219 protein-coding genes, 3 tRNA genes and 1 riboswitch (1 of these 223 cut by a window edge) are annotated in these 230,686 nt (G+C 47.4%); of the genes, 120 read left to right on the top strand and 102 right to left on the bottom strand.

Going from position 1 to position 230,686, the window contains the following annotated elements; all coding sequences use genetic code 11:
• Positions 1-39: 39 nt before the first annotated feature.
• Positions 40-597 (top strand): hypothetical protein, encoded by a 558-nt coding sequence (locus FHS56_RS07590; protein ID WP_166919341.1) that lies wholly within the window; start codon positions 40-42, stop codon positions 595-597.
• A gap of 85 nt (positions 598-682) precedes the next feature.
• Complete coding sequence (locus FHS56_RS07595; RefSeq protein WP_166919343.1) at positions 683-1,252, top strand: NDR1/HIN1-like protein; 570 nt, start codon at positions 683-685, stop codon at positions 1,250-1,252.
• Here the strand turns inward: FHS56_RS07595 and FHS56_RS07600 are convergent.
• Positions 1,249-4,242, bottom strand: a complete 2,994-nt coding sequence (locus tag FHS56_RS07600) for a glycoside hydrolase family 3 N-terminal domain-containing protein (RefSeq protein WP_166919345.1) — start codon at positions 4,240-4,242, stop codon at positions 1,249-1,251. The genes FHS56_RS07595 and FHS56_RS07600 overlap by 4 nt on opposite strands.
• Positions 4,243-4,393: 151 nt before the next feature.
• On the opposite strand from FHS56_RS07600, the gene FHS56_RS07605 reads away from it, so the two are divergent.
• On the top strand, positions 4,394-4,729 hold the full coding sequence (locus FHS56_RS07605; protein WP_166919347.1) for a hypothetical protein: 336 nt from the start codon (positions 4,394-4,396) through the stop codon (positions 4,727-4,729).
• 5 nt (positions 4,730-4,734) lie between these two features.
• Complete coding sequence (mutL, locus tag FHS56_RS07610) at positions 4,735-6,645, top strand: DNA mismatch repair endonuclease MutL (protein ID WP_166919349.1); 1,911 nt, start codon at positions 4,735-4,737, stop codon at positions 6,643-6,645.
• A 56-nt stretch (positions 6,646-6,701) separates the two neighbouring features.
• Here the strand turns inward: mutL and FHS56_RS07615 are convergent, their stop codons facing one another.
• Complete coding sequence (locus FHS56_RS07615) at positions 6,702-8,171, bottom strand: S1C family serine protease (RefSeq protein WP_166919351.1); 1,470 nt, start codon at positions 8,169-8,171, stop codon at positions 6,702-6,704.
• A 204-nt stretch (positions 8,172-8,375) separates the two neighbouring features.
• Between FHS56_RS07615 and FHS56_RS07620 the strand changes: the two genes are divergently transcribed.
• Positions 8,376-8,449: transfer RNA gene (locus FHS56_RS07620), tRNA-Asn, on the top strand.
• 272 nt (positions 8,450-8,721) lie between these two features.
• On the opposite strand, the gene FHS56_RS07625 is transcribed toward FHS56_RS07620, so the two are convergent.
• The gene (locus FHS56_RS07625; RefSeq protein ID WP_166919353.1) at positions 8,722-9,354 is read right to left on the bottom strand and encodes a DUF4290 domain-containing protein; all 633 of its coding nucleotides are present in this window, start codon (positions 9,352-9,354) and stop codon (positions 8,722-8,724) included.
• Positions 9,355-9,365: 11 nt separating this feature from the next.
• The gene (locus FHS56_RS07630; RefSeq protein WP_166920198.1) at positions 9,366-11,618 is read right to left on the bottom strand and encodes an ATP-dependent helicase; all 2,253 of its coding nucleotides are present in this window, start codon (positions 11,616-11,618) and stop codon (positions 9,366-9,368) included.
• Between the two features lie 117 nt (positions 11,619-11,735).
• Between FHS56_RS07630 and FHS56_RS07635 the strand changes: the two genes are divergently transcribed.
• The 3 genes from FHS56_RS07635 to FHS56_RS07645 all read left to right on the top strand — a co-directional run bounded on the left by FHS56_RS07635 (position 11,736) and on the right by FHS56_RS07645 (position 13,542).
• A complete protein-coding gene (locus FHS56_RS07635) occupies positions 11,736-12,446 on the top strand; it encodes a WG repeat-containing protein (RefSeq protein ID WP_166919355.1) in 711 nt (236 codons plus the stop codon).
• Entirely contained in the window at positions 12,376-12,834 is a 459-nt protein-coding gene (locus FHS56_RS07640; RefSeq protein WP_166919357.1) for a WG repeat-containing protein, read from the top strand. The genes FHS56_RS07635 and FHS56_RS07640 overlap by 71 nt, the downstream gene beginning before the upstream one ends.
• Before the next feature lie 132 nt (positions 12,835-12,966).
• Positions 12,967-13,542: a DJ-1/PfpI family protein gene (locus FHS56_RS07645; protein WP_166919359.1), complete on the top strand. Its 576-nt coding sequence runs from the start codon at positions 12,967-12,969 to the stop codon at positions 13,540-13,542.
• A gap of 324 nt (positions 13,543-13,866) precedes the next feature.
• Here FHS56_RS07645 and FHS56_RS07650 read toward each other — a convergent pair whose 3' ends face one another.
• Positions 13,867-15,129, bottom strand: coding sequence for a cystathionine gamma-synthase family protein (locus FHS56_RS07650; protein ID WP_166919361.1), 1,263 nt, complete (start codon positions 15,127-15,129; stop codon positions 13,867-13,869).
• 145 nt (positions 15,130-15,274) lie between these two features.
• Between FHS56_RS07650 and FHS56_RS07655 the strand changes: the two genes are divergently transcribed.
• Together FHS56_RS07655 and FHS56_RS07660 are read left to right on the top strand one after the other, a co-directional pair.
• Entirely contained in the window at positions 15,275-15,868 is a 594-nt protein-coding gene (locus FHS56_RS07655; protein ID WP_166919363.1) for a DUF3109 family protein, read from the top strand.
• Positions 15,869-15,885: 17 nt separating this feature from the next.
• Entirely contained in the window at positions 15,886-16,803 is a 918-nt protein-coding gene (locus FHS56_RS07660) for a hypothetical protein (protein ID WP_166919365.1), read from the top strand.
• Positions 16,804-16,810: 7 nt separating this feature from the next.
• On the opposite strand, the gene FHS56_RS07665 is transcribed toward FHS56_RS07660, so the two are convergent.
• The 5 genes from FHS56_RS07665 to FHS56_RS07685 all read right to left on the bottom strand — a co-directional run bounded on the left by FHS56_RS07665 (position 16,811) and on the right by FHS56_RS07685 (position 19,795).
• Complete coding sequence (locus FHS56_RS07665) at positions 16,811-17,161, bottom strand: hypothetical protein (protein ID WP_166919367.1); 351 nt, start codon at positions 17,159-17,161, stop codon at positions 16,811-16,813.
• Between the two features lie 149 nt (positions 17,162-17,310).
• A complete protein-coding gene (locus FHS56_RS07670) occupies positions 17,311-17,730 on the bottom strand; it encodes a BrxA/BrxB family bacilliredoxin (protein WP_166919369.1) in 420 nt (139 codons plus the stop codon).
• A gap of 30 nt (positions 17,731-17,760) precedes the next feature.
• Entirely contained in the window at positions 17,761-18,102 is a 342-nt protein-coding gene (locus FHS56_RS07675; protein ID WP_166919371.1) for an SUF system Fe-S cluster assembly protein, read from the bottom strand.
• Positions 18,103-18,116: 14 nt separating this feature from the next.
• Positions 18,117-18,536 carry a SufE family protein gene (locus tag FHS56_RS07680; protein ID WP_166919373.1) on the bottom strand — a complete coding sequence of 140 codons (420 nt, stop codon included), beginning with the start codon at positions 18,534-18,536 and terminating at the stop codon, positions 18,117-18,119.
• Positions 18,537-18,556: 20 nt separating this feature from the next.
• Positions 18,557-19,795 (bottom strand): aminotransferase class V-fold PLP-dependent enzyme, encoded by a 1,239-nt coding sequence (locus tag FHS56_RS07685; RefSeq protein WP_166919375.1) that lies wholly within the window; start codon positions 19,793-19,795, stop codon positions 18,557-18,559.
• 176 nt (positions 19,796-19,971) lie between these two features.
• Between FHS56_RS07685 and FHS56_RS07690 the strand changes: the two genes are divergently transcribed.
• The 3 genes from FHS56_RS07690 to clpX all read left to right on the top strand — a co-directional run bounded on the left by FHS56_RS07690 (position 19,972) and on the right by clpX (position 23,753).
• Positions 19,972-21,579, top strand: a complete 1,608-nt coding sequence (locus FHS56_RS07690) for a DUF4139 domain-containing protein (RefSeq protein WP_166919377.1) — start codon at positions 19,972-19,974, stop codon at positions 21,577-21,579.
• Between the two features lie 120 nt (positions 21,580-21,699).
• Positions 21,700-22,383 carry a ClpP family protease gene (locus tag FHS56_RS07695; protein WP_166919379.1) on the top strand — a complete coding sequence of 228 codons (684 nt, stop codon included), beginning with the start codon at positions 21,700-21,702 and terminating at the stop codon, positions 22,381-22,383.
• A gap of 140 nt (positions 22,384-22,523) precedes the next feature.
• Positions 22,524-23,753: an ATP-dependent Clp protease ATP-binding subunit ClpX gene (gene clpX / locus FHS56_RS07700; RefSeq protein ID WP_166919381.1), complete on the top strand. Its 1,230-nt coding sequence runs from the start codon at positions 22,524-22,526 to the stop codon at positions 23,751-23,753.
• 177 nt (positions 23,754-23,930) lie between these two features.
• Here the strand turns inward: clpX and FHS56_RS07705 are convergent, their stop codons facing one another.
• The 5 genes from FHS56_RS07705 to FHS56_RS07720 all read right to left on the bottom strand — a co-directional run bounded on the left by FHS56_RS07705 (position 23,931) and on the right by FHS56_RS07720 (position 32,234).
• The gene (locus FHS56_RS07705; RefSeq protein WP_166919383.1) at positions 23,931-26,120 is read right to left on the bottom strand and encodes a S9 family peptidase; all 2,190 of its coding nucleotides are present in this window, start codon (positions 26,118-26,120) and stop codon (positions 23,931-23,933) included.
• A gap of 226 nt (positions 26,121-26,346) precedes the next feature.
• On the bottom strand, positions 26,347-29,115 hold the full coding sequence (locus FHS56_RS07710) for a TonB-dependent receptor plug domain-containing protein (RefSeq protein WP_243844185.1): 2,769 nt from the start codon (positions 29,113-29,115) through the stop codon (positions 26,347-26,349).
• 6 nt (positions 29,116-29,121) lie between these two features.
• Positions 29,122-29,616, bottom strand: a complete 495-nt coding sequence (locus tag FHS56_RS11955) for a carboxypeptidase-like regulatory domain-containing protein (protein WP_243844186.1) — start codon at positions 29,614-29,616, stop codon at positions 29,122-29,124.
• 360 nt (positions 29,617-29,976) lie between these two features.
• Entirely contained in the window at positions 29,977-32,001 is a 2,025-nt protein-coding gene (ligA, locus tag FHS56_RS07715; protein WP_166919385.1) for an NAD-dependent DNA ligase LigA, read from the bottom strand.
• Positions 31,998-32,234: a cytochrome b5 domain-containing protein gene (locus tag FHS56_RS07720; protein ID WP_166919387.1), complete on the bottom strand. Its 237-nt coding sequence runs from the start codon at positions 32,232-32,234 to the stop codon at positions 31,998-32,000. Before FHS56_RS07720 ends, ligA begins: the two co-directional genes overlap by 4 nt.
• A 73-nt stretch (positions 32,235-32,307) precedes the next feature.
• On the opposite strand from FHS56_RS07720, the gene FHS56_RS07725 reads away from it, so the two are divergent.
• The 10 genes from FHS56_RS07725 to FHS56_RS07770 all read left to right on the top strand — a co-directional run bounded on the left by FHS56_RS07725 (position 32,308) and on the right by FHS56_RS07770 (position 41,542).
• Entirely contained in the window at positions 32,308-33,111 is an 804-nt protein-coding gene (locus FHS56_RS07725) for a prohibitin family protein (protein ID WP_166919389.1), read from the top strand.
• Positions 33,112-33,286: 175 nt separating this feature from the next.
• Positions 33,287-33,730 (top strand): hypothetical protein, encoded by a 444-nt coding sequence (locus FHS56_RS07730; RefSeq protein WP_166918883.1) that lies wholly within the window; start codon positions 33,287-33,289, stop codon positions 33,728-33,730.
• Positions 33,731-33,816: 86 nt separating this feature from the next.
• Entirely contained in the window at positions 33,817-34,926 is a 1,110-nt protein-coding gene (locus FHS56_RS07735) for a TolB family protein (RefSeq protein ID WP_166919391.1), read from the top strand.
• A gap of 38 nt (positions 34,927-34,964) precedes the next feature.
• Positions 34,965-35,561 (top strand): hypothetical protein, encoded by a 597-nt coding sequence (locus FHS56_RS07740; protein ID WP_166919393.1) that lies wholly within the window; start codon positions 34,965-34,967, stop codon positions 35,559-35,561.
• Between the two features lie 6 nt (positions 35,562-35,567).
• Positions 35,568-35,843, top strand: coding sequence for an acylphosphatase (locus tag FHS56_RS07745; RefSeq protein ID WP_166919395.1), 276 nt, complete (start codon positions 35,568-35,570; stop codon positions 35,841-35,843).
• Positions 35,844-35,936: 93 nt separating this feature from the next.
• Positions 35,937-37,940, top strand: coding sequence for an ankyrin repeat domain-containing protein (locus FHS56_RS07750; protein WP_166919397.1), 2,004 nt, complete (start codon positions 35,937-35,939; stop codon positions 37,938-37,940).
• 118 nt (positions 37,941-38,058) lie between these two features.
• Positions 38,059-39,426, top strand: coding sequence for a DNA repair protein RadA (gene radA / locus FHS56_RS07755; protein WP_166919399.1), 1,368 nt, complete (start codon positions 38,059-38,061; stop codon positions 39,424-39,426).
• Between the two features lie 56 nt (positions 39,427-39,482).
• The gene (locus FHS56_RS07760) at positions 39,483-39,935 is read left to right on the top strand and encodes a hypothetical protein (RefSeq protein WP_166919401.1); all 453 of its coding nucleotides are present in this window, start codon (positions 39,483-39,485) and stop codon (positions 39,933-39,935) included.
• 266 nt (positions 39,936-40,201) lie between these two features.
• The gene (locus tag FHS56_RS07765; RefSeq protein ID WP_166919403.1) at positions 40,202-40,429 is read left to right on the top strand and encodes a hypothetical protein; all 228 of its coding nucleotides are present in this window, start codon (positions 40,202-40,204) and stop codon (positions 40,427-40,429) included.
• 6 nt (positions 40,430-40,435) lie between these two features.
• Positions 40,436-41,542 (top strand): AMP-binding protein, encoded by a 1,107-nt coding sequence (locus FHS56_RS07770; RefSeq protein ID WP_166919405.1) that lies wholly within the window; start codon positions 40,436-40,438, stop codon positions 41,540-41,542.
• Here FHS56_RS07770 and FHS56_RS07775 read toward each other — a convergent pair.
• Positions 41,484-42,935 carry a sodium:solute symporter gene (locus FHS56_RS07775; RefSeq protein WP_166919407.1) on the bottom strand — a complete coding sequence of 484 codons (1,452 nt, stop codon included), beginning with the start codon at positions 42,933-42,935 and terminating at the stop codon, positions 41,484-41,486. The genes FHS56_RS07770 and FHS56_RS07775 overlap by 59 nt on opposite strands.
• A gap of 123 nt (positions 42,936-43,058) precedes the next feature.
• On the opposite strand from FHS56_RS07775, the gene FHS56_RS07780 reads away from it, so the two are divergent.
• The 4 genes from FHS56_RS07780 (at position 43,059) to FHS56_RS07795 (ending at position 45,203) form a co-directional block, all read left to right on the top strand.
• Positions 43,059-43,346, top strand: a complete 288-nt coding sequence (locus tag FHS56_RS07780) for an ATP-dependent Clp protease adaptor ClpS (RefSeq protein ID WP_166919409.1) — start codon at positions 43,059-43,061, stop codon at positions 43,344-43,346.
• 95 nt (positions 43,347-43,441) lie between these two features.
• A complete protein-coding gene (recR, locus tag FHS56_RS07785; protein ID WP_166919411.1) occupies positions 43,442-44,041 on the top strand; it encodes a recombination mediator RecR in 600 nt (199 codons plus the stop codon).
• A gap of 14 nt (positions 44,042-44,055) precedes the next feature.
• Positions 44,056-44,397, top strand: a complete 342-nt coding sequence (locus tag FHS56_RS07790) for an MGMT family protein (RefSeq protein ID WP_166919413.1) — start codon at positions 44,056-44,058, stop codon at positions 44,395-44,397.
• Between the two features lie 176 nt (positions 44,398-44,573).
• On the top strand, positions 44,574-45,203 hold the full coding sequence (locus FHS56_RS07795) for a porin family protein (RefSeq protein ID WP_166919415.1): 630 nt from the start codon (positions 44,574-44,576) through the stop codon (positions 45,201-45,203).
• 362 nt (positions 45,204-45,565) lie between these two features.
• Here the strand turns inward: FHS56_RS07795 and FHS56_RS07800 are convergent, their stop codons facing one another.
• The 3 genes from FHS56_RS07800 to FHS56_RS07810 all read right to left on the bottom strand — a co-directional run bounded on the left by FHS56_RS07800 (position 45,566) and on the right by FHS56_RS07810 (position 48,106).
• Entirely contained in the window at positions 45,566-46,867 is a 1,302-nt protein-coding gene (locus FHS56_RS07800; RefSeq protein ID WP_166919417.1) for an aminopeptidase P family protein, read from the bottom strand.
• A 65-nt stretch (positions 46,868-46,932) separates the two neighbouring features.
• On the bottom strand, positions 46,933-47,463 hold the full coding sequence (locus tag FHS56_RS07805) for an NADH-quinone oxidoreductase subunit C (protein ID WP_166919419.1): 531 nt from the start codon (positions 47,461-47,463) through the stop codon (positions 46,933-46,935).
• A gap of 4 nt (positions 47,464-47,467) precedes the next feature.
• Positions 47,468-48,106, bottom strand: coding sequence for a DUF1684 domain-containing protein (locus tag FHS56_RS07810; RefSeq protein WP_166919421.1), 639 nt, complete (start codon positions 48,104-48,106; stop codon positions 47,468-47,470).
• A gap of 78 nt (positions 48,107-48,184) precedes the next feature.
• On the opposite strand from FHS56_RS07810, the gene FHS56_RS07815 reads away from it, so the two are divergent.
• Both FHS56_RS07815 and ffh read left to right on the top strand, forming a co-directional pair.
• Complete coding sequence (locus FHS56_RS07815; RefSeq protein ID WP_166919423.1) at positions 48,185-48,994, top strand: 2OG-Fe(II) oxygenase; 810 nt, start codon at positions 48,185-48,187, stop codon at positions 48,992-48,994.
• Positions 48,995-49,033: 39 nt separating this feature from the next.
• Positions 49,034-50,398: a signal recognition particle protein gene (ffh, locus tag FHS56_RS07820; protein ID WP_166919425.1), complete on the top strand. Its 1,365-nt coding sequence runs from the start codon at positions 49,034-49,036 to the stop codon at positions 50,396-50,398.
• Between the two features lie 91 nt (positions 50,399-50,489).
• Here ffh and eno read toward each other — a convergent pair whose 3' ends face one another.
• On the bottom strand, positions 50,490-51,767 hold the full coding sequence (eno, locus tag FHS56_RS07825; protein ID WP_166919427.1) for a phosphopyruvate hydratase: 1,278 nt from the start codon (positions 51,765-51,767) through the stop codon (positions 50,490-50,492).
• A 142-nt stretch (positions 51,768-51,909) separates the two neighbouring features.
• On the opposite strand from eno, the gene FHS56_RS07830 reads away from it, so the two are divergent.
• From FHS56_RS07830 to rpmB, 3 genes are all read left to right on the top strand, one after another.
• Positions 51,910-52,551 (top strand): OmpH family outer membrane protein, encoded by a 642-nt coding sequence (locus FHS56_RS07830; protein WP_166919429.1) that lies wholly within the window; start codon positions 51,910-51,912, stop codon positions 52,549-52,551.
• Between the two features lie 42 nt (positions 52,552-52,593).
• Positions 52,594-52,677, top strand: a tRNA-Leu gene (locus FHS56_RS07835).
• Positions 52,678-52,826: 149 nt separating this feature from the next.
• Positions 52,827-53,087, top strand: coding sequence for a 50S ribosomal protein L28 (rpmB, locus tag FHS56_RS07840; RefSeq protein ID WP_166919431.1), 261 nt, complete (start codon positions 52,827-52,829; stop codon positions 53,085-53,087).
• A gap of 268 nt (positions 53,088-53,355) precedes the next feature.
• Here the strand turns inward: rpmB and FHS56_RS07845 are convergent, their stop codons facing one another.
• From FHS56_RS07845 to FHS56_RS07860, 4 genes are all read right to left on the bottom strand, one after another.
• Positions 53,356-54,666, bottom strand: coding sequence for an alpha/beta fold hydrolase (locus FHS56_RS07845; RefSeq protein ID WP_166919433.1), 1,311 nt, complete (start codon positions 54,664-54,666; stop codon positions 53,356-53,358).
• Positions 54,667-54,758: 92 nt separating this feature from the next.
• Positions 54,759-56,186 carry a TolC family protein gene (locus FHS56_RS07850; RefSeq protein ID WP_166919435.1) on the bottom strand — a complete coding sequence of 476 codons (1,428 nt, stop codon included), beginning with the start codon at positions 56,184-56,186 and terminating at the stop codon, positions 54,759-54,761.
• 4 nt (positions 56,187-56,190) lie between these two features.
• Complete coding sequence (locus FHS56_RS07855) at positions 56,191-57,558, bottom strand: HlyD family secretion protein (RefSeq protein WP_166919437.1); 1,368 nt, start codon at positions 57,556-57,558, stop codon at positions 56,191-56,193.
• Positions 57,559-57,561: 3 nt separating this feature from the next.
• A complete protein-coding gene (locus tag FHS56_RS07860) occupies positions 57,562-59,757 on the bottom strand; it encodes a peptidase domain-containing ABC transporter (protein ID WP_166919439.1) in 2,196 nt (731 codons plus the stop codon).
• 79 nt (positions 59,758-59,836) lie between these two features.
• On the opposite strand from FHS56_RS07860, the gene mnmD reads away from it, so the two are divergent.
• Entirely contained in the window at positions 59,837-60,520 is a 684-nt protein-coding gene (gene mnmD / locus FHS56_RS07865) for a tRNA (5-methylaminomethyl-2-thiouridine)(34)-methyltransferase MnmD (protein ID WP_166919441.1), read from the top strand.
• Between the two features lies 1 nt (position 60,521).
• On the opposite strand, the gene FHS56_RS07870 is transcribed toward mnmD, so the two are convergent.
• Positions 60,522-61,706, bottom strand: a complete 1,185-nt coding sequence (locus FHS56_RS07870; RefSeq protein WP_166920200.1) for a M20 metallopeptidase family protein — start codon at positions 61,704-61,706, stop codon at positions 60,522-60,524.
• 59 nt (positions 61,707-61,765) lie between these two features.
• Here FHS56_RS07870 and FHS56_RS07875 point away from each other — a divergent pair, with 59 nt between their 5' ends.
• The 4 genes from FHS56_RS07875 to FHS56_RS07890 all read left to right on the top strand — a co-directional run bounded on the left by FHS56_RS07875 (position 61,766) and on the right by FHS56_RS07890 (position 67,762).
• Entirely contained in the window at positions 61,766-62,278 is a 513-nt protein-coding gene (locus FHS56_RS07875; protein ID WP_166919443.1) for a shikimate kinase, read from the top strand.
• A gap of 15 nt (positions 62,279-62,293) precedes the next feature.
• The gene (locus FHS56_RS07880; protein WP_166919444.1) at positions 62,294-63,016 is read left to right on the top strand and encodes an SAM-dependent methyltransferase; all 723 of its coding nucleotides are present in this window, start codon (positions 62,294-62,296) and stop codon (positions 63,014-63,016) included.
• Between the two features lie 89 nt (positions 63,017-63,105).
• A complete protein-coding gene (locus tag FHS56_RS07885) occupies positions 63,106-64,794 on the top strand; it encodes a PorP/SprF family type IX secretion system membrane protein (protein ID WP_166919446.1) in 1,689 nt (562 codons plus the stop codon).
• A gap of 700 nt (positions 64,795-65,494) precedes the next feature.
• A complete protein-coding gene (locus FHS56_RS07890) occupies positions 65,495-67,762 on the top strand; it encodes a sodium-translocating pyrophosphatase (RefSeq protein WP_166919448.1) in 2,268 nt (755 codons plus the stop codon).
• Between the two features lie 82 nt (positions 67,763-67,844).
• Here FHS56_RS07890 and FHS56_RS07895 read toward each other — a convergent pair whose 3' ends face one another.
• Positions 67,845-68,702 carry a DUF58 domain-containing protein gene (locus FHS56_RS07895; RefSeq protein WP_166919450.1) on the bottom strand — a complete coding sequence of 286 codons (858 nt, stop codon included), beginning with the start codon at positions 68,700-68,702 and terminating at the stop codon, positions 67,845-67,847.
• Between the two features lie 179 nt (positions 68,703-68,881).
• On the opposite strand from FHS56_RS07895, the gene FHS56_RS07900 reads away from it, so the two are divergent.
• The 3 genes from FHS56_RS07900 to FHS56_RS07910 all read left to right on the top strand — a co-directional run bounded on the left by FHS56_RS07900 (position 68,882) and on the right by FHS56_RS07910 (position 70,901).
• Positions 68,882-70,174, top strand: a complete 1,293-nt coding sequence (locus FHS56_RS07900) for a sigma-54 interaction domain-containing protein (RefSeq protein WP_166919452.1) — start codon at positions 68,882-68,884, stop codon at positions 70,172-70,174.
• Positions 70,155-70,670 (top strand): LptE family protein, encoded by a 516-nt coding sequence (locus tag FHS56_RS07905; protein WP_166919454.1) that lies wholly within the window; start codon positions 70,155-70,157, stop codon positions 70,668-70,670. Before FHS56_RS07900 ends, FHS56_RS07905 begins: the two co-directional genes overlap by 20 nt.
• A gap of 87 nt (positions 70,671-70,757) precedes the next feature.
• Positions 70,758-70,901 carry a hypothetical protein gene (locus FHS56_RS07910; protein ID WP_166919456.1) on the top strand — a complete coding sequence of 48 codons (144 nt, stop codon included), beginning with the start codon at positions 70,758-70,760 and terminating at the stop codon, positions 70,899-70,901.
• Between the two features lie 181 nt (positions 70,902-71,082).
• On the opposite strand, the gene FHS56_RS07915 is transcribed toward FHS56_RS07910, so the two are convergent.
• Positions 71,083-71,589 carry a hypothetical protein gene (locus FHS56_RS07915; RefSeq protein ID WP_166919458.1) on the bottom strand — a complete coding sequence of 169 codons (507 nt, stop codon included), beginning with the start codon at positions 71,587-71,589 and terminating at the stop codon, positions 71,083-71,085.
• Between the two features lie 138 nt (positions 71,590-71,727).
• Between FHS56_RS07915 and FHS56_RS07920 the strand changes: the two genes are divergently transcribed.
• Positions 71,728-72,360 carry a hypothetical protein gene (locus tag FHS56_RS07920; protein WP_166919459.1) on the top strand — a complete coding sequence of 211 codons (633 nt, stop codon included), beginning with the start codon at positions 71,728-71,730 and terminating at the stop codon, positions 72,358-72,360.
• Positions 72,353-73,123, top strand: a complete 771-nt coding sequence (gene rsmA / locus FHS56_RS07925; RefSeq protein WP_166919461.1) for a 16S rRNA (adenine(1518)-N(6)/adenine(1519)-N(6))-dimethyltransferase RsmA — start codon at positions 72,353-72,355, stop codon at positions 73,121-73,123. Before FHS56_RS07920 ends, rsmA begins: the two co-directional genes overlap by 8 nt.
• A 341-nt stretch (positions 73,124-73,464) precedes the next feature.
• Here the strand turns inward: rsmA and FHS56_RS07930 are convergent, their stop codons facing one another.
• The 5 genes from FHS56_RS07930 to FHS56_RS07950 form a co-directional block, all read right to left on the bottom strand.
• Positions 73,465-74,721, bottom strand: a complete 1,257-nt coding sequence (locus FHS56_RS07930) for a sulfate adenylyltransferase subunit 1 (RefSeq protein ID WP_166919463.1) — start codon at positions 74,719-74,721, stop codon at positions 73,465-73,467.
• A gap of 46 nt (positions 74,722-74,767) precedes the next feature.
• Positions 74,768-75,667, bottom strand: coding sequence for a sulfate adenylyltransferase subunit CysD (gene cysD / locus FHS56_RS07935; RefSeq protein WP_166919465.1), 900 nt, complete (start codon positions 75,665-75,667; stop codon positions 74,768-74,770).
• Between the two features lie 39 nt (positions 75,668-75,706).
• The gene (locus tag FHS56_RS07940; protein ID WP_166919467.1) at positions 75,707-76,405 is read right to left on the bottom strand and encodes a phosphoadenylyl-sulfate reductase; all 699 of its coding nucleotides are present in this window, start codon (positions 76,403-76,405) and stop codon (positions 75,707-75,709) included.
• 109 nt (positions 76,406-76,514) lie between these two features.
• Positions 76,515-77,309: a DUF3108 domain-containing protein gene (locus tag FHS56_RS07945; RefSeq protein WP_166919469.1), complete on the bottom strand. Its 795-nt coding sequence runs from the start codon at positions 77,307-77,309 to the stop codon at positions 76,515-76,517.
• A 63-nt stretch (positions 77,310-77,372) separates the two neighbouring features.
• Positions 77,373-78,395 (bottom strand): aminopeptidase, encoded by a 1,023-nt coding sequence (locus FHS56_RS07950; protein WP_166919471.1) that lies wholly within the window; start codon positions 78,393-78,395, stop codon positions 77,373-77,375.
• A gap of 49 nt (positions 78,396-78,444) precedes the next feature.
• Here FHS56_RS07950 and FHS56_RS07955 point away from each other — a divergent pair, with 49 nt between their 5' ends.
• The 11 genes from FHS56_RS07955 (at position 78,445) to FHS56_RS08005 (ending at position 87,300) form a co-directional block, all read left to right on the top strand.
• Entirely contained in the window at positions 78,445-78,942 is a 498-nt protein-coding gene (locus tag FHS56_RS07955) for a regulatory protein RecX (protein ID WP_166919473.1), read from the top strand.
• Positions 78,943-79,023: 81 nt separating this feature from the next.
• Positions 79,024-80,052, top strand: a complete 1,029-nt coding sequence (locus FHS56_RS07960) for a Smr/MutS family protein (RefSeq protein ID WP_166919475.1) — start codon at positions 79,024-79,026, stop codon at positions 80,050-80,052.
• A gap of 6 nt (positions 80,053-80,058) precedes the next feature.
• Positions 80,059-80,349, top strand: a complete 291-nt coding sequence (gene nuoK, locus FHS56_RS07965) for an NADH-quinone oxidoreductase subunit NuoK (RefSeq protein ID WP_166919477.1) — start codon at positions 80,059-80,061, stop codon at positions 80,347-80,349.
• On the top strand, positions 80,349-82,358 hold the full coding sequence (locus FHS56_RS07970; RefSeq protein WP_166919479.1) for an NADH-quinone oxidoreductase subunit 5 family protein: 2,010 nt from the start codon (positions 80,349-80,351) through the stop codon (positions 82,356-82,358). Before nuoK ends, FHS56_RS07970 begins: the two co-directional genes overlap by 1 nt.
• A gap of 8 nt (positions 82,359-82,366) precedes the next feature.
• Positions 82,367-83,473: a bifunctional diaminohydroxyphosphoribosylaminopyrimidine deaminase/5-amino-6-(5-phosphoribosylamino)uracil reductase RibD gene (ribD, locus tag FHS56_RS07975; RefSeq protein WP_166919481.1), complete on the top strand. Its 1,107-nt coding sequence runs from the start codon at positions 82,367-82,369 to the stop codon at positions 83,471-83,473.
• Positions 83,445-84,128: a CDP-alcohol phosphatidyltransferase family protein gene (locus FHS56_RS07980; RefSeq protein WP_166919483.1), complete on the top strand. Its 684-nt coding sequence runs from the start codon at positions 83,445-83,447 to the stop codon at positions 84,126-84,128. Before ribD ends, FHS56_RS07980 begins: the two co-directional genes overlap by 29 nt.
• A gap of 6 nt (positions 84,129-84,134) precedes the next feature.
• On the top strand, positions 84,135-84,404 hold the full coding sequence (gene purS / locus FHS56_RS07985) for a phosphoribosylformylglycinamidine synthase subunit PurS (RefSeq protein WP_166919485.1): 270 nt from the start codon (positions 84,135-84,137) through the stop codon (positions 84,402-84,404).
• A gap of 7 nt (positions 84,405-84,411) precedes the next feature.
• A complete protein-coding gene (locus FHS56_RS07990; protein ID WP_166919487.1) occupies positions 84,412-84,828 on the top strand; it encodes a hypothetical protein in 417 nt (138 codons plus the stop codon).
• 22 nt (positions 84,829-84,850) lie between these two features.
• Positions 84,851-85,402: a hypothetical protein gene (locus FHS56_RS07995; RefSeq protein ID WP_166919489.1), complete on the top strand. Its 552-nt coding sequence runs from the start codon at positions 84,851-84,853 to the stop codon at positions 85,400-85,402.
• Positions 85,403-85,411: 9 nt separating this feature from the next.
• On the top strand, positions 85,412-85,990 hold the full coding sequence (locus FHS56_RS08000; protein WP_166919491.1) for a rhomboid family intramembrane serine protease: 579 nt from the start codon (positions 85,412-85,414) through the stop codon (positions 85,988-85,990).
• 41 nt (positions 85,991-86,031) lie between these two features.
• The gene (locus FHS56_RS08005; RefSeq protein ID WP_166919493.1) at positions 86,032-87,300 is read left to right on the top strand and encodes an aspartate kinase; all 1,269 of its coding nucleotides are present in this window, start codon (positions 86,032-86,034) and stop codon (positions 87,298-87,300) included.
• Here FHS56_RS08005 and FHS56_RS08010 read toward each other — a convergent pair.
• On the bottom strand, positions 87,284-88,792 hold the full coding sequence (locus tag FHS56_RS08010) for a LysM peptidoglycan-binding domain-containing protein (protein ID WP_166919495.1): 1,509 nt from the start codon (positions 88,790-88,792) through the stop codon (positions 87,284-87,286). The two genes, FHS56_RS08005 and FHS56_RS08010, sit on opposite strands and share 17 nt — an antisense overlap.
• A gap of 334 nt (positions 88,793-89,126) precedes the next feature.
• Between FHS56_RS08010 and FHS56_RS08015 the strand changes: the two genes are divergently transcribed.
• Together FHS56_RS08015 and FHS56_RS08020 are read left to right on the top strand one after the other, a co-directional pair.
• Positions 89,127-90,695, top strand: coding sequence for an SGNH/GDSL hydrolase family protein (locus FHS56_RS08015; protein ID WP_166919497.1), 1,569 nt, complete (start codon positions 89,127-89,129; stop codon positions 90,693-90,695).
• Positions 90,658-91,905, top strand: coding sequence for a GDSL-type esterase/lipase family protein (locus FHS56_RS08020; protein WP_166919499.1), 1,248 nt, complete (start codon positions 90,658-90,660; stop codon positions 91,903-91,905). The genes FHS56_RS08015 and FHS56_RS08020 overlap by 38 nt, the downstream gene beginning before the upstream one ends.
• On the opposite strand, the gene FHS56_RS08025 is transcribed toward FHS56_RS08020, so the two are convergent.
• Genes FHS56_RS08025 through accC form a run of 3 tightly spaced genes read right to left on the bottom strand, consistent with a single transcriptional unit; the run spans position 91,897 to position 94,458 of the window.
• Positions 91,897-92,379: a hypothetical protein gene (locus tag FHS56_RS08025; protein WP_166919501.1), complete on the bottom strand. Its 483-nt coding sequence runs from the start codon at positions 92,377-92,379 to the stop codon at positions 91,897-91,899. The genes FHS56_RS08020 and FHS56_RS08025 overlap by 9 nt on opposite strands.
• Positions 92,376-92,894 (bottom strand): tetratricopeptide repeat protein, encoded by a 519-nt coding sequence (locus FHS56_RS08030; RefSeq protein ID WP_166919503.1) that lies wholly within the window; start codon positions 92,892-92,894, stop codon positions 92,376-92,378. Before FHS56_RS08030 ends, FHS56_RS08025 begins: the two co-directional genes overlap by 4 nt.
• A gap of 37 nt (positions 92,895-92,931) precedes the next feature.
• On the bottom strand, positions 92,932-94,458 hold the full coding sequence (gene accC / locus FHS56_RS08035) for an acetyl-CoA carboxylase biotin carboxylase subunit (protein ID WP_166919505.1): 1,527 nt from the start codon (positions 94,456-94,458) through the stop codon (positions 92,932-92,934).
• Between the two features lie 154 nt (positions 94,459-94,612).
• On the opposite strand from accC, the gene FHS56_RS08040 reads away from it, so the two are divergent.
• Genes FHS56_RS08040 through FHS56_RS08050 form a run of 3 tightly spaced genes read left to right on the top strand, consistent with a single transcriptional unit; the run spans position 94,613 to position 97,837 of the window.
• On the top strand, positions 94,613-95,710 hold the full coding sequence (locus FHS56_RS08040; protein WP_166919507.1) for a mannose-1-phosphate guanylyltransferase: 1,098 nt from the start codon (positions 94,613-94,615) through the stop codon (positions 95,708-95,710).
• Positions 95,711-95,763: 53 nt separating this feature from the next.
• On the top strand, positions 95,764-96,822 hold the full coding sequence (gene rlmN, locus FHS56_RS08045; RefSeq protein ID WP_166920202.1) for a 23S rRNA (adenine(2503)-C(2))-methyltransferase RlmN: 1,059 nt from the start codon (positions 95,764-95,766) through the stop codon (positions 96,820-96,822).
• Complete coding sequence (locus FHS56_RS08050; protein WP_166919509.1) at positions 96,815-97,837, top strand: radical SAM/SPASM domain-containing protein; 1,023 nt, start codon at positions 96,815-96,817, stop codon at positions 97,835-97,837. The genes rlmN and FHS56_RS08050 overlap by 8 nt, the downstream gene beginning before the upstream one ends.
• A 3-nt stretch (positions 97,838-97,840) precedes the next feature.
• On the opposite strand, the gene FHS56_RS08055 is transcribed toward FHS56_RS08050, so the two are convergent.
• Entirely contained in the window at positions 97,841-98,677 is an 837-nt protein-coding gene (locus FHS56_RS08055; RefSeq protein WP_166919511.1) for a Rossmann-fold NAD(P)-binding domain-containing protein, read from the bottom strand.
• 110 nt (positions 98,678-98,787) lie between these two features.
• On the bottom strand, positions 98,788-99,660 hold the full coding sequence (locus tag FHS56_RS08060; protein WP_166919513.1) for a glycosyltransferase family A protein: 873 nt from the start codon (positions 99,658-99,660) through the stop codon (positions 98,788-98,790).
• 121 nt (positions 99,661-99,781) lie between these two features.
• On the opposite strand from FHS56_RS08060, the gene rpmH reads away from it, so the two are divergent.
• From rpmH to FHS56_RS08095, 7 genes are all read left to right on the top strand, one after another.
• Positions 99,782-99,952 carry a 50S ribosomal protein L34 gene (rpmH, locus tag FHS56_RS08065; protein WP_038028564.1) on the top strand — a complete coding sequence of 57 codons (171 nt, stop codon included), beginning with the start codon at positions 99,782-99,784 and terminating at the stop codon, positions 99,950-99,952.
• Positions 99,952-100,353 (top strand): ribonuclease P protein component, encoded by a 402-nt coding sequence (locus tag FHS56_RS08070; RefSeq protein WP_166919515.1) that lies wholly within the window; start codon positions 99,952-99,954, stop codon positions 100,351-100,353. Before rpmH ends, FHS56_RS08070 begins: the two co-directional genes overlap by 1 nt.
• A gap of 57 nt (positions 100,354-100,410) precedes the next feature.
• Positions 100,411-102,069, top strand: coding sequence for a S41 family peptidase (locus FHS56_RS08075; RefSeq protein WP_243844187.1), 1,659 nt, complete (start codon positions 100,411-100,413; stop codon positions 102,067-102,069).
• Between the two features lie 223 nt (positions 102,070-102,292).
• Positions 102,293-102,637, top strand: a complete 345-nt coding sequence (locus tag FHS56_RS08080; RefSeq protein WP_166919517.1) for a phage holin family protein — start codon at positions 102,293-102,295, stop codon at positions 102,635-102,637.
• Positions 102,638-102,671: 34 nt separating this feature from the next.
• A complete protein-coding gene (locus FHS56_RS08085) occupies positions 102,672-103,358 on the top strand; it encodes an RsmE family RNA methyltransferase (RefSeq protein ID WP_166919519.1) in 687 nt (228 codons plus the stop codon).
• Complete coding sequence (locus FHS56_RS08090; protein ID WP_166919520.1) at positions 103,355-103,975, top strand: HAD family hydrolase; 621 nt, start codon at positions 103,355-103,357, stop codon at positions 103,973-103,975. Before FHS56_RS08085 ends, FHS56_RS08090 begins: the two co-directional genes overlap by 4 nt.
• A gap of 10 nt (positions 103,976-103,985) precedes the next feature.
• Positions 103,986-104,654, top strand: coding sequence for a DUF4159 domain-containing protein (locus FHS56_RS08095; RefSeq protein ID WP_166919522.1), 669 nt, complete (start codon positions 103,986-103,988; stop codon positions 104,652-104,654).
• Here FHS56_RS08095 and hisIE read toward each other — a convergent pair.
• The 5 genes from hisIE to FHS56_RS08120 form a co-directional block, all read right to left on the bottom strand.
• Positions 104,641-105,282, bottom strand: a complete 642-nt coding sequence (gene hisIE, locus FHS56_RS08100) for a bifunctional phosphoribosyl-AMP cyclohydrolase/phosphoribosyl-ATP diphosphatase HisIE (protein WP_166919524.1) — start codon at positions 105,280-105,282, stop codon at positions 104,641-104,643. The genes FHS56_RS08095 and hisIE overlap by 14 nt on opposite strands.
• A gap of 41 nt (positions 105,283-105,323) precedes the next feature.
• Positions 105,324-105,707 (bottom strand): RidA family protein, encoded by a 384-nt coding sequence (locus FHS56_RS08105; protein ID WP_166919526.1) that lies wholly within the window; start codon positions 105,705-105,707, stop codon positions 105,324-105,326.
• A 1-nt stretch (position 105,708) separates the two neighbouring features.
• Entirely contained in the window at positions 105,709-107,550 is a 1,842-nt protein-coding gene (gene glmS, locus FHS56_RS08110) for a glutamine--fructose-6-phosphate transaminase (isomerizing) (RefSeq protein ID WP_166919528.1), read from the bottom strand.
• A 3-nt stretch (positions 107,551-107,553) separates the two neighbouring features.
• Positions 107,554-108,858 (bottom strand): DUF4270 family protein, encoded by a 1,305-nt coding sequence (locus FHS56_RS08115; protein WP_166919531.1) that lies wholly within the window; start codon positions 108,856-108,858, stop codon positions 107,554-107,556.
• An 85-nt stretch (positions 108,859-108,943) separates the two neighbouring features.
• Entirely contained in the window at positions 108,944-109,765 is an 822-nt protein-coding gene (locus FHS56_RS08120) for a glycogen/starch synthase (RefSeq protein ID WP_166919533.1), read from the bottom strand.
• A 166-nt stretch (positions 109,766-109,931) separates the two neighbouring features.
• Here FHS56_RS08120 and panC point away from each other — a divergent pair, with 166 nt between their 5' ends.
• From panC to FHS56_RS08155, 7 genes are all read left to right on the top strand, one after another.
• Positions 109,932-110,786, top strand: a complete 855-nt coding sequence (gene panC / locus FHS56_RS08125) for a pantoate--beta-alanine ligase (RefSeq protein WP_166919535.1) — start codon at positions 109,932-109,934, stop codon at positions 110,784-110,786.
• Positions 110,787-110,812: 26 nt separating this feature from the next.
• The gene (gene panD, locus FHS56_RS08130; protein WP_166919537.1) at positions 110,813-111,160 is read left to right on the top strand and encodes an aspartate 1-decarboxylase; all 348 of its coding nucleotides are present in this window, start codon (positions 110,813-110,815) and stop codon (positions 111,158-111,160) included.
• Positions 111,160-112,188 carry a lysylphosphatidylglycerol synthase transmembrane domain-containing protein gene (locus FHS56_RS08135; RefSeq protein ID WP_166919539.1) on the top strand — a complete coding sequence of 343 codons (1,029 nt, stop codon included), beginning with the start codon at positions 111,160-111,162 and terminating at the stop codon, positions 112,186-112,188. Before panD ends, FHS56_RS08135 begins: the two co-directional genes overlap by 1 nt.
• Positions 112,189-112,509: 321 nt before the next feature.
• Positions 112,510-113,904, top strand: coding sequence for a class II fumarate hydratase (fumC, locus tag FHS56_RS08140; protein WP_166919541.1), 1,395 nt, complete (start codon positions 112,510-112,512; stop codon positions 113,902-113,904).
• Between the two features lie 97 nt (positions 113,905-114,001).
• Positions 114,002-114,601 carry a hypothetical protein gene (locus tag FHS56_RS08145; protein WP_166919543.1) on the top strand — a complete coding sequence of 200 codons (600 nt, stop codon included), beginning with the start codon at positions 114,002-114,004 and terminating at the stop codon, positions 114,599-114,601.
• 20 nt (positions 114,602-114,621) lie between these two features.
• A complete protein-coding gene (locus FHS56_RS08150; protein WP_166919546.1) occupies positions 114,622-115,284 on the top strand; it encodes an Ezrin/radixin/moesin family protein in 663 nt (220 codons plus the stop codon).
• Between the two features lie 44 nt (positions 115,285-115,328).
• A complete protein-coding gene (locus FHS56_RS08155; RefSeq protein WP_166919548.1) occupies positions 115,329-115,856 on the top strand; it encodes a hypothetical protein in 528 nt (175 codons plus the stop codon).
• A gap of 90 nt (positions 115,857-115,946) precedes the next feature.
• Here FHS56_RS08155 and FHS56_RS08160 read toward each other — a convergent pair whose 3' ends face one another.
• The 4 genes from FHS56_RS08160 to metH all read right to left on the bottom strand — a co-directional run bounded on the left by FHS56_RS08160 (position 115,947) and on the right by metH (position 121,413).
• Positions 115,947-116,657 (bottom strand): cell division ATP-binding protein FtsE, encoded by a 711-nt coding sequence (locus tag FHS56_RS08160; RefSeq protein ID WP_166919550.1) that lies wholly within the window; start codon positions 116,655-116,657, stop codon positions 115,947-115,949.
• A 5-nt stretch (positions 116,658-116,662) separates the two neighbouring features.
• Positions 116,663-116,872 carry a fructose-6-phosphate aldolase gene (locus FHS56_RS08165; protein ID WP_166920206.1) on the bottom strand — a complete coding sequence of 70 codons (210 nt, stop codon included), beginning with the start codon at positions 116,870-116,872 and terminating at the stop codon, positions 116,663-116,665.
• A gap of 97 nt (positions 116,873-116,969) precedes the next feature.
• Positions 116,970-117,623, bottom strand: a complete 654-nt coding sequence (locus tag FHS56_RS08170; RefSeq protein WP_166919552.1) for a hypothetical protein — start codon at positions 117,621-117,623, stop codon at positions 116,970-116,972.
• Positions 117,624-117,699: 76 nt separating this feature from the next.
• On the bottom strand, positions 117,700-121,413 hold the full coding sequence (gene metH, locus FHS56_RS08175) for a methionine synthase (RefSeq protein ID WP_394352668.1): 3,714 nt from the start codon (positions 121,411-121,413) through the stop codon (positions 117,700-117,702).
• A 101-nt stretch (positions 121,414-121,514) separates the two neighbouring features.
• Positions 121,515-121,628: riboswitch (SAM riboswitch) on the bottom strand.
• A 75-nt stretch (positions 121,629-121,703) separates the two neighbouring features.
• On the opposite strand from metH, the gene FHS56_RS08180 reads away from it, so the two are divergent.
• Positions 121,704-122,531, top strand: coding sequence for a hypothetical protein (locus FHS56_RS08180; protein WP_166919556.1), 828 nt, complete (start codon positions 121,704-121,706; stop codon positions 122,529-122,531).
• Here the strand turns inward: FHS56_RS08180 and FHS56_RS08185 are convergent.
• From FHS56_RS08185 to FHS56_RS08200, 4 genes are all read right to left on the bottom strand, one after another.
• Complete coding sequence (locus FHS56_RS08185) at positions 122,528-122,737, bottom strand: hypothetical protein (RefSeq protein WP_166919558.1); 210 nt, start codon at positions 122,735-122,737, stop codon at positions 122,528-122,530. The two genes, FHS56_RS08180 and FHS56_RS08185, sit on opposite strands and share 4 nt — an antisense overlap.
• Before the next feature lie 12 nt (positions 122,738-122,749).
• The gene (locus tag FHS56_RS08190) at positions 122,750-123,376 is read right to left on the bottom strand and encodes an L-threonylcarbamoyladenylate synthase (protein ID WP_166919560.1); all 627 of its coding nucleotides are present in this window, start codon (positions 123,374-123,376) and stop codon (positions 122,750-122,752) included.
• Positions 123,377-123,503: 127 nt separating this feature from the next.
• The gene (locus FHS56_RS08195) at positions 123,504-125,330 is read right to left on the bottom strand and encodes an asparagine synthetase B family protein (protein WP_166919562.1); all 1,827 of its coding nucleotides are present in this window, start codon (positions 125,328-125,330) and stop codon (positions 123,504-123,506) included.
• A 6-nt stretch (positions 125,331-125,336) separates the two neighbouring features.
• Positions 125,337-127,037: a helix-hairpin-helix domain-containing protein gene (locus FHS56_RS08200; protein ID WP_166919564.1), complete on the bottom strand. Its 1,701-nt coding sequence runs from the start codon at positions 127,035-127,037 to the stop codon at positions 125,337-125,339.
• Between the two features lie 39 nt (positions 127,038-127,076).
• Between FHS56_RS08200 and FHS56_RS08205 the strand changes: the two genes are divergently transcribed.
• A complete protein-coding gene (locus tag FHS56_RS08205; RefSeq protein ID WP_166919566.1) occupies positions 127,077-127,502 on the top strand; it encodes a hypothetical protein in 426 nt (141 codons plus the stop codon).
• A 93-nt stretch (positions 127,503-127,595) separates the two neighbouring features.
• Here the strand turns inward: FHS56_RS08205 and FHS56_RS08210 are convergent, their stop codons facing one another.
• The gene (locus FHS56_RS08210; protein ID WP_166919568.1) at positions 127,596-128,030 is read right to left on the bottom strand and encodes a thioredoxin family protein; all 435 of its coding nucleotides are present in this window, start codon (positions 128,028-128,030) and stop codon (positions 127,596-127,598) included.
• A gap of 250 nt (positions 128,031-128,280) precedes the next feature.
• Here FHS56_RS08210 and FHS56_RS08215 point away from each other — a divergent pair, with 250 nt between their 5' ends.
• The gene (locus FHS56_RS08215) at positions 128,281-132,855 is read left to right on the top strand and encodes a PAS domain S-box protein (protein ID WP_166919570.1); all 4,575 of its coding nucleotides are present in this window, start codon (positions 128,281-128,283) and stop codon (positions 132,853-132,855) included.
• A 13-nt stretch (positions 132,856-132,868) separates the two neighbouring features.
• Here FHS56_RS08215 and queG read toward each other — a convergent pair whose 3' ends face one another.
• The 3 genes from queG to aceB all read right to left on the bottom strand — a co-directional run bounded on the left by queG (position 132,869) and on the right by aceB (position 136,948).
• Positions 132,869-133,840, bottom strand: a complete 972-nt coding sequence (queG, locus tag FHS56_RS08220) for a tRNA epoxyqueuosine(34) reductase QueG (RefSeq protein ID WP_243844188.1) — start codon at positions 133,838-133,840, stop codon at positions 132,869-132,871.
• 172 nt (positions 133,841-134,012) lie between these two features.
• Entirely contained in the window at positions 134,013-135,287 is a 1,275-nt protein-coding gene (gene aceA / locus FHS56_RS08225) for an isocitrate lyase (protein WP_166919572.1), read from the bottom strand.
• Positions 135,288-135,337: 50 nt separating this feature from the next.
• Complete coding sequence (gene aceB / locus FHS56_RS08230; RefSeq protein ID WP_166919574.1) at positions 135,338-136,948, bottom strand: malate synthase A; 1,611 nt, start codon at positions 136,946-136,948, stop codon at positions 135,338-135,340.
• Between the two features lie 208 nt (positions 136,949-137,156).
• Here aceB and FHS56_RS08235 point away from each other — a divergent pair, with 208 nt between their 5' ends.
• Together FHS56_RS08235 and FHS56_RS08240 are read left to right on the top strand one after the other, a co-directional pair.
• Complete coding sequence (locus FHS56_RS08235; RefSeq protein WP_166919576.1) at positions 137,157-138,638, top strand: helix-turn-helix domain-containing protein; 1,482 nt, start codon at positions 137,157-137,159, stop codon at positions 138,636-138,638.
• Complete coding sequence (locus FHS56_RS08240; RefSeq protein WP_166919578.1) at positions 138,625-140,070, top strand: hypothetical protein; 1,446 nt, start codon at positions 138,625-138,627, stop codon at positions 140,068-140,070. The genes FHS56_RS08235 and FHS56_RS08240 overlap by 14 nt, the downstream gene beginning before the upstream one ends.
• Here the strand turns inward: FHS56_RS08240 and FHS56_RS08245 are convergent.
• Complete coding sequence (locus FHS56_RS08245) at positions 140,052-140,303, bottom strand: 4a-hydroxytetrahydrobiopterin dehydratase (RefSeq protein WP_166919580.1); 252 nt, start codon at positions 140,301-140,303, stop codon at positions 140,052-140,054. The two genes, FHS56_RS08240 and FHS56_RS08245, sit on opposite strands and share 19 nt — an antisense overlap.
• A 93-nt stretch (positions 140,304-140,396) precedes the next feature.
• Here FHS56_RS08245 and FHS56_RS08250 point away from each other — a divergent pair, with 93 nt between their 5' ends.
• Complete coding sequence (locus FHS56_RS08250) at positions 140,397-142,028, top strand: FMN-binding glutamate synthase family protein (RefSeq protein WP_166919582.1); 1,632 nt, start codon at positions 140,397-140,399, stop codon at positions 142,026-142,028.
• A gap of 132 nt (positions 142,029-142,160) precedes the next feature.
• Here FHS56_RS08250 and FHS56_RS08255 read toward each other — a convergent pair whose 3' ends face one another.
• Positions 142,161-142,496 carry a hypothetical protein gene (locus FHS56_RS08255; RefSeq protein WP_166919584.1) on the bottom strand — a complete coding sequence of 112 codons (336 nt, stop codon included), beginning with the start codon at positions 142,494-142,496 and terminating at the stop codon, positions 142,161-142,163.
• Between the two features lie 162 nt (positions 142,497-142,658).
• Here FHS56_RS08255 and FHS56_RS08260 point away from each other — a divergent pair, with 162 nt between their 5' ends.
• The 8 genes from FHS56_RS08260 to FHS56_RS08295 all read left to right on the top strand — a co-directional run bounded on the left by FHS56_RS08260 (position 142,659) and on the right by FHS56_RS08295 (position 149,583).
• Positions 142,659-143,087 carry a hypothetical protein gene (locus FHS56_RS08260; protein ID WP_166919586.1) on the top strand — a complete coding sequence of 143 codons (429 nt, stop codon included), beginning with the start codon at positions 142,659-142,661 and terminating at the stop codon, positions 143,085-143,087.
• A 46-nt stretch (positions 143,088-143,133) separates the two neighbouring features.
• On the top strand, positions 143,134-143,811 hold the full coding sequence (locus FHS56_RS08265; RefSeq protein ID WP_166919588.1) for a hypothetical protein: 678 nt from the start codon (positions 143,134-143,136) through the stop codon (positions 143,809-143,811).
• A 248-nt stretch (positions 143,812-144,059) separates the two neighbouring features.
• Entirely contained in the window at positions 144,060-145,004 is a 945-nt protein-coding gene (locus tag FHS56_RS08270) for a WG repeat-containing protein (protein WP_166919590.1), read from the top strand.
• Positions 145,005-145,672: 668 nt separating this feature from the next.
• Positions 145,673-146,035: a phasin family protein gene (locus tag FHS56_RS08275; RefSeq protein ID WP_166919592.1), complete on the top strand. Its 363-nt coding sequence runs from the start codon at positions 145,673-145,675 to the stop codon at positions 146,033-146,035.
• 121 nt (positions 146,036-146,156) lie between these two features.
• Positions 146,157-147,842 (top strand): ABC1 kinase family protein, encoded by a 1,686-nt coding sequence (locus FHS56_RS08280; protein ID WP_166919594.1) that lies wholly within the window; start codon positions 146,157-146,159, stop codon positions 147,840-147,842.
• 45 nt (positions 147,843-147,887) lie between these two features.
• The gene (locus FHS56_RS08285) at positions 147,888-148,421 is read left to right on the top strand and encodes a hypothetical protein (RefSeq protein WP_166919596.1); all 534 of its coding nucleotides are present in this window, start codon (positions 147,888-147,890) and stop codon (positions 148,419-148,421) included.
• Complete coding sequence (locus FHS56_RS08290; RefSeq protein ID WP_166919598.1) at positions 148,414-149,274, top strand: CHAD domain-containing protein; 861 nt, start codon at positions 148,414-148,416, stop codon at positions 149,272-149,274. The genes FHS56_RS08285 and FHS56_RS08290 overlap by 8 nt, the downstream gene beginning before the upstream one ends.
• Positions 149,275-149,349: 75 nt before the next feature.
• Positions 149,350-149,583 (top strand): hypothetical protein, encoded by a 234-nt coding sequence (locus tag FHS56_RS08295; RefSeq protein WP_166919600.1) that lies wholly within the window; start codon positions 149,350-149,352, stop codon positions 149,581-149,583.
• 4 nt (positions 149,584-149,587) lie between these two features.
• Here FHS56_RS08295 and FHS56_RS08300 read toward each other — a convergent pair whose 3' ends face one another.
• Genes FHS56_RS08300 through FHS56_RS08310 form a run of 3 tightly spaced genes read right to left on the bottom strand, consistent with a single transcriptional unit; the run spans position 149,588 to position 152,873 of the window.
• A complete protein-coding gene (locus tag FHS56_RS08300; RefSeq protein WP_166919602.1) occupies positions 149,588-151,291 on the bottom strand; it encodes a hypothetical protein in 1,704 nt (567 codons plus the stop codon).
• Entirely contained in the window at positions 151,279-152,343 is a 1,065-nt protein-coding gene (locus tag FHS56_RS08305; protein WP_166919605.1) for an outer membrane beta-barrel protein, read from the bottom strand. The genes FHS56_RS08300 and FHS56_RS08305 overlap by 13 nt, the downstream gene beginning before the upstream one ends.
• 32 nt (positions 152,344-152,375) lie before the next feature.
• Positions 152,376-152,873, bottom strand: coding sequence for a GAF domain-containing protein (locus FHS56_RS08310; RefSeq protein ID WP_166919608.1), 498 nt, complete (start codon positions 152,871-152,873; stop codon positions 152,376-152,378).
• A gap of 49 nt (positions 152,874-152,922) precedes the next feature.
• On the opposite strand from FHS56_RS08310, the gene miaA reads away from it, so the two are divergent.
• The gene (gene miaA, locus FHS56_RS08315) at positions 152,923-153,840 is read left to right on the top strand and encodes a tRNA (adenosine(37)-N6)-dimethylallyltransferase MiaA (RefSeq protein WP_166919611.1); all 918 of its coding nucleotides are present in this window, start codon (positions 152,923-152,925) and stop codon (positions 153,838-153,840) included.
• Here the strand turns inward: miaA and FHS56_RS08320 are convergent.
• Positions 153,820-154,191, bottom strand: a complete 372-nt coding sequence (locus tag FHS56_RS08320; protein WP_208409654.1) for a hypothetical protein — start codon at positions 154,189-154,191, stop codon at positions 153,820-153,822. The genes miaA and FHS56_RS08320 overlap by 21 nt on opposite strands.
• A 73-nt stretch (positions 154,192-154,264) precedes the next feature.
• Here FHS56_RS08320 and FHS56_RS08325 point away from each other — a divergent pair, with 73 nt between their 5' ends.
• The 3 genes from FHS56_RS08325 to FHS56_RS08335 all read left to right on the top strand — a co-directional run bounded on the left by FHS56_RS08325 (position 154,265) and on the right by FHS56_RS08335 (position 156,597).
• Entirely contained in the window at positions 154,265-155,158 is an 894-nt protein-coding gene (locus FHS56_RS08325) for a flavin reductase family protein (RefSeq protein WP_166919617.1), read from the top strand.
• A gap of 21 nt (positions 155,159-155,179) precedes the next feature.
• Positions 155,180-155,956, top strand: coding sequence for an enoyl-CoA hydratase/isomerase family protein (locus tag FHS56_RS08330; protein WP_166919630.1), 777 nt, complete (start codon positions 155,180-155,182; stop codon positions 155,954-155,956).
• A gap of 62 nt (positions 155,957-156,018) precedes the next feature.
• Positions 156,019-156,597: a hypothetical protein gene (locus FHS56_RS08335; RefSeq protein WP_166919632.1), complete on the top strand. Its 579-nt coding sequence runs from the start codon at positions 156,019-156,021 to the stop codon at positions 156,595-156,597.
• A gap of 54 nt (positions 156,598-156,651) precedes the next feature.
• On the opposite strand, the gene lysA is transcribed toward FHS56_RS08335, so the two are convergent.
• The gene (lysA, locus tag FHS56_RS08340; RefSeq protein WP_166919634.1) at positions 156,652-157,929 is read right to left on the bottom strand and encodes a diaminopimelate decarboxylase; all 1,278 of its coding nucleotides are present in this window, start codon (positions 157,927-157,929) and stop codon (positions 156,652-156,654) included.
• A gap of 440 nt (positions 157,930-158,369) precedes the next feature.
• Positions 158,370-158,879, bottom strand: a complete 510-nt coding sequence (locus FHS56_RS08345) for a phosphoribosyltransferase family protein (RefSeq protein ID WP_166919636.1) — start codon at positions 158,877-158,879, stop codon at positions 158,370-158,372.
• Between the two features lie 55 nt (positions 158,880-158,934).
• Between FHS56_RS08345 and FHS56_RS08350 the strand changes: the two genes are divergently transcribed.
• Positions 158,935-160,266, top strand: coding sequence for a hypothetical protein (locus FHS56_RS08350; protein WP_166919638.1), 1,332 nt, complete (start codon positions 158,935-158,937; stop codon positions 160,264-160,266).
• Here the strand turns inward: FHS56_RS08350 and FHS56_RS08355 are convergent.
• Together FHS56_RS08355 and FHS56_RS08360 are read right to left on the bottom strand one after the other, a co-directional pair.
• On the bottom strand, positions 160,236-161,309 hold the full coding sequence (locus FHS56_RS08355) for a glycosyltransferase family 4 protein (RefSeq protein ID WP_166919640.1): 1,074 nt from the start codon (positions 161,307-161,309) through the stop codon (positions 160,236-160,238). The genes FHS56_RS08350 and FHS56_RS08355 overlap by 31 nt on opposite strands.
• Positions 161,306-162,529 carry a glycosyltransferase gene (locus FHS56_RS08360; protein ID WP_166919642.1) on the bottom strand — a complete coding sequence of 408 codons (1,224 nt, stop codon included), beginning with the start codon at positions 162,527-162,529 and terminating at the stop codon, positions 161,306-161,308. Before FHS56_RS08360 ends, FHS56_RS08355 begins: the two co-directional genes overlap by 4 nt.
• Positions 162,530-162,622: 93 nt before the next feature.
• On the opposite strand from FHS56_RS08360, the gene FHS56_RS08365 reads away from it, so the two are divergent.
• On the top strand, positions 162,623-163,093 hold the full coding sequence (locus tag FHS56_RS08365) for a YkgJ family cysteine cluster protein (RefSeq protein WP_166919644.1): 471 nt from the start codon (positions 162,623-162,625) through the stop codon (positions 163,091-163,093).
• 504 nt (positions 163,094-163,597) lie between these two features.
• On the opposite strand, the gene FHS56_RS08370 is transcribed toward FHS56_RS08365, so the two are convergent.
• The 3 genes from FHS56_RS08370 to FHS56_RS08380 form a co-directional block, all read right to left on the bottom strand.
• Positions 163,598-164,638, bottom strand: a complete 1,041-nt coding sequence (locus FHS56_RS08370; RefSeq protein WP_243844189.1) for an aldo/keto reductase — start codon at positions 164,636-164,638, stop codon at positions 163,598-163,600.
• Between the two features lie 125 nt (positions 164,639-164,763).
• On the bottom strand, positions 164,764-165,468 hold the full coding sequence (gene elbB, locus FHS56_RS08375; RefSeq protein WP_166919646.1) for an isoprenoid biosynthesis glyoxalase ElbB: 705 nt from the start codon (positions 165,466-165,468) through the stop codon (positions 164,764-164,766).
• Positions 165,469-165,535: 67 nt separating this feature from the next.
• Complete coding sequence (locus FHS56_RS08380) at positions 165,536-165,772, bottom strand: hypothetical protein (protein WP_166919648.1); 237 nt, start codon at positions 165,770-165,772, stop codon at positions 165,536-165,538.
• Positions 165,773-165,900: 128 nt separating this feature from the next.
• Here FHS56_RS08380 and FHS56_RS08385 point away from each other — a divergent pair, with 128 nt between their 5' ends.
• The gene (locus FHS56_RS08385) at positions 165,901-166,512 is read left to right on the top strand and encodes a hypothetical protein (RefSeq protein WP_166919650.1); all 612 of its coding nucleotides are present in this window, start codon (positions 165,901-165,903) and stop codon (positions 166,510-166,512) included.
• Here FHS56_RS08385 and lpcA read toward each other — a convergent pair.
• Positions 166,498-167,100 (bottom strand): D-sedoheptulose 7-phosphate isomerase, encoded by a 603-nt coding sequence (gene lpcA, locus FHS56_RS08390; protein ID WP_166919652.1) that lies wholly within the window; start codon positions 167,098-167,100, stop codon positions 166,498-166,500. The genes FHS56_RS08385 and lpcA overlap by 15 nt on opposite strands.
• Positions 167,085-168,821, bottom strand: a complete 1,737-nt coding sequence (locus tag FHS56_RS08395) for a M61 family metallopeptidase (protein WP_166919654.1) — start codon at positions 168,819-168,821, stop codon at positions 167,085-167,087. Before FHS56_RS08395 ends, lpcA begins: the two co-directional genes overlap by 16 nt.
• A gap of 81 nt (positions 168,822-168,902) precedes the next feature.
• On the opposite strand from FHS56_RS08395, the gene hemB reads away from it, so the two are divergent.
• Positions 168,903-169,877: a porphobilinogen synthase gene (gene hemB, locus FHS56_RS08400; RefSeq protein WP_166919656.1), complete on the top strand. Its 975-nt coding sequence runs from the start codon at positions 168,903-168,905 to the stop codon at positions 169,875-169,877.
• On the opposite strand, the gene FHS56_RS08405 is transcribed toward hemB, so the two are convergent.
• On the bottom strand, positions 169,869-171,098 hold the full coding sequence (locus FHS56_RS08405) for a GWxTD domain-containing protein (protein ID WP_166919658.1): 1,230 nt from the start codon (positions 171,096-171,098) through the stop codon (positions 169,869-169,871). The two genes, hemB and FHS56_RS08405, sit on opposite strands and share 9 nt — an antisense overlap.
• A gap of 20 nt (positions 171,099-171,118) precedes the next feature.
• Positions 171,119-172,651 carry an NAD(P)H-hydrate dehydratase gene (locus FHS56_RS08410; RefSeq protein WP_243844190.1) on the bottom strand — a complete coding sequence of 511 codons (1,533 nt, stop codon included), beginning with the start codon at positions 172,649-172,651 and terminating at the stop codon, positions 171,119-171,121.
• Positions 172,652-172,766: 115 nt separating this feature from the next.
• Between FHS56_RS08410 and FHS56_RS08415 the strand changes: the two genes are divergently transcribed.
• Positions 172,767-173,954 carry a LysM peptidoglycan-binding domain-containing protein gene (locus tag FHS56_RS08415; protein ID WP_166919660.1) on the top strand — a complete coding sequence of 396 codons (1,188 nt, stop codon included), beginning with the start codon at positions 172,767-172,769 and terminating at the stop codon, positions 173,952-173,954.
• A 26-nt stretch (positions 173,955-173,980) separates the two neighbouring features.
• Here FHS56_RS08415 and FHS56_RS08420 read toward each other — a convergent pair whose 3' ends face one another.
• The 4 genes from FHS56_RS08420 to FHS56_RS08435 form a co-directional block, all read right to left on the bottom strand.
• Positions 173,981-174,958: a polyprenyl synthetase family protein gene (locus FHS56_RS08420; RefSeq protein ID WP_166919663.1), complete on the bottom strand. Its 978-nt coding sequence runs from the start codon at positions 174,956-174,958 to the stop codon at positions 173,981-173,983.
• A 75-nt stretch (positions 174,959-175,033) separates the two neighbouring features.
• Entirely contained in the window at positions 175,034-175,405 is a 372-nt protein-coding gene (gene folB, locus FHS56_RS08425; RefSeq protein ID WP_166919665.1) for a dihydroneopterin aldolase, read from the bottom strand.
• A 5-nt stretch (positions 175,406-175,410) separates the two neighbouring features.
• Positions 175,411-176,136 carry a DivIVA domain-containing protein gene (locus tag FHS56_RS08430; protein WP_166919667.1) on the bottom strand — a complete coding sequence of 242 codons (726 nt, stop codon included), beginning with the start codon at positions 176,134-176,136 and terminating at the stop codon, positions 175,411-175,413.
• Between the two features lie 75 nt (positions 176,137-176,211).
• Entirely contained in the window at positions 176,212-177,012 is an 801-nt protein-coding gene (locus FHS56_RS08435) for a tetratricopeptide repeat protein (RefSeq protein WP_166919669.1), read from the bottom strand.
• Between the two features lie 544 nt (positions 177,013-177,556).
• Between FHS56_RS08435 and FHS56_RS08440 the strand changes: the two genes are divergently transcribed.
• Positions 177,557-178,345 carry a TIGR02757 family protein gene (locus FHS56_RS08440; protein ID WP_166919671.1) on the top strand — a complete coding sequence of 263 codons (789 nt, stop codon included), beginning with the start codon at positions 177,557-177,559 and terminating at the stop codon, positions 178,343-178,345.
• A gap of 45 nt (positions 178,346-178,390) precedes the next feature.
• On the opposite strand, the gene FHS56_RS08445 is transcribed toward FHS56_RS08440, so the two are convergent.
• A tRNA-Met gene (locus tag FHS56_RS08445) sits at positions 178,391-178,463 on the bottom strand.
• A gap of 114 nt (positions 178,464-178,577) precedes the next feature.
• Between FHS56_RS08445 and era the strand changes: the two genes are divergently transcribed.
• From era to FHS56_RS08470, 5 genes are all read left to right on the top strand, one after another.
• The gene (gene era, locus FHS56_RS08450) at positions 178,578-179,474 is read left to right on the top strand and encodes a GTPase Era (protein WP_166919673.1); all 897 of its coding nucleotides are present in this window, start codon (positions 178,578-178,580) and stop codon (positions 179,472-179,474) included.
• Between the two features lie 52 nt (positions 179,475-179,526).
• The gene (der, locus tag FHS56_RS08455) at positions 179,527-180,834 is read left to right on the top strand and encodes a ribosome biogenesis GTPase Der (RefSeq protein ID WP_166919675.1); all 1,308 of its coding nucleotides are present in this window, start codon (positions 179,527-179,529) and stop codon (positions 180,832-180,834) included.
• Between the two features lie 52 nt (positions 180,835-180,886).
• Positions 180,887-181,126, top strand: a complete 240-nt coding sequence (locus FHS56_RS08460; RefSeq protein ID WP_166919677.1) for a hypothetical protein — start codon at positions 180,887-180,889, stop codon at positions 181,124-181,126.
• 151 nt (positions 181,127-181,277) lie between these two features.
• The gene (locus tag FHS56_RS08465) at positions 181,278-181,964 is read left to right on the top strand and encodes an exopolysaccharide biosynthesis polyprenyl glycosylphosphotransferase (RefSeq protein WP_166919686.1); all 687 of its coding nucleotides are present in this window, start codon (positions 181,278-181,280) and stop codon (positions 181,962-181,964) included.
• A 52-nt stretch (positions 181,965-182,016) separates the two neighbouring features.
• The gene (locus tag FHS56_RS08470) at positions 182,017-183,138 is read left to right on the top strand and encodes an MraY family glycosyltransferase (RefSeq protein ID WP_166919688.1); all 1,122 of its coding nucleotides are present in this window, start codon (positions 182,017-182,019) and stop codon (positions 183,136-183,138) included.
• A gap of 15 nt (positions 183,139-183,153) precedes the next feature.
• On the opposite strand, the gene FHS56_RS08475 is transcribed toward FHS56_RS08470, so the two are convergent.
• The 7 genes from FHS56_RS08475 to FHS56_RS08505 form a co-directional block, all read right to left on the bottom strand.
• Positions 183,154-184,116 (bottom strand): AAA family ATPase, encoded by a 963-nt coding sequence (locus FHS56_RS08475; protein ID WP_166919690.1) that lies wholly within the window; start codon positions 184,114-184,116, stop codon positions 183,154-183,156.
• Positions 184,117-184,127: 11 nt separating this feature from the next.
• A complete protein-coding gene (locus tag FHS56_RS08480) occupies positions 184,128-185,492 on the bottom strand; it encodes a peptidylprolyl isomerase (RefSeq protein ID WP_166919692.1) in 1,365 nt (454 codons plus the stop codon).
• Positions 185,476-186,333 carry a peptidylprolyl isomerase gene (locus FHS56_RS08485; RefSeq protein WP_166919694.1) on the bottom strand — a complete coding sequence of 286 codons (858 nt, stop codon included), beginning with the start codon at positions 186,331-186,333 and terminating at the stop codon, positions 185,476-185,478. The genes FHS56_RS08480 and FHS56_RS08485 overlap by 17 nt, the downstream gene beginning before the upstream one ends.
• Before the next feature lies 1 nt (position 186,334).
• Positions 186,335-188,629, bottom strand: coding sequence for a peptidylprolyl isomerase (locus FHS56_RS08490; RefSeq protein WP_166919696.1), 2,295 nt, complete (start codon positions 188,627-188,629; stop codon positions 186,335-186,337).
• Between the two features lie 66 nt (positions 188,630-188,695).
• Complete coding sequence (locus tag FHS56_RS08495; RefSeq protein WP_166919698.1) at positions 188,696-189,124, bottom strand: ATP-binding protein; 429 nt, start codon at positions 189,122-189,124, stop codon at positions 188,696-188,698.
• Positions 189,125-189,145: 21 nt separating this feature from the next.
• Positions 189,146-189,487 carry an STAS domain-containing protein gene (locus FHS56_RS08500; RefSeq protein ID WP_166919700.1) on the bottom strand — a complete coding sequence of 114 codons (342 nt, stop codon included), beginning with the start codon at positions 189,485-189,487 and terminating at the stop codon, positions 189,146-189,148.
• Between the two features lie 91 nt (positions 189,488-189,578).
• The gene (locus tag FHS56_RS08505) at positions 189,579-190,472 is read right to left on the bottom strand and encodes a class I SAM-dependent methyltransferase (RefSeq protein ID WP_166919702.1); all 894 of its coding nucleotides are present in this window, start codon (positions 190,470-190,472) and stop codon (positions 189,579-189,581) included.
• A 236-nt stretch (positions 190,473-190,708) separates the two neighbouring features.
• Between FHS56_RS08505 and FHS56_RS08510 the strand changes: the two genes are divergently transcribed.
• The 4 genes from FHS56_RS08510 (at position 190,709) to infB (ending at position 196,618) form a co-directional block, all read left to right on the top strand.
• A complete protein-coding gene (locus FHS56_RS08510) occupies positions 190,709-191,695 on the top strand; it encodes a Ppx/GppA phosphatase family protein (protein ID WP_166919704.1) in 987 nt (328 codons plus the stop codon).
• Positions 191,696-191,796: 101 nt separating this feature from the next.
• Positions 191,797-192,273: a ribosome maturation factor RimP gene (locus FHS56_RS08515; RefSeq protein ID WP_166919706.1), complete on the top strand. Its 477-nt coding sequence runs from the start codon at positions 191,797-191,799 to the stop codon at positions 192,271-192,273.
• Between the two features lie 11 nt (positions 192,274-192,284).
• Complete coding sequence (gene nusA / locus FHS56_RS08520; protein WP_208409655.1) at positions 192,285-193,529, top strand: transcription termination factor NusA; 1,245 nt, start codon at positions 192,285-192,287, stop codon at positions 193,527-193,529.
• A 143-nt stretch (positions 193,530-193,672) separates the two neighbouring features.
• A complete protein-coding gene (gene infB, locus FHS56_RS08525) occupies positions 193,673-196,618 on the top strand; it encodes a translation initiation factor IF-2 (RefSeq protein ID WP_166919708.1) in 2,946 nt (981 codons plus the stop codon).
• Positions 196,619-196,738: 120 nt separating this feature from the next.
• On the opposite strand, the gene FHS56_RS08530 is transcribed toward infB, so the two are convergent.
• From FHS56_RS08530 to FHS56_RS08545, 4 genes are all read right to left on the bottom strand, one after another.
• Complete coding sequence (locus FHS56_RS08530; RefSeq protein ID WP_166919710.1) at positions 196,739-196,891, bottom strand: hypothetical protein; 153 nt, start codon at positions 196,889-196,891, stop codon at positions 196,739-196,741.
• Position 196,892: 1 nt separating this feature from the next.
• Positions 196,893-197,708: an ABC transporter substrate-binding protein gene (locus FHS56_RS08535; RefSeq protein WP_166919712.1), complete on the bottom strand. Its 816-nt coding sequence runs from the start codon at positions 197,706-197,708 to the stop codon at positions 196,893-196,895.
• Positions 197,709-197,715: 7 nt separating this feature from the next.
• Positions 197,716-198,792, bottom strand: coding sequence for a M42 family metallopeptidase (locus FHS56_RS08540; RefSeq protein WP_166919714.1), 1,077 nt, complete (start codon positions 198,790-198,792; stop codon positions 197,716-197,718).
• 180 nt (positions 198,793-198,972) lie between these two features.
• Complete coding sequence (locus tag FHS56_RS08545; RefSeq protein WP_166919717.1) at positions 198,973-199,428, bottom strand: Hsp20/alpha crystallin family protein; 456 nt, start codon at positions 199,426-199,428, stop codon at positions 198,973-198,975.
• Positions 199,429-199,662: 234 nt separating this feature from the next.
• On the opposite strand from FHS56_RS08545, the gene hemG reads away from it, so the two are divergent.
• Both hemG and FHS56_RS08555 read left to right on the top strand, forming a co-directional pair.
• Positions 199,663-200,985 (top strand): protoporphyrinogen oxidase, encoded by a 1,323-nt coding sequence (gene hemG, locus FHS56_RS08550; RefSeq protein WP_166919719.1) that lies wholly within the window; start codon positions 199,663-199,665, stop codon positions 200,983-200,985.
• Positions 200,986-201,048: 63 nt separating this feature from the next.
• A complete protein-coding gene (locus tag FHS56_RS08555) occupies positions 201,049-201,834 on the top strand; it encodes a polyprenol monophosphomannose synthase (RefSeq protein ID WP_166919721.1) in 786 nt (261 codons plus the stop codon).
• Here FHS56_RS08555 and FHS56_RS08560 read toward each other — a convergent pair.
• Positions 201,809-202,435, bottom strand: a complete 627-nt coding sequence (locus FHS56_RS08560) for a hypothetical protein (RefSeq protein ID WP_166919723.1) — start codon at positions 202,433-202,435, stop codon at positions 201,809-201,811. The two genes, FHS56_RS08555 and FHS56_RS08560, sit on opposite strands and share 26 nt — an antisense overlap.
• A 102-nt stretch (positions 202,436-202,537) precedes the next feature.
• On the opposite strand from FHS56_RS08560, the gene FHS56_RS08565 reads away from it, so the two are divergent.
• The 3 genes from FHS56_RS08565 to FHS56_RS08575 are packed head-to-tail and all read left to right on the top strand — an operon-like array spanning position 202,538 to position 206,251.
• A complete protein-coding gene (locus tag FHS56_RS08565) occupies positions 202,538-203,479 on the top strand; it encodes a bestrophin family protein (RefSeq protein WP_166919725.1) in 942 nt (313 codons plus the stop codon).
• 12 nt (positions 203,480-203,491) lie between these two features.
• A complete protein-coding gene (locus FHS56_RS08570; protein WP_166919727.1) occupies positions 203,492-204,838 on the top strand; it encodes a LysM peptidoglycan-binding domain-containing protein in 1,347 nt (448 codons plus the stop codon).
• A gap of 27 nt (positions 204,839-204,865) precedes the next feature.
• Positions 204,866-206,251, top strand: a complete 1,386-nt coding sequence (locus FHS56_RS08575) for a serine/threonine protein kinase (RefSeq protein WP_166919729.1) — start codon at positions 204,866-204,868, stop codon at positions 206,249-206,251.
• On the opposite strand, the gene FHS56_RS08580 is transcribed toward FHS56_RS08575, so the two are convergent.
• Positions 206,231-207,112 (bottom strand): fructosamine kinase family protein, encoded by an 882-nt coding sequence (locus FHS56_RS08580; RefSeq protein WP_166919731.1) that lies wholly within the window; start codon positions 207,110-207,112, stop codon positions 206,231-206,233. The genes FHS56_RS08575 and FHS56_RS08580 overlap by 21 nt on opposite strands.
• Before the next feature lie 94 nt (positions 207,113-207,206).
• Here FHS56_RS08580 and FHS56_RS08585 point away from each other — a divergent pair, with 94 nt between their 5' ends.
• Complete coding sequence (locus FHS56_RS08585; protein ID WP_166919733.1) at positions 207,207-209,111, top strand: leucine-rich repeat domain-containing protein; 1,905 nt, start codon at positions 207,207-207,209, stop codon at positions 209,109-209,111.
• Here the strand turns inward: FHS56_RS08585 and rimO are convergent.
• From rimO to FHS56_RS08625, 8 genes are all read right to left on the bottom strand, one after another.
• Positions 209,053-210,378, bottom strand: coding sequence for a 30S ribosomal protein S12 methylthiotransferase RimO (gene rimO / locus FHS56_RS08590; protein ID WP_166919735.1), 1,326 nt, complete (start codon positions 210,376-210,378; stop codon positions 209,053-209,055). The genes FHS56_RS08585 and rimO overlap by 59 nt on opposite strands.
• A 37-nt stretch (positions 210,379-210,415) precedes the next feature.
• Positions 210,416-210,937 carry a peptidase associated/transthyretin-like domain-containing protein gene (locus FHS56_RS08595; protein ID WP_166919737.1) on the bottom strand — a complete coding sequence of 174 codons (522 nt, stop codon included), beginning with the start codon at positions 210,935-210,937 and terminating at the stop codon, positions 210,416-210,418.
• Positions 210,900-211,862 carry a signal recognition particle-docking protein FtsY gene (gene ftsY, locus FHS56_RS08600; RefSeq protein ID WP_166919739.1) on the bottom strand — a complete coding sequence of 321 codons (963 nt, stop codon included), beginning with the start codon at positions 211,860-211,862 and terminating at the stop codon, positions 210,900-210,902. The genes FHS56_RS08595 and ftsY overlap by 38 nt, the downstream gene beginning before the upstream one ends.
• 86 nt (positions 211,863-211,948) lie before the next feature.
• Positions 211,949-212,107 carry a DUF4295 domain-containing protein gene (locus FHS56_RS08605; protein ID WP_166919741.1) on the bottom strand — a complete coding sequence of 53 codons (159 nt, stop codon included), beginning with the start codon at positions 212,105-212,107 and terminating at the stop codon, positions 211,949-211,951.
• 41 nt (positions 212,108-212,148) lie between these two features.
• Positions 212,149-212,337, bottom strand: a complete 189-nt coding sequence (gene rpmG / locus FHS56_RS08610) for a 50S ribosomal protein L33 (protein WP_166919743.1) — start codon at positions 212,335-212,337, stop codon at positions 212,149-212,151.
• Positions 212,338-212,438: 101 nt separating this feature from the next.
• A complete protein-coding gene (gene abc-f / locus FHS56_RS08615) occupies positions 212,439-214,391 on the bottom strand; it encodes a ribosomal protection-like ABC-F family protein (protein ID WP_166919745.1) in 1,953 nt (650 codons plus the stop codon).
• Between the two features lie 83 nt (positions 214,392-214,474).
• Positions 214,475-216,757, bottom strand: coding sequence for a type IX secretion system anionic LPS delivery protein PorZ (gene porZ, locus FHS56_RS08620; RefSeq protein WP_166919747.1), 2,283 nt, complete (start codon positions 216,755-216,757; stop codon positions 214,475-214,477).
• A gap of 11 nt (positions 216,758-216,768) precedes the next feature.
• Positions 216,769-217,980 carry a hypothetical protein gene (locus FHS56_RS08625; protein ID WP_166919749.1) on the bottom strand — a complete coding sequence of 404 codons (1,212 nt, stop codon included), beginning with the start codon at positions 217,978-217,980 and terminating at the stop codon, positions 216,769-216,771.
• A gap of 185 nt (positions 217,981-218,165) precedes the next feature.
• Here FHS56_RS08625 and FHS56_RS08630 point away from each other — a divergent pair, with 185 nt between their 5' ends.
• A complete protein-coding gene (locus tag FHS56_RS08630; RefSeq protein ID WP_166919751.1) occupies positions 218,166-219,014 on the top strand; it encodes an OmpA family protein in 849 nt (282 codons plus the stop codon).
• A 136-nt stretch (positions 219,015-219,150) separates the two neighbouring features.
• On the opposite strand, the gene FHS56_RS08635 is transcribed toward FHS56_RS08630, so the two are convergent.
• The gene (locus FHS56_RS08635) at positions 219,151-219,546 is read right to left on the bottom strand and encodes an energy transducer TonB (protein WP_166919753.1); all 396 of its coding nucleotides are present in this window, start codon (positions 219,544-219,546) and stop codon (positions 219,151-219,153) included.
• Between the two features lie 285 nt (positions 219,547-219,831).
• Here FHS56_RS08635 and FHS56_RS08640 point away from each other — a divergent pair, with 285 nt between their 5' ends.
• Positions 219,832-220,662: a carboxylesterase family protein gene (locus tag FHS56_RS08640; RefSeq protein WP_166919755.1), complete on the top strand. Its 831-nt coding sequence runs from the start codon at positions 219,832-219,834 to the stop codon at positions 220,660-220,662.
• On the opposite strand, the gene FHS56_RS08645 is transcribed toward FHS56_RS08640, so the two are convergent.
• Positions 220,637-222,055, bottom strand: a complete 1,419-nt coding sequence (locus FHS56_RS08645; RefSeq protein WP_166919757.1) for a methyltransferase RsmF C-terminal domain-like protein — start codon at positions 222,053-222,055, stop codon at positions 220,637-220,639. The genes FHS56_RS08640 and FHS56_RS08645 overlap by 26 nt on opposite strands.
• Before the next feature lie 89 nt (positions 222,056-222,144).
• On the opposite strand from FHS56_RS08645, the gene FHS56_RS08650 reads away from it, so the two are divergent.
• Genes FHS56_RS08650 through FHS56_RS08660 form a run of 3 tightly spaced genes read left to right on the top strand, consistent with a single transcriptional unit; the run spans position 222,145 to position 224,647 of the window.
• Entirely contained in the window at positions 222,145-223,530 is a 1,386-nt protein-coding gene (locus FHS56_RS08650) for a UDP-N-acetylmuramate--L-alanine ligase (RefSeq protein WP_166919759.1), read from the top strand.
• Positions 223,531-223,547: 17 nt separating this feature from the next.
• Positions 223,548-224,363: a 3'-5' exonuclease gene (locus FHS56_RS08655; RefSeq protein ID WP_166920216.1), complete on the top strand. Its 816-nt coding sequence runs from the start codon at positions 223,548-223,550 to the stop codon at positions 224,361-224,363.
• Positions 224,364-224,413: 50 nt separating this feature from the next.
• Complete coding sequence (locus tag FHS56_RS08660) at positions 224,414-224,647, top strand: DUF2061 domain-containing protein (RefSeq protein ID WP_243844191.1); 234 nt, start codon at positions 224,414-224,416, stop codon at positions 224,645-224,647.
• Here the strand turns inward: FHS56_RS08660 and bshA are convergent.
• On the bottom strand, positions 224,644-225,783 hold the full coding sequence (gene bshA, locus FHS56_RS08665; protein WP_166919763.1) for an N-acetyl-alpha-D-glucosaminyl L-malate synthase BshA: 1,140 nt from the start codon (positions 225,781-225,783) through the stop codon (positions 224,644-224,646). The two genes, FHS56_RS08660 and bshA, sit on opposite strands and share 4 nt — an antisense overlap.
• Before the next feature lie 159 nt (positions 225,784-225,942).
• Here bshA and FHS56_RS08670 point away from each other — a divergent pair, with 159 nt between their 5' ends.
• From FHS56_RS08670 to FHS56_RS08685, 4 genes are read left to right on the top strand one after another with little or no spacing between them, the layout of a single operon-like run.
• A complete protein-coding gene (locus FHS56_RS08670) occupies positions 225,943-226,506 on the top strand; it encodes an NUDIX domain-containing protein (protein WP_166919765.1) in 564 nt (187 codons plus the stop codon).
• 7 nt (positions 226,507-226,513) lie between these two features.
• Positions 226,514-227,476 carry a YihY/virulence factor BrkB family protein gene (locus tag FHS56_RS08675; protein ID WP_166919767.1) on the top strand — a complete coding sequence of 321 codons (963 nt, stop codon included), beginning with the start codon at positions 226,514-226,516 and terminating at the stop codon, positions 227,474-227,476.
• Complete coding sequence (locus FHS56_RS08680; protein WP_166919769.1) at positions 227,463-229,340, top strand: DUF4153 domain-containing protein; 1,878 nt, start codon at positions 227,463-227,465, stop codon at positions 229,338-229,340. Before FHS56_RS08675 ends, FHS56_RS08680 begins: the two co-directional genes overlap by 14 nt.
• Positions 229,341-229,348: 8 nt before the next feature.
• A complete protein-coding gene (locus tag FHS56_RS08685) occupies positions 229,349-230,467 on the top strand; it encodes an endonuclease/exonuclease/phosphatase family protein (protein ID WP_166919771.1) in 1,119 nt (372 codons plus the stop codon).
• Here FHS56_RS08685 and FHS56_RS08690 read toward each other — a convergent pair.
• Positions 230,430-230,686, bottom strand: the final stretch of a protein-coding gene (locus FHS56_RS08690; protein ID WP_166919773.1) for an AI-2E family transporter. Its footprint extends 817 nt past the window's final position; 257 of the gene's 1,074 nt are visible here — the last part of the coding sequence; its start codon lies beyond the right edge, outside the window; the stop codon is at positions 230,430-230,432. The two genes, FHS56_RS08685 and FHS56_RS08690, sit on opposite strands and share 38 nt — an antisense overlap.

Below are 230,686 nucleotides of genomic sequence, written 5' to 3' on the forward strand. Positions count from 1 at the left end.
CGTCCGTTTTTGCTAAATTCATAAAAACAGAATAGCCCTATGAAAACATTCAGTAAACTATTACTGCTCTGCCTCCTGTGTGTCTTCGCTCAACACACACAGGCACAACGATTCAGCCTGCGAGACAATCAGCAAAGAACCGGAGATACCCTCTATCTCCGCCTCACCGGTAAAAAAAACGGTGTGTCTTATATCGAGAAGATTCAAGACGCTTGGCACCTGCGGGAACCGGGAGAAATGGGTGATTCGCTCTTTATTTACTACCAAATATCCATAAACATATACAAAAATAACCCTAAAATTCCCTATGCCAATTTTTCATCACTATTTACACCCATAGACATCCGCATTATCAATCGCCGCAGAATGCCCACACACAGAGAAGTACCACTCCAAGACCTGAAAGGGCTACATATACTTAGCCCGGATGAGTTTCATGAGCTAATAGTTCCTCACCGCAAAAAAGAACTCCCCTACGACTGTACTGTTTACCACTATCTGAAAAACAAAACCGTTTATGTCGTAGAGGAACTCCCGGACAAGGCCTACCTCTGGCTTGTGGTGCCAACTTATCCAGCAGATTGTATAAAGTTCTAAACCCCGCCGCCCTTTCACGGGCGGTTTTTTTGTGTATTTTTAAGCTTTGTGTAGAGGTTCATAAGTTTTAAAACAAGATTGCCCCATGAAATACCGCCCTCTTATTGCTTGTGTTTGCGTGTTGTTACTTGCCGGTTGCCGCAGCCTGCGCGACATGAAAAACTTCTCCCGCTGTGAGTTTCGTTTGGAACGTATCGAAGCGGTTCAATTGGCAGGACAGGACATCACCGGCTTGCAAAGCTGGAAAGAGCTCAACATGCTTCAGGCCGGCAACATTTTGCGCCATGCCATGCAGCAAAAACAACTGCCTTTACAACTCACCTTCCGCCTGGCAGTGTATAACCCCAACCAAGCGCGCGCCGCACTCAACCGCATCGACTACGAACTGTGGTTGTTCGGTAAAAAGGCAGCTACAGGCAGCTCCGGACAACGCATGGAAATAGAAGGCGGACAAACGGCCTCTTTTTCCATGAGCATAGAAAGCGACTTGTGGGCACTATTCCAAGGGCAAGACGCGAAAGAAGTTGCAGAGAAAGGCTTTCGCTTGCGCCGTGCCGACGGCAAAGCAGGCGATGAGGTAGCGCTGCGCCTCAAGCCCTATATCCGTATTTTCAATAAACAGATTGCCTATCCCGGCTATGTGCACCTGCCTTAGCGGCGCGGTTGAACGTCTTGCTCCAGTAGCTTTTCCAACTGCTGCGTAGCAAAAAGAAAAGCATGCTCCATCAGCGAGCTGTACACTACATCTGACACTCGGCGCCGCACATGCCCGGTAACCAACTTTTGGTTGTCGGCAGTAGGGTGCACCCGGTTCGAAAGGAAAACAATCAGCAGGTTGTAGGTGGGGTCTGCCCATACCACAGTACCCGTAAAACCCGAATGCCCATAAGACAGAGGCGAGGCATAGCGCGAAATATAACTATACAATTGACCTTTTGGGGGCTTGTCCCATCCCAAACCGCGGCGGTTGTTCCGCTCTTGCCGTGCAGAAAAGAGAGTAACGGTTTGCGGCATCAAATAGCGGCGCCCTCCATAATAGCCCATCTGCAAATACATCTGCATCACCTTTGCCAAGTCATTGGCATTGGCAAAAAGCCCGGCATGCCCTCCTACGCCCCCTTCCATGGCAGCAAAGGGGTCATGTACGTGCCCTTGCAGCATTTGTTTACGAAACTCAAGGTCGTCTTCGGTAGGTGCAATCAAGGTTTTAGGATAGCGCAAAGTGGGGCGATACATCAAACGATAAGCGCCTAACGGCTCATACAAGTTCTGAGACAGAAAACGGTCTAAAGGTTGGTTCAACTGCTTTTCTGCTATTTCCTTCAACAGATAGAAACCTAGGTCACTATACACAAAAGGATACTTACCTTGTCGCTTTTTGAGCATTTCCGACTCGATAACCCATTGCTTCAAAGAGTCGGGCAGCGAGCGATGAGCATACATGCGGGCGGCTACCTCTATGGGGTAGCTTTCAGAAAAGCTATTGATATAGAAATGAGGCAGCCATTGACCAGAGGCATCCAACGTACGTTGCCAAAAAGGAATAAAAGCTTTGAGCCCTGCCTGATGGAGCAGCAAATCATAAATAGTTACTTCCCCCTTGGGGTTGCCTGCCAACTCTGGCAGATAATGCTTGATGGGCGTGCGCAAATCTATAAAGCCTTGTTCATAAAGAAACTGTATGGCATAAAGAGTGCCTGCCACCTTCGACACCGAGGCGATGTCGTAGAGGTCACGCAGCGTGACGGGGCGCTCGCCGAAATAAGTAAAGTGTCCGTAGGCTTTATGCCACACCACCCGCCCGTTACGTGCTACCAGCAACTGCCCCCCCGGCATGGCTTGCTGTTTTATGGCTTCTTGCATCAGGGCATCTACTTGCCTCAGTACACGGCTATCCAAGCCGGCAGTTTCGGGCACTTCTGAATATTGCAGCCTTTGCAGCTTGGGCGTGATGATGCCGCTGCCCTCACGGAATTTGCCTACCGACACCGGTAAACGCCCTTCAAAGGCAAGCGCCCCAAAGATGGCTTGTGGCACGGCACGCAAGGTCTGGGGGGTCTCTTCATAGGCGCAAATCAGGTGCTCCATGTCTTCCAGCTGCGCAAGAGCATAAGGGCTGCCAAATACAGCCACCACTACCTTGCTTTTTTTCTGCAGTTCTTTCAGAAAGCGAAGGGTCTCCGGACTGATGCCAAAGGTGGACTTTGGGCGCCAGTTCATATCAAAAATACCTACCACAAACAAAGAATGACGCTCTGCATTTGCCAGAATTTGATTGTAGAGGTAAGCGTTTCGTTTGTCTTCTTTGCCAATGGCATAATGAGTGAAAGAGGCATACAGGTCGAGGTAGTCCTGAAACTCATTACCATCGGGCAGACCTATGCTTACCGACGCCATCTCTTCGAGCTCTATATGACGGACAGGCAACAAGTCATCCTCGTTGCGCAGCAGGGTCAGGGCTTTTTGATAGGCTTCTTCTATCAATGCCCGATACACCGGCTTGTGCAGGTCTTCTTCTATACCTGCTGTCTCGATGCGCTGGGGTGTCCTAAGTCCTAAATCATATTTGGCAGACAAAATGCGCCTTACATGCACATCCAAGTCTGCCTCTTTGAGCTTACCCTTTTTCACTGCTTCTTCTATGTAGGCTACTGCTTGGGGCACATCCTGTGGAAAGAGCAACACATCATTGCCGGCTTCCAAAGCCATCAGTTCTATTTCACCGGCTTTAAAATAAGCACTTACCCCTTTCATATTCAGGGCATCGGTAAACAAAAGACCATCATAGGCAAGGCGTTCACGCAACAAATCGGTTACCACTGGTCGAGACAAAGTAGTAGGACGCTTGCTCTTATCCAAAGCCGGAATGTAGAGGTGTGCCACCATCATACTCTTGACGCCGCCTAAAATCAGCTCCTTGAAGGGATAGAGCTCGAGGGTATCGAGGCGCAGACGGCTGTGTTGAATCACTGGAAGCGCATAGTGGGAGTCGGTGTCGGTGTCGCCATGCCCGGGAAAATGCTTGGCACAAGCTATCAAACCGTATTCCTGCATGCCACGGGCATATGCCAGCCCTTTGGCTGCCACTCGGTATTTATTTTCCCCAAAAGAACGATAGCCTATCACCGGATTGGCGGGGTTGTTGTTGATATCGACTACCGGCGCAAAGTTGATATGAACACCTATACGACGACACTGCTCAGCAATTTGCTTGCCCATCTCGTAGATATAAGCATCGTCGCGCAGGGCACCTAAGGTCATCTGTCGAGGATACGACAGGGTACTGTCGAGGCGCATACCCAGTCCCCACTCCCCATCGATGGCTATCCACAAAGGCACTTTGGCTATTGCCTGCAGCCGGTTGGTGATGAGCGCCTGTCGCACCGGACCTCCTTGAAAAAATATCACTCCACCGATGTCATAGTCTCTCACGAGTGTTTCCAATACCTGCACGTGCTGCTCGTCTTTATTCGAATACGCCGCCACCATCATCAGCTGCCCTATCTTCTGGCGCAAACTCATGCTGCGCATGACACTGTCGACCCAGCGGTCTTTGGTTTGCACTTCTGTTGCAGCTGGGTGAGTGGGCGAAAAGAAGGTTGGTATCCATAAAGTCAGTAAGAAAGCTCCAAATATTCGAATCATTGAGGTGCATCAAGTTTTTAACAATAAGTACTAACCGCTGTCAATTGCAAAGAACGGATAAAGGTAAAACTTTAGTAGGTTTGCAAAAAAGCAAATAGTTTGCAACTTTTGAAGTAAAAGAAATCGTTGTGTTTTAAAACACTCAAACATCATGCGCTTTTTTCTGTTTAAACTGCCTAAATACAAACGTTTTCACTTTGTTACCCGCTACTACGACCCCGAAAAAGAAGAAAGAGCGCAGCGTTACGAACGTATTTTGCGGGCGGCAGCCCCCAATACTTCCCCCGAACAAGTCAAGGAGTCGATTCGTGCCTTTTACCGACGCCGTCAAACAAGCAGCCCCTCCCCGGTTAAGACGCGCGGACTCTATATCAGCGCCATTGCCATCAGCACTTTGGGCTTTTTGTATGTTGGTTTGTGGGCATATTTATTTGCCGCATTAGTTATCACTGCCGACTGGTGGCGTCGTCGTAGCTCAAATGCATGAAGCCTATGACAGACCGTATTCGACTACTTCCGGACAACATAGCCAATCAAATAGCCGCTGGCGAGGTGGTGCAGCGCCCCGCCTCGGTGGTAAAAGAGCTGCTCGAAAACGCCATCGATGCCGAAGCCACACACATCAAGCTGATAGTAAAAGATGGGGGCAAATCGCTGATTCATGTCATTGACAACGGAATAGGTATGTCGCCCAATGATGCACGCATGAGCTTTGAACGGCATGCTACCTCCAAAATCAAACACGCCGATGACCTTTTCCGTATCCGCACGATGGGCTTTCGCGGCGAGGCGCTGGCTTCGATAGCTGCCGTTGCACAAGTAGAGATGAAAACGCGGCTGCGCGATGCCGACTTGGGCACCTTGCTGCGCATCGAGGGGTCGGAACTTATCACTCAAGAAGAAGTCATATGTCCGGAAGGCACCTCTATTGCGGTGAAGAATTTATTTTTTAATGTGCCTGCGCGACGCAAGTTCCTCAAGTCCAATGCCGTAGAGATGCAGCATATATTCCAAGAGTTTTATCGGGTGGCACTTGCCCACCCTTCCATCCATTTTGAGCTGCATCACAATCAAGTGGAAGTGTACAACCTGCATCCGGGCAAACTGAGTCGTCGCATCGTCGATTTATTTGGCAAACAGTATCGCCAACTGCTCATCCCCTGCAAAGAAGAAACGCCCACAGTAAAAATACACGGATACATAGGCACCCCCCAACAAGCCAAAAAGACACGCGGCGAACAATTCTTCTTTGTGAACAAACGCTTCATCAAGCATGGTTATTTGCATCATGCTGTGATGCAAGCCTATGCCGATACCCTCTTGGAAGGCACTTATCCGTTCTATTGTCTTTTTATTGATATAGACCCCGAGCAGGTGGATGTGAACGTACACCCCACCAAAACTGAGGTAAAATTTGAAGACGAGCGCACCTTGTATGCCTTCATGCTTACGGCTGTGCAACGAGCACTGGCAACCCACCATATCAAACCTTCGCTTGACTTTGAAATAAGCATCAACTTTCCGGAGTCGCTGTCCGACGTGCGCAGCCTCCACAACAAGAAACCAAGCGAGCCCGGCTCTTTGGCTTCGAGCAGGCAGAGCGAAAGCCAAGACTTTCAATCCAAACAATCGAAGCAAGCAAGCAAAGACTGGAAACGTCTGTTTGAGGATTTCGAAGCTGAACAAACCCTTAACATACCCTTAGAAGGCGAAGAACTGGAGCTGTTTCAAAAGATGCAGCAACGCGAGCAAGAGCAACAAAAAAGCAAGGTCATCAAGGTAAGCAGCCGGCTCAACCAAATAGAGGATGAGGAAGAAGAGGCTAAACAGGCATTAAGCCCCGAAAGCCAACCTGTGTTTCAATTGCATGAGCAATACTTGGTGTCTCAGGTCAAATCGGGCTTACTGCTCATCAACATCAAGGCAGCCAAACAACGCATTTTGTATGACCGCTTTTTGCAACAGATACGTTCAGGGAAGCGTTTTGCCCAACAGGTGCTTTTTCCGGCGCGTATCAGCCTGCCTACAGCCGACCGCACTTTATTGCAAGAAATAAGTCCCCAACTGCAGCAGGTGGGCTTCGAGCTGGAATTCTTGCAAAGTGGGGAGGTATTGGTGCGCAGTGTGCCTTCGGATTTGCAAGACGAGCCGCAGCATATCCTTGAGTTTTTTTTGGAACAATACAAGCAAATGCATAACGACTTCAGCTTAGCACAGGATGAAAAGGTAGCGCGTACCTTAGCCGCGCGAGCGGCACACCGCTTACCCAAGCGTTTGTCGCAAGAAGAAATGCAAAGTATGATTGCGCAGCTGTTTGCCTCCAGCAATCCCAACTTCTCGCCTTATGGCGAACGCATCTTGGTTATCCTCGATGCACAGCAAATCGCAGCTATGTTTGAATAAAACGGCAGTAGTATCACTTCGCTTCTTCCTTCCCCTTAATCACAAGCCGAGCACCGCTACCATTCAATGGGATAGTATTGTCGGCTTCCACCCGGATAGATTCCCTCCATATACAACACGTGGCGGTGTGCCTCGGCACTACGCAGCAGTTTCGCCAGTTGGGTGGCATCCTTTATTTTTATTTTTTTACCGTTGATGCTCAGTTCCGTTACAATAAAGCCTTTCTCCAATCCAGCATTGAACAAAGGACCGGGACGCAGTTGCAGCAGGCGGGCACCACCTTCCAACTCGTAGCGGCTCATTTCCTCAAGACTGAGGCTTTCCCACTCACCTCCTAATGCAAATACATGCACATTGTTTACTTTCTTGGCAAGTGCTAAACCGCCTTTTACATTGCGCAGACGAGCCGTTACGCTACGTTTCTTGCCATCGCGCAGAAAGGTAATTTGCACCGTCTCACCGGGATAATGCAAAGCAATGCGCTCCTGCAACTCCGACATATTGCGTATGGGCAGGCTGTCCACTTTCAAAATAATGTCGCCGGGCTTCAAGCCTGCTTCTTCGGCACCACTGTTGGCATTGACTGCCTTCACCAGCACGCCATTGAGGTGCGTGAGCTTGTAGGCACGTGCGGTTTCTATATCCAAGTCTTGAATCTGCACGCCCAAAATGGCTCGCTGCACTTCGCCATATTCAAGCAGGTCGTAGGCTACCTTTCGCACCAAGTTGGAAGGCACGGCAAAGGAATAACCCGAATAGCTGCCCGTCTGGCTGGCAATGGCAGTATTGATACCAATCAGCTCGCCGCGCAGGTTCACCAAAGCCCCACCACTGTTGCCGGGGTTCACCACCGCATCGGTTTGCAGGAAAGACTCTATCTGCAAGCCGTTTTCTTCACGTATGATGTTGATGTTTCTTGCTTTGGCACTGATGATGCCGGCGGTTACCGTGAAGCTCAAATCGAAAGGGTTGCCCAGAGCCAACACCCATTCACCTATTTGCACTTGGTCGGAGTTGCCAAAAGGTAAAAAAGCCAGATTGTCGGCATCTATTTTCAGCAGCGCGAGGTCGGTGCTGGGGTCAGTGCCTATGACTTCTGCTTCAAAATAACGCTGGTCCCATAGCAAAATCTGTATTTCGTAAGCTCCTTCCACCACGTGATAGTTGGTGATAAGGTAGCCATCTTTGCTAATAAGCACACCCGAGCCGGTGGTAGTGCGCGGAATCTTCAAACTACGGTCGTGGAAGCTGTAAAAAAGCTCTTCTTCGGCTTCAGAAGAGCGCATGCGCGATTTGATGTGCACGATGGCAGGGGCTGCCTTGTTGGCTGCTTCCAAAAAAGCCTCTGCATCCAGGACTTTCCCTTTGGCGGCAGCTACCGGGCGTGCCGAGAAGTCGGGCTGATGAATCAACGCCTCCGGCTTGGAAGGGCTATTCCACCACTGGAAGAGCAGCAAGACCACGAGAGCGCCCGCTACACCTCCGGCAAAAGGGCTAAAAAGAATATTTTTGATTCGGTTACTCATTCTTTATTTCTCTGGTTTATTAAAACGGCATGACAGCAGAAAAATAACAAAAAGCATGCGAAAAACAGCTGCTCAAAGTTAATTATATAACATATTGATGAACAATTGGTTGCCGTAAAACAAAAAATTTTTTTAGCAAAATGCTTGCACAGTTTTTTCAAAGCGCTTAATATTGCATCAGAATTCGAGAACAAAGAGCAAGACTCCTCAGTAGCTCAGCTGGTTAGAGCACCTGACTGTTAATCAGGGGGTCGCTGGTTCGAGCCCAGCCTGGGGAGCAAAGAAGCCCGCAAAAAAGCGGGCTTTTTTCATTATGCTGTCTTTTGCTTCTCACGGGCTTATCTCTATGGCATATTTTGCCGAAGCAATTACCTTGAAGTGCAGGCAACGACTCTGGCTTTTGGGCTGCTTTCAGGGCTTTTAGGATGGCATTCACAAAAAAACTTTTCTAACTCAAAATACAAGCAGCTTACAAAACAAGAACAACAGTGCCGTCGAAAAAAACAGAAGCCCGCATCTTCTCTGCAGATACAGGCTTGTATTTTTGCTGTTAGCGGCGTTTTCTTTTTTTCTTGATTTGCTTTCCGTTGCTATGTCCGTTGCTGTTGCGGTTTTTGTTGTTGCGCGCACTCAGGTTATCGAAAAGCTCTAAAGCTTCCACTTCTTCCAATGAAAAAGGCAATTCGCTGCCGACCATCTCTTGCAAATGCTGGTATATGACTGCATTCTCCACGCTATCTTGATTCCAAGCAAGGCTTTGCATCTTCATGAGGCTACCAATGTAGCCAAAGGTAACTTTACGTTCTTCCTCGTCTTCTAATTGCTTAGCCATTTCAATAAGGCGTTCGATGTTGCGCCCATAGTGTTTGTATTTCAAGTCTGCCTGAGGGTAAGGTACCGGGTCGGGGCGTCGGTTCAGCTGTTCCGGGTCGGGCATAGGAAAAGGCGCATCCACATCTAAACGGAAATCGGTCATGATGAACAAATCATCCCATAATTTGTTGTACACATCTTCGCCATCGCCATAGTTGGGCAATAAATCTTTCATAAGCTCCACCAAAGCATGGGCATAGTCGGTGCGTTTTTGGCGGTCTTCAATGGTAAGCAGATATTCTGCCAGCCCTTGTATGTTGCGCCCATATTCGAGCAACTTCAAAGGTTTCTTTTGCTGATATTCGAACATAGTTTTTGGGTTTACTTGTTGGTATGTACTCTTAGTTTGGCAAACTTGAGCAGCAGCGTCTTTTGTCCGACTTCTTCGAAGTCGATAACCGCTTTTTTTTCATCGCCGCTGCCTTCCAGACTCAATACCGTGCCATAACCAAATTTTTTATGCTCTACTCTTGCGCCCTCAACGACCAAATGGATGTCGCTGGGCTGAAAGTCTGCCGGCGGGCGATAAGTGGCGCTCTTGATGGCACTTTGGTTCTGTTTGTATTGACGGATGGCGTCCGCCAAGCCGGTATCGGACTCTTCTCTGTATGCACGAGAATTGTAGGGGCTTGTGCCTCGCCAATCAAGATATATCGGTGAAATCTCTTGCAAGAAACGGCTGGGCGTCCGTTCCATCAGTTTGCCATAGATATACCGTTTTCTGGCAAAAGAAAGCGTAAGCCGTTCTTTTGCACGTGTCATGGCTACATAGAACAAGCGCCGCTCCTCTTCGAGGTCTTCTAATGTAGCCGATGAAATGTAAGAGGGGAAAAGCTCTTCTTCCATACCGGCAACATATACTTGGCGGAACTCCAATCCTTTGGCGCCGTGGACCGTCATCAATGATACAGCTTCTTGGTCGTCATCAGCCTCGTCTGCCGAAGTAAGCAAAGCCACCTCTTGCAAAAAAGCACTCAGGCTTTTGTCTTCCCTGTTGGGGTCTTGTACAAACGCCTGCACCCCATTCAAAAATTCTTGTATGTTTTCATAACGGACGATGCCCTCCACGCTCTTGTCTTCATAATACTCTTTGAGCAAGCCCGAGCGCCGTACGACTTCGGTGGCTACCTCGTAAGCATCCCGCTCTTGAATCATCAGTCTGAAAGCTTCCATCATCACAGTAAACTCTTCGAGGACGCTGAGCGTGTTGCCTTTCAGATAGCGATTTGCTTGCTTCAAAGCCCCCCACAGTCCTAAACCTTCGGTGCGGGCAACTATCAGCACTTTATCGACGGTTACATCGCCCAAGCCTCGCTTCGGAAAGTTCACAATACGCTTGAAAGCCTCTTCGTCGTTGGGGTTGAGTGCCAGTCGCAAGTAAGCCAGAATGTCTTTGATTTCCTTGCGCTGATAAAACGATATGCCGCCTATGATGCGGTATTTGATGCCAGCGCGACGCAAAGCCTCCTCAAAAGCCCTCGACTGCGCATTGGTACGATACAAAATAGCAATTTCTTTGTTGGACAACTGTTTCTTAAACTTCTGCTCTTGAAGGTCATCGACCACCAAGCGAGCCTCTTCGTTGTCGCTCCAAGCTTCTATCACCTTAATCAATTCTCCCCTGGGGTTGCTTGTCCACACTCTTTTGGGTAGTTGGTGTTGATTGTGGGCAATCACCTCATTGGCTGCCTCCACTATCACCTGTGTAGAGCGATAGTTCTGTTCGAGCCGCACCACCACCGCTTCGGAATAGTCCTTTTGGAAGTTTAGAATATTGCGTATGTCGGCACCACGAAAGGCATAAATACTCTGAGCGTCATCGCCCACCACGCCTATGTTGCGGTGCACGTTGGCAAGCTTGCGTATAATCCAATACTGCGCCAAGTTGGTGTCCTGAAACTCATCCACCATGATAAACTGAAAACGGTGCTGGTATTTGTTTAGCACGTCGAGGTGGTCCCGAAAAAGGATGTTAGTATTGAATAGCAGGTCGTCAAAGTCCATGGCGTTGGCTTTGAAACAACGCTCTTGATACATCTTGTAAATAGTGCCCATATGTGGGCGTTGAGCAGCTTCATCCTCTGCCAGAAAAATAGGATTTGACAGATACTCGCGGTAAGAAATCAGGCTGTTTTTTAGGAGCGATATCCGCCCATGCACATACGCCGGGCGATACAGCTTGTCATCCAGATTCAGCTCTTTGACAATGCTTCTGATAAGCGAATGCGAATCATCGGTATCGTAAATGGTGAAATCACGACTATAGCCCAAGCGCTCGCCTTCAATGCGTAAAATCTTGGCAAAAACCGAGTGAAAGGTACCCATCCACAAACTGCGCGCTTCGGTGCCCACGATGCGCTCGATGCGTTCGCGCATTTCGCCCGCTGCTTTGTTGGTAAATGTAAGTGCCAAGATTTGAAAAGGCTCTACGCCCAGTTCCATCAAGCGGGCAATACGCAAGGTAAGCACCCGTGTTTTGCCTGAACCTGCGCCTGCAATCACCATCAAAGGACCTTCTATATGCTCTACGGCTTGCCGCTGGGGTTCATTCAATGTAGCTAAATACTGCTCCATGCTGTGTTGTGAATTCATGGGGGCAATTTACGAAAAACAAAGCACTTCAAGCAGCTTCACTCCTCAACGCTTACTTTTGAGGCAATTGCTCTTTATTTTACTCGAAAAGCATTTGTTATGACAAAGCATCAGTTGCTACTACTTCTGCATTTGCTTTTTCTTCCATGTCTGTTCATCAGTTGTTCCAAAAGAAGCCTCCCTCAAAGTGAAAGTGTAGGGTTTTATCCTTATCGCCAAGGCGAATATTGGGGCTTTTGCGACCGAAAAAAACAAATACGCATTCCCTGCCGCTACGATTACGTGGAGCCTTTCTGCGAAGGGCTTGCCAAAGTAAACTACAAGGGCAAATGGGGCTTCATCGACCGGCAAGGGCAATGGGTCGTCCCTCCACAATACGAGCTGGTGAGCTCTTTTAAGGATGTTTATGCCGTCGTTACCCTGAACAAACTGCGGGGCATCATTGACCGCACAGGCAAGGTAGTCGTGCCCATTCAATACGAAACTGTAGAGTTGTTTTACGAAGGACGCGCACGCGTATCACGCAATGGGCTGTGGGGATTTGTAGATACACAAGGCAAGGAAGTCATTCCTTTGATTTATGAAGAAGTGGGTCCTTTTTGCGAAAGTATGGCACCAATACGCCGCAAGGGACTTTACGGATTCATCAACCTGAAAGGGAAAGAGGTCATACCACCACAATACGACGAGGTAGACCTCTTCCGGGAAGGGCTGGCTCTGGTAAAAAAAATATACCTCCTTGGGCTTTATCAACAAAAAAGGGAAATGGGTCATTCCGCCACAATACGACCATGCCGGCAGCTTTCATGAAGGCTTGGCTGTAGTGCACAATAACAAAGGCTACTTCTACATTAACCACCGCAATGAGCCTGTCATTGCGGGTCCTTTTGAAGTCGCTTTTGAATTCGTCAACGGCTTGGCAATGATACGCCAATCCAATCGATTCGGCTTCATCAACCGTCAGGGCGAAGTGGTAGTGCCCCCTGTGTTCGACGATGCATGGCATTTCGAAATGCCCTCTTTCACTTGGGTAGCAAAAGATGGCAAGTATGGATTTATCAACAGAAAAGGCGAAATAGTGGTGCCGCTCAAGTATGCAGAAGCTTATTTGGTCTCGGGCGAGGTAGCTGAAGTGCGTTTAATCAAAGGCAAAAGCGGCTACGTGGACATGCAGGGCAATGAATTCTGGGATAAATAAAACGCAGCGCCCCAAACCCCATGGCTTTCATACTAAAAACACAAAAAATTCACAGAAAACAAAAGTCAATCCGTTGACTTTCAAAGAGAAATAAGCTACATTATGAACATGTTCAACTAAACTTCTACAGTCATGAAAAAAGTACTGCTGCTTACCGGCGACTATGCCGAAGACTACGAAACCATGGTGCCCTACCAAATGCTGCTGATGGTAGGCTACGAAGTGCATGCTGTCTGCCCCGACAAAAAGAAAGGAGACAAAGTGCGCACTGCCATCCACGACTTTGAAGGAGAGCAGACCTACAGCGAAAAACCGGGACACTGGTTTACCCTCTCCTACTCTTTCGATGAGGTAAAAGCCGAGCAGTATGACGGCTTGGTCATTGCCGGTGGACGAGCACCCGAATACCTGCGCCTCAATCAGAGAGTGCTCGACATTGTACGCCATTTCTTTGAAGCCGACAAACCGGTAGCTGCTATCTGTCATGGCATACAAATACTCACTGCTGCGGGGGTAGTCAAGGGGCGTACCTTAACCGCCTATCCCGCCGTAGGTCCAGAAGTAACGCTTGCCGGGGGTCATTTCAAAGAAGTAGCCGCCGACCAAGCCGTAGTAGATGGTAATCTGGTAACGGCACCTGCGTGGCCTGCCCATCCGGCTTTCATCCGTGAGTTTTTGAAACTCATGCGCGAAGAAATCCCTGCCTAAGGGCAAGTTAAAGGCTATTTGTGCCCATGAACTCCAACAGTGGTTCATGGGCTTTTTATTTTACAGCATCTGCACATGCACTCCGATGATTTCGGCATGCATGCACCCTTCTACAATCTTGTTGTAGGCTTATACTACCCGATGCACCAGCACTGGCGCCTACTCCGAACAAATTGGTAGCATAGTCTTCTGCCGTCGGTTCTACCAAACTGAGCAATACCACATGCAAATGTTGCCCAAAAGGCAACTTCACAGCTACCGCCTTCTAAAAAGCTGTGCAGCACTCTGTTGAACATTGCCGCCGAGGGGTCTTAATACATCGGGTCATCTATCAACCTGCTCGAGCGCTTGCTTCAGGTCCCAAATAAGGTCATCGGGGTGCTCCACACCTACCGACAAACGTATCATCTTGTCGGTAATGCCCATTTCGGCTTTTCGCTGTGCAGGCACACCGGCATGGGTCATGGTGGCAGGATGCTGCGCCAAAGACTCGGTACTTCCCAAGCTTACTGCCAGCTTCACCAGCTTCAGGCTATTGAGCATCCGGAAAGCAGCTGCTTCGCCCCCTTTCACATCGAAAGAGAGCATGGCTCCTGTGCTGCTGCATTGCTTACGGAAAATGGCATATTGCTGCGGCTCGTGCTCTTCGCTCAGAAAACCCAAATAATGCACCTTTTCTACCTTGGGATGCTCACGCAAAAACTCTGCTACCACTCGGGCATTTTTAGCCTGCCGCTCCATACGCAGCTGCAGGGTCTCCAAGCTGCGCAACAGCAACCAGCCTGTCCAAGGTCCCGCCATGTTGCCCAGAAAAGTACGCAATACCTTGACTCGCTGCATATATTCGGCTTTGCCCGACACAGCCCCTGCAATCACGTCGCTGTGTCCGCCAATATATTTGGTTGCCGAGTAAGCCACTAAGTCGGCACCATGCTTAAGCGGGTGCTGCCAAAGAGGACCCAAATAAGTGTTATCGACAACCACCACCGGTTTGTGGTTATCGCTACTGAAATGCTCTGCCAAGCGCTTGCCCCATTCAATATCGTAAAGCGTATTGGTGGGGTTGGCGGGTGTCTCTATGTATATTATGCCCAAGCGTTTGCCTTGCAATGCTTTTTCAAGACGCTGCTGCAAGGCATCGTAGGTGTCTTGCCGGTTCCACTCCAAAGAACTGATGCCATATTTAGGCAGGATTTCTGAAATGAATTGGTCGGTGCCGCCATATAAAGGATTGGTATGCAAAATCACATCGCCGGGCTGTAAAAACTCAAGCAAAATGGTAGTAATTGCCGACATGCCACTTTCAAATACGGCACAATCATCGGCTTGGTCCCAAAGCCCCAAACGGTCTTCGAGTATTTCAAGGTCGGGGTTGTTGATGCGGCTGTAAATCAAACCCAGCTGCTCTCCTTTGTTGGGCTGACGCAAACCATAGGCAAGCTCAAAGTGCGCTTTGCCCTCCTCGGCAGTTTTGAAGACAAAAGTAGAGGTCTGGAAGATGGGGCATTTCAGTGCTCCTTCCGACCACTCAGGGCGGTAACCGTAAGACATCATTAGGCTTTCGGGACGGAAGTCCGGCTTATCCATAACTTTTTGAATTTTTTATTGAAAAAATAGCATTTAAGTGCGTCCAAATGTAAGAAATTTTGCAAGATATTAGTTTGATATTGGCGCTTTTCATTGTACTTTTGAGTAACACCTTTCGTAAAATGCAGTCCGCTCTCTTTGGTTTATGATTATTGTAGGGAACGTATATCTGTCTGACGACATTGCAGAGGAGTACTTTGTATGCGAACTTTCTGCTTGCAAAGGGGCTTGCTGTGTAGAAGGCGACGCCGGCGCCCCTTTGGAAGAGGCAGAGTGTGAAACTATAGCCCAATTGCTGCCTACGGTGCGCCCTTACCTTTCGCAAGAAGCGATAGAAATAATAGAAGCGCAGGGTACTCATACCATCGACCAAGAAGGCGAACTATCAACCCCTATCTTACCCACTGGCGAGTGTGTTTATGCTTTCCGCGACGAGCGAGGGCAACTCAAATGTGCTTTCGAACAAGCCTATCATGAAGGGAAGAGCCATTTCAAGAAACCCATTTCCTGCCATTTGTATCCCATACGCATCACCCACTACGATGAGTTTGACGCAGTGAATTACCATCGTTGGGAAATTTGTAAGCCGGCTTGTGCACATGGCAAGCAGTTGCGCGTGCCGCTCTATCGCTTTCTGAAAGAGCCACTCATACGGAAATACGGTAGGCGATGGTACGAAGAATTATGCAGAACCATCGCTATCCAGTTTGCTACTACTCAAGACAATGATTCCATTTAAAAAACATCACAAGAAAAATGAAAGCTGCTCGCCTTCCTATTACCGGCTTTTTCTTCATAATGGCTACTTTGCTTTTGCTTGGCTGCCAAACAGAGCAAGCACAGCGACAAACGGCAAAGCGCAAGCAAGATTTGTCGCCTGTCGATGCAGACGATTTGACCACCGACAGCAGCCGTTTTCAGCCACTCATCAGCGAGTTTATACCTGAAAGCAGCCTGCTGCTCGAAAAACTGCTGGAATACCCTGCCCAACTACAAGACGCCAATGAGCTCTTACAAAAAAAGTCGGTAGGAGAAACAGCCCGTCTGTCGCTTGCTGCGGCACTGGCATGCCGCCTGCATCTGGCATTGCTACAACAAAACAAATCGCAAGCCCTCGTTTACCAAAAAGCTCTACAGAGCTATGCCAAAGACCTTCAGCTTGAGTTTCTGTACCCCATTACAGATGCGTCTATAGAAGATACTCCCATAGATTCGCTTCTCACTTTGAGTCGCAAGGCACTCAACCAAGAGCAAGCCCAACGCTTCTTACTCAACTACTACCATTCGCCCTACCTATCAATTCGTTATGTGCTGTCTATGTGGTTAGAACAGTTGTATTTAAGTTGCTTGATATTTGAACACCACCCCAACGCCAGTTTAAAAAAACACTTGGCAGAACAAAAAATATATTTGGGTAGCCTTATGATGTATCTTTCTTTCTATGACCAGAATCAAAAGATACAAAGATTATATAAGCAGCTTGAAAAGCTGATGCAAGCATTCGAACCCATTACCATCACCTATGAATACCGCAAGCCCACCACAGAGGTAAAGGGCAACGTGTTGGTAGTGAAGCAAAATGACCTTATGAGTTTTCGAGTACAGGAAGGAGACATCATACACATAAGCGAGACCGTAGAGAAAATGCGCAATTATCTTCTACAACAGCCATAACACAGATTTAATGACCGGCTTCGTCGTCGTCATCATGCCAGATAGAGCGGGACGGATAGCGTAGCCGCCACTGTGCTTTCTCTTTTTCACGCTCAATGATAATGGCAGCCAGCGCCTCCAAATTGCCTTGCGCAAGACAGTCCTTTACTTTTTTTTCGTCCACATCTAAACGATACATAATCTGAAAAAAACGCTCGGGGGCGCGCTGCAAGTAATAGTCTATCACCTCACAAACCGCTTGATGCAGCGCAGCCCAATTGTGGGTGCGCACAGCCGGCACATCAAAGTCACGGTGAAACAGGCGTTCGGTAGTTTCCATAAGTGCCTGCGAGTCTTGCGGGTGGAGGTGATTATTCACTGCAGTTATATGTTTATGTTGAGTTTTTTAACAAAAAATTAAGCACTGTAGTTCATTTATAAGCCTTTATTTTCAATCACTTGTTTTGTCTTTTTACAATAAAAAAAGGCACCGAAGTGCCTCTTTCCTACGAGATATGACAAATTAGCTTAGCAAAACTCCTCAAATACGGCTATCAGGTGATTTGCCAGCATCTGAGCACTGCGCCCTTCAATATGATGGCGCTCGATAAAATGTACCAGCTCACCATCTTTGAACAAAGCAATAGAGGGCGAAGAAGGCGGATAGGGCAACATGTATTCACGCGCTTTGGCGGTGGCTTCTTTATCCACGCCGGCAAAGACAGTCGCCAGCTTATCAGGACGCTTTGGGCTCATCGACAGCGCCAGCTTGATAGCCGGACGCGCAGCCCCCGCCGCACATCCGCACACAGAATTCACCACCATCAGAATGGTGCCTTGATTGTTGTTTTCCAATAAGTCGACTACCTCTTCGGGCGTTTTACATTCTTGAAATCCTACTTCAGTGAGGTCGGCACGCATAGGCGCCACTAATTCTTCAGGATACATAGGGTTTTCTTTTTTTAAACCTAAACAAAATTAAAGCAATCCTAATTCAAGGCGGGCGGCTTCCGACATCATATCCATAGAGTAAGGCGGGTCGAAAGTCAGTTCTATCTCTACATCATTCACCCCTTCCACAGCTGCTACTTTCTGCTTCACTTCGTCGGGGATAAACTCCGCCGACGGACAGTTGGGCGAAGTGAGGGTCATCAGGATGTACACGTTGTTTACCGGGTAGATTTTAATGTCGTAAATCAAGCCCAACTCATAAATATCCACCGGTATCTCAGGGTCATACACTGTTTTGATGGCTTCGATGACTTTCTCTTTCAAGTCGGGGATATTCTCCAGATAGTTGCTTTTGTTTTCTTCGCTCATAGCATCTGCCTTTTTTATGGTTGACTGTTCACTGCTTCGGCATAAGCCTTCATGTGCTTAATCATAGATACAAGCCCATTGGCACGAGTCATCGACAGGTGCTGTTTCAAGCCTATGTCTTCAATAAGATGCAAGTTGGCTCGTGCTATTTCTTCGGGCTTGTGCCCCGACAACACCTTGATAAGCAAACTTACGATGCCCTTGACTATCAGGGCGTCGCTGTCTGCCAGAAAATACAACTTACCGTCTTTCATATAGGCATGCAACCAGACTTTCGACTGGCAGCCTTTCACTAGCTTATCTTCGGTTTTTAACTCTTCGGGCATGGGCGGCAGTTGCTTGCCCAGCTCAATCAGATAGGCGTATTTGTCTTCCCAATTGTCGAAGAGGGCAAAGTCCTCGGCTATTTCCTGTTGTATTTCTTCTATGGTCATGACTTCATTGATTCCTCGGTTTAACGAAGCATATTCGCCGCTTTTTTCAGGGCTTCGGCAAAGCGTTCCACTTCTTCGGGCGTATTGTAAACAGCAAAAGAAGCGCGACTTGTTCCTTCTAAGCCCAAACAACGCATCAGCGGCTGGGTACAATGGTGCCCCGTGCGAATGGCAACCCCCATATTGTCGAGCAGTACACCAATATCATGATGGTGCACCCCTTCTATGACGAAAGAAAGAATGCCTGCCTTTTCTTTTGCCTGTCCTATGACCTGCAAACCATCGATACGGCTAACCAAGTCGGTAGCATAGTGGAGCAGTGCCTGCTCGTGATGCAGCATGGCTTCTTTGCCTATCTGTTCCACAAACTCGATGGCATAACGCAGCGCAATAGCATCGGCAATATTGGGGGTACCGGCTTCATACTTAAAAGGCAGCTCATTGTAGGTGGTTTTCTCGAAGGTAACTTCTTTAATCATTTCACCACCTCCGTGATAAGGCGGCAGCTTTTCCAGTACCGAGCGCCTGCCATAAAGCACCCCAATGCCGGTAGGTGCATACACTTTGTGCCCAGAAAAGGCATAGAAGTCGCAATCTAAGTCTTGCACATCTATAGGTAAGTGCACGGCGCCCTGTGCCCCATCGATGAAAGTAAGCGCGCCCCGGGCTTTAGCCTTCCGAATCAGCTCTTTCACGGGGTTGATGCTGCCCAAAGCATTGGATATGTGCACTACCGACAACACTTTGGTGCGCGCACTCAACAAAGCATCGGCTTGCGCCGTGTCCAGCTCGCCATTTTCCTTAACAGGAATAACCTTCAAAGTGGCACCCGTACGCTCGCATGCCATCTGCCAAGGCACAATATTGGAATGGTGTTCCATAGCAGAGATGAGTACCTCATCGCCTTCCTGCAGCAAGCTGCGCGACAAACAGTCGGCAACAAGGTTGACAGCTTCCGTTACCCCGCGCACAAACAGTATTTCATCAGTGGAAGAAGCATTCAAAAAACGACGGGCTGCTTCGCGGCTTTGCTCATAGGCTTCGGTAGCACGCACTGCCAGATGGTGCGCCCCGCGATGAATGTTCGCATTGTATTGTTCGTAATATTGCTTCAAGGCTTCGATAACTACACGCGGCTTTTGAGAGGTAGCTGCATTGTCGAAATACACCAGCGGCTTTCCGTTAATGTGTTGATGTAGAACGGGAAACTCCTGTCTGATGGCGTGAACATCCAAAGTAGAATTTGTAAGGGAAGACATAGCTGTTGGGATTTCTTCTGTTTTTGCAAAGTTACAAGTTTAGAACTATTCTAAAAAAAGAATGTTTGCGAATACGCTTTTTTTAAACAGATTAGCACAAAAAACAAGCGGTTTTTTTGTAACTTTTGGATTGATATTTGTCCTTTGTTTCACTCAACAAACACCCCTCGATACTCATGCGCACACTTTTGGTATTTTTTATCTTAGGGCTGAGTAGCATAGCCGTCCGTGCCCAAGACACCCTCAACGTCAAACACAAACTTGTTCAGGCTACTGTTTATCTCAAAAATGCAGAACTCATACATGAAGCCAGTGTACGGCTGCCGGCAGGCACTCATGTATTGGTCTTTGGGCAATTGCCAACCAACATATTCCAAAACAGTGTGCAACTGCAAATGCAAGGCGGTGCCACGCTTTTGAGTGTGAAGTACGAAATCAACTATCTGCAAAACGCCATTCAAAAAGAGAGCATAGAAGCCTTGCGACGGCGTCTTGAACAGGCAGAGCTGCAAGTTGCCCGCTTGGAAGCACGCAAAGCCAGTCTTGCCGAAGAACAGGATTTACTACTAAAAAACAAACAAATCAGTGGCACGCAAAATGGTTTGAGCGCCGAGCAACTGCGCCAGATGGCTGACTTCTATGGGCGTCGCCTGCTCGAAATCAAAAACCGCCTGATTGACACTGAACAGGAACTAAAAGCCGCCCGGGAAGAATACCAAAAGCTACAACAGCAGTTGGAAGCCCAAGCACACCCCAAGCCCTCGGGTGAAGTGAAAGCCGTCGTACGCTGCCAGTCGCCTGCTACCCTGCAGCTTAAGCTGCGCTATTTGGCACACGACGCCTCTTGGTACCCGCAGTATGAGCTGCGTGTTGCCGATACAGATACCCCTGTGGAAGTGAGCTACAAAGCTATGGTAATGCAGCGTACCGGTATCGATTGGGATAACATCACCTTGCACCTTTCTACAGGCAACCCTTCGGTGAGCGGCACCAAACCCGAACTTAATCCCTGGTTTATTGATTTCATCAACACCTATGCTTATCAAAAACATGACGAAGTCAAAAAAAGCAGACGAACCTATGCGGAGCCTGACAACGCAGTCGAAGAAGCTGCCCTACCCCTCATGGCAGAAGTCGAGCCCACCACAGCTGCCGACTTTACGGAGGTGAACGAAAGCGGATTGCAAGTGCGCTTCGAAATAGGCATTCCTGTGAGTCTTTCGGGTGATGGCAAAGAACAATGGGTCGATATACAAAAACATGAGGTAAGTGCCGACTATACCTATGCAGCAGTGCCCAAAGCAGCCCCCGAAGCCTTCCTGATGGCAAGAATATATGACTGGGCAAAACTGAACCTCCTTCCCGGCACAGCAAACGTATATTTTGCCGGCAATTACGTAGGTACCACCTCTCTTGACCCGGCACTTACTGGCGACACGCTCGTTTTTTCCTTAGGACGCGATGCCCGTATTGTCTGCCTTCACAAAGAAGTTAGAGATTTCACCACCAAACGCTTCCTCAAAAACGACATAGAAGAAGAACGTGCTTATGAAATCAGCATACGCAACAACCGAAAAGAAAACATTGCACTGAGCATAGAAGACCAAATTCCGGTATCGAAGCAAAACCGTATTAGCGTAGAAGCCATAGAGCTGAGCGGGGGACAACTCAATCCGCAAACAGGCATCGTGCGCTGGCAGCTCAAACTGGCACCGGGGCAGGAAGTCAAAAAACGCCTGCATTTCAAAGTAAAATATCCCAAAGGCAGCCGCATACAGTGGTGATTGGGCAAACATTTCAGCTAAAATGAACGCTATTGCCGCCGAAATTGGTTATATTGGTTGCCAAGTCAAAAGCATTACCCGATAACAAGAATTACAATTACAATTAAAAACAACATACCTATGTCGAGTAACGAAAAGTTCAGCAAAGAATTCCGCGACTTTGCCGTAAAACACCAAGGCATCAGTAGCCTTGCCTTTGACAAATATGTAGAGACTGTTACCAACCTAACGCCCAATATCATCGAAGAGCGCCGCATGAACGCCGTAGCTATGGACGTTTTCTCGCGCCTGATGATGGACCGTATCATCTTTTTAGGGGTTCCTATCGACGACTACGTGTCAAACGTAGTCATTGCCCAGTTGCTGTTCTTGGAATCGGTCGATTCTAAAAAAGACATTCTGCTTTATATCAACAGCCCTGGTGGCTCGGTGTATGCCGGCTTGGGCATCTATGATACCATGCAGCTCGTAAAACCCGATGTAGCCACCATATGCACCGGCTTGGCAGCATCTATGGGGGCAGTGCTGCTTGCCGGTGGTACTCGCGGCAAAAGAGCTGCTTTGCAACATGCCCGCATTATGATTCATCAACCTATGGGCGGTGCCGGCGGGCAAGCCTCAGATATAGAAATCACTGCCCGCCACATCCTTGAGTTGAAAGAAGAGCTGCACCGTATTTTGGCAGAACACACCGGCAAAAGCATCGAACAAATAGAACAAGACTCTGACCGTGATTTCTGGATGAAAGCCGAACAGGCTGTAGAATACGGCATCATCGATGAAGTGCTGGGCAAACGAAGCTAACTAAGTAGCTAATAAACAGCACTTTTCCTTCGCATTTACACCTATTTTTGTAACTTTGCACCATCATCAAGTAGCCACTTTTCTGCAGTGGCTACTTGTGTTATTTTCATTACTTTCATTCAATAAACCGGCAAAGAAATATGTCTAATCATCACAACTTGAGCTGCTCTTTTTGTGGAAGAAGCAAAAAAGATGGGGCAATACTGATTAGTGGCATCAAAGCACATATTTGCGAGCAGTGCGCCACTCAAGCCTATCAGATTGTACAAGAAGAGCTCAAGCACCTTCAAAACAAAAAGCGACCGAAAATCAATCTTATCAAGCCCATCGAGATAAAAAAACACCTTGACCAATACGTCATTGGGCAAGATGAAGCCAAAAAAGTGCTTTCCGTAGCAGTATATAACCACTACAAGCGTATCATGCAGCCCCCCCGTCATGATGATGTAGTCATCGAAAAATCAAACATCATATTGGTGGGGCAAACCGGTACGGGAAAAACCTATCTGGCACGTACCCTTGCCCGCCTGCTGGATGTACCTTTCTGCATTGCCGATGCCACCGTATTGACCGAAGCCGGTTATGTGGGCGAAGATGTGGAAAGCATTCTGACGCGCCTACTTCAAGCCGCAGACTATGACGTGGAAGCTGCCGAGCGCGGCATTGTGTATATAGACGAAATCGACAAGATAGCCCGCAAAGGCGATAACCCATCTATTACACGCGACGTAAGCGGCGAAGGTGTGCAGCAGGCACTACTAAAGCTTTTAGAAGGGTCTATTGTGAACGTACCCCCACAAGGCGGACGCAAACACCCCGAGCAAAAAATGATTCCGGTCAATACCGAAAATATCTTGTTCATCTGCGGCGGTGCTTTCGACGGCATCGAAAAAATCATTGCCAGCCGTTTGAATACCAACCCTATAGGCTTCCATCCTCAAAAGCAAGATTTGGTAGACGACCGTCAGTCTTTGTTGCGCTATGTGTCGGCACAAGACCTCAAAACTTTTGGCTTGATTCCTGAACTGATTGGACGCCTGCCGGTGATTGCCCACTTAGACCCGCTCGACAAAGAAGCTTTGGTGCGCATCTTGAAAGAGCCTAAAAATGCGCTTATCAAGCAGTATCAAAAGCTGTTCGAGATGGAAGGCATACAGTTGACCTTTACCGATGATGTCATTGACTATATAGCTGACATGGCTATTAGTTTGAATTTAGGTGCCCGTGGGCTGCGTTCTATATGCGAAGCCATCATTACTGATGCCATGTTTGAGCTGCCCTCTTCGCCGGTCAAAGAGTTAATCGTGGATTTGGCATATGCTAAAGAGAAGTTTGAAAAGTCTAAATTGGCTAATCTGAAGGTAGCATAAAAGCTTTGCCAAGCACTCGCAATACTTTGATTTTTGCGGCTTATTTAGCTGCCATGACTTTAAAAGACCGCTCTGCATTGTAAACATCCCAATGAATGCAGGGCAAAAGGAAAGCGCCCCTGTTTTAGCAATAACACAACAGAGGCGCTTTTTTACATATGCGCAATGTTTTGCTTTTTATAGTTTCCTTTTGATAAAATCCGTCATCAGCTCATAAAGGTGCAAACGGGTATTTCCCCCATAAATGCCATGGTTACGGTTCGGGTAAAAGAATACTTCGAACTGTTTATTGGCTTCGATAAGCTTATCTACCATCATCAAGGCATTTTGGACATGTACGTTGTCATCGCCGGTGCCGTGAATCAACAAATAATTGCCTTTCAAACGTGCTGCGTGGGTCAGAGGTGAGTAATCGTCATAGCCTTGTGGGTTATCTTGCGGGCGCTGCAAATAGCGCTCTGTGTAGATGGTGTCGTAATAACGCCAAGAAGTAACGGGCGCTACTGCTATCGCCGTTTTGAATACGTCATTGCCCAAGAGAATGCAGAGAGAAGACATGTAACCGCCATAGCTCCACCCCCAAATGCCAATACGGTTGGCATCGACATAGGGCAGGCTTGCCAAATACTTTGCCGCATCGATTTGGTCTGCTACCTCTAATTTACCCAACTGTTTGTAGGTGGCATGCTTAAAATCACGACCACGCCCGCCAGTGCCGCGGTTATCTACACACACGACCATGTAGCCTTCGGCAGCCAAATGCTGATACCAGAAAAAGTTGAAACTGTCCCATTGGTTCATGACCTGTTGCGAGCCCGGACCACCATACACAAACATCAGTACGGGGTACTTTTTGTTTTCATCAAAGTTGAGAGGCTTGATAAGCCAAGCATTCAAAGCGATGCCCTTGCTGTTTTTGATAGTAAAAAACTCTTTGGGGCTGATGGCATAGCGACTCAATGTTTTGGCAAGGGCTGCGTTGTCTTCCAAGACAGCAATTTCCTTAGCGGTGCTACCTTCATGCAAGCTATAACGGGGCGGCGTCTGAGCACTGCTGTAGTTGTCGATATAGTAGCGGCAATCGGGGCTCATGTCAATACGGTGCACCCCAGCAGCTCGGGTCATTTGCTCCAATTTCCCTTTTTTCCAATCCACCACAAACAGATGCCGCTCAATAGACGATACCTTAGTAGCCGTAAAGTATATCTTGTAGTTTTTTTCATCTATACCTGCTACTTCATCTACTTCCCAATCCCCGTCAGTGAGTTGCTTTTTGAGCTTCCCACTCATATCGTACAAATAGAGGTGCTTGTAGCCAGAACGTTCGCTGCTGTATAAAAACTCTTTGCCATTGTCTAAATAGATTAAGTTGTCGTTGAATTCAATGTCCACATAAGTATCGGCTGTTTCGGTAAGCACCACTTCTTGTTTGCCCGTAGCCACGTTGGCATGAATCAAGTCGAGACGGTTCTGCAGGCGGTTCATCTTGCGAATCGATAAGATATCGGGGTGTTTGGTCCACATCACCCGAGGCACATACATATCGGTCTCATTGCCCAGGTCTATGGTCTGGGTTTCTTTGGTGTCGAGGTGGTAAACACGAATAGAAACCACCGAGTTTTTTTCGCCTGCTTTCGGATACTTAAAACGGTAATCTTTTGGATACAAATCGCCCCACATTTGCATGTTGTACTCAGGCACTTCGCTTTCGTCGAAACGGTAGAAGGCAATTTTTTTGCTGTCGGGTGCCCAGTAAAATGCCTTAGCAAAAGAAAATTCTTCTTCATACACCCAATCGCTTGCCCCGTTGATGATGTGATTGAAGCGCCCGTCGGTCGTGATGGCTTCTTCTTTCATGCTGCTCAATTCTACAAGAAAGAGGTTGTTGTCGCGCACAAAAGCCACCTTCTTTCCATCGGGCGAAATGGTAGCATACGACTGCTTGCCGTTCTTCGACAGACGCTTCAAAGAGCCGTCTTTCAAGTCATAGATGAAATACTCTGCCTTGTAAGAGCGACGATAAATAGACTCTATATCGGTTTTAATCAATATTTTGTCTTCCGAGGCATTCAGCTCGTAGTCTTCAATGGTAATGGGGCGGTTTTCGCCTTCAGGCACCAAGGGGGTATCACCGGCAAGTGTTTTGACTACTTTCCCTGTGGTGATGTCGTATTGCAAAATTTTGCCATCAACCAACGCCGTGTAGTACTTACCATCTTTCATCCAGTTGATGCTTCCGATAGATTTGGGATAGAAGCGGTAATAGCGCCACACATCTTCGACGCTTACCTTTTGGCGTTCCTGCGCATATATTGCCGAAGAGCCTACCCAAAAAAAGGCGTACAACAAAAGAGCTAATTTCTTCATTTTCAGAACTTTGTTTATTTACACTTTGTTTTTTGTTTGAACAATATAAATGAAAAAGCCCGAAGAGCCAAGAGAGCTCCACGGGCATTTGTGGCATAGAAGTTGATAATCAATAAAATAGCCGTAGTTTCTGTTTGTTTATGTTGTTTAATTGTTACCGAAAAAACCTACCCCTTTGGGGTAGGCTTTTTTCTTTACCATCTGTGTAAAACAGCTTACTTCGCTTTTATTGGAAGATATAGCGAATACCCAGCTGTGCTTGCCAACGCGAGCTATAGATGCCACTGTCGTCGATGGTAGCAAAGTCTTTTACTTTCTTAGTATTCACATCGAAGGTGAATCGAGGTGTTACGCCATCAGGTTCATAGCCCACAAAGTTGATGATGCGGTAGCGTGAGATGAAGTATCTTCTACCCCAATCTTTGTTCAGCAGATTGGTGAAGTTGAATACATCGAAAGTAATTTGCAGACGGTTTTCTTTGCCGTTGTTCATTTTCAGCTTAAACTCTTGCATCAATTTCAAGTCCACGATGTGGGTAAAGGGTGTGCGACCAGCATTGCGCGGTGCTATTTGCCCACGATACTTGCGCAAGTAGGGGTCATCTTCAATAAACTTATTGAGCGCTTCCCACTGCTGAGCAGGTGTGATGGTATTTCCATTACTATCTGTGTAGTTAACCAAATTGATTTCGCTGGCATCGCGCGGCACGTAAATCAAATGATACTGACTACGTTCTATAGTACCCGAAAGGTCATTGCCACCAATCGCTCCGTTGTAAGTATAAGAGAATCGACTACCCGATTGCCCGTTGTAGAAGAGCGAAATCATAGTAGAGGCATACTTGCTGTACTCGAAGCGATAACCTACGTAGGCATTGATACGCGAACCCAGGTCAAAATCAGAGAAGCCAAGCTTGAGGTTGTTCCTATCGGTCGATTCTACAAAACGCCAGTTCGACGAGTTTTGCGAAGAGGTGGCGTCATGCAGCGACTTAGCACGCCCAAAGGTGTAGGAAACACCAGCAGTCCAGTTGTTAGAGAAAGGACGGCTTAGCGAGGCAGTCAGGTTGTAAGTATAGCCTTCATTGGTATTGTCTGCCCAAATCACACGGTCATAAGCAGGGTCCACTCTCTGACCGTTGTAAATAGGACGGTTGTCGCCATAGGGTGTATTCAAGAACTTGGTAGGCTTCTTAAGATTCAGGTTGCGGTAATACACGTAATTGATATTCTTGGTATAAATACCCTCTAAGGTAGCCACCCATCCCATAGGCAGCTTGTAATCCACCGCCAAGCTGGTGCGGAACACTTGCGGGAACTTAAAGTTATTGGTAAACAAGTCTATCTGGCTGGGTGCAGAGCCTGCACCCGCGATATCACTACCTACGTAGTTTTTGGGGTTAGGATTGAAAGGTAAGGGCTGACCGTTCGATGCCAAAGTAGGATTCGAAACATTGATGGTTGCCAGATAAACGCCGTTGTTGGTGTAAGCACCACCGGGCCATACGAAAGGAATGCGACCGGTGAAGATACCTGCCCCACCACGGATTTGTAAGGTTTGATTGCCTTTCACGTCGTAATTAAAGCCTACTTTGGGCGAGAACATCAGCACACCCGAAGGCATGTTGCCGCTCTTGGCTCCTTTCAGGTCGCCCCATTCGGCTTCCAGCAAAGGCAATGTAGTTTGGTTGAAGTTCTCGTTGGCTTCGGGCTTGTCCAAGAAGAATGGAATGTCGATGCGCAAACCACCAGTGATTTTCAGGCGGTTGTTTACTTGGAACTCGTCTTGGGCATACCATCCAGTTTGCAACACACGAAACTTGGCAGCTGCATCTTTGGCAGCATCGCCTTGGGCAGCATCAATGCTTGGCTTCAGCACGTAGGTACGGGTATAAAACGAAGGACCCGCATCGTTCAAGAAGTCTTGCAGGCTATTATAGGTATATACACCGAAGTTCTGACGAACAAACAAGTTGTAAATATTGTAATACTCGTTGTGTGTTCCCAAAGTAATGGTATGACGCCCCTTGTAAATAGAGAAGTTATTGGTTAGGGTAAGGACGTCTTGATTCAGCTCGTTGCCAATAGAGAACTGCTCCGAACCGAAGTTAATTGTGCCATTGCCATCGATAATGCTTACAAATGGAAACGGATTACCGACATAACCGCGGTTGTCGCGCACAGCTGTATAGCCCAAAATCATTTTGTTGGCTATGCGGTTATCGTTGAATGACCACTCCAGTGCAGTAGAGTTGGTAGTGCTGGGGAAGAACACGGCAGAGTTGAAGAAGTTGATTACTTGGGAAGTACTGCGGTTAGGCTGCAACTTTTCGGCATAAGAGTAGCTATGACGCAACAACAACCGATGCTTTTTGCTGATGTTCCAGTTCAACTTCACGAACAACTTGTTACCGTTCTGCTCGCTGGTATTGTTGCGATAGTCGCCCGGGTCATAACCATACTTTGTGATGAGGTATTGACGCAGGTTGTCCAAGTCTTGCTGGGTAGAATTTCCTTGATAGTTTTGGTCGAAAGGCTGCGGGGTACGGTCCCGCTGAATTTCTCCATTGATGAAGAAGAAAAGTTTATTTTTCACTATAGGTCCCCCCACACGGAAACCATAGGTCTGAGAAGTAAAGTCGCTCAGTTTGGTGCGCTTGGCATTGGGGTCGTCGGTAGGAGTCAAGCCAGCAAGTTCTTGGTTGCGGAAGAAGTAATAAGCCGAACCTTCTACGTTGTTGGTACCGCTACGGGTTACGGCATTGACACCACCACCGGTAAAGCCCCCAATGGTTACATCATAGGGCGAAAGCGATATACTCAACTGGTCAATAGCGTCTGGGCTGATGGGCTGGATGCCGGTTTGCCCACCGTTGGTACCACTACCCGCCAAGCCAAAGACGTCGTTGTTTACGGCACCATCGATAAAAATAGAGTTGAAACGGTTGTTTTGACCAGCAAACGAGATAGCAGGACCATCGCCGGTTTCCAACACAGAAGCCTAAGGGGTAAAGCGCAGATAGTCCACCAGATTACGCGAGGCTGTAGGTGCCACATAGTTGATGACGGTTTCATCTACCACGGTTTTGGCACCGGTGCGGTTGCCATCGAAGAGGTCATCTTTTTTGGCGGTTACCTCAATAGCAGACAGCTCATACTCTTCAGTTTGCAGACGGGCATCGATGCGAAAGGTTTGTCCTAATTGCAGATAAATATTTTCCAGCGTAAAGGTTTTGTAACCTACAAAAGAGATTTCTACTTTGTAGGGACCGCCCACATTCATGTTGCGGATGTTGAAAATACCATTTTCATTGGTTAGGGCACCGTACTCCGTGCCAGTAGGCTGGTGAATCACCAACACCACTACACCGGGCAAGGGCTGTTTGTTCTCATCCACTACCTGCCCGTTCATCGAGGCGGTAGTTACACCTTGAGCGGCAGCTGTAAGCATACCCCCTAAAAGGAATAGCAAAATTGACAAGTACCAGTTTTTCATAGCAAAAACTCCATTTTGTTTGGCGCAAAGTTATCATTGTAAAAGCAGCTCCATGTTAAAGTTTTATTAACACTTTATTACTTCATTTTTGTCTTTTTTATCGCACATCTGCCGGCTCGTAGTTATCTTTTTCGTATTTTTCCACATATAGCTTATACACATCACAGGATGCTAATTAAAATACAGCAAGAAATCAAAATTTGAAGAAAAGAAAGCACCTTTAAAGTACCCACATTACATCAGCAGAAAGTTTTTTCGCACGATGCAGTATAGCTCAAGCATGCAAAAAGCGCAAAAGCAACAGCGTCTTGGCAAGCTCCCCGCTGCTACTTTTGCGCTCCCATGAACTCAATCATTCCTTCACTGCCGGCACATGTTTACCAGTTCCTTTTCGGTAATGATTTTCACTCCTAATTTTTCTGCTTTTTCCAGCTTCGAGGCGCCGGGGGCTTCTCCTACTACCAAAAAGTCGGTTTTGGAAGACACCGAAGACTTGACTACGCCCCCATGTTGTTCAATAAAATCTTTGATTTCCTCACGTGAAAAGCGACTGAAGGTGCCCGATACCACAAAAACAGCCCCATTCAATACATTCTTTTGAATGTGCTGCTCCTGCGGCATCTCAAGCTGAAGACCCACACGACGCAAGCGCTCAATCAATGCCACATTGGCGGGGTCTTGAAAGAAAGCACGGATGCTATCGGCAATGACTTCACCTATTTCTGGCACCTGCATAAGCTCCTCTTTGCTTGCCTTGCGCAGCGCATCAATAGAGGGAAAATGCTTTGCCAGTACCTTGGCTACTGTTTCGCCCACGTGTCGGATGCCCAAAGCATAGAGCACACGAGGATAAGGCACTTGTTTCGATTTCTCTATGGCGCTAAGCAAATTTTGTGTAGAGCGCTCCTTAAAGCCTTCCAGCTGTAAGATATCTTCTGCCTTCAAATCATACAAGTCGGCGATATTGCGCACCAAGCCCCTGTCATAAAGCAGCGCTATGATGCGCTCCCCCAAGCCTTCTATATTCATAGCACGCCGGTAGGCAAAATGTTCGATGCGCCCTTTAATCTGTGGCGGGCATTCCCACGCATTCGGGCAGAAGTAAGCGGCTTCTTGTGGCTCCCGCTTCAGAGGGCTACCACACTCGGGGCAGTGTGTAGGGAAAAGTACAGGACGGGCATCGGCAGGGCGTCGATGTTTTTCAACAGCTGTAATTTGAGGAATGATTTCACCGCTTTTTTCTACCCTCACCCAATCGCCATAGTGCAAATCCAGCTTCTTGATGTAGTCTTCATTGTGCAAAGAAGCCCGCTGAACTGTGGTACCCGACAGCTGCACGGGCTTCAGGACAGCCACAGGCGTGACGGCACCGGTGCGCCCTACCTGAAACACCACATCTTCCAATGTAGTAATGGCTTCCTCGGGCTTATATTTATAGGCTATTGCCCAACGTGGACTTTTGGCGGTAGTGCCCAGTTGCTCCTGCCAGTCGTATCTGTTCACCTTCACCACAATACCATCAGTTTCGAAAGGCAACTCATGGCGTTTGTGCTCCCACTCTTGCACATAGCTCAATACTTCATCTATGTTGCGGCACAGACGTGCATGGGGCGATACGGGCAACTGCCAGATAGCAAGCTGTTCGAGTGCCTCCCAATGGCTTTTCACGATTGCAGGCTCTGTAAGCAAAAAATAGGTATAGCAACTCAAACGCCGCCGAGCTACCTCTTGCGGGTCCTGCAATTTCAGTGTACCGGCGGCTGTGTTACGCGGATTGGCAAAGAGCGGTTCTCCATCCATTGCCCGCTGTTCATTCAGCTTTTGAAATTGCGCTTTGGTCAACACCACTTCTCCGCGTATTTCCACATAGGCAGGCAAAGGCTCTCGGCTTTCGATACGTAGCGGAATGGAAGCAATGGTTTTGATATTGGGGGTTACGTCTTCTCCTTCCACCCCGTTACCCCGGGTCACGCCGCGCTGCAAATAGCCTTTGCTGTCATAAATCAAACTGATGGACACGCCGTCTATCTTTAATTCGCACACGTATTCTATAGGTTCTGTAGCAGCAAGCCCCAAAAAACGACGAATGCGCTGCTCAAACTCTCGCAGCTCGCCTTCCGAATAGGTGTTGTCGAGTGAAAGCATAGGATAGCGGTGGCGCACGGTAGGAAATTCTTTCGTAAGGTCAGACCCCACGCGCTGCGTAGGCGAATCGGGGAATACCAAATCGGGAAAAGCCTCTTCCAAGTGGCGAAGCTCATCCATCAAACGGTCAAACTCATAGTCGGATATTTCCGACACATTGTCCACATAATAGCGCTTGTTGTAGTAATTGAGGCGCTCAACAAGCTCCGCTATTCTTTTCTTGGCATCTTCTTTATTCATGGTTGTTCGAGTTTACCTACCACAGGAAACTTTTCAAACACGCGGGCAGTATGGGGGGCATCGCCATCCAGCTCTGCAGTCAGGTCTTGCCCCGCCCAATGCTCATAGTGCTTACCCTGGCGCCACAGGCGTGAAGCCGACACGTCGTAAATCACGCCACGGTAAGCAACCCATATCTCAGGTTTATCTTGCCCGTTGCGCAAAGCCAATTGGGCACGCGTGTATGTTCTCATAAATATTGCTAACTTAAAAACATGAACACTTACAAAAGAACAAAGCTTTTTCATTTCTAAAAAAGAAAATGGTATGAAACCCAAATCCGTCATTAGCATTATTGGTGTTGTCATCGTGGGCATCATTCTGTTGGTACTTGTTACCAACACCTTTGTACAAATTGAATCGGGCACCGTAGGGGTAGTCAAAAAATTAGGTGCCGTAGAAAGCGAGGTTCTTCAAGAGGGGCTTCACCTTATCAACCCCTTTACCACTGATGTGATTATTATGGATGCAAGAGTGCAGAAGTATGAAGTAAATGCTACAGCCTCGTCCAGAGACTTGCAACCAATCACTGCGCGCGTAGCAGTGAATTTTTACATAGATAAAGAAGCGGCATCAAAAATCTACCGAGAGCTTGGACTGGGTTATTTGAGCACTATCATCGACCCCACCATCCAAGAGTCCATGAAATCGGCTACTTCTCACTACACCGCCGAAGAACTCATTACCAAGCGTCCGGAAATCAAACAGGTAGCCTTTGACTACGTGCGCGAGCGTTTAGGTAAAAACCATATCATTGTTACTGACTTTTCTATCATCGACTTTGCTTTTTCACCCGAGTTCACACACGCTATTGAACAGAAACAAATTGCTGAACAAGAAGCCCTGGCAGAGAAAAACCGCCTGGAACGTGTCAAGATGCAAGCCCAACAAGAAATAGAACGCGCCCGTGCACAAGCCGAAGCCCAACGCTTGCTGCAGCAGTCTATCGATGACAAAGTGCTTACGCTCCGCTTTCTTGAGAAGTGGAATGGCGAGCTACCCATCGTCATGGGTAGCAACGATGGCGCCTTCCTCGACGTTACTCAGTTTGCGCGCACAAAGCGCAAATAAAATCGATATATCCAAGCCTTTGTGAGCGAAAACAATTGTTTTCGCTCTTTTTTTGTCAAAAGGCAACCTATAGCAGGTGTTTGCGTATCGCAGGAAAAGGCATCGTTTTCTTTTGCTTTTTTAAGAGAAAAAACTATTTTTGGAGAGCATCGTCCACCTTTAAAAAAGCACCCATATGAAGAACACATTGACCCTCGTCTTTTTGTTTGCCCTCCTTTTTGTTGCAAACAGCTATGCCCAGCAGAAAGCACAAACTTACGAAGAACCTTCGCCACTGAACAGTGCTTTGATAGAAGAGGTTGCTCCTGCTCCCATGGCAGATGCGCACGCTGCCCCGCAGACTATTCAAAAGCAAAGCACCAACATGGAAGCTCCCACATCGGTACAATTGACCGAAAAGCAGCAAAAGCAGTTCGAGCGCATTCAGAAAAAGTTAGAAAAGAAAGTCAATAAAAAAGCTGAAGAGGCTAAAAAAGCCTATATGAACAACTATGTGCTCATCGGCATCATCTTGATGGCAGTAGGCTTGATTTTGGCACTATTTCCCGTAGTTGGCATCATCGGTATCATCTTGTTGATTGTGGGCTTGGTATTTCTGATTTTGGGCTTAGTAGGCTAAGTGAGAGTCCATAGTTCTTTTCTATCATTTTTGAATTTAGGGGCATCATCAAAAGTTGCCCCTTTCCCTTTTAAGGAAAAAGAATCATGAAAAACTATCTCCTCGCTTGCGTGCTGTTTTTGTGCTTGGCTGCTTGCAATAACACCGGCACAACAAGCACACATTCAACACAAGAAAGAAGCGAGGCTTCTGCTGAGGACAGCCTGCGTTATCCACAAGAAAAACACCTGCGTAACCTGCGCCAACTCACTTTTGGCGGCAACAATGCCGAGGCTTATTTTAGCTTCGACGGTCAAAAAATTGTTTTCCAATCGGATTATGCGGCTTGGGGCGTGCGTTGCGACCAGATTTTTTATTTCGACCTGAAAGCAGGTAATATGAAAAAACAAGTCCCACGACGCATCAGCAACAACTTAGGACGCACCACTTGCTCTTATTTCCTTCCCGGCGACAGCCTCATCGTATTTGCCTCGACCTTTGAGGCTGACAGCAGCTGCCCGCCTCCTCCGCCACGCCTCAAAGGTAAATATGTATGGACTGTGTATGACAGCTATGATATTTACGTTGCCGACCTGCAAGGCAATATAGTGAAGAAACTCACTGATACCCCCGGCTATGATGCCGAAGCGACCGTTTCGCCGCGCGGCGACAAAATCGTATTTACCTCCATGCGGTCTGGCGACTTGGAACTGTGGGTGATGGACATCGACGGAAGCAACCCCAAGCAAATCACCCACGAGCTGGGATATGACGGCGGCGCCTTCTTCTCGCCCGATGGCAGCAAAATTGTATTCCGGGCTTCACGTCCCAAAACCGAAGAAGAAATACGGGAATACAAGGAATTGCTCAGCCGCGGCTTGGTGCAACCCACCCAAATGGAAATATTCGTTTGTGATGCCGACGGAAGCAACCTGCGCCAGTTAACTCATTTAGGCAAAGCCAATTGGGCGCCTTTCTTTCACCCTTCGGGCAAAAAGATTATTTTCAGCTCCAACCATGCCTATGATAAGGGCTTCCGCTTCAATCTGTATATGATAAACTTAGACGGCAGCGGACTTGAGCAAATCACCTATGACGGTGTATTTGATGCCTTTCCCATGTTTTCGCCCGATGGGAAGCGCCTTATCTTCAGCTCGAACCGAAACAATCAAGGTACTCGCGATACCAATTTGTTTATTGCCGATTGGGTAGAATAATGAAAACTCCAAAAGATGAAAAAAGTATGATTCCAAGCATGCGAAAGTTAAGCCCCCTATTGACCGCCTTTGCCATCAGTGCTTTGTTGTGGCAATGCAAAGAGAGTAATCCCAAAAGTGCTGGAGAAATGCCGCCTATTCCCGAACAGCAAAGCGGTTATTATGAAGTGGTGTTAGGTGATAGCACTTACAAAGACAGCCTCTTGCATTCACAAAGCCGTTTCCAATATCCCTACAATGGCAAGTTTCCTCTCATCACAGCCATTATCGTGGATTCCCTGAAGCCTTATCATCGCATCATTGCCAACCTTTTTGTAAAAGACAGCAGCCGCTACCTCACCGACACCGTCTTTCAGCTGCGCAAGGAAGGCTTTATGGACACACTAAACCCTCAAAGTTCTTTAGTGTTCATCTTTCACGGCACCGAGCATTACTCTTTCCTCGATAACTTAATCTTACAGGAAGGTAAAATACACGTGCAAGAGCTGGGCAAGGGACGCCTGCAGGCTGCCTTTGAAGGCACTGCCTACTCTCTACGCGACACACTTTATCAAAATGGGAAAAAAGTAAAAGGACGTATTGTTTTTCAAACGCCCAACATTCATTATAAAAACATGAGCGCTGGAAAAGAATAAAGCGTTATGAACAAAGCCTGCAAAATCCGTGTATATGGACGCGTGCAAGGGGTATGGTTTCGTGCCTACACCCAACGCAAAGCCCAAGAGCTGGACATCAAGGGCTTTGTGCGCAACGAAGCCGACGGTACCGTGTACATAGAAGCAGAAGGCGAAGAAAATGCCATGAAGGCATTCATTGAATGGTGTCAAGAAGGACCACCTTTGGCAAAAGTAGAACGCATAGAGGTAGAACCGCTGAAAGAAATCCCCAGCTACGACGGCTTCAGCATTCGCCGATAGGCTGCCAAGAGTTATTTACATTTTTCGCTTATTACTTTTTTGCAAATGCCATCGTTTTTTTAAATTTAAAAAAAACGATGGCTTGTTTCTATTATGACGGCTTTAAGCACCCGGCAACAACTTTTCTTGGATTATTGCCTCAATGGACAAGTAAGCGAAGCCGAGGCTTTACTGAAAGAAGGTATTTCTGCCAACACGCATGACTCCTTGGGGCGTACCGCCCTCATGCTGGCATGCATGCAAGCCGATGCTACCGACCTGGTTGCCCTACTACTGGCATACGGGGCTGACCCTACCCTCACCGACCAGGAAGGACTCAGCGCCTTTGATTATGCCACACAAGCACAAGCTCATGAAAGTCTGCACCTGCTTCATACTTACAAAACCCCCCCCTCTATCAATGCAGAAAACGAAATCCCTTTGACTATGGAAAAAAGCACTTCTGCCAAACCGATGCCCATCGAAACACTGGAAGCCATTCTGCAAGTATGTGATGAGCTGAAGGGCTTACATCCGGAGGTTAACCCCTTCATCTACTTCAAAAAAGCATCGGTTTATTTGCAAATGAACAAACGCCACGAAGCCCAAAAGCTCTTGAAAATCACGCTTGAAACCTTTAAAGAGGCTTATGGCGAAGCTACTCAAGCAAGCCACTGGAGCAGGCGTGTCAAAGAACTATACATGCAAATCATACGCTTGCAAGCCGGCTTGCATCCCGAAGCCCTCTATGAAAACATGTGGCTGTATAATGAAGCCTACCACTTGGCAGAAGAACCAGAGCTACGCTTCGAGATGCGCGAAAGAAGAGATGAGTTATATGAGCGCTTTGTGAACAGTCCTATGCAGTTGAGCGGCAAAAAAGCAGTCTTCATTACCGAAGACCTGCCCTTAGAAGAGCCTGAGATTATCTTGCCGCTCATAGAAGAACGAAGGGGAGTATTTCGTTTTCTACATAGAGCGCCACAAAAAGGAGAGCTCTACCTGCTACACCCTTACCGACGACACGTAGCCTATCCCTTTAGCTATGCCTACGGAGCGCTGCTCGAAGACAAAGTCAATGAATTGGTTCGTATTTTACAGCACTTAGGTGCCGGGAAAATAGAAATATTCACCGAAACGCTTCACAGCGACCCCGCCGCAGAACCACGTCCCGCCGACTACGTGTACGAGCTGAACCCTACACAACGCCCCCATATCCCTTCGGATGTAGTGTGGTACCCCTACGAAGCAGAATGGCAACGTATGGTAAAACAACGCATGCAGGGCGCTATTTTTTCCGCAGAATTGATATGCAGCATAGAGCAACTGCCCACACTCAGCAACGAAGAGCTGGATTGGATAGACAAGGATTTGCAGACCCTCACTCAAATACAAGGGCAAAGTAGCAAACAAAAGCAAGGAAAGCGCAGCAACAAAGCCGCAGTCCCGAAGGTCGAAATCTATCGCCCGGCTTTGCAGTATCGTGTGCGGGTGCACTTCAGCCCGCTTGACAGCCTCACCGGCGACATCAAAATGGAAGAAATCCCTACCATCGACGTGCAATTGCTGCGGCAAGAGCACCCTCAAAGTCCAGATGTGGCTGCTTTCATCAAAAAAACAGAAACGAGCCCGCCACCTGTTTCGCCTAAGGATACGCGCATTGAACCACTCATACCAAAAGAAAATGGCGACATCGCCTTTGCGTCTTCTATGCCCACCCCAGAGGAAAGGGTAGAAGAGCCCATACAACCTCCCCTCATCCGACGAGAACGCCCAGAGGCAGAAGATGTGCTTGCCGAAAAGAAAAGCAAACAAAAAGCCGAAGACAAAGAAGAAGCTCCTTCCAAGCCCTCGAACGATGAAGCAAGCAATGAGGATAAAAAATCAGCCACTTCTTCAAAGACATCAGAAGACAAAGAAGAAGTCCGCAGCTTCATTCAAAGCCTTACTCAAGAAGAGAAATTTTATTTTGAAATGCTGCAGCATGCCTATCAAGACGACGAAATATCGGCAGATATCCGTAAGGTGCTGGACCGCCGCCGCGAACGCCTACAAATTCCTTTAAAACGGGCGCAAGAACTGGAAGAGGTCGTGAAAAAATACTATCGCACCCAATAAGGTCGCTACAAAAGTTCGCACTTTTGTTAGCCCTATACCTTATGCTATAGGGCTCTGCTTAGTGCTTGCCTGTAATTTTGCGTATTTTCGTTTTTCACTAAAACTTCAGCCAAAAAACGTGACCAAATCCAAAACCCAATATTTCTGTCAAAACTGCGGGCATGCTTCACCTAAATGGATGGGGCGCTGTCCTTCCTGCGGTGAATGGAACACCTTCGTAGAAGAGATTACCTCAGGCAAACAAGAAAAAAATGAATGGCGCCAAAGTAGTAGCAAACAAATAGCCAACAAAGCACGCAAAATACAAGATATCAGCTACGAAGCCCAGTATCGTATCGAAATTGCCGACCGCGAGTTAAGGCGTGTACTGGGTGGGGGCATTGTGCCCGGCTCATTGATACTTATCGGTGGTGAGCCCGGCATCGGTAAATCCACACTTATGCTGCAGCTGGCGCTTTCGCTTTCTAAACTCAGGGTGTTGTATGTTTCCGGCGAAGAGAGTGAGCAACAAATAAAAATGCGAGCAGAGCGCCTGTCAGTACGCAGCAACAACTGCTTTGTGCTGGCAGAAACCTCTACACAAAACATTTTCAAACAAATAGAAGCCATCGAGCCCCAGTTGGTCATCATTGACTCTATTCAAACGCTGCACTCGCCAATGCTTGACTCGGCAGCAGGCAGCATATCGCAAGTTCGGCAGTGTACTGCCGAAGTCATGAAATTTGCCAAAGAAACTAATACGCCGGTGTTTTTGGTAGGGCACATTACCAAAGAGGGCAGCTTGGCAGGTCCTAAGGTTCTGGAGCACATGGTCGATACGGTCTTGCAATTTGAAGGCGACCGCCACATGACCTACCGCATTTTGCGCACCATCAAAAACCGCTTTGGTTCTACTTCCGAACTGGGCATTTATGAGATGCGTGCCGACGGGCTGCGTGAAGTAAGCAACCCTTCCGAAATACTGCTTTCACAGCGAGAAGAAGAACTTAGCGGCGTAGCCATAGGTTCTACCATAGAAGGCAACCGCCCCCTGTTAGTAGAAGTGCAGTCATTGGTGAGTCATGCCACCTACGGCACCCCTCAGCGCAGCAGTACCGGTTTCGATGCCAAACGCCTAAATATGTTGTTGGCAGTACTTGAGAAACGCGCAGGCTTTAGGCTTGGTGACCAAGACGTATTTTTGAACATCGCCGGTGGCTTGCGTGTCGAAGACCCCGCCATAGACCTGGCTGTTTGCTGCTCCATAGCCTCTTCTTACGAAGAAAGCATACTGCCGCCTACCCTTTGCTTTGCCGGCGAAGTAGGCTTGGGCGGTGAGGTGCGCGCCATCACCAAAATAGAGCAACGCATCGCCGAAGCCGAAAAGCTGGGCTTTCGAAGCATCATCACATCCAAATATAACCTCAAAGGGCTCGACCTGCGAAAATTCAACATAGAGATACACGGGGTGGCACAGCTCGATGAGGTCTTCCGTACTTTATTTTAACTCTGGTCTGTTTTTTGCCTTTTGAAATAGTGAACACACCCCAAAAAGGCAAAATCATGAACATCAGACTATGTGCATTGTTTGCTACTGCCCTGTTGCTATTTACGTGGGCAGGGGCTTATAGCCAATCCCGTGAGGTACAAGAAAAGTACTTGTCCCGACGGTGGATTTACGAGCCTTCTTTTTCACAAGCGCCCTCCTCACTACTAGAAAAAGAAAGCCTCGATAAATCGGATACCGAACTGCAGCTTGAAGGCGAGTTGAGCAGCAAACACGTTGAGCACTACGAATTCGCCGTCCTCCAGTTTAAACGCTCGGGCAAGCTGCGTTACCGCAATCAAGGCGGTATAGAGCGCGACGGTAGATGGCGTCTGAGCGGCGACGGACGTACGCTCTTTTTAGAGCTGGATGAAAAAACCTACCGCTACCGAGTGGAGGCACTCACACCCTCGCAATTGGTCATCAGCCACGAAGACGGCAGCAGGTGGGTATTTTCGCCAGAGAAATAATGCAACCAAAATTACAGGTGTAAAATCTCTCATCACATTTTTCCCCTTTGTCGTTCGTCGTTTGGTTTCTTTCTTTCATCCTTTTGGCATACCACTTCATTGGCAAAGGCATTGAAAGAAGCTCAAGGCAGGCTTTTTAGTCTATTTTTCCATACGATTCCATAAAATCAATCTTACATGCAAGGGCTAAGCATTGAAAGACGGCAAGCCACCCCCTTTTGTTATTTAGGGGAAAGAATTGCCCCAAACCTTAACTTTTGAATACTATGAAAAAGCTTGCTGAGCTTCCGCCTGTTCCCTTCACGGTGCGCATGCACGACCTGCGCAATTTAGAAGGGTTGGGGGTTACACCCAAACAGTTATATACCGTAGTGAAAGTGCTTGAAGTAAATGGGCAGGTCATAGGATTTCGCCTATTGGAAATTCCCCTTGCCGAAGACGAGGTGTTTAATGCCAGCAGGTTTTATATTTACGCCACAGCAAACCCTAACTAAAAAAGCATGACACCAAAGGGAGGGTTGAATATCGGTGAGCACTACTTTTCTTTTGAAGCTTGCCAACTATTGAAAGACTTACCGCCCTCGCTCAACGAGTATGAGCGACAAGCCATCCACTTTTGCCACCGATGGCTTAACGGCGCCCCTTCTTTTGTTTTTCACACCTCTGGCTCTACAGGAAAACCCAAACCTGTGGAGCTCTCGCGTCAACTCATGGCATGGAGCGCTCGCAACACCCTGCTGTATTTTGGGCTAAAACCCGGCGACAAGCTGCTGGTCAGTATGAACATATCTTTTGTGGGCGGGGCTATGATGCTGGTGCGTGCTATGGAAGGGCAACTAAATGCCTACCTTCAAGTCCCCTCGCGCTTGCCTCTGTCCAATACCGGGATGCAGCGTTTCGATTTTTATGCTTTCGTGCCCATGCAACTACAAAGCATGCTGCAAGAAACGCCCCAACTGTTGCCCCAGCTCACACACGCCAAAGGTGTACTGATTGGCGGTGCAGCTCTTCCTGCAAGCTTAGAGCAACAGCTGTTGCCTTTTGGCAAGGCGATGGTACAAACCTACGGCATGACTGAGACCGCCTCGCATGTGGCATTGCGTCCTCTGGGCAAAAAGATTTATGAAGCTATGCCCGGAGTTCATTTCGAGCAAGACGCACGAGGCTGCTTGGTCGTACACACCCCACATTTGCCACCACTCATTACTAATGACCGCGTCCGCTTGCACGATGCCACCCACTTCGAGTGGCTGGGGCGCATCGACAATGTCATCAACAGCGGAGGCATCAAGATACAAATAGAAGAAGTAGAAGAAGCCGCTGCCGTTGTCTTGGAAAGTATGAAGCTACACTTTCCCTTTTTTGCAACGGGCATACCCGACCCTTTGCTGGGCGAAAAATTAGTGCTGGTATTTCCGGCAGATAGCCTACCACTGGCTGCCGAAGAGGCGCTACTACAACAGCTACGCCATCAGTTGGGCAAATACAAAGCCCCCAAAACCATCATCTATCAGGCGTATATTCCGCAAAGTCCCTCCGGCAAAATCATCAGACGCCTGCTCGACGACTCGCTGCCCACATGCCCACAAAGCAAAGCAGACCATTGATTAACAGCAGTTCATAGCCAAAGCGGTAGCCGTTGAACCAGCGTTCGCTGTTTTGGGCAATCACCCAAGTAATGCAGGGGGCAAGGCAGGCAACCCATGGCACCCAGCGGTCTATAGCACGGCGCTGCGTCAACAAACCAAAAGCATACATGCCCAGCAAAGGTCCATAGGTGTAGCCGGCTGCCGTAAAAATAGCATTGATGACACTCTCATCATTCAGGCGATGAAAAATCATAATCACCAACCAAAGCAGGAAGGTAATGCCCACGTGTACCCAGCGGCGCAAACGCTCCTGCTTCTTTTTATCCTTGATTTGCTCAAAGCCGAGTATGTCTATGCAAAAAGAAGTAGTAAGGGCGGTCAACGCTGAATCGGCACTGGAATAAGCAGCCGCAATAATACCTACGAAAAAAAAGAGCCCCGCTATCCACGGGAAGTGGTTAAAAGCAAGTGTAGGATAGAGCATGTCGCTTTTCGCTGGTAACCCAATGCCATGCCCTTCGGCATAAGCATAAAGCAACAAGCCCAGCGTGAGAAAAAGCCAGTTGACCGGCACTAAAATCCAGCTGAAAGTAATCATATTTTTCTGGGCATCTCTCAGAGTGCGGCAACTCAGGTTTTTCTGCATCATGTCTTGGTCCAGCCCCGTCATCACGATGGCAATGAAAGCACCCGATATGAACTGCTTCCAAAAAAATTTTTTATCCTTCCAGTCATCCCAGAAAAATACCTGACTGCGCGGGTCTTGCGCCAGATGTTCGCTCATTTGGCTCCAGCTCCACCCCAAGTCATCTTTGATAAACCAAATGGTGAAAACTACCGCCAACAACATGAAAATAGTTTGCAGCGTATCGGTCCATACAATGGTTTTGATGCCCCCGCGTGCTGTGTATAGCCAAATCAACAATAAACTGATGAAGGTAGTCAAGCCAAACGAAGCCCCCCAGTGCTGGAAAATACCCACATGCAAGACCATCGCAACCAAATAGAGGCGGAAAGCAGCCCCCACCGTACGCGACAGCAGAAAAAAAGCAGCGCCTGTTTTATAGGCGTGCTTCCCAATGCGTTCTTTCAGATAGGTGTAAATAGAAATCAAATTGAGACGATAATACAGGGGCAACAACACAAAAGCAATAACCGCATAGCCTGCCAAGTAGCCCAATACCATTTGAAAATAACTAAAAGCAGCAGTGCCAACCCAGCCGGGCACCGATATGAAGGTAACACCCGACAAAGAGGCGCCAATCATACCAAAAGCCACTACATACCAAGGCGACTGCCGCCTTGCCACAAAAAAATCATAGCTGTCGGCTTGTTTGCCCGTCACATAGCCAATAAGCATCAAAACACCGAAATACAACAACAAAACCAAGAGTATCCAATGTGCTGCCATAAAAGAAAACTTGTTTTTCCAGAAGCTAAACTAACAAAAATGTGCACTTTTGTATTTCTTAAAAAAGGGCTTGCACATATGGCTTCCTTTTTTTACATTTGAAGAAACAAAATCTCATTGATTATGAGCAACTTAACCAAAGAAACACCCGCCGTATTTGAGGATTTCGATACAATTATTGTGGAAGAAGAGGTGCACGACTTGGTCGTTTTCAATGACGATGTGAATACCTTTGACCACGTGATTCAGACGCTCATCGAAGTATGCAAGCACACACCCGAGCAAGCCGAACAGTGCACTTGGATTATCCACTTCAAAGGTAAGTGCTCGGTGAAAAAAGGCAGCTGGGATGAGCTGGTGCCCATGCGGCAAGCCATCTGCGACCGTGGCATTCAAGCCGAAGTCATTTAGTTTTCTTTGCACTTGTAAACCATACTTACCCAAAGCTTGGCTGAGCGCTGCGTTCAACCAAGCTTTTGTATTTTTGTATAACAAAGCCCTGACTTATGCATTATTCATCGAAGCTCATAGAACGAGCCGTGGAAGAAATAGCCAAACTGCCCGGAATCGGGAAGAAATCGGCACTACGCATCGTCCTGCATTTGCTCAAACAAGACCCCAAACAAAGCCATCAACTGGCAGAAGCCTTGATACAGCTGCGCGACAATATTCAATATTGCCGCGAGTGCCACAACATAGCCGACGAAGCCCTATGCTACTTTTGCAAAGACACACGCCGCCGGCGCGACATCATTTGTGTAGTTGAACATTTCAAAGACATTGCTGCCATAGAACGCACTGGACACTACCACGGGCTATACCATGTACTTGGCGGCTTGATTTCTCCTATCGACGGCGTAGGACCACAAGACATACACATCGAAAGCTTGCTGCAACGCGTACGCCAAGGCGAAGTAACAGAAGTAATACTGGCGCTGAGCTCCACTATGGAAGGCGACACCACCGCTTTCTACCTGACCAAGCGGCTAAAAGAGCAGCAGGTGAAAGTAACCGCACTGGCACGCGGGGTACCCATAGGCAGCGAACTGGAATTTACCGACGAACTGACCCTTACACGCAGCTTGCTGGGACGTACAGAATTTTAACCTATCGCCTGTTTATGCACAAAGCAAAGAAACAGTCCTTTTTCAACGATGTATATGAAGTAGTCAAATGCATACCGGCAGGCAGGGTAAGCACCTACGGTGCTATTGCCCATTATTTAGGTTTGCGCTCGGGCGCCCGCATGGTAGGTTGGGCATTGAATCATGCCGTTGCGCTGCCAGAAGTACCCGCTCACCGAGTAGTAAACTGCCACGGCATGCTCACCGGCAAGCGCCATTTTGGCAGTCCCGACCGCATGGCAGAGCTCTTGCGCCAAGAAGGCATACAAGTGGAAAATGACTGTGTGCAAGACTTCAAAAATATTTTTTGGGACCCAGCAAAAGAACTTAACATATAAGCACAAAAAACAGAGTCCTTTTTCTATGAAAACCACAAAATAAAATAGAACAACTACCCAAAAACTCCGATTCTATCATAAAATTCCACCCTATCTTGGCACGCACTTTGTTATGATGCTGCATGCGTTCGTTCATGAGCGCAAGTGTCATGTTTCACTTAAAATTCATCAGAACCATGAAAAAATTACTTTTGACCCTCGCAGCCGGAGTTTTGTTCTTTGGCGCGCAAGCACAAATCTCTATCATGCCCAAAGCCGGTGTTTCTTTGGCAAATACCGCAAGCAAGACTGATGGTGAATCGGAAAACTTCAACATGAAAACCGGCTTTACCTTTGGTGTAGCTGCTCCCATCAGCATATCTGAACAGTTCTCTGTGCAGCCTGAGTTGCTCTATGTCCAAAAAGGTAGAAAACAGAAATCAGGTGGAACTACTACTTCTCGCACTCTCAACTACTTGGAAATCCCGGTGATGGCGCGTGCCCACTTCGGTGGTTTCTACTTGGGTGCTGGTCCTTATTTGGGCATTGCTTTGAGCGCTAAAGAAAAAGAAAAAAGAAATGGCACTTCAGTAGAATCTAACTTGAATATCGGAATCGATCAGATAGAAGACGACGTAAAACCCACTGACTTCGGTTTGTGCTTTGGTTTGGGTTACGGCTTGGAAATAGGTCCAGGCAAGCTGGTATTAGATGCCCGTTATGGCTTGGGCTTGTCTAACACCTTGCCCAGTGGCGACAGCGACAACTTCGATAAAAACCGTAACATCGCCCTCACTGTAGGTTATGCCATTCCTTTGGGGAAATAATCTATCAGGAAGCAAGAACTGAATTGCCTACAAAGCTGCCTCCAAGTGAGGCGGCTTTTTTTGTTGTAGAGCACCCTGCGCTTGGAATTGCCGCTCAAAGATAGACGCCAAGGCAAAACCGTGCCCCTACCGGTCATCGTTTCGACCTCACGCAGATTGTCATCTCGAACAAGCGAAGCGAGTGCGCAATTTCAATCAAGCCAAGCAAACAAAGCCGAAGACTCTTCCCCTAACGTTCGAAATGGTAAAGAAAGTCCGAAGGGACAAAGCCCCATCTATTTTTAGTTTGGCTTTTCTTTTCATGAACAAAAAAAGCGGCACATTTACACTGTGTGCCGCTTCTCTGTGGCGTTTATCAGCTTCTATGCTTTGACCGAAGCATTCATGATTTCTTCTATTTCTTCGGCTTCCAAGGGGATATCAGCCATCAAGTCAAGCAAGCCATTTTCTGTGATGACCACGTCATTTTCTAAGCGGATGCCCAGCCCCTCTTCGCGTATATAGATGCCCGGCTCACAGGTAAACACCATGCCCGGCTCAAATTTGCGGTACTTGTCGCCCACATCGTGTACATCCAATCCCAGATGGTGCGAGGTGCCGTGCATAAAGTATTTCTTGTAAGCAGGGAATTCGGGATTTTGGTTTTTCACTTCGTCCATAGTCAATAAGCCCAAATCCACGAGCTCTTTGGTCATCAACTCGCCCACAGCAGCATGATATTCATCGAGCGTATTGCCGGGGCGTAGCATGTCCATAGCGCCACGCATCACCCGCAACACCGCGTCATAGACTTGTCGCTGCCGCGGCGTGAAGCGCCCATTCACAGGGATGGTACGGGTCATATCCGAGGCATAATTGGCATACTCTGCGCCCACATCCATCAGCAAGAGGTCGCCGTCTTGGCAGACTTGGTCGTTGGCTATGTAGTGCAACACGCAGGCATTGGCACCCGACGCAATGATAGGGGTATAAGCAAATCCCCGCGAACCATGACGCAGGAACTCATGCGCATATTCAGCTTCTATTTCATACTCCTTGACGCCCGGCTTCACAAAGCGAAGCACACGGCGGAAGCCGGCTTCCGTGATTTTACAAGCTTTCTGAATTAGGGCAATTTCGATGTCAGACTTCACTGCCCGCAAGTCGCGCATAATGGGCGCCAAGCGGCGATAGCTGTGCAAAGGGTAGCGCGCTTGGCACCACTTGATAAAGCGGGCATCGCGCGTTTCTACGACTACCTCGGCGCGCGGATGCTCGTTGGTATTCAAATACAAATGCTCGGCATCCCCCATGAGCGTGTTAAATACCTTTTCAAATTCAGAAGTCCACAGGACCGTGCGGATACCCGAAACCTCTGTGGCTTCTTCTTTGGTGAGCTTGTGTCCTTCCCAGATGGCGATGTGTTCGTTGGTTTCCCGCACAAACAGAATCTCACGATATTTTGCTTCTTTAGCATCTGGATAAAGCAGCAAGATGGTTTCTTCTTGGTCCACGCCCGTCAGATAAAACAAATCAGCATTTTGTTTAAAAGGCATGGTGCCATCGGCACTGGTAGGCATGATATCGTTGGAATTGAAAACAGCTATGGAATTGGGAAGCAGGCGCTCCGCCAAACGACGGCGGTTCTCTATAAACAGCCGTTTATCGATGCGTTCGTATTTCATAACAGACAAGTATTTGGTTTGTTGAAAAGGGTAAAGTACAAATTTTTTACGGGCTCTGGTAAAAATCAAGCTTGAAATGGGTCTTCAGGTGGGCTTTCTGCCCTCACCTTAATGCCATGATAAGTGTCTTGTGTTTGATAGTCTTTGCGCAGCGGATGCCCCTGCCAGTCGGCAGGCAGCAAGATACGGCGCAGGTCTGGGTGCCCTGTAAAGCGAATGCCCAAAAGGTCGTAAATTTCACGCTCGTGCCAGTCGGCTGTGCGCCATATGTCGCTGACGGTGGGCACCTGCGGCAATGGCTCGTCTTCGGCATTACGCGGCACCTCTACCTTTACCACTAAAGCATGTTCATAAGGGATGGAAAACAAATGATACAGCACTTCCATAGTGCCGACCTCTGGTCCATTGTCAATACCGGTTACACAAGCCAGATAATCGAAATACAACTGCTCGTGCTCATAAAGCAAGCGGGCAAGTGCGGGCAAGTGCACCGGTGCAACCTTCACATAAGGCTGTATTGCCTCTTCATGAACTTCTTGCAGGAAATGGTCGCCTAAAAGTTGGCGAATCAAAGCAACAATATCACGAAACTGCATAAACTTAGGGCTTTGAAGTGCTGCTGCTGTCGGCAGCGAATTTCTTTTCTCCAGCCAAGATAGCAAAATCCAGGTGGTTTTGCGCTGGCGGTATGGGGCAGCTATAGTCTGGGCTGTAGGCACAATAAGGATTGTAGGCAAAGTTAAAGTCCAGTATCAAGGTATTGCCTTTGGGTTTTTCCACGTCGAGGTAGCGCCCTCCCTCATAGGTTTCCTTTCCGTTCGATGCATCTTTGAAGGGCAGAAACCAGTAGCTGGCATTTCCTTCTTTTTCGAACAGCAGCAGCCGATATTCTTTTCCCTCATACTCGAAATAAGCATATGCAACCGAACGCAAGCGGTCGAAGGTACTGTCGGTCATTTGCACCAAAAAGTCGGCTTCGTTTTCATCAATGGGCACCCAACGAGCTTTTATACGGTATTGAGTTTTTGGGGGAAAGTAATTCAAATGGGTGAATGCTTCTCGGTTTTCTATGGGTGAGTCGTCGCGGTACTTGAAGGCTTCGTCTTTTTCACGTCGAAACTTCTCGATTTTCTGTATCATATCTTCTTCTTTGCGCTGGTCTAAAAGCGAATAGGCAAGGATGGCTGTCAAGATGAGCAAGATTCCAAAAAAGAAAACACGATTTTGCTTTTGCTTCATGGCTCAGTGTTTTGTATTTCAACTGTTAATGGAAAAACGTATTTTTGCACCAAAGCTATTGAAAAATAAGACATAAATATGAATCCACAAGCCAGCATTGCGCTTTTCAACCCTCGTTTGTTTGAAGAGCACACCATCGCACAACTGCAAAATGAGTTCAATACAGCTCAACCTTATCGCCATATAGTCATTGACAACTTCCTGCAAACGGACTTTGCAGAGAAATTATATGAGCACTTCCCCCCTACCAAAGTGCTGCGCAAGCACTACGACGGCATCAACGAACGAAAAGCTGAAGGGGCTAATTTTGAAGACTTTCATCCCGATTTCAGCCGCCTGCGCGAAGCGCTCATGTCGCCAGAGTTCTATGCATGGGTAAGCCGTGTTACCGGCATCCAAGACGTGTTCATTACCAACGACCATTTGGGCGTGGGGCTGCATGAAGGCGACAACGGCAGCTTCTTGGATGTCCATATCGACTTCAACATACACCCCGAAAAAGATGTGCATCGCCGTTTGAACCTGCTCATCTATATGAACCGCCATTGGGAACCTCACTACGGCGGTGATTTGGAACTGTGGAATGCCGAAGTAACCGAATGCGTGAAGAAAGTACCGCCGGCATTCAATCGAGCCGTTATCTTTGAAACCAGCGAAATATCCTACCACGGCTATTCACGCATACAAGTGCCAGAGGGCATGTCGCGCAAGTCGGTATATGCCTATTTTTATACTACCGAGCGCGCCGACGCCGTGCCCTACCACGACACCATATTTAAAGCCCGCCCCCAAGACAGCACCGTAAAGAAGCTGGTAACCCCTGTCAAGGAACGTCTAAAAAACAGCGTGAAGGCAGCCCTCAAAAAAGTGGGCATTGTTTTAAAGTAAGTGATAAGTCAAAAGGTGTTCTGAAAACCGAAAAACTCTATGTTTGAAAATTTAAGTGAGAAATTAGAAGGTGCCATACGCACCCTAAAAGGCTCTAACCGTATTACTGAGGTAAACGTAGCCAACACCATAAAAGAGATACGTCGCGCACTCTTAGATGCCGACGTCAACTACAAGGTAGCCAAAGATTTTACCGACAGTGTCAAAGAAAAAGCCTTAGGACAAAAGATACAGATTGCCGTAGAGCCCGGGCAAATGCTCGTTAAGATAGTATATGACGAGCTTACCCAGCTCATGGGCGGCACCAAACAAGACATCAACCTGAGCGGCAACCCGGCAATCGTGCTGATGGCAGGTTTACAAGGTTCGGGTAAAACCACTTTCTCAGCCAAGCTTGCCCATTATCTCAAAAAGCAAAACAAACGCGTTTTGTTGGTTGCCTGCGACGTTTATCGTCCGGCTGCTATAGAGCAGCTTAAAACGTTGGGGCAGCAACTCGACATTGAAGTATATAGCGAGCCGGAAAATAAAAACCCGGTGGAAATAGCCCAACATGCTGTAGAGTATGCCAAACAGAACAAATATCAGGTGGTGATTGTCGATACTGCTGGTCGCTTGGCAGTAGATGAAGAGATGATGGACGAAATCAGCCGCCTGAAAGAGACGCTGCAGCCTTCCGAAACCCTCTTTGTAGTAGATGCCATGACCGGGCAGGATGCGGTCAATACTGCCAAGGCATTCTACGACCGCATTCAGTACGACGGCGTGGTGCTCACCAAGCTCGACGGCGACGCGCGCGGTGGTGCTGCCCTTTCGATTCGTGCCGTAGTTGACCGCCCCATCAAATTCATAGGTACGGGCGAAAAAGTGGGCGACTTGGATGTGTTCCATCCCGACCGTATGGCAAGCCGCATTTTAGGCATGGGCGATGTGGTGTCGTTGGTAGAGCGAGCCCAGCAGATTTTCGACGAAAAAGAAGCCGAACGCATCAACAAAAAGCTCCGCCAAAATCAATTTGATTTCCAAGACTTTTATTCACAAATCCAGCAAATCAAAAAGATGGGGAATGTCAAAGATTTGCTGAGCATGTTGCCGGGTGTGGGTAAAATGGTCAAAGACCTTGACATAGACGATGACGCTTTCGTGCCTATAGAAGCCATCATACAATCTATGACGCCCCAAGAGCGCGAAAATCCTGCCTTGTTGCTCACCCACCGCACAGCAGCCAGCCGCAAGCAACGCATTGCCAAAGGCAGCGGGCGCAGCGTACAAGAAGTAAACAACCTGCTCAAGCAGTTTGAGCAGATGCAAAAGATGATTAAAAAGATGAATCAAATGGAAGGTAGCGATGGCGGGCGCCTACGTCGCATGCTGAAAGGCAACAAAAAGAAGAAAAGAAGATAAACAAATATCGTGTAGTAATCAATGATGTGGGGCGCCCGCAAAGCGGGCGCCCCACTCTTATATTTTTACATCATCTGCGCTACTCTCTGCCTTAAAAGTTTTTACCGGGATAGTAAGCGGCGCTGCCCAATTCTTCCTCAATACGCAGCAATTGGTTGTACTTCGCCATACGGTCAGAGCGTGACGCCGAACCTGTCTTGATTTGTCCGGTATTCAAAGCCACTGCTAAGTCGGCAATGGTGCTGTCTTCGGTTTCACCCGAACGATGCGACATCACATTTTTGTAACGGTGGCGTTTTGCCAATTCAATAGTATCGATGGTTTCGGTAAGCGTACCTATTTGGTTTACTTTAATCAATACGGCATTTGCCACCTGCTTTTCTATACCTTCACGCACACGCTCTACATTGGTAACGAAGAGGTCATCACCCACCAACTGCACTTTATTGCCTACGGCTGCCGTAAGCGCTTGCCACCCGTTCCAGTCATCCTCTGCCATACCATCTTCAATAGAAAGAATCGGATACTTGTTTATCCACTCTTTCCAGAAATCCACCATTTCGGCGGCTGTCAGCTCCTCGCCACTTGACTTTTTGAAGCGATAGACCTTCGCTTCTTCGTCGTAAAATTCCGAGCTGGCGGCATCCAAAGCGATGAAGACATCTTCTCCGGGGCGGTAACCTGCTTTTTCTATTGCCTGAAGCACCACTTCTATAGCTTCTGTATTCGATTTAAGGTTAGGGGCAAAGCCACCTTCATCGCCCACATTGGTCGAAAGCCCTTTGGCTTTCAATACATTCTTGAGGTGATGGAACACCTCAGTGCCCATACGCAGCGCTTCGCTAAAAGAAGGGGCATTCACAGGCATAATCATGAACTCTTGGAAATCAATACCGTTATCTGCATGCGCTCCCCCATTCAAGATATTCATCATAGGCACCGGCAAGGTAGCTGCGTGTACTCCACCCACATAACGATACAGAGGCAAATGCAAAGCGGCAGCGGCGGCTTTGGCTACTGCCAAAGAAACGCCTAAAATAGCATTGGCACCCAGTTTCGATTTATTGGGGGTGCTATCCATTTCCAACAACAAATGGTCTATCATCTTTTGCTCATACACCGAGATGCCAATCAGTTCGGGCGCTATGATTTCGTTTACGTTTTCCACGGCTTTCAGCACCCCCTTGCCTAAATATCGCGTGCTGTCGCCGTCGCGCAACTCTACGGCTTCGTATTTGCCAGTAGAAGCGCCCGAAGGCACAGCAGCACGACCAATAAAACCATCTTCGGTGATGACATCTACTTCGACCGTGGGGTTGCCACGGGAGTCCAATATCTGGCGGGCATGTACGTGGTCGATAAAACTCATTGTTCTTCAATTTTTTGCTGCCAAAAATAGAAATATTCCAGCATTTAACAAGAAGATAGCGAGTCTTGTCTGCCAGCAAAGTTTGCTTATATTTGCAATCATTTCAAAAACAAAAGCATTCATCTTTTAAAATCCGGAAACGATGAAAAAACTTTTACTACCCTTGGCTCTCTCCCTATTTTTCTTCGGGTCATGTCAAAAACAAAGCGAAAAAGCCGATGAGCAAGCCCAAAGTGTCCAAGCCGAAGTAAGCGCACAAAAAACAGAAGCCTTACCCGACATTGTGTACGTAAACTCCGACAGCTTGCTTGCCAAATATGCCTTTTACAAAGACGCACAGAAAGAACTGGAAAAAAAACGCAAGTCGTTTGAACAAGACCTCAACAGCCGCGTAAGCAGCCTAGAGCGCGACATTGCCGACTTCCAGCAAAAAGCCAACAGCATGACACTACAGCAAGCCAAAGCCACCGAGCAGTCGCTTATTGAGCGTCAGCAAAATTTGGCACAATACAAGCAAACCCTCGAAAACCAATATCTGGAAGAGGAATTCAAGATGGCAGAAAAGCTCAACAAGAACTTGGAAGACTTCATGCAGCGCTATGCTAAGGAAAAAGGTTATAAACTGATTTTGGGCTACAAGCCGGGGGTTACGGTGTGGTATGGAGACCCCTCATTGGATGTAACCGACGAGGTGGTGAAGCTGCTCAACGAAGAATATAAAAACCAAGAAAAACAGGCAGATAAATCCGACAAGCAAAAAAAATCGGATAAAAAAACTGAGTAATTCCAAAAAGCTTTTTATATTTGCGTCTGCAAAGACGCTGCTGCCGAAGTGGCGGAATTGGTAGACGCGCACGTTTCAGGGGCGTGTGGTGGCAACACCGTGCGGGTTCGAGTCCCGCCTTCGGCACTCACAAAAAAGGCTCCAAAAAGGAGCCTTTTTTGTGGCAAAAAGCTGGCAATTGCCTGAGTTTGCGTGGCATATTTGCGCGGCATCGGAAAAGGCTTTATATTTGCCCCCCTAAACGAGTTTATGTATCACCTTAAAGATAATTTGTCATGGCAAGGATTTGTCAATTAACAGGGAAGCGTCCGCGTGTGGGGAACCACGTATCGCACGCTAACAATAAAACCAAACGTCGTTTCTATCCCAATTTGCAAAAGAAACGCTTTTATTTGCCTTCCGAAGACCGTTGGATTGAAATGAAGGTATCGACGCACGCCTTGCGCATCATCAACCGCATTGGTATTGAAGAAGCGCTGCGTAAAGCCAAAAAGAAGGGCACACTGAACCTGAAAAAAGACTTGATTTCTTTCTAAACAGGCAAGTACTCATGTCATATACAAAAAAGCGGTTGACCGAGTGCAACCGCTTTTTTACTTGTTTGAGAGTGTAAGCTAAAAATAAGAAAGACATTATCCTTTCAGCATCTTCTTTTATTTCAAGCGCAAGAGAGAAGTTCCATTTGTTTTTTTGTTGTTTTTGAAAGTGTGGATGTGAGATTGCTCACTACACTTCGCGCTGCTTAAAGTGGCAGGCGCTATCCATGTGATTTGATGGGTTCAAACCACAAGCTTCCCAGTTATTTTATTCAGACTGCCAAGGGTTTTGGATGATGCTTTGAATCCACTGCGCCACGATATACCCAATAAGGGGGTTGTAAGGCGCCACCACTTCGCGATGTGAAGTAGCCCAACGCATGCCGTGGTCAGCCTGCGGTACACGCATAAAAACAGCCTTGCCCGGATTCCTCTTTTCAACAATATGGGCTATCATACGATGGTCTTCCTCGAGTGAAGCCATGTCGAACTCTCCCCACAAGCTCAATACAAAGCTGTCGTAATGGCTCCATTCGTCAGGCACGTTTACTTCCTGCAGCTGAAACCAATAGTTATCGCTGCGTATATCGAACAAACGTAAATAACGCTCATAAGCGGGATTGGTAGCAGCTACTTCCTCTTTGGGCTGATGCAGCATGAAATATTGCACATTGCAGCGGTTGATACCTGTCAAATACTCATCCATTTCGGCTTCGGCTTTTCCGCGCATCATCGACAGGCGACGACGCGACTCCAGCAGATAGTCGGTCCAACGACGCCCAATAGTTCCATACACTACAATGCCTTTCACGGTTTCTTTATTGGCGATTTGCACGGCAATGATTCCTCCTACACTATGCCCCAACAGAATCACTTGAGTGCTGTCCACGAAATCATATTTTTTAAGCTGCTGCAGTGCCAGTAAAAAAGCACGGCGCTCGGTGTTGAAGTCCACTTCCATGCAATTGGGACCTTCGCTGTCGCCAATACCGAACTTTTCTACCCGCACGGTAGCCATGCCACGGCGGGTCAGCTCATAAAGCAGCTGGGTAGAAGCCCGTTCGGTGTCGAAGGGGTTATCGATGCTTTGACAGGCAATTCCTTGAATAAAAAAGACCGTAGGCACGGGCTTGGGTACGCGTGGGATGGTTACAATGCAACGCAAGCGCCCCTCAGGGGTAAACACCTCGCGATAGTCTATATCGAAATCGGCAGCATGCTCTCTGGGGTATTCCCCCAAGCGCAACTTTTTGACTAAGGTCTGTCCGTTGCGTTGTATAGTAAGTCTTATTTTGTCGCCGGGCTTTCGGTGCTTGCTTATCATTTCAAGCAGTTGTCCATAGCTTTGCAAAGGCACTTCATCGAGGCTTAACAGGCGGTCGCCGGGCTGCAAGTCGGCTCTTTCGGCAGCGCTTCCACGATGGACACGCTCCACCACCAACAGTTCTTCTTCAGAGCTCCAACGTAAATCCAAACCAATAAAAGGGCGTCGAGGAAGCACTTGGGCATATGCCCAAAAAGCAAAGAGGCAAAACCCTGCTATCAACAGCACAACAGATGCCTTCGGTAAAAGTCGCATAGTTTTCTCTGATTCTCATTATCAGAAGTATAACGCATAGCCGGCAATCTTATTATATGATTTTGCCGGTGTTCAAAACAGCTTGTTAGGGTTCAGGGCAGGTCCCATAAAGACAAGCCACTCAACCACAGCACTTCTGCTTTTAGTTTTTCGTAATTGGCTTGCATTTTGGCTAACTTAATTTCGGCGTCCAGCAGCTTTTCTTCCCGTTTGTTTACCAAAAATACGTAGCTCTCGCCCGCCACAAACTTGGCGTATTCTCCATCTCGCAAGGCACGGTAGTTTTGTACCATAGTGCGAAGGTTGTGCAAGTTTTGCCCGGTAAGTAAAAGTGCACGATAGGCAGCTTCTAAGTCGTTGTTAAGCGTACGCAACAAATACATTTGCTCTTGTTCGTTTTGCAGCTGCTTTACCCTTACCTGCTGGCGCTTTCCTCCGGCTTCACGCATAAAAAGAGGGAAGGCAAATTCTAACCCAAATTTATAGTTGTTTTGCAGGTAAACACTATTCCACTCGCCGCTCTTCACGGGCTGTGCCGAAAGAAAATTATAGTTTAGATTGATTTTGGGCTTCATCTTTTCGGTATAAAGACGGCGCTCAAAGTCCAAGCTTTGGTATTTGAGGCGCAGCTTTTGCAGCTCAGGGTGCTGTGTTTCCAAGTGCTGCTTGAGGGTCTCCAGAGGATAAAGCTCTTGAAAAGACCGCTCTGCTGCACTGCTTGGCTCTTCGGGAATCACATCATCATTCAACTCAACGGGGGTGGCATCGTCGGTCCATAAGTGTGCCGACAGCGCCAGGCGGGCTTGGGTAAGCTCCGCTTCGGCTTCCAACAACATAACCAAGCGGTCTTGACGGTTAATGCCAGCCTCCAGAGAGTCGATAGGCGCCTCCTCTCCCATTTTTACCTTTTCGAGCGTAAACTCATAACGTGCATTCACCAAATCGTATGCTCGCTGCAAAGCCTCCTTTTTTTTGTAGGCAAAATACCAGTTCCAGTAGTCTTTTACCACTTGATAATACAGCTTGTTGATAGCTTTGAGGCGCTCGGCGGCTGCCATTTCCTGCATCAACTGTCCTTGCCGCAGGGCATTGCGGCGCTCGTCCATAAACAAGCCATAACCCAAAGGCACTGTTATACCAGCATACCACAAACCCTCTTCGGGCACGGTGCGGTCTGGGTTTATGTACAAACCTTGATTTTGCTCATAGCCAGCTTTCAGTTCGCCAATCCACAATGGCACCGACACATAGCTGTTGATGTATTGGTAATACTGCTTGTTCTTGAAGTTTTTTTCATCCCAAGTGCCTTTCAGTTGAGGGTCGAAATTGCCGCGTCCCTGACGCAGAGCAAAACGCCCTTGTTCTAAGTTGAGGTCGGCTTGCTTCATCACAGGATGATAGGCAGCCACCCACTGCAATACATCCTGCAGCTTAAGGCGCTTGGTGCTGTCTTCTTGGGCATAGGCAGCCACCGTTAAAAATTTCAATACCCAAAAAAGCAATTGTTTTTTTCGCTTCACAGGCTTACTTCTTTTTTTCTTCTTTGTTTTTACCATCAGACGCGCTGGGGGCTTCTTTCAAGCTGGGCGGGAAGCCATTGAGCTGACGCCATATTTCATACCATACGGGCACGTCATCGAGCAGAATAAATGCCTGAACTGCCGAGCCTATACGTAGCTGTTCAGGCCACTCGGGGTCGTGAGTAGCGTCGGGCAATGCCAAAATACGATAAGTGCCATCGGGCTGGCTTACATAATCGATGACTTTGACCCTGCCACCAAAAGTGCCCACACTCACGCTGGGCCATCCCGAGAATTGGAAGGCGGGCCAGCCGGCAAATTCAATACGCACTTCACGCCCGGGCGTAATCAAAGGCACATCCATGGCTTTCACATACAGTTCTACTGCTTTCTGGGGCTGGGCAGGCTGTATCTCCACCACAGTATCCCCTTCTTTGATTATTTCGCCTAATCCCTGCTTTAAAGCTTTGATTACATAGCCGCTTTGCGGTGCCAAGATATAGTAGTTTTGGTTGCGTATGACTGTACTGGCATACTTGTTTCTATAAGTAGCCAACTCCAATTGGGCATTGGCAAGGTAAGACTCGTAGCTGCGCAGTTCGGATTCGGCTTTGAGTATTTTTTCCCTGTAATCAGCCTGCACCGAGCTCAGTTCAATCAAGGCATTGAGGTATTCTTGCTGCGAAGCAAGGTAATAGTTTTCAGCAGCCGTCAACTTGGCTTTTGACTCCTGAAGTTTCAACTGTCGCTTTTGGTAATCGGTCAGGGAAATAAGTCCCTTTTGGTAGAGGGTATCATAACGCGCCAACTGGTTTTCTGCCAATTGATAGTCCACCAACTGGGCTTGGTAGTTGGTGCTGTCGCTGATGACCTTCAAACGGTATTGCTTGACTTTGTTTTCTGCCTTCTGCAAACTCAGTCGTGCCGCCTGACGCAAGACGGGCAAGCGTTGTTTTAAAGCTTCTATATTGGCTTTGGTTGCTTCTATGGCAGCCTCTTTGGCTTCTACCTGCTCGCGCAAACGTTCCAAAAGCTGGGGGTCGAAATATTCCGATTTTATTTCTCCAATACGCACAAGCGTATCGCCTTGATTCACAAATTGTCCTTCTTGCACATACCACTGTTGAATACGCCCTCCAATGACGGCAGGTACCTCTTGCGGTCGATCTTGGGGGTAAAAAGCCGTAACCATTCCTGTTGCGGGGATATTCTGAGTCCAAGGCAAAAAGAGCACCAGAAGGGAAAAGGCAAACAAGCCTACCAACACTTTGGCAAAATTGCGCGCCGAACGAGGGGTTTGCAACAGGCGAAAAGCATATACCCGCCGTTCGATGTATTCGTTTTCAATACTTTCCTTGGATATTTTCAACATAGCTTAGACGTTTTCAGTCATAAATGCACGGAAGTGGCGCTCATTCATAAGCTCCTCATAAGCACCCTCTGCCACCACTTTCCCCTTTTCGAGCACCACTACTCTTTTTGCCATTGACAAGAAAACGGGGTCGTTGGACAGCATGAAGAGGGTCCAAGGGTGCTGCGGCTGGGTCAGCCACTGCAAAATGCGTTTTTTTTCAGAGTTTTGCATCTCTTGAAAATGGTCTATGATTATCAACAATTTGGGTTTTGATACAATACAACGTGCCAAGATGAGCTTGTGCCGCTCGCTGATGGAAAGTGGACGCCCATCTGCCAGTATTTCGGTATGGATGCCCTTGGGCAAGCGCCCGATAACATCTGCCAAGCCCATCACTTCTATGGCTTCATACACATCTTTCATTTTCACATTGGGCTTGCCCATCACGATGTTTTCCAAAATAGTGCCAGCAAACACTTCGTCTTCTGAGAAGTTATTTTCCACTACTGCTCGCCACATATCCACGTCAATATCTTTCAAAGAAAAGCCGTTCACCGAGATATAGCCTTCATATTCCACAAAGCCCGTAAGTACGCGCATGAGGGTATGCTTGCCGGCGCCTTCAGGTCCTGCAATACACACCGTTTCGCCCGGCAATGCCGTCAGCGTAACGCCTTTCAAAATGCGCTTGCTGGAGTTGTAAGATGCCCGCACCTCTTCCATGTGAATCTCCAAGCCTTCGGGATAACGGTAGAAATCGACTAATACCCCCCGGCGCTTCTCTAAGGGTAGGTCAGTTACCTGAGCTATCTTTTCTACAGCCGTTAAAGCATCATATACCGTAGCCAAGCCCAGAACTAACTTTTCTATAGCATTGACTACCAGAATAATCACTACCTCAGAAGCCACCAGCTGCCCCAAGCTGATTTGCCGCTCTACTACTAAGGTAGAACCCAATATCAAAAGCCCTCCTACAATGAGGATTTTAAATATCAAAACAAAAAGGTACTGGTTTACCAGCACTTTGAAGTGCTCCTTGCGATAATATAAATAGTAGTTTACCAGCTCGTCCATTTTAGAAAGCGGCAAACGGCTACTGGTTGACAAACGGAAAGAATGCACTGTACGGGCGATTTCTTCCAGCCAATGGGCAATTTTGTATTTGTAAGTGGACTCCTTGATAGAGGTGTAAAGCCCACGGTCGAAGGTATAGTAAAGCAGTATGCCAATAAAAACAAAGGTAAAGAAGATTAACCCCAAGAAGAAGGGATGATAAAGCGAGAGCAGCAATAACCCCAAAATCACCTGCAAGGCAGCCGCCGAAAGGTCAACCAATAATTTAGGTAGTTCTTTTTGTAGAATGACCACGTCAAAAAAGCGGTTCATTAGTTCTGGCGGATAGTATTTTTTCAATACAGAAGGCTGAATTTTGGGTATGCGGTAGGCAAATTCAAAAGCCGCTTTGGCAAATACACGCTGCTGAAGAACCTCCACAAGCCACAACTGCATAAGCTGTAAACCTCCTGAAGCTGCCAAGCCTACAATCACCAAAGCAATGACCACCACCACCGAGGTAAGTATTTTACCACTTGAAATCAAACGGAAGGTAGCCTGCACTCCCAAAGGAAGAGAAAGGGCTATTAAGCCAGAAATGATGGCATATACATAAATGTAAAGCAAGATGTGGCGCTCGCTCTTAAGCAAGGAAAGCAAGCGTTGAAAAGGCGTAAGGGCTTTCTGCTCCTCATACTCCTTGCTGGCATAAGGCATGGGGAAAGCCGTCAAGGCAATGATTTTGTCATGGAGCGACAGGTCCACCGGATCCTCAAAGCGGATGTAGTCGTTCAGCTCTTCCACCTTACGCTCGCGCCATGTGTCTCTACTTTCATCGAAATATTCCTCCAAAACGGTGTCCTTACCCTCTTTTCTCAAAATAACAGGGACTACTTCACCGTTGGGCAAGTAGCGAAACAGGATAATGGGCGAGTCTGTTTCATAAAAGTATGCCAGCAGTTCCTCGTTGCTGTAGCCATGCACCACGATGGCAAGATGTAGGTCTTCGCCGCGGTCTATAATGGCACGTATCCAACCGTCGGGGCTCAGGTCGCCCTCGGTGCGTTCATTCTGAATGCGTTCCAGTTCTGACTCAGGAAATTCAGCCATCTTTTCGCGCAGATGAAAAGCCACCCGACGCACAAGCCTTTCAGATAAAAGCATATTTTACTATTTTCAATTCTCTTTTTTGATTTATACAAAAGTAACATTTTCAAAAGTTTCTAAGTAAATATCGTTTTTCATGAAAGAAGACTCTATCAAAGCTTCTTTGGTCAAAACCCGGGACGGCTCCTTTACCCTGCACCACCCCTTGATAGGTGCTACCTATCATTCTACTCACGGCGCCGTGCAAGAGTCCATGCATGTGTTTATCGAGCAAGGTCTTTTTTTTGTAGCAGAACGACAGAAGCAAATAAAAATTTTGGAAATGGGCTTTGGCTCAGGACTCAATGCCTTGCTCAGCCGCCTCACCACAGAAAGCCGTCTGCCAAAACATCACCTTTTCTATGAAGGCATAGAGGCATACCCTTTAGCACTTGAAACCATAGCAGCCTATCCGCTCCCCCCTGAGTTGTCTGTATGGCAAACTGCCTTCATGGAATTACATCAAAGCCCATGGGGACAAGCTTTCTCATGGGGCAGGCAAATGATTGTAAAGAAACACTGCTGTCAGTGGCAAGCGTTCTGGGCATCCTATACCTTCGACCTCATTTATTACGATGCTTTTGCACCTTCTGCACAACCGGAACTTTGGGATGCTGCAAGCGTACAAAAACTGCATGCCCTGACTCATCCCGGCAGTGTGGTGGTTACATATTGTGCCCAGGGGGCTTTCAAACGTCTTTTAAAAGCAACAGGGTTTCAAGTAGAAGCCCTGCCGGGAGCACCCGGCAAACGCGAAATGACTCGCGCTGTGCGTCTGTGAATTAGGTATGCAGCTCGCTGACTGCCAGCCAAGCCATCAAGCCGGCACCAATAGGCAAGGCTGCCTCGTCTATGTCGAAAGTGGGGGTATGCACCGACGACACAATGCCGCGCGCTTCGTTGCGGGTGCCCAAGCGGTAGAAGCAAGCTTCTGCCACCTGACTGTAATAAGCGAAGTCCTCAGCTGCCAGCCACAAATCCAAATCCACCACGTTTTCTTCGCCCAAATATTCAACGGCTGCCTGCTTGGCACGGCGGGTGAGCTCCGGAGCATTGTAAAGGAAAGGATAGCCTTTCCGTATCTCCAGCTCGCAGCGCCCCCCCATGCTTTCGGCAATACCTATTGCCATTTGTTCTATGATTTCGTGTGCCCGAGCACGCCATGCCTCATCGAAAGTGCGGAAGGTGCCTTCGATATATACCTCATTGGGAATTACATTGGTAGCACCATTGGCTATGACCTTTCCGAAGCTGAGCACCGTAGGCGTCTTGGGACTGCTGCGACGACTGACGACTTGCTGTAGTGCCACGATGATTTGCGCCGCTATGGTTACGGGGTCTATACCTAGTTCCGGCATAGCTCCGTGTCCCCCCTTGCCTATCACGCGCAGATAGAGCTCATCGGTGCTTGCCATATACATGCCTTCGCGGAAGCCCACCTTACCCACAGGCAGCAAAGGCATCACATGCTGCCCAATGACCGCTGCGGGACGGGGATTTTCCAACGCGCCTTCTTTTATCATAAGCGAAGCGCCCCCCGGTAGGCGTTCCTCACCGGGTTGAAACAACAGTTTTATGGTTCCTTCCCATTGGTCTCTGGTCTCGTATAACAAACGAGCAGCTCCCAGCAAGCAGGTGGTGTGCACGTCGTGCCCGCAGGCATGCATCACCCCCGGATTCTGCGAGCGATAAGGCACCTCGTTGGCTTCTTCTATGGGCAAAGCATCCATATCGGCACGTAGGGCTATGGTTTTCTTGCTGGGGTTTTTCCCCTCTATCTTCGCCACAATGCCCGTACCTGCCACACCAGCTTCGAAGGGAATGCCTATCTGGCTCAAACGTTCCGCTACATAGCGGGCAGTTTCATGCTCTTGAAAAGAGAGCTCAGGGTATTGATGCAAATGACGGCGAATGCTTGTCAACTCGCCGGCGAGGGCTTCGGCTCTTTGTTTTATTTGCTCTTTCAGTGATTGCACAGCTTTTTCCTATTTTTGGGAAAAATAAAAAGCTTAGGGCAGAGAATCAAATGATTGTTTATTTAGTAGGCATGCCTGGGGCAGGCAAGACCAGCTGTGGTATGGTCTGGGCAAGACAGCTGGGCTATAAGTTCTACGACATGGATGTGTTCATAGAGTCGCTACACGGGCAAAGCATACCGGCTTTGTTCGAAAGTGCAGGCGAAAGCCGTTTCAGAGAGATAGAAAAAGAAACCTTGCGCCTGATTAGCCAAGGCAATAAGCGCATCATAGCTACGGGTGGAGGCACTCCCTGTTTTTTCGACAATATGGCATTCATGAAAGCGCACGGCTTGGTAATATTTTTGGACTGCCCGGTTGATACGCTGATACAACGTCTTCATGGCAGTCAAGAGCAGCGCCCGCTGCTACAGCATTGTCGCAATGAAGAGGAAATACGCAAGTTCGTACAAGAGCTTTATGAGCAGCGCCGTCCGTTTTATGAACAAGCACACATCAGCCTACAGAATTATGAACCGCAAAGCCTCCCCCAAGCACTTGTTTCTGCCATACAGCATACGTAAAAATAAAGCCACATTATGAGCACTAACACCTCAGGCACCCTCTTTTTGATTCCATCGGCTTTGGCAAGCGGCAGTGAGCAGGCAGTAACTACCCCACAGGTGGTTGAAGTGCTGCGCCGTGTACGTTGTTTCTTTGTAGAAAATGAGCGTTCTGCCCGTCGTTTTATCAGTGCTTTGAAAATAGGGGTCGATATCGGGGCACTTGAGCTTTATGAATGGCATAAAAGAAGCGACTTCCAAAGCTTGGATGCTCCCCTGAAAAAACTACTTTCGGGTACTGACTTCGGCATCATTTCAGAAGCTGGTCTGCCCGCGGTAGCTGACCCCGGTGCTCAAATTGTGGCATGGGCTCACCGCCACGGGGTAGCCGTACGCCCGCTGACAGGTGCCTCTTCTATCTTCTTGACGCTCATGGCTTCGGGCTTGAATGGTCAATCTTTTTGTTTCCATGGCTATTTGCCCATAGAAAAAGAGGCGCGCAGCCGAAAAATAAGAGAAATAGAACAGGCAGCCCGCCAAGGAAATGCACAAATATTCATGGAAACCCCCTACCGCAACAATGCGCTGCTGGATGCCATCCTCAAACAAGTGGAAGAGAATTTACAGCTGTGTATTGGGGTAAACTTGACTGCTGCCGATGAATGGGTATTTACTCAATCGGTGAAAAAATGGAAGCAAAGCCCACCCGACTTACACAAAAAGCCAGCGATTTTTATTCTCGGAAAACCTCCAGCATAAACATTTGCTGCCTTTTTCTCGTATGAAGCCTAAAAGTTTCATAATTTTTGCTATCATTGTAAGATTAGGGTAGGTAAAAATACATTTTTATGCCGGCAAGGATGCGTTTTTTTATTCTAAGTCTGATTGGCTTTTTCATGATAGGCAGCTTTCAGATAACTAAAGCTCAAAATGTATTTTTTACACAGTATCAGCAATCGCCCTTGCTCACCAATCCGGCATTGCCTGCCACTTCCGATGTCATGTCGGCAAGCTTACTCTATCGGCGTGAATCGGTAGGCGGTGGCACTACCTTTGCTACTCCCCTGTTTAGCCTTACCTACCCCTTGTACAAGCGCTTTGAAGACACTTTGGGCTACCGCTGGGCGGGCATCGGTGCCACCATATTGAGCGACCAAGCAGGCGCCGGCGCTCTGTTGCGCACTTCTGGTTTGAAAATAGGCTTTTCGTATTTATGGAAGCTTTCCGACAGCACGCATCATTATTTGAGTGTGGGTGGGCAAGCCGGCTTTTTTCAAAGGGCATTGAACCTCAACAGCCTCACGACCGGAAGTCAATGGAGTGGCGGTGGATTTGACCCCACCCTGCCCAATGGTGAAAACATAGAAAACACAGCAGTGCTATTCCCAACTGCCGATTTGGGTGTGCAGTGGCGCTGGGACGATAGCCTCCGCCGTCCGATAGCGTCGGCAGGGATTGCCCTGATGCAAATAAACCAACCCAATACTTCTTTTGTAGGCGGCGACGATAAACTGCCCATGACGCTGGTTGCCAATGTTTCATTCAAAGCCATTGAAAAATATTCGGTTTCACTGCACCCTAATGGGCGCTATATTATGGCGTTCAATGGCGCTTCACAGCTCAATGCAGGCTTGGGTATCTTTTATCATTTCAACCAAGAATGGGATAGAGATTCGCTGCTTTACCGAGAAGCCACCTTAGGTGTAAACGTGTGGTATAACCCCAACGGTGTGGTAACTGCGGGCATTCAACTAGAACACCAGCGCTATGCTTTCAGCTTCAGTTATGATTTCGGCATGCCTTCGGCAAAAGCATTAGGCGTACCACAAAACGCGCTGGAAGTGCAAGTAGGCATCCGGCGCGATTTCGGTTACAAAAAGCGCCCCATCAAACGCATAGTGCGAAAGCCCGACGCTTTGCTGGCAGAACAGCCACTCCCCGACAGCCTCAAAGACCTAATGCCCCGTTTCCTACGCCTGGATGCCGAACTGATATATGCCAAGCGTGAAGACGTAAACTTGGCAGAAACCGAATACAACCTGCTGCTGCGCAGTATTCTCTTTCATTTTGGTGAAACGGAGTTGACTCCCGGCAGCCGCTTGTTTTTGGACCGCCTCATAACTATACTAAGTGCCAATCCCGACCTGAAACTCGAAATCGCCGGCTATACTTGTAATACCGGTGACCGGCGTGGCAATATCAAAATATCGGAAGCACGCGCGCTTGCCGTATGGAGCTACCTCGTGCAAAACGGCATTTCGCCCAACCGCCTGCTGATACGCGGCTGGGGCGACCTGAACCCCGTGGCAGACAATAGCACCGAGTCTGGGCGCATACGCAACCGACGCGTACAATTGCGCCTCGTGAAAGAGATGCCCGGACCAGAAGCCTTCCGTGCAGAAGGCGAAGAAGCCATTCTGCCTGAAGAACAACCCGATATTGAAGCCGTGCCCTTGGACGAGGTGCCTATCGAGGATGTACCAGTAGAAGACTTGCCTGAAGAGGACATCCCAGAAGAAGAGCCAGACTCAGAGTAGTTTTTTCAAAAAAAGTGAAGCACCTCCAAAAAAATCAAAGTGGTGGTAGTCCATTCCAAACGGCTACGCTCTTGCTATGGCGGATGAGACCACTAAGAAGTGTAAGGTTTTCTTCTATGATGCACGGTTTGTAATTCATCTTGCGAAAGCGACGGCGGTTAATCAAACAGATTCACTCAGGGGGGCTTCCCATATGATGGACTCGTCGAAGATGTTAAAAGCTATCCATGATGCTGTTTTTCGCCTTGTGGTACTACCCGATAATCGGTTTTATTGGTATTCAGCAGCCGCTATGCTGGTGCTGGTTTTTCATATAAGACAAATGCTACCGACTACGCCAAGCTCAGAGGCATGAGGCGGGTGTAGTGGTCGCTCATGTCAAACTCATCAAAGCTGTAAAAACAACTACTCCGTGGTCAAAAGCATGAGGTATTTTCTATCTTGCAGAAGATAGGGTAATGCAGCATGACCGGCTACGGCAAAAGCCTGCTGCAGAGGTTTCGTGTGTATCTACTCGATTATTCGAAAGGCAAAGGTTTTGGGCATACAGTTGTTTTTTAAAGTTTAGAAGTCTTTTTCTTTGCAGGGCTTAGCAGGTAGTATTAGAAAAATACCAAGTTGCGTTTGGTCAAAATTAGTATATTTGCAAGCATTTGCACGAAGTAAGCAACCTAAAAAACAACATAAAAACGAAAGCGTTATGAGCATTGATTTACTGATTTACTTAGTCCCTATCTTGGGCGCAGTAGCTTTGTTCTTCACTTGGCTAAAAGCTGTTGAAGTAAAAAAGGCTGACCCTGGCGATGAACGCATGCAAAGCATCGCACAAAAGATTGCAGAAGGTGCCATGGCATTCCTGAAAGCCGAGTACCGTATCTTGATTCTGTTCGTGTTGTTGGTGGCTATCATCTTGGGCTGGAGCGGTTCCCGTGAGATGAGCTCTTCGGCTTTGATAGCCCTTTCTTTTGTAACTGGTGCTATCTGTTCGGCTCTGGCAGGCTTCATAGGCATGCGTGTAGCTACACAAGCCAACGTACGCACTACCAATGCTGCCCGCAACAGCTTGAGTCGCGCCCTGAAAGTAGCCTTCACCGGTGGCACGGTCATGGGCTTGGGCGTAGTAGGTTTGGGCTTGTTTGGCTTGGGTATTTTGTTTGTAGTATATAGTAAAATGTGGGGCGTGAACGACCCTGCTTCCGTTCAAAAAGTTATCAACGTGTTGACAGGCTTTTCGTTCGGTGCTTCTTCTATTGCACTCTTTGCACGTGTAGGGGGCGGTATTTATACCAAAGCTGCCGACGTAGGTGCCGACTTAGTAGGTAAAGTAGAAGCCGGCATTCCGGAAGACCACCCGCTCAACCCCGCTACCATTGCCGACAACGTGGGCGACAACGTGGGCGACGTAGCCGGTATGGGTGCCGACCTGTTCGAGTCTTACATAGGCTCCATCATCGGTAGCATGGTGTTGGGGGTAGCTTTCATGCAACGTGGTTTGCAAGACAACTTCGGCGGCTTGTCTGCTGTATTGTTACCCTTGGTGCTTGCCGGCTTTGGCATCATTGCCTCTATCATTGGGTCTTATCTGGTGCGTGTAAAAGAAGATGGCAACCCGCAAAAAGCACTCAACACTGGCGAATTTGCTTCTGCCATCATTATGCTGGTAGCTTCTTATTTCATCATCGATTATATGCTGCCTGCTGAGTGGACGTTCGAAAATAAAACCTATACTTCTTTGGGTGTATTCTGGGCAACCATCATAGGTTTGGCAGCCGGCTTGCTCATCGGCTTGATTACCGAGTTCTATACTGGCACCAACACGCCGCCCGTGCGCCGTATTGTGCAACAATCGGCTTCAGGTGTAGCTACCAACATCATTTCCGGTTTGGGTGTGGGCATGCAGTCTACGGCTTTGCCTCTGATTGTCATCTCTGCTGCCGTCATTGGTGCTTATCAGCTTGCCGGCTTGTATGGCATCGCTATTGCTGCCGTAGGTATGCTTGCCAATACAGGTATTCAATTGGCAGTAGATGCCTATGGTCCCATCTCTGATAATGCCGGTGGTATTGCCGAAATGAGCGAACTACCAAAAGAAGTGCGCGAGCGCACCGACAAACTGGATGCTGTGGGTAACACCACCGCCGCCATTGGTAAAGGATTTGCCATAGGCTCGGCTGCCTTAACTGCCCTGGCGCTCTTCAGTGCATTCAAAGTAACGGCAGGCATTACCGCCATTGACGTGTCTTCGCCTGTGGTGATGGCAGGGATGTTTATTGGCGGTATGCTGCCTTTCCTCTTCTCTTCTATGGCTATGGACGCCGTAGGACGTGCCGCACAGTCGATGATTCAAGAGGTGCGCCGCCAGTTCAAAGAAATTCCTGCCCTGAAGGCTGCTTTGGAGGTGATGCGCAAAAACGAAGGCAAAGACATGAAGCAGTGGTCTGATGCAGACCGTAAAACATTTGAAGCTGCTGACGGCAAAGCTGAATACGGGCGTTGTGTAGAGATTTCTACCCAAGCCGCTTTGCGTGAGATGGTACTACCCGGTATCATTGCCGTAGTTACCCCTGTGCTGGTTGGTTTCTTGGGTGGTGCTGAAATGCTGGGCGGCTTACTGGCAGGCGTTACTGTATCGGGTGTGCTGATGGCTATCTTCCAGTCGAATGCTGGCGGTGCTTGGGACAACGCCAAAAAAATGTTTGAAAAAGGCGTGGAAATAGAAGTAAACGGTAAAAAAGAAATTTTTTACAAAGGCTCTGACCCTCACAAAGCCGCAGTAGTAGGCGACACCGTGGGCGACCCCTTCAAAGATACTTCTGGTCCTTCGTTGAACATCTTGCTGAAGCTCATGTCAGTAGTAGCACTGGTAATTGCTCCCTACATTGCCATGGACAATGCCAAAGCTACACAGCAAGCTGAAAAACAAGTAAACAAAGCCAAAGTAGAACAAGTGAGCCAAAAGATAAAGTAAGTCTCCCGGTAGGCTAAACAAAGCAAGGGCGGCATCTTCAGAAGATACCGCCCTTGTTATATTTCGTGTTCGTGCCGGCAGTCTATCCTACCAACTCGCGCCACAGTACACTATGCAGCGATTCTTGCAGCAGTACCCTGTGATAATGCACACCGGCATGCAAACACTCCTGCCGCGCTTCGTTTAAAAATGCTTCCATCTTGCGAAGATAGGTCTTGCGGTAGCTTTCTACGTTTACTTTCTTCACCTTAGCCGTCTCCAAACTTTTGAATGCAAGCATGCCCTTCCAGCTACAAGTTATCTCTTTTTGCCCCATGATATGCCAACAATGCACTTCATGTCCTAATGCACGCAGGCGTTTCCATGATGCTACCCAGCGCCGGGGCGAGTCGTAAAGGTCGGTAAAAAACATCCACAAATGTCGCCCTTTGCTAAGCCCGGCAGATGTGGCAATTTCGGGCAGCTGTTTGCCTCCCGGCTGCATGCTTTCCAATTGTTTCAACAGCCGTTCTACCTCAAACAGAGGCATGTTCTGCTGCATCCGGTCTTCCACACATCCCCACACTTTGAGTGTGTCGCCCTGCTGCAAAGCAATGTAGCCTATGGCTGCCGCCAGCAATTGGGCATATGCCCATTTCGAACGCCCTTCTTCTTTATAGAGCATAGAGGCAGAGACATCTAAAGCGCAGTGCACGACCGTATTCAATGAAAGGGGCGACTGCCTTACCCATAACTTTCTGTTTCGAAGAAACACACGCCAATCTATCTTTCGGGTGTCGTCCCCGGGCTGGTAAGGCTTCAATTGCTCGAACTCTACCCCTTCATGCAAGCGCACAGCCAAATGCTCGCCTGTCAAAAAACCTTCGACCCGGCTACGTAGCAATAAACGCAAACCCTTTGCCGACAAATGTTCCCCTCTCCAATCATCAATAAAGGACATGGCTTTTTGTTTGTTCAACTATACAAAAGACTTTTTTAGTATATTTTTCATGGCATATGCCAACAAAGGTTACACTGTTTGGCTGCCGATGCAGCCTATACACCATCATAGAACAGACAATCTGTCTTATTCTTATATTTGCATAAAACTGACATTTTTTCATCAACCAGTAGTTCCAAATGCTAAAAAGAAACAAAGATTTTGATATACAGTCCATAAAACAGCGCTTTGGTATCATTGGCAACTCCCCACTACTGAATCAAGCCATTGAACGTGCCGCCTTGGTAGCACCTACCGACCTCAGCGTGCTGATTTTAGGTGAAAGTGGCGTAGGCAAAGAGTCTTTTGCCAAGATTATCCACGAACTGAGCCCACGACGTCATAATACTTTCTTGGCTATCAACTGCGGGGCTATTCCCGAAGGCACCATCGATTCAGAGCTTTTCGGGCATGAAAAAGGCGCTTTCACAGGAGCTACCGAATCACGCAAAGGCTTTTTTGAAGTGGCAAATAAAGGCACCCTATTTCTCGATGAAATAGGAGAAATGCCCTTAGGCACCCAAGCACGCCTGCTGCGTGTTTTAGAATATGGCGAATTTATACGTGTCGGTTCTTCCGTAGTGCAAAAAACAGATGTGCGCATTATTGCTGCCACCAACGTGAATTTGGAGCAAGCCGTTAAGGACGGTAAGTTCCGCGAAGACCTCTACTATCGTTTGAGTACAATGACCATTTATGTGCCCCCACTAAGGGAAAGGGGCAACGATATCTTTTTGCTGTTCCATAAGTTTGCCACTGACTTTGCCGAGCGTTATCGCGTCCCGCCCATTGAGCTTACCGAAGATGCCATGGAGCTGTTGCGAAACTATCGTTTCCCCGGAAATATACGGCAATTGCGTAACCTCGTGTATCAGATGTCCATCACTGTGCCCAAGCGCAAGATAGATGCCGAAACCCTGAGCCGTTATTTGCCCAACGAAGGGCGCAGCATGGTTCCTGTGCCCATGAGCTCCCCACAAGGCAGCGGCACACAGCAGGATATGAACGAGCGCGAAATCCTCTATAAGGTGCTTTTCGACATGCGCCGCGACATCACCGAGTTAAAAAAACTGGTGTTTCAACTGCTTGAGTTATCAGGTAATCAGGCAGGAGAACGCATCATAGAAGAGCATAAAGACCTGTTTCAGGACATCGACACGCAGCAGTTGCGCCGTGAAATGCGCCTGATTGGTACACGTCCAACCCCCCAAAAAGAAAACACGCCCCCTACCATAGAGCTGTCTGATGAAGTCGAACCTGTCATTGAGATAGGAGCCGAAGAAAACCTCTCACTCGAAGAAAAAGAAAAGGAAATGATTATCAAAGCTTTGAAGAAGCATAACCATAGACGCCGCGCTACCGCCGAAGAGTTAGGCATCTCGGAGCGTACCCTTTACCGCAAAATCAAAAAATATGGTTTGGAGAACCTATAAAATCAAAACGCCTGTTTATTGGCTTCTGCTTTTGCTGCCGGCACTCTACGCTTGTGGTCATTACAGTTTCTCAGGCGTAAGCACCAATGCACAAAGTATTACTGTTTCTACTTTTTTCAATAATGCGGGCGCCGGTCCAGCCGATTTAGCGCAAAATCTTACCATCCAGCTGCGCGACTATTACCAACGCAACAGTCGCTTGGCAGTAGTCAATGAAGGAGGGGAACTGTATGTAGAAGGTGAAATCATCAATTACTCGGTGGCGCCCATTGCTCCCACCGGCAATGACCGCTCAGCCCAAACACGCCTTTCTATAGCGGTTCGCATCCGCTTTGTCAATACCTTGAACGAGAGCGAGAATTTCGAAGAAACCATTACCCAATACGCCGACTTCGACCAAGGGCTTAGCCTGTCGGATGTGGAAAATGCCAAAGTGCAAGAGATTTTAGACAAAATCATTTTCGATATCTTTCAACGCACCGTCGCCAATTGGTAACAGAAACATGTCCGCTTCAAAGTGGTTTTTCTGCGAAAAAACACCATCACAAGCCGGAAATGCTTTTTTCAAAATGCTGTGTTGGCGATGGAAACACGCTTTCATCGCAACTTGGGGGACGCGTTGAGCATCTTCCACTCCACAGTGCACATAGGTGCCACCATCTCTCTATACCTATCCTACCAACAGAAAAAATTAAAGCTACTGCCTTTATTGCATAAAAGGCAGTAGCCGTTGACGTTACAGCTTTGAGGCATCCCGGTATTTTTAGGTGCGTTCTTCTCCTTTTCTCATTCCATGTGCAAAGGAAAAATATTTTTTGCTTCTTGCCGCTTTGAAAGCATGGGATTGCTCACCTCCTTTTTAGGGAAGTGAGCAATGACAGATGATGAAAAACAAATATCACCGACCTCTAAAACCTATAGTTGATTCCTCCGCGGATGATGGGATTGGTTGTAGGTGTGTTTTCGTTTTTAATGACATTCCACAATACCATAAACTGGACACTGATGCGGTCGGCCAATTGCTGGTTGTAACCAGCACCTACTGGTAAACTCACAATCCAAGTGCGCTCATAGGGCGGCTCTCCATCGGCATCGTTGGCACGGTCTTCTACATTCAAGCTTTCCAATTCAGCATGTAAAAAGAAGCCTTGAAAAACGGTGTATTGTCCAAACAAACGGGCACCAAAGCTGTATCGTGCATCGGTATTGGTCGTCTTGTTGTAATTAAAGACCGGGGAAACGCCTACTCTTGCTTTTCCCATTTGGTAGCCGATGATGGGGGCTATGTCGGCATAGGTAGTGTTGTTTTCTAAACCTACACTTACATTACCTCCGGTGTAAACTTGGGCACGAAGCGGGGCAGCCATGCAGCATAGCAAGCCCAACAAAGCGAAATTTTTAATCATCAAACACATAGAACTTATGTTTTGGTGAATGAGCAGCAAAACGCAAATTTCATGCAAAAATGAGTGCTTCTGTCTCGATAAATAATATAAATCTCACAAAAGCCCTAAATTTGTACGTTCACCCACAAGTAAAAAGCACACACTTTCATGTACTTTTGGTCGGTACTACTTTTCGTGATTGTGGCAGGTCTCACCTTTTTGTGGGCGTATGCCCAGCACCAAAACCGCCGCTACAAATGGCAGCTTATCAAGCAGTTCGAGTCACTCAAAGAGCAGTTCCAAGCAAAAGAATTGCAATTGCGCAGCCAAGGCAATGAGGTGTACCCTTTGCTCAAAGCCAACATAGAAGGGCGTGCCCTCTTGATTGAACGCACCCTGCGTGACAAGTTTAATTTTTTTGTTGTGAATGTGCACACCAGCAACCCACATGAAGTGCATGTGCAGCTCATTCCTGCAGCGCATTACCATGGTTTAAAAACCACAGAGAAAGAAAGCTTTTCATTGCTCCAAGATATAGATTGGGCATATACGGGACATGAAGCCCTTGCCCAAGCGATAGCCAAAGAGTATCTGGACCCACTTCTGCAACAGTCTTCTGTTTTTAAAGAGTTGTTTAGCACCTTGGTAGTTTATCGCCAAGCCGTCACTTTGGTGCTTTTTTCTTCTACCAAATCTATAGCTTATGATAAAGTGCTGGGAATAAGTGCGCGTTTATGCCAGCAAATAGCTGTCTTTATAGAATCTACCCCTTCAACCAAAAGCCGAGAAAAAGATGGTTAAACCCAAAAAGCATTTAGGACAGCACTTTCTGAAAGACGACAACATTGCACGCAAGATAGCACGACAACTTAGCGGGCATGGCAACTATCAACAGGTGATGGAAATAGGTGCTGGCACAGGTGTTTTGAGCCGCTTTCTTTTAGAGTTGCCTTATACCGTTTACTTGCTTGACATAGATAGCGAGTCCATTGCCTATCTGCAAGAGCGCTACCCTGAACTACACGCGCAAGGACGCATTTTATTGAACGATTTCTTGAAGATAGACCTGAGCCCTTACCTTCAGACACCTCTCGCCATTGCCGGCAATTTTCCGTATAATATCTCTTCCCAAATCTTCTTCAAGGTGCTGGAATACCGCCAACATATTCCCGAAGTAGTGTGTATGATTCAAAAAGAAGTAGCCGAGCGCTTGGCTGCCCCACCCGGCAATAAAGCCTATGGCATACTGAGTGTATTGCTACAGCGATTCTATAAAATAGAATATTGTTTTACGGTGCCTCCGCATGTGTTTCTCCCACCACCTAAGGTGCAATCGGCAGTGATACGCCTACAAGCACTCAATACCTCTCTTCTGGACTGCAATGAAAAGTTTTACTTTACCATAGTGAAAGCTGCTTTCAACCAAAGACGCAAAACACTGCGCAACGCCCTCAAAGCCTTTTTGCCTGAGGGCAAAACGCATGATTTCATGAGCCGCCGGGCTGAGCAGCTTAGCCCACAGGAATTTGAAGAGCTGTGTGTATGGATAGAACAAGCTAAGTGATTCCTAAAAGGTAAATACATCAGAAATATGATGTCCTTTGGTCAATCGTCAATCTTTTACAAAGGGCTCAACCTAAAAGTGCTACCCCATGTGCCTTACCTTATTTTAAAAAGGGGTTAGAAAGAACCGAAGACCTCCTCTAAAAAACAATCTCCTGAACGCCAGAGGCATCCAGGAGATTCAGCTACCACTACATATATAATCCGACAAGCGGAAGTCTTATTTCTGCTTTAATGTTGCTACAATAATAATAGGATTACACTGGGTAGGCAAGCTATTCTCGACGAACATATACTTTCATGCGATAAAAGTAAATTTTTACTCGATGAACGTTCATCAAATCACGATTTCACACGCATCATCACAGCGGCGACAGTGTTAAAAGTGGCGGAATCGATGAGAATGGCACTGCCTGTAGCACGATTGGTACGGTAGTCATCAATACAAAGCTCTTCTGCCAAACGCAAGCGCACCCGTCCGATATCGTTCATAGCTAAAAAAGGCTGATTTTCCACTGCCTGCAGACTATGGATGTCTGTTTTATAAATAATGCTTTCCACCCTGCATTGTACTTTTTTGCTGTGATGTTGCAGCCAGTATTTGCCACCTTGCATCAAAGGTTTTTGGTCAAGCCAGCAGATATCGGCTTCCACTTCATTGACAATAGCCGGCATCTGTTCGGGCTTAAAGATGTAATCGCCCCGCGAAATGTCGATATCATCGGCTAAAAGCAAAGTAGCAGACATAGGTGCCTGCGTTTCTTCCAGTGGCTGCCCACCCAACTCTATGCCTGTGACGGTCGTCATCATGCCTGCCGGATACACCATCACCGCATCGCCTACTTTCAAGGTGCCGCTCATCATTCTGCCCGCATAACCGCGGTAATCGTGGAAGCGGTCATCTTTTGGGCGAATGATATATTGCACTTGGAAGCGCGTCAATTCATAGTTGAGGTCGTCGGTTACGGGCACCTCTTCTAAGTGCTGGAGCAACGGTTTGCCCATATACCAAGGCATCCGCGACGACCGATGCACCACATTGTCGCCTTTCAGAGCGCTTATGGGAATAAAAGTTACTTCTTGCACCGACATCGATTGCGCCATAGCACGATAGTCTGCCACAATCTCTTCGAAACGCTGCTGTGAGTAATCGACCAAGTCCATTTTGTTGACACAAATCACAAAATGGGGAATGCCCAGCAAAGCAGAAACATAACTATGACGGCGGGTTTGCTCGGTAACTCCGTTGCGGGCGTCCACTAAAATAATTGCCAGTTGACAATTGGAAGCACCGGTTACCATATTCCGGGTGTATTGCACATGCCCGGGCGTATCGGCAATAATGAACTTACGTTTGTCGGTATGAAAGTATTTGTAAGCCACATCGATGGTGATGCCCTGTTGACGCTCATCACGCAGTCCATCGGTAATCAACGACAGGTCAATTTCATCTTCGGGCAAGCCTTTGCTTTTGCTTGCACGGGCAATTGCCTGTATTTGGTCTTCCAGCAGTGCATGACTATCATAAAGCATACGCCCGATGAGGGTGCTTTTTCCGTCATCTACATTGCCGGCTGTCAAAAAACGAAGTATATCCATAGTTGCGCTCAAGTTCTCTTTAAATGGTATCGTATTGATTTTCCGCTTAAAAATACCCTTGCTTTTTTCGGTCTTCCATAGCTGCCTCCGACATCTGGTCATCGACCCGGGTACCACGCTCGGTGGTTCTTGCCGCCTTGATTTCCTCAATCACCTGCTCTACTGTTTCGGCATCGGACTCTACGGCTGCCGTACAGGTCATATCTCCTACTGTGCGAAAGCGTACCTTCTTTTCTACTATCACGTCTTGTTCATCTTTGTAGATGAAGTCAGAGTTTGCCAACAGCTGACCGTCACGCAGGATGCACTCGCGGCGGTGGGCAAAATACAAAGAAGGCAGCTCTATGCCTTCGCGCAGAATGTAATGCCATACATCCAGCTCGGTCCAGTTGCTGATGGGAAACACACGCATATGCTCGCCTTTGCGCAGGCTTCCGTTATAGATATTCCACAATTCGGGACGCTGTTTTTTGGGTTGCCACTGCCCGAACTCATCGCGATGTGAAAAAATACGCTCTTTGGCACGTGCTTTTTCTTCGTCGCGACGCGCCCCACCTATGCAAGCATCGAAGGCATGCGCCTGAATAGTATCAAGCAGGGTAACACTTTGCAAAGCGTTACGACTGGCATATTTGCCGGTAGGCTCTACCACCTTGCCCTGGTCTATCGAGTCTTGCACATAACCTACAATCAGCTCTGCCCCAGTTTTTTCTACCAGTGCATCACGAAAAGCAATGGCTTCGGGGAAATTGTGCCCGGTGTCGATATGCACTAAAGGGAAAGGTAATTTGCCCGGGCGGAATGCTTTCAAAGCAAGATGCACCAAAGTAATAGAGTCTTTACCGCCGGAGAAAAGCAAGGCAGGACGTTCAAATTGACCGGCTGTTTCGCGTAGTATGTACATGGCTTCGGCTTCGAGGTAGTCTAAGTAATCGAAATATTTCATGGGATATGACCGATTAGAAAAATGCAAAAGAAAGAAACTTCAACGGGTATGCAAACCACACTCTTTGTGGCTTTGTTCCCACCACCAGCGTCCGGCGCGAATGTCTTCGCCCGGTGCCACGGCACGTGTGCAGGGCTGGCAACCAATGCTCAAAAAACCTTGGTCGTAGAGGGGGTTGTAGGGAATGTTGTGCTCTTTTACAAAAGCTTCTACTTGGGAGGTGCTCCAATGCAGCAAAGGCTGGTATTTCACTATGCGACGGCTATCGTCCCATTCAATCAATTGGGTATTACTACGCAGTGGTGAGTGCTCGGCTCTAATGCCGGTAATCCAACACTGCACGCCCTGCAGCGCACGGTTCAAAGGCAATACTTTCCGGATAAAGCAGCACTCCTTGCGGTTTTCCACTGATTCATAGAAGCTGAACATTCCCTTGGCATTCACCATACGTTCTACTTCTTCTTGTGGCGGGAAATAGACCTCTATAGTTTTGCCGTATTTTTTACGGGTGCGCTCCATGGTCTCGTAGGTCTGTGGAAAAAGGCGACCAGTATCTAAGGTAAACACCCGTATGGGCAGGTTATTGGAAAATATAAAGTGCGTAATGATTTGGTCTTCCAAGCTCAGACTGGTAGAAAAAGCCAAGTGCTCACCAAATGCCTCACTCAATTTGCGTAAGGTCGTTGCGATGTCTTGTGCATGTAAGCAAGCTTCCGCTTTTGTTATCAATTCATTCATAGCTGTACGGTTCTTCAGATATGCAAATATACAAGAATAAAACAAAACAAGACCTCATAATGAGGTCTTAAAAAGTGCAAGGCATTAAAAAAATACAAAAATGTTCATATCAATATTTTTTCTTAAAAGGCATGGGGTGCTTGAGGTTTTTGTAGTTTTCAATATCTACTTCGACAGCACCAATCAGCAGTTCGGCGGCAATTTTCACCGGGATTTGATTTCTATCTGCCGACACCCACATTTTCACTGGGTGCTTGCCTCTAAACAACTCGTTGGGAGGCATCACAGGCGAAAGCACATGACAGTCTATCCATCCAAATTTGGTTTCCACTTCTTCTTTGCCCAGATAAAGAACTGCCAGGTCATAAATATCGTGTTCCAGAATACCCGGTATGCGCAGTGTGTCGCCTTTTTGATACCGACGGAAATCGAGAGTACGCACATAATAAAAACCACTTACCAAGTCTTGCACATAAGGCGGGGTTTTCACCACTGACTCTCCTTTCTCATCTTTTACCTTTGCCAAGCGCTGCAGAGGATAGAACTGCGTTGTTTCCTCTTTTTTGTACCTGCCCTCTTGAATGTTTCGGTAGAAACGATGTGGTGCAATGGCGGCGGTGTCAATATAAGAGCGCCAAAAATCACGGATTTTGGTAACCATCTCAAGCCCTCCTATGCTTCTGCCATACACATCGACCCTATAGCAAGGGCGCCCATTGACCGAATACAACTTTTTGCTCACTTCAATATGGGCAGTACCTGCATTCACAAACATATAATGCAGCAAATAATCTATTTCCTCCCCTGCCTGAAAGGCATCATGTTCTACCACGCGATAGCTTTCTTTCCACTTTGCTGCTACCAGCAACACCCACAGAAGTATTAAGGACACTAACCTTTTCATTGTCTTTACTTTTGTTCTAATTTATTCATTTTCAAAGATTGTACCAAGTCATAAACCCCCAAATCACTTTCTAAAAGACTGTATCATAGCCGGCAGACTGCTGTGAAACTCCTGTTGAAATATCCATCTCAGGGTGTCTTGACGGCTATAGTAACGCAACACATCGCACAGCTCCACGTTGTTGAGGCGGGGTGGCAGGCGGCGCAACCGAAAACGAGTGGATGCACTCAGTGGCAATTCAAGCAGCTTTTTTTCAAGCTCTGCATAAAAATGCTTTTTCAAGCGCTGCTTTTCTGCGTTGGGTAAAGCCCGGAAGCGCTCACTGCGATACAAACTATCGAGTCTTGCCGCTTCGTGCAGCAAAAAGTTGATATATAACAAGCGGTCTTTCAAGCGGCGCTCATAGTCGCGGTAAAAGAAACTGTGTTTTCCATAACGCTGCTGCAAAAACAGCTTAGCGCCTTCCTGCCCCACAAAAGAAGCCAGATTTTCATTGAACTCCACACTATCTGGCAAATAAACAGTAGCATGAGTCAACTCATGGATGATAAGCTCTGCCAACTCGCCCTCGCTACGTTCTGTCATGGAAGACAAAATAGGGTCGCTAAGAATGCCCAACGTGGACCATGCCGCCACCTCGCCAATAGACACCTCATAGCCTTCGGCAGAAAGACGTGCCGAGTCCTGCTCGGCATAAATGCGCTCGAAATGCCCTTTGTAAGACACCTGCCCCAAGAACGGAAAATACCAGTAGTAATAATCCAGGGCATAAGGCGGTGCTGCCGTAACTACCCAAAGTACTGGCTCGCCTCGAGTATCATAGAAAGTGCGGTAGTTGTCTGTGGGCTTTAGGCTCAAAGTCGTCTCCGCAAATGCCTTGATTTCACCTATCAGATGCAGGCGATAGCGTACTGCCGGCGACAAGGTGTCATTTTTCCACACTTCTTCAAGAGGCACTGTATGCCACAAGACATGCAACTGACCTTTGAGCTGTCGCCAGCCATAGGGCAGCAGCGGGGCATAATACAAAGCCCCCATACACAACAGCAATGCCAACAGAAGCATAAACCGCCAAAGCCATTTCATCCACTTTTTCACAAGCTTTGTATTTTTGAAAAAAGATAATCAATTCTTTATGAAAAAAGCCCGGCGCCCCAGCTCACGCAGCTTGTCCTTCGAGGAAGTATATGCCAAAGCCTGCCGTTATTGTGCTTATCAAGAGCGGTCGCCTGCTGAGGTAGAGCAATTCCTCAAAGACAAATTCATGCTTTCGGAAGCGGAACGGCGGCGCTGCATCGACCATCTTATAGAAGACGGTTTTTTGAACAAACGCCGCTTTGCCATGCTTTATGCGCAAAGTAAATTCAGGCAGAAGCAATGGGGAAAGCAAAAAATAGCCTTTCACCTAAAACAAAAAGCCATTGATGACCAGCTCATAGAAGAAGCCCTTGACGCCCTCGACCCGATTGAATATGAAGCATGCCTGCAGAAGCTATTGGAGCAAAAAAATGAATCCCTGCAAAAAACAGAAAGCGACCCATTGAAACAACGAGCCAAGCTCATACGCTATGCTCAACAAAAAGGCTATGAATCTGATTTAATCTATAAGCTAATGCAGGCTTTGGGAAATTAGTATTACTTTTGCTTTGAGGGCAGCAACTTTAGCCGTCTGAAATCTAAACCATATATTTTATTCAAAACAAAGTGGATTGCCATGAATATAGGAGATCGCGTGCGCCTCTTGCACGACCATATGGAAGGCGTCGTAGTAAAAATACAAGGTAATATTGCCGAAGTAGAAATAGAAGAGGGCTTCATTATTCCGGTAGCAGCCAATGAGTTGGTGCTCATTGCCAAAGAGGAAAACCAATATTTCGACACAACCCCACCTAAAGCAAGCAAGTCTGCAAAAGAAAGCAGCGGGTCGAAAGAAGCTGGTCAGCGGCAGCAAGGTGGCGATAAGTCGCCCCTTTACAGCTACAAAGGCTTATATTTGGCTTTCATTCCTACCAATGACCGCCTCTATCAGCTTTATCTTATCAATAACACAGACTGGACTACCCCTTACGCTGTAAGCAAGGAGCAAAACGGAAACCACATGGGAGTAGCCGGCGGTGTACTGGGCGCACGCCAATATGCGCGCCTCGATGAGGTAAATATTGAGCAGTTCGACAGCTGGGGCATCTATTATTTCCAAGTGCTATTCTTCCGGCAAGGTTATTACACACTGCCCCACCCGCTGCTGCGCAAACTACAATTCCGGGCTTCCACTTTCTTTAAAGCTCTACAAATGGCACCTATACTCGACAAAGAGGGCTATGTGTTTCAATTGGATAAAGACTTTCAATGGAAAGCCACCGAGTGGGAAGCAAGCCGTCCGATGGATGCACAGCAGATTATCCATAGCTTGCTTAAACAAGACCAAGCCGAGCAAAGCAAAATAGCAGTGGAAGTTCCCGAGTATGAAGTGGACTTGCACATAGAAAAGCTATTGCCAAATCATAAAGGCATGAGCCCGGATGCCATCTTCGCCTATCAACTCGATGTCTTTGAAAGAAAGCTGGATGCCGCTATCGCCTCAGGTATGTCGGAGATTATCTTTATTCATGGCGTAGGCAACGGCAAGCTGCGTGATGCCATTCAAAAACGCGCCGGGCGTCACCCACAAGTGGAGTTTTTTCAAGATGCCCACAAAGAGAAATTTGGCTACGGAGCCACGCTCATCAAACTGAAAAGTAAGTAAACAAGCATGCATTTCTTCTTGAACATTGGTGCCCTTCTTTTCTGCACTGGCTTGGCAATGCTGCTTACCAAGCGGCAAGCCGTGATGTGGCTGGTAGGAATCGAGCTTATGTTGAATGCTGCCAACATCAACTTGGTAGTATTTTCTCGGATTTACAATCCTGAAAATCAAATATTTGCCATTTTTGTCATGGTGGTGGCAGTAGCCGAAGCCTGTATTATACTGGCTTTGTTTCTGATGCTTTACAAGCAATACAAACATACAAATATAGACCAACTGAACGAACTGAAACACTGATGGAGATTGTCCACAGTTTATGGCTCTTACTTCTGTTGCCGCTGATATGGGGGCTCACTCTGTTAGTACAGCCCTTTGCACGGGCGCGCCTCGATGGAACTGTATCGACACTATTGTTCGCTTGCCTGACCTTCGCCGGCTGGTTTTTCTTACAAGTAAGCAAAGGTAGCTCTGTTGCCTCAATAGCCGCCCCAGCACAATGGCAGTTGCTGCCTAACTTTTCACTCAACTGTGGCATTTACATCGACTACCCCACCGCATGGATGATTTTCATTGTAGGCTTGGTAAGCTGTTGCGTGGCGCTTTACTCTTGTCGCTACATGCAAGCGGAAGCCCACCGCAGCCGTTACTTTGCCTATCTCTCGCTTTTTGTATTTGCCATGCTGCTTATTGTAGTGGTGCGCGACTTGCTGCTTATTTATGTAGGCTGGGAGTTGGTAGGGCTTTGTTCTTACCTGCTCATTGGCTTCTGGCACGAAAAAGCCGAAGCACGCCGGGCTGCCTGGCAGGCGTTCGTTACCAACCGACTGGGCGATACAGGTTTCATTCTGGGCATTGGGGCTTGCTTACTGTTGAGCGGCACCACCGACATGCTTCAATACAAAGAAGTATTGCCTTGGTGGGTTGCTCTCTGCTTGTTTGGAGGCACCTTAGGCAAGTCTGCCCAGTTCCCACTTCATTTTTGGCTACCCGATGCGATGGCGGGTCCTACCCCTGCCTCGGCACTCATCCATGCGGCTACGATGGTTGCCGCTGGTGTGTATCTACTGTTTCGACTGCATGCTTACTTCCCCGATAGCGCTTTGTTGACCATCGCCTGCTTGGCTTTGTTGAGCATCCTTTGGAGTGGGCTGCTTGCCTGTGTTCAAAAGGACATGAAACGGGTACTCGCTTATTCCACCGTATCGCAGCTGGGGTACATGATTCTGGCAATTGCTCTGTACAACCCTGCCGGAGGCTTTATTCATTTGCTTACGCATGCTTTTTTCAAAGCCGGCTTGTTTTTGGCTGTCGGAGCTGTCATCTATTACCTGCACCATTGGCAAGAACACAAAGGCATACATTTCGACGCACAAAACATGTTCTTGACTGGTGGCTGGGCACGAAAAGCTCCGTGGCTGGCTGCTCCTTATTTTCTATTCGCTGCGGCACTTGCCGGCTTCCCCCTGACAGCGGGCGCCCTCAGCAAAGAGCACATCATCATGCAGGCATGGGCATCATATAGCCGTTTTGGCTCCATCGCTTTCTATTTGAGCAGTGGAGCAATCGCTGGCGCCTTTATCACTGCTTTTTACATGGGACGCCAAGCGGGCTTGATTTGGCTGCGTCCGGCACCGCAAAACCAACACGATACCCATAGAATAAAAGCTCAGGGCACATTTTTTATCCCGATACTCGTGTTAGCTTTGGGCAGTCTGTGGTTTTGGTGGAGCCCCCATCCGTTCGACTTGGAATATGGTACCATCTGGCAGCGATTCAATGCCCCTTCTGTGGCATTACCCCATGGCATCGGCTACCTAACGACCCTCGGCGCTTTGTTTATGTTTGCCTTAGGTGTATGGCTTTATGGTTTTTCCAAAAAGGGAAAAGAAGCGGCTACCGAGCCTTATCTGCAAAAACTTACCCGCCTGCTATACCGTCTCTGCTGCTTGCAAGACAAGACAATCCAGCAGCTCATGAGCCTAAACCAGCAAAGGGTACAGTTGGAAAGAGCATTGTTGCAAGACCGCTTGGCTGCCCGCTGGATGCAACTCTGCCGAGCAATTCACCGCTTTGACCGGCACGGTGTCGATGGAGTCGTTCGCCAAACTGCCCGTGCAACGGTTGTCTTTGCGCACATAATAGCATGGACAGACCGCCAAATAGTAGATGGCATCGTAAAAGGATTTGGCATCGCTGCACGATTTATTGCCTATGTAGGCAGCCGTTTGCAAAGCGGCATCCTGCAAGAATATGTGTGGATAGCTCTTGTTGCGCTGGCTCTGTTTCTCTGGGGAATCGCAATGTAGCAAGACCTATGACTCAGCATAAAGAAGACATTTTTTGGATGCAACGTGCTTTGCAGCTGGCTATGTATGGCAAAGGGCACACTTCACCCAACCCACTGGTAGGCAGTGTGGTAGTTCATCAAGGGCGTATCTTAGGTGAGGGATGGCATCAACGGTATGGGGAGGCACACGCCGAAGTAAACGCTTTAAAACAGGTAGTCAACGAAGCACTACTGCCCCAAAGCACTGTATATGTCAACTTAGAGCCTTGCGCTCACTTCGGAAAGACGCCCCCTTGTGCTCGCCTGTTAATAGAGAAGAAAGTGCAACGGGTGGTGATTGCCAATCTGGACCCCAACCCACTGGTTGCCGGTAAAGGCATTGCCATGCTCAAGAAAGCAGGCATAGAGGTTGAGATTGGCATTTGCGAAAAAGAAGGTTTATGGCTCAACCGCCGCTTCTTCACCTTCATCACTCAACAACGCCCCTACATCGTATTGAAATGGGCACAAAGTAGTGATGGTTTTCTTGCCCCAGACCCACCGGCGCCCTCATGGATGACAAGCCCGCTAAGCAAACAGATGGTGCACCGCTGGCGCAGCGAAGAGGCAGCCATACTTACTGGCAAAAACACCCTGCTGATTGACAACCCACAACTCACCGCCCGCCTGTGGCATGGAAAACAACCGTGGCGCATAGTCATAGACCGCCAAGGCGAGTTGTCAAGCCACTTGCGTGTATTTGCCGCCGACGCTCCTACACTTTATTTCAGTCCTCGCCTGCCACAGGAGCTATTGTCTTACAAGCACCTTACATGGTGCAGACTGCCTGCCGAAAGAAGCCAAGACTACCCTTCTCTTTTAGCATTTGTGCTCGAGGAGTGTCATCAGCGGGGTATTCAGTCCCTTCTTGTGGAAGGGGGCAAGCATACCTTAGATACTTTTCTGCAAGCCGGCTTGTGGGACGAGATACGTCTTTTTATAGCCCCCCGGCTGCTTCAAAAGGGGCTCAGTGCCCCCAGCATCCCAGCGGGCGCTCGACTATTAGACCGCCAAGAGATAGATGGAGACCTGCTTTTGTTTTACTCAAACCCCCAAAATGCCTATCATGCACACTATCACCCGTCATATACCTAACGCATTGACACTAAGCAACGTATTTTTCGGATGCTTGGCGCTGACCGCCCTTTACGGAGGTGCCTCTTATGAACAAGTAGGCTGGTGGATTGCTTTGGGCGCTCTCTGTGATTTCTTGGACGGTGCGGCGGCACGTGCCCTCAAAGTAAGCTCTCCACTGGGCAAAGAGCTCGACTCCTTAGCAGACATGGTTACTTTTGGCGTAGTGCCCGCTTCCATTGCTTTTCGTATGCTTCAAAATATAGGCTTTGGGTGGGCAGCGGCTGCTTTTCTCATTGCAGCGGCATCGGCTTTGCGCTTGGCTCGCTTCAATTTAGACGAACGCCAACAGACTTACTTCATAGGAGTACCTACGCCTGCCAATACGCTCTTCTGGCTGGGCATGCCTTTTCTATGGCAACAGATAGACCTGCCCCCTCGGCTATCGCTCTTGTTGCTGCTGGGCATGATACTACTCAGTAGCTACTGGTTGTTGGCACCATGGGCACTGTTTTCACTTAAATTCAAAAATTTATCTTGGCACGACAACCGCATTCGCTATATTTTTGTAGCTTTGAGTATATTTTGCCTTGCCCTCCAGCAATGGGGCGGATTACCTCTTCTCATTGTCTTGTATGTGCTTTTATCGTGGTTCTTTTTCTCTCCAAAACAATAGTTGAGTATGAAATTTGTAGCAGAAATAAACGTGATGCCCAAAAAAGAATTGCTTGACCCACAAGGAAAAGCCGTAAAAATGGGACTGAAACACCTGCACATTGATAATGTAAAAGATGTAAGAATTGGCAAGCATATCGTATTAACACTTGAAGCAGCTTCTTCCCAAGAAGCACGCGAAATTGTAGACAATGCCTGTCAGAAACTATTGGCTAATGTTATTATGGAAGACTATAGCTTTGAAATCAGGGAACTGCAAGAGTCGCTCAAACAATAATCGTCTCTTGATAAGAGACGGTAGTCGTCTTGTAGCAGCCCTTCTTCTGTGGTGTCTTGGTATTACTGGCACCTATGCGCAGCGTATTGTGCTCGACACCATAGCCTCGCATGAAGCTGTTCTTCATGTAGGCGAAGAGGTTGTAGTAAAGGGCGTTGTTGCACAGGTAGTGATATCGGCAAAAAGCACAGCAGGACAGCCTGTTTTTTTAAATATGGGGCGTCCTTATCCTTATCAAGACATGACGCTGGTCATATGGCGTGAAAAACTGCCTAAATCCTACAAAAAATATAAATGGGAAAGCCTGACAGGAAAAACTGTGTATGTTAGCGGAAAGATGCGTATTTATAAAAATAACCCAGAAATACACCTCTACCATCTCCGCCAACTTCATATTGTGGAAGAAGTAAAAGAAAACAAGTAAACTCCTCAAAACTTAAAGAGGCATGAAAAAGAAGCTAAAAACAGTAGCCACTTTGCTCATGATATCCGGTATGGTACTCTGTTGGTCTTCTGCCTGCAAAAAGGTAATAGAAGACCTGCTCACTTTTAACATAGACTACAGCAGTAGTTTTACTGTACCTTCTGCCGTAGGCGTAAACACCCCCTTCAATGTGCCTACCCCACCGGTGCAAACCAACGCTTCTCAGAAATTCCAAAACAACGGCACAAGTAAAGACAAAGTAAAAAATATCATCCTCAAAAAGCTGACACTAAACATCACCGCCCCCTCACAGGCTAACTTCAAGATGTTCAAAAGCATTAAGCTTTACATATCTGCTTCGGGGCAGCCCAAAAAGTTGCTTGCCGAAAGTGGTGAGATATCTACCGCGGCAGGCAAAACACTTACCCTCACACCTACCCCCGACAATCTGGACAGCTACATAAAACAAGATGAATTTGAGGTGGAAGCGGAGGTAATCATGCGGGAGGTCCCTCTCTATGAAATTACCTTCCGTGCCGATATGACCTTTCAAGTAACTGCTGACCCTTTATAGTGGACACCTATGCGCATCAGTTACAATGCTCCGGTAACTTTGACCTTTACTTTCATAGCTGCCGGCATCCGTTTGCTTTGCGACTGGATGCCGGGGCTTCTTAATTTACTCATAGCCCCGCCCGTCTTTGATGTGCCATGGATACACTACCCCGCTTTTATTATCCACATTCTTGGGCACAGTAGCTGGGAGCATTATTTTGGCAACTTTTCTCTTATGCTGCTCATAGGACCCATTTTGGAAGAAAAATATGGCTCTAAGCAAATGTTTTACATGATTGTGCTTACTGCCCTGCTTGGGGGGCTGCTCAATGCCATTTTTTTTGATACGGGTCTTATTGGCGCCAGTGGTGTCGTTTTTATGATGATTGTACTGGCATCGTTTGTGAATGTTCAAAGAGGCACCTTGCCGCTTACGTTCTTGCTGGTGTTGGTGCTCTATATCGGACAAGAAGTGGTGCAGGCGTTTTCTAATGACAATATTTCACAATTTGCCCACATTATGGGTGGAGGTGCCGGTGCTTTTTTTGGTTTTATGGTTCCGCCTAAAGGCACAAAAGAATCAACTGCATCTTCCTCGTTTCTATAAACTGCTTTTTTAGATAACTGCATTCACACTTTTCTTTGTTTATGAAAGTATTCAAGTTTGGCGGTGCTTCTGTGAAGGATGCAGAAGCCATCCGAAATGTAGCGCATATTATTCAAACGCAAGGTAGCCCCCGGGAGCTGCTGGTGGTGGTTTCGGCTATGGGCAAAACCACCAATGCTTTGGAAAAGTTGCTGGATAACTATTTTGCCAAAAAAGATTATGAGCAAGATTTTCGCACGCTCTATGACTATCATATGAATGCTGCCCGAGCGCTTTTTCCAGAAGGGCACCCCGCCTTTCAGGCTATGGAGCGGCTATTTGTCCGGCTTCGTTATACGCTTCTACACCACACCCGCCCCGAAAATTATCATGAGTCTTACGACCAAGTAGTTTCTTTCGGCGAACTGTTGTCTAGCACGCTCATTAGCCATTTCTTACAGAGCAGTGGCATAGCGCATCGGTGGATAGATGCCCGAGATTACATAAAAACCGATACGAGCTGGCGTAAGGCTCAGGTAGATTGGGCATGGAGTGAACATCTGATTCAAACCGAACTGCGTCCGGTGCTACAGGAGCAAATCGTCGTTACGCAAGGGTTTATTGGTGGCACGCTTGGCGGGCGCACCACCACCTTGGGGCGTGAAGGCTCTGACTACTCGGCTGCGCTTTTTGCTGCTGCCCTCAATGCCGAAAGTGTTACTGTTTGGAAAGATGTGCCGGGCGTATTGAATGCCGACCCCAAGCATTATGCCTTTGCTTCTCTGTTTGAGCACTTATCGTACCGTCAAGCTGCCGAGATGACTTTTTATGGCGCCAGTGTGATTCACCCCAATACCATCCGCCCGTTGGCAAGCAAAAACATACCTCTTTTGGTGCGTTCTTTTTTAACCCCCACCAAGAACGGTACACGCATCGATGCCGAAGGTGGCAATATTCAAAAAGCTTGCGTCATTCGCAAAGAAAATCAATGTCTGGTCAGTTTCGCTGTCAAGGACTTGGCATTCATCACAGAAGAGCGCATCAGTTATGTGCTGGATGCCTGCCACCGTCTGCACTTGAAGCTCAACCTGATTCAAAGCTCGGCACTTTCGCTTTCGGTGTGTTTCGATGACCGCCCAGAGTATGTAGAAGAACTGCGCCAGCTGCTGCAAGAAGACTTCAGCATTGCTTACAATAAAAACCTACTGCTAATCACCATTTTAAACTATGATTCGGCTCTTTATGAAGAAGTAAAAGGCAAGCGCCCAGTGATTTTACAGCAAGCCACACGTAAGCATATCCGATTCTTGGTGCCTATGGACGAATCTTGAGGTAAGTCCCTACACGCAGGGCATCACTTTGTAAGCCGTTGATTTTTTTCAGATACTCGACCGATACTCCATAGCGCCGGGCAATACTCCACAAAGTATCGCCCCGCTGCACATAATGCTTGGCAGGGACTGTGGCAGAGGGCTGGTGCTTGGAATACACCATAAGCTTTTGCCCGGGATAGATGAAGTAATTGGGCAAGCCGTTCCAACGTTGAAGGTCGGCAATGCTCACCCCATATAGTTGGGCTATTTTTCCCAAAGAATCGCCTTTGCGCACAGTGTATGTGTGTGCGGGTGTCTCTTCGGAGGCAGTGTAGAATGCCTTTTGGTAAGTTGATTCTTCCTTTTTGGGGGGCAATACCATAGTTTCCTTGAGAGTATCGCCTGCCTGTTGCCAAGTGAGAGTAGCCAACTGCTCCACACTTAATGCCATCACCATACTGTTTAAGAAGGCATTTACGTACAATTCCCCTTTTACGGTATAACCGGCATCGGTCAAATGAATACGGTCTCTTTTAGCAAGCCCTGACTGCAGCCAACGCATCATAGAATATTGCCCACCGCTGACGTGGTAATAGTCATAGAAGGCACAATGGTAAGTCTGTGCTATCTCTTTGAGCAGAGCGGCATAATCGCGGCATGCCGATACGTTGCGACGGTAGCGGTAGGCATCCTGCGGCGACACAAGCAAGATGACAGTGCCAGGGCTCTGTTCGCGTATGCGCTCTATGAGAGAGACAAGCTGGCGACGCATACTGTTTCTATCGAAGTAGTTGCTAAGGTAAAAGTCATTGATTCCTACATCCAGAACCACCAAATCGGGCTGCAAAATTGCCATTTCCTCTGCCAGCAAAGATTCTTTTGCCCACGACCCCACGCTTGCTCCGTTGACCCCTGCCGAGCTATATACTACCCCTTTGTCTTCTACTGATTCAAGCCACAGACCATAACACTCAAAGAAGTGCTGCGAAGCCCTGCTTTTGTTCACTTGCACCTCTATGTAGCCATCAAAAACAGGCAGTACAGTTTCTACATAAGGTTTTCCCGGCACAGGACGCAGATGGATGGGGGCAGCAACAGGCGAGGTCTTTACCAGTATATCGAAGCTGCTGCTGTCGGCACGGCAAAAAATGCGCAGCTTGCGATGCGAGGGGGCATAGCTGCCTTTTTGCATTTGAATGATGAATGAAGCCTGCGGGTCTTCGGTGTACACAGTTACACCGCTACTGCCCAAAGGAAAAGTAGGGTTGTATTTAGTGATAAGCGCCGATTGCCACACACCACGGTGTGATGAGCGGTAATCTACCGTTCCATGGGTGTGGGCAATAGAGTAAGGTACAAGCCACCCGATGCCACCATTCCCCCAAATGTCAGCTATACGCTCACGGATAAGGCGTGTTTGCAGGTCGTAATGTACATGCGAGTCGCCCAAGTGAAGAACCCTTACCTTACGGCTACGGGCTTGTGAGAAGCGCTCAAAAAAATGCCTCATAACGGGCATCTCGAACCACTGCCAGTGGTTTTTGTCGTATTCAATGAAAGAGAAGCTGCTTGTGTAGCGAATATGCTTTTGAAAGCTATTTTCCTTTTCGCTTGACAAAGAATCAAGCCTATGAAGCGAATATGCCGCGCTACTACTCATGCAAAGCCAAGTACCCAATGTGGCAATTACTAGTTTCCTCCACTGCATATCTTCAAGGCAATTCATCAAAACAAGCCCAAGGGGAATTCTTAAACGAAGTTTCTTGGTGTACATAAATTCTTATAGCTTTGTCGAACGAAAGTAATCATTTCGCACTCATTTAGCAATTGCATTAACCTTGCCAATGATGGTTCAGCCGATTCGTCCTTTTGTTTTGCTGCTGCTTGTCGGGCTGTTGTTTGCCTTGTTGATGAGTTTCATGCCTGAACAGCTCACACTGGCAGCTTGGCAACTGCGTTTTCCCACTTGGCAAAATACCATTCTGAAAGAAGCCCCTCAATATGCCGATATAGAAATCATTACCAAACGGCTGGAACAGCCTGAGACCCCTCCAGCGCCAATAGACACCCTTCCCCACCCCGACAGCACCATGCAGCCTCCACCGGAGCCACAAGCCGGGCGCTTCGACTATGCCCCGGGACAGGACACGCTGCTCTATCCTTTCTTTCGCCTCTTGGATGCCCTCAAAAGCGGGCAGCTTCAAGAAAGCATTCATGTCATACATTTCGGGGACTCGCAATTGGAAGGCGACCGCATCACAGCAGAGCTGCGCCACAGCCTGCAAAGTCGATTTGGAGGGTGTGGTCCTGGGCTGCAAGGCATCACCAATCACCTGAATGCCAAAATATCTATTTATCAAACCAACGACAAACATTGGCAATGGTACCCGCTTTTCGGGAAACACTCCAAGCAAGCTCCTTCCAAATACTTTGGTTTACTGGGCAACATGTATGTCTTCGTGCCTACCATCAAAGATAAAACACTCCATATCATAACAAGTACAAGCGGAAAAAAAGAAAAAACGCTATATAACGACACTCTTTCATTGTATGCCGAAGCCGACACTTCTGGGTTGAGCAAACGAGCAAAGCATAATCCCCCGCCGGCTGTTGGTATTCAAATAGGCACCGTATATCACCGTTCCGAACAAGCTCATGCTAATGACCGTGAAGTGCAAAGGGTGAAAGTATTGTTCCGCAACCCCACGAAAGCAGTAGAAGTGCAAGTGCTGCACAACGGTAAGCTCAGCTGCCAGCAGCGCTTTGAGCCAAGCGAATCGTTGCAGCTGATGGTATGTGACGTGCCGGACGACTTTCAAAACATAGGCATACATTTTAAAGCCGAAGGAATGCTTGAAGTGTACGGTAGCAGCTTGGAGTGCCGCAGAGGTATAGTGGTGGACAACGTGCCGATACGAGGCAGTTCCGGCTTGGAATTTACCAAAATACCTGCTGACCATTTGCGTAATCAACTCAAAAAGCTCAATGTGAAACTGTTGATTTTTGAGTTTGGAGTCAATGTGGGCGAAGCCGAGGACTATACCTTCTATGAAGAGCAGTTTTACAAGCAGCTGAAATACTTCCGCGACTTGGCACCCGACATCCCCATTTTAGTCATCAGCACCTCCGACCGCTCCAAAAAAGACGGCATTCATTATGTTTCTTTAAAAAACATCGATAAATTAAGAGATGCTCAGCGCCAAGCTGCTTTCCGGGCGGGGTGTGCTTTTTGGGATTTGTTTCAAGCCATGGGTGGACTCAACTCCATGCCCTCATGGGTAAAAGAAAAACTTGCCAACAAAGACTATACACACTTCACTCCGCGTGGGGCACGCTTGGTATCAGAGATGCTTTATGAAGCCTTGATGTATGAATATGAGCTTTACAAAATGGCACAGAAGCCTCGTTTTTAGTTTGCTGCTGGTGTCGAGTATGCTCTACTGTCGGCAACAGGCACCATTTGCATTGCAGGCATCCTATAGCTCACGCGTTCCTATAGACAGCAATGCCAATGTTATCATCTATGATACAAGCCACGCCTACAAGCACTTTTTGCAGGCATTCGACAGCCTCATAAAACACCGCAGCCGCTCGTTACGCATTCTACACCTTGGCGACTCTCACATACAAGCCGATTTCTTTCCTCATAAACTGCGGCAACTACTCCAACAGAACCCCTTATTGGGCAATGCCGGGCGTGGTTATTTTTTCCCAGCACGCTTAGCTGGCGCAGGCGCCGACCCGCTCAACATTCCCGGACAGTATTATTTTGGCAGCTGGCACGGCTGCCGCAGCATCCTCAGCGACAGCTGCTCCTGTGGCATTGCCGGCATGAGTGCCCTCACCTTTCAGCCAACGGCTACTTACACCTTCAACCTCGATTCGATGTATACTTCCTGCCGGCGCATCAAAATATATTATGACACACAAAACAACAGCAGCTATTATCCTGTGTTGTGGGCAGGCATGCGCTGGCATCTACCCCGACGGATTCACCGTCAAGGCTATGCCGAATTTTTAGTAGATGCGCCGCCTCCCTACACACTCGGTTTTCAGCGGCTGCAGCTTACACAGCGTTTCTTTCGTCTGCAAGGCATTATCGTAGAAAACAACAACAGCGGGGTGCTCTATCACTCGGCAGGACTGAACGGCGCTACAGTAGCTTCCTATTTACGATGCCCGGAACTGATAGAGCAGATTGCAGCGCTTGCCCCAGATTTGGTCATTGTTTCGCTTGGCACCAACGATGCCTACCGACAAAAATTCAACGACCGCCAATTTAAAGAAGACTACCGCGAGCTGGTGCGACGCATCCGCAAAGCAGCTCCCAGCTGCAACATCTTGCTGACTACCCCCGGCGACTGCTACTTCCAACGCCAATACGCTAACCCACACATCGCGACAGCTGTACAACGACTTAAAGAGCTGGCACAAGAAGAAGACCTATTGCTTTGGGATTGGTTTGCCGTCATGGGAGGCAGCGGCAGTATTGTAGCATGGAAAAATGCGGGCTTGGCAAATCCCGACTTAGTGCATCTGTTGTTGCCCGGTTATGAGCTGCAAGGCGCCTTGCTTTACGATGCCCTTATACAGCTATATAAGCAATACAAATCTTCACTTTAACCTTCTGATAAACCAAGCCCAGCCAATCAGACGGCTTGCACCAGCCACTGCCAGCAGGGTAGCAAGCAAAGCCGTAGGGGTGAGCCCATAAATATCAACCAGACGGCGCAACAGACTGTCCCTATCCAGCAATTCATATACAAGGTTTTGCAGGGCTTCGTTGTCCAGCTGATTCACCAGATAGGCAACATAGAACAATACACTCAACAACAGCAACACCAATAACAGTACTGCATACATAGGAATGGAAGCCAACCACTGCACGCGCTTGTACTGCCTTGCTTTTTCTGCTACAAACTCATGCGCCATCAGGGAGCGAATGCGGTAGATGCGCCAAGCCGCAGACAGGGTAAACAACAGCAGTACCACCCAGCTCCAAGTACTTAGGTTTCTGTCAAAAACTACCCACAAAAACACATAACCCAAGAAAAAAACAGCCATGGCGTCTAAGAAAAGAAAGCTTCTTGCCTTCATCGGTCATACTCGTTTAGGATGTTTATCTTGCGCTGACAACGCTCTATGCATTTTTTGTAGTAATCGATGTCATCGTCGGAGAGTGTGAAGGCAATGGCTTGCTTGTAGGTATCCATTGCCTTAAGATATTCTTGCTGCATTTCGTACATGATGGCTTCTTCACCCAGCAAGTGCGAGCGGCTGATGCCCGGCACTTGTCGTGCTTGTTCGAGCAACTCTTTCAGTTCCTCGAAGCGCTCCATTTTCGACAAACAGACGATGGCATTCAAATACACAGGCAAGTAATCGGGGGCATACTTGAGTGCCAAACGATACAGCTCCCAAGCCTTTTCCAAGTTCTGATACTTTACTTCATACACCCATGCCAAATGGTTGTAGGCACGCCCATAAGCCGGCTCACGGGCAAGAATACGATTCAGCAACTCTACGCTACTACCTATGCGGTTATCTTTCAACAGCTGGTCTGCCTCAAAAAACCAGTCGTCTAATTCCGGGTCAAAAAAACGTTCTTCCATTGCAAAAATTCATAGATGATGCTTGGCAAATTGGGTACTATATGTTACGTCGGGCAATTTTCCAACTGCGCTTACAGCTTTGGCTGTTTGCGGGTGCGCCGTTGTTGAGCACTTGGCTTTGTCCTTTTTGTTCATTCCACAGATGTGCTACAAAAGCAGCGGCTGTTTGAAGTTCTTCCTCTGTCAATGCTGAATTGAGTACTTCGGGCGTGAAGTATTGCTTCACAAAATTGGTATCGAAGCTGCCATCTGTAAAAGCAGGGTGCTGTAAAGCAAAAGCACAGAAATCGAGGGTGGTGGCAATACCTGTGATTTTATATTCGCCAATCGCACGCAACATGCGGTCAATGGCTTCTTGGCGGCTTGGAGCATGCACTATCAGCTTGGCAATCATGGGGTCGTAGTAAATAGGCACTTGCATGCCTGCCTCGAAAGCATCGTCAACACGCACGCCGGGACCTTGCGGGCGCTCATAACTAAGCAGCTTGCCCACATTGGGCAAGAAGTTATTGCGTGGGTCTTCGGCATATACACGCACCTCAATGGCATGCCCGTTTATTTTCAACTCTTCTTGGCTAAAACGCAGCGGCTGCCCTTCGGCTATCCTGATTTGCTCTTTGACCAAATCAATGCCTGTAATCATTTCCGTGACAGGATGTTCTACTTGCAAGCGGGTGTTCATTTCAAGGAAGTAGAAGTTGCGCTGCTCGTCCACGATAAACTCCACCGTACCGGCATTGTAATAGCCGCAAGCTTTTGCCACACGCACAGCGGCTTCTCCCATAGCACGCCGCATGTTTTCATCCACTACCGCCGAAGGAGCTTCTTCTATCACCTTTTGATGGCGGCGTTGTATTGAGCACTCCCGCTCAAAGAGATACACCACCTTGCCGTAACGGTCGCCCAGCACTTGTATTTCGATGTGCTTGGGCGAAGCAATGTATTTTTCAATAAACACTGCCCCATCACCAAAAGCAGAAATCGCCTCACTTATTGCACGCTCCATTTGTTCTGCAAAGTCCTCTTCCTTTTCTACTACACGCATACCTTTTCCTCCTCCGCCGGCACTTGCTTTGATAAGCACCGGATAACCTATCTCCCGCGCAATGCGTTTGCCTTCTTCCACATCAGTAAGAGCCTCGGCAGTGCCGGGCACTAAGGGTACGCCTTGTTTCTTTGCTGCTTCTTTAGCTGCCAGCTTGCTTCCCATCAGTTCTATGCTCTGCGGCGAAGGACCGATAAAGATGAGTCCTGCCTCTTCGACGGCACGTGCAAAATGGGCGTTCTCCGACAAAAAGCCATAGCCGGGATGTACCGCATCGGCACCAGTTTGGCGACAAGCTTCTAAAATACGGTCGATTCGCAAATAAGACTCCGAAGAGGGGGCGGGTCCAACACATACGGCTTCATCGGCATAGCGCACATGCAATGCTTCGCGGTCGGCTTCACTATATATGGCAACGGTGCGAATGCCCATCTCTTTTGCCGAACGCATGATGCGCAAAGCTATTTCGCCGCGATTGGCAACCAATATTTTGCGAATTTTTCGATTCGAAGTACTCATGACAACGGTGGCTTAGTTTGGGTAAAGTCTTTTGATTCTAAGCAAAGAAAAGAAAATTTTAAAAAATTATTCCTTTGCTCCAAAACGCCACTTTGCCAAAAGCGCTTATTTTGAAGAAGTCAGTATCTTTGCTTTCCAGTAATGCGCCAAACTTATGAGTGACACTTCTTTTTACACCATCATCATGGCGGGGGGCGTGGGTTCCCGCTTTTGGCCCTTCAGCCGTGAGCACTCGCCTAAACAGTTCCACGACATCTTGGGCAGAGGTAAAAGCATGATTCAAGAAACTGTCGAACGTTTCGAAGGCATCTGCTCTCCGGAAAATATTTATGTGGTAACTCACAAAAAATATGTAGATAAAGTAAAAGAACATCTGCCTTTTTTGTCCCATGAACAAATACTGGCAGAACCCAGCCGCCGTAACACAGCCCCTTGCATTGCTTATGCCTGCTACAAAATAGCGCAAAAAAACCCCGATGCGGTTACAGTGGTTACCCCTGCCGACCATGTCATTCAGAATGTGGAGCGCTTCCAAAAAGCCATACGTACTGCCGTAAAACATGCACACAAGAAAGATGTACTGGTTACCTTAGGCATCAAGCCTAACCGCCCCGACACAGGCTACGGCTATATCCAATACCAACAGCCCAGTGGGCTGTTTCAGAAATTCAAACCCTATCCTCTGCTTCCGGTAAAAACCTTTACCGAAAAACCCAACTTGGAACTGGCAAAAAAGTTTCTTGAAAGTGGAGACTTCGTGTGGAATGCAGGCATTTTTATTTGGCATGTAGAAAGCATCAAAAAAGCATTTCAGCGATATGCCCCCGAAATAGCAGAAGTATTTGAAGAAATAGAAGACCACTTTTTTACCGAATCGGAAAGAGAAGCTGTAGAACAAGCCTATCCGCTCTGCAAAAAAATATCTATCGACTATGCCATCATGGAAAAAGCCGATAATGTCTATGTGATACCCGTAGATTGCGGCTGGTCTGATTTAGGCACTTGGAAGTCGCTCTATGAGTTGGCACCCAAAGACGACCAGCAAAACGTCATACAAGGCACTGTGCTTGCCTATGACAGCCAACAGTGCATCGTAAAGACACCCAAAGACCAACTGGTAGTGATTCAAGGGCTTGAAGGTTTCATCGTAGCCGAGCACGAAGGGGTGCTGCTTATCTGTCGACAAGACCAAGAGCAACGCGTAAAGGAATTTGTGGCAGAAGCCAAGAAAATAGACAAACGCTTTATTTGATAAGAAACTACTTCACCCCCCAATGGGTTTACAATTTACAGAAGGTAAGACACATGCAAGCCGGGAAAAAAGATATACGCACACTCACAAACGAAGCACTGGAACAGTGTTTAAAGGAAATCGGGCAGCCTGCTTTTCGTGCTAAGCAAATAGCACAGTGGATTTGGCAGAAAGAATGCCGCCGTTTTGACGAGATGACCAACCTGCCCAAAGCTTTGCGTGCAAGCCTTGCTGAACATTTCGACATACGCCCCATACAACTGAGCCGTGCCCAGAAGAGTGCCGACGGCACGATTAAATGTACCTTCCGCCTACACGACGGACATCTGATTGAAAGTGTGCTCATCCCTACAGAAAACCGCATGACTGCCTGTGTTTCTTCGCAGGTAGGATGCTCGCTCACGTGTAAGTTTTGCGCTACTGGCTATATGAAGCGTGAACGCAACCTTACGGCTGCCGAAATTTATGACCAAGTAATAGAGGTGAACCGCCTGGCACTGCAACATTATGGCAAGGCACTGACCAACATTGTTTATATGGGCATGGGCGAACCCTTACTCAATTACTCGGAAGTAATGCGTTCTACCGAAATCATCAGCAGTGCAGATGGCTGGAACTTCTCTGCCAAGCGCATCACGGTGTCAACTGCTGGCATTGCAAAGATGATAAAACGCATCGGAGACGAGCAGCGCAAGTTCAACTTGGCACTCTCACTGCATGCTGCCGATGACTCTAAGCGCAGCCAAATCATGCCCATCAACGAACAAAACTCACTTGCTGCGCTCATCGAAGCGCTGCAGTACTACTACCAACAAACCAAACAGCCGGTTACTTTCGAATATATCGTTTTTCGTGATTTCAACGACTCGCTCGACGATGCCCGCAAGTTGCTCAAAATCGTGCGAAAGGTACCTTCCAAGGTCAATATCATTGAATATAACCCTATCGACAAAGCGCAATTTCAAAATACCACTCCCGAACGCCTCGCTGCTTTTGCCGGCTTCTTGGAAAAGCAAGGGGTGGTAGTGAAAGTACGTCGCAGCCGCGGAAAAGACATAGACGCTGCCTGCGGACAACTGGCAACCAAAGAGAACGAAAAGAGCCATGCGTAAGCAGCTGGCGTGGTATGTTCACTGCATGCGCAAGCTCAGCATGCGGCGACTGCTGAATTTGTTCAAATTATGGCTTAGCTTTCATGTATCCAAAACACTCAGCCGCCCGTTTGTATGGGGCGCTCCGGCTGCCATTGCCATAGAGCCCACTACAGCGTGTAATTTACGCTGTCCTGAGTGCCCCAGTGGGCTGCGCCAATTCAGCCGCCCAACCGGCAACCTATCGGTTGAGCTCTACCGCCGTATGATAGACGAAGTAGCGCCACAAGCCCTTTTCCTTACCCTTTACTTTCAAGGGGAACCCTATTTACATCCACACTTCTTTGAATTGGTCGATTATGCCCGGCGCAAAGGTCTATTTACCATCACCTCTACCAACGGGCACTTTTTGGACAGCCGGCGGGCACATCTCACAGTAGTTTCCGGCTTGGACCGCCTCATCATCTCTATCGATGGCGTCACTCAACAGAGTTATGCTGCTTACCGCAAAGGGGGCAAACTAAAACAAGTGCTGGAAGGCATACAGGAAGTGATTCATTGGAAAAAAGAGCTTGACAGCCTGACGCCTGAAATAGTTTTGCAGTTTTTGGTGGTGCGCCCCAATGAGCACGAAATACCGGCAGTTCGCCAGTTGGCAAAAGAGGTGGGCGCCGACCGCTTGGTGCTCAAAACAGCTCAAATCTATGACTTTGAAAACGGCTCGCCGCTCATCCCTACCATCGAGCGCTACAGCCGCTACCGCCGCCTGCCCAACGGCAAATATAGCATCAAAAACCCTTTGAAAAACCAGTGTTGGCGCATGTGGAATGGCTTTGTCATGACTTGGGACGGGCGACTGGTGCCTTGCTGTTTCGACAAAGACGCCCAGCATCAAATGGGGCAATTTCCCCGGCAGAGCATCAAGGATATTTGGTACTCGCCAACCTACCAGCATTTTAGACAACAGTTGTTGCATGCCCGCAAAAACATAGACATATGCCGCAACTGCAGCGAAGGACTGAAAGTATGGTCTTAGCATTTATGCCGATTGTGCCAGCAGGTCGTTTTGCGATAGCAAACAGCCTTTCTTAGCAATTCTTTGTGTAGAAAGAAACGCCCAACGACCTAAGCGCGAGATATTTTTCCTGTGCCACCAGAAGCTCAAGCGCTTAAAAAAACCGATTCCGGCGGTATCAAGCTGCTTCCAACAACGAAGGATGCTGTCCCAGTCGTTCAACATAGCAGAGGCTACATTGAAAATGCCGCTGACGTCTTTGCTTTCGACCACAAAACACATCGCTCTGCGATAGTCTTCGGCTAAGAGAGTTGCTATAGGCGGGCGCTGCTGCAATCGCTTGCATGCTAAAGGTATCCAATGCCACCAAGTGGTTTGCTCGTGCATCAGTAGCCCCAGCCTAAAAACTACCTTGCGCACACCGGGCACATAGGCTTTATGAAACAGACGCTCTACCTGAAGCAGCGTTTGCGCGATGGCATGCTCCGCTGCCGGACTGTCTTCGCCCACCGGCAAACTGGAAGACTCATACATAGCTGCGCTGTTTTGTAGTATCCATGTGGTAGGACGAGCGCCCTGTTCACTTAACAGCTCTTCAAGGTGTGTTGCTATAGCCTTGTAATAAAGGTACAAATCCCGGCTTTTATTCTCATCTTCCAAGGCAATTGTACTCACATCCCACACAAGCACATCAGCGTGGCGAATGAGCCCGTCGCGCGTGAGGTCTATCGGTTGCCAATAAGGAGCATCATGCCGCAAAGCAATGAAGGAAACTTCCCAACCCAAGGCTTGCAGCAAGTCGGCATAAGTTTGCTGCGTGGACAATACCACACAACGCACCGAAGAAGTGAAAGTTTTCATAAAGTCATGGTTATAGCATAAAGCCCATTGGCAAATGTAATAAGCAATGATTGTTATAACAGCAAATTTTACACCACTAAAATGCCCATGTAATATGTAGTTCAAAAATATTACATCAACGAAGCCAAGCGTTTTTTGACATACCCCTTCCGTGTCCCTTTCTGGATGGCTTCTTCTGCAAGAAGCTTACAAAAACAGCGCAATACTTTTGATACAAAGTCAGCAGACAGCCCACGATAATGAGGCAAAGAAAAGTCGGGGGCTACCCGTCCAAATTCGCGAATAAAATAAGCAGCCTCATAACAGAGAAACATGCTGGCAAGAGTATGAAAAAAAGTATCCCGCTCTATCTGACGACTTTCTGCTTCGAGCGCCCCTTGCTCGGCTTTTGGTAGCGGCTCCTTGATTTCAAGCAGCACGTCCGTTAACTTGGCTATTGCCTTTCCTTCGGTAACACACAACAAGCGCACCCACCACTCTTGTACGCCCCAGAGAGGCAAGCGCTCATCTATGTAGCCAATCCACTCGAGCGCTTCTTTTCTAAAAAAACACTCGCCCATAGCCATGTGGGCATGCGCCACTGAACGCGCCACGTCGCCAACGTCGAAGAAGGTGCGGTGCGGCTCCCCTTCCGGCATCTTGGTTTTGCCTATAGCACACAACATAGTGCCTTTTTGCAGCTGATTAGCCACCTTGTATAGGCTATAAGGCGTCAACGCTGCATCATGGGGCAAAAAAGCAATTACATCGCCGGCGGCTTGTTCCAGTGCCAAATTCAAGTAGTGCACCGGACTGGTAGTGCCAATCACCTTTACTTTCAGTGAAGGCTCTATGTATTTAGGTTTTGCTGCACTGATTACCTCTACTGTCTGCGGGTACTGCTGCTGGACAATGCTCTGCATGCACTGCTCGGTACATGCCTCATGTGCCGGTAAGATTAAGGTAAAACGAAGGTCATGTATTTGCTCGGAAGACAGGCTCATATGTTTTTTAACGCAAGGAAGCGAAGAACTTGTCTTTCAATTTCTCACAAAAGTTTGGCATTCACAAAAAACTCTTTAAATTTGCAGGCTCAAAGCTAAGAATTGAAAACGATAAATTCCAATGAAGCGTACATATCAACCATCTCGCAGAAAGCGCCGCAACACTCACGGATTCCGTGCTCGTATGAAAACCAAAAATGGGCGCAAGGTACTGGCTCGTCGTCGTGCCAAGGGCAGAAAAAAGTTGACTGTATCGGACGAATACCGTCATAAGCTGCGTGTAAACGCTTAATGCCCTGCCGGACGGTGCTTGCCAAAGGTCAAAAGCTACCTAAGTCCGAACGACTATCTAACCAAAAAATCATTCAGGAACTATTCAATGGTAATAGTTCCTCTTTTTTCTTTTACCCCTTCAAATTTTTTTTTCTTGTAGATGAAGAGGCAGAAACACCTCATTACCCACAGGTAATTTTTGTTGTACCCAAAAAACGCTTTCGCCGTGCCCACGACCGCCACCATCTACGGCGGCGCATCAAAGAGGCTTATCGCCTGCACAAATACGACTTCTTCCATGACCTGCTGCCTCCTTGGCGTGCCTTGGCTATCGTATATGTAGGTACTACTTTGATGGACTTTCATCAAATAAAAAACGCCCTTTGCCAAGCGTTTGCAAGATTCAAACAGAGTCCGTAAATTCAAAAAACAGATTAGCAGTGATAAGCTCCTACTTTTCATAAAACAAAATGCCATATGAACTTTATGCATTCTTGCATGCGGGCAAGCCTACTGGGCTTGGTTTTGTGGTATGCTTTTTTTCCTGCCACCGCCCAACAGAAAGACAATGCTTTCGAAATAGCCAAAAACTTAGACATCTTTGCCACCTTGTTCAAAGAGGTGAACACCTATTATGTGGATGAGGTGAATGTCAACCGGCTCATGCAGAAAGCCATCGACGCCATGTTGAGCGACTTGGACCCCTACACCAATTACATATCCGAAGACCGCATTGAGGACTACCGTACCATGACCACCGGGCGCTATGCCGGCATAGGTGCCACCATACGAACCCAAGAAGGCAAGTGCGTGATAGTGCTCCCATACAGTGGCTCTCCGGCACAAAAAGCCGGTCTGAAAATAGGCGACCAAATTGTAGCCATCAACGGCGTCCCTACAGAAGGAAAAAACAGCGACGAAGTATCGACTCTGCTCAAGGGGCAAAGTGGCACCTCCGTAGAACTGGAGATACTACGCCCCGTTACCGGCGAGCGAAAAACCATCTCTATCACGAGAGAAGAAATACGCGTTAGCAACGTGCCCTATTTCGGAATGCTCAATAAGCAAGTTGGTTATATTCAATTGTCAGATTTCACGATGGGCGCCTCCGAAGAAGTGCGTGCTGCTATGGATTCACTCAAAAAAGCCGGTGCCCGTGCCTTCATTCTTGATTTGCGCAACAACCCCGGTGGTTTGTTGAGCGAGGCAATCAATGTTGTCAACCTGTTCATTCCCAAAAGCGAGCTGGTAGTTTCAACCAAAGGTAAAATCAGTGAGTGGAACAAGGAATATTTCACGCTCAATGCACCTTACGATTTAGAAAGCCCTCTGGCAATACTCGTCAATAATCGCAGTGCTTCTGCATCAGAGATTGTAGCGGGTGCCTTGCAAGACTACGACCGCGCCATTTTGATAGGACAACGCACTTTTGGCAAAGGGCTGGTGCAAGTAACCCGTCCGCTCTCTTACAATGCACAGCTGAAGATAACCATCGCCAAATATTACATTCCCAGTGGTCGTTGTATCCAAGCCATAGACTACTCAGTGCATAATGCCGACGGCAGCCTCTACCGCATCCCAGACTCGTTGCGCCGCAGCTTCAAAACGCGCGCCGGGCGTGTGGTATTCGATGGTGCCGGCTTAGAACCCGACATTGTCATTCCAGTAGATACGCTACCCGAGATATGTAATTACCTTCTTCAAAACTATTACATCTTCAACTATGGGGTAGATTATGCCGCCCGCCACACACTTGGACAAGAAATAAAACTCACAAGTGCTGTACTTGAAGAATTCATCGCTTGGCTTGAAAAACGCAAATTTCGTTACACTACCTCGCACGAAGAGTATGTTTCCATACTCGAAAATCAGCTGAAGGAAGCCCCAGAAATATACGCCTCTGTAGCCTCAGACCTGAAATCTTTAAAAAGCAAACTGCAAACAGACTACCGCCAATTGATTGCAAAACACAAGGACTGTGTGCTGGAACTCATTGAAGACGAGCTATATAAGCACGTGTATTTTGAAAAAGCCGAAGCATTGGCTTCTTTCGATACCGACCGGGAAGTGCAAAAAGCCTTAGAGTTACTCACCGACACAGAAAAGTATGCTTTCATTTTGGGGCGTTCAGACTGAGGCAGAGTGCAATGCCTCCAATGGCAAGACATCACAACGCCGCGTGGCTTTCAACTTAGCATAGGCTCACGGTTCGTTGAGTGAGGCGTTAATAGGCTGCTATGACAAAAAAAGACCTGGCTCTTTGCCATCTTTTTTGATTTGTACGGACAAAAAGGATTAAAGCGCTTTGTTTCTTCAAAACACCATGCGTACACGTTTCACTTAAAAAAATCGACAAGTTATGAAACTCATCGGCAAACTACTGATTTACAGCTTAGCCATTGTGCTTTCTGCCAAAATTTACCCCAAAGTGCAAGTAGATGGTTATGGTACTGCCATCCTCGCTGCTATTTTATTGACAATAGCCTCCGTTACCATCAAGCCCATTCTTACGTTACTTACCCTGCCGATTACGGTAATCACTCTGGGCTTGTTTCTTGTTGTCATCAATGCCATTATATTGCTAATGGTATCTGCCCTGCTCGATGGCTTTCAAATAGGAGGGTTTTGGAACGCAGTACTTTACAGCATCCTGTTGGCTATAATACATGCTATCCTCGAATGGCTTTTTGAAGCTCTCTTTTAGTTGTAACTTTGCCCAACTAATTGGGCAAAGCGTCATGCATCTGTTTTATATAGAAGAGGAACAACTCAGCCGGGACGAATGGCAGCACCTCCGTGCTGTGCGCTTGCGCCCCGGTGATTTTTTTTATCTCACCGACGGCAAAGGTTATAAAGCCAAAGCAGAACTACTTCACATAGACAAAAAAGACGAAGGCAGCTACCGTATTGTAGAAGCAGAGCAGCTGCCACCGCCTGCTTATGCCATCCATCTGATGGTAGCCCCTACCAAAAACCATGACCGCTTGGAATGGCTGGTAGAAAAAGCCACCGAAATAGGTGTAAGCAGCATTACCCCTGTCATCTGTCGCTATTCGGAGCGCGGCAAAGTACGCACCGACCGCTTAGAACGACTGGCTATCCAAGCCATGAAACAGTCGTTGAAGTTCTATAAACCTATTATTCATGAAACGTTGGAGTTTACAGAGGCAATCTGTCGCCCTCCTGTAGGGCAGCGTTTCATTGCACACCTGCAAGACGAACAAACGCCCCTCCTGCTGCATAGCATACGTAAAGGGCAAAGTTATGAGATATTCATAGGACCGGAAGGCGACTTCTCGGAAGATGAGATAAAATTGGCACTTGAAAATCACAGTTTGGCAGTATCTTTGGGGGAAAGTAGATTAAGAACTGAAACAGCCGGCATTGCTGCCTGTCTCATTGTTCAAATCGCCCAACAGCTATGACTATCACCCAAACGCTTTGTTTACCCTTCTTAGCCGAATACACCCTTTACCCCTATAACCAGACAGAGGCTGCCCTCATGAGCTGCCCCGAATGGCAGAAAGGCTTGTATTTTGGGCACCCCCGAAGCGGACATCCCGAAGGCATGGTACTGTACCACCTGCAGGAAGTGCTTTACAACATTTCGCTCATAGACGCATTCATTGACGAGCACACCCACGACCGCCTGCGTTTCATTGCCTTAGTACACGACAACTTCAAATATGCGGCACTGTACAGAAGCGGTCAGAAGATACCCCCACAATACCACCATGCCTACTTGGCACGGCAATTTGCTAGCCGCTTTACTCAAGACCAGCAGTTGCTCAATGTCATAGAGTGGCACGACAATGCCTTTCACATTTGGCGTAAGGGCAAGCAAAGTGGTAACTGGCAAGAAGCTGAAAGAGAGTTATATGCGCTTGCCCAATCACTGGGCGATGCCTTGCAGTTGTTTTATCTGTTTTTTAAATGTGATACCCGCACCGGTGATAAAACCCAACAACCGCTACACTGGTTTGAGGCTTGTTTGCGGCATCAGATTTATTTTGTACCTTTAAAAGAGTATTGGAACATCTGAAAATGTAAAGATGCTGTTTCCTCGTACCTTTTGCCTGTCTATTTTGTTTTTTTTACTTGCCACCCAAACACAGGCACAACAAGCCAGCATTCGCATAGCCAAGCTGAAATATGGCGGTGGCGGCGACTGGTATGCCAACAAAACCGCACTCCCCAATTTGATAGCCTTTTGTAAAGAGCAGTTGGGGCTTCCCTTAGCCAATGAAGAAGACATCGTAGAGGTTGGTAGTCCCGATATCTTTCGCTATCCATTCGTGTATATGACAGGACATGGATATGTGTCTTTTTCGGCACAAGAAGCCCGTAATCTGCGTAATTACTTGATCGCCGGTGGTTTTTTACACATAGACGACAACTACGGACTCTATGAGCATGCCATCAGAGAGATGAAAAAGGTATTTCCCGAACTTGATTTCGTAGAGCTGCCTTTCGACCACCCCATTTATCACATGAAATATGATTTTCCTCGGGGGCTACCCAAAATACACGAGCACGATGGCAAGCCCCCACAAGGCTTTGCCCTCATTTACGAAGGCAGAGTAGTATGCTTCTTCTCTTATGAATCGGACTTGGGCAACGGCTGGGAAGACCAAAGCATTTACAACGACCCAGAAGAGCTACGACAACAAGCACTGCGTATGGGTGCCAATCTATTGTTGTATGCTTTTACTTACCCTTAGTCAGATGGCGCTGCCGCAGCACCTCAGCCACAGCATCAAAAGAAGTATCACAAGCCTCGAGTAAAACCAATAGATGGTACATCAGGTCGGCAGCTTCTTCGTGAAGGCGGGGCAGGTCTTTTTTCATGGCTTCAATAACAGTTTCCACTGCCTCCTCGCCCACTTTCTGCGCAATTTTAGGAATGCCTTTTTCAAAAAGGTGGCTTGTGTAGGCGCCTTCTTTGGGCATCACTTTTCGCTCATGAATCAGTTGGGCAAGTTCCTGAAGGAAAAGGAATCCCTCCGCGTCGTTGTTTTCAAAGAAACAAGTATCTTCACCCGTATGGCACACAGGACCTACCGGTTCTACCAGCAATAGAAGGGCATCGGCATCGCAATCCAAACGAGCTTCGCGCAAATAAAGATAATTGCCGGACGTTTCGCCTTTAGTCCATAAACGCTGCTTACTCCGACTGAAGAAAGTAACTTTGCCTGTCTCTATGGTTTTTTGCCATGCCTCGCGACTCACATAGCCGAGCATGAGCACTTTACGACTCCGGCTGTCTTGCACTATAGCCGGCACCAAAGCATCAGGATATTTATCGAATTGAATATGTTCCGTCTGAAAAAGGACTTGAGCCGTTTGCATAGCCGGTTAGTTTCGTAAAAGGAGCGGGAAAGGCAATAACCTTAAGCCTTCACCGCAATACAAGAGATTTCCACATTCACATTTTTGGGCAGGCAGCTTACCTCTACGGTTTCGCGCGCTGGAGGCACCAACCCTTCGAAATAGCGCCCATACACTTGGTTGACCCGCTGAAAGTCCTGCATGTTGCTCAAGAAAATGGTACACTTCACCACGTGCGAAAAGTCCATACCGACAGCTGTCAAAATAGCTTTTAGGTTCTCCATAACCCTTGTAGTCTCTTCTTCAAGATTGGAAGTCAGCAGTTCGCCTGTTTCCGGGTCGATGGCTATCTGCCCCGAAACATATAATGTATTGCCTGCCAAGACTGCCTGGCTATAAGGTCCTATAGGCGCAGGTGCTTGTTTACTTTCAATAGCCTTTTTCATCTTATTCAACAGTTACGGATTTAGCTAAATTTCGAGGCTGGTCCACATCGCAGCCACGCAATACGGCAATATGGTATGCCAACAGTTGCAAGGGAAGCACCGAAAGGATAGGTGATAGAATTTCTTCTGTCTTGGGGATTTCAATCACGAACTCCGCCATATTTTTCACGACTTCATCGCCTTCGTTCACGATGGCAATCACCCGTCCGTTGCGCGCTTTCACCTCTTGAATGTTGGATATTATCTTTTCGTAAGAGCTGTCTTGTAGCGCAATGAAAACTACGGGCATTTGATTGTCTATCAAGGCAATAGGTCCGTGCTTCATTTCAGCTGCCGGGTATCCCTCGGCATGGATATAAGAAATTTCTTTTAGCTTGAGCGCGCCCTCTAAGGCTACGGGGAAATTGCAGCCACGTCCCAAATAGAGGAAGTTACGCGCATCTTTAAACAAAGCAGCTATTTTCTTGATGGGTTCATGTACGCGTTCAAGCGTTTCCTCTACTTTTTGGGGCAGCGTTTCCAAGCCTACCAGCAGCTGGCGGAAACGGGCTTCTGAAATAGTGCCCTTCTTGTGTGCTGTAAAGAGCGCCATCATAGTCAAGACGGTCAGCTGAGCCGTAAAGGCTTTGGTGCTTGCCACACCTATTTCCGGACCGGCATGTGTGTAAGCCCCGGCGTGTGTCATGCGGGCGATGGTTGAGCCCACCACATTACAAACCCCCAAAATAAGTGCCCCTTTGGCTTTGGCAATCTGGACAGCTGCAATGGTGTCAGCCGTTTCACCCGACTGCGAAATTGCAATCACAATGTCATTTTCACGAATGATGGGGTTCCGATAACGAAACTCCGAAGCATATTCTACCTCTACCGGGATGCGAGCCAGCTCTTCAAAGATATACTCGGCTACCAAACCGGCATGCCACGAGGTGCCACAAGCTACCATAATGATGCGGTCGGCATTGGCTAAGCGGTTTTGGTATTCTATCAGTCCTCCCAAAGTAAGACGCCCGGTAGAGGCATCGAGGCGCCCGCGCATGCTATCGTAAATAGAGCGCGGCTGTTCAAAAATTTCTTTCAACATAAAGTGCGGGTACCCCCCCTTCTCTATGGCTTCCAGCTCAATGTCCAGCTGTTCAATGTAAGGGGTGGTAGGCACATCCTGCAAAGTGCGTATATCTAAACTATGGTCGGTAATAACGGCATATTCATCATCGTTCAAAAAGATAACCTTGTTGGTATATTCGATGATAGGTGCAGCATCGGAAGCTACAAAATACTCACCATCGCCCACGCCTATGACCATAGGGCTGCTGCGGCGCGCTACTATCAGCTTGCGTTCGTCTTCTTGCGACAACACCACTATGGCAAAAGCCCCTATGACTTTGTTCAGTGCCAAGCGTACGGCTTCTTCCAGTGAGCAGTTTTCTTGCTTTTTAATCTCTTCTATGAAATGAATCAATACTTCGGTATCGGTATCTGACTGAAAGACATGCCCTTTATTTTTGAGCTCTTGACGTAGAGCAGCGTAGTTCTCTATGATACCGTTATGAATGATAGCCATTTTGCCATCGCCCGATACATGCGGGTGCGCGTTGTTGTCGCTGGGCTCGCCATGAGTTGCCCAACGCGTGTGTCCAATACCTATATGGCTATGCAGGTCTTGAACATCGGCAAGCAGTTTTTCCAGCTCTTCAACCTTGCCTTTTTTCTTATATACCTTCAAGCCTCCGTTGAGCAGCGCCACCCCTGCACTGTCATAGCCTCTGTACTCTAAGCGCTTGAGTCCTTTTATAATCACAGGATAAGCCTCCCTATGACCAATATAAGCAACGATTCCACACATAAATTACTCGGTTTGAATGATTGAATAGAAGAGTCTCAAATGTAAACGTTTTCCCGAATGCAAGTGCCCACCAATGATGATGCGGTTTACTTCGTTACTAAGAGACGAGGGTAGTATCAATAAGCCGTGGTTGTTTTTGATGGCACTGCCCTGATAGCGGTTGCTTAAACCATTCATCACACACTGTATATAGCTTGTGATGTTGGCGTTGTAAGAACGCGTCAAAGGGTCGTAATACACCAGCAAGTCTTGCCCCACGCCCAGTGGGTCAAAGCCCTCGGTCTGCACCTTACGGTAGATAGTGTCTTTCCAAACAATGGAAGAACCGGGTTGTGTACGAGATATAGGTACTTTGATGGGTTTTCCATTGGCATCAAGCTCAAGAAGATGGAAGGCATTGGGCATTGTATAGAACGGACTTTCTACATCAACAACAGGCGAAAAAAGTAAATATGCCTGATTGATGGCAACTAAGCCCAACTTTTGAAATTCGGACAGATAAGGAAACTCAATCTTGGTGCCTACGCCCAAAAGCCCCTGAATATAAGCAGCATTGCCCAAAGCAGCCTCAGGAATGGGGGCATAAGGGCTGACACCTGCCAAGGCGGTGCCACTGCGGTCTGCTGTTACTTGATTGAAGCGTACAGCTTTGGGGGCAGTTTCATTGGCAGTAATACTTACAGGACGCAAGCCAATGTAGTAATAGTTTTTAGCGCCCTTGTCGTCGAGGTATTCGAGGCGCAAAAAGGAAAGCAAAGCCGATGAAGCGGAAAAGCCCAATATGGCAGCATCATCATTGGGGTCAGGCAAGAGAGCTAAACCGTAAAGGACAGCATCCAATTGTTCCTGTGTCAGGGAGTCGGTACTTTGCAGCAGGCTTACGATTTCATCTCGAAAGCTATCGGATAAGTCGATTTCCACCACTCTGCCAAAAAGGTCTTTTGCTGCAAAAGTCTTGCTCCCTAAGGGAGTAGGCTCCACGGCTTTGGACTCAAACGAATAGTAACGCCCCTCTTTTACAATAGGTACTGCCAGCTTGTGTACATAGACTGTCTGCGAGCGGGTGGTATCGCCATAAGCATATTGCTTATACAAAACCATGGTTAGCCTTTGAAACTGCGGGTTACTACCAAATTTATGGGCAGCAGCACGCGGCGCCATGGCAAAAAAAGACTTGGCGGTAATTTTACCAAAGTAGGGGTCATTATACTGCCCTACCAGAAGATAAGTAGCATTGCTGCTTTGCACCGAGTCAATAAGGATAGTGCTTGTTTTTACCGTAATGGTATCGGTAAAGACAACCTTCATATTACGCGGCGGTTGTCCTACCTCTACATTGTCTTGACACGAAGAAAGAAGGCAAGCAAAAAGAAATGCAAAAAACAACGACAGCTTACTTTTCGCCTGCCAGCTCGTTGTATAGGTTATAATGGTAATCGGGCATGCTTTCTTCATCGGTGATTTGCCCCACGGGCTTGTTCTGTGCTTCCAGCTCTTCAAATAGCTTTTGAAGTTTTTCATCATAATCTTCATTTGTGCGAAGAACCACATCGGCATATGCCATACCTGCTTTGATGAAGGCGCTCATGTCGGCACCTTTGAGCACTTCCAGGCTGGCATCGTCCATGTCGTTCATTTTCACTTTTTCAATTAAATCATCCCCAAATTTATAAGAATAAAAATTATTGTACACAGTAAAAACTGTTTTTGTATGCTGGAAGAGCGGGTCCTTTCTGTACACGGTTTTAATGTACATGGGAATGAGGCTGGTAATCCAATCGTTGCAATGCACAATATCGGGAGACCAACCGAGGCGCTTCACCGTTTCGAGCACTCCTTTGCAGAAAAAGACGGCACGCTCGTCGTTGTCTTCAAAGAATTGATTGTTTTTATCGACAAAAACAGACTTTCTTTGGAAGTAGTCCTCGTTATCCACAAAATAAACCTGCATCTTGGCGTTGGGCACAGAAGCCACTTTGATAATCAAGGGCTTTTCTTCATCTCCTACCGATATGTTAATCCCCGACAAGCGGACTACTTCGTGCAGGCGGTTTTTCCTTTCGTTGATAATCCCGAAACGGGGAACCAAAATGCGAATTTCCATGCCGCGCTCTTGCATGGCTTGAGGCAAGCGGCGCACAAAATCAGCTACCTTAGACGTTTGAAGAAATGGGTTGATTTCGCTTGCTGCGTAAAGGATTTTAAGCTTTGACATCTTGGTAAGCGTTTTTGATGGACGAATACAACTTGGCAAGCACTTAACAAGTTGTGCGCTAAGTCGCTTAAACTCATGCAAATTTACTAAAAAAAATTGGTTTTTCAATTGTTTTTCTCAAAAAAGCCTTATAATTGCGCTCGGTTCATGCTATAATGCCTTATGTATGCTCTTTTTGAAAAAACCACAAGATGCTCATTTTCAATGCCTAAGCTTTAAAAAAGCAGGAAAAAGCATTGGTTTTGTTCCCACAATGGGGGCACTACACGAAGGGCATCTGTCGTTGATTCGCCGTGCCAAAGCAGAAAACGATGTTGTCGTCTGCAGTATTTTTGTAAACCCCACACAGTTCAACGACCCTAAAGATTTCGAAAAATACCCTCGTACTTTAGATAGCGACCGCCAATTGCTGGAAACAGAAGGCTGTAACCTGCTGTTTGCCCCTCAAGAGCAAGACATGTATCCCCAGCAGCCAGTACTTACATTTCAATTTGGATATCTGGAAAAGGTCATGGAAGGGGCTCACCGCCCGGGGCACTTCAACGGAGTAGCCTTAATTGTGTCGAAGCTTTTCCATATTGTGCAGCCCGATAATGCTTATTTTGGACAAAAAGACTACCAGCAATACCTTATCGTCCGGCAGTTGGTCAGCGACCTTTCCTTTCCGCTGCAGGTCATTGCCTGCCCCACTGTTCGTGAAGCCGACGGGCTGGCAATGTCGTCACGTAACCGCCGCCTGACACCAGCCCAACGTCGTGATGCAGTGGTACTTTATCAATGCCTGCAAGAAGCCAAACAACGGCTCTTGAATGGTGAAACGGTGGCATCCGTCAAGCAATATGTTGCAGGCATTTTTGCTGCTTTACAAGAAAAAGGCATTCGTTTGGAATATTTTGAGGTAGCCGACGGTTATACTCTTAGCCCGGTGGAAGATATTTACCGACACCAAGAAGTGGTATTGTGTATTGCTGCTTATGTTGGCGAAGTGCGATTGATAGACAATGTGCTGTTGTTTTCTTAACTTTGCTGACTCAAACTCAAAGAGTCATGATGATTCAAGTATTCAAGTCCAAGATTCACCGAGTAAAAGTAACACAAGCCGAGCTGCATTATGTGGGAAGTATCACCATAGATGAGGCTTTGATGGAAGCAGCCAACCTCATTGAAGGAGAACGCGTGCAGGTAGTCAATATCAATAATGGCGAGCGCTTAGAGACCTATGTCATCAAGGGCGAGCGCAACAGCGGCATGATTTGCCTGAACGGACCCGCCGCACGCAAAGTGCAAGTAGGCGATATAGTCATTATCATTTCGTATGCTTTCATGAGTGTAGAAGAAGCCAAAAACTTCAAACCTACGATTATCTTTCCTGACGAAAACAACCGCTTACCTTAATGAAAAAAATACTGCGTTACCTGTTGTCCTATGCCTTACCTTTGCTTGCCGGCATAGGACTTCTTATTTACACCTTCCGTGACCAAGACCTTAGTCAAATAGAGAGCCTTTTTCATGAAGCCCCTATTGGATGGATACTGCTCTCTTTTTTATTTGCTTTCATAGCACACTGGGCGCGCGCCTATCGATGGCTTTTTTTGCTTGCCCCCTTAGGCTATCGTGTCAAGGTGAGCCACTCGTTCGTAGCTGTCATGACGGGTTATTTTGCCAATTTACTGTTGCCGCGCATGGGCGAAGTAACGCGTTGCGCATTTCTGCAGAAAACCGACGACATACCTGCCAACGTTTCTTTTGGCACCGTCATTACTGAGCGCATCATCGACTTGTTTATTCTTTCAGGGCTGGTTACGCTCACTATAGTGATGGAATCGGAGCGTATCGGTCAGTTTATCATTAGCCTATTGGGCGAGAAAACCGCGCAGTGGCTTGCCAACTTGCAAAACAAACTGTGGGCATGGCTACTGCTGGCAGCAGTGGGCATTGTGCTTGTTGGCTTACTGATATACTTCGTCAAAAAATATCGACACCTTCCCCTCATACAAAAAGCGCTGCGGCTATGGCAAGGGCTATGGCAAGGAATTCTTAGCGTGCAGAAGGTAAAAAACAAAACAGCTTTTGTTTTTTTCACCCTCTTGATTTGGCTGATGTATTATCTGATGGCTTATGTACTTTTTTTCTGTCATCCACTAACAGCAAAATTGGGGATTCTTAGCGGGCTTAGCATCTTAGTACTGGGAGGCTTGGGCATCGCCGCCCCCGTGCAGGGTGGCATTGGTGCCTATCATTTCTTGGTCATGAATGCTTTTATGATGTATGGGCTGCCCAAAGATTTTTCTTTGTCTTTTGCCACTTTTATGCATACAATTCAGACCTTAGCGGTCGTTTTTTGGGGAGGACTGAGCTTTGTGGCAGGCTTGTTTATCAAAAAACGAGTGCCTGTCAGTGCAAAAAGCTCAGAAAAAATGTAACCTTTTTCAAAAGGAGTCGTTATACTCACCATAGACAATGAAATCGCTTTTTCATTTGTAGTTTTCATAAAGTTAGGTTGGGACTTCCGGGCGGCTTTGCTGTTCGGAAGTTTTTATTTTTTCATCTTGCTTATTGACCGTCAATCATAATCCTGTAAAAAGCACACTGGCAAACATCACCGCCTCTACTTTTGAATTCTGCGTTTTATTCTTATTCTTTCTTATTAAGCCGAGTCATTCCCACATATTTCCTGGAGCTATTATCTTTGCTTTCGATAGAATCCTTTTGCAATTTCTAAACAACTCAAAACTGTAAGAAACATGGAATACCGCATTGAACACGACACCATGGGCGAAGTACAAGTGCCTGCAGATAAGTATTGGGGAGCCCAAACCCAGCGCTCCAAAGAAAACTTCAAAATCGGTGGGCACCTCATGCCCATAGAGATAATCAGGGCTTATGCCATCCTGAAAAAAGCAGCGGCACTCACCAATGCAGAATTGGGAGTATTAGACCAAGAGAAAGCCGAGCTTATTGCCCGCGTGTGTGATGAAATCCTTGAAGGCAAACTCGATGACCAGTTTCCGCTAGTAGTGTGGCAAACTGGCTCAGGCACTCAAACCAACATGAACGTAAACGAAGTCATAGCCAACCGCGGGCATGTACTCAAAGGCGGGCAGCTGACCGACAAAAAGAAGTTTTTACACCCCAACGACGACGTAAACAAATCGCAGTCTTCGAACGACACCTTCCCTACGGCTATGCATATTGCTGCCTACAAAATGATTGTAGAGCATACCATCCCTAACATAGAAAAGTTGCGCGATACGCTACAGCAAAAAGCAGAAGCATTTAAAGATGTCATTAAGATTGGACGCACCCACTTTATGGATGCCACTCCGCTCACTTTGGGTAATGAATTTTCGGGCTACGTGGCACAGCTGAACCATGGCTTGCGTGCACTGCGCAACAGCCTTGAACATCTGCGCGAGCTGGCGTTGGGCGGCACTGCTGTGGGCACAGGCTTGAATACCCCCAAAGGATACGCCGAAAAGGTAGCTGACTATATTGCCAAATTTACCGGATTGCCCTTTGTTACCGCCCCCAACAAATTCGAAGCGCTGGCTGCTAGCGACGGCATCGTAGAAGCCTCGGGAGCACTGAAACAGCTGGCTGTAAGCTTAATGAAGATTGCCAACGATATACGTATGCTGGCTTCCGGTCCACGCTGCGGCATTGGCGAAATCAACATTCCTGCCAATGAGCCCGGTTCTTCCATCATGCCCGGCAAAGTGAACCCCACCCAGTCGGAAGCTATGACCATGGTATGTGCCCAAGTCATTGGTAACGACACTGCAATCAACATAGGCGGCATGAACGGGCACTTCGAGTTGAACGTCTTCCGCCCCATGATGATATTTAACCTGCTCACTTCGGCTCGTTTGCTGGGCGATGCTTGCGAATCGTTCAACGACAAATGCGCCGTAGGCATAGAACCCAATCACGAACGCATCCAACACCACCTCAACAACTCTTTGATGCTGGTAACGGCACTCAACCCCTATATTGGCTACGAAAATGCTGCAAAGATAGCCAAGAAAGCACACGCAGAAGGAAAAACGCTGAAAGAAGCCGCCATAGAGCTGGGCTTGCTCACTGCCGAGCAATTCGACGAGTGGGTAAACCCCAAAAAAATGATAGGAAGTTTGAAGTAAGCCAAAAAATCTAACATTTTACAATAAAAAGTTGCTTGCTAACAAGCAACTTTTTATTTTTTGTTGGCGTAGCTGTTTAGGTTCAAAAAAGTCCTTTATGAAAGCTGTTTTACTCTCTTTTATACTTTGGCTATCATTCAATGCTGGTGCTTTTGCACAGATGTCACGCCAAGAAGCCAAACACTGGTATAAAATCTATCAAAAAACAAGCCCTCTTGCATACAAAGCCTTGGTAGAGGGCAATGACTCTTTGCGACGTGTAAAAGCCATTAAAGAACGTGAAGTACAAAGCCTGCGGGCAAGACTTCAAGAGCAGGATTCGAAAATTACTCGCCTGCGTGATGAAAATCGCCAGTTGGAAGAAGAAGTGCGCGAGATAAATGCTTCGCGTCCTCTACCCAGTGTGCGCCAAGGCGTGTATATGCGTGTGCGTTTTCGCTCAAATGAGAAGGTCAACCTCTCTGAGAAACTATTGCAAAGTACCGACCTGCACATCTACCACTACGAGGGTGGAACTCTTTACCTACTTGGTTACTTCAAAGACTACTGGCTTGCCGAAAACTTCCGGAGACATCTACTGAAAGTAGGCATACCCGAAGCAGAAATCATGGCTTTTTGTAACGGCATCCCTATGGACATGAAAGATGCTCTTGCCATCATATTGGGTGGCGAAGTAGAAGACTGCCGCAGAAGATAAATGTAATTACTACTACATAAATGGCAACTTTTTTGTATCTTGACCGTAATTTTCAAATATTTTACTGGTTTTTAGAATCTACCGATGCTATGAAAGTAATCAAGACAACTTTGCTCATTCTTCTTTTGGGGGGTGTTTTCTATCCCGGTCCCTCACAACAGGCTTTTGCTCAGATGAGCAAAGCAGAAAAAAAAGCTTGGAAAAAGAAAAAGAAAGCCACGAACCCGCTGGCTTTCAAGCAAGTGGTGGAAGAGCAAGAAGAAATTCAACAGAAGATTAAACAAACCAAACAGGAGTTAGAGCTTCTTCGCTTACAATTGGGCGAAAAAGACAACCGCTTAGCCCAACTGCGCGAAGAAAATCAAAAACTGGAACAGCAACGACAAGAAGAAGTAGATGCCACCAGCCGCCAAGGACCCAATGAGCGTGGCGTGTTCTTCCGTGTGCAAGTAGGCGCTTACGAAACCATTGACCTTAGCAGCCGCATTACCCGAGAAGCCGATATGAAAGTAGAATCCGAAGGGGCAATAAAAAAATACACCATCGGCTATTTCAATGACTACTGGGAGGCAGATAAATTCAAAAAGTACTTGCAAAGCATGGGTATTAAAGACGCATGGATTGTGGCTTATCGTGATGGTGTGCGTGTAGACATCAAAGAAGCCTTGGAGGGTATCCTATAAAAATTTTTTTTGAATCAAAAAAACGAATTTAAACGCATAGAATCATGAGATTTTTTATAGCGATTATGGTCTTTGTGCTTGCCAGCGGATATCTGCAAGCGCAACGCATGAGCAAAGAAGAGAAAAAGATATATAAAGAGTGGAAGAAGAAACTCAAGTCCACCTCTTTGGAGGAGTTCAAAGCCATGCATGAAGAAAAAGACCAGCTCAAACAAGAATTACGCACCCTCGAAGCTGAGCTGCAGGAGCTACGTGACCAGCTGGCTACTAAAGACAACCAAGTCAGCGCTTTAGAAAGCCGCAACCAGCAACTGAAGCGCCAAATAAAAGAGAATGCACAGCGCAAAAATGAAGAGAAAGGCATTTTCTTTAAAGTACAGCTCTCTTTTGTCGATGAAGATGCTTCGGGCAACAGCGTCAACCGATACTATACACTTGGCATCTTTCGCAGCTATGAAGACGCAGTGGCATTCCGTGATGCCGTGCGCAAGTTGGGCATAAAAGATGCCTATGTGCAAGGATACAAAGACGGAGAACGCCGCCCTGTAGACGAGCTACGAGGAATGCAATAAAGTCTAATCGTAGTTGAAATTGCACAAAAATAAGAGGCAGTATGTGAAAACTGTCTCTTATTTTTGTATTCTACTCACGATACTCTTCAATCAAAACAAAGTTTTTAAATCAAAGTTGTGCAGGGTGGAATCAAGCAAAGTACCATGCTCGCATTTTAACACACGTGCCGGAAATTGCTCTATAAATTGATAGTTGTGCGTTGCCATCAGTACGGCGGTACCGCTACGGTTAATTTTCATAAACAGGTCCATAATTTCTTCGCCTACGGCGGGGTCCAGATTGCCAGTGGGTTCATCGGCAATAAGGATAGCTGGCTCATTGAGCAAAGCACGCGCAATGACTACGCGCTGTTGTTCGCCTCCCGACAACTGATGCGGCATTTTGCTTGTTGCTCCACTTAAACCTACCCGCAACAGCACCTCGTTCATACGTTGCTTCATTTTGGCAGTGCTGCGCCAACCTGTAGCTCGCATGACAAAAAACAAATTGTCAGCCACGCTACGGTCCATAAGCAGCTGAAAATCCTGAAAAACGATGCCTATGCGTCGGCGTAGCTTGGCAATGTCTCTGCGTTTGATATTGAACAGTTGAATGCCTGCCACCTCTACATCGCCTTTGTAGAGGGGCAAATCGGCATAAAGCGTCTTCAATAAGGAAGTTTTACCGCTCCCCGTGCGCCCTACAATATAGACGAACTCCCCCTTGTGCACATCGAAATAAACATCGCTAAGCACGGGCATACCATTTTGGTAGATGGTTGCGCCTTTAACACTTACAACTACATCCGGCTGGTTTTCCATGTTGCTCACAATTCCAGTTTTTGCAGTTTCCCATAGGGGATTTGCTCTATCAGTTGGCGTAAAGCAGCTTCTTTTCCTACTAAGTTAAGCTTTTCCAAGTCTTTGTCTTTAAGCGGTCGGTCCGCTCGAAAATAAGCCACCAAAACGAAGTTATCATCCCGTATTTGAACGTAATCCGGAATTTTGGCTTTGCCCTTTACTTTGATAATATACATAGGTGTGTACACGAAAAATGCTTTTGAAGTAAAAATACAAAAATCCCTCAAAACCCAGAAAGGTATTGAGGGAATTCATAGCTTGAAACTTTATGAATTAAGGTCTATAGGCAATCTCCAACACATGGATATTGCCCGACACCTCAGCCGTGGTCCCTCTACCATTGCCGGATTGGGGGTCTGAATACACTCTGTCAAAAGTTAATGTAAGTTTAAAAGAAAGCATTTCTTTGGCGGGGTCGTAAGAAAGCCTCTCGATAGTCACATTTTGTCCTCCTGATAATAAGAAAGCCTCGCCCTGCCAACGCTTAATTTTACCCTGCGTTTTTATATCGTGAGTTACTGTAAGATAGATGTATTCCACATCATCACGAGTAATGTTCGCCAGTGAACTCCCTTCTATAAACCCCATGTTCATTACCAACTTATCAAGAAAATTTGAATTTACTAAATTTAAATATACTTCTGGGGGGTAGCCCTGTCCGGGAGATTTAAATTCAAGGTAAGGTCTTTCGAAATTGTACTTAACAACCAATGTATCGGGCGCGGGAGTTCCGCCTACGGGGGTACCGTCAGCGTAATAAGCATCGCGTAGCACTACTTTTACTTCGCCCACATCGAATAAAAAAGAATTGTTATTCTGTCCATCTTCTGGAATAGGAATACCTGGGTCTCCTTTATCACCTTTGCAGGCAGTAAGCAGTAGCGCCATGAGAGTCAAAGGAGCCAAAGCATAAAAAAGCCTTTTCATGGTTTTAGTAATTTAGGGTTGAACAAAGATAAAAGCAGCAAAATTCATGCCTTAAACTTACACGCCTCCCACTTTTCTATTCACTCAGATAAGGACGCAACCATTTTTCCATTTCTTTTAAATTCAATCCTTTACGTTCAGCGTAGTCTTGAAGCTGGTCCACAGCAATCTTACCTATTCCAAAATAATGTGCTTGGGGGTGTGCCAAATACCATCCGCTTACCGAAGCAGCAGGATACATGGCATAGCTTTCGGTAAGACGCATGCCCAACTTCACCTCTGCATCAAGCAAATCAAAGATTGCTCGTTTCTCTGTATGGTCGGGGCAGGCAGGGTAGCCTGCAGCCGGACGAATGCCTTGATATTTCTCGGCAATGATGTCTTCCATAGAAAGATTTTCGTTGGGGGCATATGCCCAAAATTCGCGTCTTATGCGCGCGTGCAATAGCTCAGCGAAAGCTTCCGCCAATCGGTCTGCCAGTGCTTTAGCCATGATAGCACGGTAATCGTCATGCTGTGCTTCCAGCTGCTGCACCCATTCATCTAAGCCAATGCCGGTAGTTACAGCAAAGCAGCCGATGTAATCAAGGCGCCCGGTGGATATGGGGGCTACAAAGTCGGCTAAAGATAAATTGGGTAGCCCCTCTGCCTTTTTCTTCTGCTCACGCAACATGTGAAATACTGTTTTCAAGGGCAAAGGCAAGGGCGTGCCGGCATAAGTAGTTTCACCGGCGGAGGTGCCTTGTGTGTCATACACTACAATATCATCGCCTACTGCATTGGCAGGCAACAAGGCAAAAGCAGCATGGGCTTTCAGGCGTTTCTGCTGTATGATTTCGTCAAGCATACAGCGAGCATCAAGCAACAGTTTGCGGGCTTCCTGCCCATAGGTTGCATCTTCCAAGATGGCAGGGTATTTCCCTTTCAACTCCCACGTCCAAAAGAAGGGTGTCCAATCTATATAGGCGGCTATTTCCTCCAGTGGATAATCCATGAGATAATGCACTCCCAATTTTTTAGGCTCATAGAGGGGTGCCTGTGTCCAATCTATTTTTAAGCGATTGGCACGTGCCGCTTCTATGGGTAAGAGGTCTTTGGTGTGCTGCTTGCGTTCATATTGCTTGCGAAGCCCCTCATATTCCTGACGTATTTGCTCGACAAAAGACGCTCTTTCTTCGCTCAACAAAGCACTGACCACAGGCACGCTGCGTCCGGCATCCAACACGTGCACCACAGGGGCGCTGTAATGGGGTGCTATTTTTACAGCGGTGTGTGCCCGCGAGGTGGTAGCTCCCCCTATGAGCAAGGGCACACACATGCCCTCGCGCTCCAACTCTTTGGCTACATGTACCATCTCATCAAGACTGGGGGTTATCAAGCCGCTCAGCCCGATGATGTCCACCTTGTGTTTTTTTGCCTCTTCTATGATTTTGTTCGCGGGCACCATAACTCCTAAGTCAATGATTTCGTAGTTGTTACATGCCAAGACTACCCCCACGATGTTTTTTCCTATGTCGTGCACATCTCCCTTGACAGTAGCCAGCAGTATTTTACCGGCGGCGCTGCCATTCGGGTTTTGGCGTTTTTCTGCTTCGAGAAAAGGAATCAAATACGCTACCGATTTTTTCATGACTCGGGCGCTCTTTACCACCTGTGGTAAGAACATTTTGCCTGCCCCAAACAAATCTCCCACGATGCGCATGCCATCCATCAAAGGACCTTCAATGACCTTTAACGGCGAAACATATTTTTGTCGAGCTTCTTCGGTGTCTGCTTCGATGTAGTCGGTGATGCCTTTGATTAAAGCGTACTTTAATCGCTCTTCCACGCTTGCCTCGCGCCATGCTTCGGTTTGCTTAGCAGCCTGTGCACCATCATTTTTCAAGGTTTCGGCAAAGGCGATGAGGCGTTCGGTGGCGTCGGGGCGGCGATTCCATAAAACGTCCTCCACATGTTCGAGCAGGTCTTTGGGTATTTCCTCATACACTTCTATCATGCCGGCATTGACAATGCCCATATCCAAGCCCGCACGAATGGCTTTGTATAAAAAAGCCGAATGCATGGCTTCGCGCACACGGTCGTTGCCACGGAAAGCAAAAGACACATTGCTGATTCCCCCGCTGGTTTTGGCATATGGCAAGTTCTTCTTAATCCACTCCACTGCGCGCACGAAGTCCACGGCATAATTGGCGTGCTCGGCAATGCCGGTGCCCACAGTCAATACGTTGGGGTCGAAAATGATGTCTTCGGGGGGGAAGTTCAGACGCTCGGTAAGCAGACGGTAAGCCCGCTCACAGATTTCTATACGACGCTCGTAGGTGTCGGCTTGTCCCTGCTCATCGAAAGCCATCACTACCACAGCGGCTCCATAACGGCGTGCCAGTCGAGCACGACGCAAAAATTCTTCTTCTCCGTCTTTTAGCGAGAGCGAATTGACCACCGCTTTTCCTTGCACACATTTCAAACCTGCTTCCAAGACGCTCCACTTCGAAGAGTCTATCATCACAGGTACACGAGCAATATCGGGCTCCGAAGCGATGAGATGCAGGAAGTGGGTCATGGCAGCTTCGGCATCGAGCATGCCTTCGTCCATGTTGATGTCGATGACTTGGGCGCCATTTTCCACCTGCTGACGTGCTATTGCCAATGCCGCTTCATAGTTGCCTTCACAAATCAGGCGGGCAAATTTGCGGGAACCGGCTACGTTGGTGCGCTCGCCTATGTTCACAAAACCAGTTACCTCGTTGACATAAAGAGGCTCCAAGCCGCTAAGAGCTGTCAGGTGCTTTTTGGCAGGACGCCGACGCGGCGCATAGCGCTGTGCCAAGTCGGCAATGAGGCGTATATGCTCGGGTGTGGTTCCACAGCACCCCCCAATAATGTTGAGCCATCCTTCACGCAGAAAGTCTTCCACCATTTGCCCCATGATTTCGGGCGTATGGTCGTATTTTCCAAAGGCATTGGGCAAGCCCGCATTGGGATGTGCAGAAGTAAAGAAAGGCGCCTGCTTGGCAAGCGTTTCCACATAAGGACGCATCAAATCAGCCCCTAAGGCACAATTCAAGCCTATGCTTAGCAGGGGGTAGTGCGAAAGGGATATCAAAAATGCCTCTACGGTTTGCCCCGAGAGAGTACGTCCGCTGGCATCGGTGATGGTGCCCGAAACCATCACAGGTAAAGGCGCCTTGCCGGTATCTTCAAAATATTTTTCAATGGCAAAAAGAGCCGCCTTGGCATTCAGGGTATCAAATACCGTTTCTACTAGAAGCAAGTCAACTCCACCTTCTACCAACCCACGCACCTGCTCATAGTAGGCATCCACGAGGGTGTCGAAGGTGATGGCTCGATATGCCGGACGGTTCACATCGGGCGAAAGCGAAGCGGTACGGTTGGTAGGTCCTATAGAACCTGCCACCCAGCGGGGCTTATCGCTAAAACGGGCAGCAACTTCCTTTGCCAAGCGGGCGGCTTCATAGTTCAGCTCATACACCAGTTCTTGCAAATGGTAGTCGGCTTGCGAGATAGAAGTGCTGTTAAAGGTGTTGGTTTCGATGATGTCGGCACCCGCTTGCAGGTACTTCTCATGAATTTCCCGTATAATGTGGGGCTGTGTCAAAGATAAAAGGTCGTTGTTTCCCTTGAGCTCATGGGGAAAGTCACGGAAGCGCTCGCCACGATAATCGGCTTCGGTAAGTCCGTAGCGCTGAATCATGGTGCCCATGGCACCGTCCAGCACCAAGATACGCTCTTGCAGTGCTTTTTCAATAGGATGTGCATCCATAGCTGTCATTCTGGTTAAAGTAAAAAACAAACTCTTTTCTGTTCAGCAAGCAGAAACAAGAGAGAATAAAACAGACTTATACACAGAAAAATCAGCGACGGCTCGAAGCTGACTTATCTTTCCCTCACCAAACGGAAGAGGGTGGGAATTAGCACCTTATGCACGGGCGTGCATGGTTGCTAAGACGTCAACGGCCCCATTGCCTCGGTCTTTCCGGATAAGTCGTTCCAACAAATGTACAGGCTTTTATTGAAAGGTAGAAATTTGAATTGCCTTATTTTTATCAAAAGCCTTCGAACATGAGCACTTTATGGAAGTGGCTGCGTGCCTTGAGTCTCGATGTGTGCCTAAGTGCCTGTGCTGTCTTATATGCCTTTGGTTATGAGTCAGGGCAACCCCTTAGGCAGTTTCCCCCTTATCTTATATTAGTCATTTCGGTGTGGATACTCTACACCGCCGACCATCTGTGGGATGCTCTGCGCATACAACACTGTGCCCACACCTTCCGCCATAGGGTGCATCAGCGTTTTTTTAAGCGCTTTGTGCTTGCTGTTGGCATTCTTTTGTTGATAGACATGGGGCTTTTGTGGCAGTGGGCACCGCTTCCGGTCGTTTACAGCGGCTTATACTTGGGTTTCTTTTCTGCCATACATTTTGCTTTAGAGCTACTGCCCTACCACTGGGTGGACATAAGCAAAGAACTGCGGGTAGCGCTCATCTATGTAGCAGGTGCCAGCTTGTGGCATTGGGCGCCCCTTGTTCCTTCGGGCTATAGCTCTGGTTTTTGGGTGTTGGGCATCAGTTTTCTCCTGCTGGCATGGTGCAACTTACTTATCATAGCTGCCTACGAACGACATTCTGACCAACAAGACGGGCAACGGTCTTTGGCACAAAGGCTCCCTGAGGCGTCATTACGCCGCCTCATCTATGCCCTGCTTGGCTTGGCTGCGGTAATATCGGCAGCCTTATGGCAGCGACTTTTATTGATGCTGGTGCTTTGGTGCATGAATCTTACGCTATTGGCGGTTTTGCTTTTTCCCTCTTTCTTTGCAAAAAAAGAGCGCTATCGCATTGTCAGCGACAGCGCTTTTCTGTATCCTTTACTACTTCTGCCGGCAAGCCTCTAAAGGTTTTTGATTTGGTCGGGTGCACGGCTCTCAAATAAGCTAATCAGCTCATAGTCGGCAGTCAGCAGTTTTACACACACTCTTTCAAAGAAAACAGCTCCGTTGAGCATCAAATAAAATTCATATGCCTGTTCAAAACGGCTGAAACGGTGAATAAACAGCGTTTTACCTTGGTCTATGGATACCACCTTCACAATAAACTGCATGCTGTCGGCGACCTATAAGTACATGGAAATATCACCTGCTCCTTCTCTGATTACTTCTATTTCTCCATTGGAACAATCCACAATGGTAGAGGGGACGTTATTGCCTGCGCCTCCGTCAATCACGATATCGACCAAATGCTTAAAGCGTTCATAGATTTCTTCGGGGTCAGTAGTGTATTCTATGATTTCATCTTCATCATGAATGGATGAGGTGATGATAGGATTGCCCAGCTGCTGCACTATCATGCGGGGTATGGGATTGTCCGGCACACGAATGCCCACCGTATTGCGCTTGTAAAGGACGCCATCGGGTGCTTTGCTGTTAGCTGGCAGAATGAAGGTAAAAGGTCCGGGCAAGGCTTTTTTCATGATTTTAAAAATAGGCGTTTCCACCTTGGCGTACTCGGCAATATGACTCAGGTCATGACAGATAAAAGAGAGACGGGCTTTTTGGGGTTCTACTCCTTTGATTCTGCACAAACGCTCCACCGCCTGCTTTTTGTGGATGTCGCAACCAATACCATAAACCGTATCGGTAGGATAAATGATTACGCCGCCCTCTTTCAAGCACTCCACTACCTTCCGTATTTTGCGCTCTTCGGGGTTTTGTGGGTGTATTTTCAACAATTCTGCTGCCATAAGCGTTGTGTTTAAAGTGAATGTTGGAATTGAGTTGAATCCTTAGATAAGCTAAGGAATTTTGATGTGAAAAACAATGCATGCTGGCGGCTTTTTCCAAAAATAGCTCCCAAATAAACTTTTACTCTCATAAAGAACACAAAAAGGCGTTCATCTGCAGCACCGCCCACAGTTCATGCGTATAGTCATCGTGCCGGCGAAGGTGCTGTTTCCACAAGGAATGCACCTTCGAAAAATTTATGTATTCGTAAACGGGCGCTTGTGCATCTTCGAAGACAAGCCACAAAGAAGCGGTAGCGGTCTGACGCATCCAGTCGCCCAAAGGAATGCCAAAACCTTCTTTTTTGCGCTTGGCAACCGCTTTCAATTCGGGAGCTAAACGCAGCAAAAGGGCTTTCAATATCCATTTTTTGCCTTTAGAAAGCAAAACAGACACAGGTAGCTCGCGCAGCCAATGCAAGATGAAAGGCATCAGATAAGGCACTCGCACTTCTACAGCATGACGCCCAGCATAATAGTCTTGTGAGGCAAGCAACACTTGGGGCAAATAAAAATCACGGTCAAACTGCAGGGCATCCGCTAAGGTGTGCAGCGGCGGCAAATGCTCCGACAAAGGGGAAGGCAAACGCAACGAAGCCCATTCATAATAAAGGTGCTCGGGTGAGGCATCGGCTAAAGGAAGCAGCCATTTTTTTATTTGACGCACGCGGTCGTGAATAAAAGGTATTTTAGCCACCCATGGCTTGGCAATTTTAGCCATCTGGCGATACAAGGCAGGATTATTCAACCAATAAAACCACGCCCGATGACGCTCATAGCCGCCCCACCACTCATCTGCTCCACTACCACTCAACACACAGCGGCTCAAGGCAGCCGTTTGTGCTGCCAATGCATCTATCAAGGCAGTCGCCGGGTCGGCAATAGGCTGGTCGGCAAGTTGCCAGAAAGTAGGCAGTTGTTCAAGAAAATCATCTCGTTTTATGATTACGGGCTGCCACTCTGCTCGAAAATAGCGCGCTACTTTTTGAGCATAAACGGCATCCTGAGTAGCCGTGGGCTGTTTCCTACGATTTTCGGGCACAATCGTGAATGCAGGCACCGCCGTTTTGCCTTCTTCGCGCAAAAGTGCCAGCAGCAGCGAAGAGTCCACTCCACCGCTAAGCCATACCGCCGGATTGCCTACCCTACTTTGCATAACTACTGCCTCCAAGAGCCAAGCATGGGCAGTTTCTACCATTTGAGTGTCGTTAAGGTGGGGATATGTAAATCGCACAGGATTCCAATCGTCCAGCCGCTCTTTGTGGTGTTCGAGCAGCATTCGAGGATGAAGCGGCAAATGCCATACACCCGCCGGTAAGGTTTTGATTTCCCTGAAAAAAGTTTTTCCTACTTCTGGTGCCCGAAAACGCCAATAGTGTTGGATTTGCTGCGGACAGGGTGTCAAACGGCACAAACCACTTGCCTGAATCGCCTTTATCTCCGAAGCAATGACAAGGTAACGTTCATCTTCATAGTAATAGAGCGGCTTGATAAGTTGCTCATCGCGCCCCATCAACAAGCGATTGTGCACTTGGTCATAAGCTACCCATGCATACATACCCTCTAAGGTAGGCACTGTTTCTTCGTGAAGCCGGGCATGCAGGCAACGCCAGAGCAATTCAGTATCGGAAGGCGTATGATGCAGCGAAAAATGCTGGCTCAGCTTGGTGGTATTGTATATTTGTCCGTTGTAAACCAAGTAAAGAGGATAAGTAGGGTTGCAGACTGGCTGCCGAGGGGCATTTTCATAAAAACTCAAGAGCGTATGCCCCATAAATAGCTGTCCATGCGTAAGCTTAAGCTTCAGCCAATGAGCATCGTCAGGACCCCGATTTGCCAAGCGGCGAAGCATCTGCCGCATAGGTTGTTCGTCGAGGCGGGCATACTTGTCCCATATAACCGCGATACCACACATAAGGGCTTATGCCTTTTGTGCAAAAAAGTCTAAAAAATCATGGCAGTTCAAGCAGTTAAGACAAACCTCTTTCAGCATTCCCCCTTTTCGCGCCAGCTGCAGCCCCCACTCCATGTATTCCAGCTCTTCGCAGCTATGTGCATCAGGCGTAATCAATAACTTTACCCCCTGCTCCATGGCATAAAAAATCCATTCCCAATCTAAATCTGAACGCGAGGGAGTAGCATTCACTTCTATTGCCACTTTGTGTTCGGCGCATGCCCGCACGATGGCTTCCATGTCGAGAGGGTAACCGTCACGGGCAAGCAAAATGCGACCGGTTAGGTGTCCCAAAATATGCACATGAGGGTTGGCAATGGCTTTCAATAGCCGTTGTGTTGCCTTCTGGCGATTCATAGAAAGCCCCGAATGGATGGAAGCAATTACAAAGTCGAACTGTGCCAAAAAATCGTCGGAGAAATCCAAGCTGCCATCTGCTAAGATGTCCACCTCGATGCCTTTTAGCAAACGGAAATCCGTGAGTTGTCTGTTGATGCGCTCGATTTCTTGCCATTGTTGGCGCACCCGTTCTTCACTGAGCCCGTTGGCGTAAAAAGCCGACTGCGAGTGGTCGGTGATACCTAAATATTCATAGCCCAGACGACGGGCATGCTCTGCCATTTCCATTAAGGAGTTTTTGCCGTCGCTGTAGGTAGTATGTGCATGCACCACTCCCCGCAGGTCTTGGCGCTCCACAAGGCGGTCGAGTGTGTATTTCTGAGCCCATTCCCACTCGTGCTTCCCTTCCCGCATCTCCGGGATAATGTAAGGGACACCCAAATGTGCATAGATAGCCTGTTCCGAAGGGGCAGAAGGCATACTGAGCGCAGCTTGAAGTAAGGTCTGTCCATGTACATGGTGCGCCAAATGCGCTTCGGTTGCCGTAAGCATCAAATGCATAAAAGCGCGCTGCTCTGGCATGACGGCATGCACTTCTACGGGTATGTGGTAGTGCCGGTCTATGCCACGCCAACAGAAAAGCCCACTGTTTTCAGGAATTTCTTCTAAGCGCTCTATGGTGCGCAGACAAGCATGCAAAGCCGCAGGCGATTCCACGAGCACCATCAATTCAATACTTGAAATCACCGGTTCTTTGCGCGCCAATGCGCCCACTGGACTTGCTTCGGTTTTCAAACGCTCTTTTATTTCCTTTTGTATGTCAAGAGCTACTGCCGCCGCTTGCAGCCACAACAGCTTGCCCTGGGTTTGTTTCAAAAAAGCGATGCCCTCCAAGATAGCCTGCTGTGTCTTTTCGCCCATTCCCGGTAAGCGTGCCAATTTACCTTCTAAACAAGCTTGCTCTAAGCTTTGGAGCGAGTCGATACCCAATTCCTCCCATAAGCGCTTGATTTTCTTCACTCCCAGCCCCTTGATTCGAAAAAGGTCCAGCAAACCTTTTGGAGTACGCTCCAGCAGCTCGTCCAACTCTTTGAAACTGCCTGAGGCTGTTATTTCTTTTATCTTTTCGGCAATGCTTTTACCAATGCCCGGAAGTTTGATAAGCTCGGCAACAGGCAAGTCTGCCAATGGTTCTTCTTGCTTCTCTATGCGGAATGCTGCCGCATGATAAACCCGTGCCTTCTGCTCTACACCATGCAATTCAAGCAATTGAGCATATAATTCCAATTGATGCGCTATAGCCCGGTTGTCCATATCTATTGGATTCATTAACTTAACTTTTGTAAAGTACAACCAATTAGAATCCTCATGCAAAGCTTACCCCAAAAAATCATTATCTGGAGCTTTCTCAGCTATCTTTGGATGCTTGGAACTGCTCATCAATGTAGTAAAAAAAGCCAACAAAACACCTCTGTAGCGCAAGACAACAGCTATCAAAGCATGCTTTTTCAAACGGAGTGGGTGCATGCCCGCGAACAAGACCAAAACGGTATGGAAGTATATGTAAAAGAAGGCAGTAAATTGCCCCCGGCTCGCTTTCGTGAGCGCATGAAATTCGACGAAGACGGCACCTTCCACTGGCTGATGCTTGCCCCCAACGATGCACACAAAATGAACAAAGGCAGCTGGGAAAAAATAGATAACAATAAAGTGAGGGTACGCATCGACGATAAACAATGGACTATTGAGTTCAAAGAGATAAGCCCCGAACGAATAGTGATTATCCGGCAGTGAAAAAGAAATCTCGACGGAACAAAAAAGAGCGGATGCCTCTACTCCAAGTCATCCGCTTTTTGAGTGGTCTGCCGCCTATGGCATAAGGTGCGGCTACTTTATCTTTTTCAGGATTTGCTCCATCACATACAGAAAATGGTCAGGGGCATGATAGCCAATCACTTTTTCTACCAATCGCCCTTCCGAGTTGAAAAAGTAAATGCTTGGATACGCTTGTACGCGGTATTTGTCTGCCAACCCTATGCCTTCTCCTTTTTCTGCATTCACGCGGTAAGCAATATAGTGTTTATTGGCAAAGTCGCCGACTTCTTTATTGCGAAAGGTGTTTTTCTCAAGCATCTTGCAAGGTCCGCACCAATCGGTATAGAAATCCACAAAGAAGGGCTTCCCTGTCTTTTTGGCTTCGTTCAAAAGCTCTTGCCAAGACCCTTCAAAAAACACAATTCCTGCGGTACTGTGTTGTGCGTAGGCTTCTGCCCCTATCAACAAGCACAAACCCAGTACTAAGTAAACAAGTTTTCTTTTCATAGTTTTCGCTTTTTTCTTCTTAAAAACTAAGCACAAACCAAAACAGTGCCACAACTAAGCCCGTAGTAAATATACAATAGTTTTTTGAGAAAAAACATTCAAACAAATGGCTGTTTTTCTCAAAACTACTGCCTTCGGTGTAGCCTGTAGAGGGAATTCTTTGCGGAAGGCTACTGCCACAAGGCAGCAATTCTCTATTTTTTCCTTATCTTAGGGTTTATGGATGCGAAAGTTAATTCGAGTATAGAATATGATACAAAAAATAAGACAACTGAGCCTGAAACAAAAGCTGGCAATATTGTTTGGTGTCATGCTTTTGATGATTCTGAGCAGCTACTCGGTCGTTTTTTGGCAAAGTATGAAACTGCGCAAAGATGCTGGAACCATTGAGCTTTCGCGCAGCAATGAACGCCTCCTACGAGAAACTACCTTTTATGCTACGCTCATACTAAACGAAGAAATAGAGGCAAAAAGGGAGCTGCAAAAAAATATAGAACAATACAGCCAGAACCTCAACCTCTTGGACAAAGGGGGAGTCGTGCAAGTACAAACCGAGCGCATTCGTGTTTTACCTCTTGAAGGTGCCAAACGGGTCGTTTTAGATAAGCTTAAACGGCAATGGAGCAGTTATCGCAGTGAACTGCAGGTGTTGCTCGAACGGCAGGTGGTTTTGGACACCATCGTCAATGAACAACAAATGAAAGCTCCAACCGAAGTGTTTGAGGGCTTCGAAGAAGTGCAAACTATAGTGTTGGAAACCGTAGCCCCCAAGGTAGAAAAAAAGCGAAACCCCGAAGTAGAGCGTGCCTTCCAAAACATCGTAGAACAATACCCAGCACTTCAAGAAAGCCATCACCAATTAACGGAGCTGCTGGTGCAAGACTATATCAAGCGCCAATTCCTTATTCGCTTAGCGATGATACTGGGGGCTCTGGGGCTGCTGAGCCTATGTGTGATAGGTTACCTTTATTTCAGCCGGGGTTTCATCAAACCCATAGAGACATTCAGCCGCAGCGCTTTCGAGCTGGCACAAGGAAATGTGGAAAAGAAAGTATTGTATGAATCGAATGACGAATTGGGCAAGCTGGCAGAACACCTCAACGCACTTGCCACAGGCTTGCGCGAAATTACACACTTCACCGAACAACTGAGAAAAAGAAATTTTGATTTTGACTTCAGTCCACGCAGTCCCAAAGACATGCTGGGGCAGTCGCTCGTAGAGCTGCGCGAACAATTGCGCCAACTTGCCGAGGAGGAAAAGCGCCGCCAATGGGCAAACGAAGGATTCGCTCAATTGATTGGCATTCTGCGCGAATATGCCAACGACAGTGAAGAGCTGGCATACCAAGTCATTGCTTCGCTGGTGAAATATCTGGGCGCAGACCAAGGCGGCTTGTTCATACTCGAAGAAGACAAGGCAGGCAATCGCTATCTTGAACTCAAAGCCGCCTTTGCTTACAACCAACGCAAATACCTACAAAAAAGACTCGAATTGGGGCAGAGCCTCGTGGGACAGGCAGTGCTCGAAAAAGACACTTTACACTTAGACAAACTCCCCCAAGATTATCTCGAGATTTCATCTGGTTTAGGTGAAGCCACCCCCAAGAACCTACTGATAGTGCCTTTAGTGGACCATGAAGAAACTTATGGTGCCATAGAAATCGCCTCGTTCAAGAAATTTGAAGCATATGAGGTCGAGTTTGTGCAAAAAGTTTCGGAAAACATAGCTTCTACCATCGCCACGCTCAAGCGTACTGCCCGCATGAACAGGCTGCTCGAAGAGTCGAAGGAAGCCGCCGAACAAATGCGCAAGCAAGAACAAGTCATGCGCAAGAGTATGGAAAAGCTAGCGCAGACACAGCAAGAAATGGAACGCAGCAAGCAGGAGCTTGAGCATATGAAAGAGAACCTAGAGCGGCAAGTGCGCCAACGCACCATAGAACTGCAAGAGAAAGAAGCGCAGTTGTCCGAAGCCCTGCGTTTGGCTAACCTCGCCCCTTGGAAACTCGACATAGAGCAAGAAGTAATCATTGCCAATGAACACCTCTACAACCTGCTCAAAACTAACCGGGAAGTAGAAAATGGCTATCAGCTGCCCACTGCCCGCTTCCTCAATAAATTTGTTGTAGAGGAAGACCGCAAGATGGTCGCCGACATCTTAGCCGAAGCCATCAAAACCCCAGACGTCAATTATGAAGGCTTTACCGAATTCCGCATCCGTCAAAGCGATGGTGAAATACGCTACGTAACGCTTTCCATTAAAAAAGAGCTAAATGTCAACCGCGGCAAGGTGCTTTTCCTCTACGGTACCATCCAAGACATCACCCGCCAAAAACGCATCGAAGACCGCATCCGCCAGCAAAACGAAGAACTCGAACGCCAAAAAACAGAACAAGAGAAGTTTGTTGCCATCATCGACAACACCACTGACTTGATTCTAATGACCGACTTACAATACCATATCAATTACTCCAACAAAATCAGTGAGAAGCAATACGGTATCACGCCAACTAAAGGGGCGCGCCTGCAAGATTTGTTCGAAAAAACCGAATGGAAGCGCTTCATCCAACAAGCCATCCCACAAGCCTTAGAAAAAGGATTTTGGGAAGGCGAGTTGGAAATCATCAGCCAGCGCACTTTCTTACCCGTGTACTGTGTGGGCAACGTCATTGCCGTACGCGACAACCGGGGCGAAATCGTCGCCTTGGCTCTTATTCTACGCGACATTACCGAAAAGCAAAAGATAGAAAAAGAGCGCGAGTTGGAAAGCGCCCGTATGCGTGCCATCTTGGAGAGCACAGAAGATGAAATCGTTGCCGTGGACGAACACTTCCATATCATTTCGTTCAATACTCGCTGGGCTGATTTCATGCGAAGAGAAACAGGTACCACCCCTACCATAGGGCAACACATTTTCAACGACTTTGAATACAAGCGCCCGCAGTTGAAAGCCCAACTCGAAGAGGACTTCAAGCGTGCACTCGAAAAAGGTACCTTCTCGAAAATAGACATCCACAAGGACATCAAAGCAGTAGAGCTCAGCAAAAAGAAAAAACAAACCGAAATCATAGAGCACGAACACTACTTCCTTCGCTTCTATAACCCCATGTATGACAAAGCTGGTAAACTAACCGGCATCGTTTGCTTCACCAAAGACATCACAGAACAAAAACTGGCTGAAAAAGCCATACAAAAAAGTGAGCAGCGCCTCAAAGCCATCTCGGAAGCTACCACAGAAGGCATTGTCATACATGACAAAGGATTCATTAAAGATGTAAACAGTGCTTTTTGCCGAATTTCCGGCTACTCTGAACAAGAGCTTTTCGGGCAATATTTCTTTGACTACTTGGACCCTGAAAGCAAAGCCTTGGCAATCATCAATATGCAATTGGGTTATGCTAAGCCCTTCGAAGCAGTGCTTATCAACAAAGCCGGCGAGGGCATTCCCATAGAAATCCACAACAAAGTGCACGAATATGCCGGGCAACGCATCCGCATATTCTCAGTGCGCGATATCTCTATACAAAAAGAAGTGCAAGAAGAGCTACGCAAGTCGAAAGACATGCTGCAGAAAATCATAGATACACTGCCAAACAGTATCTTTTGGAAAGACCGCAACTCTGTTTATTTAGGATGCAACCAGCGTTTCTTGCAAATCATCGGCGCCAAGAGTATAGATGACATCATCGGCAAAACCGATTACGACCTGTGGGACGAGCACGAGGCTGAATTCTACATTGCCTCTGACCAAAAAGTAATGGAAACCGGCATCCCCGAAATAGACATACTACAGTCTATTGTGCAAGCAGACGGCAAGCAAATATGGCTACGTGTAAGCAAAATACCATTTACCGACAACGAGGGTAATGTGATTGGTGTCATAGGCACCTACCAAGACATTACCGAGCAAAAAGAAAACGAAGAAGCCATCATCGAAAGCAAAGAGCGCCTGCGTCAACAAATAGAAATCATTACTACTTTGGGGGCACAGCGTGTAGATGAAGAGGGGCTACGCGCCTTTGCCCAAGAGGTAACCAAAGCCGTTGCCAACACTATCAATGTAGCACGGGTGAGTGTGTGGGAATACCAAGACGGACAACTCAAGTGTGTGGATGTGTATGACCGCACAGTAGACCGCCACTCTTCTGGGAAAATATTGTTGGAAGAGAAAGCACCCAAGTTCTTCAAAACACTGAAAGAAGAACCCGTCATAGTGGCAGAGTATGCCCAAGTGGACCCACGCACCAAAGAGCTGACTATGGAATATCTGGCAGCTGCCAGCATCACTTCGCTGCTGTGTTATCCTATTCGCATAGGCAATCGTTTGAAGGGGATGATTGTTTGTGAACATGTGCGCACACCTCGCGAATGGCACATCGAAGAACAAAGCTTCGTTACATCTATGATGGACCTGCTGAGCCTGCGCATGGAAGAAATCGAACGCCAACAAATAGAAAAAGCCATGCGCGCCGTGCTGCGCCTGAGCGAACAGCTCATAGAGCAACGTACTTTGCCCATTGCCACTTTGGACCTCGGCACCCGCCTGCTCAACTTCAACAAAGGTTTCCGTCAAGAGATAGAGAGCATCTATGCCGTAGGCATTGAGAAGCGTGCCGCCTTACTCAACCTGATTCCTATTGAAGCCGACCGCAAGGCAATAGAAGAAATACTAAACGAGGTAATGAAAGAACGACGCAGCCTCTTCCGGAAAATTACCCTTGGGCGTAGACACATAGACGTGATTGTCAATGTAGAGCCTATCATTGACGAAAACGACGACATACTGGGTTTTGCCTTTTCGTTCCGACAAGAACCACAAAACTAAGCACATAACACACCTATCGCCCCTTGCTTGCGGCAAGGGGTTCTTTTTTCTCATCTGTTACAAAACGAATATTCCGTTTCAAGCCTTCATAGCCGGTGCGCTTGACTGCACTCCCCCGAAACAGATTTTCAAAAACTTCTTCGGTCAGCTCAATCCAATCGTTGCGACGCATGTTTTTGAGCGCTTCTGAAGGCATAAAATCTGCTTCGCCATGCGGACGGGCAAAACGGTTCCATGGACAAACGTCTTGGCATATGTCGCAACCAAAAATCCAATCTTGCATTTTGTCCTTAAATTCAGCGGGCAAATTGTCCTTCAACTCAATAGTCAAATAAGAGATGCAGCGGCTGCCATCTACCACATAAGGTGCCACAATGGCACCGGTAGGGCAGGCATCGATACAACGCGTACAAGTGCCGCAATAGTCTTTTATGGGACCATCGGGCTCCAAATCGAGGTCAATAATCAACTCAGCAATAAAAAAGAAACTCCCCATTTTGCGGTTGATGAGATTGGAATGCTTGCCTATCCATCCTAAACCACTGCGCTTTGCCCATACTTTATCCATCACAGGTGCCGAATCCACAAAAGCACGCCCATGCACCTCGCCCACTTCGCTCTGCAAGCGTTGCATGAAATACTTCAGCTTCTTTTTGATGACTTTATGGTAATCTTTGCCATAGGCATACTTCGATAGCTTCAAGTTGCCTTCTTGAGGCAATGTTTCGGGGGGATAGTAATTGTAAAGCAACGAAACCACCGAGCGTGCCCCCTCTACCAACTTGCGAGGGTCTAAGCGCTTGTCGAAGTGGTTTTCCATGTAGTGCATCTTGCCATGATAAGCCTGCTTGAGCCATGCTTCCAGACGCGGCGCTTCTTCTTCCAAAAAAGTAGCTTCGGAAATACCACAAAAATCAAATCCCAACTCAGCGGCTATCTTTTTGACAAGGGCTGTATGTCGCTCACGCATTGCTTTCGGTGTCATGGTTTGGATTTTTAGTGCCGGCTCAATACAAACACAAAAGTAAGCGTTTCTATTCACCCCCTTTTGTTTTCATTCCCCTCCCTCCTTGCAAACAAAAAGACAGCCTTCAAAAAAGGCTGCCTTTTTAGAACCTATCTTTTGTTGTGTGGAATTGAAAGCGTTTAAATCACGTTTAGAATTGCTCTTCTTCGGTAGAACCTTTGAAGGCGAGCGTAGAAGCCAAGCCGCCGGTTACGGTCTCTTGGATGGCATCGAAATAGGGCACGCCCACAAAGCGCTGATGCTTCACGGCTTTGAAGCCTTTTTCTTGCAGTGCAAACTCGCGTTGCTGCAATTGAGAGTAGCCCAACATACCGTGCTGCTTGTAAGCCATAGCCAGCTCAAACATGGCTGTATTCATCGAATGGAAGCCTGCCAAAGTAATGAACTGGAACTTATAGCCCATTTCAGCCAGCTTCTCGCGGAAAGTAGCCATCTCGGATTCCGACAACTTGGCTGCCCAATTGAAAGAGGGCGAGCAGTTGTATGCCAACAGCTTGCCGGGATACTTCTCGTGAATCGCCTCTGCAAACTCCCGTGCTTCTCCCAAATCGGGATGTGAGGTTTCCATCCACAGCAAGTCGGCGTAAGGTGCATAAGACAAACCACGGGCAATGGCTTGCTCAATGCCATTCTTCACATAGTAGAAACCTTCGGCGGTGCGCTTGCCGGTGATGAAAGGATGGTCGCGAGGGTCTATATCGCTGGTAATCAGGTTGGCTGCATCGGCATCGGTACGTGCAATCAACACGGTGGGCACAGCACAGATGTCGGAAGCCAAACGAGCCGCCACCAGTTTCTGTATAGCCTCTTGCGTAGGCACCAGCACCTTGCCACCTAAATGACCACATTTTTTTGCCGAAGACAACTGGTCTTCGAAGTGCACACCGGCAGCCCCTGCCTCAATCATCATCTTCATCAGCTCAAAGGCATTCAAGTTGCCCCCAAATCCGGCTTCGGCATCTGCCACGATGGGCAAAAAGTAATCGATATTGCCTTCTTGCAAGAGGGTTTGCAGCTGGTCTGCCCGCATAAAAGCATTGTTGATGCGCTTCACCAACACAGGCACGCTGTTGGCAGGATAAAGGCTTTGGTCTGGGTACATTTCCCCAGCAAGATTGGCATCGGCAGCCACCTGCCAGCCACTCACATAAATAGCATTCAAGCCTGCTTGCGCCTGTTGTATCGCCTGATTGCCGGTAAGTGCACCCAAGCCTGCAACGAAAGGCTCTGTATGCAGCAGCTTCCACAACTTTTCGGCACCGCGCTTTGCCAAAGTGTATTCTATCTGCAGGCTACCACTCAAAGCCACTACCTGTTCGGCAGTATAAGGACGTTCAATGCCCTTCCAACGGGGATTGGTGTTCCAGTCATTCACCAATTGAGCGATTTTTTCTTGCTTGTTCATAGGGGTTCTTTTTTGGTTTTTTTATTCAAGGGGGTTCGGAGTCGAAAGCTTTAATCCAAAAGTTCGTAAGCTGGCAAAGTCAAAAAGTCAACGAAGTTCTCATCCAATACCAGCCGGTCGAAAAGCGCTATTGCTTGTTGCAATTTGCCTGTTGCCACGCGGTCAGCCCCCAACAGTTTTTTTATCTTTTCTACCTCTTCGGATTTCAGGCGCTTATACAGTTCTGGGGTAAGGTGGCGTCCGTCGTCCCACAAAGCATGGGGATTGTGCAGCCACTGCCACAGTTGGGCACGCGATATCTCGGCAGTAGCCGCATCTTCCATTAGATTATACAGGGCGGCAGCCCCCACGCCTTGTAGCCACGATTCGATATAAAGAATGCCTACGTTGATGTTGGTGCGTACCCCCTGCTCAGTAATCTTTCCTCCTTCCACATGGAAATTGGTCAATTCTTTTTCGCTAATCATATAAGCTGCAGAGCGTTTTTCTTCTTTTTGGTGCACTCTGCCGGCGAGCACCTCGTCAAAGGCACGCAACGCCACGGGCACTAAGTCGGGATGCGCCACCCAAGTGCCATCATAACCGGTATGCGCCTCCAGGGCTTTGTCTTGATACACTTTATCGAAAGCCCGGCGATTTACCTCTTCATCTTGGCGGCTGGGAATAAAAGCCGACATGCCCCCGATGGCATGCGCTCCGTGTAAATGGCATGCCTGTACCAGCCGCATGGCATAAGCACGCATGAAAGGCACCGTCATAGTTACCTGAGCGCGGTCAGGGAAAAGCACTTCCGGGCGCTTTCTGAACTTCTTGATGACGCTGAATATGTAATCCCATCTGCCTGCATTCAAGCCTGCCATATGGTCGCGCAGGGCGTAAATGATTTCTTCCATTTCAAAAGCCGCCGTGATGGTTTCTATCAATACAGTGGCTTTGATAGTGCCCAACGGGATGTCAAGGTATTTTTGAGCTTCCACAAACACCTCATTCCACAAAGCAGCCTCTTGATAGCTTTCCAATTTGGGCAAATAGAAATAAGGTCCGGAGCCTCGTGCCAACAGCTCTTGGGCATTGTGGAAGAAGTACAAACCAAAATCGAATAAAGAAGCCGAGACAGGCTCGCCGTCGATAAGTACATGTTTTTCGGGCAGATGCCACCCGCGAGGGCGCACCTTCAATACAGCCACTTCGTCTTTGAGGCTGTAGTGCTTGCCATTGGGCGCAGTAAAATCTATCTGACGGCGAATGGCATCATACAAGTTGATTTGCCCCTCGATGCAGTTGGTCCATGTGGGCGAGTTGGCATCTTCAAAGTCAGCCATGAATACTTTGGCACCCGAGTTGAGCGCATTGATAATCATCTTGCGGTCAACCGGACCGGTGATTTCTACCCGCCGGTCCTGCAGGTCTTGCGGAATGGGCGCTACCTGCCAGTCTCCCCCCCTGATGCCTTCGGTTTCTTTTGGAAAAGTGAGGGGTTGCCCTTGACTGATAGCCTGAAAACGCACTTCACGCTCTGCCAAGAGGGCTTTGCGTTTTTCATTGAAAGTGCGGTGCAGGTGTGCCACAAAGCGCAGGGCTTCGGGGCTTAATATTTCTTGGTAGCGCTCGTGCAAGGGAGCAATCACTTGAACGCCTTCGGTAGTAACAGATGTGGACATGACTCGGTGGTTTTTGATAATGGTTTGTGTTGTATGTTTCAAATGTAAAAAAGCGAAAAATAAAAATCAAGCGAATTTTCGCTAAATTTATTTTTTCGCAAAAAGTTCTTTATTTTGTGCAATCGAAACTATGCAAAAAGCAAATACCAGACTGCTTACCCGCATATAAATAATGCAAACACAAACAATAGCCGAATAAAAAGCACCTATGGCACTTCATGAGCAAAATATTCGCCTAACCTTTGGACTTAAGCTGCGACAACTGCGCCAAGAAAAAGGTTTGTCGTTACAAACTCTTTCGCAGCAGACGGGCATTTCGGTGTCTTATTTGAACGAAATAGAAAAGGGCAAGAAATACCCCAAAGCCGATAAAATTGCAGCCTTGGCAGATGCCTTAGAAGTAAGCTACGACTGGTTGGTATCATTGCAATTGCATCCTAAGCTGGCACCTCTTGCAGAGTTGCTGCAGTCTAATCTACTTCAAGAGCTTCCTTTGGATGTACTGGGTATAGACAAAGCCAAACTCATAGAGCTACTGGCAGATGCCCCTGCCAAATTGAGTGCTTTTGTGAGTACAGTGGTCGAAATCAGCCGCAATTATGACATGCAAGTGGAGCAATTCTTCTTTTCGGTGTTGCGTTCCTATCAAGAAATGCATGACAATTACTTCGAAGACTTGGAGGAAGCGGCTGCCGATTTCCGCAAACGTTATTTGCAAAATGCTACCACAAACAGCCATACACTTGCCAAGGTGCTATCGGAGCAAAGCGGCATTCGGGTAATTTACGAAGACTTCCAAGACAAAAGCTTGCATGCACTTCGTTCGGTTTTCATTCCCAAAAAGCGCTTATTGATAATCAACTCTCGCCTGTCGGAAGCGCAGAGGCGTTTCGTACTGGCGCGAGAGCTGGGTTTTGCCTACCTAGCACTGTCGCCGCGCCCCTATACTTTTTCATGGGTTACGGTAAGTGCTTTTGAAGAGGTTCTAAACAACTTCAAAGCTTCCTATTTTGCAGGTGCCCTACTGCTCCCCGCCTCTGACTTATTGCCACAAATAGAACACTTATTTGCTCTGCCTGCATGGCAGCCCGATGCTTGGTTAGAGTTACTTGGGCGCTATGTAGTTACGCCTGAAACACTATTGCATCGCTTCACCAACCTTTTGCCCCATTTCTTAGGTTTGCAGGAGCTGTTTTTCTTGCGCTTTAGCATGGATACCGCCTCTCAGAAGGTGCTGCTTACCAAAGAGATGCACTTAGGGCAGCTGCACAACCCCCACGCTACTGCCTTGCACGAACACTATTGCAGGCGCTGGGTGTCTTTGCAGGTATTGCGCTCCATGCAAAACCAACCACACGAGGGCTACCTTTGTGATGCGCAAATATCGGAATACATAGACAGCCCCAACCGCTACTGGGTGCTCACCATGGCACGCTCCTTGTACCCCACGCCTGCCACCTTGAGCAGCGTGTCCATAGGTATTTTGGTGAACGACCAAGCGCGCCAGAAAATCCACTTCCTCGAAAATGCTCAACTGCAGAGGCGAGCCGTAGGCGAAACCTGTGAGCGCTGCAGTGCTTTTGATTGCAAAGAACGGGTTGCTCCTCCGCTTGTATTGACCCAGAAGCAAAACAACCAAGCGCGTTTGCAAGCTCTACAAGCCCTGATACAACGCTATGAACAATCGTAAGCTTATATTGAAAGCAGGCGGCATCCTTGCTTTGCTCACCGCCATGGCATGGCTGCACGTATATGCTGCCCCGGGCTTTCATTTGCCCGACTATGACACACACCGCTATGCATGGAATGCCCGGCAACTGGCTGCCGGTCATTTCAATGAGCTGTTTCATCATCTGGCACCTTTGTATCAACTTACGCTGGCTGCTGTCTGGTTATTGTTTCCACGCATAGAAGTGTGGATAGCACTTGGAGCGGTGGTATATGCCCTTGTTTGCGTTTATTGGTGCAGTCAAACAGTTCATCATCTATGGCAGCGCATCGCTTTGTTTTTATTGTTGCAGCTCACGCCCTTGTTGTTTTATCACAACGGTGGCTTACAAACCACCCCCTTCTATTTTTTAGGCTTTACTGTGTGGTGGCAGTTCTATCGTCGCCGCCCGCAAGCAGGCATACCTACCCGCATAGAGGCTTTTTGGTGGGGAGTATGGCTTGCCTTGGAATACAAATCCATTTTCTGGCTAAGTGGTTTGTGGCTCTATGACGCTCGGCAGTTCATAACACGCCCCAACCGCCAGTTGCTGCTGCGCTACATCAAAAGAGGTGGACATGTTTTGTGGGTGCCGGTTCTGCTCGTTGCCGTAGGTACGCGGCTTGGCGTGCCATGGTGGCGCTACCCCGCGGCTTGGATTTACCTCTTTTTCCGAAAAGAATACCTCCGACAAAGTACCTTCGACGTGCTCTTCCACTTCAAATATTTGCTGTACTACGAACCCGTAGCCCTCATAGGCATATTGGCAACGCTGTTGTTTTGGTTGGGCAGAAAAAAATACCTGCCTCAAAAGTCTATGCAGCCGCTCTGCTTCATTGCCCTGTGGCTACTGCTGTTGATGAGTTTTCTGCCCAAAGCGCCCCGGGGCATTCTGTTAAGCCTCGTGGTTGGCTATACCTTTTTTGTACAAGGCTTAGAGCAGCTGCTACCCTTGTCTGCCTCGTATCGCAAAATATTGACAGGCTTGGGCGTAGGCATTGCGTTGGGAGTTTCTGCCTATCGTTTGTTGCCCTATGCTACCTACCTGCCCCCCTACAAAGAAGCAGCACGACGGCTAAGCCCTTACATCCACGAAAAGCAGACCATCCACAGTGTGCTCTGCTTAGCACCTGCTTTGTACCTTCCAATGGAGGTCTCTTTTCAAATTCATTTCAAACAAGAGCTGAACAGTCGCCCGCTTTTGGTAAGTGATGCTGCACTTTTGTTTTATGGTGAAGAAGCGCTGCATGCTTTGCGAAAACAAGCTACTTGGACACTCCCTCATCCTTTCTTGGGCTTTCCTCTCCTGCATTTGGAAAGTGCTGAATTCTATGGGCAAAGTTATGAACAAGCCCTTGAGCTCGCCGCACGTCTTAAAAAACAACAAGCCAGCATTTATTTCTTATCCCATTGAGCATACAACCGGCTGATGGCTTCTGCCATCTGTCGGTCTTTTTCGGTAACCACTCCGCCAGCATCGTGTGTGCTCAGTTTTATCTCCACGCGATTGTACACATTCCGCCAGTCAGGATGATGATTGAGCTGCTCGGCAAGAAGCGCTACCTGTACCATAAAGGCAAATGCCTGTTTGAAATCGGCAAACTCTACTTGAGCAACTAAAGTGTTCTTATCTTCTTTCCACTGCATTTTTTTCGTTGTTTTTTAGGTAGATAAAAGCAGTCGTTTCTTAAAATTTAGTAAATTCTTCACTATTTCGCTGTAGCTCTAAATGCAAATACTATGTGGAAAAAAATTCAAACCTTCATCGAAAGCATTATTCAATGGGAAGAAATCAGCTTGCACTATTTGTGGATTTTGGTACCTCTTGCCTTGATTTACATAGCTATCAAAGACATCTTCTTCAACAAGAAGCACACTATTAAGCACAACTTTCCGATAATAGGCAGATTCCGTTACCTGCTGGAGTCGATTGGTCCAGAGTTACGGCAATACATCGTGGCTCACAACCGCGAAGAGCGCCCTTTCAACCGCGTCGAACGCTCTTGGATTTACGCCTCTGCCAAAAAGCAAAACAATTATCAAGGCTTTGGCACCGACTCCGACGTGTATGCCCAAGGGCATGTGTTTATCAACCCTTCGTTGTTTCCATATGTGCCACCAGAAGGGCACCCCAACACCACCGACCCTTACTTTCTGCCCTCTGCCAAAGTGATGGGGCTTGCCAACGGACGCAAACGCCCTTGGCGCCCCTATTCTATCATCAATATTTCGGCTATGAGCTATGGCTCTCTTTCAAAAAATGCAGTGATTGCTTTGAATCGAGGTGCCAAAATGTGTGGTTGTTGGCACAATACTGGCGAAGGAGGTTTGGCAGACTACCACTGCCATGGCGCCGATGTGGTATTTCAATTTGGCACTGGTTATTTTGGCGTGAGAGATGCGCACGGGCGCTTCTCTATGAGCAAACTGGTTGACTTGGTGCAGGCGCACCCTTTCATCCGTGCCATAGAAATCAAGCTGTCGCAAGGTGCAAAACCCGGCAAAGGCGGCATTTTGCCAGCTAAAAAGGTAAACCCCGAAATAGCGCGCATTCGTGGCTTAGAGCCTTATACAGCAGCTCTTTCGCCCGCAGCACATACCGCCTTCCGCAATGTACCTGAGCTTTTGGACTTTGTCGAAGCCATAGCCGAAAACACAGGCTTGCCTGTGGGCATCAAAGCCGCCGTAGGCAAATTGGAATACTGGGAGGAGCTTGCCGATTGCATGATGCAGCGCGGTACCGGTCCCGACTTCATCACCATCGATGGCGGCGAAGGGGGCACAGGTGCCGCACCCCCTCATTTTGCAGACCATGTGTCGCTTCCTTTTATCTTTGCCTTTACCTCTGTTTACCAGATTTTCCTTGAACGGGGACTCACCGAGCGCATCGTATTCGTAGGTTCTGGTAAGTTGGGGCTACCGGCACGTGCCATGATGGCTTTTGCCATGGGCGTAGATATTATCAACGTAGCTCGTGAAGCTATGATGGCTATCGGTTGCATTCAAGCACAGAAATGCCACACCAACCATTGCCCAGTAGGGATAGCCACACAAAACAAATGGCTGATGTCGGGGCTTGACCCTACCGACAAATCTCACCGCTTAGCCAACTACATGAATGTATTCCGCAAAGAGCTTTTGGAACTCACACATGCTTGCGGATATGAACACCCCTGCCAAATGACTATGGAAGACATAGAAGTAGGCATGGGCGATATAAAAACCCGTCAAACCCTCGAAGATGCTTTTGGATACAAAAAACAAAGGGTGGCATTCCAAGGCATGGAATCGCTCAAAAACTGTAATTACTTGGGAGGGCTGGCACAATCTTATGCCCCAGAAGCCATAAAACAAACCGTGCTTCAAAAGTGAGCCAACAAATGAACTCTAAGAAACTGATTACATTTCGATGATGGATTGCTTGCATTGTACAAAATGCCATGAAGCAAAGGATTTGCAACAAAGGAAGTTTTAGAGGTGATAAAAAAGGGGGGCGCAGCAACGTCATACGTATATAATTTTTGCGCCCCCTTGTAATGCATACTTTCTACCTGTTCCCGCGGTTTGCGTTTTCTTTTTCTCTACGTGTTTTGATTTTTTAGCCCGTGGTTCAAATTTCAGAAGCAATGCAAAAAATTCCTTCTCATTCATTCCCATTGCTACTCGCAACAATCGCTCGTGTTGTGTAGCTTTTGAACATTCACGGTATTTACTTTCATCTATTAAAAAAATCCGAGTATTCCCCCTTAATTTTAGACTTTTCGATTTTTTTATTAACATTAATTTGGTTGATTTCTCAACAAGTCTAATACGGTTAAGGAAAGCGTCTATTTCATTCAATGCACCTCTTATTCCTTGCTACAACTCCTTGACTGGGGGCAGTCGTTGCCCTTGCATAGACGTCCTTTATGGGATAGCCAAAATTTTGAGGTTGAGCATCCTGTAATCGAGTTCACCTGATCTAAAAAAAAAGAGCACAATAAAAACTCAAAACAGAAATATATGAGTACTCAAAAAGAACATCCCCAACCGAGCACTGCCGAAGGTCAAAAAGTTATTGACTTAATTAAAGCAAATGAAGACGTGGACAACTTGCGCATTGCGTTGTTCCTTGACACCGACCCTAAACTGGCTCACGAAGTCGAATTCCGTGACCCACCAGTCCTCCTGTTCTACGATAACGAAGCTGATTACTACGACCGTAGTACAACCCTCGCAGCCTACGAAAAAGTAAGAGAACACGCTACACCAGGTACTAAACTCTATTACTTCCTCGCCGGCGCAATCGAAACTAAACGGTTTAAATATATACCACCTGAAACACTCCTCTCTATAATCATCGACGTAATCCACTTCCCAGATGAAGCTGAAGAACTATTCCAAAAACACTCAGACCTCATCGAAATAGGTCAAATGGTAACCGGTCGCTAATCCCCAACCAAAAAACCATAATCTCAACCTAAAAACCCTATAAGCCATGAAAAAGCTAACCTTAATCCTAACCCTCCTAACCTTGCCTCTCTATACAACCAAAGCGCAAGATTTCTTCTTCCCAGTCCAACTCCCTGAATCTATCAAAACCATTGACACATCCCACGTGCTTCATTTTGGATTATATGAATCATTTAAAACCCACACAGATATAACCTTCCCACCAATAATAATCGAAAGAGAAGGTTATGAACCATTATACCTCTCTATGGTCATATGTACTATGACTCATGAACCTTACTTTACAATCATAACCCCATTTGACCCAAGAATACCATTAGATAACATTAAAGCATGGTTCATTACAAAAAACGGATTACAATTAGCTACATTCAAAAATGAATTCTTGAGATCTAAAACGTTATCTAAACACCATATAGCTTGGGCATTTTCTCTCGCAGATAAACTGATGCCAAAAGGTAAACTCCTATTCTACTTCTGCCTCTTCGACCATGATACATCACTCGCTTTACTAAAAAAAATAGCACACCCTGATGTTGAAATGACTGTAATGTTTAAACCAAATGCAGGCTCAGAATTTAATGTCATCTTTTACGAAAAAACACTCCAAGAAAAAGATGCTCAAATCCTAAAACAATCTATCCAAATCTATGAAGACTATATCGAAGTCAATGGCATAGATAATCAATTCGTACGTAATTAAATTTGCAAGCAAGACCTGACAGATTTTGCTTGTCTTTGCTACTCGCAACAATCGCTCGTGTTGTGTAGCTTTTGAACATTCACGGTATTTACTTTCATCTATCACAGAAATTTGGGCATCTGCCCCTTAATTTCAGACCTTCCGAGCTTTTTACTAAGCTCGATTGGTTCATTTTTCAACAAGTCCAATTTGTAATTCAAAAGAAAATGCTTATACTATACCAACTAAAAACCCAAAAAGTTATCACTATGCATTACAGAGTATTTTTACTGAACATTTCCAAAGCCTTGGTATTGATTTCCGCCGCTGTATTTCTTTTTAGCTGCACTTCAAAGGAGCGGACAGACCAAAAGAAATCAAGTGGTTTATTCCCCATTTACCAAAATGGCAAAGCGGGTTATATCGATAAGAGCGGAAAAATAGTCATCCATCCGCAGTTTGATCGGGTTGTTGCTGATTTTTCAGAAGGTCTTGCAAGAGTGCTCATCAGTGGTAAAGTGGGCTACATCGATAAGAGCGGAAAAATAGTCATCAATCCGCAGTTTGATGAGGATGAGGCGTGGGATTTTTCAGAAGGTCTTGCAAGAGTGCGCATCGGTAGCGAATGGGGCTACATCGATAAGAGCGGAAAAATAGTCATCCATCCGCAGTTTGATGATGCTTCTGATTTTTCAGAAGGTCTTGCAAAAGTGAGAATTGGTGATTCTGAGAGTGGTAAATACGGCTACATCGATAAGAGCGGAAAAATAGTCATCAATCCGCAGTTTGATGATGCTTCTGATTTTTCAGAAGGTCTTGCAAAAGTGGGCATCGGTGGTAAATACGGCTACATCGATAAGAGCGGAAAAATAGTCATCAATCCGCAGTTTGATGAGGCTTATTCCTTTTCAAAAGGTCTTGCAAGAGTGCGCATCGGTAGCGAATGGGGCTACATCGATAAGAGCGGAAAAATAGTCATCAATCCGCAGTTTGATCGGGCTTCTGATTTTTCAGAAGGTCTTGCATTAGTGAGAATTGGTGATTATAAGAGTGGTAAATACGGCTACATCGATAAGAGCGGAAAAATAGTCATCCATCCGCAGTTTGATTTGGCTTCTGATTTTTCAGAAGGTCTTGCATTAGTGTTCATCGGTAGCGAATACGGCTACATCGATAAGAGCGGAAAGTATATTTGGAAAGAGCAACTTTGGTAAGTTTCCTTTTCGCCCTAAGTAAAGCAATGCTTATTTCGAGCATTGCTTTGCTTTTTGAGTAATACATCTTTTTTCGGATTTGGTGTAATCAACAGGTTTTATATTTGAGCAAAAATCATAAAACCTATACTTGGTTATCAAATCCAAATAAGATACTAAGCGAAGAGTACTTCGCTTAGTATTTCTGCCTCTTTGACCACAATATGACTTTTTCTAACTTAAAACGAGCTGCTAACATGGGCAAGCAGTTCGGAATAATGCTTCTGCTATGGAATGAAGAAGTCGGTCTGCCCAACATATCTCTTAAAGAGACCATGACTCAACAGGATGCTAACACATTCCAACGCAACATCCAACTCTATGAAGATTACCTCCGTGTTAAAAAATAGATATCCCTTTTGCTAAACATTAAAAAACCAAGCCCCCCTGAAACCCTCTAAGCTACAATTCATAAGTCCTTTATTGATACAAACAAAAAATAAAACTGCTATTAGGTACTCGATAAGCACACTTCATCAGTTCTAAAGTTCAAGATAATATAAAAAAAGTACAATAAAAGGGGCTTAATCAAGGTGTTGGTATAAAAAAAATAACATTTTCATTTGCAAGGAATTAAAAGTGTTTTTATATTTGCATTGTGTTCAAGTTTCACTTTAAAAAGTATAATTATGGATATGCAAGAAGTTGTAAAAAAATTCATCTACACCAGCGTTGGGTTGGTTTCTATCACCGCCGAAACCCTGAAGCAAACCGTTGACAAGCTGGTAGAAGAAAGCAAGCTCTCCTCCGACGAAGGGAAAAAGATTGTGGACGAGTTCTTGAAAAACACCGAAACCAAGCGCGAAGAGTTTGAAACTCAGTTGCAAAGCTTGGTAGAGAAGGTAAGTAAAAAGCTCAAGTTCGTTACCGAAGACGACCTGAACGAAGTGCTCAAGCGCGTAGAGAAGCTGGAAGCTGCTTTGGCTGCCAACAAAACCGAAGCAGAGAAAACCTCTTCGAAATCCCAAAAGTCGGCAGAAGCTAAAGCCTAAGATGCAGGCAAAAGGAATGCTTTGAGTTTTCAAAAAAAGCAAGACCGGTTGGATGGTTTCAATCGGTCTTCTTTGCTTTTAAAAAATGCTTATTTTTAAACACCACACTCGAAAGCACATCATGGCAAGCGTTTTTCAGACCATCCGAAACGTCAACAGGATACGGCAAGTTATCAATATCTTGCTTAAATATGGCTTCGAAGAGTTTGTTACAACCACGCCACTACGCAAGTTGATTCCCGCACGCCAACAGTCGGATTGGTTTCGTGGCGAACGCCCCGTTTTTTCTTATACCACCTGGGAGCGCATACGGATGGTCATCGAGGAGTTGGGTCCTACTTTCGTGAAGTTGGCACAGGTAGCAAGCAACCGCCCCGACCTGCTGCCCGAGCCTTTGATTAAAGAACTGGAGAAGCTGCAAAGCAACGTACCGCCTTTTGCTTATGAAGAAGCTCTGCGCATCGTAGCAGAAGAGCTGGGGCGCCCAGTAGCCGATATTTTCGCTTTCTTCGACAAAGTGCCCTTAGGCTCTGCTTCTATTGGGCAGGTGCATCGGGCGCGTCTGCATACGGGCGAAGACGTGGTGGTAAAGGTGCAACGCCCCGATATAGAGAATAAAATATACACTGACCTGCAGCTTATCAAAGAACTGGTAAAACTCACTGAAAACTATTTCAAAAATATTGGCATACTGAACCCCAACGAAATAGTTGAAACTTTTGAAAAGAGCCTACTGCGCGAATTGGATTATCAGTATGAACTGCGGCATATAGAACAATTCCGCAAACTGTATGAGCATGTTCCTCACCTTTACATTCCCCGCCCTTATCGCGAGCTGTCGAGCAAACGCGTGCTCACGATGGAATTTGTGAGTGGCTGCAAAATCACCGACGTCAAGCAGCTCAAAGCTTGGGGGCTGTCGCCCGAAATACTGGCTCAGCGAGGGCTGCAGCTTTATCTTATGCAAATTTTTGAATATGGTTTTTTTCATGCCGACCCTCACCCCGGCAACGTATTGGTGCGCCCCAATGGCGACATCGCCCTGCTCGACTACGGCATGGTAGGTAAGCTAAGCCGGGCACAACGCTTTGCTTTTGCCGGCGTGTTTATAGGCATGGCACAACGCGATGCCCGCCGCATGGCGCTTAACTTACAACAATTGGCAGTAGAGCACGAAATCGAAGATATCAAAGAACTGGAAAACGACCTTGAAGAGCTCATCGAAGACCTTATCATTTTAGACACAGGCGAGGCAGGCATAAGCGTCTTTACCGAACGCCTTCAACGCATCTCTTACAAACATGGACTGCAAATACCCGGCAACATTTTTCTGATACTTCGCGCATTGGCTATTCTCGAAGGCATTGGATTGCAGATTTACCCCACCTTTGACACCCTTGAAGCAGTAAAACCCTATAGTACCAAGCTGCTGGCTGAGCAGTTCTCTTGGCAAAATGTGAAAGCCGAGTTTGCCAACACCTTCCTTCAAGTCGGCTACCTTATTGCCCAAATGCCCGATGATGTACGGACTATCTTGGGTAAGCTGCGACAAGGGAAATTACACTTCAATCTGCAGCTAACCGGCTACGAAGAATTGCTCAGCGAGATAGAGTCACTCATTCGCCGCCTGTCGCTTACCATACTCATTGCTGCCTTGCTTATCTTTTCTGGGCTCAGCTTGCGCGTCGATTACGGGCAGCACATACCTCAACTGTGGGGCATCTCTTACGTTACTCTCATCAGTTGGATTATTGCCGGCATTTTATCTACCATCTTGCTGCTCTTGACGCTCAAGCGCAAAGAGTGAGTTTGTGATAATTTTATTAAATTGAGCTGTCGCCCGGCAAAAGTCATGTTTATCATACACAACAAAAAACGCTACACACGCTACTTGATACTCAGCGACTTGGTTTCGCTGAGTCGCTATGTGAGTGCTATAGCTTTGTTGTCTCATTACTTTTTTTTGCCGGTCCTTCACCCAGAGGTACTTGGTAGCGTGTTGGTAGCATCTACTGTTTTTCGCTTGATTGAACTCTACATCAAGCCTTCTTTTTTTCAGTTGCACACCGAAGCAGGAAAAATCATCATTACCACCCTACCTTTCCGCCACAATACGCTGTGGTCGTGGGCACTGAGGCGCCAGCGTTTGCTCAGTAGAAATGTCATTCCCATCGAGGAGTTCAATGGCTTCGAAATTTCTTTTCGGAAGGGCAATCTGCAGCGTCTGTTGGTGATATACAGAAAGCAGGGTTTTCAGTTGCTCAAAAGCATGCCCTATAACATTTCGTGGCTTTCTATACGCGACCACACCCGCTTAGTGATGTTTTTGGACGAGCTTACTTTTCAACAAAAAGTAAGACAAACCCCCAATATACGCCATGAGTAGCCGCTACTTCTATTCCAAGATAAGTGCTTATTTAGATGACAGCTGCCATGAAATTGTAAACAAATGGACAGCTGCCTCACAGCTTGAAGCGGCTGCCATCCACGACGTACGCGTAGGAATCAAGCGTTTTCGTGCCATGCTTCGCTTGCTGCACTTCATTCGCCCCGACAAAATAAATAAACATACCGCGCAAGAGCTGTTTCGCACAGTATATCCCATTTTAGGCACCATCAGAGACACACAAGTACAGGCAGGGCTAATCACCTCCTTTTCCTACTTGAAAAGCCATTTTGAGTTTTATCATCGTTATTTGGAAGAGAAAAGAGAAGCAGCCCGCTGCCACTTGCAAAGCGCCCTGCAGCAGTTTGACCTGCAACAACTGACCGCCATCAAAAAGCGGATAAAATTGCTACTATACCATAGCGACGACCACCAGACTGCCTATCTGCTTCACGCGCACCTCAAGGAGCTAAAACAGAAAATGTACAAGCAATTGAAAAAGAAGAATGAAGAAAGCATGCACAAGGTGCGCAAACAGCTGAAAGAAAGCATGTATATCATAGAAACCACCTGCAGCCCTCTGCCCGGCTTCTATCCTTACATGAAAAGGCTTGGGCATCAGCTTGGGCACTGGCATGACCTCACCGTCATGAATCAGATGCTTGATGAGATAGAAAACAAAGAGAAAAGCATTGTGTTAAGCCCAGAGTATCTCTTACTGAGAAAAGTCGCCCGCTTGCAGGAAGAAGACGAACGCAAAAAGCTGCAGAAAAAAATAACCAAGTTTCTTGACAAAGAGTATAAAATCAAGGACTTCGCATCATTCCTTCCGATAAAGCAAGAAGAAAAATAAATTTTAGCTACACTATTGATTGTTTGCGTTTTATTTTGTATATTCATCTCAGCTAAACCTTTAGACGCTAAAAATATGGCTGCCCTGTATTTCCTTGCGTGTGTGTGTTGTTTCTCCGTGATAGCATGGATTATGGTGCGTTCTATTGGCAAGCCGGACTTTCCCTCCGACGGAGACGATGACGGTGGGCTACCCGGTAACGGCGGATTGCCTATTATTGATTTGCCACCGGGCGGCAAATCCGAAGATTTACTCATGGACCGCTGGTATACAACTCCTACCAAGCAACGCAGTCGCACACCTGTGTAATCATTTAAGCTCGAAGCCTTTCCCAAAGCCAAAGAATAGCCATCGCACCAAAAGCGATACATGCCCATGCCCAGTAGGGCATTTTTTTGTTCTGCTGCCCGGTAACTGCTCTTTCTTTTTTAGAAGCCTTAGCCACACGCCGTTCATACCATGGCTGCATGTAGTCGTAACGCCCGGCAGCCATCCAAGACAAAGGCATACGACTTATCCACATTCCTCTTTGTGCCGGCTTGTTTGCAGTTCCTGCAATAGCCACCCATTGATAAAACCCTTCGCGTGGTGGATACCAAGCCCCTGCCCATAGCGTGGTATCGGGCAGTTGTTGAGTTAAATACAAAGGGTAGCGCCGGGTATTTTCTTCCAACACATAAGCCTCCTTTATCAACTCTTTGCTGCGAATACGAAAATCGAGCCGATGACGGGCGAAGGCTACTGGCGGTAGTTCCCAAAAGACTTCCGGTGCATAAGGACGAGCCAACACACTGGCTACAAACAACCAATAGCGCTGGTAAGCTTCTATGTCTCCACTCAAAAGCCAGCTATAGGTATTGTCAAGGGTGGTCATTGCCAGTTTGCCCCGCCCATAGTTTTCACATACAGTAAGAGCTTGCCCTTGCCCATCGGTAGCCAGCGTCAATACTCCTTCCTGCGCTACACGTATGCGCCATTGGCTGAGAGGCAACTCTGCCAGTACTCTTTTTTGCAAGTGCACCGTGCCACGCGACTCATTTACACGCACGGGCAGCATACGGTAAGAGGGGTAACGTACCTTGCCTTGATTGAAAACCCATAAAACCCCCAACCCTTTGTTTTTCACTTCTGCAAGAACAAGCTCCTGTTCCCGGTTGCTCAACGCCTGCCAGCCCAGCTCATCGATGATGAGCCAATCGAAGCGGGAGAGCACTGCGGCTGTGATTGGTCGCAAAGAGGCAGTATCTGAGGCATGCCATTCCTCGGCAACGATGTCATTACTTAAATGCGAGCGAAGGGCATATTCCCCGCCTTGTTTTTTTATCCACGACTTCAAAAACTTGCTTTCCGGCTGTGGTGCGCCTTCAATCATGAGGGTGCGGGCGCTGCCTCTTACCAACTGGGGCTGGTTGCACCATACGGTATCCTCTTCATAAGCTACTCCTATGGGCATCCAAGCCAATGGCGCAAAAGGCACAAGAAGATGCTCCCGGTAAGTGAGCGCAGAAGAGTCCGCTTTCACGAGGCGAGGGCTTCCGTCGGGCAGCAGGATGCTTACTTGTGGTTTGCCTGTCCAAGTAACGACGACATGCAGGCTATCCAAAGTATATTTAGGCATGATTTCCACAGCCTGCAAGCCTTCGCAGCGTGCCTGTATCCAATGCGCTTTTACCGACAGGCTGTCGAGTACCTCTAAAAACGGGGCAGGCAAGCCAGCGCCCAATACATAAACCTCTTGGTAGTGTTGTGCCAGCTGCTGCAGCTGAGCGGGCGTCTTGAGCAGTTTTTCGGTTTGCAGGCTTTCGAGTGCTCGCAAAGGCTCATAAAGATAGTAGTAGTCTCCTTCGGGCAGGTCTTCTTCCGACAGAAGTTCACTACACAAAGTAAACAAAACCAGCCGCTTGCTGCCGGCTTCATGTGCCTGCATGGGCAAATGTAGCAGATAAAAGAGGGCGAGAAGAGAAGTCCCACCCAGTACTGTTAAGGTCAGCCACTTATTTCTTTTCAAAACCGCCACGAAATTCCGCTTGATATTAAAACACTTTGATTGGAAGTTGTAGTGTTTGATTTCAAGTAAATATCATCTTTTGAATAAAATGGGCGACACTCAACGCGACACTTCACTTGCTCCACGGGGCTGTAGGTTATACCCACCGCCCACGAAGTGTTCACAAAACCGTTGGGCGTGCCTGTAGTATAAAAAATTTCTTTTTCATCTTGAAAATGCTCGAAGCGCGCACTCACGCTCCACTGGTTGGTAAGATAGTAATTTCCCATGATACACACTGCCCATGCCATACTGTTTTGTTGTTCTTCTTCTGCGGAAGCTAAGAAGCCCTCGAGCAAAAAGCTCCACTTTTCTTTTTCGTAATAAACAAAGGGGTTGTGTACCCACCAAAGCGAGGTGGTTCCTACCCCTTCGTTGCCATAGAAAGTAGCATAACTAAGAGTAAGTTCTTTTTGCGGATAGTACTGCACTTGGGCACTTACGGCTTTGTCCTGGTTGTTGTCAACGATGCGCTGCCAGCCGTTCAATACCGAAACAATGATTTGCCATTGCTCAGTAGGCGTATAGGTCAGGCGCACCCCCGATTCATAATAGGGGGTAGCTTCGGCAATAAACGAACGACTATATAGGGCATTGTCTGCCGAAATAGACGACTCAAAGCCTAAAAAAGAAGAAAAAATACCGGCATCGAACCAGCATTTTGGGGCAAGACGCACCCCTGCATTGGCTTCCAACACATAACGTGCCCATTCAGGCTCCGAAGCGTAGTTTACTGCCATGTAGCTACCCGTTGCCAAAGCAGCCACAGCACGCCAGTATTCCTGCGCCACACTTGCCTTCAAATAAGCAAGGCTCAAAGAAAATTGGTTGTGATAAGCAGGGTGCGTAAGCGTATGCACCACATTTTGTTGTGGCGGGTCATTGGCATCATACGCAAAATACACATCGCCATAGGCTTGCCAATGTACCTTAGGAAGGTGCAGGCTGTCATTTTGGGCATTGACTATCCTCAAAAAGGCGGTACAAAACAAAACAAAGAAGAAAAGATTGCGCCTGTTCATGAGTCTTTGTGAATGTATGTATAAAAACAGGCTTAGTCGACATGCTTTATCAACCAACGGCTAATGACAGCAGCCACTTGCTCAAGCCCTTCCTTGTCCTGTTCGTCAAAGTCGTTGAGTTGACGACTATCCACATCTATGACCATACGCACCTCATCGCCAAGCAAGACAGGTACTACAATTTCCGATTTCGACTCTGAGCTGCAGGCAATATGCCCCGGAAACGCCTCTACATCGGGCACAACGAGGGTTTGCTTTTGGCGATAGCAAGCCCCACATACTCCCTTATCGAAAGGGATACGGGTGCAGGCAAGCGGTCCCTGAAAAGGTCCCAACACCAATTGTCCATCTTTTACTAGGTAAAAACCTACCCAAAAAAAGTCAAATGCTTGCTTCAGAACGGCAGCAATGTTTGCCAAATTTGCCGTCAAATCGGGCTCTTGGGCAATTAGTGCCTCTATTTGAGGTACTATAGCCGAATAAATCTCTTTTTTTGTAGCGTTTGAAGGGATGATTAACGCTTCTGCCATAGCTGTAATTGTTTATTTTTGCTTGAACTCAAATTAAAACAAATTTTTCTTGAAGCCTAAAACATTGGTAGTAGTAACGGGTCCCACAGCAGTGGGCAAAACAGCCTTGTGTGTAGAGTTGGCAAGGGTACTGCAGACGGAGGTAGTGTCAGCAGATGCCCGGCAAATCTATCGCGAAATGCGCATAGGCACTGCCCGCCCTACCGAAGAGGAAATGGGCGGCATAGTTCATCATTTTATAGCATCTCATTCTATACATCAAGAATACAGTGCCGGCAAGTATGAAAGCGAAGCCTTGGCGCTGCTGTCTTCGCTTTTTCAACGATACGACACTGTGCTCCTCAGCGGTGGCTCCGGTTTATATATCAAAGCGGTATGCAGCGGGTTGGACAGTTTCCCAGACATACCAGCAACCACACGACAACAACTGCAACAAGAGCTCAAAGAAAAAGGTTTAAAAGCCCTGCAAGAGGAATTGGCAGCCGTTGACCCCGAAAGCTACGCAGAAATAGACCTGCAGAATCCGCGGCGCGTGCTGCGCGCTTTGGAAGTATGCCGCACTGCCCACCGCCCCTACTCTTACTTCAAACAACGCGCTGCTGCCAAACGCCCTTTCCGCATCAGAGGCTTTGTTTTGAACCGCCCGCGCCCTATGCTATATGAGCGCATCAACCGACGGGTGGACATCATGATGCAAGAAGGCTTATGGCAAGAAGCCCAGCAGCTATTCCCTTACCGCCATTTAAGTGCTCTGCAAACCGTAGGGTATCAAGAGCTCTTTGAGAGCATGGAAGGGAAGCACGACCAAGCTACCGCCGTAGCACTCATCAAGCAAAATACACGGCGCTATGCCAAACGGCAACTCACTTGGTTCCGCCATCAACATCCCGAATTTGAGTGGATAGACATAGAAGGGGCAAGCACTTCACAGGTCATTGAACACATATTAAGCCGGCTTCACTCCTAATATCTTGGCTATAGCTTTGGAAGGATGGTGCGTAAGGTAATAGTGATAACGCCGTTCAGCAAGGAGCTGCTGCTTACGGGCAAGAATCAAGGCTTTCGCTTCTTCATCGAGGGCAGCTTCTCCCCCCTGTTCGTCAAAAAAATTTTTTACTGCCTGTTGCATTTGCTCAATCGACCGGGCTTTTTCGAGCACTTCCGCCAAAGCACGGTTAGCTGTCTGGGCTTGTTGTTGTTTCCATCTGCTGTCTGCCTGCTGGTATTCCATTTGAGCTTTCTTTAAGCTGTAATATCCAATCATGGCTATAAAAAACAATACAGATATTGACCAAATGATAATCGGCGCGAATCCCATAGTTTTATGATTTATTTTATCTTTGACAAAGATAGAGAAGTATTTTGTCATCAAAAACCAATCTGTTTCGTTTATGTACAAAACCATAGACCCCAAAGAGATAAACACAAGTGAGTTGCACAGCTATCTGCTAGGTGCCGTGGCTCCGCGCCCCATTGCTTTTGCCAGCACCATAGACAGCCAAGGCAATGTAAACGTGAGCCCTTTCAGTTTCTTCAACGTTTTTGGTTCCAATCCACCCACTTTGATTTTCTCACCGTCACGGCGGGTGCGCGACAACACCACCAAACATACCCTCGAAAATGTGCAAGAGGTGCCCGAAGTGGTCATCAATGTGGTGAACTACGCCATGGTAGAACAAATCTCGCTGGCAAGCACCGAATACCCCAAGGGAGTAAATGAGTTTGTAAAAGCCGGCTTTACAGAGCTTCCTTCACAGAAAGTAAAGCCCCCTCGCGTGGGTGAATCGCCGGTAGCATTTGAATGCAAGGTAAAGCAAGTCATAGAAACAGGAAAAGAAGGGGGGGCAGGTAGCCTCATCATTTGCGAGGTGGTGATGGTGCACATTAAAGAAGAAGTACTCGATGCCCATGGTAAAATAGACCAACACAAAATTGACTTGGTAGGAAGGCTGGGGGGCTTGTGGTATGTGCGTGCCTCGGGAGACGCCTTGTTTGAAGTACCCAACCCCTCAGGCAGCCAAAATATTGGCTTTGACGGTCTGCCTTCGTTTTTGCTGGAAACCGACCGCCTGACTGCCAACGAATTGGCAAAGCTGGCACGCCATGAAGCACTTCCTTCGCCTGCCCAAGTAAAGGCTTTTGCTGAAAGTGAGGAGTACCGCCGGCAACTGCCTGAACAAGCCAAAGAAGAGCAAATATACGCCCTTGCCAAGCAATACCTGCGCAACAACGAAGTAGAAAAAGCCTGGCTTTGTCTTTTACAATTAAATAACCAATCATCCTAACTTGCTAAAAAACACAGTATCATGAGCGAACAACTGCTTATTCAACAAGAAAAGCATGTCAAGTACATCACCCTGAACAATCCACGTCGTAAGAATGCCCTCACCAAAAGCATGATGACCGGCTTATCGGCTGCCATCCAAGAAGCAGAAAAAGACGGCACGCGTGTCATTATACTGCAAGGAGCAGAAGGCAACTTCAGCAGTGGCGCCGACCTGATGGCAGGCGATGAGTTGCGTGCCGACGTAACCAGCTACCTAAAAACAGCTGTTAACCCCACCATTTTGGCGATACGCCAAACAGATATCCCGGTCATTGCGTCTATCAGTGGTGTGTGTGTAGGTCTGGGTTGCAACTTGGCACTGGCTTGCGATATGCTGCTGGCGTCAAAAGAGGCGCGTTTCAGCCAAATATTCACCAACATAGCCTTGTCGGCAGATGGTGGCGGCTCTTATTTCCTGCCCCGTATGGTGGGGTACCAGAAAGCGTTTGAGTGGATGGCGCTGGCAAGCATGGTGTCGGCAGAAGAAGCTTATCACTACGGCATGCTCAACCGTTTGTATGAAACGCCACAGGAACTGCAAGAAGGCACCCGCGCGCTGGCGCAACAATTGGCAGAAGGTCCATTCATCGCTATTAAACACACCAAAGCTAATTTGCGCAAGGGCATAGAAGGTAGTTTGGAAGAGACTTTGAACTTAGAAGCCGAAAACCAAGGAAAGAATTTTCTGACCAAAGATTTTCTTGAAGGGGTACAAGCTTTCTTCGAAAAACGAAAACCAAAATATCAAGGCAAATAAAGCATGTACTTTTTGGTGCATGTTCGCACTTTTCTTAACTTTAAAGAAAAGAAGAAAATCCTATGAAAGCTTACTACCTCCTCATTTTCCTTGCTTTAAGCTTACTCTTTGCTTGTGGGCAAGAAAAAAAGAATGAAGAAGAAACAGAATTTAAGCACACGCCAGAACTGAGCCAACAGCTGGAAGCCACCCACCAACAGTGGGTAAAAGAACACCAACAGTGGGTAGAAGAGCACCGTCAGTATGAAAAAGTATTCCATGACCTGCGCAACCTCTATCAGAAAACGGCTAAGCGCCCCTCTGCCTCTTTTGACTCACTGAGCCATGTTCTGCAAAAAAGTGTGGAAGAGCATGCCCAGCTCTTATCTGACCATGTAGCACGCCTCGATGCACATGGCGAAGTGCTGTTGCGTCATAAGAGAAAAGAGGTAGATGACACCTATGCCCAAAAGAAAGAAGAAAATGCTCAAAAGCAGCACCAAGCGATGCTCAAAAAACACGACGAGATGCTAAAGCGTTACGAAGAGCAGCTGCAGCACCTTTTGGAGATGATAAAGGAAGCTGGGGGGACCCCTCCCTCAATGGAAGAGATAGACCGGCAGCTCCGGGGAGAAAGCATGTCGGCAGACAGTGTAAAGTAGTATGGCAATCAAAAGGGGCTCAATGTAAGCCCCTTTTGATGTTAGTGCTTGTTTTTATTTTTCTTTGACCGTGGTTTGCTTAGCAGCACGGTCTGCTTCTTCCCAAGGCATTGGCAATTGGTTACGCAAAAGGTCGTCAAGAGATTCTGCCTTCCGAATCAAATAAGGTTTGCCCTTATAGAGTAGTACTTCTGCCGGGCGCGGACGCGCATTGTAGTTGGAGCTCATAGTGAACCCATAGGCACCGGCATTGAGAATAACCAAAATATCGCCTTCGCGCACCTCATGCAATTGGCGGTCCCAACCGAAAGTGTCGGTTTCGCAGATATAGCCTACAACTGTGTAAATGCGCTTGGCTCCTTCTGTATTCGATGCGTTCACAATTTCGTGATAAGCATCGTACATCATCGGGCGGATGAGGTGGTTCAAACCAGAATTGACCCCTACAAAAACCGTAGCGGGCGTGGTCTTCACTACATTGGCTTTCACAAGCAAATAACCGGCTTCACTCACCAAGTATTTTCCCGGTTCAAACCATATTTCCACCTCTTTGCCATACTCTTTACTAAACGCCCGGTACTCAGCTTTTAAGCGCTGGGCAAGCGTTTCGAGGTCGGTAACCACGTCGCCTTCTTTGTATGCCACTTTAAAACCACTGCCGAAATCGATAAAATCCAGTGCAGGAAATTCGCGGGCAATATCAAACAAGATGCGGGCACCCTGCAAAAATACTTCTGCATCGAGGATATCGGAGCCAGTATGCATATGCAAGCCGTTCACCCGAATGGCGTACGTCTGAATCACCCGCTGTAAATGGCGCATTTGAAGGATGGAAATGCCAAATTTTGAATCGATATGCCCGGTAGAGATTTTATGGTGTCCACCCGCCATAATGTGAGGATTCAGGCGTATGCAGCAAGGCACGTCGCTGCCGTAAGTGTGCCCAAACTGCTCCAAGATGGATATGTTGTCTATATTCACTACCACTCCATAGTCCACTGCCTGTTTTATCTCTTCAAAGCCCACGCTGTTGGGGGTAAACAAGATTTCGTGGGGTTCGAAACCGGCTTTTAAGCCCAATTCTACTTCTTGAATAGAGACGGCGTCCAGCCCCACCCCCAAGCGTTTCATCAACTGCAAAATCGCCTGATTGTTCAATGCTTTGAGCGCATACTTTATTTGCACGGGCATTTGCTCAAATGCCTGTTGCATATGTTTTACCTGCTGCTCTATTTTGGAAGCATCATATACATAAAGAGGCGTGCCAAATTGCTTGCACAAGTCTGTCACAGGGATGCCTTGAAGGCAATACTGCCGGTTGATAAGTTCCATAGCTTTGATTTTTATTGTAATGACCAGAAACAAAGATACTAATCGCTTGATTTTGTTTTTGCAGCTGTGATAAACAGAAAAGCTTTCGATAAAGTGAAACGATATTTTTTATCATTGCCTTTTGCGGCTTACTTGCCGATGCGGGCTCTTTCAAGTCGCATCTACCAGCGCTTCGGATGAAGGAATAGTCCAGAGCTTAAAAGAGGTCTCGCATATAGGCACTGACAGCAGCGTGGTGCTGCTCCACCAGACCGACGGTTATTGACGAAGCACTAAAAATACAGTTCCAAGTGCTGATATTCCGCTCCATGAGGTGGTATTGAAAATGAACCGAGTAGCACACGTGCCAAGCCCAACGAACGGGTAACCGATTTGCTTCAATATTTTGGTTTGCTCGATAAAACAATTAGGGGAGCAGACTTTTGATTTTGCACATACGCTCAGTAAAGATAGCACTCCCACTGGTTACCTTCTTTTTTTACCTCTACATGATTCTGCAGGGTGGTAGATAACGCCAAGCCCACGAAATCGGGCACTACGGGGAATAGTTTATGGTCGCGATACACCAAAACAGCCACTTGTAGTTTGGGAATGGCAATATGGTAAAAAGGCTGCAGAGCGTAAATCAAGGTGCGCCCGGTATTAAGCACATCGTCCACCAAGATGACCGGGCAGTTGGTCAACTCTTCGGCTTGCGCTTTCAATTGCACTTTGCCGCATACGGGTGCCTGTTTTTCTACCTCTATTTTATGCAAGCCCACGCTTTGCTTACTTATTTTCTTGTACTCTCCGGCAATTGCCTCTGCCAGCCAATAACCAGTAGGTGCCACCCCTACAAAAGCAATTTGTTCGTAAGTGTGATTTTCTTCATAAATTTCAAAGGCAATACGCTCTATCTTTTGTTTGATTTGCTTGTCTGTCAAGATGCGTGTAGCTTGTATATTTGCCATTGCTCCATGCCTGTTTTGTTGGCAAGATAGTAAATGTGCCTTGAAATAAGTAGCTATGTTTCGAATGTCTATTGAGGATTTTGTTTTCTTTCCTTTTTTTTTACTGCTGATTCTCTTGATTGCGATGCTACTCAAGCCGGCAATCACCAACCCCATCAGCCGGCGTTATTACTACCCTGCCTTGGGTGTGAAGCTGCTGGGTGCCATCGCTTTGGGGCTCATTTATCAGTTTTATTACGGCGGGGGCGATACCTTTAACTTCTTCCATGACAGTTATTTTATTTGGCAAGCTTTTCTTGACAATCCCATAAAGGGGCTCTCTATCATTTTCAAAGGTGTTGATTTTGAAGATGCGGACACTTATTATTACTTGCGCTACGCTTATTTTGCCATTGACTCAAACACCTTCTTTGTGATTAGATTGGGTGCACTCTTTGGTATCTTCACCCTGCACCACTACTCTGCCATTGCGTTGTGTTTTGCTTTTGTAAGCTTCACGGGCGTATGGGCGATGTACCGCACCTTTTTTGTGATGTATCCCATGCTTCATCGCCCGTTAGCGTTGGCTTGTCTTTTTCTACCTTCGGTTTTTTTCTGGGGGTCGGGCTACATGAAAGATACCATCACACTGGGGGCACTTGGATGGGCTTTTTATAGTTTTTACTGGGGCGTTATCCGCCAAAAAAAGATGATACGTCATCTTATCATCTTCGCACTCGCTGTTTGGTTTATCTATCGCATCAAGATTTACATCCTGCTTTGTTTTATACCCTCCTTGATTTTGTGGGTTTTTCTGAGATTCCGGAACCGTATGCGCCCGGGTTTGCTGCGTGCCTTAACAGTGCCCTTACTTCTGTTGCTAGCAGTACCTGTTGCCTACGTGGTGGTTAACGAAATCACAGAGGGGACACGCTACTCTATAGAGTCGCTGACAAGTACCACACAAACCACCGCCGAATGGCTTTATTATGTGAGTACCATAGAAAGCGGCTCTGCTTATAGTTTGGGTGAGTTCGACGGCACATGGCAAAGCGTAATCAGCAAGTTTCCGGCTGCCGTGTGGGTGGCTCTTTTCCGCCCTTACTTGTGGGAGGTGCGCAACCCCGTCATGCTGTTGGCATCGTTGGAAGCCACTGCTTTTCTGTTTTTTACGTTCCGGCTGATATGGCAAATGCGCAACAAACTGCTCACCTTGGCACGCTATCTTTTCGAAGAACCCCTGATTATGATGTGTCTGGTTTTTGCTATCAGCTTCTCTTTTGGTGTGGGAGTAAACAGTTATAACTTTGGCACGCTGGTGCGCTACAAAATCCCCATGATGCCTTTTTACGTGTCGGGCTTGTATATCCTGCGCTATTACGCAAACAAACGCACCACGCTCATTTGATTGGCACGCACAGAGTAGTGTTTCTCCACAAAAGAGCGCCCTGCTTGCCCAAGTTTTAGTCGTAAATCGGGCTCTCGGATGAGCTGTTCCAAATAGTGATACCAATCTTCGGCGGTATGGGCGCAAAAACCCCGCTGCCCATGTGCCACTATCTGCGTGTTTACCCCCACAGGTGATACCACAGGCGGTATTTCCAATGCCATGTATTGCAATGCTTTAAATCCACATTTGCCCTTTGCCCATGCGTCATCTATCAAAGGCATCAAACCGATGTCTATGGCTTGCAGGTCTTCGATTTCCCGCTCTTTGGACCATTGCACAAAGTCTAAGGCAGGCAGTTCGAAGTCAGGAGCGACATTACAGATTACCCGCACTTGTATGTTATACTTTTCTGCCAATTGCCATAAAATGGGGGCTATGATTTTCAGGTAAGGCAAGGTAGAGTGGGTTCCTGTCCAGCCAAGTATGATGGTATCCGATGCCATATTTTTCTGTGCCACCGGACGATGATAGTCTGTATCAATGGTTGTTGGAATCGTTACCACCGCAGGGTTCCATTGGCGTGCAAACTCAGCCAAATAGTCGTTACCTACGCTTACCTTATGGGCATAACGGCAGATATTTTTCACTTTAGAATGCCACTTGATAAAGGCAACCATACGATTTTGTTTCGAGGTGTTGGGCAGCCAAATGGCATCATCGAAATCATAGATAAGTTTTTTTTTGAGCACTCGACTTATCCACCACTCCAATACGGGTGGACCCACCGGGGTCAACTCACGATGCACAAAGACGAAGTTGTAGCGTCTCGCCCGCCATAACAAAGACAGGCGCCGCAAAAAGCCCCGCAACAATCCAAAAAACTTAGCGCCCCAATTGCCCGGACAGTAGAGTATTTGCCAAGCTTGCCGGTCCCAGAAGCTCTGGAAGTGTATTTCGAATCCTTCGGCTTTCAGATAGCCGTAGTACTGTTCGAAGCGAAACCGCTGTGAAGGTGCTTCGCCTTGTGGATAAGGCGCCAGAAACAAAATGCGTTTTTTCATGAGCGTGCCATTCGTTGATAAACTTCCTCGTAGCGCTTTATTCCTTCTTCTAAGCTAAAATATTCGCTTGCTATAGCCCGGAAGCTCTGCGGCGGCGTACTTATCACTGCCGGTAGCTGCTCTATGACCGCTTCAAACGCTTTATCTTCATAGCCATAAGCCCAAGGCTTAGCGCTTGGTTTTGAGCGTAATAAAATGCCACAGCGATAAGTAGAAAACAGATGGTCGTGGTCACCTACCTGCTCATTGGCTATGACGGGCAGACCACAGGCAAGCATTTCGCCCATCTTGGTTGCCGAAGAGGCTATCTTTGAAAATGCCGGCTTGATAAAGAACACCCCCACATCTGCCTGCGCCAAAAGTGCGGGTACTTCTTGGCGCTCTGCTGCACGCACTTCTATGCCTTCAGGCGATATTTGTAAACGGGCACAAGCGTCCTTCACTATGCTTTCCGGTTCGCGGGTAACAATGACAAAGGTAGCTGCTGGGTAAAACCGACGCACATGATGAAAAAACCGCAACATATCGTCAAGCAAATACCAAGTGCCCAGTGAACCTAAGTAAATTAAACGCAAAGGAGTTTCGACCGTGCACAGGCGGGCAGTACGCAACTTGCTGAAATGTTCTAAATCCACACAACAGGGGATAACTGTTATTTTCCCGACAGGCACTTGCCAATGAGTGGTCATCCAATCTCGAGCAGCATGTGTCAAGGATATTATATGATGCGCTTCTTGCAAAAAAAAGCGTTCCTCTCTTTTAAAATAGCGATATACCCAATAGTGCAAAGGATTGTTCAGTTGCCATATCTTTCCGTCTATACGCTCATCTGCCCAAAAGCCGCGCATGTCAAACAGAAAAGGGGTACCATAGCGTTTCTTTATTCGGCGGGCAACCCACGCCCCTATATAACTGCGTGCATGCAGGAAATCAAATGCTTTTTGCCGATGCAGATGACTGGCTTTCCGATACAGACGGCAAACATTTGCCCACTGAGCCAACAAAGGGGGGCGACGTAGATAACGCACAGGCTGCCAATCAATAGAAGGGTGTAGAAATTCAGCAATATGGGTGGCTTCACGCTTGTATCGCTCCGGTTTTTCCAAGCTCATTAAGGTAATATCAACCCCCTTTTTGGCTAAGCCGTTCAGATAAGGTATCACTTGCGACTGCCCCAGAGGGTCGGTCATACCATCAGGCGAAATGTAAAGAACCTTCATAGAATAGATATTCAGCAAAAATTGCCTTTCAAAGATAGAAAAAGTTATACCTTTGCCGATGGCGAGCAAGATGCAAACACCGCCCACAAACTCATGCAAGTTGAAACATTAAAAACCGAAACAAAAAAAGCATTCAAAAGACTACTACAACAAAAGAACAGACAACGGCACATCGAGCAATTGGCTGCTGAACTACATCAACAGGTCTTTGCCACCACCGATTGCCTTAGCTGTGCCAACTGTTGCCGCAGCATACCGCCTATTGTTACGGGAAACGACGCACGCCGCATTGCTAAGTACTTAGGCATGAAAGAAAGGGATTTTGTAGATGCTTATCTTCGGATGGATGAAGACGGCGACCAGGTGATGAAGACCACCCCTTGCCCCTTCTTAGATGAACAGAATTACTGCCGTATTTATGAGGTACGCCCCAAGGCATGTGCCGAATATCCACATACCGATATGCGCGACTTTTGCAAGCACGCATCCCTTCATCTGCGCAATGCGCAATGGTGTCCTGCGGCTGCTCGTATTGTAAACCAAATTGTCGAGCAGTGTCTATAGGCGGCAAGCCCCGCTTGTAAGCGAGTGCCGTCACAACTGTAGCCTCTTCAAGTCAATGACGAACCAATCACTCGTTTTCCTACTCAATGAAGCGAAGTAGCTGTTTGCACTCTGCCAGATAAGCCTTCCATTATGGGGAGTAGCCGGTTGTGTAAATGCTCTACATCTACTTTTAGCGTAAAATCACGGCTTGCCGTGGCATAACAAATCTACTGTTTTAGGTGAAACCCCGACAGTCAACACAAATCCCATCAAAAGTATAGGCGCGTACGTAGTAAGCGATTTATCTTTGTTGTATAACTACTTTCTGGCACCCGGTCTTTCTTTGGGAATCAAAATTTATAACCTAAACGATGCTGACTATTATCATGCGGGTTACCGCAAGTGGAGTAAGTCAAGGATGGTACACCAGCCGTTTGCCACAAGCAAGGCGGCACGGTTATGTTACTTTACGTATGAATTTCTAAAAAGCAAGAAGAGGTGCTTGCAAGCACCCCTTCCCTTCTACCGATTTAAGCGATGATTTTCTATGCTGTGTTTATGGTCTCCAAAAATGACATCTTGCACGCTATCGTAGCGCAAGAACTCATGCGGAAAGCCTAAATCTACCCGGCTGACTTCGTCGAGCTGACGGAAATGCTCTTCGGAGAGCTGCCAATTCAGGCAGCCCATCGACTCACGGAGTTGTTCTACCCGCCGTGCTCCTACAATGGGAATGATTTGCGGATGCCGGCGACGCAACCAGTTAAGCGCCACTTGGGATGCTGGCACTCCCAATTTGTTGGCTATTTCACCTACCTGCCGAGCAATGTGTAGGTTGCGCTCTGTTACCTTGCGGCTTTGCGGCGACAAGCGCCCCTTCCCTTCAATCTGTCCATCGTTGTATTTGCCGGTAAGTAAACCCGCACCCAATGGAGACCAAGGTGTAATGCACATGTCGAAGTGGTGTGCCATAGGCAGCAAGTCGGCTTCGGGGGTACGTTGAATCAGACTGTATTCAATCTGCAAGCCGATAAAGGGGGTCCATCCCCGCCACTCGGCGAGCGTATTGGCTTTGGCTACAATCCAAGCCGGTGTATCGGAAATACCTATATAGTGCACTTTACCTGCCGAAACCAAATCATCAAGCCCACGCATCACCTCTTCAATAGGCGTAGTGAAATCCCACATATGCACCCACAGGATGTCTATATAGTCGGTATTGAGGCGGCGCAAGCTGCCCTCTACCGAGCGCATCATGTTCTTGCGGTGGTTGCCCATGGCGTTGGGGTCGGTGCGGTCATCGTAGAGAGTATATTTGGTAGCAATCACATAACGGTCGCGCTGGGGCTTGACAAATTCGCCCAACCACTTTTCACTGGTGCCTTCGGTATAGCGGTTGGCTGTGTCAAAAAAGTTACCGCCTTGTTCTACAAAAGCCTCAAATATCTTGCGGCTTTCTTCTTTGTTAGCGCCAGTTCCCCACTCTTCGCCAAAAGTCATGGTGCCTAAGCACAACTCCGATACCCGCAAGCCGGATTTTCCAAATAGTTTGTATTTCATCATGGTTTGAGGTGTTTAATTGTTTTGGTATGGAACAAGAGCGAAGGGTTGATATGTTCCACCCCTCTTTTCATAAAGCAAAATGCCCCTTGTAAGGGGCACTTTCTGTCCGTTTCTTTTACATAAGCTTATGCAGTCGCTTGTTCTTTCACCATAGCCAACAGGGCTTGCATGGTTTTCTTTACACCTTCATAAATATCTACTATCGAAGCTTCCATCATATAGCAGGGCGAAGTAACCAAGCGGTTTTCTTCATCTATCATGATTTCATTCACTGTTTTATTTACGGGCTCTGCCCCTACCTTGCGCAAACCTTCTTGTATGCCTGCAATATCGTAAGGCGAGGCAGCAGTAGTAGTTCCGATGGTAAGCTTCAAGCGGGCATTTGTGCCTTCCAGTGCTTTGGCAACAGTGGTAGGCGACATGCAGACAGCTGCAATGGGTTTTTGGGCTTCATAAAATGCCCTGATAAACTGCTTCACGCTGCCGATAATATCGCCATCGGGTCCTTTAAATGCCCAAGTGGTAAAGTTTTTGGCTACCCCAAAGCCTCCGGGCATTGCCAAGGCATCGAAGTTTTCTACTTTTGCCTGCTCTATGTCTAAGATATTGCCCCGAGCAATGCGTGCTGCTTCAATCAGCACATTGCGGCTTTCGGGCATCTCTTCCCCGCTCAAATGATTGATGACATGGTACTGCGGTATGTTAGGGGCTACGCACACGGGCTCGGCACCCAATTGCTGCAAACTCAGCAGGGTACAAACGGCTTCATGTATTTCGGCACCATCATACACACCGCATCCTGACAATAATACAGCTACTTTGGGTTTCATGGCTATCATTGTTTTGGGTGATGTAGTGAATTTACGAATATTCCATTTTTCCTACAACAAAAATGGCTTAAAGAGGACGGCGCCCATTACCGGGCAAGCGGTAAAAAGGTCTTGATTGCCGTGAATGATGTTTCAAAGGGAAATCAAGCAGACGGTCGAAAAGGTCTAATACTTGCTGAGGGCTTGCCATATTGTGACGTATCAAAGTGCGTGCGATATGTTCGGCGTGCTTGAGCATTTGATATTCATAACTATGCTCCAAAAGCAAATGCCTTTTAGACTTTTGAGAAGACAACAAACGCATAGAGTAAGAGGTTTAAGAGCAAATGTCCTTGTCTGTGACACAGCTTAAACAAAATAAAATTATTTTTGCAAAATATAGAGTGTAAACCAACGTATTTCGGCACTTTTGTAATATAGGGGGAAAATATCATGTCTTTTTGGGATAAGTTCTTACGACGTTTATTGGGTGAGTCGCAGGAAGAAGGCAACACTGCTTCTTCGAACAAACAAGCCTTGGTACATGATGTGCTGCGACGCTCTCCTTCTTTTAAACAACAGTATTTTCAATGGGTCAATGAGGGCAAATTTGCCGACCCCTTGCGCCGCATTTATGAAGCCTATTGGCTCAAACGGCAAAATGTAGCCATGTCATGGGAAATACAATTGCTACAAATGCCCTATGCCAATGGCTTTGCCCTAGCTTTTCCTTCACATGAACTGGGGCAAACAGATTTTATTTTTTTGTTTGAATACTTAAAAGACCGTGTACTGAGCCTCAATTACCGCTTGGCTGATGCCAGTTACAAGATGTATGACCGTGGCGAACGTGTGGAAACCTTAGAACAATACTACCTAAAACCCCGAGTGCAGTGGGGCACACAAGACGGTGTCTATCAACAAGAATTCGGCAACATCACTTTAGAATTAACCAGATTCGACGACCTGCCCGCTTATTTCAAAGTGGTGGCAAGCATCTATGCCGGCAGGCAATACAGCCAAGCACGGCACTTCGATGAGTTCATAGAGTTATTGTTGCAGTGAAGTATAGCCCAATTGCCGCTCTATGAGGGCTATCCACAGATGAATCACCTTGATGTGCACTTCTTGGATGCGGTCGGCATATCCTTGGTAAGGCACTATCAAGGCGATGTCTGCCATCTGAGCCAACTGCCCACCGTCTTTTCCGGTCAATCCAATGACCCTTATTCCTTTTTTCTGAGCAGACTCGGCGGCTCTCAAAACGTTGGCGGAGTTGCCACTGGTTGAAATAGCCACCAACACATCGCCGGGCTGACCTAAGGCTTCCACAGCCCGAGAGAATACATATTCAAAACCGTAGTCGTTGCCTACGCAGGTCAAGTGTGCTGCATCGCCCAACAAAACCGCTGGCAAAGCAGGTCGGTCTTGGCGATAGCGCCCCGTCAGCTCTTCTACAAAATGCAGGGCATCGCAATAAGACCCACCATTGCCGCAAGCCATTATTTTACCTTGTGCACGAATTGCCTGCACCATATAGTCGGCAGCAGTGGCAATGGCTTGTACGTTTGTCGGGTCATTCATAAACCGCTGCAGCACCTCTGCAGCAGTGGTCAACTCACTCACTATCAAGTGTTCTACTGATGAAGCCATGCCAATAAACGCTTTTGCTGTTCTTGGGAAAGATTGTTCTTCAGCTGAAGAAAATACTCTTTAAAGGAAACCACTGGGTCTGCCTCGAGCTGAACTTCTTTAAGATACCCCTGCCTCGATACAATCAAGTGGGCTACGGTTTGTGCTCCTATTAGCTGCTGTAGCTGTTCTATGGTTTCGGTACGTTTGCCGTTGACGGCTATCAGTTCATCATTGAGGCGCAAATGGCGTGAAGCATTCGAATCGGGCACGATGGCACTGACAAGCAGCTTGCCCTCTCTTTGCTGAATCTGAAAATTGAACAGCTCCGTTCCTTTGTTCAAATAGTTGGTCATAAAGCTGATGCCTACCTCTTCCATGAGGGGCTCGATATACTTTTCAAGAGGCACCACCCCCTCGACACAATCGGCAAAAAACTGTTCCAATGGATTGCCTGCCACCTCGGCTACTATGTTTTTGAAGTCTCTGAGCGAATACCCTTTTTCGAAGGGCTTACCGAAGCGATGCCACATCTTGCGCATCACATCATCTAACGAAGCCTTGCCGTTGCTGTGTTTACGAATCAGGAAGTCCAATATCAATGCCACCAATGCGCCTTTGGCATAAATGGACACCTTGCGCCCGGGAGTAACTTCCGAATAGCCGTCGAGCCACAAATCCACAGATGCCTCCACCAAAGAGCGATGATACCTTCCATAATTTTCAAAATGGCGCTTGATGTACTTGTTCAGCTCTCGCAAATACTGATTGTATTTCCATACACCCGAGCGTATCAAAAACAAATCGCCGTAGTAACTGGTGATACCTTCTACCACAAAACCAGTAGGGAAATAGCATTCTTTTGTTAGGTCGTAAGGGAAAAGCTCTTTGGGGCGAATGCGACACACATTCCACACATGAAACAGCTCGTGTGAGCAAATACCAAGCAGCTCGTCGTACATATCGGCGGTATCCATAGCCTCGGAGGGTCCCAACACCACCACCGTGCTTTCGGTGTGCTCTACACCATGATAGAAGCGATAGGGCACGATTTGTATCAAAAAATGATACTCTTCGAAAGGGAATTCGCCCATCATGTCGAGCTGCGCCTTGGTGAAGCCTTCAAAATTGCGCAACAGCTCGTGCCAGTCGGGTGTCCAATTGCCTTGTATCCACACATAAAAAGTATATTGCCCCACCTGATAAAAATTGCGTTTCAAGGTAGCCGAGGCTATCATGGGGCTATCTATAAGGTGATAATAGTTACGTGCATACAACGTTTTGTTTTTAAGGGGCAACGCACAAGCAATCTCGTAGTCAGGGGGCACTTCAAGGCTTATTTCATAGGGCACATCAAGCGCCTCTTCTGAGAAGAGTATGCAATTCACAAAATTGATATACAACTGTTCTTCATCAAGCCAACATCCGCCAGCATCGAGCCGGTTGGCATAGAAGTCGTATTGCACCAGCACCTCATCTACCGTGGAGGTGTCAATATACCAGCCATCTTTAATGTATTTTTTCACATTCAGCGGTTTGCCATTGGCATCGTATGCCCGGAAATCACGTACATACTTGGCATAGTTGGCAAGTTCGTAACGCCCCGGACGCCATACTGGCAGACGCAGCAACAGATGCTCGCCGGGTGCCGGTATGCGCGCTTCTATTTGCAAAAACTGCGTAGCAGGTGATTCATAATAAATGCGGAAACGGTAAGGCGTTGCGTTTGAAGACGATGACATAAAGCAAAAAATAATTGGTTGGATTCCGTAACTTTGTTTCAGTGCTAAGATAAGAAGTAAAATACAAAAACAGTCAATAAGATGGTAGATTTAAGCAGACGTCCAAGGCGTAACCGTAAGAGTGAAGCCGTGCGGGCGCTTACCCAAGAAACTTTCCTTCATAAAGAGGATTTGATTTATCCTTTGTTCTTAATCGAAGGCGAGAACAAGCAAGAACCCATTGCTTCCATGCCGGGCATTGCCCGCCTTTCTTTAGACTTGCTCTTAGAGGAAATTGCGCACTGTATGGAGTTGGGTATTCGTGCCTTCGCTTTATTTCCTGCCTTGCCCGAGTCAAAAAAAGACCGCTTTGCTACCGAAAGCTACAACGAAGAGGGCATTTATTTGAAAGCCATCCGCGAAATCAAACGTCAGCTACCCAGCGCCTGCCTCATCAGTGACGTGGCAATGGACCCCTACAGCAGCGATGGGCACGACGGCTTGGTAGAAAACGGCAAGATACTCAACGATGAAACCCTCGAGATTTTGGCAAAAATGGCGGTAGCCCAAGCCCGTGCAGGCGTCGATATTGTTGCCCCTTCTGATATGATGGACGGTCGCGTAGGGTATTTGCGCCAAGCCCTCGACAATGAAGGTTTTACCGATGTATCTATCATGGCATATACTGCCAAATATGCCAGTGCTTTTTACGGTCCTTTTCGCGATGCCCTCGACTCTGCCCCAAAATTTGGCGACAAGAAAACGTATCAGATGAACCCGGCAAATGCCAAAGAGGCACTCATAGAAGCCGAGCTTGACTTTGCCGAAGGCGCTGACTTCCTAATGGTGAAACCTGCCTTAGCCTACCTCGATGTTATCAAACTGCTTGCCGAGCACTATCCTTTGCCCATTGCAGCTTACAACGTAAGTGGCGAGTATGCCATGATAAAAGCGGCTGCCAGTCAAGGGTGGCTCGATGGCGAAAAGGTGATGCTCGAAAGTTTATTGGGCATCAAGCGCGCCGGGGCTAAAATCATACTTACCTACTTTGCCAAAGAAGTAGCTGCTTTACTGTAATTCTTTGAGTACATAGCCATAGCGCCACTGCTCTATGGCTGTGTACCATATGGGCTCGTACTCCAGATAACGCACCAGCACGTAGTGTTGGTCGGTAAAGGGGTTGTTTTGGCGTTTAAAGGTAAAGGTAATCTTTGAAAAGTTGTTTTTGTTGGTGTATGCCCACTGCTCTATGTCCTGCCCCGCACTGATTTGGTGAGGCGGTCCAAAAATAAGGTATATCATCCCTTGGTCTGTCTTCCAGCCTTCTTTGTAGCTTGTAAACATCATATTGACTTCTTTCAGCTGTCGGTAATACAGGCGAATGGCTGCGGCAGCTTTTTGAGTATCGCCATTAAACATTTTTAGCCAATAGCGGTCTAATGCAGGCTTCAGCTCTTGTGCTGCCTGTAGCTGCTCCACTTCTTTGGAAGTGGAAATATACACCAAAGGAGCTATGGCTTCTTCTTTGCGACGGGCGATTTGCGGAAAAGGCGGTTTTTCTACACGCAAGCCAATGCCCCCATAAAGGTCGTTGGTGTCTTTTTGAATCAGATACAAGCCTTCCTTTTGCCACCTCAAAAGCGACTCTCCACGGACTTGAAACGTCGAATCGGGCTGCAGTGTAGGACTTGTTTTTTCGCCCTTCAAGTCCATTGGGGGGGCTGCCTGTGCAAAAGAGTGCTTGAAATAGCGTACCCAAAGGGCTTCTTTGCTGCCTTTTAGTTGAAATGGTTCATCTGCCCGCACAAAGGCACGCAACAGAGGCAAGCCCTTGGCATCAGCCACAAACACAGTATCACGAAATCGCAAACGCCCATATTGCACTGGCACCGAGATGGCAGTTTGCAAGCCCGTTTTTTCATCTTTGATTGCCACAAACAAAGTAGCTGGCGTATCGAAGCGAGGCAGTTGCCACTTCACCACCAAGCCATCATCGCGGTAACCGGCAAACAAAGCTGCCAGCTTAAAGTCTTCTGCTGCCACTTCATGCACTACCTTCGTAGCTTGTATAAGCTGATAGCGTCCCTTCATGTCAGCTAAGCGGGCTTGCCCCAGGGTGTCGCCGGCAATGCGAATCCAGAGGTAAGCTTCGGGCTGCGCTTTTGCCCCAAGCGTGTATATCACCTGCCCTTTCAATTGCAATGCCGGCAATTGCGCCCATAGAGGCGACAGGCTCAACAGCGGCAACCACAGCGCAAGACAAAGTTTTTTTAGCGCAAAAAGATAAGGTAGCTTCATGGTTCGTTTTCTGAAATTGATTACACATATTTCATATGAGAATGTATCCAAGAAACTGCCCCCAAAGACTCCACCACGTCGGTAGGCAAGAGCGTACTTAGTGCCTGTCTTTTGACGGCTTCATCGGCTGCTGTCGCGTGCCAATAAACCCCCAGGCAAGCAGCCTCTTTTGGCGAGTAGCCCTGTGCCAACAAGGCTGTGATGATGCCTGTGAGCACGTCGCCACTTCCACCTTTAGCCAAGCCCGCATTGCCTGCCGTATTGAAAAACAAGTCGCCACCGGGGCAAGCTATTATGGAATAAGCACGTTTCAGTATTACATACACCTGATGTTGCTTTGCAAAAGCCCGTAAGCTGTCAAGCAGCTCAAACTCGTGTTGCCAGCGATAACCCAGCAGACGCTCAAACTCTTTGGGGTGTGGTGTGAGGATACTGTGCACTGGAATGTACTTTTTTAGTTCGGGGTGAGCGGCAATCAAATTCAGTGCGTCGGCATCTAACACCAACGGACAGGTGGCACGCACCAATAACTCCTGAAGGGCATGTAGTGTTTCCTCTTGCTGCCCGATGCCAGGTCCGGCACCTATGGCAACGTAAGGTAGCAAATCAGGTAATGAGCTTAGGCATTCTTCTTGCTCATCTACCGAAACCATAGCTTCGGGCACAGCTGTTTGTAGAGGCACATAACCACAAGCCGGCGCATGCACCGTAAGCAAGCCTACTCCGGCGCGCAAACATGCGCGTGCACACAAAATGGCTGCCCCCATTTTTCCTTTTGAACCACACCAGAGCAAAGCATGCCCATAAGTACCCTTGTGAGCAAAGCGCTCCCGCGGCTTATAAGTGTTTCTTGCCCATGCGGCTGTGAGCAAATACTCGCGGCTTTCCTTTAAAATAACGGGCAAATAAGCCGGCGACAAACCGATATCTACTACCTCCCATTCGCCTATGTAAGGTGCAAAGTCTTGCAATACAAAGCAAAGCTTGGGCAGTTGAAAGGTAATGGTCAAGTGCGCCCGTACTACGCTGTCGCTTTGAGGCAACTGTTGCGGCAACAAGCCAGAAGGCACATCTACCGCCACTATACGGCGGGCATGAGCATTAAGATGCTGCACCAAAGCCGCTGGCAAACCATCTAAAGGACGACTCAAACCCGTCCCAAACAGAGCATCCACTACCACCGCATCGTCGGGAATGGCAGGGAAATCTTCTTCTGAACGAATGAACGTAGTCGTTTGCATGCGCTGCCATCGGGCAAGGTTGGTTTCAAAATCGGGACTTCCCGTCTCCTTGATTTTCAATATCCACACCCGCACCCTGTAGCCACACTGCCGCAACAAGCGGGCAATAGCCAACCCATCGCCGCCATTGTTGCCCATTCCTGCAAAAACCCACACTTCCCCTTTTTTTTCTACCTCTCTTTTTTGAAACGCCCGTACAAAAGCGAGTGCCGCCTGTTCCATCAGCTGCAATGAAGGCACTCCTTGTTTGTGAATGGTTTCGTGGTCCCACTGTCTTATTTGTTCGGTGGAAACTAAAGGCAGTAAATGCATGCTTAGCGTTGTTTGTCTATGGAAAGTTAGTTAAATTTTTCGAGTCAAAAAGATTCAATTGTTGTTTTGTTCCGTCGCTTCATGCCTATACTGCATATCATAATTTTTGATGTTTATGCCCCGACTTACACACCACAAGTCTTTTTTGTTAGCCTATCGCTCTTCGCCTTACAATGAAGGCAGCTGTTTTCTTGCCGACTTCCACCATGCCAATGGCGACATCTACATTCTATGCGATGCCAATGCTGCCGGGCAGTATGCCCCACAAGTGAGTCGACAAATTACCGACTTATTGCAAACACACATTGAGCAACATGTGTACAAAGACCCACAAGAGCTTATAGACGACGCCCGCACGCTTCTAAATGCTTCATCCACCATAGGTCAATTGCCGCTGCCGCCTCAAGAGCTCAGTTTGGGCATCGTCATTTGGTCAAACCATCAAATTTTTTGGCACCTGCAAGGCAGTGCTGTTCTGTATCTGAAGAAAGGCAAGCATCTGCTAAGCTTTTATGCCCACACCCCTACCCGCCGTTTCTTACCAAAACCACACCACATGGCTCTTGTAAGCACCTGCCCCTTGCTGCAAGAAGAAGTCCTGAAAAACCACTTTTTGGAAGCTACCACTGCTTCACAGGCACATAAGCGTACTATGCAGGCACTGACGCAAAGCCGCTTCGGAAAAGATGTTGCTGCTTGCTTCATTGAGTTTGAAGAAGCCGAACTGGTAGAAAGCCCCCAAAGTGCCAAACGGGGTATTTTTACTCTGCTCACTGTTTTGGCAGTGTTGTTTGTGTCGGTGTGGATTATTCACTTGGTTTACAGTTATCAACAACAACGAAAAGAAGCCAAAGAAATAGAAGCAAGACAACGCGCCCTGCTGGAGGCAAAAAGGATTGCCGACAGCTTGCGCCTTGTGGACCAACAGCCCGACAGCATCATCATTCACAAAGTAAAAGCGGGTGAGACGGCAACAAGCATTGCTCAAAAATACAATACCACACTTGACTCGCTGCGCGAATGGAACGACTTCGTTCCATTAGATAAGCTGTATCCCGGCTTTCGTTTACGTGTGAAAATTAAAATGCTTTTCACCCTACCAGAAGCCATGACCTTAGAAGAGGTGCATCAAAAGTATTTTAAACGATGGGAAAAGTACGGCATCACCGTAGAAAGCCTGCGAAGGCTCAACAGCACCCAAAGTGATTCACTCAAGGACGTTATCCCATTGGGCTACAGCTTGATGATTCCCGTATGGAAACCGGCAGACTCTTCGACTGTTTCGACTGACAGCAACCGATAAGGCAGCCTCGCCCAGCAGTAGCAGGGTCAGCTCTTGCGTTTAATTACAAAATGAATCAAGCCGGCAAGGGCTTCCTTGTAAGGGGTGTCGGGCAATATGTCCAGACGGCGCAGTGCTTCCTCGTAATAGTCATTCATGCGATGCCGGGCGTAATCAATACCTCCCATGCGATGCACAAAGTCAATCACTTCTTGCACCTTTTCTTTTTTGTGGCTTTCATTCTTGATGATGCGCCGGATGCGGGTGCGCTCCTGCCCAGAAGCTTTCGACAAAGCATAGATGAGCGGTAAGGTCATCTTCTTTTCTTTTATATCTATGCCTAAGGGCTTGCCTACATCTTCTGTTCCATAATCAAACAGGTCGTCTTTCATTTGAAAAGCAATGCCTACGGTTTCGCCCAAGCTATACATTTGCTCAATGGTCGCCTCGTCGGGCTTCTCTACCGAGGCGGCTCCCACCGCACAACAAGAGGCTATCAAAGAAGCGGTTTTTTGGCGTATGATTTCGAAGTATACCTCCTCGGTTATGTCTAAATCACGCGCCTTGGCAATTTGAAGCAACTCACCTTCACTCATTTCCTTGACTGCCCTCGAGACTATCTCCAACAAATGGAAGTCCCGGTTTTCAACAGCCAGTAACAAACCGCGCGACAGCAGATAGTCTCCTACCAATACAGCTACCTTATTTTTCCACAAAGCGTTGATGGAAAAAAAACCCCGACGATACAGGGAATCATCCACTACGTCGTCGTGAACAAGCGTAGCTGTGTGTAGCAATTCAATAAGAGCAGCTCCCCGGTGAGTAGCATCGGTAATGCCTCCACAAGCCCCTGCCACCAAAAAGACAAACATAGGGCGTACCTGCTTCCCTTTGCGCTTGACCAAATAATTAGTGATGCGGTTCAAAAAAAAATTAGAGCTTTTCATGTAAGTGCCAAAGCGCTCTTCGAAGCGTTCCATCTCTCTGGCAATGGGCGATTGTATGTGCTGAAGTGTTGTGTGCATGAAAGTCAGCTTAAAAGTTCTGGATGCTCACAGCGGCAAGCTCGGCAAATTTACAATAAAATCAACTGATTAGGCTCATTGTTGGAAGGTAGCCCTGTTTACTACAAGGCGCACCCGTGCTTTGGCACACACACCCCCTATGGGCGGATTGTGTTTGGCTACCGACACTTCCACTTTTTCTACTTCCTTAAAATGACACAAGACCTCATCGGCAATGCGCTGGGCAAGGTGCTCCAAAAGACGGGTGGGCGTACCCATCACTTCGGCTACCAAGCGGTAAAGCTTTTCATAGTTGACCGTATAGCGCAGTTGGTCTTCTACAGCTGCCCGGTGAAAATCGACCCATACGCGTAAATCCACACTATATTTGTTGCCTATTTTTTGCTCCTCATCATAAAAACCGTGATAAGCAAAAAACTCCATGTTTTCAAGGCTGATTTCTCCCATGCCACTTAGATTTCATCAAAAAAGGAAGCCGGGGGATTTTTTTTATGATTCTTTTCCGACACATCGTCTTCGTCAGATAGAGTAAAGGATGAGGGGTCGATTTCGTTCGGCTTCTCATCGTAAGTCTTCGCTTTGCTTTCCATACGCTGCCGTTGCTCTTCAAGGGTATTTTCCATTTCGCTCAGGCGTGCTGCTATGCGCTCTTTGGCTGTGCCTTTTTTCTCTTCGGCACGCAGCAGCTTCTCCTGCATGCTGTTGAGCAGGGTTTTCATTTCCAAAATCAGATTGTCGCGGTGGTTTTCCAAGGCGCGGTATTCCGCTTCCATTTGCTTGAGCTCAGCCAGTGTTTCTTGCCTCAGCTGACGCGCCCGCTCTTCGGCTCGCCCTACAATGCTGCGGGCTTGTGCCCGCGCATCGTTCAATATTTTTTCTGCCTGAATCTGTGCTTCTTTTATTTTCAGGTCTGCAGCTTTTTTGGCTTGTTCTATGAGGGTGCTGCCGGTATCTTCGGCTGTTTTGAGGGTTTTAAACAAAGAATCCTCTACTTCGCGAATACGTTGCAGCTCCTTTTCTGCATTTTCGAGTTTGAGTTTATAGCGTCGCAACTCCTCTATCATGTCTTCCCACTCTTGCGACAGCATCAGCAGAAAAGCCTGTACTTCTTCTTTGTCGTAGCCGCGGAAATTTTTTTCGAAGGTCTTTTGCCGTATTTCGATGGGTGTGATTTTCATATGTTTAAGCATCAAAAGTTAGGATTCATCGAATCCAATCAAAAATAAGCCGAATTTACCAAAAAGCCAAAAGGCTCATGGGCAGAAGCGTTCAAAAAGCAAGCGAGCATCTTCGCTGCCTGCCTGCATGGCTTTATGCCAATCGGCACAGGCTGCCGTCTTGTCTCCTCTTTGATGGTATATCTGTGCCCTCAGCAACAGCCCTTCCACATGAAAAGGCGCTATGGTTAAAAGATGGTTTAGCCAATGCAAAGCAGTGGTAGCATCTCCGCCTTCGGCATAGATTTCTGCCAGACTAAAATAAGGCTCTGCCCACCCGGGACGGTACGCAAGCGCCCGCCGGAAGGCATCTGCTGCCAACGAGTCCCTGCCCGTGTAGCGATAAGCCAAACCCAAGTTGTAATAGGCAGGACTGTAAGTAGAATCTACTGCCACTGCCCTGCGTGCAAAGCGTATGCTTTGACGGGGCTTACGTTCTTGTAAGGCGAGGGCGGCGAGCGCTGTCCATGCAGCTACTTTCCTCTTGTCTATCTTCAAGCAGCGCAGCAGCTTTTTCTTTGCCTCTGTCTCTCTGTTTTGATAATACAGACTCACCCCCCATGCGTACCAAGCCTCTGCCCAATCGGGGCGCCGGTCTACCGCCTGCCGGAAAGCGCTATCGGCACGTGCATACTGCCCACTTCCATAAAATGCCAAGCCATAGTAATAGGCACAGCTATCCTCCGTCATTTGTATGCAGTGCTCCCGCAGATATACAAAAACAGAGTCGAACTGCTGCGATTCTATGAGGGCGTCTATGCCTAATACTTCTTGCGCCCACCCCTTCCATGCTAAAAACATCAAAAATAAAATAAAACAATAGTCTCTCATCGGCATACTCTCCACAAGATATTTAACAAAAGCGTGTTACAACGAAAATACACACATTTTCAGCTTTGTTTTACTTCTCATCAGCGCTCGACCCAGGGTTAATCATACTATTAGGGTATAATGAGAAGCGCAGCCAACCCAGCTTCAAGGAACAATCGCCTGAGTCTATAAGCTCAGTAATGCGCTTCGAACATCAATAGGCAAACACGCATCACAAATAAAAAGTCAGTGACGCTGACGCTAAATGCCTCATTACCCATCCAACTTGGGCACAGCGTTTTTAATTAAAGGCGACATTCACTCGCTTACAGTCTTTACCCAAGGATTTGGAAAAATAGACCTACGCCAAGCAAACATTACTAATTTTTACACAAGACACAACGACGAGGGCGATATTCTGGTAGCCCCCCCGATACAGTGCCGATATCTGGATTGAAAACAGCGGGAATGTGAAGCTATATAGTATCCCTCCTCTGATGAAAACTAAAATTACAGGTAGCGGAAAAATTATCTTTCCTTAATTTCACCACCCAAAACTTCTATTTACCACATGAGCCCCATTTTTCAACTGAAAGAGATACTCGAGCAAAAAGTAGCCCAGTACAACTGCCCAGAGTTCATCGAGACAGACCCTATTTCTATTCCACATGCCTTCAGCAAAAAACAGGACATAGAAATAGCCGGTTTGTTTGCGGCAATATTGGCTTGGGGTAACCGAAAGACCATTATCAAAAAATGTCGGGAGTTGATGCAGCGCATGGACAACCGCCCTTATGAGTTTATCAAATATCATCAAGACAGCGACTTAAAGCAGCTCCTTGGCTTCAAACATCGCACTTTCCAAGAAACAGATTTGCTTTACTTTGTGGCTTTTTTGCATCATCACTATCATCATCACGACACCTTGGAAACCGCCTTTTTGCCTGACACCCCTGACGCGCGGCAGAGCCCAAACGTGGGTCCCCATCTTCGGCATTTTCACTGCTACTTTTTTAGCTTGCCTTATGCCCCTCTACGTACACGCAAACACGTACCCACACCTGCCCGTCAATCGGCATGCAAGCGCCTAACTATGTATTTACGCTGGATGGTACGCCACGACGAGCAAGGCGTTGATTTCGGTTTATGGCAAAATATCAGCCCGGCACAGCTTGTATGCCCCTGCGATGTGCATGTAGTACGCACCTCCTTGCGCCTCGGGCTACTTCAAAAAGAACAAGTCAACTGGCACGCAGCGCTATCACTTACCGAACAGCTAAAAATGCTTGACCCTCACGACCCTGTACGTTACGACTTTGCACTATTTGGAATGGGACTCGAATCAAGATGGGGCAACTAAAAAAGATAAAAGCGGTCAATGGTGAGGATTGACCGCTTGGCTTAGTAGCGGGGGCAGGACTCGAACCTGCGACCTTCGGGTTATGAGCCCGACGAGCTACCAACTGCTCCACCCCGCGGTGTTTGTCTCATTTGCGAGGGCAAATATATGCGACTTTTTAAAACAAAACAAGTATCTTTGTAAAAAAAATCAACGTTATTTCGACTCTTATTCAGTACACAATTCATTTTCAATGCAAAACGAAGCAAAACACAAGGCAGGATTCGTCAGTATCATTGGCAAGCCGAACGTGGGAAAGTCCACTTTAATGAATGCTCTGGTGGGTGAAAAATTATCTATTGCCACTCCTAAGGCACAAACCACGCGCCACCGTGTTACCGGCATTCTCAACGGAGACGACTATCAGATTATTTACCAAGACACACCGGGCATTTTGGAACCCAAATACGAGCTGCACAAACGCATGATGCACTATGTGCAGCAGGCACTCGAAGACGCCGATATATTATTGATTGTCGTAGAGCCTCACGAGCAGTGGGAAGAGTCTGCTTTGGTTGATTACCTCACGCATACGGCTCAACCTATCATAGTAGCTATCAACAAGGCAGATACAAGCGAACAAGCAAAACTGGCACAAGCCGTAGAGTATTGGGAAAGCCGCCTGCCCAACGCCAAAGCAGTTATTCCTGTCTCTGCCCTTTATCATTTTAACTTAGATACGCTGCTTAGTGCTTTGCTTAGCTATTTACCAGAACATCCCCCTTATTTCGACAAAGAACAAATCAGCGACCAAAGCGAGCGTTTTTTTGCAGCCGAAATCATCCGAGAAAAAATATTCCTTCTCTACCGTGAAGAAATTCCCTATAGCTGCGATGTGCAGATATTTTCTTTCAAGGAAAAAGAACATATCATTCATATCCAAGCCGACATCATCGTGGAGCGCGAAAGCCAACGCAAAATACTAATCGGCAAAGGCGGAAGCGCCCTCAAACAAGTAGGCGTCGCTGCACGCAAAGAATTAGAAGCCTTTCTTGGAAAAAAAGTGTATCTGGAGTTGCATGTGAAGGTCATTAAGAACTGGCGTCGCCAAGAGCGCTGGCTCGAGCGTCTCGGCTATAAAAAGCCTTAAAACCATTTTACTTTTAATCAAACTGTTTTTTTTAAGAAAAAGAAATGCACCTATGGGAAATATAGTGGCAATCGTGGGACGACCCAACGTGGGGAAATCAACATTTTTTAACCGCCTCATCGGAGAGCGCAAAGCCATCATGGATGATGAAAGCGGAGTAACCCGCGACCGACACTACGGTAAAACCGAATGGAACGGCACGCCTTTTACAGTCGTAGATACCGGAGGGTATGTCGTGGGCTCCGAAGACGTCTTTGAAGCAGCCATCCGCCGACAGGTAGAAATAGCCATAGAAGAATCCGATGTCGTGCTTTTTATGGTGGATACACAAAGTGGGTTACATCCGCTGGATGAGGAATTTGCCAAAGTTCTGCGCCGTTATGACAAACCGATAATGGTTGTTGCCAACAAAGCAGAGACCTTAGATCGCACGCAACAAGCTGCCGAGTTTTATACACTTGGCTTCGACAAGATTTTTCCCATTTCGGCACAAACAGGCAGTGGTACCGGAGACCTGCTCGACGAAGTAGTGAAGCATTTAACGCCCACCTCAGGTATCGCCCCAGACGAAGGCATTCCCCGCATAGCTATTATAGGAAAGCCCAACGTCGGAAAATCGTCTTTTGTAAACCTGCTGCTGGGCGAAGAACGCAACATAGTAACCGATATTGCAGGCACCACACGCGATGCCATAGACACCCACTACAAATCCTTTGGCAAAGAGTTTATTTTGACCGATACCGCCGGATTAAGACGTAAAAACCGTATCAAAGACAGCATTGAATTCTACTCGGTAATGCGTACTCTACGCGCAATAGAACAAAGCGATGTTTGCATTATGATGGTCGATGCCCAAGAGGGCATCACCTCGCAAGACATTTCCATTTTGCGTCTTGCAGAAAAAGATGGCAAAGGCATGGTGCTGATGGTCAACAAGTGGGACCTCATAGAAAAAGACCACATGACCTATAAGCGCTATTTGGATGTCATTCGCCAAAAAATCAGCCCCATGGATTATATCCCAGTGCTGTTCACCTCTGTGCTGAATAAACAGCGCGTATTTCAAACCATCGAAACAGCCATCCGTGTATATGAAAATAAACAACAACGGGTGCCTACCTCCAAACTCAATGAGGTGATGCAGCAGGTGATTGCACACTATCCGCCACCGGCATATCGCGGGCACCATATCAAGATTAAATACATAACCCAACTGCCGACGCGTGTCCCCTCTTTTGCTTTCTTCTGCAACCATCCTAAATACATACCGGAAACCTACCGTCGCTATCTGGAAAACCAGCTCCGCAAGCATTTTGACTTTGAAGGGGTGCCTATTCGCCTCTACTTTCGTGAAAAATAGGCATTATCTTTGCTTCTCAATAAGCAACAGGAACTATTAAAATTCAACAATCATGAAAAAATCTATCTGCCTGTTTATGGTGTTTGTTACAAGCCTGCTGTTTGCATGCTCCGGGAGCGAACAAACCCAAGAAAATAATAAAGCAGATAGCATAAATTCTACAAAAGGCGTGTCTTCTTCAGAAAAAACTCCGGTTGAAATGCAGCCGCAATCTACCGCCATACCCACTGACAGCACTCCAGAAGGAGTAGAGGTAAAAGTAGTAGAAGAAACAGAAGTAGAAACTCCCTGAGGGGTTATTTTAAATCTTTTCATCCCAAAAGGCTCTTATGTGAGCGCTTCTTTTAGGTTTTACATAACTACCCCCATGGTTTGGCAAAAAATTTGAGGTTTTACAACACAGTATTGCTTCTATCTTTCTTCAAAAACATCCTAAGTTTACCATGTTTCAATCAGCATCTACGACTACACAAGTAAATCAGCGCCCAGGCTCGTTCAATGAAGTATTTGTCCATATCGATATCCCTTTAGACAAGCCAGGCAATGCACTGCTCAAACGGGGGTTCGACATTGTCTTTTCACTATTGGTCGTCATTTTTGTTTTAAGCTGGCTCGTGCCTCTACTCGCCCTGCTTATTAAGTTAGATTCTCGGGGTCCTGTTTTTTTCATACAAGAACGTGGCGGGAAAAATGGCAAAACTTTTCGATGCATCAAGTTTCGAACTATGCGCTACTGCCCTCGAGATACAGAATATAAACCAACCCTAAAAAATGATTGCCGAGTGACACGCTTAGGTGCTTGGTTACGCAGAACCAGTTTAGATGAACTACCTCAATTCTTCAATGTACTCAAAGGTGATATGTCTGTTATAGGTCCTCGCCCTCATGCAATACAAGAAGATGAGAAGTTTTCAGAACTTATACCAAATTATCCTCTCCGTTATCTGGTGAAACCCGGCATTACTGGCTTAGCTCAGATTAACGGTAACCGTGGGTTTAATACTGACCTGTATAAAAGCCGCGTCAATTACGACCTTTACTATATTCAAAACTGGAGCTTTTGGCTTGATTTGAAAATCATTCTATCCACTGCATTAAAAGTAGTATTTGGAGACAAATATGCTTTTTAAAAGCATTGGAAAATGTGTATCTTCAAAGGATAGAACCATCTAAAAGTAGGACATGTATTATCAATTGGGCTTGGTGTTTGTGTGTGCAGCAGTGGGAGCATGGGGCAGTATTCCGAAAATTATCAAGCTTGCTCAAGCAAAAGGCTTGCTTGATTATCCAGATGCCCGCAAGGCTCACCTCTCACAAACGCCGACATTAGGAGGCGTCGGCATATTCATTGGTTTTATTCTCAGTTTGACCATTTTTAGCAACTATGCAACCAACGGTCACCAGTTGCTGGGAATCATTGCTGCTCTTATCTTTCTATTTTTCACAGGCGTGAAAGACGACTTGATGCCCCTACCGCCGCTTAAAAAACTGGCTGCCCAAGTGTTTGCCATCGGGCTGGCTGTGTTCAAAGGCAATGTGTGGCTGCATGGCATGTATGGGCTGTGGGGAATAGGTGATTTACCTTTACCAATAGCTTACGCACTCACCTTTTTTGTGTACATAACCATTATCAATGCCATTAACCTTGTAGATGGTGTCAACGGACTTGCCGGCACTCTTGTGTTGGCGGCTTCTTTGTTTTTTGGTATCTGGTACACTGTTTACGACATTCAATATTTAGCCGTAGCAAGTTTTGCTGTAGCAGGTGCAGTCGCTGCCTTTCTCTATTTTAATTTTCGAAAAGAAGCCCTAGTATTTATGGGCGATACCGGCTCGCTGATTTTAGGCTTTTTGATGGCAGTACTAAGCATAGGTTTTATAGAACATGCCTATCAGCTGAAAATTTATGCACCCGGAGTCGCCCCATCCATTGCTATGGCTGTGTTATCGGTTCCCTTGATTGATACCGTACGCGTCTTCATTATAAGAGTCATAAATAAACGCTCCCCATTCTCCGGAGACCGCAGCCATCTACACCATGTTTTGTTGAGAGCAGGGTTTAACCATATTCAGACAAGTATTTTCCTACTTTTATTCCAGCTTATGGTGATAGCCAGTATGTATCTTCTACCCAACTCTGCCGTGCATATTCAACTTTATACACTTGTGGCATGGGGGCTACTACTAAATTCCCTGATTATCTTTCTGGAAAAGCGCTATTTTTCTAAAACTCAAAAAGCAACGGAAGCTACTTTCCGACATAAAGTAAAAACCGAATCCTCGTCGCAGCCTCCCGTTGTTTAATTGCTCCTGCTATTGTCATAGCAACTTTTGAATAATGGTGTCGAGACTAATGCCTTCTGCTTCTGCTTTGAAGTTGCGTACTATACGGTGGCGTAGAACAGGAAGTGCCACTGCTTGTACATCTTCTATGTCGGGCGATAGCTTGCCATGCAGCAAAGCATGACATTTTCCTCCCAAAATAAGATATTGAGAAGCCCGCGGTCCTGCCCCCCACTCCAAATATTCAACAGCTACGGTATTGCTCTCAATTGTCGGGCGCGTTTTCTGTACCAAACGCACAGCATACTCTATTACATTATCGGCAACGGGCACTTTGCGCACCAGCTCCTGAAACAACAATAGCTCCTGCTCTTCCAATACCTTTTTCACTTCTGCATGATAAGCGCCCGTTGTACGCCGGATGACTTCTACTTCCTCTTCAAAAGAGGGGTAGGTAAGTTGAATTTCAAACATAAAACGGTCCAGTTGGGCTTCCGGCAGCGGATAGGTTCCCTCCTGCTCTATGGGGTTTTGCGTAGCCAATACAAAGAAAGGATTCGGCAAAGGATAGCGCTGCCCTCCAATAGTAACGGCACGCTCCTGCATGGCTTCGAGCAAGGCAGCTTGTGTCTTAGGTGGAGTACGATTTATTTCATCCGCCAGAATGATGTGAGCAAAGATAGGTCCTTTGACAAACTTAAAATTGCGCTCTTTATCTAAGGTCTCCGAGCCGATAATATCTGCCGGCATTAGGTCGGGCGTAAATTGTATGCGGTGAAAAGAAAGGGCAAAACACTGGGCTATGGTCTGAATCAAAAGCGTTTTTGCCAAGCCGGGTACACCTACCAACACACAGTGCCCCTTAGAAAAAAGGGCTATCAACAATTGATCGATTACTTCATCCTGCCCTACAATCACTTTGTGTATTTCTTCTTTCAGCTTACGGTAGGCAGCAGCAAAAGCCCTCGCCGTATGTATATCTACTTGATGGTTCTCCATGGGTTTATGGGTTATTCTGCTCCAAAAATCTGACAGCCCCGGTATTCAGGGGCTACATGAATATACAATTCGTCTTTGGCTTTTAAAAACCACTCATTAAGTACTTTGTTTTTCTTCTCTTCCAGTGCCATTTCGGCAATACGGTCAAAGTCAGTTTCTAAAGAAGCAAAATGAGCAGGATACTTTGCTTTGAAGTAAATGATACGCAAAGCACGCTTTCCGTCGGGCATGCGGTATTCCATGGGCTTCGAAATAGTACCTACTTTCATGGTGTCGAGCACACGATAGAGATAGGCATCTAATTCCTTGTCTGGTATGCGGTAAGCACCTTTCCGGCTCATGAAGTAGCCACCGTTGGCAGCAGTATTAAGCGACTGCACGCCTTTGTCTTGCGAAAACTGAATGGCTGCTTTCTCGAAAGTGAGGCTGTCGACTTGTATGACACGGCGCAAGCTGTCCAAAAACCTATACTCTTGTTCTTTTTCCACCTTCGACCAGTCGGGAATTATCAATATATGACGGCAGCGGAATTCGTCGCCACGACGCTCCTCAAGTTTCACGATATGAAAACCGAAAGGAGTTTCAAAAACACGGGATACCTCGCCGGGCTTCAAGCGGAAAACCACTGCTTCAAACTCAGGAACCAAGTTGCCGCGACGCTGCCAGCCCAAGTCACCGCCGAAGTCGCGGGTACCGTCTTGTCCATAAATTTTGGCAAGCTTTTCGAAAGCTTCTCCATCTTCTACAATACGTTTCCTGATGGTTTCCAATTGTTCTTTTACACGCTGGCGCTCTTCTTCTTTTAGAGGCAAAACACGCACTATCTGCGCCACTTCAAACTCTGTGGGGATGATAGGGATGCTGTCTTTGGGCAAACGCTTGAAATAGCGTTTCACCTCTGCGGGGGTAATTCCTATGCCTTCGGTGATTTTGGAACGCATTGTCTGGGCAATTCGCTCTTCTTTGAGCGATTGCTGCAACTCCCGCTTCAAATCTTCAAAGGATTTGCCATAAAGCTCTTCGAGTACCTTCGGCGAACGCCCTTGCAAGAGCGCATCGATACGTTGTTCTGTTTCCACTTCAATCAACTGGTCGCTTACAGTTACAGAGTCTATTTCGGCTTTAGCCAGCAGCATCTTATTTACCACCATGCTTTGCAGAAGCTGACACTTGGCTTGTGGTGTACGCGGCAAACGCCCATCCTCCACCAGCTCTTCAAAATAAAGCTCCAGGTCTGATTGCAGGATGATATAATCATCTACCCGAGCAATGATTTTATCCAGTACTTGCTGCTGGGCAAGGGTTGTCAAGTGGCAGGTAAAAAATAGAACAAAAGAAAAGGCAAGGGAAAAGCAAAGCTTAATGATTGTTTTCATAAATTTCAAATAATTTTTTCTGTTTTGCTTCGGCATATATATCTTCTTCCAGCCGTTGGATTGTCTGGATGCGTCTCCGGTTATAAATCATTTCTTTCATTCTATCTTTTACATATTCAAGCGGAGCAACCGCACCAGCAGGCAGTATGTCTTTAATGAAAAGCAAACTCGCCCCCACTTCCGTAGTTTTTTCCCACAATTGTCCTTTCTGCAATAAGCGAGTGGGAGCTTCTTCCTCGGCAAAAGAGGTGTTCATGATTACCTGTCGCAAAGGCACCCAAGTCGAATCATTCAAAGAACAACTAAATGCATATTGCAAACAAACAGATTTCAGTCGGCTCAAGTCTTCTTTTTTGTTGCTCTTGATAGCACGTCTGATGACATCGAGTTGTTTGCTTTCTACGGGCAATTCCACAAAACGCACTTGCACCAAAGGTTCTTGCAGTCTGAAGTCCTCTTGGTGTTCTCGGTAAAAAGAGTCCAATTCAGCTTGGGTAATCAGAGTATCTAAGTTTCGGCTAAGATACTGCTGTTCAAATTCGAATAATATAAGGGAATTACGGTAGTCCTCTACCTTCCGGTTCAGCGATTTCTCATCGATTTCTGTTTCTTGTAGTGCCTTTTGCAGCAGGAGCTGCTTACGCACCCACAGGTCTATGTAGCGCTTGACCAGCTGGGCACTGTCTTGTGGGGGGGTTCTTGGAGGCACCACCGACTGAAGGTCCTCTTCATACAGCACTTTGTCTTTCACGCGAGCTACTATTTTCTTGGTGTCTCCACCCTCCGGCTGACACGCCAGCAACAAACAGACAGCCCCAAAAGCCAGCAAATAATTTTTCATTTTACTTTTTTACTAATGACAACAAGTTTTCTTGCACAATGCGCACGGGGTAGCGCTCTTTCAGCTCTTTCACCCATTCTTCTTCCAAAAACTTTTGATAATCGTTGATTACCTCACCGCGTGCCTCATTGTATTCCTTCAAACGAGCAGGCTCTACTTTTATGATACGTACAAAGAAATGTTTACCATCTTTCGAAAAGGTGTAATCACCACTCCGCAACTCCACTTGTTTAAGTACCGGCTCTTTGTCTGCTTCAAAAGCGCCTTCTCGTACCTCTATGCCGTCTATTAGGTTTTTCAGTGCCTGCGGCGAGGTAGAAAACACACTTAGCTCTACCTTGCGGCTGTTGCGGTAGTGCATGTAGTCTTTCTGTACAATTTGTGTGGAACTCACCCCACGTTGCTTCAAATACTGCACCAGAGCTTCTATGCGGCTTTTCGAGGTCCCTTCTGGCTCTTGCTTCTCCTGATAGCCGGCAATTTCTATCTTCATAGCTTCATCTTCAAGCAACAAGCTCACCAATTGGTCAATCTTCATGAGATGTGAACGGGCAAAGGAGGTTTCCCCTTTGGGGTAGTCAATAACGTAAGGGTTCACGACAGCATAGCGCCCATTGTTCTCCTGCAACAATGCTACTGCCCGTTGAAGGTCTTTTTTGTTCTGGCTCGAAATAATCAAAGCATGCACCCGTTGTGGGTATTGGTAGCGCTCCCGATGCGCCTCGAAGAATCGGCGTGCTCCGGCAGTATCTTCAATGGCACGCGTCCATACCTTTTCGGTCATGACATGAAAAAGCATCATACCCTCACGGTACTCACGCAGTAGGTGACGATACTCGGGGTATTTTTCACTCAAATGGGCTTTTTCAAAAGCCAAGGCTTGCTCATCTACGTAACGTTCAAAGAGTGCATCCAGATAAGCATGGGGCGTTGTGTGATTCTGAGGCACTTGCACCCGCTGCACATATTCCACAAAGTCTTTCACCGACAACAGCGCTTTTTCTTGCACTTGAGGATGCTCAAAGGCAATGAGCACTTCACTCAATAGCTTTTCGGGCAAGGCAGGTGCCCAGCGCGCTTGTAATAGAGTGGAATCGGCATAAGCCCACAGCTGCCTTTTGGCTTTTTCGCTTACCTTTAAACGGTTTTCGCTCTTCAAACGACGCAGCAGTGCTTCTTGGCTCACCTTGGAACGGCTGTCCCGAGCTACATGCCGTTTAATCAGCTCTTCTATTTCTTCATAAGGTTCCAGCTCTTGGCGCTTGATGAGCTTTACAATATGCCAACCATAGGGCGTCAGGAAAGGCTCAGAGATGTCGCCGGGTTTCTTTAGGGCAAAAGCAACAGCTTCAAATTCGGGCAAGGTGGTCCCCACAGTAAAGGGGGGCAACTCGCCTCCCTTGCTTTTGGTGTTTTGGTCTTCGGAGTACTGTCTGCACAGACTCTCCCAAGACTCACCCTTCTGCAGACGGCGGTAAATATCCCAAATCTTATTGCGCAAAGCAACAGAATCTTTTTCCGTAATGCCCTTGGGTACTCGCAACATGATGTGCGCTACCTGTACTTTACCGCTGTTGGGGCGCTTGTCGTGTACTTTCAAGATATGGTAACCATACTTCGTGCGAAAAATAGGCGACACTTCACCTACAGGCGTTTCATATGCCATATTTTCGAAAGGATAAACCATCTGCAAAGCGGTGAAGTAGCCCAGATAGCCGCGATTGGTTTTAGCTGAAGGGTCATCGGAATAACGGCGTGCCAACACACCAAAGTCGGCACCATTTACCACTTCTTGACGAATTTGCTGTATGCGCTCATAGGCACGCATGGTGTCCTGCGGTGAGGCATCCTCAGCTACTGCTACCAAGATATGCGATGCGCTCACTTCTGTCTTCATACGCTCGTAGGCTTGCTTTGCCAGCGAGTCTATGGTGCGATTGTCCTTCAAATATGGCTTGGCAAGCTGTTCCTTATAGGTTTCAAACTCCTGCAAAAACTGCGCGGTAGTGTCCACACCTTGTTCGCGGGCATACAGTACCTTCAGCTTGAACTTAATATAGAGGTCCAGATAATCGCGCAGACTTTGCTCTGTATAGGCGCTATCATCTTGGGTAAGGTTTTTTTCATAGACAAACAAAAACTCTGAACGCCGGATGGGCTCATTGCCCACATAAGCAATCACTGGGTCTTGTTCTTCCATACGGGCTTGTTGCTTTGGGGCATGCACAGAACGATTGCATGACACTAAAAAAAGAACAACCCCGCCCAGCAGATAATAGGCTCTAAAAAGATTCATACGGTTTAGTCATTTGCCTTTGAGAGAAATGGCGTCTGCAATTTTACAAATTTTCCACAAAAGGAACTAAGAAGCTTTTTCAGATACCAAAGCTTTTTGCAAACGCCACACACGACAACCTTCCCTTTCAAAAACATCTACTTTATCCATGATGGAACGCACCAGACGCAAGCCTAAACCACCTTTCCGGCGGCTACGAATCAAAGCCTGAATACGGGGTGGGGTGTAGCCTTTCATATCAAAAGCCGAACGACCGGAGGTGTCCACTATTTCAATGATTAGCAAGTCTTCTTTGAGTATAATCTCCACCCAGATGCGGTCGGTAGAAGCGGCAGGCACGTGGACAATCAGATTGCTGCACACCTCGTCTACAGCCAACACCAGTTGATTCAAGGTAATTTCGGATAGTGCCAATGAGTGGAGTGCACGCCAAACAAAGCGACGCAAATCAGACAAATAACGACTATCGTAAGGTATGTTCAGGTTAAGCCTCATTTAACGTAAAATATATTCAGGTTAAGCCTCATTTAAATAAGTATTAGCTTCATTTCGGTTGCCGTAAATATTCAGTAAACGGTCCACGCCCAAAATTTCAAACACATTGGCGACCTTGGGCTTCATGGAACAAATCGCTAACTTAATATGCTTCTCCTCAAACTCATCTAAGTGTGAGAGAATTACACCCAAGCCTGCCGAAGAAATGTAATTCAACTCTTCAAAATCTATCAATATCTTTTGAGCACCTTGGGCTTTTGCTTTCTCTATGGCTTCATCGAAAAGAATGGAAGAAGCAGCATCCAACTCGCCTTTGGGGCACAATACCCATATGTCGCCTTCTTTTGTAACAGACACTTCCATTTTGCTCTTTCACTTCAATAATACGCAGCTGATGAAACGAAGGTTTTTTAAAAAAAACGAATCTTGCAGTATATTGTTTTTTAAAGTTTGGTCAGAAGCCTCCTTGAAAACGCAAATAAGTACCTAAGGGTAGTTTGCGCCCAGCATGGTCGGGCACATACAACTCGCCTACCTCGGCATGCCGAGCTGCCGGCAGATGTCGGAAAACGCTTTGGGTCAGGCTCTCTGCAATTAAGGCAGAAAAGCCAACCGAATACAGGTTCAAGAGGAAGAAGTGCTGCTGCTCATCTAACAATTTTGCACACAGCTGCATCAGCTCGTTGATGTGGTCTTCCAACACCCACTTTTCGCCATTAGGACCTCTTCCATAAGCTGGCGGGTCCAGCAAGATGCCTTGGTACTTGCGCCCGCGCTTCACCTCACGCTGCACAAACTTCATAGCGTCTTCAACCACCCAACGGATGCCGTCCAGTTTAGAAGCTTCTTGGTTTTGACTTGCCCAGTTGACTACCTGCCGCACCGCGTCAACGTGCACCACATCAGCACCCGCTTGACGCGCCGCCAACGATGCCCCCCCTGTGTAAGCAAATAAGTTCAACACTTTGGGCTGTTGCATACGCTTACATACCGAAGCTATGTATTCCCAATTGGCAGCTTGTTCAGGAAATAAGCCCACATGTTTAAAAGCGGTCAGTGCCAACCGAAAGCGAAGACTTAGTTGCTTACTTTTATACTGCACAAACCAAGGTTCTTTCAACGCACGGTAATGCTGCCACTCGCCCCGCTCTTCACGCCCTCCCTTGCCTGTTAAAGCAAAATGCACATGTGCCAACTGTCGCCATTTTTCTTGTGGCAAAGCAGGGTCCCAAACAGCTTGGGGCTCTGGGCGCGACAGTACATAGTTCCCAAAACGCTCCAGTTTGTAGCGATTGCCGCTGTCAATGAGCTCATAGTCTTGCCATACAGGCGTTTGTATCTGAATCATAAAACACTCTATCCCATAAAACTACTGGCAAAACTATACAAATTCGAGTGATGTTTTTTTGTAAGGTAGCCGTCTTATTCCTTAGACAGGTATAAAAAGAAAAAAGAAGAAAATAAATCACCTGCCACTTTTACCAAGAACAAGGTATTAACAATAAAATAACACCCAAAAACTAACTTTAAGCAAGAAAGCAATTAAATTTGGCGTGCGTTTTGCTGGCATCTCATACACAGACAATGAAAACACAGTCTAAATATTGCAAAAACAAGCTGCAAAAGCTTTACGAATCGCCCCTAAGCGTGATGGACTTAGGGACCAATACCTTTCATCTTTTGATTGCCAAACTAAAAAACCCTCTTCCCGATTACCAGCCGTTCGAAGTCATCCATAAAGAGAAAATAGCTGTAAAGATAGGACAAAACGGCATTAGCCGGGGCATCATCAACGAGCAAGCCCAAACACGCATGTTCGAAGCGCTACGCTACTTCCGACTTAGTCTTGCCGAATACGACATAAACCCCGGCGAAGTAGAAGCCATGGCTACCAGCGCTCTGCGCAATGCAAGCAACGGCACTTGGCTGGTACAAAAAATAAAAGAAGAGTTTGGCTTAAACATACAAATCATCGACGGTGAAGAAGAAGCAGAACTTATCTACTATGGCGTAAAAGCTTACATGCCCATAGGTAGCGCCCCCGCACTCATCATGGATATAGGCGGCGGTAGTGTGGAGTTTATTATCGGTACCGACCGGGAGATATTATGGAAAAAAAGCTTTGAAATGGGTGCCCAGCGTCTTTTCGATTTGTTCATGCACCACGACCCCATTCACCCCCAGGACATCGAGCTCCTGCGCCACTACTTGGCACAGGAGCTCGAACCCCTCTTCGAAGCATGTCGCCAGTATCGCCCTGTCTATTTAATTGGCTCTTCCGGCACTTTCGACACGCTCAAAGACATAGAAGAGGCACAAACAGGCATGCCGTGTGATGAAATTACTTTTTCCCAATTTGAAAAAATCCATTGGCAACTACTCAAGAAAAACAGGCAGGAGCGCCTAAACATAGCCGGCATGTCCGAAATGCGTGTCGATATGATTGTTGTCGCTTCCATACTTCTGCACTATGTCATGCACCAAGTCGGGCTTTCTTACCTCAAAGTGTCGTTATATGCTCTAAAAGAGGGGGTTTTGTTTAAAAAATTAACTCACTTATTGACTACATAAACAGCTTTTTGTACCTTTGTGCTAAGACAGATCTCTTGTAAAGAGGGGTAGCAATACCCCTCTTTTGCTTATAGCATCGGCAAAACAAAATATAGGAAGGTATGGAGGTACAAGAATTAAAGGAGCGCATCCGGGCATGCATCATGCCCCTTATTCAAGAACCCTATTATCTGGTGGATATAGAGGTAAAGCCCTTTCGACGCAAAACGCGTGTAGCTATCTTCGTAGATACCGATACAGGCATTCAAATAGATGAGTGTGCGGAATTGAGCCGCCAAATTGGGGATTTGTTAGACCAAATCGCAGAGCTGGACGAAGGTTACACCCTGGAGGTATCGTCGCCTGGCTTAGACCGCCCGCTAAGCGGAGAACGCCAATTCCGCAAAAATATAGGGCGGCACGTATCGGTGCACCTTACCGGCAACAAACAACTGCTTGCCCGACTCGAAGCCTACACCGCTACAAGCTTGCAGCTCACCCAATTGGAGCCACACCCCACTGCCAAAGGCAAGTGGAAAGAAACCCCCATCGAGGTAAAGCTCGAAGACGTAGAAGCAATATATGTTGTTGTTGAATAAAAAGATAAGATATGATTGATAACAGAGAATTAACCGAATCGTTCATGGAGCTGGCGCGTGCCAAAGGCATTGACCGCCCCACCATGATTCGTATCATAGAAGATGTGTTTCGCACTATGATACGCAAGCAATACGGCGATGACTCTAACTTCGATGTCATCATCAACTCCGACGGCGACCTTGAAATATTCCGCTATCGTGAAATAGTGCCCGACGATTCCCCCGAACTGGCTGATGACAACACCAAAATCAGTCTTTCAGAGGCACGCAAAATAGAAGCAGACTTTGAGGTAGGCGAAGAAATTGCCGAACCCATCGACCCTCAGAACTTTGGACGGCGTGTCATCATGACCGGGCGCCAAACGCTCATTCAAAAAATAAAAGACTGGGAAAAAGAACGCATGTTCTTGAAATACAAAGACCTGGTCGGCACCATCGTTACCGGAGAAGTGTACCAAGTCTTGCGCAACCGTGACCTTATTGTCCTTGACAATGAAGACAACGAATTGCTTTTGCCTCGCAATCAGCAAATTCCCAAGGACCGTTACCGCAAGGGCGATACCATCCGTGCCATTGTAGACAAAGTAGAGCTCATCCATGGCTCGCCGAAAGTCATTTTGTCTCGGACCTCCCCCGTATTTCTCGAACGCCTCTTCGAACAGGAAGTACCCGAAGTCGCCGACGGTATCATAGCCATACGCAAGGTAGTGCGTGAACCCGGCGAACGTGCCAAAGTAGCCGTGGAATCGTTCGATGACCGCATCGACCCCGTAGGCGCTTGTGTGGGCATGCGCGGTTCTCGCATCCACGCCATCGTGCGCGAGCTAAACAACGAAAACATAGACGTCATCAACTATACCGATAACTTGGAACTGCTCATTGCCCGTGCTTTGGCACCCGCCAAGCTTTCAGCCGTCAAGCTCGAAGAAAATGGACGCGTTTCAGTTTACTTGAAATTAGACCAAGTGCCTTTGGCTATCGGTAAAAACGGACTCAACATTAAACTTGCCGGCAAGCTCATAGGCAGGGAAATAGATGTATTTCGTGAAATGGATGAAGAAGATGAGGAAGATGTGGACTTGAGAGAGTTCCAAGACGAAATAGAAGAGTGGATTATCGAGGAGTTCCGCAAGGTGGGCTTCGATACTGCCAAAAGCGTTTTGGCAGTGCCCAAAGAAGACTTGGTACGCCGCACCGACCTCGAAGAAGAAACCATCGACTACGTGCTGGACATATTGCGTAAAGAATTCGAGTAAAATAGACTTAGGACCTCTTCGTGCTTGCCTCACATTTTCAGAAGTGAAGAGGTCCTGCGTTTTTAATACCAAATTAAATTGTGTAAATTTGCGTTGATTCCTGCAACAGGGTCACTGTAAATAAAATCATTAAGGAACAGTATATGAGGCTTAGTCAGGCTGCAAGAAAACTCAACACCGCAACTACTACCATCGTGGAATTTCTCAAAGAGAAGGGCCACGAAGTGGAAAATAATCCCAATGCAAAAATTACCGATGAGCAATTTCAGTTGTTGGTAAAAGAATTTCAAGACGCTGCGCTTGAAAAACAAGAAGCCTCAACCAAAACCATTCGTCATATAGACAAAACCGTGGTCATCAAATCCGATGACCAAACAGGCAAAGCTACCATAGACGAAGAAGAGGAGGAGGAAGAAGAGCTAATCGTCAAGAGCAGCGAGCCGAAGGTTACCCCTCCAAGCTCTAAGCCCCAAGCTAAAAAAGACAAGCCACAAGAGCAGAAAGAAAACATAGAGGATAAAGAAGCCAAAGCAGATGCTTCGACCGAAGAAGCTATTGAGCGCCCCAAAGTAGGCTTGAAGGTGCTGGGCAAAATAGACTTGGATGCTATAGAGAAGAAATCTTCCAAAAAAGAAAAAGGCAAGCAAAAAAGCAGCGCAAAGAAAGAAGAAGTCAAAAAGCAAAAAGAAAGCACCCCTGTTGCAGACGTAAAAGCCAACCCTGTTCCTTCGGCTGAAAAACAAACACAAGAGACTGCCTCTTCTGCTAAAAAAGAAAAAGAGGAAGCAACGCCTAAAAAAGAGGAACCCCAAAAGCAAGCTAAACAAGAGCAGCAGCCCATTGTAGAAAAACAGATGGAGAAAGAACAAATAACAGTTCAACCTAAGCAAGAGGAAGAGCCCATTGCCCAAGAAAACAAAGAGGCAACCGATACCGAACAAGAAAATGTCATCCGCGGCAAAGCAGAAAAACTTGAAGGCTTGAAAGTATTGGGAAAAATAGAACTACCCGACACAAGCAAAAAGAAGAAAGCCAAGCCCATTGCCTCTTCCGACGAGAAAAAGCGCAGTCGAGTACGTATTAAGAAAAACAAAAAAGACAGCGACAACAATAAAAAAACAGACAACCTCCAGGCAAAAGACAATCGAAATCAAGACCGTAAATCGCATCGCAACAAGAAAAAAGCCGTAGAGAAGAAGGAAATCAGCAGCAAGGAGGTAAAAGAACAACTCAAAGCCACCTTAGCTAAGATAAGTGGTGCTGGGAAGAAAAAAACCATACGTAAGCGCAAAGAAAAAGTAGAGATAGAAGGGCAAGACGTAGAAAAGAATGTATTGCAAGTAACCGAATTCATTTCTACTGCTGAGCTTGCCAACTTGATGGATGTGCCCGTCAATGAAGTAATCACCAAATGCATACAGTCGGGTATCTTCGTATCTATCAACCAGCGCCTCGAGGCAGATATCATCGAACTCATAGCTGCCGAATATGGCTATGATGTGGAGTTTATCAGTGCAGAAGAAGAAATAGCAGTAGAAATAGAAGAAGAAGAGGACAACCCAGAAGATTTGGTGCCACGCCCGCCGGTAGTTACCGTCATGGGGCACGTGGACCACGGGAAAACCTCTTTGCTCGACTATATACGAAACACCAACGTGACGGCAAAAGAAGCCGGTGGTATCACCCAGCACATTGGTGCTTACAGTGTAACCACCGCCGATGGTAAAAAAATTACTTTCCTTGACACGCCCGGTCACGAAGCCTTTACTGCTATGCGTGCTCGTGGTGCAAAAGTAACCGACGTTGCCATCATCGTGGTAGCTGCCGACGATAGCGTGATGCCTCAAACCATCGAAGCCATCAACCACGCACAGGCTGCCGGCGTGCCTATTGTCATTGCCATCAACAAAATAGACAAACCCACCGCCAACCCCGACAGAATAAAAGAGCAGTTGGCTAAAATCAATATTCTGGTTGAAGAATGGGGCGGTCCTTATCAGTGTCAGCATGTATCTGCCAAAACAGGCGAAGGCATTGACGAACTGCTCGAAAAAGTATTGCTTGAAGCAGAATTGCTAGAACTGAAAGCCAACCCCAAACGCAAAGCTTCCGGAACTGTCATCGAAGCAGCCCTTGACAAAGGCAAAGGCTACGTGGCTACCCTCTTGGTTCAAAACGGCACCTTGCATGTGGGCGACATCGTGCTGGCGGGCACTCACTATGGGCGCGTGAAAGCGATGACCGACCACACCGGCAAAAGACTCAAAGAAGCAGGTCCTTCCACCCCCGTTCAGGTTTTAGGCTTGAACGGAGCGCCCCAAGCCGGCGATAAGTTCAATGTGATGGAAAGCGACAAAGAAGCGCGCGAAATAGCCAACAAGCGCGAGCAAATTTTGCGTGAGCAACGCATTCGTGCAAGCGAACGCATCTCGCTCGAAACCCTGAGCCGCCGCCGCGCCTTGGGCGACTACAAGCAGCTGAACCTTATCGTGAAAGGCGACGTGGACGGTTCGGTAGAAGCCTTGAGCGATGCCCTGCTGAAACTGTCCAAACCCGATGAAATAGAAGTGCGTATCGTACACCGGGGGGTAGGACAAATCACAGAATCGGATGTAAACCTTGCTGCCGTATCCGATGCCATCATCATCGGCTTCCAAGTGCGTCCTTCAGCCAATGCCAAAAAACTGGCAGAGCAAGAGCATGTGGAAATACGCCTCTACTCTGTGATTTATGACGTCATCAATGAGGTGAAAGACGCAATGGAAGGCATGTTGGCACCTACCGTAGAAGAAGTGATTGTGGGCAACGCCGAAGTGCGCGAAGTATTCCACATCTCGAAAGTAGGCACCGTAGCCGGCTGTTACGTAACTGATGGTTATATCAAACGGAACCTGCCAATTCGCGTAGTGCGCCAAGGTACTGTTATCCACAGCGGCGAGCTGGCAAGCTTGAAACGATTCAAAGACGACGTATCGGAAGTAAAAGCCGGCTTTGAATGTGGCTTGGCAATAAAGAGCTTCAACGATATACAAGTAGGCGACATCATTGAGGTATTCGAACGCCGCGAGGTAAAACGAACCTTAGAATAGTCCAACCAAGCTATCATACACAAAAGTGGGGTACACAAGCCCCACTTTTTTTATTCCGCTAAGTCCCTGAGCAAGTCGCTTTAACGTATCCATAAAAAAAGAAGCACCCATATTCTTCACTCAATACCCACTCCAGCGAAGCGAATACCATGCAATCCGGGGAGCAGCATGCCATTGCCAAGAGGCATCGCTTTGGACAAAAGCAGCCACTAAAGCTACACGCTGCCAAGCTGTTGTAACATCCACCTCTACTGAGAACTGCAACTGTGCCATACTAATAAGAGGTGCAACTAGCAAGCATGCGCTCCAGCAAGCATTCAAAATATGCTGGTGCTTGCAACATGCGACTGCCATACCAAGAAAACATCTCACCATCCACTACCAGTGCTTTTGCCTTTGGATAAAGCTGCTGTATTTCTTCTATGTGTTTTTCCTTGAAAGGATAAGGCTCAGAAGAAAGAAAAACCCATGCTGGCGCTGTATGCACAGGAAACTCCACAAGCGGGTAGCGCTCTTGTGTACATATATTTTCGAAACCTAAAAAACGCAACACTTCATCGATAAAAGTAGATTTGCCGGCAGCCATATAGGGCTTTCGCCAAATCAAGTAAAGTACCTTTCGGAAAGGAAGAGCTGCAGCCATATTACGCACCGTCTGCCAGCGCCCGGTGATAGCCTTTTGTAGGCTTTCTGCTTCTTCTTGTTTGTTTACCAAGCAGCCCAGTCTGCCTATCATGTCCAAAGCGTCGTTTATGCTTCGAATGTCGCTCATCCACACAGGGTAACGCTGCGAAAGGGCTTCTATCATGCTTTTTTCATTTTCTTCCTTGTTGCCTACGATTAAATCGGGGTTCAGGCGCTCAACCACCTCCATACGCAGCTGCTTGGTGCCCCCTACTTTAGGCTTGGAACGATACCAGCGTTCCGGATGAACACAAAACTTGGTTATCCCTACCACTTCTTGCTCTAAGCCAAGATGAGCTAAAAGCTCTGTTTGTGAAGGCACTAAAGAAATAATGCGCCGAGGCGATAGAGGCACCTCGACGCACCGCCCCATTTGGTCTATGACAATGTGGGTCGTTGATTTCATGCTTTGTTTATGAGAAATAACGGAAGTCTTGCCCCGCTTTCAAATGCAAAATGCTATGATACATCAATTGAATGATATGCTCCACGTCTTCTTTATGCACCATTTCCACCGTCGTGTGCATATACTTCAAAGGAAGTGAAATCAAAGCAGAAGGCACTCCCCCGTTCGAATAGGCAAAAGAGTCGGTGTCGGTACCTGTGGAGCGCGATACTGCGGCTCGTTGATAGGGAATTCCTTCTTTCTCTGCCACCTCCATAATAAAACGGAGTAAGTTGTTCTGCACAGCAGGACCGAAGGTCAACACCGGTCCTTTGCCTGCCTTAAAATCACCGTCTTGTATTTTATTGTATAAAGGCGCTTGGGTATCATGACACACATCGGTAATGATGGCTACGTTGGGTTTGATGCTGTCTGCCATCATTTGAGCGCCCCGCAAGCCTATTTCCTCCTGCACACTGTTGACTACATACAATCCAAACGATGGTTTTTTACCATTTTCATGTAGTCGTCGCACCACCTCGGCAATCATAAAGCCTCCTATACGGTTGTCGAGGGCACGCCCTACCCAGTAGCGCCCGTTCAACTCCATGAGCTCGTCGGCGAAAGTAACCACACAGCCTACATCCACGCCCATATCCAACACTTCTTGCTTCGACTCAGCCCCCACATCAATATAAATATTTTTGATTTCGGGCTTGGGGTCTCGCTCTTTGTCGCCATGACGCACATGAATGGCAGGCCAACCAAAAACCCCTTTCACAATCCCTTTGGGGGTGTGTATGTTCACGCGCTTAGAAGGCGCAATGACAGGGTCGGAGCCTCCGTTGCGAATCACATAGATATAACCGTTGTCATCAATATAGTTGACAAACCAAGAAATTTCGTCAGCATGAGCTTCAATTACTACTTTGTAGTCTGCTTCGGGGTTCACAATACCCACCACCGAACCATAGTTATCCACACGGTAGTCGTCGATATAGGGTTTGATGTAGTCGAGCCATATTTTTTGCCCTTCGGCTTCGAAGCCTGTCGGCGAAGCATTGTTCAAGTATTTTTCCAAAAACGTGCGGCTTTTGACATCCATAGAACAGTGTTTTTTTTTATTTGTACGGCAAAATTTACTCAAAAATAAACTTTTCTTTTTGAATCGAAGAGAGCAAGCAAAAACAATCCGAATCAAAGGTTGCATTAGAGCAAGACACACAAAAAAAGGGCGGAGGATAAGACTGCCTCGCGCCCTTTTAAGTATCTTCCGGAAGCTACCTTATTTTACTTCAATCAAACGGGTAGGTTTCTTCTTGGCTTCTTCGCGCTTAGGTACGCTTACATGCAAGATACCGTCTTTATACTTAGCTTCGATTTTTTCGGTATTCACGGTATCAGGCAACACAAACGAGCGTCTGAAAGATTGATAGCTGAACTCGCGGCGTACATAGTTGCCTTTTTCGTCTTTCTCTTCGTTTTTCACTTCTTTTTCCGAAGAGATGGTCAATACGCCGTCTTCTACTTCAATTTTGAAGTCTTTTTTGTCCATACCGGGAGCCGCTACTTCCAATTCGAAGCTCTCCTCAGTTTCTTTTACGTTTACAGCCGGCACAGTGAAGCTGCGCATCGGCATTACATCACGACCAAAGAACCATTCGTCGTTGAAAAAGTTTTCCAGCATGTTGGTCAGGCTGGGGAACAGTCCGGTGTTTTCGTTTCTTTTTACCAGTGCCATAGTCTCATCCTCCTTTTTTAGGGTTTTACATTTGTTTTTGTTGTTCACCCTTCTATTATTCAACTCTTGTGCCAGTGGGAAGAATAAGTCATTTTGTCAGTATTTTCAATAGAAAATCCTCAAAAAAAAGACAAATTGTCATATATTGCTTCAAAGTTGTGCCATCTTTGCAGAGGTTGTTTATAGCACCCTAAGTTTTCGTAAATTTGCACGCTCATAAACCAAAAGACATCTATGGTAGTAATTATTGGAGGTGGTATTAGTGGTCTAAGTCTTGCCTACTATCTGCGTAAACAAGGTGTACCCTTCAAGTTGATAGAAAAAAGTAAACAGACTGGCGGCTACATACGCTCCATTCGCCAAAAAGAGTACTTGTTTGAGGAGGGACCCAACTCCCTACTGGTAGATGCAGAGGTGCAAAGCTTGCTTGATGAGCTTCAACTAAGCAGCGAGATAGTAGAAGCCCATGCTGTGAGTAAAAAAAGATACATTTTGCGCCAAGGGGAGTATAGAGCCTTACCTGCCTCTCCCCTATCGCTGCTTGCCAACGGCTTTTTTTCATGGAAAGCCAAACTCGATATTTTTCGTGAGCTGTCGCGTCCGGCAGCTCCCCAAACCGGCGAAAGTGTCGCTGCTTTCTTTGAGCGCCGTTTTGGGAAAGAAGTCGTAGATTATGCCGTTACGCCCTTTGTTTCGGGCATTTATGCCGGTGACCCTTACCGTTTGCGTATCGATAAAGTATTTCCTCAGATGGTAGAGTATGAGCAAAACTATGGCTCGGTACTCAAGGGGTTCATAAAAAACAAAGGAGGTGCCCGACGGCGGAGCTTATCGTTTCGCAATGGCATGCAAACCCTGCCGGAACGCCTGACACAAGTCATAAAGGAAGATTTGCTATTGGGGGTGAGCGTAAAGCGCATAGAAAAACAAGAGGGGGCATGGGTCGTGTATCTCGACCAAGGCGAACCCATACGCGCCTCGCAAATAGTGCTGTCGGTAGGGGCTCATGAAGCCGCCCAATTGCTGCCTGCGCAATACGAAGCGGCAAAAGAGGCATGGCAACAGGTCTATTATCCCCCTTTGGCTGTGGTGCACAGTGTGTATTACAAACCTCAATTCAAACAAAAGCCCGAGGGATTCGGGGCATTGCACCCGGCAGTAGAAAACAGCTTCAGCTTGGGAAGCATATGGAGTAGTAGCATTTTTCCTGAACGCTGCAAAGACAACGAGGTACTTATCACCACTTTTGTGGGCGGAGCCCTTCAAGCCAATAAAGTACAGTATGACGACCGGCGCATCATGCACGAAATAAACCTGGAACTCAAGCAGCTGCTGCACATACAGGGCGTTCCAGTGCTGCAACGCATCAGTCGCTGGGAAAAAGCCATTCCGCAATATCACGATTATATGGACGCCGTAGAGGCTCACGCAAAACAGCTCCAAGCCGAAGGCATCCACGTACATGCAAACTGGATAGGCGGAGTATCCATGCCTGACTGTATCAAGAAAGGGAAGCGTCTTGCCGAAGCGCTGGCACAAAAAATCAAAGTGTCTTAATGACGAAAAAGCACAAAATCACACCAAAATGCTTATTATTCGGTTATTGTAAAATAAAACATCATGAACGATACATCTGCTGCTGAAGGTATCGTAGTTGTGCCCACATACAACGAAATAGAAAACATAGAGCCACTCATTCGCAGCGTCATGGGCTTGGCGGTGCCCCTCGACTTACTCATTGTCGATGACCACTCGCCCGATGGCACTGCCGCACGTGTGCGTGCCCTGCAAGAGGAATTCCCTGGGCGGCTTCATCTCATCGAGCGCCCCGGAAAAATGGGCTTGGGGACTGCCTATATTACCGGCTTCCGCTATGCCTTGGCACGCCACTATAAGTATATTTTCGAAATGGATGCCGACTTTTCGCACAACCCTCAGGACCTGCTACGTTTATATGCAGCCTGTGCCCAAGAAGGCTACGATGTAGCCATTGGCTCGCGCTACATTACGGGTGTTAATGTAGTGAATTGGCCCATGAAACGTGTTTTGCTTTCTTATTTTGCCAGTCAATACGTGCGCTTCATCACCGGCATGCCCGTAAAAGATGCCACGGCAGGCTTTAAATGCTATCGTCGCGAGGTACTGGAAACCATCGATTTGGACAGCATCGCTTTTGTAGGTTATGCCTTTCAGATAGCCATCAAATTCCAAGCATGGAAATATGGCTTTAAACTGAAAGAGGTGCCCATTGTATTTACCGAACGCACACATGGGCAGTCCAAAATGAGCTTTCGCATATTTAAAGAAGCCTTTTGGGGTGTTATCAAGCTCAAAGTCGAAAGTTTATTTAAAAGCTACCGCCGTCCTATGCCACAAGAGCTCAAAACCACACCCCAAAACGGATGACCAAAGGGCTGGCGTAAATCGTACGATTGCTGTCGTAGTTTACATTGTAAAGCAACATCAAGTTGAAACTGCCTACTTCTCCCATCGCTTGACGGTACCCACCGCCTATGAGAGGGCTCACCAACCAATCGCGGGCAGTTTCGCCTGTAGCCACGTCATACAATTCGGCATTGAGGGCTTCTACTTCCCCCCATGCAAATACGTTGGGATGCAGGAGGTACTGCAAGAAGGAACGCCCTCCGTAGATGCTGGTGCTAAAAGTGCCGTTGCTGTATTTTCGGCTGAAGTAAGAATACTGCACTCCGATGCCGGGCATCAAACGTTCGGTTGCACGATACATAACACTGGGCGCTACGTCTATGTTGGTAATTGTACCGAAAGTCATGCCGAGACTTCCGCCAAAAAGCAAACGTCTGCCCTCTACTTTTTGCTTTGCCTTGTTGTCTTTTTTTGGCGGCTGCGCTTGTTCCTGTACTGGCTTTTGTAAGCTTTCTCGTGGCGTCTCGGAAGGTTGTTCAGTCGGGTCTTTGTACTGGGCAAAACTTTTTACAGTACCGCAAAGCAGATAAAACACAAACAAAAAGCCCATGAGTCGATGCATAGGGATTGTTCATTTTGGCGAAGGTCTAAAATAAAAAAAAATCTTGCTGCCTGAACAGTCCTCCCTAAACAGTTTTTTATCTTTGTTTAAAACTGCTTGGCAATGATTATCTACAACACCAAAGACTGGCGAAAGATATTTTTGAGTGCTTTTGGTTTTGGCAGTGCTTACAATGCGAAAGAATTATTTCAGATTCAGGCATTCATTTTAGCCTACTGTCTGCTTGTCGTCTATCTTAGGCACTATCACTATCCACCAGAACGGCTCAGTATTCAATTAGACCCCACCTTCCTATCATTGGTAGGGGTTATTTTAGGTCTTTCGCTGGTGTTTCGTGTCAATTCTTCTTATGAGCGCTGGTGGGAAGGACGCAAACAATGGGGCGCGCTGGTCAATCACAGCCGCACGCTGGCAGCCTACTTCCATGCCGTATTGCCCGAACGCTACCAGACCAATCGGCACTATGTGGCTGCTCATATTGCCAATTTTGCTTATGCCTTGAAAGGTCATCTGCGTGCAAAAATAAACTGGGAAATCTTCGACTATCCAAATGAGAAGGAAAAAAAAGACATGCAACAAGCCGGACACCCGCCGTATCAAGTAGCCAGCTATCTTTTCAAAAAGACAGAAGAGTTGTTTCGTTCGGGACTCTTGTGCGAAGCAGACAAAATCAACATAAAACAGCAGATTCAAGCAATGATAGACGTCTTGGGCGCTTGTGAACGTATAAAAAACACACCCATTCCCTTTTCACATACTTCTTTTATCAAAACATTTATTATCTTCTATGCATTCTTTCTACCCATAGGCTTGGTCGATAAATTTGGCTGGTACACAGTACCCGCCGTATTTCTTATCAGCTATGCTCTGGCAGGCGTAGAAGTCATATCAGAAGAAATAGAACAGCCTTTTGGTACTGATGCCAACGACCTGCCTTTGCGTCATCTGTCGAACGTGATTAAACAAAACACCTACGACCTATTGCAGGTGTCTTCACAAACAAGCCTTCCTGTAGCAATTATTCGCGATGGTGTGCTTATTTAACCTTTTGATGCTATGATACAGCTAATGGAGCAATTTTTTCCACAATACAGAATAGAAAGCTTTCTTAAAGAAGACGCCTATTTTGTGTATCATTTGGCGCGGCATAGCAGCGGGCGCTTAGCCGTCATTCAAAGCATAGCCCCTGACTATCAGGGCAAAAGTTCCGTAATAGAGCGCATCAAGCAGTATGCCGGCACTGTCAATGAACTTCAACACCCCATGTTGCCGCTTCTCTACGACTTCTTGATTACAGATAACAACGCCTTCTTGATTTGGGAACACCTCGATGGCACGAATATAGACCAATACATGCAACAACAAAGCAAGGCGTTGTCGGAGCGCAAAGCCCAGCGGCTGGTACTTTCGCTCATCAGTGTGCTGGAATTTCTGATACAAAAAGGAGAGGCACCCCCACGCTTAGATACCGAAATGATATGGATTACCTCCGATGAACGAATCAAACTGCGGGGTATCATCGACGAATCCACACCCAAAGGGCTTTGCTACCATCCCAGCAGAGAGCAGCTACATGCTCCGCAAGACTACGTGCAGGCAGTAGGCTTGGTATGGTACCATCTCATCACTGGCAAACACCCGCGCAGCTTGGGCGAAGAGCATATACTCAAGGGTACATTGCCCCCTGCAGCCAATTTCTACCCCGGTGTATTTGAGCATGTAGAGCACTGCTTAGCCAAAGCTATCCACCCCAACCCTGCCAAACGCTACCCCAACCTGCAGGAACTGCAAAAAGCCATCTTAGCTGCCCGTATTCAAACACTTACTCCCGAGCAGTACAGTTTCGTGGAGCTGAATGCACCGCTTGTGTTGCTTGTGTTTATGACCATACTCACGGCTTTTATTTTGTGGCGGGGCAGCCGGCGCGATATCTTGAGCGCTACAAGGGTAGCCTATTACCCTCACGATATCTCGGCTTGGCAGGAGTTCGAAAAACGAAAAGCTTTTGTTAAAGCCGAAAAAGAGAGTGCCGAAAGCTTGTTCCTGTCGACCCAGGAAGAAGAAGAGCAGATAGCACGTGATTACCTGCACAAAGTGAGCCCCGGCGAAACGCTTACCGAGATAGCCGAGCGTTACAATATGACACCTGAACACCTGCTGCGCATCAACAACCTGGCATCGGCAGATAACATACAAGCCGGCGTAGGCTTAAAGGTGAAGGTACGTGCCATCCATAAAATCAACGTCAACGAAAGCCCCCATTCTATTGCCCAAAAATATGGTATCAGCCTTGAAGAACTGCTCAAAGCCAACGGGCTATCTGATATAGATACGAGCAACAAAAAAGTGTTGGAGAAAGAATTTTACCCCGGTAGGGAACTTATTATCCCCATCAGTCAATAATTGCCTATGGACACGCAAACACAATTCTTGAACTATACAGTCACAGAGGTGCTGGAAGAGGAGCGCACATGGAGTATCTACCGTGCCCATCATCGCTATCTCAACCGTAAAGTGCAAGTGGTGGTAGTACAGTCGCCGAACAAGGAGGTAAGCAATCGTTTAAAAGAAGTTGCTGCCCGCTTGTTTAAACTACAACACCCCTATATTGCCACCCTTTTAGATTTTGTGGAGATAGGCAATATTCTCTATTTCATTTACCAAGACGTAGAGGGACAACCTTTGGCTTCTCTACTCAAAAGCAAAGTATTCAGTCTGCAGGAGGTGCAAACCATAGTGCTGCAATTGCTGCATGCCCTCTCCCACGCTCATCAACTGGGCTTAGTGCATGGTGCCCTTTCGCCAGAGTACATTTTACTGGACCGCTGGGGCAACATCAAAATACTGCATTTTGGCTATATAGCCCGGTTGCTTCAAGCTGGCGAAGCCCGACACCCTGAAATTTATGCCTACGTGGCGCCAGAGCTTGTGCAGCACAACGTAGCAGACAAACGCAGCGACATCTATTCCTTAGGTGCAATCCTCTACCACCTGCTTACAAGCAAAGCACCAGTAGATGAAGAGCGCCTCGATATTTTGAAATTGCGACAAACGCTTCCGCCACCTTCGAGCGTATCGGCACGCGTGCCCGGCTTTTTCGATGCCATTGTGCAAAAATGCATGGCAGAAAACCCAGCACTGCGCTACTCGGGCGTTGAAGAGCTGGAAGACGAGCTGATAAAGGAATGGAATCTGTGGTTACGTGCCGAAAGTAACGACGAAGAAAGCCACAGCAAAAGCCTACTGATAGGTTTTTGGACACTGGTAGCCTTGGCTGTCGCCGCTTCGGCTTGGGTCATTGTACAAGAACTGTTTTTCGGCGAGATAAGCCGCCCCTTAGAAGAAGCTACCCTGCAGGAAAGAAATGAAGTAAAAGCAGTTGACGAAGGCAATGCCGACACAAAAGAAATCGGCGACCAAACAGAAAAGCCCATAACAGCTGCCAAAGAAGAGGAATTGCAGTTGACTGATAAAATAGAAGAGGAGTTTGGCAAAGAAAGCAACACCACGTTGCTCAATGCAACGCAATTACAAGCTCATTTATTGGTAGATAACCTTGTCATTAGCAGGCAGGGGGGCTTGGTGGAACACAAAATAAAGGCAGTCAACCTCAACACCCTGCAGGCACTTAGCGATATAGAAGTAGAAGTACGTTACCTCGACAACACGGGCGAAGTCATCGATGCAGTAAAAGTTGTATTTGAAGAACTCCCACCCGGTGGCAAAGCCGAGCAGCTCATCAGTAGAGAACTTCCGCAAGAGGCTAAGGTTGAAGTGCGAGCAGTGAAAGCCATATTACATGCCAAAGGGTTCTAATATGCGCGAAATAGCCGGCAGATACGCCTCGCCAAACAAAATGAGGTGTACTAACAGAGGATACAGATTCCAGATGGGCACCCGTTCTTCAAAACCAGCCTGCCATGGGTAGGCATGGCGATACGCTGCCCAAAAGGTGGCATCGAAGCCTCCGAAAAGCTGCATCATAGCCAAGTCAATCTCGCGGCAGCCATAATAAACGGCGGGGTCAATCAATACCGCCCGATTTTGATGGTCAGCCATCACATTGCCGCTCCATAAGTCGCCATGTAGCAAAACAGGCGGCTCATCGGGCAACAAGGCAGGCAATCGTTTTGCCAACTGTGCGGCTGCCTGCTCGTGCTTGCGTTGCAGGCGCCCCATTGCCCTCGCTTTTTCTATAAGCGGCAGCAAGCGCCGCTCAAAAAAGAAAATGGCGAGCTCTTGACATGGGGTATTGTCTTGTTGCAGCTCGCCTATGTAATTGTTGTAATGCAGCCCAAAGTAAGGTCCCCGGTTGCGATGCAATGCTACCAGCTGTGCCGCTAAGTCTTCCGAAAAAACACGCGCCTGTTTGCTTCCCTGCTCTATGGCGTCCAACAACAGAAAAGCTACCCCTTCGTGCTCTCCCCAGCCATACACATGCGGTGTCCTAACTTTGCCTTGAAGCAAAGCCAAATTACGCGCTTCTATCTCAAAAAAATGAGCAGGGAAACGCCCATTCCATTTGATAAAAAAAGTTTTCTCTTTGCAACGAATCAGTGCTGCCTCATTGATACATCCGCCATGCAGGCGCTCCACACTTACAAGCTGCATACGCTTGGCTGTAACCTTCTCCACGGCAGCACAGAAAAATGCTTTTTCTTGATGTTGATTTTCCAAAATCATCCTCCTGTTTTTGAGAAAAAAATAAAAATTATTTTAAATTGATTCAGCTTTTTTGCATTGGCTTATTAACGCATAATTTTTATGAAGCATGTCTAAACCAGAACAAGCCCTACTGCGGGAGCTGTTGCAAAGCCACACGCCCGAACATTTATTGGAGGCGCTTTTAATCATTGAACAAGCCGACTACCCCTCTGCTTTCCTTACCCACCTGATTGTGCTTCAGACCTTCTACCCCGGCGAGCAATACAGAGAGGTGCGGGAAAAAGCGGCTGCTCTTTTCAAAAAAATAGCCCCGCTTGAATTGCAAGATTTTTTACGCTCCGTGCCTTGGCGTGAAGCATTCATGACCAACACCGAAATGCGCGAACGCTATTTGCGCCACCTGACCGCCCACCCTATGATAGACAAGCACACCTTGGGCAAAGCGGCACTACACCTTTGGGGGGGTGATTTCAACTTTTATATCCGCACACGCATGCTGCAAGCTGAAGAGGTATTGCAAGAATACTGCTTGGACAGTACATTTTATCTTTACAATACCCCCATAGAGAGCCTTCCTGACGAGCTGGGCAACTTGTCGTCTTTGCGTTGCCTGCTGATACGGAAAAATAAGATTAAACAACTACCGCAAAGCTTGGGACTGCTATTGCAATTGCAGGTAATTGATGCTTCGGAAAATGAACTACAGACCCTGCCCGACAGCATCAAATACATGAAACGACTCCATAGCCTCCATTTGGCTCATAACCACTTGCACGTGCTTCCGCCCGAAATAGGCGAGCTGCATCAGTTACGAAAATTGTGTTTGAAAAACAATAAAATGCGGGTATTGAGCTATACCATACAATGGATGGAGCAGTTGGAATACCTTGACCTGAGTCAAAACCCCAACTTGAATTTTTTTCAATCCTTTGAATACTTAAAAAATTGCCCGCGGTTAAAAGAAATCAAGCTGTGCAAAAATCACTTGTCCGCACCTTTGCATAACCTGCACGCCCTAAAGCACCTGACAACGATTGACCTGAGCCAAAATCCGCAACTGCCTATAAAAGAAACATTTGCTGCTGCCCATGAAGAGGGTTTTGCCCGGTTGCAGAGTTTGTCTCTGGACGGTTGCTCACTGCCTTCATTGACACTGCTGCCCTCTCCCTTGCTGCAACGCTTACAATATTTGTCAGTAGCACAAAACGCTCTCAGCGGAATAGATGCAGACTTAGCGGCACTTTTATCTTTCAACTGCAGCCACACGCATGTAGAGCAAATACAACCCGAGCATTTTCCCTTTCTTCGCGAGTTGCATGCCGCTCACACGCCTTTGCAAACAGTCCCCCACTGCCCACAGTTGCAACAGCTTTCTATGGATGGAAACCAAACATGGCTGACTCAGGGTGGTTTGCAACAACTCAAAGCACTCCCCGCATTGAACTCGCTCTCGTTGAGGGAGTGCCAGCTGGAAACACTCGCCGATTTAAAGGATTGCAAACAACTAAACCAACTCTTTTTAGATGCTTGCACTTGTGCCGATTGGGAAAAGCTACTGCTCGACATCTATGATATTGCCCACTTGCGAAGCCTTTCACTGAATGCGGTGCAATGGGAAAAGATTCCCCAGCGTCTTGCCCGCTTGCGCTTCGTAGAAGAGCTGTGGTTTGAGCAATTGCCCGAAAATACCGATTGGGAATGTCTTTTCGAGTTGTTGACTCCTCTACCCCGCCTCAAACGCTTGCATTTAGGGCACAATCCAAGTTTAAAGCAGTTGCCGCCTGCCATCCTTAAGCTCAAGCAACTTCAATACCTCGACCTCTCTTATACCGGAGTACGGCAGTTGCCTCGGGAAATGAGCAAGAACAAAGCACTACAAAAAATAAGAATAGACGGCGTGCCCAATGCATTCATTAGGCACGCTCAAATGTTCTCCTACGACTGGTTTGAATTTAGTGTTTGTGCTCAATCAACGGACGAGCAAACAAATCAAACTCAGCAGCATCTGTAATCTCTACTTGAACGAAATCGCCGCGCCGCAGGTAAATGCCCGTAGCAGGAATGAGCACTTCGTTGTCCACCTCGGGCGAGTCATACTCTGTGCGCCCAATAAAGTAATCTCCTTCTTTGCGATCAATCAGCACCTTGTATTGCTGCCCGACACGGGCTTGATTCAATTCATAGGAAATATCCTGCTGTAGCGCCATCAGGTCGGCTGCCCGCTCTTTTTTTACTTCGTCGGGCACGTCGTCCTCGTAAGTACGAAAAGCGTGCGTGTCTTCTTCATGTGAATAGGTAAAGACGCCCAAGCGCTCAAAGCGCATATCTTCCACAAAACGCATGAGCTCCTCAAACTCTTCTTCTGTTTCTTTCGGATAGCCCACAATCATGGTGGTGCGCAAAGCGATACCCGGAACCTTGTCGCGTATTTCGTGAATGAGCCGCTCGGTGCGCTCACGGGTGATGCCCCGGCGCATGCGTTGTAACACCGACGTAGAAGCATGCTGCAGGGGCATGTCCAAGTATTTGCAAATATTGCTTCGCTCGTTCATCACTTCGAGCACATCCATGGGGAAGCCCGCTGGGTAAGCATACTGCAGGCGAATCCACTCGACGCCTTCCACATCGGACAGGCGGCGCAACAACTCTGCCAAGCTGCGTTTGCCGTAAATATCAATGCCGTAGTAAGTCAGGTCTTGGGCTATCAGGATAAGCTCTTTCACTCCTTTTTTAGCGAAATTGTGCGCCTGTTCTACCAGCAGCTCCATCGGGCGCGATTGGTGCTTACCACGCATCAATGGAATGGCGCAGAAAGCGCACGGACGGTCGCATCCTTCGGCTATTTTCAAGTAGGCATAGTGCAGTGGGTTCGTCACCAGACGCTCCCCTACCAGCTCGTGCTTATAGTCTGCTTTGAGTGTTTTCAATAAACGGGGCAGCTCGTTCGTGCCAAAAAAAGCATCTACTTCGGGGATTTCCTTTTCCAAGTCTTCACGGTAGCGCTGCGACAAGCAGCCCGTAACATACACTTTTTCTACCAACCCTTGTGCTTTGGCATCGGCATAGTAGAGAATGGTATTGATGGATTCCTGCTTGGCGTTGTCGATAAAGCCACAGGTGTTGATAATGACCACTTCGGCTTCACGCTCTTCTTCGTGGCTTACATCGAAATGGTTGGCTTTCAATTGCGTGTAAATGTCTTCGGAATCCACCCAGTTTTTTGAACAGCCCAGCGTAATGATGTTGACTTTGTACTTACGATTTCCTTTGGTTTTCATAAATCTGTATTCTTCGCTTCGTTTCGCTTCTGTTCTGTCAATAAGCAGCCTTATAGTCCACCACCAATTCTAACTTGCTCACCTCACCGGCTTTGACTTCTACCGGCTGAATATGTCCTTCTCCATCGAAGCGGTTGGCAAACCATCCATCTGCCTCTTTTACAAAAAGTGAGTAGCGCCCGGGGGGCAATGCTACTTCAAAACAGCCATTGGCATCGCTTCGGGTCTTGGCTATCAGGCGGCTGTGAATGGCTGTATAAAACGTTTCCTCTTTTTCGGTTTGTGCGTCGGTGGTCAGTTCATAGATATAGATGTCGCGAGCAATTCCCGGGGCGTTGCGTTCTGGAGCATCGGGCGCGGGCATCCAGTTGCCTTCGCGCCAAAGCACACGCCCTGCTATGCCTTCTTTGATGCTATAGGTGCAATCCACAGCTTTTTGGTTTTGGCTTTGGTTCGTATTGCTTTTTTGTGCTTGGCATGCCCAAAAGCTGAGCAGTAGGCTTAGGCTCCATGTCTGAAGTTTAAGCATTTTCTTCAAAGAGAGAGTCCACAAATTCATAACGGTTAAATATTTGAAGGTCTTCTATTTTTTCACCTACACCAATATACTTAATGGGTATTTTAAATTCATCGGAAATACCGATGACTACGCCCCCTTTGGCTGTGCCGTCAAGCTTAGTGATGGCAATGGCGCTTACGTCGGTTACCTTTGTGAATTCGCGTGCCTGAATGACGGCGTTTTGCCCAGTGCTTCCGTCCAGCACCAGCAGCACCTCATGCGGAGCATCCGGGATAAGTTTTTGAATGGTGCGTTTGATTTTAGCCAACTCGTTCATTAGGTTGGTTTTATTGTGCAAACGCCCGGCGGTGTCGATAATCAACAAATCTGCTTTTTCTTCTAATGCCCGTTTGGTGGCTTCGTAGGCTACCGAGGCAGGGTCTTTACCCATACCCAGCTCAACTACAGGCACGCCAGCACGTTCGCCCCACATTTTAAGTTGGTCAACTGCCGCTGCCCGGAAGGTGTCGGCAGCCCCCAACATTACTTTTTTGCCTTTCTGCTTGAACTGTGCTGCCAGTTTGCCAATAGTGGTGGTTTTGCCTACTCCGTTCACTCCTACCACCAGCATCACGTAAGGGGTATCGCGCGGGGGCAGCTCAAAGTCGTTCAATTCTTCGGTTTGGTTTTCGGCTAAGAGGGCAGCTATTTCTTCTCGCAGGATACGGTTCAGCTCGGCTGTGTTTACGTATTTGTCGCGTTGGACGCGCGCCTCAATACGGCGAATGATTTTGAGCGTCGTATCTACGCCCACATCGGCAGCAATCAAGATGTTCTCCAGCTCGTCGAGCACTTCGTCATCCACTTTCGACTTGCCCACGATGGCGCGTCCCAGTCGGGAAAAGAAATTCTGTTTGGTTTTTTCTAAGCCTTTGTCGAGGGCTTCTTTTTTTTCTTTCGAGAAAAATCCGAAGAGTTTTTTCACGGCTTTTCGTGTTTAGTTGGCTCTAATATAACAAAAAAAGCCCGCTTGAAGGGCTTTCTTTGTGCAGTCTATGTAAAAGGCGAAGGTTATTTTTTGTTAATAACCTCCTTTACCATTGCTACAGGAACCATTTCTTCTTTAAAGGTGTAGGCTCCGGTTTTAGGCGACTTCACAGCCTTCACCACTTTGGCATAACCTGCCTCAGCATCTTTTTTTCTCAGGGTTGCAACTACCTTCTTTGCCATGGTTGTCTATGTTTTTAGATTCTTGTAAACAGAAAGAAGCACTACTTGATTTCGCGGTGCAGGGTGTAGCGCTTCAAAATCGGGTTATACTTGCGCAACTCCAAACGGTTGGGAGTATTACGACGGTTTTTGGTCGTGATATAGCGGGAAATGCCGGGCATACCCGATGCTTTGTGCTCTGTGCATTCTAATATCACCTGTACGCGGTTTCCTTTTGCCTTTTTAGCCATTGTCTTTTATCTTTTGAGATGTGTGAATTGGACGGCAAATTTAAAAAAATTTTTTTGTATTCAAAACGATATCTGCATGATTTTCATGCATTCCATCTTGCTTAATCTCCTTTGAGGTTTTGTATTTGGCTTTCGAGCGCTTCAAGCTCCTGTATTTGTGCTTCCCATTGCGCCATAAGGTCATCTATTGTTTTCTTCAGTTGCTCGTAGTGTTGTTGTACAGCTACTACTTGCGTGGCATCATTGTAAAAAGCAGGCTGTGCCATCTGCATTTCTATTTGCTTTTGCTCTTCTTCCAATGCCATGAGGTGCGCCTCCAGCTGTTCTATAGTCTTTTGGCATCGCCGCCACTCACGTTGCAGCTCTTTGAGCCGTTGGCGCCGCTCTTGGTTCGATGAAACAGCGGGTGTTTGGGTTTGAGCCACAGCATTTGCCTGTGCAGTTGCCAACGCACGCAGCCACTCTTCGGCGTACCACTCTTCGAATTCTTGGTAAGTACCCAAGAACTCTTTGATTTTGCCGTTGTCTATATACCACACTTTGTTGGCAATGGCTTGCAAGAAATGGCGGTCGTGCGACACTGCCACATAGGAGCCTTCGTATTCTTGCAGTGCGTCTATCAACACATTGACCGAGGGGATGTCCAAATGGTTGGTGGGTTCATCGAGCAACAGCAGGTTGGCTTCCGACGACAATACCTTAGCTAATGCCACACGAGCACGCTCTCCGCCCGACAACACCGATATCTTCTTGAACACATCGTCGCCATGGAAGAGAAAGCCGCCCAGCAGACTACGCAAATAACTTTCGGTTTTTTGGGGACAACTGCGCACCATCTCGCTAAGAATGTCATTGTTGAGGTTCAAGGCTTCTATTTGGTGCTGTGCATAGTAAGCAATATCTACTTGATGTCCTACTTCCCGTATGCCTTCGCATGGTTCTGTGCCTGCCAAAATGCGCAGCAGGGTGGATTTTCCCTTGCCGTTGGCGCCAATCAGGGCAATGCGGTCGCCACGATATACGGTTGCATCGGTGTTTTCGAGCAAACGCAGGTCGCCAAAACGCTTGCTTATTTGCTTCAAACAAATGAGCTCTTTACCGGGCGTGCGCGCAATGGGGAATTTCAAACGTATGGTTTCTTGCTCATTTTCAGGCAGCTCGATGCGCTCCATACGCTCCAGCATTTTGATTTTTGACTGCACCTGCCGCGCCTTCGTCGCTTTTGCCCGGAAACGTTCAATAAAACGCTCTGTCTGTTTTATTTTTTCTTGTTGATTTTCGTAGGCAGCCATTTGCAATGCCCGCCGCGTTGCTTTCTCTTTTTCATAAAAATCATAATTGCCCTCATATATTTCCAACTTTCCTTGACGCACCTCTACAATGCGGTTCACCAAACGGTTGAGAAAATAGCGGTCGTGCGACACAACAATCATCGCACCGGGATACTGCAACAAATACTGCTCCAGCCACTGAATAGAGGGCAAGTCCAAGTGGTTGGTGGGCTCATCGAGCATCAAAAGAGAGGGTTTTTGCAAAAGTAGCTTGGCAAGCATCACACGCATGCGCCACCCCCCCGAAAAAATAGACAGAGGGCGCTGCAAGTCTTCGGTCTTGAAACCCAAGCCTTCCAAGATGGCTTCTGCCTGCGCTGGCAGACGGTAGCCCTCCATAGCTTCAAAGCGGGCTTGCAACTGCGTGAGCTCTTGCACTTTGTCTTCGGTATAATCTTCTGCCAGCTCTTGAGTAAGTTGTTTGATGCGTGCTTCTATTTGCCACACTTCGGCGAAAGCCTCCAAAGCTACTTCCCTTATGGGCTTATGACTTTCGAGCGAAAGCATGTCTTGGTTGAGAAAGCCTATGGTATAGTCGCTGGGCTTGGTGATAGTGCCTGCTGCGGGGGTGTATTCGCCTGCTATCAAACGCAGCAGGGTGGATTTTCCTGCACCATTCACGCCAATCAAACCGATGCGGTCGCGCTCGCCCACATGCAACGACACCTTGTCGTAGAGCACACGGTCGCCAATGTAATAACTAAGGTCTTGGATGTTCAACATAAAAAATCCGAGAGTGTGTTCATTGTCAGAAGTGCCGACTCATATCGCTGCAAATATAACAAGAAGAACGAGGGCTGCATGACTCAGCGCACAATAGCCAAACGCCCCATGGCTTGAAGGTTGCCGGCATCGTCGGAAGCAAATATCAGATAAACGCCGGTTGGCGCCAGCTCTCCACTCAAGCTACGAGTATCCCACACGAAAGTACCACCGTTTGCCCTACCTTCATACATGAGTTCGCCACGCACATTGGCTATCTTCACCCAAGCATTACGGGCTAAACCCTGTATGGCGACCTGTCCGTTGAAGCCCGGGCGCACCGGGTTAGGAAATACATGCAGTTCTTCGAAGCGGTTGTTTGCTGCCGTTACGCCTTCTCGGAAAGAACATATGCCGGCAGCTGTAAGAAAAAAGACTTCGCCCGTACTTTCAAACAAAACCATTTGATGCACTTCATCGGCAAGCAAAGGCGAGTTGCTGCTGCGAAAGCGGTAAATCAAGCGTTCAACATTGGCATCGAAGACAAAGACGCCCTGCTCGGTGCTCATCCATTTGCGGTTGGCAGGGTCTATCATGATGTCCAAAACGCGTTGGTCGTTGAGCAGCTGAAAGTTTTCGAAGATAGGAAACGACACTTGAAAGCCGGCTTCAAAGACTTCTGAAGGATTGAAAACAGTCATCACACCGTCGGCAGAGCCTATCCAAAGAGTGCCTTTGTAATCGACTGCCAAAGACAAAATGCTCGCATTGGTCAGTTTGGCATTCGAAGCGGTCAGGTGCTTTTGTTGTCCGGTAGCAGGATTCAGCACCCACAGTCCACCGGCAAGGTTGGGGTCTAAACGTACCCACAAGTAGCCGTTGAAATCTTCGACTATCTCCAGAGGGAAGCGTGTGGCTGCATTGAACGAATAAGATTGCCACTGCCCTGTTTCACGCACCCATACATGCAGGGAAGGTTCTCCTGAAGGCGGATTGTACTGCGCCACCCACACATTGCCTTGTGCATCCACATAAAGGTCGCTAATCAACAAACTTTGGTCGCCAAAAAAGGGGGTAGAAGGCGTCATTTCATCGATTACACGAAAAGAGCCATCGGCAGCACGTATCAGAATGCCATTACCAAAAGAGGCGAACCAGTACTCTTGGGTAAAAGGGTTGTACACCACATCCACGAGGTCGTAGAGAAAAGGCAGCGCTTCTGCCTGCGGATGATTGGCAGCATAGTTTTTCCATTCGCCGGCAGAAAATTCATAGAAAGCCCCCGGATTAAGCAAAGGTTGACGGTTGTTGTTGTAGCCCCCGGCAGTTATCCACAATTTGTTCTGCGCAAAGCAAGCTCCTTGTGCGTTTTGTTGCAAAGGTCCCTGGTTGGCATAGCTTTTCCATGTGCCCTCTCTATTGGAAAGCAAACCGGTGCGCGCATCTGCCACATATATTGCCCCTTGTTCGTCTACGCTCAAAGCCACCAGCTGCTTAAAAAGCCCTTCGGTAACAGACTGTTGCACGCTGCCGCTGGCATCTAAGGCATAAAGCGCCGTGGGCGTTGCCACCCACAAAGCTGAAGCGGTGGAGGCAAGGTCGATTGCCGTGGTAGGTACCGTAGCTATCTTTACCCATGCGCCGGCTTCGTAGGCATACATGCCCTGCCCTTCCAACAAAGCGTATATTTTTCCCTGAAAGGGAAGCAAACGGAATGCTTTGGCGACAGGCAGTCCTTCGGCAGTGCTAAAATAAGTCCATTGATTAAAATCTTGCAGGTTTGCCGAAGCAGGGGCACGGGCTATGCCCTCGTCCGTGGCTATCCAAGCACTGTCCAAAGTAAAGAGCAAGTCATATACGCCTACCGGATTTCCCAATTTGCCCAAATTCTGCCACGATTCATTGAACAAGCCAGAAACAAGGTCTATGACCCATACCCCTTGCGTTGTCATGGCATACAACTTTTCTGCATTCAAATACAAGCGTTGAAAATAAAGCCGTTGCGCAAGGGGCAGTGTTATTTTTTCCACTCGAACACGCCCATTGTTCACAAACAACCTATCAAGTCGCCCGTTGGCATAGGCAAGTGCAAAACCAGCAGATGCCTTGTCATAGGCTACCGCTACGGCTTGGTTGCCCGAGAGTCCATCTAAGGTAGAAAGCACCATGCCTTCGCCGTCGGCATCAATAAAATAGATGCCTGCCCGCGCAGCATACAACAATTGCCTGCCGCCAGCTGCTACTGCCTGTCCTTCACGAAAAGGGAAATGAAAGCGCCAAGAACCCACAGGTATTTCGCCCTGTGCAAATAAATGGCATGCTGCCATCATCAGGCAGATGAAAAAAAGAAATACAAACCCTTTCTGTGGCATCGATTTTATATTCATGATTGCTTAAGCTATGGGGCTTGTTTGCGTCCTACCAAGAGGCTGCTGCTGCCGTCGCGCCAATGATAACCATAAGGGAAACCCAGCGGTTCAGGCTGCAGCGAGTCATACAAAGCTTCCAAGTCTTTTTGATAGGTATATGAGCCAAAGTCGCGAATGGGACGTGCATATTTTCCATAGAGTTCAACCTTCCAGTCTTTGCGCTTGCTCCACTCTGCCCATCGCAAACCGGTATCATCTTGCACTATGGCGCTGCACTCATCCAGCAGCAGGCTTTTTACTATTTCAAAATTGGGATTGAAAAGCACATACGAAGCCGCTTTCATGTAGGCAATCTTACCTTTTTGCTGTTTTACGAACTCCATCCATGCTTGCTTCTTCTGCAGGCTTTTATCCGACAAATCGATGCCGAAGTAATAAATCACCTGCGGATAATCCTTGTCCACATGTTTGAAAACAACCTTTACACCTAAGGGACGCCCCTCTCTGCCCGTGGCTCGATGTTCCGCCATTCGCAAACTGCCGTTATCCAAATAAACATCCTCGATGTTCAGGATTTCATTGCCTTGCCGCACCAAAAAAAGTACAATTAAAGGTAAGACACCTTGTGCCGAGCGGTAGAGGTCTGAGCTCATATAACTCGTAATGAAATAATTGCGCACGAAGAGGTCTTCCAATGCCCTTTTTACATCTTGAAAATAACGGCAATAGACTGCCTCTTGGCGTCCGAAATAGTCTGTAGGCAAATACCCGGGGCGCTCCAAGCCCACCAAAATATAGGTACGGCAATGGGGGAACAATACTTGCGCATTCAGAATATCAGGACCGCTAAACGGATAGAACAAAGTACCTTGGTGCGCATGTAAATCAGGGATATGGCGTTTTGCCCACTGCTGCAAGGGGAATAGATAAACCTCCTGCAGTTTGAGCCAACGCGTTTGCATTTCTTCCATCATAGCCTGCACACAAGGCAGCTTTGCTACCAAACGCACTGAATCATTGTTTACCCGCTGAGGCATGGCTGCTAATAAGGCGGCAAAATCGTGATGTCTCTTACCCGATTCCGAGGGCTTCGCTGGCAGAGCAAGCGCCTCTTCGGCAGGACTTGTGGTATCGCTGGCAAGCTGCCGCGCTTCTTGCTGGCTCTGAGCACGCTCCGGCGTATGCTCACACGCCCAACAACCAAGCAGGACCGTAAAAAACAATAAAGAACGCAGTTTCATACATTTAATGCCTTGAAAGATAAAAAAGTCAACTAAGGCAAAGGTGCTGCTTTTCAAGTAAAAATAACCACAAAAAAGCAAAATTTTATTGCATGAATCCGCTTTTTTATTGAAATAACCGTATTTTTAAAATGACATGGCTTGATTTTCGCTTGTTAAAACATTTGAAAACATTCTTATTGACAATGCACTACACTGCTCATTCTAAATACTTTTGGCTCATCGCTTGCCTACTTCCATGGGCTATACTATCTGCACATGCACAAAAACCGGAAAAGAAAACTCACATTACTGTACCGGCTATTTACAAAGTAGATACCGACCAAGACAAAGTGCCGGACGTAAGGGACCAATGTCCGGGTACCCCCTTGGGGGTCAAAGTCAATGAATTCGGCTGCCCTCCCGATACCGACGGCGACGGTGTGTTTGATTACGAAGATGAGTGCGTAACCGTTCCCGGTCCTGCCAAGAACAAAGGCTGCCCATGGGGAGACAGAGACGGCGACGGCATTACCGACGACATAGACCGCTGCCCCGATGTGCCGGGTACCAAGCAATACTATGGTTGCCCACCTCCCGACAGGGATAAAGACGGCGTGATTGACCCACAAGACCGATGCCCCGACACTCCCGGCGTCATCGAAAATCAAGGCTGCCCCGAAATAGTAACCAAACAAGAGCGCGAAACACTCGAAAAAGCCAGCAAAGTAGAATTTGAATTCGGCAAGTGGACTATCCTGCCCAAGTGGTACCCCGTGTTGAACGAGGTAGCAAAAATCATGTTCAAATACCCAAATGCTTATTTGTTATTAGAAGGACACACCGATGCCATAGGCACTGAAGAAGATAATCAAATATTGTCGGAAAATCGTGCGGCTGCTGTGCGGGAATATCTTATCAACCAAGGCGTAGAGCCTTTCCGAATCGAAAGCGTGGGCTATGGTGAATCACAGCCTATAGACACCAACGATACGCCCGAAGGGCGTCAGCGCAACCGCCGCGTAAAAATGACAATATACTATCGAAAAAATTGACAAGCACACTGCAACAACTGCTTAGGGATTGCGATAGGATATGGCAAAAAGCTGTCGGCATAAAAAAAGACAGGCAACGGAGCCTGTCTTTTCCTTACCTTTTTATGTCCCTTCGTTTTGTTCTTATCCTTATCACCTAATTCGGGCTGAAGTTAATAGGGCGAGTTACTTCTACCTTTACCACCTTGCCGTCTTTCTTGCCGGGCTTCCATGGCGGGGCTTCCTTAATTAAACGCAGCGCTTCAGCATCGCAAGGCTCACATAAGCCACGCACTATCTGCGGGTTAATAAGCTTGCCGTTTTCATCCACAATAAACTTCACCACCACGCGCCCGCTAATGTTTTTTTGCTTTGCTTCTTCAGGATAACGCAAATTCTTTTCTATGTAATCATAAAAGGCTTTCAACCCTCCTACAGGCTCGGGCTGCTCATCTACTACTGTATATACCCCCGTGTCTTGTGCATAGGTGGTACCGGGATAACTCATTATCATAATCGGCAGCAGCCATAACATCAATATCGGTCGTTTCATTTTGTTGTGTTGATGATGGTTTTCATCTAAGATAGCAAAAATTTTTCCAAAGTATTCAAAGTCAGGCAAATTTCCTTATGTGTTAGACTCATTGCTTCACTCAGGGCTGTGCCTTGCGTTTTAGTTTTCCAGAACAAAGTACTGCCATTCGATGCTTTATTGAAGCGGGCAGCAGAAGAACTTATCAATCAAGTGAAGAGTCCGCCATATCCACACTTTCGCATAAAAGTTCTAAATTGATAGACACGCTACGCTTGCCTATCATTCACGAAACACTTAAAAAATATGAGTTGCTCCAGCGGTTTAATATTAGCGACAAGGCATTTTTCTGAATCTCCCAGACAGCTTCGCTTGTTTTGGCTTTCGATAGTTTCCGGATGGTGCCTACTTGGTAAAAGTGTTTTTGCTCAACCCTCATTCCAACATGCCTACTACATTGTACACAACGACACCCTTCCGTATCGTCTTTACGTGCCCGACACACTGCCTGCCAAGCCCTTACCCCTGTTGATTTTTTTACATGGTGCTGGCTCTCGGGGCATGGACAACGAACGTCATCTCACTCATTTCCGGCAAGCCGCTGCCCACATTGCCCGCTATTACCCCTGTGTTATGTTGGCACCTCAGTGCCCCAAAGACAAACGATGGGTAGAAGTGGACTGGCAACTGCGCTCTCATCAGATGCCGGCAGAGCCTTCTCACCCCTTAGCTATGAGCATGCAGCTGCTCGACTCTCTTCTTTCTGTTTTACCCATAGACACCAACCGCCTCTACATTACTGGCTTATCTATGGGCGGCTACGGCACTTGGGATTGGATACAACGGCAACCATGGCGCTTTGCGGCTGCGGCGCCCATCTGTGGAGGTGCCGACACACGCAACGCCCCCCAGCTCAAACACTTGCCCATTTGGATTTTTCATGGAGCCCTTGACGCCGTAGTACCAGTCAGCCGTTCACGCGACATGTATCATGCCCTTATAGAAGCAGGCAACCGACAGGTGCGCTATACCGAATACCCCGACGTTTACCACGACAGTTGGAAGCGAGCATATGCCAGTCCGGAGCTGTGGCAATGGTTATTCTCACAAGCTAAGAACGCAACTGCCAAGCATTAGGGTAGTAGTTGTTGTAACGGTTGCCCAAAGCTTTCACCCAGCCTAAGTTTCGCCCTTCGTAACGGATGACATACCACCCCTTGTTGGCAGGCATCACGGCTGACTGCATAGGCTGCTTGCGTAGAAACTGAAGCGCATCTTCAATACTGACTTCTATGGCAGGCAGCTCCCGGCGCAGCACCGGCGAATAAGCCAAGTAAGGATGTGGATTGAATTTCCCTTTCAATACCTGCCCAAAGGGCACTCCTACCTGCTTGATATTTAAATGTTGGCTCAATAAATCCAATTCTGCGGCTTCCCACTCTATGGGGGTGAACATCAGCAGGTCTTTTTCATGGGGCTGCTGCCACAATTGCCAACGCTCCGACTCTGTGAGGTATTCTTCCTTCAAGGCAGCATGTTGTTTGCCGGCAGAAGTCCAAAGCTTTTGCTTGGCTTTTTTATAGGATTTTCCATGCTTGCCCCGCTTTTGCAATACAGACAAAAAGAAGCCCTCGCCGCCCGTTTGGTGCGGAAAAAAACGGTAAGCATACAAAGGCTTTCCGCTCCGTGTCTTCTCTTCAACTACTGTGATGCCACTTTCGTCGGGCAACTGCAGAGGTACGCTCACCATGTCCATTTCGGACAAAAAGTAATGCAGATTGTGCTCGTTTTCCTCTTTGTTGAAAGTACAGGTGCTGTATATCAAAAAGCCGCCCTGCCTCAAAGCAGGCAACACCTCTGCTATAATCTCTTTTTGCAAGGCAGCGCACTGCAAAGGCAGTTTGGGAGTCCAGCGTTCACGCGCTTCCATATCTTTGCGAAACATGCCCTCACCCGAGCAGGGCACATCGGCAACCAGCAGGTCCACCCATTCGGTCATAGCACCGAAAGAAACCGCCTCATCGTGAGTGATGATGCATTGCTCACTCCCCCAACGGTTCAGATTTTCAATCAACACACCTATACGGTTGGGCATGATTTCGTTGCTTATGAGCTTGTCGCCGACGTGCAAGAGCGAAGCCAAGTGCGTACTTTTTCCCCCAGGCGCAGCACACAAATCAAGCAGCGTCAAAGGACGCGCCTCTTGGCGGCGTAAAAAGTCCAAAACACGCTCTGCCGCATATCCTACAAACATAGAAGCAGCCTCCTGCACATAATAAGCGCCTGCCCAAAAAAAAGGGTCATGAGCAAAAAACGGGCGGGCAGACAAATAACGCCCCCATGTGCACCAAGGTACTGCCGGCAGGCTGTCAAACAAAGCGCTGCCTTTTTGCGGATGCAAACGCACCGAAGTGGGGGGCACCCCTTCCAAAGCCTCAAACAGCGCTGCCCGAGCTTCTGCCGTAGGCAGTACTTCTTGTAAAAAATCCTCGAAACCCAAAGGAAGGGGCTTTCTGTCAGCAGTATGCATAAGCTGAGTGTCATTAAAGGATTTCCTGAATACGCAAAACTACCTTATATTTGCTAATTGTAATAGCATGTTTCAGCAAACGGAAACTTATGGTCCGGCATCAAAAAATTCATTTTATAGCCATCGGCGGAAGCATCATGCACAGCTTAGCCATTGAACTGAAGCGACAAGGCGTAGAAGTAAGTGGCTCTGATGACGAAATATTCGAACCCTCGCGCAGTCGTTTGGCAACGCACGGGCTACTACCCAAACAAGAAGGATGGTTCCCCGAACGCATACATAAAGACTTGGACGCTGTCATCGTAGGCATGCATGCCAAAGCCGACAACCCCGAATTGCAAAGAGCACAGTCTTTGGGCATCCCCGTGTATTCCTTCCCGGAATTCATTTACCGCTTTGCCGAAGACAAACAACGCATTGTAGTGGCAGGCAGCCATGGCAAAACCACCATCACATCCATGATTATGCATGTGCTCAAACACTATGGGCGCAGCTTCGATTACGTGGTAGGTGCCAAAGTAGAAGGCTTCGACAACAACATACGCCTCTCGGAAGAGGCACCGGTCATAATCATAGAAGGCGACGAATACCCGGCAGCCGTTTTCAAGCCAGAGCCTAAGTTTTTCTATTACCACCCGCACATTACCGTAATAAGCGGCATCGCTTGGGACCACGCCAACGTGTATCCCACCGAAGATGAGTATGTCCGACAGTTTGAAAAACTTGCCGACTTGGGCAGCGTAAAAGCAGGCAGCATCGTTTACAACAAAGAAGATGCGCGCCTCAGTAGCATAGTAGAAGGCAAAGAGCGCCCCGACGTCAGTTTGATTCCTTACCAGACGCACCCCTACCGTGTGCAAAATGGGCTCTATGAGCTGAAACTACCCAACAAAAGCTACCTTGCCGTAGAAGTATTTGGCAAACACAATATGGCAAACATAGCCGCAGCCAAAGCAGTGTGCATGCGCATTGGCATCACCGAAGACATGTTCTATGAAGCCATTCGTAGTTTCAAAGGTGCGCAACGCCGCCTGCAACTCATCAGCGAAAGCCCCGCTATATCAGTATTCAGCGATTTTGCACATGCCCCTTCCAAAGTGAAGGCAAGCATCGGCGCCTTGAAAGAACGCAACCCAGAACGTCGCCTCCTTGCCTGCCTCGAACTGCATACCTACAGCAGCTTGAACCGCAACTTTTTGCCGCAGTATAAAGACAGTATGAAAGCAGCCGACCTGCGAGCGGTGTATTTCAATCCGGCAAAACTGCTGCAGAAAGGACTGCCCACACTACATGCCGACGACATACGCAACGCTTTCAACGACCCTGAACTGCAAGTGTTCGACAACAGCCACCAAATGCAAGAATTTATAGAAAAACAAGTAGAACCGGGCATGAATGTGTTGCTCATGAGCTCCGGCAACTTCGACAATCTTGACCTGCAAGCCGTCGGACAAAAACTTTGTATCAACTCTTAACTTTTGAGCCCATTGCCATGTTGCACCTGAAACTAAAAAAACCACTCGTCTTCTTCGACTTGGAAACCACAGGCTTGGATATCGTACGCGACCGCATCATAGAATATGCCTTTGTGAAAGTGCATCCCAACGGCAAAGAGGAAACCATGAGTGGACGCCTCAACCCCGAAATGCCTATTCCCATAGAATCAAGTATGGTGCACGGCATTTATAACGAAGACGTAGCCCACATGCCTACCTTCAAGCAAATAGCCAAAAACTTAGCGCAGTTTCTGGAAGGCTGTGACTTGGCAGGCTTCAACATCGTCCACTTCGATATTCCCATTCTTGTAGAAGAGTTTCTGCGTGCCGGTGTGGAGTTTTCGCTCAACAACCGCCATGTTGTAGATGCCCAGCGTATTTTCCACCTGATGGAACCCCGCACCCTGTCGGCGGCTTATCGTTTTTATTGTGGCGAAGAACTGGAAGACGCCCACTCTGCCGAAGCCGATGCCCGTGCCACCTTAGCAGTGCTGAATGCACAAGTGCGCCGCTACGAAGGCAAAAAGATAAAAGACAAAAATGGCAAAGAGTTTGTACCCGTAAAAAACGACATCAAAAGCCTGCACGACTTGTCCAACACACAACGCATAGACCTTGCCGGGCGTTTCGCCTATAACGATAAAGGAGAAGAAGTGTTCAACTTCGGCAAGTACAAGGGAAAAGCCATTGTGGAGGTACTCAAAAAAGACCCTGGTTACTACTCTTGGTTTATGGAAGCCGACTTCCCCCTTGAAAGTAAGCAAAAACTTACCGAAATTAAACTGAGAGCCGGCATGAACGGTAAGCTATAAACAAGCATCGACATACTGTCAGCTATGAATATAACACTATGATTCATTCCATGAAAGAATCTCATCTACGTAGCTTGGTCAAAGGAATCAGCTGGCGCATTACTGGCACGATGGATACCATATTCGTGTCCTACATCATCACCGGCAAAGCCTCTTATGCTTTCAGCATAGGTGCCGTGGAGCTCATCACCAAAATACTGCTTTACTATTTGCATGAGCGTGCTTGGGCACAAATCAAATGGGGGTGGATACCCACCGATAGGCAACCCAAACAAAATGCCTAAACGGGTTTTTTGTGCTGCTCAAGTACCTTGGTGTAATATTGCTCATAAAGTGGCACAATGCGCTCCATGCTGAATATCTCGGCATGCCGACGTGCCTCTTTTCTGAAACGATTGAGCAATGCCTCATCACGCAATAGCTGCAAGGTGTAGCGAGTCATGGCTTCCACATCACCCACCGGACTTACAAAGCCTGTCTTGCCGTGGAGGTTCAACTCGGGCAGCCCTCCCGCATTGGACGACACCACCGGTACCTCACATGCCATGGCTTCCAAAGCAGCCAAACCGAAACTCTCCTTCTCAGAAGGCATCAAAAACACGTCAGCCACGGACAGCACCTCTTCTACAGCCTCCAGTTTACCCAAAAAACGCACATCGTTGCATATCTTCAGTTCGCGGCAACACTTCTCGGCATGGCTTCGCTCAGGTCCGTCACCAATGAGCAGCAACTTGGCAGGCACCTCTTCACGCACACGATAAAACACCTCTATCACATCGTTGATACGCTTTACTTTGCGGAAATTGGACGTGTGTACCAACAGCTTTTCGCCCTGCGGGCAAATGGCTTTGCGGAAGTGTTCTTTTTGTTGACGCTTGAAACGTTGCAAATCGATGAAGTTGGGTATCACTTCTATTTCCCTACGTACATCGAAAAATGCCAAGGTCTCGTCGCGCAGATGCTTGGAAACCGCCGTTACTCCATCGGATTGATTGATGCTAAACGCCACCACCGGTGCGTAAGACGGCTCTTTGCCCACAAGGGTGATGTCCGTACCATGCAATGTGGTGATAAAGGGTACGTACATGCCTTTGTCAAGTAAAATTTGGCGAGCCATGTATGCCGCCGAGGCATGGGGGATGGCATAGTGTACGTGCAGCAGGTCCAACTCAAAACGCTCCGCTATATCGACCATCTGGCTTGCCAAGGCTATCTCATAAGGGGGGTACTGAAAAAGCGGGTAGTTGGGTACGCGCACCTCGTGATAAAACAAATGTTCGTTAAAAAAATCAAGACGTGCCGGCTGTGTGTAAGTAATAAAGTGCACGTCGTGCTGGCGCTGTGCCAAAGCCTTGCCCAGCTCGGTAGCCACCACACCACTGCCCCCGAAGGTCGGATAACACACTATGCCTATTTTCATGAGCTTTCCAAGATGTGTTTATGCATGAAATAACATGTATTCAAAATGAATGGTTCTAAGGTGCCACACACATGCCCTGCAAGCCTCCCAATTGCAAATTAAGCATTATTTGCGTTCTTATGTTATCTTTATTGCTACACATCACGCAAAAGTATAGCCATGAACAAGGAACAAACAAAAAAAAGAAACCCCTGGACCCGTCTGAGCAGCACGCCAGTTTACGACAATCCGTGGATTGCCGTGCGCGAAGACAAGGTGCTCAAACCCAACGGCGAGCCCGGTATCTATGGGGTTGTTTCTTTTAAAAATAAAGCCATTGGCATCATTCCCCTCAGCCCGGAAGGCGACACTTGGCTCGTTGGACAATATCGCTACACCTTGGACGAATATTCATGGGAAATTCCTATGGGAGGCAGCCCCATTGGTGAAGAGGACATTCTGACGACTGCCAAAAGAGAGCTGCAGGAAGAAACCGGACTGACTGCAAGCCAATGGGAATTGCTCGGGCGATTGCATACCTCCAATTCTGTAACCGACGAAGAGGGCTTTGTGTTTCTTGCCTCTCAACTCCAGCAAGGCGACACCCGCTTCGAAGACACCGAAGTACTGAAAATCAAGCGTCTGCCCCTTACCGAAGCCTTAGATTGGGTAATGAGCGGGCGCATCACCGATGCCATCAGTGTTGCGGGCTTGCTGATGCTGGCACGTAAACTGGGAATATAAAAACATTATGGCAAAGTCGCAGTTATATCAACAGTTACGACAATGGCTTGAAAGGCAGCTGTATTACCGCTGGGCGCGCCTGAAAGCCCGCCACCTGTATGTAGGAGGGCGCAAACGTGCAGTGCCCCTTTGGTTAGTCATCAAACGACTGAATCACAAACTACAAAAAGACCAAATCGGCATGCGGGCAGCAGCAGTTTCTTTCGACCTGCTACTGGCGCTCTTCCCTTTTATCCTCTTTTGTCTTACGCTTTTGCCCTATTTGCCCATTGACCGCTATGCCGTATTGGAGTTTTTACGAGAAAGCCTACCGGCTGAAATCTATGCTTTTATTTACTCCACAGTAGAAGACCTGCTACAAAGCCAACGGGCAGACCTGCTCTCGCTGAGTATATTCTTCGCTGTTTATGCTGCATCTAAAGGCATGGATGCGTTGGTGATGGCTTTCAACCGCTCGTTTCGTTTAGCAGAGGAGCGCTCTTTCTTACAACGCAAGTGGGTGGCGTTGCAGCTTACTTTCCTTACGGCAATGATGATTTTTTTAGCTGCTTCCTTGCTTATTGCCGGGCGTTTTGCATTGAAGTTGCTTGTAGAATGGAACATCCTCCAAGAAGGATGGCTTACAACCTTACTGTATGTGGCAAAGTATGTACTCAGTTTTTCTGTGCTATGGCTGTTTACTTCTATCATCTACTTCATTGCACCGGCAAGCAGTGAAAAGTGGCGCTTTTTTTCTATAGGTAGCCTCGTATCCGCTGTAGGCATCATTTTAGCTACCGTTGGTTTTTCGCTTTATCTCGAATATTTTAATACATACAACAAACTGTATGGTTCAATAGGCACACTCATTGTACTGATGTTGTGGATGTATCTGCTGGCGTTTATTCTGCTGCTGGGCTTTGAAGTCAATGCGGCGCTGCTGGAAGCTCATGTAACTTATAGAAACACACTAAACGATGAAGACAATTAGGCTACAAGACATATGGCAGTATATCAATAGCCGGCATCTACTCATCAGCTTCTACCGGGCTTTTGAAAGTGCCATCTTCCGCTTTCCCATGGTGCTGCTCAATAACGTGGTGGGGGTTTATGCCGCCATACGCCTTACAGGCTCTCTGCCTCCTGCCGAAGCGTGGTACCTAAGCAAGTTGCTGCTTTGCTGTTTGGTGGGTTTCCCATCATTTTTAAGTTTAGCACTCCTCAAAGAGCGGCTCCAATACAATACACGACAACGTTTGTTTGCCGATGGCGTCGGCGTCCTTTTGCTTACTGTCTTATACCTTGCTTTTTCGCCGACATCTCTTACTCCGCAAGATGGCTGGCTTTTTGTGTTGAGTTTGGGCTCTACTGTCCTGCTACTCAGCTTTGTGAACTTCATGTCGCGTTACACCGATACTGCCTTTTGGCAGTTTAATCGCTGCCTGATAGAGCGTGCTCTGTGGAGTGGCATCTATGCCACTATATTGTTTGGCGGTGTGGCTGTGGCTTTTGTTTCTTTAAACGAGCTATTCTATCTCTCTATTCCCAACCGTGTCTACCCCATCGCTGCTATTCTGATTTATGGAATTATCGCCAATACGCACTTTTTGGCAGGTGTGCCGGCAAACATAGAAGACCTTGAGCAAGATATACACTACCCCCAACAATTCTTGCAGTTGGTAGCATTTGTTTTCTTTCCTTTATTGTTGCTTTACAGCTTTATACTCTACGCTTACCTTGTAAAGATACTGCTGGTGTGGGCACTGCCCAAAGGCTGGCTGTCTTATTTGGTACTTAGTTACGCTATTCTGGGCATCGCTACCTTGCTGATGACTTATCCCATTCAGCAGCGCCTGACCAACCGATGGATGTACTTGCTTATCCGTTTTTTCTTTCCGCTGCTTTTGCCGCTTTTAGCGCTCAATGCCGTGGGCATAGGGGTGCGTATTGCCGAATATGGATGGACCGAAGCGCGCTATTTCATTGTCCTTTTCAACGTGTGGCTATGGTTGGTCAGCCTTTATTTTATCATCAGCAAAAAAAAGCTGCTTTCTTTTCTGCCATTCACTCTTTGTGTGTTGTTTTTGTTTGCCCTACTTAGTCCATGGAACATATTTTCCGTGTCGCTCAAAAGTCAACAAAGCGAACTGATTCGTCTTCTTAAAAAAAGCAATGCACTGGGTGCCAACGGGCTTATTCGTTTCCATACAGACTTCCAGTGGCAGATGCATGAGCAAGAACGCATCGTTTCTATCATACAGTTCTATGAAAGACGCCATAAGCTGGACTATCTCATGCCTCTGCTCCCCCGCGCCATGGATACTCTCTTTGTAGCCGACAAGAGTGAACGCTACCGCGCTCATGTGCTGCTTAATGCTTTGCAAATACGCCAAGATATCCCCATTCACCTGAGCCATGCACGCCGCATCGAAGTATTTACGCCTAAAAGCTTGGTCATGCCAGTGCAGGGTTATGATTTTATGCTCACTGTTTCTTGCGTTACCTGCCCCGAGGCTGCCGCACAACCCGTAACACTACCCGGACGCCCCCTCTTTTACCTCAATTTTCCCGCACCGCCATACAATAGACTCATTCTGCAAGGAAGCAATCACAAGCAGGAAGTTGTAATAGAACTCGCCCCACTACTCCATTCCATAGAGTTAAGAGCAGAAGCAAAAGCAGAAAAAAACGATATCAGTCTGGAGTTGCTTCCTGCCGAGCTTACCATAATTCAAGAAAGCGACAGCTACCAAGCCAAGCTACTATTGCAAAGCCTGTATGTTGAGTATTATCCTGACATGCCCCCTCGCATCACGCATATGGAAGGACAACTCTTACTGCGCTTTATTGACTAAATTGCTTTATGAAACGCATTCGATACCGTTTGGTTTCTTGGATTTTCTTGCTTTATAGCTGTTTTGGCTTGCTGTGCTATGCCTCGCTGTGGATACCCCCTAACGAAACATGGTGGTGGTCGGGTTTTTTAAGTCTACTTATACCAGCAGTAGCCCTTTCCTTCCTGTTGTGGCTGCTGTTTTGGATGCCTCGCCGGCAGCTCTATGCATGCTTGTCGGTCGCTTGCTTGCTGGCAGCTACCCCCGCCCTCAACGGTGTGTTTCAGCTCAATTGGAACAGTTATGCCCCTTCACAAGGTAAGACGGCAGCCGACATGCTCAGCATTATGAGCTACAATGTACGAGTATTCAATGTATATGAGCACTTGCAGGCAGGAGACAGTTTGATATCTCGGCAGATGATACAGTGGGTCAGCGAATATCCGGCACAAATAAAATGCCTGCAGGAAATCTACAATGAAGACAGCTCAGAGGTATTCAATACAGTAGAAAAAATAGCTCAAAAAGGCAAGTATAATTATTATTTGGCACCTCTGCCTTCAAATAACCCCTATAAAGTAGGTTATTTTGGCATGGGCATATTTTCTGTGTACCCCATTGTACACAGCGGTTTCTTAGAGTTGGGCAATCGACGCTCCAACCGTGCCATTTTCATCGATATTGTGCATGAACAAGATACAGTACGCATCTACAATGTGCACTTGGCTTCCATGAGCATAGACATCAGCGGCAGTTTCTCTACTGGCGAAGTCAGCGCCCGCTTTATGAACATCTTGCGCAAGCTTAAAGAAGGCTTCATCCGACGCACGCATGAGCAGCAAATACTGCTCACCCATATCAGGCAGTCGCCTTACCCGGTCATCGTATGTGGTGACTTCAATGCCCTGCCTCACTCTTATACCTACTGGGCTTTCAAAAAGACATTATCGAATGCTTTTGAAGAAGCAGGCACCGGCTTCGGCTTTACCTACTCCAACCCTCCCTTGCTTCTGCGCATCGACCATCAGTTCTTTGATGATTCCTTTTGGCAAGTAGTGGGGTGTCAGGTCTTGCGCCAAATACCTTACTCTGACCACCACCCTTTGGTAGCTATTTATCAAAAGCGCTCAATGGCTCGTCGCCAATAAGCATTGCCCATGCTTTGCAAGCAGGCAGTTCCTCTAAAATGCACTTTACAATAGCTGCATAAGGGATAGCCAGTACCATACCGGCTGCCCCCCAGAGCATGCCGCCTACTACCAACACCAAAATGATGGTAAAGGCATTCAGGCTCACTTGTTCACCTACCACCAAGGGCGTAACGACATTATTCTCTAAAATCTGTACTCCCCAAAAACAGAGCCCTA

The organism is Thermonema lapsum (genome assembly GCF_011761635.1).
Lineage (GTDB): Bacteria > Bacteroidota > Bacteroidia > Cytophagales > Thermonemataceae > Thermonema > Thermonema lapsum.

Bases quoted from the DNA above. Each gene is read 5' to 3' on its own strand.
- FHS56_RS07945 (WP_166919469.1), bottom strand. From the start codon at position 77,309: ATGAAAAGGTTAGTGTCCTTAATACTTCTGTGGGTGTTGCTGGTAGCA.
- FHS56_RS07805 (WP_166919419.1), bottom strand. From the start codon at position 47,463: ATGCAGTTTCGTGATATTGTTGCTTTGATTCGCCAACTTTTAGGCGAC.
- FHS56_RS08320 (WP_208409654.1), bottom strand. From the start codon at position 154,191: ATGGGATTCGCGCCGATTATCATTTGGTCAATATCTGTATTGTTTTTT.
- FHS56_RS08570 (WP_166919727.1), top strand. From the start codon at position 203,492: ATGATACAGCTAATGGAGCAATTTTTTCCACAATACAGAATAGAAAGC.
- elbB (WP_166919646.1), bottom strand. From the start codon at position 165,468: ATGAAACCCAAAGTAGCTGTATTATTGTCAGGATGCGGTGTGTATGAT.
- nusA (WP_208409655.1), top strand. From the start codon at position 192,285: ATGATTGATAACAGAGAATTAACCGAATCGTTCATGGAGCTGGCGCGT.
- panC (WP_166919535.1), top strand. From the start codon at position 109,932: ATGCTCTTTTTGAAAAAACCACAAGATGCTCATTTTCAATGCCTAAGC.
- FHS56_RS08440 (WP_166919671.1), top strand. From the start codon at position 177,557: ATGAGCCCCATTTTTCAACTGAAAGAGATACTCGAGCAAAAAGTAGCC.
- FHS56_RS08630 (WP_166919751.1), top strand. From the start codon at position 218,166: ATGCACTACACTGCTCATTCTAAATACTTTTGGCTCATCGCTTGCCTA.
- FHS56_RS08325 (WP_166919617.1), top strand. From the start codon at position 154,265: ATGTACAAAACCATAGACCCCAAAGAGATAAACACAAGTGAGTTGCAC.
- FHS56_RS08460 (WP_166919677.1), top strand. From the start codon at position 180,887: ATGAAAAAATCTATCTGCCTGTTTATGGTGTTTGTTACAAGCCTGCTG.
- FHS56_RS08345 (WP_166919636.1), bottom strand. From the start codon at position 158,879: ATGGCAAATATACAAGCTACACGCATCTTGACAGACAAGCAAATCAAA.
- FHS56_RS08040 (WP_166919507.1), top strand. From the start codon at position 94,613: ATGAGTGACACTTCTTTTTACACCATCATCATGGCGGGGGGCGTGGGT.
- FHS56_RS08495 (WP_166919698.1), bottom strand. From the start codon at position 189,124: ATGAGGCTTAACCTGAACATACCTTACGATAGTCGTTATTTGTCTGAT.
- FHS56_RS07745 (WP_166919395.1), top strand. From the start codon at position 35,568: ATGAACAAAGCCTGCAAAATCCGTGTATATGGACGCGTGCAAGGGGTA.
- FHS56_RS07615 (WP_166919351.1), bottom strand. From the start codon at position 8,171: ATGAGTAACCGAATCAAAAATATTCTTTTTAGCCCTTTTGCCGGAGGT.
- FHS56_RS08405 (WP_166919658.1), bottom strand. From the start codon at position 171,098: ATGAAGCTACCTTATCTTTTTGCGCTAAAAAAACTTTGTCTTGCGCTG.
- FHS56_RS07600 (WP_166919345.1), bottom strand. From the start codon at position 4,242: ATGATTCGAATATTTGGAGCTTTCTTACTGACTTTATGGATACCAACC.
- FHS56_RS08435 (WP_166919669.1), bottom strand. From the start codon at position 177,012: ATGCCGATGAGAGACTATTGTTTTATTTTATTTTTGATGTTTTTAGCA.
- FHS56_RS08545 (WP_166919717.1), bottom strand. From the start codon at position 199,428: ATGGCACTGGTAAAAAGAAACGAAAACACCGGACTGTTCCCCAGCCTG.
- FHS56_RS07605 (WP_166919347.1), top strand. From the start codon at position 4,394: ATGCGCTTTTTTCTGTTTAAACTGCCTAAATACAAACGTTTTCACTTT.
- FHS56_RS08215 (WP_166919570.1), top strand. From the start codon at position 128,281: ATGATACAAAAAATAAGACAACTGAGCCTGAAACAAAAGCTGGCAATA.
- FHS56_RS07595 (WP_166919343.1), top strand. From the start codon at position 683: ATGAAATACCGCCCTCTTATTGCTTGTGTTTGCGTGTTGTTACTTGCC.
- FHS56_RS08160 (WP_166919550.1), bottom strand. From the start codon at position 116,657: ATGGAAAACCAGCCGGATGTAGTTGTAAGTGTTAAAGGCGCAACCATC.
- FHS56_RS08385 (WP_166919650.1), top strand. From the start codon at position 165,901: ATGTCTTTTTGGGATAAGTTCTTACGACGTTTATTGGGTGAGTCGCAG.
- FHS56_RS08420 (WP_166919663.1), bottom strand. From the start codon at position 174,958: ATGCACACAACACTTCAGCACATACAATCGCCCATTGCCAGAGAGATG.
- FHS56_RS08205 (WP_166919566.1), top strand. From the start codon at position 127,077: ATGCAAAGCTTACCCCAAAAAATCATTATCTGGAGCTTTCTCAGCTAT.
- rimO (WP_166919735.1), bottom strand. From the start codon at position 210,378: ATGAAAACCAAAGGAAATCGTAAGTACAAAGTCAACATCATTACGCTG.
- FHS56_RS08515 (WP_166919706.1), top strand. From the start codon at position 191,797: ATGGAGGTACAAGAATTAAAGGAGCGCATCCGGGCATGCATCATGCCC.
- FHS56_RS07680 (WP_166919373.1), bottom strand. From the start codon at position 18,536: ATGACCATAGAAGAAATACAACAGGAAATAGCCGAGGACTTTGCCCTC.
- FHS56_RS08005 (WP_166919493.1), top strand. From the start codon at position 86,032: ATGAAAGTATTCAAGTTTGGCGGTGCTTCTGTGAAGGATGCAGAAGCC.
- FHS56_RS08640 (WP_166919755.1), top strand. From the start codon at position 219,832: ATGAGTTGCTCCAGCGGTTTAATATTAGCGACAAGGCATTTTTCTGAA.
- FHS56_RS08485 (WP_166919694.1), bottom strand. From the start codon at position 186,333: ATGAAAAATTATTTGCTGGCTTTTGGGGCTGTCTGTTTGTTGCTGGCG.
- FHS56_RS08000 (WP_166919491.1), top strand. From the start codon at position 85,412: ATGCGCATCAGTTACAATGCTCCGGTAACTTTGACCTTTACTTTCATA.
- FHS56_RS08685 (WP_166919771.1), top strand. From the start codon at position 229,349: ATGAAACGCATTCGATACCGTTTGGTTTCTTGGATTTTCTTGCTTTAT.
- abc-f (WP_166919745.1), bottom strand. From the start codon at position 214,391: ATGTTGAACATCCAAGACCTTAGTTATTACATTGGCGACCGTGTGCTC.
- FHS56_RS08410 (WP_243844190.1), bottom strand. From the start codon at position 172,651: ATGCATTTACTGCCTTTAGTTTCCACCGAACAAATAAGACAGTGGGAC.
- FHS56_RS08555 (WP_166919721.1), top strand. From the start codon at position 201,049: ATGAACGATACATCTGCTGCTGAAGGTATCGTAGTTGTGCCCACATAC.
- FHS56_RS07810 (WP_166919421.1), bottom strand. From the start codon at position 48,106: ATGAAGCAAAAGCAAAATCGTGTTTTCTTTTTTGGAATCTTGCTCATC.
- FHS56_RS07625 (WP_166919353.1), bottom strand. From the start codon at position 9,354: ATGTTCGAATATCAGCAAAAGAAACCTTTGAAGTTGCTCGAATATGGG.
- FHS56_RS08380 (WP_166919648.1), bottom strand. From the start codon at position 165,772: ATGCGTTTGTTGTCTTCTCAAAAGTCTAAAAGGCATTTGCTTTTGGAG.
- rpmB (WP_166919431.1), top strand. From the start codon at position 52,827: ATGGCAAGGATTTGTCAATTAACAGGGAAGCGTCCGCGTGTGGGGAAC.
- FHS56_RS08670 (WP_166919765.1), top strand. From the start codon at position 225,943: ATGAACAAGGAACAAACAAAAAAAAGAAACCCCTGGACCCGTCTGAGC.
- glmS (WP_166919528.1), bottom strand. From the start codon at position 107,550: ATGTGTGGAATCGTTGCTTATATTGGTCATAGGGAGGCTTATCCTGTG.
- FHS56_RS08275 (WP_166919592.1), top strand. From the start codon at position 145,673: ATGGATATGCAAGAAGTTGTAAAAAAATTCATCTACACCAGCGTTGGG.
- rpmG (WP_166919743.1), bottom strand. From the start codon at position 212,337: ATGGCTAAAAAGGCAAAAGGAAACCGCGTACAGGTGATATTAGAATGC.
- FHS56_RS07660 (WP_166919365.1), top strand. From the start codon at position 15,886: ATGAAAGCTGCTCGCCTTCCTATTACCGGCTTTTTCTTCATAATGGCT.
- FHS56_RS07655 (WP_166919363.1), top strand. From the start codon at position 15,275: ATGATTATTGTAGGGAACGTATATCTGTCTGACGACATTGCAGAGGAG.
- aceA (WP_166919572.1), bottom strand. From the start codon at position 135,287: ATGAACAAGCAAGAAAAAATCGCTCAATTGGTGAATGACTGGAACACC.
- FHS56_RS08505 (WP_166919702.1), bottom strand. From the start codon at position 190,472: ATGATTCAGATACAAACGCCTGTATGGCAAGACTATGAGCTCATTGAC.
- FHS56_RS07885 (WP_166919446.1), top strand. From the start codon at position 63,106: ATGCCGGCAAGGATGCGTTTTTTTATTCTAAGTCTGATTGGCTTTTTC.
- FHS56_RS08530 (WP_166919710.1), bottom strand. From the start codon at position 196,891: ATGGCACAGTTGCAGTTCTCAGTAGAGGTGGATGTTACAACAGCTTGG.
- FHS56_RS08025 (WP_166919501.1), bottom strand. From the start codon at position 92,379: ATGAAGGCAAGAAGCTTTCTTTTCTTAGACGCCATGGCTGTTTTTTTC.
- FHS56_RS08180 (WP_166919556.1), top strand. From the start codon at position 121,704: ATGAGCACTTTATGGAAGTGGCTGCGTGCCTTGAGTCTCGATGTGTGC.
- FHS56_RS08500 (WP_166919700.1), bottom strand. From the start codon at position 189,487: ATGGAAGTGTCTGTTACAAAAGAAGGCGACATATGGGTATTGTGCCCC.
- FHS56_RS07750 (WP_166919397.1), top strand. From the start codon at position 35,937: ATGACGGCTTTAAGCACCCGGCAACAACTTTTCTTGGATTATTGCCTC.
- clpX (WP_166919381.1), top strand. From the start codon at position 22,524: ATGTCTAATCATCACAACTTGAGCTGCTCTTTTTGTGGAAGAAGCAAA.
- FHS56_RS08120 (WP_166919533.1), bottom strand. From the start codon at position 109,765: ATGTCAAAGCTTAAAATCCTTTACGCAGCAAGCGAAATCAACCCATTT.
- FHS56_RS08365 (WP_166919644.1), top strand. From the start codon at position 162,623: ATGCAAGTTGAAACATTAAAAACCGAAACAAAAAAAGCATTCAAAAGA.
- FHS56_RS08490 (WP_166919696.1), bottom strand. From the start codon at position 188,629: ATGAATCTTTTTAGAGCCTATTATCTGCTGGGCGGGGTTGTTCTTTTT.
- FHS56_RS07765 (WP_166919403.1), top strand. From the start codon at position 40,202: ATGAAAAAGCTTGCTGAGCTTCCGCCTGTTCCCTTCACGGTGCGCATG.
- ribD (WP_166919481.1), top strand. From the start codon at position 82,367: ATGACTCAGCATAAAGAAGACATTTTTTGGATGCAACGTGCTTTGCAG.
- FHS56_RS08355 (WP_166919640.1), bottom strand. From the start codon at position 161,309: ATGAAAAAACGCATTTTGTTTCTGGCGCCTTATCCACAAGGCGAAGCA.
- FHS56_RS07650 (WP_166919361.1), bottom strand. From the start codon at position 15,129: ATGGATAAGCCGGACTTCCGTCCCGAAAGCCTAATGATGTCTTACGGT.
- FHS56_RS08395 (WP_166919654.1), bottom strand. From the start codon at position 168,821: ATGTCATCGTCTTCAAACGCAACGCCTTACCGTTTCCGCATTTATTAT.
- FHS56_RS08105 (WP_166919526.1), bottom strand. From the start codon at position 105,707: ATGAAAAAGGCTATTGAAAGTAAACAAGCACCTGCGCCTATAGGACCT.
- FHS56_RS08470 (WP_166919688.1), top strand. From the start codon at position 182,017: ATGTATTATCAATTGGGCTTGGTGTTTGTGTGTGCAGCAGTGGGAGCA.
- FHS56_RS07780 (WP_166919409.1), top strand. From the start codon at position 43,059: ATGAGCAACTTAACCAAAGAAACACCCGCCGTATTTGAGGATTTCGAT.
- FHS56_RS08185 (WP_166919558.1), bottom strand. From the start codon at position 122,737: ATGCAGTTTATTGTGAAGGTGGTATCCATAGACCAAGGTAAAACGCTG.
- FHS56_RS08015 (WP_166919497.1), top strand. From the start codon at position 89,127: ATGATGGTTCAGCCGATTCGTCCTTTTGTTTTGCTGCTGCTTGTCGGG.
- FHS56_RS08415 (WP_166919660.1), top strand. From the start codon at position 172,767: ATGCCCCGACTTACACACCACAAGTCTTTTTTGTTAGCCTATCGCTCT.
- nuoK (WP_166919477.1), top strand. From the start codon at position 80,059: ATGCATTTCTTCTTGAACATTGGTGCCCTTCTTTTCTGCACTGGCTTG.
- infB (WP_166919708.1), top strand. From the start codon at position 193,673: ATGAGGCTTAGTCAGGCTGCAAGAAAACTCAACACCGCAACTACTACC.
- FHS56_RS08295 (WP_166919600.1), top strand. From the start codon at position 149,350: ATGGCTGCCCTGTATTTCCTTGCGTGTGTGTGTTGTTTCTCCGTGATA.
- FHS56_RS08135 (WP_166919539.1), top strand. From the start codon at position 111,160: ATGAAAAAAATACTGCGTTACCTGTTGTCCTATGCCTTACCTTTGCTT.
- FHS56_RS08660 (WP_243844191.1), top strand. From the start codon at position 224,414: ATGAAAGAATCTCATCTACGTAGCTTGGTCAAAGGAATCAGCTGGCGC.
- FHS56_RS08560 (WP_166919723.1), bottom strand. From the start codon at position 202,435: ATGCATCGACTCATGGGCTTTTTGTTTGTGTTTTATCTGCTTTGCGGT.
- FHS56_RS07740 (WP_166919393.1), top strand. From the start codon at position 34,965: ATGCGAAAGTTAAGCCCCCTATTGACCGCCTTTGCCATCAGTGCTTTG.
- FHS56_RS08075 (WP_243844187.1), top strand. From the start codon at position 100,411: ATGAACTTTATGCATTCTTGCATGCGGGCAAGCCTACTGGGCTTGGTT.
- FHS56_RS08245 (WP_166919580.1), bottom strand. From the start codon at position 140,303: ATGCAGTGGAAAGAAGATAAGAACACTTTAGTTGCTCAAGTAGAGTTT.
- FHS56_RS08050 (WP_166919509.1), top strand. From the start codon at position 96,815: ATGCGTAAGCAGCTGGCGTGGTATGTTCACTGCATGCGCAAGCTCAGC.
- FHS56_RS07760 (WP_166919401.1), top strand. From the start codon at position 39,483: ATGAACATCAGACTATGTGCATTGTTTGCTACTGCCCTGTTGCTATTT.
- panD (WP_166919537.1), top strand. From the start codon at position 110,813: ATGATGATTCAAGTATTCAAGTCCAAGATTCACCGAGTAAAAGTAACA.
- der (WP_166919675.1), top strand. From the start codon at position 179,527: ATGGGAAATATAGTGGCAATCGTGGGACGACCCAACGTGGGGAAATCA.
- FHS56_RS07675 (WP_166919371.1), bottom strand. From the start codon at position 18,102: ATGAGCGAAGAAAACAAAAGCAACTATCTGGAGAATATCCCCGACTTG.
- FHS56_RS07890 (WP_166919448.1), top strand. From the start codon at position 65,495: ATGAGCATTGATTTACTGATTTACTTAGTCCCTATCTTGGGCGCAGTA.
- FHS56_RS08585 (WP_166919733.1), top strand. From the start codon at position 207,207: ATGTCTAAACCAGAACAAGCCCTACTGCGGGAGCTGTTGCAAAGCCAC.
- FHS56_RS07705 (WP_166919383.1), bottom strand. From the start codon at position 26,120: ATGAAGAAATTAGCTCTTTTGTTGTACGCCTTTTTTTGGGTAGGCTCT.
- fumC (WP_166919541.1), top strand. From the start codon at position 112,510: ATGGAATACCGCATTGAACACGACACCATGGGCGAAGTACAAGTGCCT.
- lysA (WP_166919634.1), bottom strand. From the start codon at position 157,929: ATGGAACTTATCAACCGGCAGTATTGCCTTCAAGGCATCCCTGTGACA.
- FHS56_RS08090 (WP_166919520.1), top strand. From the start codon at position 103,355: ATGACTATCACCCAAACGCTTTGTTTACCCTTCTTAGCCGAATACACC.
- FHS56_RS07590 (WP_166919341.1), top strand. From the start codon at position 40: ATGAAAACATTCAGTAAACTATTACTGCTCTGCCTCCTGTGTGTCTTC.
- FHS56_RS07940 (WP_166919467.1), bottom strand. From the start codon at position 76,405: ATGAATGAATTGATAACAAAAGCGGAAGCTTGCTTACATGCACAAGAC.
- FHS56_RS08650 (WP_166919759.1), top strand. From the start codon at position 222,145: ATGGTCCGGCATCAAAAAATTCATTTTATAGCCATCGGCGGAAGCATC.
- FHS56_RS08030 (WP_166919503.1), bottom strand. From the start codon at position 92,894: ATGGAAGAACGTTTTTTTGACCCGGAATTAGACGACTGGTTTTTTGAG.
- hisIE (WP_166919524.1), bottom strand. From the start codon at position 105,282: ATGCAAACGGCTCAAGTCCTTTTTCAGACGGAACATATTCAATTCGAT.
- FHS56_RS08475 (WP_166919690.1), bottom strand. From the start codon at position 184,116: ATGGAGAACCATCAAGTAGATATACATACGGCGAGGGCTTTTGCTGCT.
- FHS56_RS07905 (WP_166919454.1), top strand. From the start codon at position 70,155: ATGGTTTGGAGAACCTATAAAATCAAAACGCCTGTTTATTGGCTTCTG.
- lpcA (WP_166919652.1), bottom strand. From the start codon at position 167,100: ATGGCTTCATCAGTAGAACACTTGATAGTGAGTGAGTTGACCACTGCT.
- FHS56_RS08285 (WP_166919596.1), top strand. From the start codon at position 147,888: ATGTTTATCATACACAACAAAAAACGCTACACACGCTACTTGATACTC.
- FHS56_RS08250 (WP_166919582.1), top strand. From the start codon at position 140,397: ATGTGGAAAAAAATTCAAACCTTCATCGAAAGCATTATTCAATGGGAA.
- FHS56_RS08155 (WP_166919548.1), top strand. From the start codon at position 115,329: ATGAGATTTTTTATAGCGATTATGGTCTTTGTGCTTGCCAGCGGATAT.
- FHS56_RS07685 (WP_166919375.1), bottom strand. From the start codon at position 19,795: ATGTCTTCCCTTACAAATTCTACTTTGGATGTTCACGCCATCAGACAG.
- FHS56_RS08270 (WP_166919590.1), top strand. From the start codon at position 144,060: ATGCATTACAGAGTATTTTTACTGAACATTTCCAAAGCCTTGGTATTG.
- FHS56_RS07725 (WP_166919389.1), top strand. From the start codon at position 32,308: ATGAAACCCAAATCCGTCATTAGCATTATTGGTGTTGTCATCGTGGGC.
- FHS56_RS08060 (WP_166919513.1), bottom strand. From the start codon at position 99,660: ATGAGCCTGTCTTCCGAGCAAATACATGACCTTCGTTTTACCTTAATC.
- rlmN (WP_166920202.1), top strand. From the start codon at position 95,764: ATGCAAGCCGGGAAAAAAGATATACGCACACTCACAAACGAAGCACTG.
- FHS56_RS08675 (WP_166919767.1), top strand. From the start codon at position 226,514: ATGGCAAAGTCGCAGTTATATCAACAGTTACGACAATGGCTTGAAAGG.
- FHS56_RS08070 (WP_166919515.1), top strand. From the start codon at position 99,952: ATGCCCTGCCGGACGGTGCTTGCCAAAGGTCAAAAGCTACCTAAGTCC.
- FHS56_RS07695 (WP_166919379.1), top strand. From the start codon at position 21,700: ATGTCGAGTAACGAAAAGTTCAGCAAAGAATTCCGCGACTTTGCCGTA.
- ligA (WP_166919385.1), bottom strand. From the start codon at position 32,001: ATGAATAAAGAAGATGCCAAGAAAAGAATAGCGGAGCTTGTTGAGCGC.
- FHS56_RS07910 (WP_166919456.1), top strand. From the start codon at position 70,758: ATGGAAACACGCTTTCATCGCAACTTGGGGGACGCGTTGAGCATCTTC.
- FHS56_RS07915 (WP_166919458.1), bottom strand. From the start codon at position 71,589: ATGTGTTTGATGATTAAAAATTTCGCTTTGTTGGGCTTGCTATGCTGC.
- FHS56_RS08020 (WP_166919499.1), top strand. From the start codon at position 90,658: ATGAGCTTTACAAAATGGCACAGAAGCCTCGTTTTTAGTTTGCTGCTG.
- FHS56_RS07895 (WP_166919450.1), bottom strand. From the start codon at position 68,702: ATGTCCTTTATTGATGATTGGAGAGGGGAACATTTGTCGGCAAAGGGT.
- FHS56_RS08350 (WP_166919638.1), top strand. From the start codon at position 158,935: ATGTTTCGAATGTCTATTGAGGATTTTGTTTTCTTTCCTTTTTTTTTA.
- FHS56_RS07635 (WP_166919355.1), top strand. From the start codon at position 11,736: ATGACAAAGCATCAGTTGCTACTACTTCTGCATTTGCTTTTTCTTCCA.
- FHS56_RS08240 (WP_166919578.1), top strand. From the start codon at position 138,625: ATGAACAATCGTAAGCTTATATTGAAAGCAGGCGGCATCCTTGCTTTG.
- FHS56_RS07845 (WP_166919433.1), bottom strand. From the start codon at position 54,666: ATGCGACTTTTACCGAAGGCATCTGTTGTGCTGTTGATAGCAGGGTTT.
- FHS56_RS08335 (WP_166919632.1), top strand. From the start codon at position 156,019: ATGAAAGCTTACTACCTCCTCATTTTCCTTGCTTTAAGCTTACTCTTT.
- FHS56_RS07995 (WP_166919489.1), top strand. From the start codon at position 84,851: ATGAAAAAGAAGCTAAAAACAGTAGCCACTTTGCTCATGATATCCGGT.
- metH (WP_394352668.1), bottom strand. From the start codon at position 121,413: ATGACAGCTATGGATGCACATCCTATTGAAAAAGCACTGCAAGAGCGT.
- recR (WP_166919411.1), top strand. From the start codon at position 43,442: ATGCATTATTCATCGAAGCTCATAGAACGAGCCGTGGAAGAAATAGCC.
- FHS56_RS07800 (WP_166919417.1), bottom strand. From the start codon at position 46,867: ATGAAATACGAACGCATCGATAAACGGCTGTTTATAGAGAACCGCCGT.
- FHS56_RS08150 (WP_166919546.1), top strand. From the start codon at position 114,622: ATGGCAACTTTTTTGTATCTTGACCGTAATTTTCAAATATTTTACTGG.
- FHS56_RS08605 (WP_166919741.1), bottom strand. From the start codon at position 212,107: ATGGCAAAGAAGGTAGTTGCAACCCTGAGAAAAAAAGATGCTGAGGCA.
- FHS56_RS08535 (WP_166919712.1), bottom strand. From the start codon at position 197,708: ATGAAATCAACGACCCACATTGTCATAGACCAAATGGGGCGGTGCGTC.
- FHS56_RS11955 (WP_243844186.1), bottom strand. From the start codon at position 29,616: ATGAAAAACTGGTACTTGTCAATTTTGCTATTCCTTTTAGGGGGTATG.
- FHS56_RS08290 (WP_166919598.1), top strand. From the start codon at position 148,414: ATGAGTAGCCGCTACTTCTATTCCAAGATAAGTGCTTATTTAGATGAC.
- era (WP_166919673.1), top strand. From the start codon at position 178,578: ATGCAAAACGAAGCAAAACACAAGGCAGGATTCGTCAGTATCATTGGC.
- FHS56_RS07900 (WP_166919452.1), top strand. From the start codon at position 68,882: ATGCTAAAAAGAAACAAAGATTTTGATATACAGTCCATAAAACAGCGC.
- FHS56_RS07670 (WP_166919369.1), bottom strand. From the start codon at position 17,730: ATGTATCCTGAAGAATTAGTGGCGCCTATGCGTGCCGACCTCACTGAA.
- FHS56_RS08465 (WP_166919686.1), top strand. From the start codon at position 181,278: ATGTTTCAATCAGCATCTACGACTACACAAGTAAATCAGCGCCCAGGC.
- FHS56_RS08330 (WP_166919630.1), top strand. From the start codon at position 155,180: ATGAGCGAACAACTGCTTATTCAACAAGAAAAGCATGTCAAGTACATC.
- FHS56_RS08165 (WP_166920206.1), bottom strand. From the start codon at position 116,872: ATGTATATTATCAAAGTAAAGGGCAAAGCCAAAATTCCGGATTACGTT.
- FHS56_RS08370 (WP_243844189.1), bottom strand. From the start codon at position 164,638: ATGATGAAATACAAACTATTTGGAAAATCCGGCTTGCGGGTATCGGAG.
- FHS56_RS07770 (WP_166919405.1), top strand. From the start codon at position 40,436: ATGACACCAAAGGGAGGGTTGAATATCGGTGAGCACTACTTTTCTTTT.
- mutL (WP_166919349.1), top strand. From the start codon at position 4,735: ATGACAGACCGTATTCGACTACTTCCGGACAACATAGCCAATCAAATA.
- rsmA (WP_166919461.1), top strand. From the start codon at position 72,353: ATGGTTAAACCCAAAAAGCATTTAGGACAGCACTTTCTGAAAGACGAC.
- rpmH (WP_038028564.1), top strand. From the start codon at position 99,782: ATGAAGCGTACATATCAACCATCTCGCAGAAAGCGCCGCAACACTCAC.
- mnmD (WP_166919441.1), top strand. From the start codon at position 59,837: ATGAAAGAAGACTCTATCAAAGCTTCTTTGGTCAAAACCCGGGACGGC.
- FHS56_RS07730 (WP_166918883.1), top strand. From the start codon at position 33,287: ATGAAGAACACATTGACCCTCGTCTTTTTGTTTGCCCTCCTTTTTGTT.
- FHS56_RS08095 (WP_166919522.1), top strand. From the start codon at position 103,986: ATGCTGTTTCCTCGTACCTTTTGCCTGTCTATTTTGTTTTTTTTACTT.
- FHS56_RS07880 (WP_166919444.1), top strand. From the start codon at position 62,294: ATGAGCACTAACACCTCAGGCACCCTCTTTTTGATTCCATCGGCTTTG.
- porZ (WP_166919747.1), bottom strand. From the start codon at position 216,757: ATGAATATAAAATCGATGCCACAGAAAGGGTTTGTATTTCTTTTTTTC.
- FHS56_RS08235 (WP_166919576.1), top strand. From the start codon at position 137,157: ATGGCACTTCATGAGCAAAATATTCGCCTAACCTTTGGACTTAAGCTG.
- FHS56_RS08625 (WP_166919749.1), bottom strand. From the start codon at position 217,980: ATGAAACTGCGTTCTTTATTGTTTTTTACGGTCCTGCTTGGTTGTTGG.
- FHS56_RS07775 (WP_166919407.1), bottom strand. From the start codon at position 42,935: ATGGCAGCACATTGGATACTCTTGGTTTTGTTGTTGTATTTCGGTGTT.
- FHS56_RS08595 (WP_166919737.1), bottom strand. From the start codon at position 210,937: ATGAATTTGTGGACTCTCTCTTTGAAGAAAATGCTTAAACTTCAGACA.
- FHS56_RS07795 (WP_166919415.1), top strand. From the start codon at position 44,574: ATGAAAAAATTACTTTTGACCCTCGCAGCCGGAGTTTTGTTCTTTGGC.
- ffh (WP_166919425.1), top strand. From the start codon at position 49,034: ATGTTTGAAAATTTAAGTGAGAAATTAGAAGGTGCCATACGCACCCTA.
- FHS56_RS07690 (WP_166919377.1), top strand. From the start codon at position 19,972: ATGCGCACACTTTTGGTATTTTTTATCTTAGGGCTGAGTAGCATAGCC.
- FHS56_RS08265 (WP_166919588.1), top strand. From the start codon at position 143,134: ATGAAAAAGCTAACCTTAATCCTAACCCTCCTAACCTTGCCTCTCTAT.
- cysD (WP_166919465.1), bottom strand. From the start codon at position 75,667: ATGAAATATTTCGATTACTTAGACTACCTCGAAGCCGAAGCCATGTAC.
- FHS56_RS08115 (WP_166919531.1), bottom strand. From the start codon at position 108,858: ATGAAGGTTGTCTTTACCGATACCATTACGGTAAAAACAAGCACTATC.
- FHS56_RS07645 (WP_166919359.1), top strand. From the start codon at position 12,967: ATGAAAAAAGTACTGCTGCTTACCGGCGACTATGCCGAAGACTACGAA.
- FHS56_RS07860 (WP_166919439.1), bottom strand. From the start codon at position 59,757: ATGCTTTTATCTGAAAGGCTTGTGCGTCGGGTGGCTTTTCATCTGCGC.
- FHS56_RS08280 (WP_166919594.1), top strand. From the start codon at position 146,157: ATGGCAAGCGTTTTTCAGACCATCCGAAACGTCAACAGGATACGGCAA.
- FHS56_RS08190 (WP_166919560.1), bottom strand. From the start codon at position 123,376: ATGGCAGCAGAATTGTTGAAAATACACCCACAAAACCCCGAAGAGCGC.
- FHS56_RS08200 (WP_166919564.1), bottom strand. From the start codon at position 127,037: ATGAATCCAATAGATATGGACAACCGGGCTATAGCGCATCAATTGGAA.
- FHS56_RS07830 (WP_166919429.1), top strand. From the start codon at position 51,910: ATGAAAAAACTTTTACTACCCTTGGCTCTCTCCCTATTTTTCTTCGGG.
- FHS56_RS08680 (WP_166919769.1), top strand. From the start codon at position 227,463: ATGAAGACAATTAGGCTACAAGACATATGGCAGTATATCAATAGCCGG.
- FHS56_RS08195 (WP_166919562.1), bottom strand. From the start codon at position 125,330: ATGTGTGGTATCGCGGTTATATGGGACAAGTATGCCCGCCTCGACGAA.
- FHS56_RS07875 (WP_166919443.1), top strand. From the start codon at position 61,766: ATGATTGTTTATTTAGTAGGCATGCCTGGGGCAGGCAAGACCAGCTGT.
- FHS56_RS08430 (WP_166919667.1), bottom strand. From the start codon at position 176,136: ATGAAAATCACACCCATCGAAATACGGCAAAAGACCTTCGAAAAAAAT.
- FHS56_RS07790 (WP_166919413.1), top strand. From the start codon at position 44,056: ATGCACAAAGCAAAGAAACAGTCCTTTTTCAACGATGTATATGAAGTA.
- FHS56_RS07930 (WP_166919463.1), bottom strand. From the start codon at position 74,721: ATGGATATACTTCGTTTTTTGACAGCCGGCAATGTAGATGACGGAAAA.
- FHS56_RS08260 (WP_166919586.1), top strand. From the start codon at position 142,659: ATGAGTACTCAAAAAGAACATCCCCAACCGAGCACTGCCGAAGGTCAA.
- FHS56_RS08540 (WP_166919714.1), bottom strand. From the start codon at position 198,792: ATGGATGTCAAAAGCCGCACGTTTTTGGAAAAATACTTGAACAATGCT.
- purS (WP_166919485.1), top strand. From the start codon at position 84,135: ATGAAATTTGTAGCAGAAATAAACGTGATGCCCAAAAAAGAATTGCTT.
- FHS56_RS08305 (WP_166919605.1), bottom strand. From the start codon at position 152,343: ATGAACAGGCGCAATCTTTTCTTCTTTGTTTTGTTTTGTACCGCCTTT.
- FHS56_RS08085 (WP_166919519.1), top strand. From the start codon at position 102,672: ATGCATCTGTTTTATATAGAAGAGGAACAACTCAGCCGGGACGAATGG.
- FHS56_RS07855 (WP_166919437.1), bottom strand. From the start codon at position 57,558: ATGTTGAAAATATCCAAGGAAAGTATTGAAAACGAATACATCGAACGG.
- aceB (WP_166919574.1), bottom strand. From the start codon at position 136,948: ATGTCCACATCTGTTACTACCGAAGGCGTTCAAGTGATTGCTCCCTTG.
- FHS56_RS08655 (WP_166920216.1), top strand. From the start codon at position 223,548: ATGTTGCACCTGAAACTAAAAAAACCACTCGTCTTCTTCGACTTGGAA.
- FHS56_RS07960 (WP_166919475.1), top strand. From the start codon at position 79,024: ATGAATATAGGAGATCGCGTGCGCCTCTTGCACGACCATATGGAAGGC.
- FHS56_RS08635 (WP_166919753.1), bottom strand. From the start codon at position 219,546: ATGAAACGACCGATATTGATGTTATGGCTGCTGCCGATTATGATAATG.
- bshA (WP_166919763.1), bottom strand. From the start codon at position 225,783: ATGAAAATAGGCATAGTGTGTTATCCGACCTTCGGGGGCAGTGGTGTG.
- FHS56_RS08480 (WP_166919692.1), bottom strand. From the start codon at position 185,492: ATGAAAACAATCATTAAGCTTTGCTTTTCCCTTGCCTTTTCTTTTGTT.
- hemG (WP_166919719.1), top strand. From the start codon at position 199,663: ATGGTAGTAATTATTGGAGGTGGTATTAGTGGTCTAAGTCTTGCCTAC.
- FHS56_RS08170 (WP_166919552.1), bottom strand. From the start codon at position 117,623: ATGAAAAGGCTTTTTTATGCTTTGGCTCCTTTGACTCTCATGGCGCTA.
- FHS56_RS07630 (WP_166920198.1), bottom strand. From the start codon at position 11,618: ATGGAGCAGTATTTAGCTACATTGAATGAACCCCAGCGGCAAGCCGTA.
- FHS56_RS07815 (WP_166919423.1), top strand. From the start codon at position 48,185: ATGAATCCACAAGCCAGCATTGCGCTTTTCAACCCTCGTTTGTTTGAA.
- queG (WP_243844188.1), bottom strand. From the start codon at position 133,840: ATGACACCGAAAGCAATGCGTGAGCGACATACAGCCCTTGTCAAAAAG.
- FHS56_RS08210 (WP_166919568.1), bottom strand. From the start codon at position 128,030: ATGAAAAGAAAACTTGTTTACTTAGTACTGGGTTTGTGCTTGTTGATA.
- folB (WP_166919665.1), bottom strand. From the start codon at position 175,405: ATGGGAGAAATCAGCCTTGAAAACATGGAGTTTTTTGCTTATCACGGT.
- FHS56_RS07735 (WP_166919391.1), top strand. From the start codon at position 33,817: ATGAAAAACTATCTCCTCGCTTGCGTGCTGTTTTTGTGCTTGGCTGCT.
- FHS56_RS07980 (WP_166919483.1), top strand. From the start codon at position 83,445: ATGCACACTATCACCCGTCATATACCTAACGCATTGACACTAAGCAAC.
- FHS56_RS08010 (WP_166919495.1), bottom strand. From the start codon at position 88,792: ATGAGGCATTTTTTTGAGCGCTTCTCACAAGCCCGTAGCCGTAAGGTA.
- FHS56_RS08510 (WP_166919704.1), top strand. From the start codon at position 190,709: ATGAAAACACAGTCTAAATATTGCAAAAACAAGCTGCAAAAGCTTTAC.
- FHS56_RS07920 (WP_166919459.1), top strand. From the start codon at position 71,728: ATGTACTTTTGGTCGGTACTACTTTTCGTGATTGTGGCAGGTCTCACC.
- FHS56_RS08055 (WP_166919511.1), bottom strand. From the start codon at position 98,677: ATGAAAACTTTCACTTCTTCGGTGCGTTGTGTGGTATTGTCCACGCAG.
- FHS56_RS07950 (WP_166919471.1), bottom strand. From the start codon at position 78,395: ATGAAATGGCTTTGGCGGTTTATGCTTCTGTTGGCATTGCTGTTGTGT.
- eno (WP_166919427.1), bottom strand. From the start codon at position 51,767: ATGAGTTTTATCGACCACGTACATGCCCGCCAGATATTGGACTCCCGT.
- FHS56_RS08565 (WP_166919725.1), top strand. From the start codon at position 202,538: ATGATTATCTACAACACCAAAGACTGGCGAAAGATATTTTTGAGTGCT.
- accC (WP_166919505.1), bottom strand. From the start codon at position 94,458: ATGAGTACTTCGAATCGAAAAATTCGCAAAATATTGGTTGCCAATCGC.
- FHS56_RS08145 (WP_166919543.1), top strand. From the start codon at position 114,002: ATGAAAGCTGTTTTACTCTCTTTTATACTTTGGCTATCATTCAATGCT.
- FHS56_RS08360 (WP_166919642.1), bottom strand. From the start codon at position 162,529: ATGAAGGTTCTTTACATTTCGCCTGATGGTATGACCGACCCTCTGGGG.
- FHS56_RS08080 (WP_166919517.1), top strand. From the start codon at position 102,293: ATGAAACTCATCGGCAAACTACTGATTTACAGCTTAGCCATTGTGCTT.
- FHS56_RS07720 (WP_166919387.1), bottom strand. From the start codon at position 32,234: ATGAGAACATACACGCGTGCCCAATTGGCTTTGCGCAACGGGCAAGAT.
- FHS56_RS07970 (WP_166919479.1), top strand. From the start codon at position 80,349: ATGGAGATTGTCCACAGTTTATGGCTCTTACTTCTGTTGCCGCTGATA.
- FHS56_RS07955 (WP_166919473.1), top strand. From the start codon at position 78,445: ATGAAAAAAGCCCGGCGCCCCAGCTCACGCAGCTTGTCCTTCGAGGAA.
- FHS56_RS08645 (WP_166919757.1), bottom strand. From the start codon at position 222,055: ATGCATACTGCTGACAGAAAGCCCCTTCCTTTGGGTTTCGAGGATTTT.
- FHS56_RS08310 (WP_166919608.1), bottom strand. From the start codon at position 152,873: ATGGCAGAAGCGTTAATCATCCCTTCAAACGCTACAAAAAAAGAGATT.
- hemB (WP_166919656.1), top strand. From the start codon at position 168,903: ATGGTAGATTTAAGCAGACGTCCAAGGCGTAACCGTAAGAGTGAAGCC.